The sequence below is a fragment of the Swingsia samuiensis genome (assembly GCF_006542355.1).
GTDB lineage: Bacteria > Pseudomonadota > Alphaproteobacteria > Acetobacterales > Acetobacteraceae > Gluconobacter > Gluconobacter samuiensis.
On sequence record NZ_CP038141.1, the window covers coordinates 507,601 to 710,000 of the forward strand.

164 protein-coding genes, 4 tRNA genes, 2 rRNA genes and 1 other RNA gene (2 of these 171 only partly in view) are annotated in these 202,400 nt (G+C 44.7%); 76 read left to right on the plus strand and 95 right to left on the minus strand.

Translation table 11 applies throughout. The features are described 5' to 3' along the window. Positions 1-1,181 carry the 5' portion of a transglycosylase SLT domain-containing protein gene (locus tag E3D00_RS02425; protein WP_246091469.1) on the minus strand. The gene continues 742 nt to the left of window position 1, outside the view, so the window shows 1,181 of its 1,923 coding nt (coding positions 1-1,181); the start codon lies at positions 1,179-1,181; its stop codon lies beyond the left edge, outside the window. A 234-nt stretch (positions 1,182-1,415) separates the two neighbouring features. Further along, positions 1,416-2,195, minus strand: coding sequence for a uracil-DNA glycosylase (locus E3D00_RS02430; RefSeq protein WP_141459627.1), 780 nt, complete (start codon positions 2,193-2,195; stop codon positions 1,416-1,418). A 54-nt stretch (positions 2,196-2,249) separates the two neighbouring features. Between E3D00_RS02430 and E3D00_RS02435 the strand changes: the two genes are divergently transcribed. From E3D00_RS02435 to folE, 6 genes are all read left to right on the plus strand, one after another. Further along, a complete protein-coding gene (locus E3D00_RS02435) occupies positions 2,250-4,004 on the plus strand; it encodes a tetratricopeptide repeat protein (protein WP_141459629.1) in 1,755 nt (584 codons plus the stop codon). Continuing rightward, on the plus strand, positions 4,001-4,897 hold the full coding sequence (locus E3D00_RS02440; protein WP_141459631.1) for a 4-(cytidine 5'-diphospho)-2-C-methyl-D-erythritol kinase: 897 nt from the start codon (positions 4,001-4,003) through the stop codon (positions 4,895-4,897). The genes E3D00_RS02435 and E3D00_RS02440 overlap by 4 nt, the downstream gene beginning before the upstream one ends. Before the next feature lie 15 nt (positions 4,898-4,912). Further along, positions 4,913-5,308, plus strand: coding sequence for a hypothetical protein (locus E3D00_RS02445; protein ID WP_246091470.1), 396 nt, complete (start codon positions 4,913-4,915; stop codon positions 5,306-5,308). Positions 5,309-5,468: 160 nt separating this feature from the next. Next, positions 5,469-5,545 (plus strand) — tRNA-Asp (locus E3D00_RS02450). Positions 5,546-5,753: 208 nt separating this feature from the next. Then, positions 5,754-6,890 carry an FMN-dependent L-lactate dehydrogenase LldD gene (lldD, locus tag E3D00_RS02455; protein WP_141459633.1) on the plus strand — a complete coding sequence of 379 codons (1,137 nt, stop codon included), beginning with the start codon at positions 5,754-5,756 and terminating at the stop codon, positions 6,888-6,890. 278 nt (positions 6,891-7,168) lie between these two features. Then, positions 7,169-7,807 carry a GTP cyclohydrolase I FolE gene (folE, locus tag E3D00_RS02460; RefSeq protein WP_141459635.1) on the plus strand — a complete coding sequence of 213 codons (639 nt, stop codon included), beginning with the start codon at positions 7,169-7,171 and terminating at the stop codon, positions 7,805-7,807. On the opposite strand, the gene E3D00_RS02465 is transcribed toward folE, so the two are convergent. Genes E3D00_RS02465 through queE form a run of 3 tightly spaced genes read right to left on the minus strand, consistent with a single transcriptional unit; the run spans position 7,796 to position 9,680 of the window. Next, positions 7,796-8,344: a 6-pyruvoyl trahydropterin synthase family protein gene (locus tag E3D00_RS02465; RefSeq protein ID WP_141459637.1), complete on the minus strand. Its 549-nt coding sequence runs from the start codon at positions 8,342-8,344 to the stop codon at positions 7,796-7,798. The genes folE and E3D00_RS02465 overlap by 12 nt on opposite strands. Continuing rightward, positions 8,341-9,042, minus strand: coding sequence for a 7-cyano-7-deazaguanine synthase QueC (gene queC / locus E3D00_RS02470; RefSeq protein WP_141459640.1), 702 nt, complete (start codon positions 9,040-9,042; stop codon positions 8,341-8,343). Before queC ends, E3D00_RS02465 begins: the two co-directional genes overlap by 4 nt. Continuing rightward, positions 9,039-9,680: a 7-carboxy-7-deazaguanine synthase gene (gene queE / locus E3D00_RS02475; protein WP_141459642.1), complete on the minus strand. Its 642-nt coding sequence runs from the start codon at positions 9,678-9,680 to the stop codon at positions 9,039-9,041. Before queE ends, queC begins: the two co-directional genes overlap by 4 nt. Positions 9,681-9,804: 124 nt before the next feature. Between queE and E3D00_RS02480 the strand changes: the two genes are divergently transcribed. Next, the gene (locus E3D00_RS02480) at positions 9,805-10,659 is read left to right on the plus strand and encodes an ABC transporter permease (protein ID WP_246091471.1); all 855 of its coding nucleotides are present in this window, start codon (positions 9,805-9,807) and stop codon (positions 10,657-10,659) included. Positions 10,660-10,665: 6 nt separating this feature from the next. Beyond that, on the plus strand, positions 10,666-11,430 hold the full coding sequence (locus E3D00_RS02485; protein WP_141459644.1) for an ABC transporter ATP-binding protein: 765 nt from the start codon (positions 10,666-10,668) through the stop codon (positions 11,428-11,430). A 7-nt stretch (positions 11,431-11,437) separates the two neighbouring features. Here the strand turns inward: E3D00_RS02485 and folK are convergent, their stop codons facing one another. The 3 genes from folK to E3D00_RS02500 are packed head-to-tail and all read right to left on the minus strand — an operon-like array spanning position 11,438 to position 13,874. Next, entirely contained in the window at positions 11,438-12,292 is an 855-nt protein-coding gene (gene folK / locus E3D00_RS02490) for a 2-amino-4-hydroxy-6-hydroxymethyldihydropteridine diphosphokinase (RefSeq protein WP_141459646.1), read from the minus strand. Continuing rightward, positions 12,289-13,101, minus strand: a complete 813-nt coding sequence (gene folP, locus E3D00_RS02495; RefSeq protein WP_220093255.1) for a dihydropteroate synthase — start codon at positions 13,099-13,101, stop codon at positions 12,289-12,291. The genes folK and folP overlap by 4 nt, the downstream gene beginning before the upstream one ends. 5 nt (positions 13,102-13,106) lie before the next feature. Next, complete coding sequence (locus E3D00_RS02500; RefSeq protein WP_246091472.1) at positions 13,107-13,874, minus strand: DsbA family protein; 768 nt, start codon at positions 13,872-13,874, stop codon at positions 13,107-13,109. A 198-nt stretch (positions 13,875-14,072) separates the two neighbouring features. On the opposite strand from E3D00_RS02500, the gene E3D00_RS02505 reads away from it, so the two are divergent. Continuing rightward, positions 14,073-15,467 carry a gamma-glutamyltransferase gene (locus E3D00_RS02505; protein ID WP_246091473.1) on the plus strand — a complete coding sequence of 465 codons (1,395 nt, stop codon included), beginning with the start codon at positions 14,073-14,075 and terminating at the stop codon, positions 15,465-15,467. A gap of 5 nt (positions 15,468-15,472) precedes the next feature. Here E3D00_RS02505 and fliP read toward each other — a convergent pair whose 3' ends face one another. Next, a complete protein-coding gene (gene fliP, locus E3D00_RS02510) occupies positions 15,473-16,210 on the minus strand; it encodes a flagellar type III secretion system pore protein FliP (protein WP_141459650.1) in 738 nt (245 codons plus the stop codon). Then, positions 16,207-16,497 (minus strand): hypothetical protein, encoded by a 291-nt coding sequence (locus tag E3D00_RS02515; RefSeq protein ID WP_141459652.1) that lies wholly within the window; start codon positions 16,495-16,497, stop codon positions 16,207-16,209. The genes fliP and E3D00_RS02515 overlap by 4 nt, the downstream gene beginning before the upstream one ends. A 195-nt stretch (positions 16,498-16,692) precedes the next feature. Here E3D00_RS02515 and E3D00_RS02520 point away from each other — a divergent pair, with 195 nt between their 5' ends. The 6 genes from E3D00_RS02520 to flhB are packed head-to-tail and all read left to right on the plus strand — an operon-like array spanning position 16,693 to position 19,975. Beyond that, entirely contained in the window at positions 16,693-17,079 is a 387-nt protein-coding gene (locus tag E3D00_RS02520) for a flagellar basal body rod protein FlgB (protein WP_141459654.1), read from the plus strand. 11 nt (positions 17,080-17,090) lie between these two features. Continuing rightward, positions 17,091-17,495: a flagellar basal body rod protein FlgC gene (gene flgC, locus E3D00_RS02525; RefSeq protein ID WP_141459656.1), complete on the plus strand. Its 405-nt coding sequence runs from the start codon at positions 17,091-17,093 to the stop codon at positions 17,493-17,495. A gap of 1 nt (position 17,496) precedes the next feature. Next, a complete protein-coding gene (locus E3D00_RS02530) occupies positions 17,497-17,817 on the plus strand; it encodes a flagellar hook-basal body complex protein FliE (RefSeq protein WP_141459658.1) in 321 nt (106 codons plus the stop codon). A 5-nt stretch (positions 17,818-17,822) separates the two neighbouring features. Further along, on the plus strand, positions 17,823-18,095 hold the full coding sequence (locus E3D00_RS02535; RefSeq protein WP_141459660.1) for a flagellar biosynthetic protein FliQ: 273 nt from the start codon (positions 17,823-17,825) through the stop codon (positions 18,093-18,095). Further along, on the plus strand, positions 18,092-18,898 hold the full coding sequence (locus E3D00_RS02540) for a flagellar biosynthetic protein FliR (protein WP_141459662.1): 807 nt from the start codon (positions 18,092-18,094) through the stop codon (positions 18,896-18,898). Before E3D00_RS02535 ends, E3D00_RS02540 begins: the two co-directional genes overlap by 4 nt. Positions 18,899-18,901: 3 nt before the next feature. Continuing rightward, a complete protein-coding gene (gene flhB, locus E3D00_RS02545; protein ID WP_141459664.1) occupies positions 18,902-19,975 on the plus strand; it encodes a flagellar biosynthesis protein FlhB in 1,074 nt (357 codons plus the stop codon). Positions 19,976-20,022: 47 nt separating this feature from the next. On the opposite strand, the gene E3D00_RS02550 is transcribed toward flhB, so the two are convergent. After that, on the minus strand, positions 20,023-23,091 hold the full coding sequence (locus E3D00_RS02550; protein WP_246091474.1) for a TonB-dependent receptor domain-containing protein: 3,069 nt from the start codon (positions 23,089-23,091) through the stop codon (positions 20,023-20,025). Positions 23,092-23,435: 344 nt separating this feature from the next. Here E3D00_RS02550 and recA point away from each other — a divergent pair, with 344 nt between their 5' ends. Further along, entirely contained in the window at positions 23,436-24,464 is a 1,029-nt protein-coding gene (gene recA / locus E3D00_RS02555) for a recombinase RecA (protein ID WP_141459666.1), read from the plus strand. Between the two features lie 54 nt (positions 24,465-24,518). Here recA and E3D00_RS02560 read toward each other — a convergent pair whose 3' ends face one another. Together E3D00_RS02560 and E3D00_RS02565 are read right to left on the minus strand one after the other, a co-directional pair. Next, complete coding sequence (locus E3D00_RS02560; protein WP_141459668.1) at positions 24,519-25,502, minus strand: ferritin family protein; 984 nt, start codon at positions 25,500-25,502, stop codon at positions 24,519-24,521. A 54-nt stretch (positions 25,503-25,556) separates the two neighbouring features. After that, positions 25,557-26,189, minus strand: a complete 633-nt coding sequence (locus E3D00_RS02565) for an ATP-dependent Clp protease proteolytic subunit (RefSeq protein WP_141462339.1) — start codon at positions 26,187-26,189, stop codon at positions 25,557-25,559. Between the two features lie 273 nt (positions 26,190-26,462). Here E3D00_RS02565 and E3D00_RS02570 point away from each other — a divergent pair, with 273 nt between their 5' ends. The 6 genes from E3D00_RS02570 to E3D00_RS02595 all read left to right on the plus strand — a co-directional run bounded on the left by E3D00_RS02570 (position 26,463) and on the right by E3D00_RS02595 (position 32,971). After that, complete coding sequence (locus tag E3D00_RS02570; RefSeq protein ID WP_141459670.1) at positions 26,463-27,449, plus strand: OmpA family protein; 987 nt, start codon at positions 26,463-26,465, stop codon at positions 27,447-27,449. Between the two features lie 81 nt (positions 27,450-27,530). After that, the gene (locus E3D00_RS02575) at positions 27,531-28,757 is read left to right on the plus strand and encodes an LL-diaminopimelate aminotransferase (RefSeq protein ID WP_141459672.1); all 1,227 of its coding nucleotides are present in this window, start codon (positions 27,531-27,533) and stop codon (positions 28,755-28,757) included. Continuing rightward, the gene (locus tag E3D00_RS02580; RefSeq protein ID WP_141459674.1) at positions 28,754-30,043 is read left to right on the plus strand and encodes a homoserine dehydrogenase; all 1,290 of its coding nucleotides are present in this window, start codon (positions 28,754-28,756) and stop codon (positions 30,041-30,043) included. The genes E3D00_RS02575 and E3D00_RS02580 overlap by 4 nt, the downstream gene beginning before the upstream one ends. Next, positions 30,040-31,053 (plus strand): class II fructose-bisphosphatase, encoded by a 1,014-nt coding sequence (gene glpX / locus E3D00_RS02585; protein ID WP_141459676.1) that lies wholly within the window; start codon positions 30,040-30,042, stop codon positions 31,051-31,053. The genes E3D00_RS02580 and glpX overlap by 4 nt, the downstream gene beginning before the upstream one ends. A 1-nt stretch (position 31,054) precedes the next feature. Continuing rightward, positions 31,055-32,854 carry a single-stranded-DNA-specific exonuclease RecJ gene (gene recJ / locus E3D00_RS02590; RefSeq protein ID WP_141459678.1) on the plus strand — a complete coding sequence of 600 codons (1,800 nt, stop codon included), beginning with the start codon at positions 31,055-31,057 and terminating at the stop codon, positions 32,852-32,854. A gap of 41 nt (positions 32,855-32,895) precedes the next feature. Continuing rightward, positions 32,896-32,971: transfer RNA gene (locus E3D00_RS02595), tRNA-Glu, on the plus strand. Between the two features lie 635 nt (positions 32,972-33,606). Here the strand turns inward: E3D00_RS02595 and E3D00_RS02600 are convergent. Both E3D00_RS02600 and E3D00_RS10505 read right to left on the minus strand, forming a co-directional pair. Then, positions 33,607-34,104, minus strand: a complete 498-nt coding sequence (locus tag E3D00_RS02600) for a hypothetical protein (RefSeq protein WP_220093256.1) — start codon at positions 34,102-34,104, stop codon at positions 33,607-33,609. After that, a complete protein-coding gene (locus E3D00_RS10505) occupies positions 34,088-34,288 on the minus strand; it encodes a hypothetical protein (protein WP_181442024.1) in 201 nt (66 codons plus the stop codon). The genes E3D00_RS02600 and E3D00_RS10505 overlap by 17 nt, the downstream gene beginning before the upstream one ends. 297 nt (positions 34,289-34,585) lie before the next feature. Between E3D00_RS10505 and E3D00_RS02605 the strand changes: the two genes are divergently transcribed. The 3 genes from E3D00_RS02605 (at position 34,586) to E3D00_RS02615 (ending at position 38,957) form a co-directional block, all read left to right on the plus strand. Next, on the plus strand, positions 34,586-35,320 hold the full coding sequence (locus tag E3D00_RS02605) for a hypothetical protein (protein ID WP_141459682.1): 735 nt from the start codon (positions 34,586-34,588) through the stop codon (positions 35,318-35,320). Between the two features lie 11 nt (positions 35,321-35,331). Continuing rightward, positions 35,332-36,162: a hypothetical protein gene (locus tag E3D00_RS02610; protein WP_141459684.1), complete on the plus strand. Its 831-nt coding sequence runs from the start codon at positions 35,332-35,334 to the stop codon at positions 36,160-36,162. A gap of 236 nt (positions 36,163-36,398) precedes the next feature. Next, positions 36,399-38,957, plus strand: coding sequence for a YfhO family protein (locus E3D00_RS02615; RefSeq protein ID WP_141459686.1), 2,559 nt, complete (start codon positions 36,399-36,401; stop codon positions 38,955-38,957). Between the two features lie 24 nt (positions 38,958-38,981). Here E3D00_RS02615 and E3D00_RS02620 read toward each other — a convergent pair whose 3' ends face one another. The 4 genes from E3D00_RS02620 to E3D00_RS02635 form a co-directional block, all read right to left on the minus strand. Then, entirely contained in the window at positions 38,982-39,818 is an 837-nt protein-coding gene (locus tag E3D00_RS02620) for an alpha/beta fold hydrolase (RefSeq protein WP_141459688.1), read from the minus strand. A 94-nt stretch (positions 39,819-39,912) separates the two neighbouring features. Beyond that, on the minus strand, positions 39,913-41,577 hold the full coding sequence (locus E3D00_RS02625; RefSeq protein WP_141459690.1) for an acetolactate synthase large subunit: 1,665 nt from the start codon (positions 41,575-41,577) through the stop codon (positions 39,913-39,915). 18 nt (positions 41,578-41,595) lie between these two features. After that, positions 41,596-42,525: an AEC family transporter gene (locus E3D00_RS02630; RefSeq protein ID WP_141459692.1), complete on the minus strand. Its 930-nt coding sequence runs from the start codon at positions 42,523-42,525 to the stop codon at positions 41,596-41,598. Between the two features lie 87 nt (positions 42,526-42,612). Further along, complete coding sequence (locus E3D00_RS02635) at positions 42,613-43,887, minus strand: O-antigen ligase family protein (RefSeq protein ID WP_141459693.1); 1,275 nt, start codon at positions 43,885-43,887, stop codon at positions 42,613-42,615. Positions 43,888-43,981: 94 nt separating this feature from the next. Here E3D00_RS02635 and E3D00_RS02640 point away from each other — a divergent pair, with 94 nt between their 5' ends. Continuing rightward, positions 43,982-44,977 carry an aldo/keto reductase gene (locus E3D00_RS02640; protein WP_141462340.1) on the plus strand — a complete coding sequence of 332 codons (996 nt, stop codon included), beginning with the start codon at positions 43,982-43,984 and terminating at the stop codon, positions 44,975-44,977. Here E3D00_RS02640 and E3D00_RS02645 read toward each other — a convergent pair. Beyond that, positions 44,964-46,064 carry a glycosyltransferase family 4 protein gene (locus E3D00_RS02645; RefSeq protein ID WP_181441983.1) on the minus strand — a complete coding sequence of 367 codons (1,101 nt, stop codon included), beginning with the start codon at positions 46,062-46,064 and terminating at the stop codon, positions 44,964-44,966. The genes E3D00_RS02640 and E3D00_RS02645 overlap by 14 nt on opposite strands. Before the next feature lie 224 nt (positions 46,065-46,288). On the opposite strand from E3D00_RS02645, the gene E3D00_RS02650 reads away from it, so the two are divergent. The 4 genes from E3D00_RS02650 to E3D00_RS02665 all read left to right on the plus strand — a co-directional run bounded on the left by E3D00_RS02650 (position 46,289) and on the right by E3D00_RS02665 (position 49,455). Then, positions 46,289-46,495 carry a cold-shock protein gene (locus tag E3D00_RS02650; protein ID WP_141459697.1) on the plus strand — a complete coding sequence of 69 codons (207 nt, stop codon included), beginning with the start codon at positions 46,289-46,291 and terminating at the stop codon, positions 46,493-46,495. A 143-nt stretch (positions 46,496-46,638) separates the two neighbouring features. Then, entirely contained in the window at positions 46,639-47,733 is a 1,095-nt protein-coding gene (gene mtnA, locus E3D00_RS02655; protein WP_141459699.1) for an S-methyl-5-thioribose-1-phosphate isomerase, read from the plus strand. A 136-nt stretch (positions 47,734-47,869) separates the two neighbouring features. Next, entirely contained in the window at positions 47,870-48,349 is a 480-nt protein-coding gene (locus E3D00_RS02660; protein WP_141459701.1) for a hypothetical protein, read from the plus strand. Positions 48,350-48,537: 188 nt separating this feature from the next. Continuing rightward, positions 48,538-49,455: a DUF2272 domain-containing protein gene (locus tag E3D00_RS02665; RefSeq protein WP_246091475.1), complete on the plus strand. Its 918-nt coding sequence runs from the start codon at positions 48,538-48,540 to the stop codon at positions 49,453-49,455. Here the strand turns inward: E3D00_RS02665 and E3D00_RS02670 are convergent. Beyond that, entirely contained in the window at positions 49,431-49,823 is a 393-nt protein-coding gene (locus E3D00_RS02670) for a rhodanese-like domain-containing protein (RefSeq protein WP_141459705.1), read from the minus strand. The two genes, E3D00_RS02665 and E3D00_RS02670, sit on opposite strands and share 25 nt — an antisense overlap. Before the next feature lie 56 nt (positions 49,824-49,879). On the opposite strand from E3D00_RS02670, the gene E3D00_RS02675 reads away from it, so the two are divergent. From E3D00_RS02675 to E3D00_RS02685, 3 genes are all read left to right on the plus strand, one after another. After that, positions 49,880-50,923: a cysteine synthase A gene (locus E3D00_RS02675; protein WP_141459707.1), complete on the plus strand. Its 1,044-nt coding sequence runs from the start codon at positions 49,880-49,882 to the stop codon at positions 50,921-50,923. A 63-nt stretch (positions 50,924-50,986) separates the two neighbouring features. After that, positions 50,987-51,718, plus strand: coding sequence for a response regulator (locus tag E3D00_RS02680; protein ID WP_141459709.1), 732 nt, complete (start codon positions 50,987-50,989; stop codon positions 51,716-51,718). Between the two features lie 9 nt (positions 51,719-51,727). Further along, positions 51,728-53,335 (plus strand): ATP-binding protein, encoded by a 1,608-nt coding sequence (locus tag E3D00_RS02685; RefSeq protein WP_141459712.1) that lies wholly within the window; start codon positions 51,728-51,730, stop codon positions 53,333-53,335. A 14-nt stretch (positions 53,336-53,349) separates the two neighbouring features. Here E3D00_RS02685 and E3D00_RS02690 read toward each other — a convergent pair whose 3' ends face one another. Further along, a complete protein-coding gene (locus E3D00_RS02690) occupies positions 53,350-53,796 on the minus strand; it encodes a pseudoazurin (protein ID WP_141459714.1) in 447 nt (148 codons plus the stop codon). 54 nt (positions 53,797-53,850) lie between these two features. Continuing rightward, positions 53,851-56,112 carry a catalase/peroxidase HPI gene (gene katG, locus E3D00_RS02695; protein ID WP_141459716.1) on the minus strand — a complete coding sequence of 754 codons (2,262 nt, stop codon included), beginning with the start codon at positions 56,110-56,112 and terminating at the stop codon, positions 53,851-53,853. Between the two features lie 299 nt (positions 56,113-56,411). Here katG and E3D00_RS02700 point away from each other — a divergent pair, with 299 nt between their 5' ends. From E3D00_RS02700 to E3D00_RS02720, 5 genes are all read left to right on the plus strand, one after another. Beyond that, positions 56,412-56,708, plus strand: a complete 297-nt coding sequence (locus E3D00_RS02700; protein ID WP_141459718.1) for a hypothetical protein — start codon at positions 56,412-56,414, stop codon at positions 56,706-56,708. 158 nt (positions 56,709-56,866) lie between these two features. Then, positions 56,867-57,928, plus strand: a complete 1,062-nt coding sequence (locus E3D00_RS02705) for an aromatic ring-hydroxylating oxygenase subunit alpha (protein ID WP_141459720.1) — start codon at positions 56,867-56,869, stop codon at positions 57,926-57,928. Between the two features lie 319 nt (positions 57,929-58,247). Beyond that, positions 58,248-59,726 (plus strand): phosphomannomutase, encoded by a 1,479-nt coding sequence (locus tag E3D00_RS02710; RefSeq protein WP_246091476.1) that lies wholly within the window; start codon positions 58,248-58,250, stop codon positions 59,724-59,726. A gap of 59 nt (positions 59,727-59,785) precedes the next feature. After that, positions 59,786-61,903: a TonB-dependent receptor gene (locus E3D00_RS02715; protein WP_246091477.1), complete on the plus strand. Its 2,118-nt coding sequence runs from the start codon at positions 59,786-59,788 to the stop codon at positions 61,901-61,903. Positions 61,904-61,987: 84 nt separating this feature from the next. After that, positions 61,988-62,671, plus strand: coding sequence for a Fe2+-dependent dioxygenase (locus E3D00_RS02720; RefSeq protein ID WP_141459724.1), 684 nt, complete (start codon positions 61,988-61,990; stop codon positions 62,669-62,671). A 12-nt stretch (positions 62,672-62,683) separates the two neighbouring features. Here E3D00_RS02720 and E3D00_RS02725 read toward each other — a convergent pair whose 3' ends face one another. From E3D00_RS02725 to E3D00_RS02735, 3 genes are all read right to left on the minus strand, one after another. After that, positions 62,684-64,837 carry a TonB-dependent receptor gene (locus tag E3D00_RS02725; protein WP_246091514.1) on the minus strand — a complete coding sequence of 718 codons (2,154 nt, stop codon included), beginning with the start codon at positions 64,835-64,837 and terminating at the stop codon, positions 62,684-62,686. A 189-nt stretch (positions 64,838-65,026) separates the two neighbouring features. Then, positions 65,027-65,671 carry a TetR/AcrR family transcriptional regulator gene (locus E3D00_RS02730; protein ID WP_246091478.1) on the minus strand — a complete coding sequence of 215 codons (645 nt, stop codon included), beginning with the start codon at positions 65,669-65,671 and terminating at the stop codon, positions 65,027-65,029. A gap of 118 nt (positions 65,672-65,789) precedes the next feature. Then, a complete protein-coding gene (locus tag E3D00_RS02735; protein ID WP_141459729.1) occupies positions 65,790-66,713 on the minus strand; it encodes an MBL fold metallo-hydrolase in 924 nt (307 codons plus the stop codon). Between the two features lie 86 nt (positions 66,714-66,799). Between E3D00_RS02735 and E3D00_RS02740 the strand changes: the two genes are divergently transcribed. Continuing rightward, positions 66,800-67,885 carry a LacI family DNA-binding transcriptional regulator gene (locus E3D00_RS02740; RefSeq protein WP_141459731.1) on the plus strand — a complete coding sequence of 362 codons (1,086 nt, stop codon included), beginning with the start codon at positions 66,800-66,802 and terminating at the stop codon, positions 67,883-67,885. A gap of 8 nt (positions 67,886-67,893) precedes the next feature. Here E3D00_RS02740 and E3D00_RS02745 read toward each other — a convergent pair whose 3' ends face one another. Genes E3D00_RS02745 through E3D00_RS02765 form a run of 5 tightly spaced genes read right to left on the minus strand, consistent with a single transcriptional unit; the run spans position 67,894 to position 73,502 of the window. Further along, positions 67,894-68,553, minus strand: coding sequence for an HAD family hydrolase (locus E3D00_RS02745; protein WP_141459733.1), 660 nt, complete (start codon positions 68,551-68,553; stop codon positions 67,894-67,896). A 21-nt stretch (positions 68,554-68,574) separates the two neighbouring features. Then, the gene (locus E3D00_RS02750) at positions 68,575-70,725 is read right to left on the minus strand and encodes a beta-N-acetylhexosaminidase (protein ID WP_141459735.1); all 2,151 of its coding nucleotides are present in this window, start codon (positions 70,723-70,725) and stop codon (positions 68,575-68,577) included. Between the two features lie 34 nt (positions 70,726-70,759). Continuing rightward, entirely contained in the window at positions 70,760-71,713 is a 954-nt protein-coding gene (locus E3D00_RS02755; RefSeq protein WP_141459737.1) for an ABC transporter substrate-binding protein, read from the minus strand. Further along, positions 71,710-72,498, minus strand: a complete 789-nt coding sequence (locus tag E3D00_RS02760) for an ABC transporter ATP-binding protein (RefSeq protein WP_141459738.1) — start codon at positions 72,496-72,498, stop codon at positions 71,710-71,712. Before E3D00_RS02760 ends, E3D00_RS02755 begins: the two co-directional genes overlap by 4 nt. Further along, positions 72,495-73,502, minus strand: coding sequence for a FecCD family ABC transporter permease (locus E3D00_RS02765; RefSeq protein ID WP_141459740.1), 1,008 nt, complete (start codon positions 73,500-73,502; stop codon positions 72,495-72,497). The genes E3D00_RS02760 and E3D00_RS02765 overlap by 4 nt, the downstream gene beginning before the upstream one ends. A 210-nt stretch (positions 73,503-73,712) precedes the next feature. On the opposite strand from E3D00_RS02765, the gene E3D00_RS02770 reads away from it, so the two are divergent. The 3 genes from E3D00_RS02770 to E3D00_RS02780 are packed head-to-tail and all read left to right on the plus strand — an operon-like array spanning position 73,713 to position 77,874. Continuing rightward, positions 73,713-75,062 carry a cytochrome c gene (locus E3D00_RS02770; protein ID WP_141459742.1) on the plus strand — a complete coding sequence of 450 codons (1,350 nt, stop codon included), beginning with the start codon at positions 73,713-73,715 and terminating at the stop codon, positions 75,060-75,062. 27 nt (positions 75,063-75,089) lie between these two features. Then, complete coding sequence (locus tag E3D00_RS02775; RefSeq protein WP_141459744.1) at positions 75,090-75,566, plus strand: (2Fe-2S)-binding protein; 477 nt, start codon at positions 75,090-75,092, stop codon at positions 75,564-75,566. Continuing rightward, positions 75,559-77,874 carry a xanthine dehydrogenase family protein molybdopterin-binding subunit gene (locus tag E3D00_RS02780; protein WP_141459746.1) on the plus strand — a complete coding sequence of 772 codons (2,316 nt, stop codon included), beginning with the start codon at positions 75,559-75,561 and terminating at the stop codon, positions 77,872-77,874. Before E3D00_RS02775 ends, E3D00_RS02780 begins: the two co-directional genes overlap by 8 nt. A gap of 119 nt (positions 77,875-77,993) precedes the next feature. On the opposite strand, the gene E3D00_RS02785 is transcribed toward E3D00_RS02780, so the two are convergent. The 3 genes from E3D00_RS02785 to E3D00_RS02795 form a co-directional block, all read right to left on the minus strand. Further along, positions 77,994-78,078: transfer RNA gene (locus E3D00_RS02785), tRNA-Leu, on the minus strand. Positions 78,079-78,205: 127 nt separating this feature from the next. Beyond that, the gene (locus tag E3D00_RS02790) at positions 78,206-79,798 is read right to left on the minus strand and encodes a cation:proton antiporter (RefSeq protein WP_141459748.1); all 1,593 of its coding nucleotides are present in this window, start codon (positions 79,796-79,798) and stop codon (positions 78,206-78,208) included. A gap of 64 nt (positions 79,799-79,862) precedes the next feature. Next, on the minus strand, positions 79,863-80,363 hold the full coding sequence (locus E3D00_RS02795) for a hypothetical protein (protein WP_141459750.1): 501 nt from the start codon (positions 80,361-80,363) through the stop codon (positions 79,863-79,865). A gap of 136 nt (positions 80,364-80,499) precedes the next feature. On the opposite strand from E3D00_RS02795, the gene E3D00_RS02800 reads away from it, so the two are divergent. Next, positions 80,500-83,208, plus strand: a complete 2,709-nt coding sequence (locus E3D00_RS02800; RefSeq protein WP_141459752.1) for a M16 family metallopeptidase — start codon at positions 80,500-80,502, stop codon at positions 83,206-83,208. Positions 83,209-83,294: 86 nt separating this feature from the next. Here E3D00_RS02800 and E3D00_RS02805 read toward each other — a convergent pair whose 3' ends face one another. From E3D00_RS02805 to aroA, 6 genes are all read right to left on the minus strand, one after another. Next, complete coding sequence (locus E3D00_RS02805) at positions 83,295-84,317, minus strand: CgeB family protein (RefSeq protein ID WP_141459754.1); 1,023 nt, start codon at positions 84,315-84,317, stop codon at positions 83,295-83,297. 48 nt (positions 84,318-84,365) lie between these two features. Then, positions 84,366-87,344 (minus strand): glycosyltransferase, encoded by a 2,979-nt coding sequence (locus E3D00_RS02810; RefSeq protein WP_141459756.1) that lies wholly within the window; start codon positions 87,342-87,344, stop codon positions 84,366-84,368. A gap of 26 nt (positions 87,345-87,370) precedes the next feature. Beyond that, positions 87,371-90,721, minus strand: coding sequence for a glycosyltransferase (locus E3D00_RS02815; protein WP_141459758.1), 3,351 nt, complete (start codon positions 90,719-90,721; stop codon positions 87,371-87,373). A gap of 231 nt (positions 90,722-90,952) precedes the next feature. Next, entirely contained in the window at positions 90,953-92,665 is a 1,713-nt protein-coding gene (rpsA, locus tag E3D00_RS02820; RefSeq protein WP_141459760.1) for a 30S ribosomal protein S1, read from the minus strand. 255 nt (positions 92,666-92,920) lie between these two features. Next, positions 92,921-93,556, minus strand: coding sequence for a (d)CMP kinase (gene cmk, locus E3D00_RS02825; RefSeq protein ID WP_141459762.1), 636 nt, complete (start codon positions 93,554-93,556; stop codon positions 92,921-92,923). Then, positions 93,553-94,890 (minus strand): 3-phosphoshikimate 1-carboxyvinyltransferase, encoded by a 1,338-nt coding sequence (gene aroA, locus E3D00_RS02830; protein ID WP_408909353.1) that lies wholly within the window; start codon positions 94,888-94,890, stop codon positions 93,553-93,555. The genes cmk and aroA overlap by 4 nt, the downstream gene beginning before the upstream one ends. A 138-nt stretch (positions 94,891-95,028) precedes the next feature. Between aroA and E3D00_RS02835 the strand changes: the two genes are divergently transcribed. Then, complete coding sequence (locus E3D00_RS02835) at positions 95,029-95,361, plus strand: FYDLN acid domain-containing protein (protein ID WP_141459764.1); 333 nt, start codon at positions 95,029-95,031, stop codon at positions 95,359-95,361. Beyond that, entirely contained in the window at positions 95,348-95,899 is a 552-nt protein-coding gene (locus E3D00_RS02840; protein WP_141459766.1) for a hypothetical protein, read from the plus strand. Before E3D00_RS02835 ends, E3D00_RS02840 begins: the two co-directional genes overlap by 14 nt. On the opposite strand, the gene E3D00_RS02845 is transcribed toward E3D00_RS02840, so the two are convergent. The 8 genes from E3D00_RS02845 to E3D00_RS02880 form a co-directional block, all read right to left on the minus strand. After that, complete coding sequence (locus tag E3D00_RS02845; protein WP_141459768.1) at positions 95,896-96,642, minus strand: SDR family oxidoreductase; 747 nt, start codon at positions 96,640-96,642, stop codon at positions 95,896-95,898. The genes E3D00_RS02840 and E3D00_RS02845 overlap by 4 nt on opposite strands. Continuing rightward, the gene (gene recR / locus E3D00_RS02850; protein WP_141459770.1) at positions 96,639-97,226 is read right to left on the minus strand and encodes a recombination mediator RecR; all 588 of its coding nucleotides are present in this window, start codon (positions 97,224-97,226) and stop codon (positions 96,639-96,641) included. The genes E3D00_RS02845 and recR overlap by 4 nt, the downstream gene beginning before the upstream one ends. Then, on the minus strand, positions 97,226-97,549 hold the full coding sequence (locus E3D00_RS02855) for a YbaB/EbfC family nucleoid-associated protein (protein WP_141459772.1): 324 nt from the start codon (positions 97,547-97,549) through the stop codon (positions 97,226-97,228). The genes recR and E3D00_RS02855 overlap by 1 nt, the downstream gene beginning before the upstream one ends. A gap of 15 nt (positions 97,550-97,564) precedes the next feature. After that, a complete protein-coding gene (locus tag E3D00_RS02860) occupies positions 97,565-99,526 on the minus strand; it encodes a DNA polymerase III subunit gamma/tau (protein ID WP_141459774.1) in 1,962 nt (653 codons plus the stop codon). 98 nt (positions 99,527-99,624) lie between these two features. Next, an RNA gene (gene ffs, locus E3D00_RS02865) (signal recognition particle sRNA small type) lies at positions 99,625-99,721 on the minus strand. Between the two features lie 45 nt (positions 99,722-99,766). Then, on the minus strand, positions 99,767-101,569 hold the full coding sequence (gene ggt / locus E3D00_RS02870; protein WP_141459776.1) for a gamma-glutamyltransferase: 1,803 nt from the start codon (positions 101,567-101,569) through the stop codon (positions 99,767-99,769). Between the two features lie 10 nt (positions 101,570-101,579). Next, complete coding sequence (gene map / locus E3D00_RS02875) at positions 101,580-102,377, minus strand: type I methionyl aminopeptidase (protein ID WP_141459778.1); 798 nt, start codon at positions 102,375-102,377, stop codon at positions 101,580-101,582. A gap of 85 nt (positions 102,378-102,462) precedes the next feature. Next, entirely contained in the window at positions 102,463-103,503 is a 1,041-nt protein-coding gene (locus tag E3D00_RS02880) for a D-alanyl-D-alanine carboxypeptidase family protein (RefSeq protein WP_141459780.1), read from the minus strand. 326 nt (positions 103,504-103,829) lie between these two features. On the opposite strand from E3D00_RS02880, the gene clpS reads away from it, so the two are divergent. Continuing rightward, positions 103,830-104,177 carry an ATP-dependent Clp protease adapter ClpS gene (gene clpS / locus E3D00_RS02885; protein WP_181441985.1) on the plus strand — a complete coding sequence of 116 codons (348 nt, stop codon included), beginning with the start codon at positions 103,830-103,832 and terminating at the stop codon, positions 104,175-104,177. Between the two features lie 127 nt (positions 104,178-104,304). Then, entirely contained in the window at positions 104,305-106,623 is a 2,319-nt protein-coding gene (clpA, locus tag E3D00_RS02890) for an ATP-dependent Clp protease ATP-binding subunit ClpA (protein ID WP_141459784.1), read from the plus strand. 59 nt (positions 106,624-106,682) lie between these two features. On the opposite strand, the gene E3D00_RS02895 is transcribed toward clpA, so the two are convergent. The 3 genes from E3D00_RS02895 to E3D00_RS02905 form a co-directional block, all read right to left on the minus strand. Then, positions 106,683-107,150: a DUF3465 domain-containing protein gene (locus E3D00_RS02895; protein ID WP_141459786.1), complete on the minus strand. Its 468-nt coding sequence runs from the start codon at positions 107,148-107,150 to the stop codon at positions 106,683-106,685. A 62-nt stretch (positions 107,151-107,212) separates the two neighbouring features. Further along, positions 107,213-107,620: a tautomerase family protein gene (locus E3D00_RS02900; RefSeq protein WP_141459787.1), complete on the minus strand. Its 408-nt coding sequence runs from the start codon at positions 107,618-107,620 to the stop codon at positions 107,213-107,215. A 19-nt stretch (positions 107,621-107,639) separates the two neighbouring features. Continuing rightward, a complete protein-coding gene (locus E3D00_RS02905) occupies positions 107,640-108,989 on the minus strand; it encodes an aspartate aminotransferase family protein (RefSeq protein WP_141459788.1) in 1,350 nt (449 codons plus the stop codon). Positions 108,990-109,147: 158 nt separating this feature from the next. On the opposite strand from E3D00_RS02905, the gene E3D00_RS02910 reads away from it, so the two are divergent. Then, positions 109,148-110,545 carry an aminotransferase-like domain-containing protein gene (locus E3D00_RS02910; RefSeq protein WP_141459789.1) on the plus strand — a complete coding sequence of 466 codons (1,398 nt, stop codon included), beginning with the start codon at positions 109,148-109,150 and terminating at the stop codon, positions 110,543-110,545. Between the two features lie 10 nt (positions 110,546-110,555). On the opposite strand, the gene E3D00_RS02915 is transcribed toward E3D00_RS02910, so the two are convergent. From E3D00_RS02915 to dksA, 7 genes are all read right to left on the minus strand, one after another. Further along, positions 110,556-112,583 (minus strand): hypothetical protein, encoded by a 2,028-nt coding sequence (locus E3D00_RS02915; protein ID WP_141459790.1) that lies wholly within the window; start codon positions 112,581-112,583, stop codon positions 110,556-110,558. 349 nt (positions 112,584-112,932) lie between these two features. After that, positions 112,933-115,773 carry a Hint domain-containing protein gene (locus E3D00_RS02920; RefSeq protein ID WP_220093257.1) on the minus strand — a complete coding sequence of 947 codons (2,841 nt, stop codon included), beginning with the start codon at positions 115,771-115,773 and terminating at the stop codon, positions 112,933-112,935. A 180-nt stretch (positions 115,774-115,953) separates the two neighbouring features. Then, entirely contained in the window at positions 115,954-118,731 is a 2,778-nt protein-coding gene (locus tag E3D00_RS02925; protein WP_141459792.1) for a Hint domain-containing protein, read from the minus strand. 126 nt (positions 118,732-118,857) lie between these two features. Next, positions 118,858-121,629: a Hint domain-containing protein gene (locus E3D00_RS02930; protein ID WP_141459793.1), complete on the minus strand. Its 2,772-nt coding sequence runs from the start codon at positions 121,627-121,629 to the stop codon at positions 118,858-118,860. Between the two features lie 584 nt (positions 121,630-122,213). After that, complete coding sequence (locus tag E3D00_RS02935) at positions 122,214-123,218, minus strand: MFS transporter (RefSeq protein WP_181441987.1); 1,005 nt, start codon at positions 123,216-123,218, stop codon at positions 122,214-122,216. A 571-nt stretch (positions 123,219-123,789) separates the two neighbouring features. Beyond that, positions 123,790-123,864 (minus strand) — tRNA-Thr (locus tag E3D00_RS02940). A gap of 52 nt (positions 123,865-123,916) precedes the next feature. Beyond that, positions 123,917-124,330 carry an RNA polymerase-binding protein DksA gene (gene dksA, locus E3D00_RS02945; protein WP_141459795.1) on the minus strand — a complete coding sequence of 138 codons (414 nt, stop codon included), beginning with the start codon at positions 124,328-124,330 and terminating at the stop codon, positions 123,917-123,919. Between the two features lie 247 nt (positions 124,331-124,577). On the opposite strand from dksA, the gene E3D00_RS02950 reads away from it, so the two are divergent. Genes E3D00_RS02950 through E3D00_RS02960 form a run of 3 tightly spaced genes read left to right on the plus strand, consistent with a single transcriptional unit; the run spans position 124,578 to position 126,327 of the window. After that, on the plus strand, positions 124,578-125,678 hold the full coding sequence (locus tag E3D00_RS02950) for a flagellar basal body P-ring protein FlgI (RefSeq protein ID WP_246091515.1): 1,101 nt from the start codon (positions 124,578-124,580) through the stop codon (positions 125,676-125,678). Next, the gene (locus E3D00_RS02955) at positions 125,678-125,968 is read left to right on the plus strand and encodes a rod-binding protein (protein ID WP_141459799.1); all 291 of its coding nucleotides are present in this window, start codon (positions 125,678-125,680) and stop codon (positions 125,966-125,968) included. Before E3D00_RS02950 ends, E3D00_RS02955 begins: the two co-directional genes overlap by 1 nt. Beyond that, on the plus strand, positions 125,965-126,327 hold the full coding sequence (locus E3D00_RS02960) for a hypothetical protein (protein WP_141459801.1): 363 nt from the start codon (positions 125,965-125,967) through the stop codon (positions 126,325-126,327). Before E3D00_RS02955 ends, E3D00_RS02960 begins: the two co-directional genes overlap by 4 nt. Positions 126,328-126,332: 5 nt before the next feature. On the opposite strand, the gene E3D00_RS02965 is transcribed toward E3D00_RS02960, so the two are convergent. Both E3D00_RS02965 and hpnH read right to left on the minus strand, forming a co-directional pair. Continuing rightward, a complete protein-coding gene (locus tag E3D00_RS02965; protein WP_141459803.1) occupies positions 126,333-127,628 on the minus strand; it encodes a hemolysin family protein in 1,296 nt (431 codons plus the stop codon). Positions 127,629-127,749: 121 nt separating this feature from the next. Next, positions 127,750-128,943, minus strand: a complete 1,194-nt coding sequence (gene hpnH / locus E3D00_RS02970) for an adenosyl-hopene transferase HpnH (RefSeq protein WP_141459805.1) — start codon at positions 128,941-128,943, stop codon at positions 127,750-127,752. A gap of 325 nt (positions 128,944-129,268) precedes the next feature. On the opposite strand from hpnH, the gene E3D00_RS02975 reads away from it, so the two are divergent. From E3D00_RS02975 to hpnK, 4 genes are all read left to right on the plus strand, one after another. After that, entirely contained in the window at positions 129,269-129,922 is a 654-nt protein-coding gene (locus E3D00_RS02975; RefSeq protein WP_141459807.1) for an ABC transporter substrate-binding protein, read from the plus strand. A 32-nt stretch (positions 129,923-129,954) separates the two neighbouring features. Further along, on the plus strand, positions 129,955-131,103 hold the full coding sequence (hpnI, locus tag E3D00_RS02980; RefSeq protein WP_141459809.1) for a bacteriohopanetetrol glucosamine biosynthesis glycosyltransferase HpnI: 1,149 nt from the start codon (positions 129,955-129,957) through the stop codon (positions 131,101-131,103). Between the two features lie 60 nt (positions 131,104-131,163). Then, positions 131,164-132,588 carry a hopanoid biosynthesis associated radical SAM protein HpnJ gene (gene hpnJ, locus E3D00_RS02985; RefSeq protein WP_141459811.1) on the plus strand — a complete coding sequence of 475 codons (1,425 nt, stop codon included), beginning with the start codon at positions 131,164-131,166 and terminating at the stop codon, positions 132,586-132,588. A 92-nt stretch (positions 132,589-132,680) separates the two neighbouring features. After that, the gene (hpnK, locus tag E3D00_RS02990) at positions 132,681-133,505 is read left to right on the plus strand and encodes a hopanoid biosynthesis-associated protein HpnK (protein ID WP_141459813.1); all 825 of its coding nucleotides are present in this window, start codon (positions 132,681-132,683) and stop codon (positions 133,503-133,505) included. Positions 133,506-133,509: 4 nt separating this feature from the next. Here the strand turns inward: hpnK and E3D00_RS02995 are convergent, their stop codons facing one another. Beyond that, positions 133,510-134,490, minus strand: coding sequence for an adenosine kinase (locus tag E3D00_RS02995; RefSeq protein WP_141459815.1), 981 nt, complete (start codon positions 134,488-134,490; stop codon positions 133,510-133,512). Positions 134,491-134,766: 276 nt separating this feature from the next. Between E3D00_RS02995 and E3D00_RS03000 the strand changes: the two genes are divergently transcribed. The 4 genes from E3D00_RS03000 to E3D00_RS03015 all read left to right on the plus strand — a co-directional run bounded on the left by E3D00_RS03000 (position 134,767) and on the right by E3D00_RS03015 (position 141,684). Beyond that, positions 134,767-135,429 carry a bactofilin family protein gene (locus E3D00_RS03000; RefSeq protein WP_246091479.1) on the plus strand — a complete coding sequence of 221 codons (663 nt, stop codon included), beginning with the start codon at positions 134,767-134,769 and terminating at the stop codon, positions 135,427-135,429. Positions 135,430-135,719: 290 nt separating this feature from the next. Beyond that, positions 135,720-138,881: an efflux RND transporter permease subunit gene (locus E3D00_RS03005; protein ID WP_141459819.1), complete on the plus strand. Its 3,162-nt coding sequence runs from the start codon at positions 135,720-135,722 to the stop codon at positions 138,879-138,881. Beyond that, positions 138,881-140,062: an efflux RND transporter periplasmic adaptor subunit gene (locus E3D00_RS03010; protein WP_141459821.1), complete on the plus strand. Its 1,182-nt coding sequence runs from the start codon at positions 138,881-138,883 to the stop codon at positions 140,060-140,062. Before E3D00_RS03005 ends, E3D00_RS03010 begins: the two co-directional genes overlap by 1 nt. Then, complete coding sequence (locus E3D00_RS03015) at positions 140,059-141,684, plus strand: efflux transporter outer membrane subunit (RefSeq protein WP_141459823.1); 1,626 nt, start codon at positions 140,059-140,061, stop codon at positions 141,682-141,684. Before E3D00_RS03010 ends, E3D00_RS03015 begins: the two co-directional genes overlap by 4 nt. 64 nt (positions 141,685-141,748) lie before the next feature. On the opposite strand, the gene E3D00_RS03020 is transcribed toward E3D00_RS03015, so the two are convergent. From E3D00_RS03020 to E3D00_RS03050, 7 genes are all read right to left on the minus strand, one after another. After that, positions 141,749-142,426 carry a GcrA family cell cycle regulator gene (locus E3D00_RS03020; RefSeq protein ID WP_141459825.1) on the minus strand — a complete coding sequence of 226 codons (678 nt, stop codon included), beginning with the start codon at positions 142,424-142,426 and terminating at the stop codon, positions 141,749-141,751. A 140-nt stretch (positions 142,427-142,566) separates the two neighbouring features. Continuing rightward, complete coding sequence (rnd, locus tag E3D00_RS03025) at positions 142,567-143,757, minus strand: ribonuclease D (protein ID WP_141459827.1); 1,191 nt, start codon at positions 143,755-143,757, stop codon at positions 142,567-142,569. A 106-nt stretch (positions 143,758-143,863) separates the two neighbouring features. Continuing rightward, entirely contained in the window at positions 143,864-144,190 is a 327-nt protein-coding gene (gene trxA, locus E3D00_RS03030; protein WP_246091480.1) for a thioredoxin TrxA, read from the minus strand. Positions 144,191-144,271: 81 nt separating this feature from the next. After that, positions 144,272-147,874, minus strand: coding sequence for a double-strand break repair helicase AddA (addA, locus tag E3D00_RS03035; RefSeq protein WP_141459832.1), 3,603 nt, complete (start codon positions 147,872-147,874; stop codon positions 144,272-144,274). Continuing rightward, positions 147,871-150,924: a double-strand break repair protein AddB gene (addB, locus tag E3D00_RS03040; protein WP_141459834.1), complete on the minus strand. Its 3,054-nt coding sequence runs from the start codon at positions 150,922-150,924 to the stop codon at positions 147,871-147,873. The genes addA and addB overlap by 4 nt, the downstream gene beginning before the upstream one ends. Next, positions 150,921-151,373 carry a tRNA (adenosine(37)-N6)-threonylcarbamoyltransferase complex ATPase subunit type 1 TsaE gene (gene tsaE / locus E3D00_RS03045; RefSeq protein WP_141459836.1) on the minus strand — a complete coding sequence of 151 codons (453 nt, stop codon included), beginning with the start codon at positions 151,371-151,373 and terminating at the stop codon, positions 150,921-150,923. Before tsaE ends, addB begins: the two co-directional genes overlap by 4 nt. Positions 151,374-151,439: 66 nt before the next feature. Then, positions 151,440-152,183 (minus strand): aspartyl/asparaginyl beta-hydroxylase domain-containing protein, encoded by a 744-nt coding sequence (locus E3D00_RS03050; protein ID WP_246091481.1) that lies wholly within the window; start codon positions 152,181-152,183, stop codon positions 151,440-151,442. Between the two features lie 248 nt (positions 152,184-152,431). Here E3D00_RS03050 and E3D00_RS03055 point away from each other — a divergent pair, with 248 nt between their 5' ends. The 3 genes from E3D00_RS03055 (at position 152,432) to E3D00_RS03065 (ending at position 155,896) form a co-directional block, all read left to right on the plus strand. Next, positions 152,432-153,457 (plus strand): MYG1 family protein, encoded by a 1,026-nt coding sequence (locus E3D00_RS03055; protein ID WP_141459841.1) that lies wholly within the window; start codon positions 152,432-152,434, stop codon positions 153,455-153,457. A 72-nt stretch (positions 153,458-153,529) separates the two neighbouring features. Then, complete coding sequence (locus tag E3D00_RS03060; protein WP_141459844.1) at positions 153,530-154,552, plus strand: NAD(P)/FAD-dependent oxidoreductase; 1,023 nt, start codon at positions 153,530-153,532, stop codon at positions 154,550-154,552. Between the two features lie 87 nt (positions 154,553-154,639). Next, a complete protein-coding gene (locus tag E3D00_RS03065; RefSeq protein ID WP_141459846.1) occupies positions 154,640-155,896 on the plus strand; it encodes a D-amino acid dehydrogenase in 1,257 nt (418 codons plus the stop codon). A 55-nt stretch (positions 155,897-155,951) separates the two neighbouring features. On the opposite strand, the gene E3D00_RS03070 is transcribed toward E3D00_RS03065, so the two are convergent. From E3D00_RS03070 to typA, 4 genes are all read right to left on the minus strand, one after another. Then, entirely contained in the window at positions 155,952-157,004 is a 1,053-nt protein-coding gene (locus E3D00_RS03070; RefSeq protein ID WP_141459848.1) for an L-idonate 5-dehydrogenase, read from the minus strand. A gap of 147 nt (positions 157,005-157,151) precedes the next feature. Then, positions 157,152-158,153, minus strand: coding sequence for an ion channel (locus tag E3D00_RS03075; RefSeq protein WP_141459850.1), 1,002 nt, complete (start codon positions 158,151-158,153; stop codon positions 157,152-157,154). A 53-nt stretch (positions 158,154-158,206) separates the two neighbouring features. After that, positions 158,207-158,503 carry a hypothetical protein gene (locus tag E3D00_RS03080; protein WP_246091482.1) on the minus strand — a complete coding sequence of 99 codons (297 nt, stop codon included), beginning with the start codon at positions 158,501-158,503 and terminating at the stop codon, positions 158,207-158,209. Between the two features lie 237 nt (positions 158,504-158,740). Then, positions 158,741-160,561, minus strand: coding sequence for a translational GTPase TypA (typA, locus tag E3D00_RS03085; RefSeq protein ID WP_141459852.1), 1,821 nt, complete (start codon positions 160,559-160,561; stop codon positions 158,741-158,743). Positions 160,562-160,728: 167 nt separating this feature from the next. Between typA and queF the strand changes: the two genes are divergently transcribed. Both queF and E3D00_RS03095 read left to right on the plus strand, forming a co-directional pair. After that, complete coding sequence (gene queF, locus E3D00_RS03090) at positions 160,729-161,220, plus strand: preQ(1) synthase (protein WP_141459854.1); 492 nt, start codon at positions 160,729-160,731, stop codon at positions 161,218-161,220. A gap of 11 nt (positions 161,221-161,231) precedes the next feature. Further along, entirely contained in the window at positions 161,232-162,026 is a 795-nt protein-coding gene (locus E3D00_RS03095) for an aminoglycoside N(3)-acetyltransferase (protein WP_141459856.1), read from the plus strand. Between the two features lie 13 nt (positions 162,027-162,039). Here the strand turns inward: E3D00_RS03095 and E3D00_RS03100 are convergent, their stop codons facing one another. Genes E3D00_RS03100 through E3D00_RS03110 form a run of 3 tightly spaced genes read right to left on the minus strand, consistent with a single transcriptional unit; the run spans position 162,040 to position 164,056 of the window. Further along, positions 162,040-163,575: a PepSY-associated TM helix domain-containing protein gene (locus tag E3D00_RS03100; RefSeq protein ID WP_141459858.1), complete on the minus strand. Its 1,536-nt coding sequence runs from the start codon at positions 163,573-163,575 to the stop codon at positions 162,040-162,042. Then, positions 163,572-163,880: a hypothetical protein gene (locus E3D00_RS03105; protein WP_141459860.1), complete on the minus strand. Its 309-nt coding sequence runs from the start codon at positions 163,878-163,880 to the stop codon at positions 163,572-163,574. The genes E3D00_RS03100 and E3D00_RS03105 overlap by 4 nt, the downstream gene beginning before the upstream one ends. Next, positions 163,877-164,056, minus strand: a complete 180-nt coding sequence (locus E3D00_RS03110) for a hypothetical protein (RefSeq protein WP_141459862.1) — start codon at positions 164,054-164,056, stop codon at positions 163,877-163,879. Before E3D00_RS03110 ends, E3D00_RS03105 begins: the two co-directional genes overlap by 4 nt. 235 nt (positions 164,057-164,291) lie before the next feature. Here E3D00_RS03110 and E3D00_RS03115 point away from each other — a divergent pair, with 235 nt between their 5' ends. After that, positions 164,292-165,647: a glycosyltransferase gene (locus E3D00_RS03115; protein ID WP_141459864.1), complete on the plus strand. Its 1,356-nt coding sequence runs from the start codon at positions 164,292-164,294 to the stop codon at positions 165,645-165,647. Positions 165,648-165,662: 15 nt separating this feature from the next. Here the strand turns inward: E3D00_RS03115 and E3D00_RS03120 are convergent, their stop codons facing one another. The 5 genes from E3D00_RS03120 to E3D00_RS03140 form a co-directional block, all read right to left on the minus strand. After that, positions 165,663-166,139: a flavin reductase family protein gene (locus E3D00_RS03120; protein ID WP_141459866.1), complete on the minus strand. Its 477-nt coding sequence runs from the start codon at positions 166,137-166,139 to the stop codon at positions 165,663-165,665. 141 nt (positions 166,140-166,280) lie between these two features. Then, a complete protein-coding gene (locus E3D00_RS03125; protein ID WP_141459868.1) occupies positions 166,281-167,120 on the minus strand; it encodes an aldo/keto reductase in 840 nt (279 codons plus the stop codon). An 89-nt stretch (positions 167,121-167,209) separates the two neighbouring features. Continuing rightward, the gene (locus tag E3D00_RS03130; protein WP_141459869.1) at positions 167,210-167,383 is read right to left on the minus strand and encodes a YqaE/Pmp3 family membrane protein; all 174 of its coding nucleotides are present in this window, start codon (positions 167,381-167,383) and stop codon (positions 167,210-167,212) included. Positions 167,384-167,461: 78 nt separating this feature from the next. Beyond that, a complete protein-coding gene (locus tag E3D00_RS03135; protein WP_246091483.1) occupies positions 167,462-168,907 on the minus strand; it encodes a glucoamylase family protein in 1,446 nt (481 codons plus the stop codon). Between the two features lie 196 nt (positions 168,908-169,103). Then, positions 169,104-169,370, minus strand: coding sequence for a YiaA/YiaB family inner membrane protein (locus E3D00_RS03140; protein ID WP_246091484.1), 267 nt, complete (start codon positions 169,368-169,370; stop codon positions 169,104-169,106). 110 nt (positions 169,371-169,480) lie between these two features. Here E3D00_RS03140 and E3D00_RS03145 point away from each other — a divergent pair, with 110 nt between their 5' ends. Continuing rightward, a complete protein-coding gene (locus tag E3D00_RS03145) occupies positions 169,481-170,068 on the plus strand; it encodes a TetR/AcrR family transcriptional regulator (protein WP_141459871.1) in 588 nt (195 codons plus the stop codon). A 61-nt stretch (positions 170,069-170,129) separates the two neighbouring features. On the opposite strand, the gene E3D00_RS03150 is transcribed toward E3D00_RS03145, so the two are convergent. From E3D00_RS03150 to E3D00_RS03160, 3 genes are all read right to left on the minus strand, one after another. Continuing rightward, positions 170,130-172,703 carry a mechanosensitive ion channel domain-containing protein gene (locus E3D00_RS03150; RefSeq protein ID WP_141459873.1) on the minus strand — a complete coding sequence of 858 codons (2,574 nt, stop codon included), beginning with the start codon at positions 172,701-172,703 and terminating at the stop codon, positions 170,130-170,132. A gap of 143 nt (positions 172,704-172,846) precedes the next feature. Further along, the gene (locus E3D00_RS03155; protein ID WP_141459875.1) at positions 172,847-173,971 is read right to left on the minus strand and encodes a CDP-glycerol glycerophosphotransferase family protein; all 1,125 of its coding nucleotides are present in this window, start codon (positions 173,969-173,971) and stop codon (positions 172,847-172,849) included. A gap of 192 nt (positions 173,972-174,163) precedes the next feature. Beyond that, positions 174,164-176,527, minus strand: coding sequence for a TonB-dependent receptor (locus E3D00_RS03160; RefSeq protein ID WP_141459877.1), 2,364 nt, complete (start codon positions 176,525-176,527; stop codon positions 174,164-174,166). Positions 176,528-176,778: 251 nt separating this feature from the next. Between E3D00_RS03160 and E3D00_RS03165 the strand changes: the two genes are divergently transcribed. The 4 genes from E3D00_RS03165 to acnA all read left to right on the plus strand — a co-directional run bounded on the left by E3D00_RS03165 (position 176,779) and on the right by acnA (position 183,084). Further along, positions 176,779-177,474, plus strand: a complete 696-nt coding sequence (locus E3D00_RS03165; protein WP_141459879.1) for a hypothetical protein — start codon at positions 176,779-176,781, stop codon at positions 177,472-177,474. A 2-nt stretch (positions 177,475-177,476) separates the two neighbouring features. Further along, positions 177,477-179,234, plus strand: a complete 1,758-nt coding sequence (locus tag E3D00_RS03170) for a ShlB/FhaC/HecB family hemolysin secretion/activation protein (RefSeq protein ID WP_141459881.1) — start codon at positions 177,477-177,479, stop codon at positions 179,232-179,234. A 106-nt stretch (positions 179,235-179,340) separates the two neighbouring features. Next, the gene (locus tag E3D00_RS03175; protein ID WP_141459883.1) at positions 179,341-180,366 is read left to right on the plus strand and encodes an isocitrate/isopropylmalate dehydrogenase family protein; all 1,026 of its coding nucleotides are present in this window, start codon (positions 179,341-179,343) and stop codon (positions 180,364-180,366) included. A gap of 27 nt (positions 180,367-180,393) precedes the next feature. After that, positions 180,394-183,084 carry an aconitate hydratase AcnA gene (gene acnA / locus E3D00_RS03180; protein ID WP_141459885.1) on the plus strand — a complete coding sequence of 897 codons (2,691 nt, stop codon included), beginning with the start codon at positions 180,394-180,396 and terminating at the stop codon, positions 183,082-183,084. A 65-nt stretch (positions 183,085-183,149) separates the two neighbouring features. Here acnA and ahpF read toward each other — a convergent pair whose 3' ends face one another. The 7 genes from ahpF to E3D00_RS03215 all read right to left on the minus strand — a co-directional run bounded on the left by ahpF (position 183,150) and on the right by E3D00_RS03215 (position 189,714). Then, the gene (gene ahpF / locus E3D00_RS03185; protein WP_141459887.1) at positions 183,150-184,712 is read right to left on the minus strand and encodes an alkyl hydroperoxide reductase subunit F; all 1,563 of its coding nucleotides are present in this window, start codon (positions 184,710-184,712) and stop codon (positions 183,150-183,152) included. 95 nt (positions 184,713-184,807) lie between these two features. Then, on the minus strand, positions 184,808-185,371 hold the full coding sequence (ahpC, locus tag E3D00_RS03190; RefSeq protein WP_141459889.1) for an alkyl hydroperoxide reductase subunit C: 564 nt from the start codon (positions 185,369-185,371) through the stop codon (positions 184,808-184,810). 174 nt (positions 185,372-185,545) lie between these two features. Continuing rightward, entirely contained in the window at positions 185,546-186,496 is a 951-nt protein-coding gene (locus tag E3D00_RS03195; RefSeq protein ID WP_141459891.1) for an ABC transporter ATP-binding protein, read from the minus strand. Continuing rightward, positions 186,493-187,452, minus strand: coding sequence for an ABC transporter ATP-binding protein (locus tag E3D00_RS03200; RefSeq protein ID WP_141459893.1), 960 nt, complete (start codon positions 187,450-187,452; stop codon positions 186,493-186,495). The genes E3D00_RS03195 and E3D00_RS03200 overlap by 4 nt, the downstream gene beginning before the upstream one ends. 2 nt (positions 187,453-187,454) lie before the next feature. Then, entirely contained in the window at positions 187,455-188,426 is a 972-nt protein-coding gene (locus E3D00_RS03205; RefSeq protein WP_141459895.1) for an ABC transporter permease, read from the minus strand. Then, positions 188,423-189,373: an ABC transporter permease gene (locus E3D00_RS03210; protein WP_408909358.1), complete on the minus strand. Its 951-nt coding sequence runs from the start codon at positions 189,371-189,373 to the stop codon at positions 188,423-188,425. The genes E3D00_RS03205 and E3D00_RS03210 overlap by 4 nt, the downstream gene beginning before the upstream one ends. 131 nt (positions 189,374-189,504) lie before the next feature. Then, positions 189,505-189,714, minus strand: a complete 210-nt coding sequence (locus E3D00_RS03215) for a hypothetical protein (protein ID WP_141459896.1) — start codon at positions 189,712-189,714, stop codon at positions 189,505-189,507. Between the two features lie 261 nt (positions 189,715-189,975). On the opposite strand from E3D00_RS03215, the gene cysK reads away from it, so the two are divergent. After that, positions 189,976-190,971, plus strand: a complete 996-nt coding sequence (cysK, locus tag E3D00_RS03220; RefSeq protein WP_141459898.1) for a cysteine synthase A — start codon at positions 189,976-189,978, stop codon at positions 190,969-190,971. Between the two features lie 50 nt (positions 190,972-191,021). Here the strand turns inward: cysK and E3D00_RS03225 are convergent, their stop codons facing one another. Further along, entirely contained in the window at positions 191,022-193,385 is a 2,364-nt protein-coding gene (locus E3D00_RS03225) for a heavy metal translocating P-type ATPase (RefSeq protein WP_141459900.1), read from the minus strand. Between the two features lie 558 nt (positions 193,386-193,943). Here E3D00_RS03225 and E3D00_RS03230 point away from each other — a divergent pair. From E3D00_RS03230 to E3D00_RS03250, 5 genes are all read left to right on the plus strand, one after another. Further along, positions 193,944-195,683 carry a copper resistance system multicopper oxidase gene (locus E3D00_RS03230; RefSeq protein WP_141459902.1) on the plus strand — a complete coding sequence of 580 codons (1,740 nt, stop codon included), beginning with the start codon at positions 193,944-193,946 and terminating at the stop codon, positions 195,681-195,683. Positions 195,684-195,694: 11 nt separating this feature from the next. Continuing rightward, positions 195,695-196,474 carry a copper resistance protein B gene (locus E3D00_RS03235; RefSeq protein WP_141459904.1) on the plus strand — a complete coding sequence of 260 codons (780 nt, stop codon included), beginning with the start codon at positions 195,695-195,697 and terminating at the stop codon, positions 196,472-196,474. Between the two features lie 224 nt (positions 196,475-196,698). Further along, on the plus strand, positions 196,699-196,941 hold the full coding sequence (locus E3D00_RS03240; protein WP_141459906.1) for a FeoA family protein: 243 nt from the start codon (positions 196,699-196,701) through the stop codon (positions 196,939-196,941). Positions 196,942-196,948: 7 nt separating this feature from the next. Next, positions 196,949-198,823 carry a ferrous iron transport protein B gene (gene feoB / locus E3D00_RS03245; RefSeq protein ID WP_141459908.1) on the plus strand — a complete coding sequence of 625 codons (1,875 nt, stop codon included), beginning with the start codon at positions 196,949-196,951 and terminating at the stop codon, positions 198,821-198,823. Continuing rightward, complete coding sequence (locus tag E3D00_RS03250; protein ID WP_141459910.1) at positions 198,820-199,014, plus strand: hypothetical protein; 195 nt, start codon at positions 198,820-198,822, stop codon at positions 199,012-199,014. Before feoB ends, E3D00_RS03250 begins: the two co-directional genes overlap by 4 nt. A gap of 18 nt (positions 199,015-199,032) precedes the next feature. Here E3D00_RS03250 and cls read toward each other — a convergent pair whose 3' ends face one another. The 4 genes from cls to E3D00_RS03270 all read right to left on the minus strand — a co-directional run. Then, entirely contained in the window at positions 199,033-200,487 is a 1,455-nt protein-coding gene (gene cls, locus E3D00_RS03255) for a cardiolipin synthase (RefSeq protein WP_141459912.1), read from the minus strand. Between the two features lie 127 nt (positions 200,488-200,614). Next, the gene (locus E3D00_RS10705) at positions 200,615-200,785 is read right to left on the minus strand and encodes a hypothetical protein (protein ID WP_408909359.1); all 171 of its coding nucleotides are present in this window, start codon (positions 200,783-200,785) and stop codon (positions 200,615-200,617) included. 248 nt (positions 200,786-201,033) lie between these two features. After that, a 5S ribosomal RNA gene (gene rrf / locus E3D00_RS03265) occupies positions 201,034-201,148 on the minus strand. 84 nt (positions 201,149-201,232) lie between these two features. Continuing rightward, positions 201,233-202,400 (minus strand): 23S ribosomal RNA (locus E3D00_RS03270); it runs 1,569 nt beyond the window's last position.

Below are 202,400 nucleotides of genomic sequence, written 5' to 3' on the forward strand. Positions count from 1 at the left end.
ACCAAATCAGGCCACATCCGACGCATCAAATCCTCAGCGCGTCCACGCTCCCCAACTTGAAGCAGAGCATAAAGCTGCTGCCCCTGAGCAAGAGCGCCAATCGCCTCAACATCAATTTCACTCAAAACCGGAACGGGATCATGAAGCGTCACTTCCATATCAACATCAGCTAAGTGAGCATGCCCTTTACGTCCCTGCTCTAATGTTTGAGAAGCGAGCATCCCATAAAACGTATCATGATGATTAGCCGCGCGGTGCAACCACGACACATAAGCAGAAACAGCATGACTACGCGCTTTAGATCGAGCAGCCCAAAATGCAGCCGCTGCGTGTAGTTCTGATGAGGTAACAGGAGAATTCGCCGCTGACTGAAACAGCTCATAAGCCGTGTCAGTATGCCCTTCTCTCCAAGCCGAGAGACCAGCAACATATGCCGCCAGTCCGACTTGATGTTTGCCTTTTTCAAACCCTTCGCATCCAATGCGTAAGGCACTGCGCGTTGCTCCTTGAGCTAAGAGACTAAGTGCAACTTCCCCATATAATTGAGACGCATAAGCCCCTGTCATACCCGGAGTAACATCAATTAAGTGTAACGCACTCATCGCCCCTTTTTCTCCAGAAGCAACGCGTTCTTGAACCGTCCTGTCTAAAAGAGGGTTCCGCGTAAAGGCTTTGGATAGAGGATCCGAAGTCTTCCCATCAGGCAAATGAACCGTATCCGGCCGATCTTCCGGAGAGAGAGACTTCGTAAAATTCTGAACCTGAACGCTCCCTGCGGGAGCAAGACCTACCAACACTTTCTGAATATTGGCAGCATCAGGTGACGTGGGATAGGTACGCAGCCACGCTTTAAGCTGCTCCACATTGGGATGTGCATTCGGCATCAAATACCGATCCGCCAGAACATCCCCCAGAAGAACTGTATTTTTCAACAATCGCGTCTGCTCAATCGCCGTCTGGGTATCACCGCGGCGTTGAGCCTGAAAAATAGCTCGGTATCGACTAGCATCAGCAGCAGTCAGAGGATGCGGTAAACCAACTGCATCTCCGCCATGGGCTGGTATTTGAATTTCAGCAAATGCTGTTTCATCACCTGCATGATCAGGCTGAGGGGGGAGAGGACGTACGCTCGCTGCACATCCTGCATGAAAAGTCCCACCGGCCAAAATTAACACACTCACAAGCAACGCTCGTGCTGTGCTTCCTGGGATGAAAGGGGTAATCCTTCGCATAACGAGATGCTTGCTAACGGTTTTTCACCAAACTAGCAAGTAAATGTTAATCGTTCGTAAAACCCTAGCCTGTGCGATGATACAGCTCAGCCCAAAAATATTCTAGTGGTTCGGCAAGGTTTTATGAGACTTTTTTCATATTTTTTGTATTTTTCTTACAAATTATTTAGGACTAATTTTATCCTATTTAGTTTTGCTCAATTCTTGACGCAATATCAGCATATCTTGCCATGCATTTCGACGCGCAGAAGGACTTGCTGCTAGTTGCAAAGGATGTCGCATCGGCAAAAGCCGAATCGAAGCGTGTTTGTCGTTATTCGATATGTCGCACCATTTCCCCCTCACACGACTTAACATGGCGGTCTGCTCGGTGAGCATGCGCAAAGGGGTCACTCCCATTGTGACCACGAACGCTGGTTGACAAATTTCTATAATTTTCAACAAAAAAGGACGACACGCCATCATTTCCTGCGCCGTCACGCTACGTCCACCAGGAGGACGCCAAGGCAGTGCAGGAACGATGGAAATTTGTGATCTTTTCACATCAATTGACGCAAGCATTCTGTCTAAAATCCCACCCGCTTTCCCCGCAAAAAGGTGCCCAGATCGATCTTCATCTGCATCCGGCACTTCTCCGATGAGCATAAATGGAGCATTCTCTACCAAATGAGGCATTAAACGATGCGTCGCCGTACGTGCTAAGAAAAGCTCATCCAACGCCTCACCGGCACGCATCAAACCGGCAATGTCCTGTGCTTGTTCTATTTCCCCTACAGAAGGAGACGTCACTTTTTCTTGTGGCTTTAAATAAACTGGCGCAACTGGACGCTGAGGAAGCGGCTGTGTTACAATCTCCAGACAATTCAATACATCCTCTTGAAGGACTTCATCCACACCCCATTCACATTGCACTTGCAATGCCGCCAATATCTCAGTTCGGCTTAGAATAGACTGGAGTGTCATAAATTTTGACCTTGATTGGCTAAAAACCGATTTATGATTAAAAGCTAGAGTATTATGCAGATCACACGTGAATGGCCCAAAACTATTTTTTCCCTCACCAAGCGGGGTTTATCAAGTGCTTTTTTAGCAAGCGCCCTTCTCGTGAATGCCGAGGCTGCGCCTCAGATTAAAACACTACCCACAATTGATCCGGATAAGTCCCTCACCGGTTGGATTTTAGCATCCAATGTTATGATGCAACGCGGACATATTGATGCAGCCTATAATGCCCTCAATCGTATCCTTGCTTTATCAGGCAATAATTTAACATACCACGAACAAACTCTGCATTACGCTTTAATGAGTGGGCACGAAGAAGAAGCCCTTCAACTCGCCAAAACTCTTCCCAACCATGATATTGCAACATTTATATTGGTTCAAAACGCAGCTTCCCATAAAAATTGGGATGAAATGCGCCATCTCCTCAATCATAACAGCCATCACGGGATGCTCATTTCCACCGCGCAACCCGTCTTTCTCGCTTGGGCATTGGCAGAAGAAGGGCACATACAACAAGCGCTGGATACCTTACACTCAGCGTCTAGCTTTGCAGGCACACGGCGGCTCTATCAACTTCATGCTGCTTTGATTTCTGAGCGCCTCCCCGACGATTCACAAGCAAAAGCACTTTACCAAAAGGTAGGGAGTTCCCCTGATGATCCTTTGCTGCTGCAAATATTATATACACAAGCATATAGTAGCTGGCTTGAAACAAAGCACCAGCACCAAGCGGCCATTGATTGCATCACAGCGCTTGGCGTTAACTCGCCTTTAGCGTCCCTGACTATTGGCCCTCTTCAACACAACCTGAAGTCACGCCCGCCACTATCTTCCAACCAAGGGCTTGCAATCCTTGATTTCCAAATTGCTCTTATGTTGAATGATGTTATTCAGCAGGAAGGCCTTCAAAGAGACCCTGCAATTATTACCCTGAAACAAGCACTCTATTTTGATCCGTCATTAACTGTTGCCCGCATTTTCCTTGCAGATATTTTTCGTGACAACCAACAAATTACTGAAGGGTTAGAAGAACTCTCTCACATCCCCAATACAGACCCTTTAGCAGCCCTCGCAGCACAAGAGCGCGTTAACCTTGCCAGCAGCTCTCATGATCTTAATCGCGAAGCGCAAGCTCTGTATCAAGCTTTAGAAATTCTTCCTGACAATCCAGACTTTTTAACTCAACTTGCTGAAGTGGAAGACGAACTTGGGCATCATAATGAAGCCATCGTATTATTCACAAGCGCTATAAAAGCATCTCCTCCACGCAAGGAGGCTCTGTGGCCACTTTTGCTTGGCCGCGCCATGGCAGAGGAAGAGCTTGGAAACTGGATTAACACTCGGGCTGACATGCACCGGGCCTTAGAACTCGCCCCCAACCAGCCAGAAGTTTTAAACTTTGTAGGGTACGGTAATATTGAGCATAATGAAGATCAAGAAAACGCAATCTCTCTTCTCAAACGTGCCTTACAACTTGAACCAAACAACCCTTCCATTCAGGATAGTTATGCTTGGGCCTTGTTAAAGCATACAGGTGATTTAAAAACGTCTCTTCCTATTCTCATCCAAGCTGCGGAGCACTCATCCAGTGATCCTGAAATTGGATATCATCTCGGGGTTGCATATTGGTATCTTGGGCGACAAACTGAAGCAAAAGACCAATGGAATCAATCGCTTGACGATCATCCACTTCCACAGGACAAAGCTCTTTTATTAAATGCCCTCCAACAAAATGGTCCTCACCTCCCCATTTTTGAGACAAAGAAATGACGATAGCCAGCGCCAACGCACATGCAAAAATCAATCTCTATCTACACGTTACAGGACGGCGCACGGATGGTTATCATCTCCTCGACAGCTTCGCCGTGTTTGCAAACGCCGCAGATACTCTTACTCTTGAAAGAGAAGCAGCCCAAACCTCTCTGAATATTACGGGGCCTTTCGGGCAGAAACTAGAAGCGGATGAAAACAACTTAGTTTTAAAAGCGGTCAAATCTCTACAAATACAACATCAAATCGATAAACACTTCGATTTAACGTTGATTAAAAACCTTCCCATTGCTTCTGGAATAGGAGGCGGCTCCGCTGATGCCGCCTGTATTTTACGTCTTCTCGCAAAGCAGTGGGATATTCCAGAACCCGATATTCTGGCTATCGCAGCCCAACTTGGAGCAGACGTTCCGGTGTGTGTGCAGCAGGAGCCTGCGCGCATGGAAGGAATTGGTGAAATATTATCTCCCACTCCACCCCCACCATCAGGTGGAATTCTGCTCATTAACCCTGGGGTGGCAGTTTCTACACCGGACGTTTTCCGGCGCTTATCAAGCATGACTTCCCTTACACATCATGCAACACCACAATTTCCCGTAAAATGGTCATCCATGATTGACCTTAAAAACTGGCTCCTTACAACATCAAATGACCTACAAGAGCCAGCCATTCAGATTCTTCCCCTTATTAACGATGTTCTTCAAGCCATCGCTCAACAAGAAAACTGCCTATTGGCGCGAATGAGTGGGTCAGGCGCAACATGCTTTGGATTATTTCCTACAGCAGTGGAAGCCCAAAAAGCGGCAGAAGCGTTATCAATAACAGCCACTCGTCTAAATTGGTGGACATGGGCGGGAGATTTTTTCCAAAATAGTGTTCCACCCGCAGAATAAGCTTCGGAGAGAAAAATGTCCGGTCCTCGTATGAAAGTTACTCGGTCTAAGAACAAGCAACAGGTCACTTTATCTTTTTTAGAAGGAAGCGGTGTTGCTGGCAGTATTGACCTTGATGAGAAGCAACTCACCCAATTAATAACCAGTCTTGGTGAAGCACGAAGTGCTCTTCTCGAAAACCAATCCATTCCAACATTAGAAAATGCCCAAATTTCTCCCATTAGAAAAACAAACTGGGCTTTGCAATTCGATACTTTAAGCGAAGGCTCCCTGATTGCCTTTCAGCACCCCGCTTATGGACCTGTTGGCGTAGTCATAGACGCGACAGATACTGAAAAGCTTATCGAAGGGCTACAAAAGCATCGCATGATCATACGTTCAACACCCAAAGATTCTTCTTTGCCAAGCTAGTTACGAACGCAAAGATTGCACATAAAACTTTAAAAAAGCATGAAAATGCTTTTTTTTCAAAAAAGCCTATTGCCACATATGCTGCATACTGTTACATCAGCGCCATCAGACGAGAGGTTCTCAAACAATCTCTCGGAAAGCGAATTGCTTCATGCAATACGCGGGTGTAGCTCAGTTGGTTAGAGCGCCGGCCTGTCACGCCGGAGGTCGCGGGTTCGAGCCCCGTCACTCGCGCCATTATATTAATCCGAAAAAATAGATAGTTTGTATTCTCAAGAAGGTTTTTTTTGCAAAACCTCGGCTAAGATAATAATCATTATCTTTTGATAGAGTTTATCTGACTGAGCGCCAAAATCCTGTTCAATAAAACACATTTTTTCGATACATTACCAAAAGCCATTGAGCTTTTTCTCAAAACCTTCCCTTTTAATTAAAGATATAATTAATGATCATTTCTTCTCCTACAGATTATCGCACGGCTGCAAAACGAACCCTTCCAAGGTTCTTATTCGATTATATAGATGGCGGTGCCGTCACTGAAAAAACCATGCGTGCGAATTACGACACATTACAAAATCTGCATTTCAAACAACGCGTCCTAACAGGTGTCGGCAATCCAACACTTAACACTGAAATTCTTGGTCAAAACTGGTCTTTACCTTTCGCTCTCGCGCCAGTTGGTGCAACTGGATTATATGCTCGACGGGGAGAGGTTCAAGCGGCTCGCTCAGCTCGGCGTGCAGGCATTCCATATACGCTGTCCACAGTTTCAGTCTGCCCAATCGAAGAAGTGGCGCGTAAAGCAGGTGGAAATCTCTGGTCACAATTATATGTTCTTAAAGATCGTGGGTATATGAAAAACTCACTCGATCGCGCATGGGCAAACGGGATGAAAACCCTCGTTTTCACAGTTGATATGCCAACGCCCGGTTCACGCTATCGAGATCGACACTCTGGAATGTCTGGCCCGATAGCTTCATTGCGTCAGTATCTCCAAGCACTTACACATCCACGTTGGGCTCTGGATGTAGGCCTTATGGGGCGCCCTCTCTCTTTTGGTAATATTGAGGCCTATAAAGGCCAACCCATGACCATGTCTGACTACATGGGATTCATAGGCTCTAACTTTGACCCATCCATTCGTTGGCAGGATCTTGAATGGATCCGTGAAAGCTGGAAAGGCTCTCTCATCATCAAAGGGATACTAGACCCGGAAGACGCAAAAGATGCGCTCCGCATGGGAGCAGATGGAATTATCGTATCCAATCACGGCGGAAGACAACTTGATGGTGCTGTGTCAACTACGCAGGCCCTCCCTGCTATCGTTGACGCTGTAGGCGATCGTACAACTATCCTTGCTGATTCGGGCATTCGTTCAGGCGTGGATGTCGCTCGAATGATTGCTTTAGGAGCAAAAGGTGTTCTCTTAGGGCGCTCTTATATTTATGCTCTAGCGGCACAAGGGGAGAAAGGCGTCTCTAATTTGATTTCTTTAATCGCCGCAGATCTTAAAGTCACCATGACTTTAGTTGGCGCCAGCACCATTTCAGACTTAACGACATCAAAACTGGAACTCTTGTAGAAATTGAGTAGACCATTCAATACGCTCTAGGGGGCTCCGCCAATCCGTTAAAAGATAACCAGTCATCGTCGCTACCCAGACTTCGCGCCGAATGCCTCTAAAAGCTTGTCAGAAGCGACACCTTATATTAAGGCAATCTGCGCAAGAAGAGTTGGTGCAGTGGCGATGGCACGTCTATCACAAACAGCAGAAAACTAGGAAGTAAGAGGTTTTTAAACCCGGCACAGTCCAGTAAAGGCTATGCTTAATAGGGCATCCAAGGAGTTTTAAGTCGCATCATGACTGATAAAAAAGCGCAAAATGGGCCCAGCCATCAAGAAGGGTTGCGCCCGTTAGAAGCTATTTCCAAGCCTCAAGATGCGCAAGGTCGGATTGCATCTGCTGTTCGCGAAATTTTAGAAGCCGTTGGTGAAGACCCAGACCGAGAGGGGCTTAAAGATACCCCAACACGTGTTGCAAAAATGTATTTAGAGATTTTCGAGGGATTATACGAAGACCCACGAGAGCATCTCAAAAAACAATTTTCAGCCGATCAACACAATGGTGCAGTGATCGTGAAAGATATTCATTTTTATTCCATGTGTGAGCATCATCTTCTGCCGGTCCATGGCAAAGCCCACGTTGCGTATTTACCCGGAGGTGGCCGTTTAACAGGATTAAGCAAACTTGCACGTTTGGTGGAAGGTTTTGCTCGCAGACCTCAATTACAAGAACGGATGACCGATCAAATTGCCCAAGGGATGATGGATATTCTTTCGCCTGAAGCCGTGCTGGTTGTCGTAGAAGCTGAGCATATGTGCATGAGCATGAGAGGCGTTCGCTCCCCAGGCTCCACAACCGTTACAAGTGTGGCACGCGGTTTATGGCAGGATGACTATGCTGCTCGTATGGAAATTATGTCTCTTTTAAGAGCGTAACACCGGCAAATCTGAAATACTCATATCCGGCCTGTTCCACCAACAAAGGTGAGGAGGACGGTTCGTATAGGGAAGATAATGGGTGGGATCCCCTCCTAACTTAACGGTATTCGTTGGTGTTTCCTGAAGTTCAATCTCATAAACACGTAATAAACCGCCTTGCGCAGCTAATATCGCTGAAAGTTTAGCAAAAAGTAACGCCGCCATAATTTCTGTTGTAGGATCGCCCGGCGTTACAACAATGCGAGATGTCCTTTCAGGCTCATGCTCTTGAAACCACGCCAACAGAGGATCTGCTTCAGAAAGCTGTAAAGCATGATCTAGGCTATTATCAATAAAGTTGTGCCAGCGTGTTTTAGCGTCCGCAAAAGGCAAAACCATATTTTGATGGCCGTCTAGCCGTTTGGGCTCCTGCGGACGTAAAGTAACCTTAACATATTCATTATGACCATGAGGGATTGCACATTTCTCACTCGTCCCTGCAATAAGACGATGCCCCATTGAAAAGCGGCGCGTAAAGACGAGTTCAACGGTCATGCTTGGCGTTCCTTAAAGCGCTGCCATCCATCGGCTCTTAGCTGACATGCAGGGCATGTTCCACACCCATACCCCCACGCGTGAAGATGAGTTCTATCCCCCATATAGCAGGAATGGCTCTCGCGGTTAATCAATTCCACAAGAGGTTTTCCTCCAATTGATTGAGCGAGCTCCCATGTCTGAGCCTTATCAATCCACATCAACGGTGTATGCAGGACAAAGCGTTTATCCATTCCAAGGTTGAGAGCAACCTGTAAGGCTTTAATCGTATCATCACGGCAGTCTGGATAGCCAGAGTAATCAGTTTCGCAGACGCCCGTAATAATATGTTTGGCTCCACGCCGATACGCGAGTGCTGCGGCAAAAGTTAAGAAGATTAGATTTCGTCCCGGCACAAACGTGTTAGGCAACCCATTCTCATTAAACCCAATTTCAGCTTCACGGGTCAGTGCCGTTTCTGACACAGCACCTAAAGAAGCAAGATCAATCGTGTGATCTATTCCCAAACGTTTTTCCCAAGTCGAGGAATGTTCAGCCATGTGAGAACGTAAAGTACTTCGACACTCCAGTTCAATCGCGTGACGTTGACCGTATGAGAACCCAACCGTTTCAACATGTTCAAAACGTGATAAAGCCCATGCAAGACACGTCGCTGAATCTTGACCGCCAGAGAATAAAACGAGAGCAGTATTACTCATGGGATTCCAATCATCTTATGCGTTTGAAGAGATAAGCGCCAACGAGGATTGGCTAAGCAAAAAGCCACCGCTTTTTGAGTATTTTCAAAACGGTTGGGACCATCCATGGGTTGAAGCCAGAAATGCTTAAAATCAAGCGTATCAAACATTTCGGGTGAAAGTTCTTTTTGAGGATAAACCAGCTTGAGTTCAGAGCCTTGCGTTTGAATGAGTTTGCTATCTGGCTTAGGACTAACACAAATCCAGTCTACCCCATGTGGAGCAATGATCGTTCCGTTTGTTTCAACTGCAATTTCAAATCCAAAAGCTTTTACAGCCTGAATAAGAGCATCATCGAGTTGTAACAGAGGCTCCCCACCCGTAAAGACAACGTATCGCTGGCCTGTGTTTTTTACCGTGCGCGACCAGCACGCCTCAAGAGCTTCTGCTAGGAGCTCTGCAGTTTTAAAACGTCCACCCCCCTCACCATTTGTACCAATAAAATCAGTATCGCAAAAACGACAGGCCGCTGTGTCACGGTCCTGTTCCCGGCCAGACCAAAGGTTGCACCCAGTAAAACGGCAGAATACCGATGTACGTCCTGTCTGGGCACCTTCTCCTTGGAGGGTGATGAACATTTCTTTTATTGCGTAAGACATATCACTCCCATGTCGGCGAGGCTGGCCTGAGATGCAAGAGAAAACATTCTTTAAATGACCAGAAAAAGCATGAGAGCCTGTTAAAAAAGGATGTAAGGGGTGGGCATAACGTATTTTCAGGATTATGGGTGATATTATGGAAAACAGGAACGCCCATACACCTATTCTTGATTTATCCCCACAAAAAGGGATGAACCGTATTTGGTCAGCTTTAGATGACCTTAAAGCTGGGTTAAGGTTCTTCCCTCTCGCTCTGACACTGGGCTGGTTGGATATTAAACTACGCTACAGAGGTTCTATCTTAGGTCCTTTGTGGCTGACACTTTCAACTGCGATTATGATCGGTGCGCTGGGAGGGATCTATGGTTACCTGTTCCATATGGATCTCAAACATTATCTCCCTTTCTTATCTCTTTCTATTGTATTGTGGGGCTATATTAACGGCATCATCAGTGATGCCGCTTCCGTCTTTACGCAAAGCGCATCTATGTTCCATGCGCGCCGATTTCCCGCAACATTACCTGTTTTTCGTTTGTTGATACGAAACGTCTTAATGTTTTTGCATCACGTGTTGGTCGTTATCGTGGTGTTTGCATTTTACCACGCGTTGCCAACGCAAAGCTGGAGTATGCTGTTAAGTATTCCATTATGGCTTATGAACAGTTTTGCCATAACGCTCATGATCGGCTTACTGGGAGCACGCTTTCGAGATATCGCTCCAATTATGGCCTCTTTAATGCAGATCTTTTTCTTTATTACTCCCGTCATTTGGCAACCCAGCTTATTAAGTGCAACTGGTCGGCAATATCTTTTATGGGATCCCTTTTATCCTGTCTTTGAAACGCTAAGAGGGCCCTTGCTTGGAACGGATGTTCCTCTACTCGTTTGGGAAACAGCTTTTGGGCAGGGACTTATTTTGTGGATAGCGGCGGCTGTACTATTTTGCCGTATGCGCTCACGTATTCCTTATTGGATTTGAAATTGAATGCCTAAAGTTTCCGTTCAGCACTTGAGCATTATTTTCCCACTTTATCATGGTGAAAGCCGCTCTTTGAAACGCCATCTCGGAGATAAATTTTCCAAATGGCAAGCAGGCTCTCCTTCCGCACATTTGGTTCAAGATAATCGAGATCGGACGGTGGTGAGCGTCCTGAATGATATTACATTTGAGGTTTCTCCAGGCGAACGGGTTGGCCTTATAGGGCGTAATGGTGCCGGAAAAACAACTCTTCTGCGTACATTAGCAGGGATTTATGAACCAGTTGAAGGACGTGTTCGCCTAGAAGGAACAATCGGAACACTCCTCGATAGTAGCCTTGGTATGAACCCTGAACTGACTGGACGTGAGAATATTCGTTTATTTGGATTGCACGGCGGTCTTTCTCAACAAGAGGTGGAGAGAATAGATCAAGATGTTCAGGAATTTGGAGAACTTGGCTCTTATATTGATTTGCCAGTTAAAACTTATAGTTCAGGGATGAAAGTACGTCTTGCTTTTGGACTCGCAACATCCTTAACGCCACAAATTCTTTTAATGGATGAATGGTTTTTGGCAGGAGACGGTAACTTTATGCTAAAAGCTAAAGAGCGTTTAGGGAGTATGATTGAAGAAGCGGATATCTTGATACTATCGACGCATCAACCAAAAGTCTTAAAAGAATGGTGCACACGCGTCATCTGGTTGGAAAACGGGAAAATCCGAATGGATGGGCGTCCAGAGGATGTGCTTGATATTTATCTGGAGGATTAACGCCGCATTAATCCCGTCGAGTTACATCTCCGTTGCTTCGTGGCAACGTGGTCAAAGCATCGGCGATACGACGCCCAGCGACTCTCTGATCCGGCGCAATTTCAGCAAGAGGCTCAAGCACAAAAGCCCGTTCAAATAAATGACGATGCGGCAACACTAAGATACGGTCTGAAACAGATCGCTCTCCATAATACAGCACATCAATATCAATAGCCCTAGCGCCCCACCTAATGCTAGGCTGGCGTCCCAAATCTCTTTCAATGTCCTTACACGCTCTCAATAATTGATGCGGAGATAGAGAGGTTTTTCCCGTTACGCACATATTAATAAAAGCTGGCTGCTCTACCCCTCCCCACGGGGCACTGTCATACAGACTAGATGTCTTGAGCACCTCAATCCCCTCATAGAGTGAAAGACGCTCAATCGCTGCGCTTAGTGTAAATTCACGTTCTCCAAGGTTAGCCCCCAAAGACAAACCAATGCTATGAAGGCGTTGTTTCTTTACACAGACAGCGGCTTCTTTAATTGAATATGGAACAGGAGCAGATGGCTTCCTCACTGTGATCTCAACATACTCAACCCGTGAAAAACGCTCTAAAACAGCATTTGCCACATGCTCTGCAACTGTTTCAATTAAATCTAATGACTTCCCTTTTATAATTTCAGCAGCGACATCACACAAAGAACTATAACAGACAGCCTGATGATAATCGTCCTGCTGTGCAGCCGAGGTAAGGTCGGCTTGAATATGCATATCAACGATAAAACGCTGACCAAGCTTCTTTTCTTCAGCCAATACCCCATGGAAACCGTAAAGGGTCAAATCTTTTACATAAACGGATGTAAGAGGTGAACTGATCATAGACCCTCGTTTATAAGATTGTACATTTTAAACGCATCGGCATGTTCACGGATATCGTGCACACGCAGTATATCCGCCCCTTCATGAACACCGGCGATATTGGCTGCCAAGGTTCCAGCTAAACGCTCTTTTACAGATCGTCCCAAAAAATGACCAAACATTGATTTGCGGGATAAGCCCAACAAGATTGGTAGTTGATACTCGGATTTTAATATCTTTAACGAACGAATTGCTTGGATATTTTGCGCAGGGGTTTTCGCAAAACCTATCCCCGGATCAAGAATTAAACGTTCCTTTGCTATGCCCGCCTTTTCAGCAAGATTAAGAGAAACATCAAAAAATCTCTTCCAATCTGCAATAATATCCCGCTCGGCATCTATCTTTAAAGCATTATGCATCACAACAACATGAGCCGCTGAATCAGCAATGACAAAAGGCATTTCTGAGTCTGATTGCAATCCCCAAATATCATTAATGATCTGCACCCCTTGCTTTAAAGAGGCCCTCGCTACACTCGCTTTTGTCGTATCAACAGAAACAAGGGTTCCTTGTTGAAGTAAGGGGTTCAACACCGGAGCAAGACGTGCCCACTCATCTTCAGCTGAAACAGCCTCAAACCCTGGCCGTGTTGATTCAGCGCCTATATCAAGAATATGAGCGCCATCTTCTAAAAGGCGGTTGGCGTGAGCAAGTGCAGTGTGCGGATCATAAAAATTACCCCCGTCAGAAAAAGAATCGGGGGTTACATTTAAAATACCCATCAAAAGAGGGAGCTTTTTTTCTCCCTCCTGATGCAAAATATTTTGCATAGAAATCAGATTTTTTTAGCTTGAGCCAAAAAGCCTTCCATTTGGTCCAAGGTTAAAGCACCCGGAGCGACAACGGCTCTTCCAAACAGAAATGTTGGCGTACCATCTAATCCAATATCATGCCCCTGATTAAGATTGGTGGTTATAGCGGTTACCGTTGTAGGGGAACTCATATCAGCCTTCAGACGGTCTGCATCTAAGCCATTCGCTTTAGCAACTTCCAATATACGATCTTCTGTCGGCCGGGTCGTGTCTTGCATCAGAGCACGACGCATAACGTCATACTTGCCTTGAGCACTGGCCGCGATAATAGCACGTGTGTCTAAAACACTACTGCTGCCTAAAACAGGAACAATCTTTTCAACAAAACGAATATCAGGATGCTTTGCTAAAAACTGATCAATTTGCGGTGCCATCGCGCGGCAATAGGAGCAACGTGGATCATAAAATTCAATCACACTGACTTTACCGTAAGGATTCCCACGTACGGCATAGATTGGTGCTGAAGCTAATTCACTCCAATGACTATTCACTGCACTCAATGCGTTTGCTTGCTTTTGTTGCTCAGCTTTTGTTTTTAAGGACTCAATAGCATCCGTTAAAATGGTGGGGTCCTCTTTTAAAGCCTGCCGGAGAATCTCTACGATTTCAGCCCTTTGTGCTGGCGAAAAAGTATTTGTTGATCCCGTGCCTGCGGCCAGAGCACTTCCTCCAACAGCAGCAGAAAAGAAAGCTCCAGCAGCAAAAACCGTTGCAAACATGCGTTGTTTCACGAAAGTCTCCAGACTTATAAAAATCCCCTCATGCTACCGTTTTCAGCCCCTTAAAGAAAGACTTTTTCAAGAGATGGTGCCCAACCTCTCCCATATCGTGTAGATTGCGGTTAAGAATAATAGAAACTTCGTGTATAATAACATCTTCATATATGTTGTTATTCTCAAAACCGAGACCTGATAGTGGAGAAACGCCAGGTGGCGCAACGTCGAGACCAGATATCTACCAACGGTTCACAAACTACACGCCGGACATCTCTCGGCCTTCTAGCCTCTGTGGCATCGGGACTTCTTTTAAGTGCCTGCTCACATGTTCCTGTAGTCAATACATTATTTGGACCAACGTCTGAGCCTACCCTTTCCGGGAATATCGGCACCATTGTTTCAGACGAACCACAAGCTACCCTAGTGGGCCACGATGTTTTGGCCCGCAGAGGCAATGCTGTTGACGCCGCAACTGCAACCGCTATTGCACTTGGCGTTACACTACCCTCGCGTGCGTCCCTTGGCGGCGGTGGAGCCTGCTTGGTTGCTCCACCCAATGGAGACGTCAAAAGTATCGTCTTCTTACCTCAGGCTGGCCAGACTTTACGCGGGGATCGTCCGGCTTCAACACCAGCTATGTTGCGTGGGTTATACCTAATGCAGCATCAGTATGGCTCTGTTGATTTTGGAGATCTTATTCTCCCAGCACAAAAATTGGCTAGCAATGGAATGACAGTTAGCCGTACGCTTGCATCAGACCTCAGCACAGTCCGTATAGGACTTTTAGCGGATAAAAACGCCCAAGCCATCTTTGGAAGAGATGAAACCGGTACAGTTGTTGCTGGTGACAACCTTGCCCAACCACGTCTTGCGAGTTTTCTAGACCGTGTTCACTCTGCAGGGGTGGGTGATCTTTATAACGGTGCTTTGGCAACAGTCTATGCATCTGCTTCTCAGCAAGCTGGTGGTGGCCTTACCAACCAAGATTTACGTAATACACTGCCGCTTCAAACCGATGCTCTTCATTCCCAAACCGGTCGCTTAACCGCTTCTTTCCTCGCACCTCCCGCCGATGGTGGCCTTGGAGCGGCTATGCGCTATCAAAACGGGAGCAATGCTCAAGGTACTGTCGCCGCTTGGCGGGCTTCAAAATCGAGCAGTCTAAGTGAAGCGCAAGCCATATTAGATAGCAACAAAACAAGTAATGCGCGCCTACCGGCTCTACCTGCATCAACATCGTTCGTGGTTACTGATCGTAATGGCATGGCTGTTGCATGCACATTAAGTGAAAATAACCTTTTTGGAACAGGGCGTATCGCAGGAAGCACAGGCATTGTTTTAGGGGCATCCCCTGCAACAACTCCTCAGCCACTTCTAGCCGCAGCAATTTTACACCACAACCATGCTTTAAAAGCCGTTATTGCAGCATCTGGTCAAAATGATGCCGCTGATGCCGTTGGTGATGCCGCTCAAGCAGCAGCACATAATGCCACCATTCCTCATTCAGGGTCAGGGCGTGTCAATGTTATTACATGCCAAGGCGGAACCTGCCACGGAGATCTTGATCCACGCGGCACTGGTTTAACCGTTGGAAGCACAGAACGTTAAGCACTTTACCCTGTAAAACTCTTGACCAAACTCCCAGCAACCAAAGACCAACCATCAACAGCGACAAAGAAAATCAGCTTAAATGGTAGCGATACGGTGCTGGGGGGTAACATCATCATCCCTAAACTCATCAATACGCTGGAAACAACGAGATCTATGATGAGAAAAGGAAGATAGAGCAAAAAACCCATTTCAAACCCTCGCCGCAATTCCCCTACCATGAACGCTGGTGTCAAAATCCGCCATGGTATATCTGCCATCGTTGCAGGAGGTTTTTCATGAGCGATATTCAAAAACGTCGTTACATCCTGCGGTCGAGCGGTTGCAGCCATAAAATCATGAAAAGGTTGAGCTGTAAGGCGCAAGCCTTCCATTTCCTCTACGTGTCCTGCCATCAGTGGTGATATCCCTGTATCCCAAGATTTCTGTAGTGTGGGCTGCATAACAAAAAGCGTTAAAAATAAGGCTAACCCTACTAAAACAGTGCTTGGAGGTGTGCCTTGTGCGCCTAACGCACTTTTCAGCAAGGACAGTACGATCACAATCCGGGTAAAGGCTGTTACCATGACCAATAAACTTGGCGCTAAAGACAAAACTGTTATCAGAGCACTAAGTTGAATTAAACGCCCTGTTGTTCCCGTGCCTCCAGACTGCCCCAAATCTATATTTACGGACTGAGCAAAAGCGAAATGAGGCGTGAACACACATAGAGCAACAAAAAGAATCCAAAGGGTTTTCCTCATGATTTTTGCTCCACAAGAGATGCAAAACCCGGCTTATTCCCGCTTTCTAAAATAAGATCCTGTGTTCCGCCCGTTAGAATAAGAACTTCTGTTGTGCCATATGTCACGACAGATAAACGTCTTGTTCGATCAAGAGAAATTTGACCTTTGATAGATAAATAAGAAGTGCAGTTACATGCTCTTATTCTCTGTTTTTTTATTTTCTGTAAAATTGGTTTTATGAAGAAAATAAGTAACAACAAAGCAACGCAATATAGAACAAGTAAAATATTACTCTCAAAAATCATAACAATCTCCCATATTGAATGGGATAGAAAATAAACATTAATAAGCAGTTAATAGTTTTTCTTTTACCTTCAAATAAAACCAATTCTTAATTTTTATTTCCAAATTTTTCGCTTCTTCAACCTTTTATTAAGAACTTAAGATCAAAATAAGGACCACGCCCTCGAAAGAATCCAAAAGGTATAAACGTTCCTTATATGCAAAACATTCCTTCTTCGACAGCTGGAACAGATCTGCTCTCTCTTGGAAGAGAGCGGTTAAACTGGCTACAAGAAAGGCAGCAAATCTTGGCTGGGAATGTCGCGAATGCTGACACGCCCAATTTCAAACCCAAAGATATCTCGCCTTTTGAAAATACCCTCAATCAATTCAATATTACGCCAATCACAACGCACACAAATGATATCACCGTTGCTCCTGATTTTGATAATCGTGATCTGGGAGAAGAACGTTCATTAAATGGTAATCAAGTTTCATTAGAACAACAAATGGAACAGATTTCTCATATTAACGATCAGCAGCATTTCGCTGTGAATATTTATAGTAAGTATTTGAATATGTTCCAAACTGTTCTTGGCCGATAGAGGGTTTTATTATGGATTTCTCTAGTACAATTGGTGTTTCAGCAAGTGGTATGGAAGCGCAGGCACAACGCCTTAGAATCGTTGCCGAAAACCTTGCAAATGAAAATACCACAGGTTCTTCACCTGGCGCAGACCCATATCGCCGTAAAACAATTACGTTTTCAGAACATGTAAATGATGATGGTACATCTGGTGTTGAAGTCAAAGAAATTGGCTGTGACCAATCTGCTTTCGAATCACGATATGACCCTTCTCATCCAGCCGCGAATACACAAGGATATGTAAAAATTGCCAATGTAAACCCAATGGTTGAGATGATGGATATGCGTGAAGCTGAACGCTCATACGAAGCCAACCTCAATACCATGCAGATAACACGTTCAATGCTTTCTAGAACACTGGATCTTTTAAAATAACATGATGAACTCTATTACACAGGCACATGATGCCTATCGTCTGAGCTTACAGAATAGTCTGATCGATAATGGCTCAAACAACTCCCCAGAAGCTACGACACCTCAAGAAAGCTTTGGTGCTGTATTATCTAAAACACTTCAAAACACTTTAGATACAGGCCATGATGCAGAACAAAAAGCTGTTGTCGGGCTTAATGGGCATGGGGATATGACGCAAATCGTAACAGCCGTTTCTAATGCACAGCTGGCTTTACAAACAACAACCACGATTCGGGATCGCATGGTTCAGTCTTACCAAGATATCATGCGAATGTCGATTTAGCCCTTATGCAATCTCTCGACCTTCATAATATTTTAGAACAGACTTTTTTAATCGCTCTAAAATTAAGTGCTCCAGCCCTTTTAACAGCACTTGTGGTCGGTCTAATTATTTCATTCCTTCAAGCCATTACACAAATTAATGAAAGCACTCTTGCATTTGTCCCCAAGATTTTAGCTATCGGAGCAGCTATGATCTTTGCAAGTTCTTTCATTTCGGAAAATTTGCTTTCTTTTACCCGCTTCCTCTTTGATCAACTTATTCTGGTTGGAGCAACATGAGCAGCTCCGTCATTAATCTTTCTCTCCCTGAAGGAATTACGCAAACTGCATTTCTTTTTATGCTTGTTTTATCAAGAATCAGTGCGGCTATTATGGTGATGCCCGGTTTTTCCTATTCAGAAATTCCATCCATGATCAAAGCTGGCTTGGCTCTTACCTTAACCTTTCTTATTTATCCTCTTATTCATATCCCTCCAATATCTCATAATATTTCTCCTTGGGAGATTGGAGGAATGGTTGCTCTTGAACTTTTTATTGGCTTTTTTATCGGTTGGATTACTCAGCTAACCGCTTTCATACTTCCAATAGCCGGTCAATTCATCTCTGTTTTTATTGGCTTATCAAGCGTCCTCCAACCAGATCAGTCTCTTGGCGCAGACACATCTGCCCTAGCACGCTTTATGAACCTCCTTGCACCTGTAATGCTTATGGTTAGCGGTGCATATATATTTCCAATTTATGGCTTAATTAATAGTTATAGTCTCATATCGCCAAATATATTTTTTCATAATAATATATCGATCATGGTCGCGAATGATATTACTAAGTCAGTTATTCAAAAAACAGAAGATATATTCAAAATTAGTCTTGAGTTAAGCTCACCTTTTCTTATTTTATCTTTAATATGGCAAATGATAATAGGTGTTCTAACAAGACTTTCTCCTAATCTACAGATACAAAACAACGTCAGTTCTTTGCAAATGTTAGGGGGCATTGCTCTTGTTGGAATCTCTCTCGTTGCTATGATTACAGTTTGGCAACAACATACGTTCACTATCCTACAAAATCTATCCGGCTTCTAAAACATGGCTGAAGCTGAAGACAGGACCGAAGCCCCTTCCCAACAACGCCTGCAAAAAGCTCGTGATGATGGACAGGTCTTTGTTTCAAAAGAATCATTTAATCTTGTTCTTCTCCTTGCAGGGGGAACAAGCTTTTTTATTATCTTACCTCTTCTCATTCCTTCATTTATTCATAATATGTTCTTTCTGATGTCAAATGCAGGAAGAATTTCTCTCCGTTCTGAAAATATCTATGATTTCAATACATTTATTCTACTCTCATCCTTAAAAATATTAATCCCTCTTATTACCCTTCCTTTTATAATCACAATTAGTGTTGGCCTCCTTCAAACATCTTTTCTTATTCATCCCCCTTCACTTCTCCCCAAATTCTCTCGCATATCACCTATATCGGGCATAAAGCGGCTTATAAGTCCATCCAGCTATATCGAAGCATTAAAGATGCTTCTTAAGCTAATCGCCATATTTTTCGTTTTTTATGTGTTCATCCGAAGAAATATTACTCAAATACCAAGCATCACCAATATAAAAATACAAAATATTTTCCCTTATATATCCAAATATAGCTTATCCATTTTATTAGATATTATAATTATTCAAACCATCATCGTCGGCATCGATGTTTTTTGGGGAAGGTACCAACATCTATCAAAGCTCAAAATGAGCCGAGAAGAGCTCAAAGACGAATATCGTAATACAGAAGGCGATCCACACGTTAAAGGACGTCTAAAACAAATCCGTGCTCAAAAGGCACGCCAACGCATGATTGAGGCTGTTCCCAAAGCAACTGTCATTGTCACTAACCCTACACATTACGCTGTCGCATTAGTCTATAATAAAGGGTCTGATAGCGCGCCTAAAATCGTTGCAAAAGGGAAAGAAGAACTTGCAGCCCGTATTCGAGAAAAAGCTATGGATCATCATATCCCCATTATTTCCAACCCCCCTTTAGCCCGGGCTTTATTCCCCCTTCCTCTTGATAGTGAAATCCCTTTGGAGCATTTCCAGATTGTCGCAACAATTATCGCACATGTTTGGAAAATAAAAACACCCAACACATTGACCCATCCTGAGTAACCCCCTTATCACGAAGAGAGTTAATCTCCTCTTTATAAAAAAATAAACTAAAAATGAACACCAACATTCATTTGAAATGACCTTCCAATCAAAGCATCAAAATACCTGCTCATATTAACTGTTCTTGGATATTTGGGCATCGCATTAGTAATGTTATTGATCATAAAATTGGCACTAATATTTTTAGTAATATCATAACCAATTGTCATATTATAATAGGCAAAAGAAGGCCGTTTATTAAACTCATAGGCCAGTGCATTAACTTGGACATAATTATGAGACGGACCGTTCCAAATAGTCTGCCACTGAAATGTTAATGGACCGCGCATATAATTGAAATTTAATGTAAACAAATCTTTAGGGGATTGGGTCGTCCCTGTAAGCTGATATGTTGACTGTCCTATAACTTGTGTATTCCCTAGATAGTGAGAGTAATTCCCACTCAAAAGAACCGAACCAAAACTATCTGATACGCCCAAACGCCGTAGAGGGAAGAAATAACTCATATTTGTTTGGAGAACACGCATGTGCTGTTGTCCGATATTAAAATATCCTTCCGAAAAACCCGTAACTTGATGGTTACTATCGCGTGTAAACGTATCGCAATACGTCCTACTATCATAGCAAGCAGCCATTAACTGATCCAACCCTAAAGAATTCACCTCCTGCTTAACTTTTACATCGACAAAAGACGTCGTCATATTAAAGCCATGTACAAAATGTGGGTGCAAATCCATAGACAATGTATAACTATCTGAAACCTCATTTCGCAAATGAGAATTTCCGCCAGATGTCCCTAATATGGAATTATAATTAATATTCGAATGAAACGGCGTTCCCATCCCGCTTGCAGCACAATTTGCCGCACGAATAGCGGGATTTGGTCCTTTTCCAACACCTAAATCAGAACAAGGATCTGTTCCTGAATCATATCCTGTCGTTAGGGGAGAGAATAATTCTGTAACAGACGGATTACGCACAGATTGGGCATAATTACCTGATATCCCAACGTCTGAAGTAAACCACCATGATCCACCAAACATATAAGTCCAATAATTACCAGCGACACTGTTATGAATGAAACGCCCATTTGCCGTTGCTGAAAGATTATAAACACCGGGGATGTTCATGTGCGGCGCGATGAGAGGAATATCCAACTCTCCGAATGCTTCATGAGTGTAGTAAGAGCCTGAGGCGCCTGCCATGGGAATAGTGTAACCATATTGCTGGTATACTCCACCTCCCATATCTTCGCCTTGATTATAAGATCCCGGTATATAGTTATAACCTTCGCGTCGATGTTCATAACCTAAATCCCAACGAATATTTCCCGCTGGCAAATGAAAGAGCGTGCTATTAATTTCTGCCTGTAAATCACGCTGTGCATTAATATTTTTGCTATGAGCATTAGCAATCACATAATCACGTGACGCTTCAGACATCTGATTATATCCAAAAGGATTTAAAGGCGAACATGAGGAACTACCAGTTCGAACAGAGGCATTGCTATATCCAGGAGCGCAAATAATCTGCCCCTGAGCATCGGTAGTCGCGTTTAAAGCATTGGTGAAATTTTGTATAACAAGAGAGGGACTATAATCATCTTCAATATAACGACCGTAAACACCCCGTAATGACCAATTGAACTGTCTGTTTAAAGCTTTAAAATCCCCGTTCAAGCCACCTTGGAAACGCATCATCTGTGAATCTGTCCGAAACATACCCAGTCCAAGATCATTCATCATTCGTGACATATAGAAAGTATTTGTCGGCATGCCATTCGCAGATAATGCATTCATAATTGTTGAACGTTCATCCGCTGTTAAATATGGATTATTTGTATTAAGTGCCAATGGACCGTTCACAACGGATGCAGCATTATTTGCACGATTGGCTAACCAAGAATCCTGAGTAAGAGGAATCGTAGAAGACCCGTTTTCATAAGAACTGTTTATTATACCAGATGGAACTTTGCTCGCAGCACTACCTTTCACATACCACGCTTGCCATGTCGCGTGTATATGATCGGTGATGTCATAATGCCCAAGTGTCGTAAAATTATATTTATGACTAGGAGTATAAAGCTGTGTAAAGTCTGAAGGGTTATACCCATTCCCCCCTTGGGCGGTATATCCATCTTGTAATAATCGATTATACGTTAACGGAATAAGAGCTTTTCCATTTTGACTAAATATTAAATTCTGCCCTTGAGAATTTAATATGCCTGTCCCTCCATTATTAATTCCTGGGAAGTTTACTGGAAAATTTCCACCACTCCCATCATACATTGGTATTCCCGTTGTCGTTGCCTGAACACCACGCTGAGCAGCAATAATCGTTTTATTATAAGGATTATTTGAACCAATGGGAGGCTGATTATAATTTGCTGCATTAGCCCCCAATACATCAGGACGCTGATTAGCTAACAATCCCGCGGCCTGCCTCCATTCAAAATCAAATACTACTCCCCCACGATCATGGTCAAAGCCCGTTCCAGCTTTAAAAGAAACACGTTCTTGAGGCTCATCTAAATTCTGCGTCCAATTTCCTTGAGCATTAATATCCACCCCTTTAAAATGATCATCCAACTGGTAGTTCACAACGCCCGCAACAGCATCCGCACCATAAGCCGCCCCAGCACCACCAAGCTTAGTATCAATCCGTTTTATTAAAGATATCGGAATATCACTCACATCAACCTGAGAACCTGAACCTGCACCAAATGGTGAAGCCGATGCAGCCCCCACTACCCTCATTCCATCAACCAAAGTCAAAGTTCTCTGAGAACCCAAACCTAGCAGGGACACAAAAGATTGTCCGGCTCCCATTCCATTGCTATTTTGATTCCCAATCGGTGAATTGTTGCCTACGGTAAAGGCCGTATTCTCACGCATAAGCGCAATTCCAAGGTCTGTGTAACCACGTCGGTGTATTTGAGCTGCTGTAATAGAACTACCAGCCATAACATTGGTTAGTCGCGTCTGAGACAAACGTGTCCCAGTGACCGTTATTTGTTCCACGTTATTTTTAATTGAAGTCTTCTCAACTTCTTTCGTCTTTAATCCTTTTTTATGAGAATTTTTCGTTTTCTTATTATTCCCATCTTCTTTTTTCACTGATGATTTTAAGTTCGCAGCATACGCGCTTTCATTAGCAGTGAGGCATGATAGGAAGCCACCAAAAGAAACGACCAAAAATAAACGATAAACATTATGATTTATTCTTTTTTTTATAAAACATAATCAGCTTCCTAGCTTCATTCCTCTATCGAAATTTATATTGTTTTACATTCGACACAAAAGCAATGTTTCTTATGCTGATTTTCCCAGCTTTTATTTATCACCTCTTTGATAATCTCTTTATCAACTCTTCATATTGCCGTGATATCATCCTATGTTTAGATTACATATCAATTTTTATGGCTAATACTCATAAAGCTATAAACGATAACGAGGACTAAATGGACAAAAGCAAAGCACTTGAAGGCGCTCTCAGCCAAATCGAGCGTGCCTTTGGTAAAGGGTCAATTATGCGCATGGGCCAACGCCCAAATGTGCAGGTTGATGTTATCTCAACAGGCGGTTTAAGCCTTGATATTGCCCTTGGAATCGGTGGTTTGCCGCGTGGTCGTATTGTTGAGATTTATGGCCCTGAAAGTTCTGGCAAAACCACACTAGCCTTGCATGTGCTAGCAGAAGCCCAAAAAAAGGGTGGCACAGTTGCATTTATTGATGCTGAACACGCTCTTGATCCTGGCTATGCACGCAAACTGGGCGTGAATGTTGATGATCTTTTGCTGAGTCAGCCGGATGCTGGTGAGCAAGCACTCGAGATTGCTGATACACTTGTCCGCTCGGGTGCTGTTGATGTCCTCGTTGTTGACTCTGTGGCAGCCCTTGTCCCTCGTGCAGAACTCGAAGGGGATATGGGAGATAGTCACGTCGGCTTACATGCACGCTTAATGAGCCAAGCGTTAAGAAAATTAACTGGCACCGTCTCTCGTTCCAATACACTCGTTATTTTCTTAAACCAAATCCGTATGAAAATTGGGGTTATGTTTGGCAACCCTGAGACAACAACGGGTGGTAATGCGCTCAAATTCTATTCTTCTATCCGTTTAGATATTCGTCGTATTGGATCTGTCAAAGACAAAGACGAAGTTGTCGGTAATCAGACACGTGTTAAAGTCGTTAAAAACAAAATGGCTCCCCCTTTCCGTCAAGTAGAGTTTGACATCATGTACGGTGAAGGCATTAGCAAAGTTGGAGAATTACTGGACTTAGGGGTTAAAGCCAATATCGTCGAAAAATCCGGGGCTTGGTTTTCCTATGATAGCCAAAGAATTGGACAAGGACGAGAAAACGCTAAGCAATTTCTCCGCGATCACCCCGATATGGCCAATGAAATTGAACGTCGCATCCGAGCGGAAGCTGGAGTTGTTGCTGAAGGTATGACCACAACACCACAAGCAGACGACGACGAAAACTAATCTCTTGTGACAATCGTTTGTAGAGGCTTCTCTACAAACGATTGTCACACTTAACTACGCAGCAGAATGTGTTTTCTTACTACGTAATTTATCCCAAATTTTAGAGCCTTTAATGATGGCACGGGCAATCATTGGGGCCATTTGTGGACGTAGTAAACGTGGGTCATATCCCGAAAAGCGACGGTCATTTTCATCAAGACATAACTGCATTAACTCAGGGATCTTGATATCAACATTCGTCATATCTTTCGCACCGGTAACCGCAAAATTATTATCCTGCGTATGCTCCTTGCCATGGTCATCTATGGTTCTTACTAGTCCCATACGTTCATAAGCCAAGAAGAACCAAACACCGATTACACGCAGCTCAAACCATGGGCGTTTCCAAAAAGGCATTGTCGCACGGTGCCAAGCAAGCCAGTTTGCAAAGAGCAGAATATGACGACACTCTTCCTGCATAACAGGCTCAAATGTCTCGATCAATTCCATAGGGAACAAGCCAGCACGCTCAGCTAATGCAAACAGCCCAAAGGCAAAAAAGCTATCCACACACTCCGAAAAGCCTGTAACCATATAAGCCCATTCAGTGTCTTTTGGCTCTATATAAGGCTCTTCCGGTGCGAGAGGTATGTTATAGGCTGCAACGAGCTTACTCAGCACTTCTTTATGACGATTTTCTTCCCATGCATTCCGAGACAACGCATCTTTCATATCCGGATCGTCAATCATCGCAGCATAAGCGGCCATCCGAAGACGGGCCTTGCCCTCCGTCTGAACAGCAATATCCCAAATCGGAAGTGACGTAATACGTTTTAGTGTCTCTGGCTCAAGTTCTGGCCACGGAATTACAGAGGGTTTATAAGGGTTGAAGGTATCACGAAACATCTGAGCAACGGCTCGTTTGTGCTCAACTGTTCCCGGTTTCAACGGCCCTCTGATGGGGCTACTCCAATGACGTGCTTCATAGTCAACACGTTCAAGTGTCTTCTCTGATGGCGCATCAGGAAGATGAGAGTAAATATCAGCTAGGCTTTTCATACTATCTCTTCAGCGTATCTTAAAGATACGCTGCACCCCTTGTTTAACTTCGTTTTACTTCAAATCAGCCGCAGAGTGAATGACACGGTTCACAAGGCCATATTCAATCGCTTCTTGTGCTGACATCCAGTAGTTACGGTCTGTGTCTTTGGCGACTTTTTCGTAAGTCTGCCCGGTTTCTTTCGCAAAGATACGATTTAAGCGCTCACGCATTTTAATAATTTCACGCGCTTCGATATCAATATCCGTTGCAGGGCCGCGTACACCACCCATTGGTTGATGCAAAAGGAAGCGCGTATTAGGCAAACACACACGGCGTTCAGGGCGCCCGGCGGCGTAAATTAAAGCCCCAGCAGATGCAACCCAGCCTGTTCCAATCATATTAATCGGCGCGACCGAATCTACGAAACGGATCATGTCATGAATGGTGTCCCCACTCTCAACATGCCCTCCTGGAGAGTTCACATACACATCGATTGGTTTATCTGATGCGCCCGCCAGCGCTAACAAACGTGCCGTAATTTCACGAGCGAGTTTATCATCCACACCGCCAAAAATGAGGACTTTTCGCTGTTCAAACAGCCGATTTTCCAACTCTGGGGCTGGCTTTGTCTCTGGCTTCTTATCCTCATCATTCTCTTTTGGTTCTTCATCCAAACGAGAAAAAGCTAATTGATTTATCTTCATACTTTTTTGAGACCCAACAGACTTTATCATCACCTTATCCTGCGCTTCGTTTGCCTTTATGCCAAGTGGAAGGTTCTAAAACATGTCATATAATTTTGTTTTCCAGACCTAAAATACAATTACGGCTTAAACGTCTTTTTTGAAAAAGCTTTGATCCAAAACAAAGATCAGAACGCATATCTCTCGCCATTTCTGTTATAAACAGCTAGACTTAAACTCAATTATACGTATTTGGTTAGAGCAGGAAGAATAACAGTGGGTTCAGGGAAAACAATGCATCCCGACAAGACGGTAAAATTCAGAGTTAGTACACTCCCAACCATTTTGTTGTTGGCGATTACTCCTCTTTTTTCTGCATGTCATAATCAAGATGGCGTCGATACTACAGCCAAATGGTGGCACGATATGCAAGGTGGAGAAATCGACAAATTGCGCCCACCACCACCGGGTGCAGACGCTCCTTATCCTCACATCGGGCGTACACCGACATCCTCACCTGAATTTCCTTCCCGTGAAGCACGGGCTGATTTAACGCTTCAACTTGAAGCCCAGCGTAATGTTGCACAGCGTGAAAGCGCTGCGAACGGAACATTAGCCTTCACACCTAAACCGATACCCGCTCCACCAAAAGCAACCCCAGCTTCTGATAATCAAAACAGCTTAACAATGACAACGGTTGGGCAACCCAACCCACCGCCAACACCAGCCTCATCCACGGCTTCCACTCTCACTCCGGCAGCACCGCCACCTCCTCCTAAGGTGGTGAAAAAAGACATTCAGCCAGCACCAGAAGCTGAATTACCAAAAGTTGTACAAACTTCTATTCCGCCAACACCTCCGGGAGAATTCCCAAAAATTGGCGCAGCTCCCCCACCAGCACCTCGCTTTGCAGGGTTTAATATTCCCCGTGATGCCATTGTTCGTGAATCCATTCATCCAGACTTTGACACCTCAACACCAGACGGTGTTCTGATTCGTTTTCAACCAACAACGGACCACCTTGTTGGAAATGAAGATAAAGAATTCCAACGCATCATTTCCCAACGCGGCAATCAACAGATCACAATTGTGGGATTTGGAGCCACTATGTCCGCCGATGCGGGCCTCTCCATTGCCGATCAAACACGGGAAATAACGCTAGGTCTTTTACGTGCAAAAACTGTAGCCGCAGCCCTTATGCAACGCGGTGTTCCTGCCTCAGCAATCCTCCTCAGAGCAGAAGCAATCGGGGATGGAGTTCGCGTTCAAAACGGCGGATAAATCTTAATTTAAACGGTTCCTATCGGGAGGAAACACAGCTATCGTGTTTTCCTCCTTTCATTTTTTAGCTCTGAGTTAACCATGACCGAAGAGTTCCACCGTATTCGTCGCTTACCGCCCTATGTTTTTGCTGAAGTCAACAAGGCCAAAGCAGCGGCACGTACAGCCGGTGAAGATATTATCGATCTTGGCATGGGAAACCCTGATAGTGCTCCTCCCGAGCATGTCATTAAGAAACTCACAGAAACACTCACGAACCCTCGCGTTCATGGATATTCTGTAAGCCGCGGCATTCCAGGCCTTCGTCGCGCTATGGCGGATTATTACGAACGCCGTTTCAACGTCTCTCTCAATCCAGAAACAGAAGTAATAGCCACTCTTGGTTCAAAAGAAGGCTTAGCCAACCTTGCTGCGGCCATTACGAGCCCCGGCGATACCATTTTGGTTCCAAATCCTTCTTATCCTATCCATCAGTTTGGCTTCATCATTGCAGGCGCTTCTGTTCGCTCCATTCCTGCAACACCTGACGAAAACATGCTTCGCGCTTTGGAAAGAGCCGTCCGCCACTCAGTTCCCAAACCAACCGCTTTGATTGTGAATTTTCCGTCCAATCCAACAGCCTATGTCGCTAACCTGGATTTTTATAAGGAACTTGTCGCCTTTGCCCGTCGGGAAGAAATCTGGATTTTATCTGATCTGGCTTACAGCGAAATTTACTTCAATGAAAACGAGCCTCCCCCATCACTACTTGCTGTTCCGGGCGCAAAAGACATCGCTGTGGAATTCACATCCATGTCTAAAACATATTCTATGGCAGGGTGGCGCATGGGATTCGCCGTTGGTAATCCAAAGCTTATTCAGGCTTTAACGCGTATTAAATCCTATCTGGATTATGGCGCCTTTACCCCTATCCAAGTAGCATCCGTCGCTGCTTTGAATGGTCCACAAGATTACGTTACAGATATTCGGGCCATGTATAAAGAAAGACGGGATGTCCTTCTGCGTGGGCTAAATGCTGCCGGATGGCACGTTCCTTCTCCCGCAGGCTCTATGTTTGCATGGGGCGCTATTCCAGAACAGTTTGCTGAGATGGGAAGTGTGGCTTTCTCCAAGCTCTTGTTAAAAGAAGCAGGAGTTGCTGTTGCACCCGGCCTTGGTTTTGGTGAACATGGGGAAGGCTTTGTTCGGATTGGCCTTGTGGAAAATACACAACGCCTCCGCCAAGCCACACGTGCTATTAAATCATTCATGAACCGGCATGGGGCCGGTGCATCTAAATCTGAACTTCTAGGAGCTGCATCATCGTGAAACCACTACGGATCGGATTAGCTGGGCTTGGAACTGTCGGTATTGGCGTTATTCGTCTCCTACGCGAAAATGCTGAATCGATTACCGCTCGTGCTGGCCGACCCATTGAGGTTGTGGCTGTCACGGCTCGTGATCCTAAAAAAGACCGTGGGGAGGATCTCTCTTCCCTACGGTGGTATTCTAATGCAGCAGAAGTCGCTCGTGACCCTAATATTGATGTTGTTGTAGAACTAATCGGCGGCTCAGAAGGAGCTGCGCGTGAGATGGTCGAAATCGGCCTTTCACGTGGCCTTCCTGTGGTAACAGCCAATAAAGCGCTTGTTGCCCTTCATAGTGAAACGCTCACAAAGCTCTCCTCTGAGCATAATGCCCCTCTCCTTTATGAAGCAGCTGTTGCAGGTGGTATCCCTGCCGTTAAGCTCACACGTGAAGGGCTTGCTCCCGATCGTCTCATTAGCGTCGGCGGGATCCTCAATGGAACTTGTAATTATATTCTGACCGCCATGCGTGAATCAGGGCGGGATTTCTCTGACATCCTCTCCGAAGCACAAGAAAAAGGCTATGCAGAAGCAGATCCTTCCACCGATATTGATGGTTGGGATACCGCTCATAAACTTGCCATTCTTGCTGGAATTGCCTTTAGCCCTATCGTTTTTGATAGCCTCCCCGTTCTAGGTATTCGTGATGTGCAAGGGATTGATCTGCAATTTGCAGATGAACTTGGCTATCGCATTAAACTCTTGGGAATGGCACGCTCAAAAGAAACTGGAAAGATTGAAGCTTGGGTTCGGCCGTGCCTTGTTCCAGAAAAAGCTCCTATCGCCTCTGTTGATGATGTTTTTAATGCCGTCACCACACTTGGAACCTTTAGCGGTCCTATGACAATTTCTGGCCGCGGGGCTGGAGAAGGCCCTACAGCAAACGCTGTTGTGGCAGACCTCATCGATATCGCCCGCGGAAATGAACTTCCCATTTGGGGCAAAAAACATTCTGGGCCAGCTATACGCTGTCTCCCCCTCACAGAAGTAGAAAGTGCTTTCTATATTCGGCTAGTTGTGCGTGATGAATCAGGGGTCATGGCAGCGATAACTTCTGTTCTACGTGATCATAAAGTCTCCGTACACCATGTTTCCCAACAGGATGCGCAGAGCGGACAAGCTTATGTCGCAATTGTCACGCACCCTATGTCAGAACAGTCCATTTCAGCTGCAACCAAAGCACTTGCTGATCTTGATGTTGTTCACAATGAACCTCTGACACTCAAGATTGAGGACTCTCTTCAATGACCGATCCTAGCCATTCTCTTCCTTACCGTCTTACGGACCGCAATCTTGCTCTTGAACTTGCACGCGTCACTGAAGCAGCGGCGATTGCATCTTCTCAATGGAGCGGGCGTGGCCTCAAAAACGAAGCTGATGATGCCGCTGTGCAAGCCATGCGCGCGGCCTTTGATACTGTTGCCATTGATGGCCGTGTGAGCATTGGTGAAGGGGAAATGGACGAAGCCCCCATGCTCTATATTAACGAGAAGGTGGGAGCTGGTGGCCCAGCAATGGATATCGCGGTTGACCCTCTTGAAGGAACCAACCTATGTGCAAAGAACCTTCCCAATGCCATTACAGTTGTCGCTTTGGCTGAACGTGGGAAGTTCCTGCATGCTCCTGATATCTACATGCAAAAAATTGTTGTGGGACCGGATCTTCCCAAGGACGTTGTTGATCTTGATTCACCGATCAAGAACAATCTTCGCTCTCTTGCCAAAGCCAAGAAACGAGACATTTCAGACCTCGTTGTGTGCATGCTCGACCGTGAACGTCATAAAGAGCTTATCGCCCATACATTAGAAGCAGGCGCACGTGTTCAGCTTTTAAGCGATGGGGATGTCACTGCGGCTATTGCTGCCTGCCTTGATGACAGTGGCGTTGATCTTTATGCAGGCTCTGGAGGCGCACCTGAAGGAGTTCTCGCAGCAGCAGCCATTCGCTGCATGAACGGCCAAATGCAAGGACGCCTTCTTTTTGAAGATGATGCCCAACGCCAGCGCGCTCTTGAAATGGCCGATGGGAAAGACCCCACTCGCCGCTTAGATCTGCATGATATGGCTTCGGGTCATGTTCTCTTTAGTGCTACGGGTGTGACCTCAGGCTGGCTTCTTAGAGGAGTTCAACGGGTTGGCGAAAGAAAGGCACGCACGCACTCTATTGTCATGCGTTCAAAATCAGGAACGATACGCTATCTCGACAGCTATCACGATTTTAGCTTGAAAACAGACAAGCACCATCCTGATATGGAGTAATATGACACAAGAGAATACGAGCTTCGTTCTAAATGTCTCGCACAGCGCTGGTAAACGGCAATGGGTCTGGAGGAATCCTCTCCTCGCAGAGGCAGATAATCGACTAGCCTTAGGGCTTGCACAAAAAGCAAACCTTCCTGAACTCCTCGCTCGTATTCTCACTGCTCGTGGTGTTACGGCTGCAGACGCAGAAAGCTTTCTTAATCCACGTTTACGCGACTTAATGCCTAATCCGTCCCTTTTAAAAGGAATGGATGAGGCTGCGGCTCGTTTATCTCAAGCCATTCAAAATAAAGAACATATTGGCCTTTTTGGCGATTATGACGTTGATGGTGCTTGCGGCACTGCTCTTGTTGCTGGCTTCCTTCAAGAACTTGGGTGTCCCATTACAACTCATATTCCCGACCGTATTACGGAAGGGTATGGCCCTAACACACCAGCGCTAAAGAAGATGGTTGAGGCTGGGGCATCTCTCATTGTCTGTATTGACTGCGGAACAGCAGCCATCGACATTCTTAATGACATTGCTCACAAGGCAAATGTTATTGTACTTGACCATCACAAACCCGATGGGGCCATTCTACCCAACGCTATTGTTGTTAATCCGAACCGTATCGATTGTAACACGGGCCTAGGGAATATTTGCGCTACAGCCGTTGCTTTTTTAACTATGGTTGCGACTGTACGTGCTCTTCGTACGAAAGGCTGGTTTACAGACACCCTGCCTGCTCCCGATCTTCTCAAGAGCCTAGATCTTACTGCACTGGCCACCATTTGCGATGTTATGCCATTAACAGGGCTTAACCGTGCTTTTGTCATGCAAGGCTTACGCGTTATGGCACGTGGAGAGAGGCTTGGTTTAGCCACTTTAGCCTCTGTGGCTGGTGTCAAAAATGATGCTAGCGCCATGGCATGTGGCTTTGCACTTGGTCCACGTATTAATGCAGGTGGCCGTATTGCCAAATCAAGCTTAGGCCTTCAGCTTTTACTCTCTCACGATAGTATCGAAGCACGCACCCTCGCAGATGAGCTTGATCGTGTTAACCGACAACGCCAAACCGTTGAAACCTCTATTTTAGCACTTGCCATTGAACAAGCAGAAAAGCAGATACAAGAAGGCCATGCTGTTATTTTCCTGTACGGTGAAACGTGGCATCCTGGCGTCGTTGGAATTGTCGCTGGACGTTTAAAGGAACGCTTCAACCGCCCTGTTCTGGTTGGTGCTTTTGAAAATAATATCATTAAAGGATCAGCCCGCTCTGTTCCTGGCCTTGATATTGGAACAGCGATTATTTCTGCCAGACAAGCCAATACTCTCCTTACAGGCGGGGGGCATGCTATGGCCGCAGGCTTTTCATTAGATGTAGAGAAAGCACAGCAATTCCATACTCTGCTTGATAATATTTTTGATGCGGCACGCACACTTCCACCACAGGAAGCACTGAAGGTCGACGGGATTTTAACCATCCAAGGCGCTACCCTTGAAATTGCGAACCAACTAGGCCGCCTTGCACCTTTTGGCCCTGAGAATGAAGAGCCAACTCTCGCTATCAGTAATGTCCGCTGTAAGTATAGTGACCGTATCGGAAAAGATGGAAACACTTTGCGTGTCACGCTCCAGAGCGAAGATGGTCGTGCGTCCTTGCGTGGGCTTGTTTTCCGTGCGGCAGATAAACCTTTTGCAGAGCTCTTAGAAGATCAGACGAAGCCTTTGCTCCATATCGTTGGGAATTTACGAGTTGAAACGTGGCAAGAACGAAAAAATTTAACTTTTTTCATTTCTGACGCATCTAACGCTTGACGACCCTGCTTTGCCCTTATATACACCCACTCACGCCTCCAGTCCCGTTCGTCTAGAGGCCTAGGACATCGCCCTTTCACGGCGGCAACACGGGTTCGAATCCCGTACGGGACGCCAATTTTGGCAATAAGCTGTAATTCCTCTTACCAAAAATTAAGTGGTTTTTCTGCTCCAATGACTATTCTGTCTCATTATGGAGTTTATCTCACGGCTTGTATAAAGTCCGGCTGCTAGCACCAATGCTCTCACACCATGAAATTAATCAAAATCAGACGCCTTCACGATCAAAAAAGCTCACGTGACGTCACCACTGGGGTTAATGGAAAATGTCCTTCCGTGACAAAGAGTTTTGATTCTCTTGCTATAATATTGCTTGTTATTCCACTTTTTTTTAAAAACCTTCCTTTTCGGCCTTTTGGATTTTTATTTCCTTTAGTCTCTATTGTATTATTAATAATTTCTTTAAAAACGGATCAAATATCTAATAAACCAATTAGATATTTGATCCTAATTATTTCATTTTGTATATGTTTATTTTCTCTATACGTTCATTATCAAAAGTAAAAGAACGATAATTAGAGTTATCATGCTAATTTTGTTTGAGTATGGTTATATTTAAATGATTTCAGACTGCAAGAAAGGTCGCAACCTTCCACTATACAAAAGCTTGGATATGATGAATGTCTCGTGTGAGAACGTTATATTAGCAACGGGCATAAGCCGCACCAAACCTCAGGCCCTAGCATGGGGAGTTAATTAGATGAGCAGATTGTTTTTGTAAGTGAATAACTTGCAAAAGAATATAATTTCCCTTTTTTATCTTTCGACGTAATATTCCAATTTAATTTTTCTCCTGATTTTTTCCATTTATTTATAAAAGAGCCATATGTTATTTCAAATCCGTTAAAATTACTTATTCCTTTACCTAAAGATGAGAACGATCCACCAAAACTATCAGACCAAAAGCCAATTATAGGCTTATCAGATTTTTCTGATAAAGGTTTATCTCCACCGAAAATAAGATGTGCAGAATAGCGATCACTAGGATCTTCTTTGGCAACGCTATCAACATCGATTGAAAACATTGCGTTTTGAACAATTGATTTTGCAACAATGGTAATTGTAACAGGTTTCCCCATCACTTCGCCTTCACCATGCCAACAGCCAGTTAGGGATGTGATCGATGCTGGAACAGGAATTGATCCCGGCTCAGCCGCTTCAGAAACAGAATTATTAATCATTGATGACATAATAAAACATCCCAATATTTTCAGAAACAAATTCATTTTTTATCGACCTTGCACCAGTGTTGTTACGAGTGTTGAAGTTCAAAGAGACGATCTGCACGGCTTTCAATCTCTTCAGACCAAGCAAGCTTTTTAATTCACCCTTTCTCAGCGGCAACACGGGGTCAAATCCCGTACGGGATGCCAAAGCTTTCCTTAGATACTAGGTTGTAAATAAATCTCCAAAACAAAACTTGTATCTTTGTGGTTGGCTATATCGACACTGTCTCGTTAATTTTTCCATTTAAGTAATTTCAAGACAATAAATCTGACATTATTATAAAATATAATGAAAACATTTCCAATATAAATAATTTATACCTCTAAATAAAAAAAATATTCACAGTAATATATTTTTGATTACATATGTAACACAATAGCATATTTTACAATGGAGTTAAAATATATTTATTGACATCATAGTCACGAAATGTAGATTTCTTATATGAAGAAGAAAAAAATATCATATTCATTAATATGTGCTCTATTAGCATTAGCATCGGCACCACATTGTGCTTTTGCGCAGAAACAAACAGCGCCCGCAGAGGCCTCCTCATCAGTAACATATTTCTTATCTGATCCAGATAATGAAACTCCTCATAAAATGACAATTTCCATTCCTAAATCTTACTTTATGGATGGAATAATCCCTGATCCCAATAGTACAGCGCCTGAATTTCTCATCAGCGTTTTATGGCCGTCATGGACAGGTGACCCTGCTAATGCAGATGAAACTTCCTTACGTATTCTAGGACGGATAGGCAATTCTGGTGCAAGCGATGTCGAACTTGCCAGATCTCTATTGGTCGGAGTAGCGGCAGAACGCCCTTGGAAGGAATCTCTTGACCGTCCGTTCCCGGTAGATCTTGTATCGCCTGAAAAAAGCACAGCTCCTATACCCTTCGGGCACGGTATAAAACAACTCATCCATAATAAAGCCGGAAAACGTTATGACGACAGCGATATTTATGTGCTCATGATATCAAATTTACCCAAAGTCATAATCGTTTGTGATAAACCTCGTCCAGAAGACCATCTTTATTCACCTCAGTGTCAAGAAAGCTTTATTTTTGATCATCTTTACCTGCGCCTAGGTTACTCAAGAACACAAATCAATCATTGGTTTGACTTCATGACAGATGTTCAAAGCAAATTTTCTAATTTTGTTGTCAAAAAATAAGGCCCTACACAATGGAACTGCTGGATGCCCTTAAAATACCATATGATCGCGGAGACCGTAGCTGGTATTATCGCACCTTAATCAATTATGGTGATCCATATGGCAAGTTAGCACTCGGGGTGGTAGAGCAATCTTTATTTTCTGGGCGAGTAGCACGCCATTTTGCAGAATTTATAACGTCTGAGTGGTGGTTTGGACAAGAACTAGATAATAATAAATGGCTAGGTATTAGTTACGCCTTAATGACCGCCGATTATAACGCACGTCTTAACCCAACCGCTAAAGATCAAACTAATAATTTATATTGGACAACCATCCGCGACTATCATGCTAAGGTCTTTAGAGACCACCATATTACAGAACTTGCATGGACTGCTTTTATTCCTCTCGAACTCGCAGGAGCGTCCAAAGGAGCTCAGCTATGGTCTGATATGCTGCGGTCTGGCATAATCCCGTCCTCCTATGAGACGGTTATGTCGCTTATTCCAGCCTTTGCACAAAGAGCTCGGATGCCTTTACTCCCTCCTGCAGAAGATCAAACAGGCATTATTAACTTTGCTAATTCAATGAACCTTCTGATAGCAGGAGTGACGCTTGATACAATTCGTTCGGGAGGCCATCTTGTTTCTTCCAAAATCAATGCAAATCTTTTGGAAAAATGCCGGTCACCTGTCCAAGAAGCAAAAAAACAACTTGAGGCCATGCGGTGCGCAACAACTTCCCCTCAAGTAGAAAAAGCTCTTCTTTGGCTTGAAGCTATTGCTTTCCACACAGGCCCAGAAGCCGCAGTTGATGAAACCTTTGGTTCTGTTGGCAGCACACTTTTTCCACCAGCGTATTGAAAAGCCACCTCCACGCACAGCCCAACTTAAACGGCAGTTGCTGGAGGCATTTTTACGAAGTTTAAAGGAGTATCCTAATATACTATTGTATTTTATAATTCGGATCTAATAGCATACAATGGTAATATAATATTTTCTATATTCTTCTATAATATTTCGACATACTTACTTTACAAGAATAAGTGATATATAAGAAAATGCATATAATCTTCAAACCTGCTCTGTTTAGGTTCCTTATGAAATTTTTAAAAAATTATTATTTTATCATTATAATTCTTCCAATCGTTATTTATTTCCCAGAACTGATTGGCTTAACTTCCAGCGACCCCATGATGACCTCTTCAACGGTTATCGTAAACCCTCCCCCTTTTACACATGGTGGCCTCCTTCCTGGTAATCCTGGATGGATTGATGGTTGTGCAGGTGTATTCGTTGAAGCATTGGGGCGTTTAGTTACACTCGACTGGTTGCACGGCATCATCCCATGGTGGAATCCTTACAGTGGAGTAGGAATGCCCTTTGCTGGAGAATATCAACCAGCAGCTTTTTTCTTACCTTTTGTCTTATTTCTCGCCTTACCAAATGGGCTTTTAATGATGAAATGTACTCTGCAAATTATCGCAGGGTTATCAACATACGCATTCTTAAAGAAGATACCTCTTGCCCCTAAAGCAGCTTTCATTGGCGCTTTACTCTATATGTTCAATGGAACATACGCATGGGCATCTGATGGACCATCTGAACCTTTAGCGTTTCTTCCCCTTGCTTTGTATGGCGTCGAATGTGCACGAGAAGGGCGATGGGGGTGGCTTACCATAGGGTTAAGCTATCTCATGCTCTCTGGCTTCCCAGAAACAGCGTATTTATTAGGTCTTTTAGTGCTTGGGTGGGCAGTCGTCAGATTTTTTCAATCTGGCAAAGATAGACTAAAATATACCACAAATATTATTTTGGCAGGTCTTGTTGCAGCCTTAATTGCAGCGCCTCAACTCTTAGCCTTTATGTCTTACCTCCCCTATGCTGATGTTGGTTCTCACGCCTCTGTTAATGATACACCGTTGCCAACTGAAGCGTGGTCAATGTTGTTTTTCCCTTACATTAACGGACCTTTCTTTTACGGAAACCAATTTAATTCATGGTATGCTTTAGGCGGCTATTTAGGTGTTATAAATCCACTTATTGCTTTAATTAGCTTGAGTATCAGAAAATATACTTCCTTACGGTGGTTTTTATTTTTGTTTGCAATTTCCATTATTGGGAAACAAGCTAATTTACCAATCATAACATGGGTTATCGATCATATCCCTGAGGCAGCTCATACAGTATTTTACCGCTTATCCGAGCCTGTTGTCGAAGCTTGTTTTATCTTTTTAGTAAGCTTCGCAATTGATGACCTTATTCAAAAAAGATTAAGCCCACGTAAGTATATTTACCTCTGCTTCAGTCTCGTATCTGTCATTTTGGGATGGGTTATCTTTTTAGATTTACCCATGATCAAGAAATTACATTCTTTTTCATATGGCCCCATCACATCGCATCAATATTTTATAGCTTCCGTCATCATGACAAGCTTTGAAATGCTCTTATTACTTTTTTTATATCTAAAGAAATCCTCCCCTCAGAAAATCGGGATCTTTGCTTTCCTGTGTAATCTTATATTTTTCGCCTTTCCACTCCTGAGTGCTCGTCCGGAGCATCCTCTAGATCAACCTTTTTTGGACTCTTTACGCACCGAAACCAAAAATTTCCAGCGCTTCGTAACACTTGGTCCTATAGAGCCCAATTATGGTGTCTATTTAGGAATCCCCTCGATTAATTTTAATGCCATCCCTACCCCCCGCAACTGGATTGCCAGAATTAAAAAAGACTTTGGCAATCGATTGGACCCAGTCACGTTTGATGGTGATTTCCCGCGAGATGAAAATGGTAGCCCTTTTTTACAAAAGGCCGTTTTATTTCAACCGCATTTATTTGAAGATCTAGCTGTCTCAGCTCTTGTTACAGCACATAACTCTTTAGGTTTATCACCCTACCCTCTCAAAGGAAGAGAACTGAAAGGATATGCATTAACTCCTGATAAACCAACATTAAGAGTAAATATCAAAACATGGAATAATTTTTCAGCTCAAAAAATTATGCTGAAATTAGGGACGTATTTCCATCAATCTGACGGAACACTTACCCTCGCTTTCTGCTCTCATGAACAATGTGCAAGTGGTAAGATTGATTTAAAACTCGCTACTGATAATGAATTTACTCCCGTTGTTTTAGACCGCTCGATCCCCGATGCAGCAACATCTCTCACATTCTCTCTTATACATGCGCACTCTCCTGTTATGATCTGGGGCTCCAGCCAAGGAGACGAAATTTGGCCAATTCTTCATGTCGAACCGCTTGAGGTAAGCAAAGAATTGATCTTCGTAAAAAGTGGTGCGATTGGTGACTTATATCGCTTTCGACACCCTGCCCCTTATTTTGAAGCAGATCCGTCTTGTTTGCTTACCCCCATTTCCCGTGAGGAAATTACAACATCCTGCACTCAACCCTCTCACCTCATTCGCCGCGAATTGATGATGCCGGGATGGTCAGCTACGATCAATAATCGTAACGTTTCTATTAATTCAAAAGATGACCTCTTTGAAGAAATCAATATTCCACAAGGAAAAAGCCATATTAAATTTTACTTTAAACCCAAATACGCCAACTGGTCTTTTATCTCATTTTTCTTGGGGCTTTTGGTCTTATTCTTTCACTTCGCACGAAATTATTTAAGAAAAAAGCGTTCCATCCTTTGAAAAGATGGAACGCAAGACTTTTATCTATTCACGAATAAAATCAAGAATATCTTTATTAATAACACCTGCATTCACAGTATGCATTCCATGAGAGTAACCAGGGTAGATTTTTAATTTACTGTTTTTAATCAACTCGGCTTGCTTAAGAGCTGCATTTTTATATGGAACAACCTGATCATCATCTCCCTGCAAGATAAGCGTTGGGACTGTAATCGCTTTTAAATCCTCTGTTTGATCCGTTTCAGAAAACGCTGCAATGCCTTTATAATGAGCATTTGCTCCGCCCATCATTCCTTGCCGCCACCAATTATTAATCGTCCCTTCTGATGGAGAAGCATTATCGCGGTTAAAGCCGTAAAAAGGGCCACTTGGAACGTCTAAAAAGAATTGTGCACGATTATCAGCTAAAGCAGCACGAAAACCATCAAACACATCCAATGGAACACCATCAGGGTTGGCGTCCGTCTTCACCATGAGCGGAGGAACGGCACTCAGCAAGACAGCTTTTGCGACGCGACTTTGGGACTGCCCGTATTGAGCAACATAACGTGCGACCTGGCCGCCGCCAGTGGAATGTCCAATATGAACCGCATTCTTCAAATCAAGATGCCTTACAACAGCATCTGCATCCGCAGCATAATGGTCCATGTCATGGCCTTCACTGACTTGAGCAGAACGTCCATGCCCACGTCGATCGTGCGCAATCACACGATACCCTTCCTCCAAGAAGAAAAGCATCTGTGCATCCCAATCATCTGCACTTAACGGCCAACCATGATGAAAAACAAGCGGTTGAGCTTCTTTCGGTCCCCAGTCTTTATAAAAAATATTCACACCATCTTGTGTTTTAACAAAACTCATAAATATTCCTTTTCTCAACTGAACTTAATACTCCCTTAAAAACGTAAGCATATTGGTCTAGTTTTTAAGGGAATTCCGAAAGTCATACATAAGCTTATAAAGGAATCGTCAAACTACCCAATTTTTCAATCAGTTTCATATTTTCACTATAATCAACAGGACACGCGATAATAGAGACACCTTCCTCGCTTAACGCTTGTTTTAAAATAGGGAGAAGCGCTTCAGCGCGATCAACATAATAACCTGACGCTCCGAAACTCTCTGCGTATTTAACAAAATCAGGATTGCCAAAATCAACGCTACTATGCGCTCCTTCTTCCATGTCCATTTTCCATTTAATTAACCCATAACTATCATCCACCCAGATCAAAACTTTCAGTGGTATATTTTCACGAATTGCCGTTTCAATCTCTTGGGAGTTCATCATAAAGCTTCCATCGCCCATCACGGCCAAAACATTCCGCTGTGGGTATGCAAGCTTTGCCCCCAGTGCACCCGGCAATGAAAAAGCCATCGTGGATAAACCATTCGAAATCAAACATGTGAGTGGAGCATATGTAGGGTATAAACGCGCCATCCACATCTTAATAGCTCCGGTATCGGCCAGAACAATATCATCATCATTCAGTGCCGCCCGAATATCAGCAACAATGCGTTGTGGTTTTAGAGGAAAACGAGCATCATTTTGGCCACTTTCCAGCTCCTCTTGGAGTAACGAACGAATCTTATTACTTCCTGAGAATGAAGCTAACGGCTCACCACCTAATGCTTTGCCTAACGCTGCAAGAGATAACCCTATATCTCCTTCCAACACGACATCAGCATTATAGTGTTTATCAGTATCTGGGGAGAAAGTATTAATATGAATGATCTTTTTATCTGCATTGGGGTTAATGCGTGCAGGGTCAAATTCTTGTAATTCATACCCTACCGATAAAATGACATCAGCCTCATCAAAAGCGAAATTTTCATAGTCATGGCGCATAAAACCAATAACACCCATCGCTAAAGGGTGCCGATCACTTAGAACGCCTTTGCCCATAAAAGTCGTTGCGACAGGAACCTGATATTGCTCCACAAAAGCAGATAATGCGTTTGAATTTCCTGTACGTGCGACACCATGCCCCGCCATAATTACAGGTTTTTTAGCAGCTCTTAAAAGACGAGAGGCGGCTTCAATTCCTTGAACTGTCGGCATTTTCTTATGCTGTAAACTGGCCGTTAAAGGAATCGCCCCTTCTGGCATTTCCATTGCTTCAATATCTTGCGGAATAGCCAGATACGTTGCCCCTGGACGCTCTTCTTGCGCCGCTTGAAAAGCTTTACGCACCATTTCAGGGACTGACGCAGGGGTTAAAACAACATCCGACCATTTTGTTACAGGCTTAAATAAAGACACCAAATCGACGATTTGATGAGATTCCTTATAAATCCTATTCAACCCCACTTGTGCGGTGATTGCGACTAAAGGACTTGAATCTGTTTGAGCATCTGCCACGCCCAAAATAAGATTTATCGCTCCTGGCCCTAATGTTGCGGTACAAACACCAGCACTGCCCGTTAATCGCCCATAAATATCTGCCATAAAGGCAGCAGCTTGCTCATGGCGAACCAGAATAAATCGGATCTTATCGGAACGATCAATAGCTCGAACTAACTTAATATTTTCTTCCCCGGGGATTCCGAAGACATACTTTACACCTTCTTCCTCTAAGCAAGACACGATAAATTCTGCTACATTATTTATTTGAATATTCATTTTAAACCCTCATGTCATTTAATGAAGTAAAAACAAAAAACCACCCATCGTAATGACTGACAAAATGGTACTAAAGAAAAGTATTGATGCCATCTCTTGAATCAATACTTTATATTGAACTGAAAAAATAACTCCGATAGATGCTGTCGGAATAGATAACGTAATAACTGATATATCCAATATATGACGCTCTATTCCAAATAACATTCCAGCGACGAGGATAGATAATGGAAGCAAAATATTTTTTGCGATTACTGAAATTACGATAATTCTGTTTAAAACAACACGAAATGAATATAAAATAATCCCTGATGCAAATAACGCGACCCCTCCTGTCGCTCCTCCTAATAGTTGAAATGATGATCGTATCTGCACTGGAATACGAATATTCAATATCAAAAGAAGAAATGCCAAAATTGGAACCCAAACTACGGGTTCACGCATCGTATTTTTTAGCTGATCTATAATATGTACTTTTTTCGTATCATCTGTTCCATCGCGAGATAATAGAAAAAGAGTCATCGGCACTTGAAACAAGTTCATAATCAAACTGCATAAAGCAATCGGTATAGAACTAGTTTGCCCATACAAAACACCAAGCACGGGCACTCCAACAAACGGCACAGCAGGCCCAGCAATCGCAAGTGCTAATAGGGCAGAAGCATTAAGCTTCTGCCGAAATACAAAATATGCTGTCAATAAAACAAGAAAATACCCGCCCACCATTCCTGCAATTAGAATAAGGGCCATAACACCTTGCGCGAGCAGGACAGAGCGCTCTATTCCCAACATACTGGCAAAGAGCGCTAAAGGCAGTGCGTACAGCATAACCATTCGGTTTAATATACTGCCTTGCTTCGCATCAAAATCATGATGCCACCCCGCAAAAAAACCTAAGCAAAGCGTCACAACAATTGGGAGCAAGGCAGCAATAATTGTTTCAAACACCCCTTCAATCCTTAACCGCAATCACATTAAGAATTAAAGGCGCATTAACTCATCAAAAATATAGTTACGTTTCTTTAAATAAAATCATCATTCCTTGAGTTGCCCCCCTCTGTGGACACCAAAATGAAAAGACAATCCTAATCCCAAAAGCAAAAATCCCCACCCACTTAATGGTAAATTCAAAAAGTCAGACGATGATGCAAAAGGCCACTCTTGAATAAAAACGGCTGCAAACAAGCCAATAGAAATTGCCGATCCATTTTTCCCCGGCCACAAGGCTTTTAGCCAGTATATAATCATTACAACGAATAAAAATAAACCAATTACACCGCCATTTACTAATGCCTGAAGGTAATGATTATGAGGGTGTTGGACACAAAGGGAAGACCATCCCTGAAGAGGGATTTGTGTTGAGAGGCCAGTTATCCCATGGAAGGTCGAAGGGTCTGCACAATGATGCCGGTAAGCATCATAGCCTTGTCCAAAAATAGGATGTTGCTGAGCCATCACCAGAGCATGTGTAAAAATTTCTCCGTAAGGTGAGCTTCCAAAATGGCTTAATTGATTTTTGGCTAAGATAAAAAGGTGAGAGAAGCTTTTTGGGGATATGATGCTAGTGAGTATCACCAAAGCAGGTGCAGAAGCTAATGCGATGAATGCAGCAGGCCGCAAGGGACGATAAAGCATTGCACACACCATCATGCCTAATAAGGATAAAGCAAAAGGCATTCTTTGCCCTGCAAGAACCATAATTGAGACAGCTAAAAGGGTAGCCCCTGATAAACCGATAATACGCGCAGAGACGTTTTTAGCTTTTTCGACGAACATGCATGCTACCATCAACATAGGTAGGATAAGTCTTGAAAGCGGGGCTGCTGCGCGAGGGTGAGGGTATGGTCCGGTTAAAGTACCATCCGGGAAGCGAGGGACGCCAAATAAATTTCGTCCGAAAATCGCTTGGATTAACATTTGCAAAGCGATGTACGCACCACAAGCGCACGTAACCCATAAGACACGCATACGCCATAGGCGGTCTTGCAGCACCCAAAAGCCTAAGGATGCCGCGGCCATTGGGAAACGAATGGCGGCTAAAGCTTGGCCTAAAGCGCCATGGCCTGGGGAAATGAGAGCCGTACACATGACCTGCCAAGCCCACCAGGCAAAGGTTGCTATCATCCATGGAGCACGTGCCCAATCCCATCCACCGGCTTGCACGCCTTGGCGCCAAGAATGGATAAGGAACAAGATGGCTAGAATATCGAGATCAGCTTCGGCAAGCCCACGTAAATGAGTTAAGGTGAGCGGTAAAATAACAGCACACCATTGCGCAATTCTGAGTAATGAAAATGAAAATGGCCTCATAGAATATGGGAATGGCTGGTTTCACGATTTGATGCAACCACCTCACATGCGATATACTCAAAATCTACCCGTCCTCATTTTAATGGAGACAATGATGGCTACCAATACAATTCGCATTCCTGGCATTGATACCCCTGTATCTCGTGTTGCTCTTGGAACATGGGCAATCGGCGGATGGATGTGGGGAGGACCAGATGACGAAAATGGTATCCGCACGATTCATGCTGCAATTGATGAGGGAATCAACCTGATTGATACGGCTCCTGTGTATGGTTTTGGGCATTCAGAGGAAGTGGTTGGACGTGCATTAGCTGAAAAACCACATAAGGCTTTTGTCGCTACCAAACTTGGTTTGAACTGGAAGAAAGAAGGGGATGATGAAAAAGTATTCCGGGATTCTCGTCCAACGCGTATTCGCCAAGAGGTAGAAGATTCTCTTCGTCGTTTGCGTGTGGAAACGATTGATCTTGAACAGATCCATTGGCCAGACGATAAAACTCCGATTGATGAAAGTGCACGTGAGCTTCAAAAGCTTCATCAGGAAGGAAAAATTCGCGCGCTGGGAGTGAGTAATTTCTCACCAGAGCAAATGGATATTTTCCGTGAAGTTGCGCCACTTTCCACCATTCAACCGCCGTTGAATCTGTTTGAACGCACGATTGAGAAAGATATTCTACCTTACGCGGAAAAACATAATGCTGTTATTTTAGCGTATGGTTCGCTGTGTCGTGGGCTTCTTTCTGGGAAAATGAATAAAGATACGACTTTCCCTAAAAGCGATCTTCGCTCAACAGATCCTAAATTTCAAATGCCAAAATTTGCGCAATATTTGGCAGCGGTGGATGAGTTTAAGGAGCTGGCTGCAAAGCATAACAAATCTGTTCTGGCTTTTGCTGTACGTTGGGTGTTGGATCAGGGGCCTGTTATTGCGCTATGGGGTGCCCGTAAGCCTGAACAGGTTTCAGGTGTGAATGATGTGTTTGGCTGGCAGCTTACCGAAGAGGATAAGAAGGCTGTGGACGACATTCTGGCACGTCATGTTCCAGATGCGATTGATCCAACCTTTATGGCTCCACCTAATCGCGATTAAGTTTTTCTCTTTTTTCAATCGCAGCTCGTCTCAACTCATGCAGTCGGTGGCGAGCTGCGTTGAGATTAAAGAAGTGTGCGGCGCGAAGTTGGGCGCGGTGACCAAGTTCTTTTCTCAAGGCGGGGTTGTTCATCAGGTTCTTGAGGGCATCACTGAGCGCCGTTTCATTTCCGGGTTCGACTAAAATAGCTGTATCTCCTACGACTTCAGGCAAAGCCCCGGCCGATGAAGCGATGACAGCAGCACCACATCCCATGGCTTCCAAAGCCGTCATTCCAAAAGGTTCCGGCCAGCGGCTTGGGACAACTACGATCGAAGCTTGTCGCATGGCGTTTAAGACGTCTTCATGAGATTGGTAACCCAGAAGAGTAACACCGGATTTTTGAGCCTCTTTGCGTAACGCACGTAAAAAAGGTGTTTCGGGAGAGTGAGGACCAAAACGGTCCGCCCCGATAATGACCGCTTCCCAGTCAGGAAAAAGATTTCGGCACTGCGCCCATGCTTGAACAAAGACATCCACGCCCTTATCTGCAACGACCCGTCCTGCGAATAAAACAGTGTTTACGCGAGGTTTTCCTTTTGGCAGAGCGGCCATATCCAGATAATTATGTTGGATGGCAATATCTGGTGGGAATGAAGCATCCCCATCTTTAAATCGTGAAACAACCCACTCAGAAACGCCACAGACCAGCAATTTTTGAGCAATACGCAAACGTTTTTGAGGTGTTTTGGCACCCCGCATGGTCTGTGGGTCATTATGCAGAATCAAGCGAACAGGTAATAATCGAGCAAGGGAATAAGCCAGGTCTGGTTTATTATGCACTTCGACCAAGCTTGGTTTATGAGCAAAAATGGCGTGGAGGCATGCCATTTTATATTTCAAACTTAAAGGGGCCAAATAAGGGACGTAAGGGGGATAAGAAAGGCCGACAAACTTCCCTCCCGTGAGGGCGGGAGTTTTTATCTCGTTACCAACAACAATATCGTTATCTTCTGCCAGTCGGCTGACGAGTAAGGAAATGGCACCGGCATGTCCTTCTGAATAGATTTCACGAGGGGGCAGAATTGTCATGACTTTATCAACCATCTGCATTTTTCCTCATGTCTTTCAGAGTGCCCACGAAAACGTGATCGCAAAATTCTTTTTCTTTTCATACTCCACCTTGTGTTTTTGGGCAAAGCAGTCCAAGTTAAGAAGAGACGGGTGCTTTTGAGAGACGTCAACGTGCGTTACGTTAATTTTTTCTCTTGAAAGTTATGTTTTTGTGCATGTGTTTATGCTCAACCGTCGTGTTAAAAAGGAGCCTTGTTATGAATACAGGCACCGTAAAGTGGTTCAACCCAACAAAGGGTTTTGGTTTTATTCAACCTGATAATGGCACACAAGATGTGTTCGTTCATATTTCAGCATTAGAGCGTGCAGGCATTCATTCTTTAAATGAAGGTCAACAAATCAGCTACGAATTAGAAGCTGGCCGCAATGGAAAAACATCTGCTGTAAATTTGCAAGCTGCTTAAAACGCTTTAAATTTATAAGCTGTTGCTTTGAACCGCTCTTTGGAGCGGTTTTTTTATGCTTTTTTTCTAAACTCCTATTGAGATAAAACTGAAGATACCGCACATCCTGCATATATTTAGCCTATTACCCTGGAGGATCCTCAATGAAAATTAATGGCACCCCTTATCGTAGTGTTTGGCGCCCCACAGAAGATCCTCAAAGCATCCGTATTTTTGATCAAACACGTTTTCCTTGGGAAATAGACATTCTTGAATTGCGGGACGTTCACGCTGTCATGCACGTAATCCGCAGCATGCAAGTAAGAGGCGCTCCCCTCATTGGAGCGGTAGCAGCGTATGGTCTCGTCTTTGCCCTTCAAAACGACCCATCAAATTCTGCCCTTCACAAAGCAGCAGAAGAGCTTATTTCTACACGTCCAACAGCAATAAACCTCCGCTGGGCGATCGAGCGTCTTGTGACGCATCTTCAAAATATTCCTCCCGAAGAGCGTGTTTCTGCAGGCTATCAAGAAGCAGACGCTATTTGTGATGAGGATGTCAAAGTCAACGAAGCCATTGGAGAATATGGTCTCGAACTCATAAGAGAGATCTGGGAGCGTAAAGGCAAACAGGGAAGAGTTAACCTCTTGACGCATTGCAACGCGGGCTGGATTGCTACTGTTGACTGGGGAACAGCATTAGCCCCTATCTATATGGCACACGACGCAGGGATACCAGTTCATGTTTGGGTGGACGAAACCCGCCCTCGGGATCAAGGTAGTCTTCTTACTGCGTGGGAACTAGGGAGCCATGGCGTCCCTCATACTGTCATTGTTGATAATGCTGGCGGTCATTTTATGCAGACAGGAGATGTCGATATGGTGATCGTTGGAACCGACCGCGTAACCGCTCAAGGAGATGTCGCAAATAAAATTGGTACTTATCTTAAAGCCTTAGCTGCCAAAGATAATAATATACCATTTTGGGTTGCCCTCCCCTCTTCCACCATTGATTGGCGTGTCAAAGACGGCGTGAAAGACATTCCTATTGAAGAAAGAAGTTCAAACGAAGTCCTTTTCATGCATGGGATAACGGATAGTGGAGATATTAGCCGGGTTCGCATTGCTCCCGAGCATAGCCCAGCCGCCAATCCTGCCTTTGATGTTACTCCAGCCCGTCTTGTTACTGGTCTTATAACAGAACGCGGTCGGTGCGATGCTTCTGAAGCAGGGCTCAAGTCACTTTTTCCAGAAGAATAACCTTATCGGGGTGTTGAGAGGCTTAAATTTTCTCTCAACACCAATTAAATCATTTTCCATTAAGATTTTAATAAGAAGTTTTATTCTAAAAAGATCAAACAGCAACGATTTTGCAGGGACACATAAGAAGCACCCCATGATCTATAAAACTTTCAAAATAAGTACTCTGTTTGCAGCACTCCCACTATTAGCGGGGTGTGCCAGTATCGTCAGCGGCGGTCATCAAACCATTAAAATAACGACAAACCCTCCTGGTGCCCAATGCGCTGTTTACCAAGGTGGTGTGCAAGTTGGTTATATTAAGTCCACACCAGGATCTGTCACGGTTAGTCGAAAAGACAGCGATCTAACAGTAGGTTGTATCAAACCTCACTATGATTTCTCAAACGCTCAAAATACATCTGATCTCAATGGTTGGGTTTTTGGGAATCTTGGTTTTGGCAATTTGATCGGAGTGGTTGTTGATATGGCCACTGGATCAATACATGCTTACGACCACAGCACGACTGTAAATATGGTCCCTCTTGCCAGCGATATATCAGCTCCCTCTGCTTTACCCGATCAATTTCCAGGACCAATACAACGGCTCAACTCAATTCCACCAACACAACACTAGAGTTTTTTAAATATAGAACCTTATTATTGCGATTTATTCTTTTAACTTAAAATAAATCGCAATATGCATTCCCAATCAAACTACCCTCTTATAAACACGATCCCCGCATTCGTACATCTTGACGAAGTGTTAATTTTCCTTTTCAAAGTGTTATCAAGTTACTATTGCATCAGGAAATGGGGATAGTCGTGTCACATTATCGTACACTGCAGCACACAACCGCTGCTCTTGTTCTGCTTGCCTTGGCCGGCTGCTCCAGTTCAAATAGTTCTGTTCGTTCCACTCCCGCTCAAACTCCGATGGCGCAATACGCCAATGGCACAGTCGGCCCCGTAGGTTACGATGGGCATGTTCCTGATTTTGCGACGCGTAATTTTGAGCCTTTCAATCGTCAGGATGTAGCCGCCATCGCTCTGCGTGAGTGGCGTATGTTTGGTTCCCCTGTTGCTGATGACGACCCCGAAAACAAGCCCGATGCCAGTGATCCTGCTTTAAAGCCAGAACGTATCCCCGGTTTATGGCAACGCATTGGAGAGTATTGGTGGATTGGCCAAGATCCTTATGAAACAGAAGCAAGCTGGACGGGAAAAACAGACGCAGATGGGACACGCTTCAATGCCCTTCATGACGCACACTACGCGTGGTCTGCTGCTTTTATTTCCTATGTGATGCGCGTGGCAGGAGCTAACGATCGTTTTCCTTATTCTCCTAACCACTCTACCTACATCAATGCAGCAGCCAGTGGTCAAAGCAGTGGCCTAACCGCACACGACCCAAGCAGTTATGCTCCCAAACTGGGTGATATCATCTGTGTGGGCCGAGGACGAAGCCGTTCCGTTACTTTCTCAAAACTTCCTACAGCCTACGGATTTCCTGCACATTGTGGTATCGTTACAGCCACCAACCAGAGTGCACCTCCTTTTGGACGTGAAATCAGCATCGTAGGAGGAAACGTTGAAGATGCCGTTTCTCTAACCCATGTCCCTGTTGATGCACATGGTATGATTTCTGACAGCACAGGACATAGTTACGACACACGTTATCCATGGTGTGCCGTTTTAGAAGTCCATTATGATGCTGATCAGGAGCCTGATAGCGGTCTATAAGCAACTGGCAAACCGCTAGCCCGCCATCCTGATGTCGGGCCGTGTTTGTCTTCAAACCCATCAATAATATTTGTCACGTTCTCATACCCTGCCCCTTGCACCGCTAAACCAGCATGGTATGAGCGCACCCCTGAACGGCACAGCATATACACAGAAGTTGTTTCATCCGGGACGGCTTTCTTAAACGCCTCAATAAAATCACCTTCTGGTACATGCCCCCATGTCAAACAAATCAGGGGTTGCGCAAGGGCTGAAGTATCTGGCACCCCAACTTCAGCCCATTCCTGAGGAGTTCTCACATCAACCAATACGCTCTTTTTATCATTTGCCACTATATCCCAAGCCTGTTTAGCTATTACACTTTTCATGTTCTCTCATTCTTTCAAAAAAAGTACTATTATCAATCAGCAATAGGAGTGCAGATATGACTGAGTTTAACAAGGCCCCATCCCCTCATATCAAAGGTTGGCAGCATTCATCTCCCGGTATGACAGCTGCCATTGGTGGAACTCCTCTCATTCGCCTAAAGCGTGCATCTGAAGAAACCGGATGCGATATATATGCAAAAGCTGAATTTATGAACCCTGGCGGCTCAGTAAAAGACCGGGCTGCTCTTGCCATTATTAAACATGCCTTCAAAACAGGGGCCCTTAAGCCCGGCGGAACAATTGTTGAAGGCACGGCTGGAAATACCGGAATTGGTATTACGCTTGTTGCTCAAGCCATGGGGTGCAAAGCGATCATTGTTGTTCCTGAAACCCAAAGTCGGGAAAAACTTGATTTCCTACGTATGATCGGAGCAGACTTACGTTTGGTCCCAGCAAAACCTTATCGTGATCCGGGCAATTATGTTCATGTTTCCCAGCGCCTTGCTGAAGAAATTGGAGGATGCTGGGCGAACCAATTTGATAATACCGCAAACCGTGAAGGCCACCGTACCACAACTGCCCTTGAGATATGGGAACAAACCAACGGAAAGATAGATGCCTTTACCTGCTCATGCGGCACCGGCGGCACACTCGCAGGAACAAGCACGGGCTTACGTGAACAAGCCGCTCTTGCAGGGAAGGCTGCTCCAAAAATTATCCTTGCCGACCCAGAAGGCTCCGGGCTTTATGGTTGGGTTAAATCCAATGACTTGAGCGTCAGCGGTGGTTCCATTACAGAAGGAATTGGCCAGTCCCGGATCACAGCAAATCTGGACGGCTTTATACCAGATGATGCAGAACGCATCCCCGATGAAGAAGCACTTAAACAAGTATTCGCTCTGACCTCTGAAGAAGGACTATCTGTTGGGGGGTCTTCCGGGATCAATGTTGCATCTGCTATTCGTACTGCACGCAAGCTTGGCCCAGGTCATACAATCGTCACGATATTATGTGATAGTGGGTCACGTTACCAATCCAAGCTCTTTAACCCCGAGTTTCTCCGTTCTAAGAACCTCCCTGTCCCTTTTTGGCTGGCGTAATACATAAACCAGCCGCGTCACACACTTCGTTGTGACGCATCCACTCCTAGCAAAGTATCACTTATGGGATTAGATACGACTACTCCGCACTTGCTCATCATTGATGATGATCGTGAAATCCGGGAACTGCTCACCCAGTTCCTTGAACGCAATCATTTCCGTGTCACTGCCGCCAAAGATGGTCGGGAGGCACGTAAAGCGTGGGCAAGCGGCCATTACCAACTTATCGTTCTAGACCTCATGCTCCCCGGTGAAGATGGGCTTGATATTGCACGCTGGGTACGGTCTCAAAACAACATCCCGATTATAATGGTTACAGCAATGGGAGATGAAACAGACCGTATTATCGGCCTAGAGTTTGGCGCAGATGATTACGTCACCAAACCATTTAATCCCAGAGAACTTCTTGCACGCATTCGTGCCGTCTTGAGACGCAGTTCCGATACAACTGAAAAGCGTCTTTCTGTTGATGTCCGCAAAATTTCCTTTGCAGGATGGAACATTGACCCCATTTATCGTCGTCTTTTCAACCCTCAAGGCTCAGAAATCCCTTTAACAGGGGGAGAGTATGATCTTCTCATGGCTCTCCTTGAACGCGCCAACCGTGTCCTCACACGTGAAATGCTTATGGAACTCTTGCACGGTCGTCAGGCTGGCCCTTTTGATCGGTCGATTGACGTTGCCATTAGTAGGCTTCGCCGGAAGCTCGATAGCGAAAGCGGCAACTCACAAATTATTAAAACAATCCGTGGTGGTGGGTATGTTTTGGCAGCAGAGGTAGAACGTACAACATAATTCATTACTATGCGCTTTATTCCTAGCTCTCTTCTTACACGCACAAGTCTTCTTCTGATTGCTGGTTTGGCCATTATTGAGGCAACTGGGTTAGGAATCCATGCTCTTGATGGCTTCTACATGGCCAAACGCGAGCAAATACATGAATATCAATTCCGACTTTTTTCTATTTATCGAACCGTGGCTGAAGCTGCGCCAGATACCCGGCAAGATGCCCTCAATGATTTAGTCATCCCTCCGGAAATTACGGCTTTTCTCTCCAACAAGCCTGACGATGACATTAAAAGTGCTCCCATCTCTCCATCCTTTTTTCATCCTGATCATTTTATGATGGAGCATGCACATCCATTTCACCCTTTTGATTTTCCTGGACATTTTCCGCCTTTTATGGGGCCTCCCCCTCCTCCATTCCCCGAACAGAACTGCCACCTTACCTCTCTCTTAATGCCTCCAGAGTTGCAGGTTTTTAACCCTTGTTTTATGCCTCCACCGCCTTTGCCGGAAAAATATAGCCCTGTTTTCAAACATAGCCCTTACCTGCATCCAACTCCATTCAATCACTTCCTTCCTTTCCCGTTACGCTCACTCCTGCCTTCTCATCTATACCCTCAAACAATATGGGCTGGGCAAATTCTAAGAACATACTCCACCTCCCTGCTTCTGCCAGACGGAAAGGTGTGGCTTATCGTCCGTTATACAATGCCCTTCCCTAACCCTTTTAGCTCCCCAACTTTTATGGTGGCTTTTCTTGTTATGGCCATTTGTGGAAGTGCCCTCATTGTATGGGCTGTACGGCGCCTTATTACTCCTGTAACCACACTCGCCAATGCAGTGGAAACACTTGGTAAAGATATACATAATTCCGTAACGCTTCCTGAAAACGGTGCTTCTGAAATTAAACGCGCAGCTATTGCCTTTAATACGATGGTCACACGCGTACGACGGATTATACGAGATCGAACAATTATGCTCACAGCCATTGGGCATGATTTACGCACCCCCATTACCCGCCTCAAATTACGTGCTGAATTCATTAATGATGATGAATTACGCAACAAAATTTTAGCTGATTTAGACGAAATGGAAGCAATGGTTGCCTCAACTCTCGTCTTCGGTCGCGAAAACTCTTCCCATGAAACCCCAACAACGTTTGATTTATGTGTTCTCTTACAAACGATCGTCGATGAAACTATTGAAAGCCACCCAGAGCAGGAAAATAAGCTCCTTTTCCAAGCGCCTTCAAACCCTATCTTTATTCAAACGCGTTCAATCGCTCTGAAACGTGCTTTAAACAATCTTATTTTAAATGCTTTAAAATATGCCGGGAACGCAGCAATTTCTGTTATTATTCCCCCCCATCCTCAGGATAAAACGAGCCCTATTCAAGTTATTATAGAAGACAATGGGCCAGGTCTGCCTGAAGAAGCACTAGAGCGTGTTTTCGAACCATTCGTGCGGATTGAAACCAGTCGAAACAGGGAAACGGGAGGAACAGGTCTTGGCCTCTCTATTACTCAATCGATTATTCAAGCTCAAGGCGGTAATATTACTCTTCAAAACCGGCCACAAGGTGGTCTTAAAGCCATCATTACAATCGCCCAGAGCATTAGAAGATAAAATAGTTAAAGCCTTTAAAACTTTTTCTGATCAACCTGAGAAAAAAGCTTATCAAAAGCTTCTTTTGCTGCCCCCGGTTGCTCTATATTTTTAACAGCCTGCTCATTGTTTTTATTGTCAACAACAACAAGACCAACCATTCCCATAAAGTAATGAGGCAAGCATTTATACCCATAGATACCGGCTTTAGAAAAACGAACCGTCAAATCCTGACTCATTTGACCTGCAAAGGGTTTTGCACCTTCTGGCAACATTCCAGGAATAGAGACGGCGTTATGCCCGAAATCCTGAGCGATAAAATGAACAGAATCTCCCGAATGGAGGTACACCACCGCGGGAACAAAACCTCTTTCTCCATTAGGGCCATTGCTAATCATTTTTACATCTACCGTTTTTGCATGTGCGATAAACGGCAAACATAGAACGATGATTAAAGCGTTTAAGAGAGAGCTTTTTTTCATGATATCCTCCCAAATCCCATACCTTCCGGTATGGGATATTTTGCAACACCTGACTTAGCGCTGAAGATCAAAGCGGTCCAAATTCATAACCTTCGTCCATGCCTTAACAAAATCTGCATAGAATTTAGGTTTTGAATCAGCCGATGCATAAACTTCGGCAGTGGCACGTAGCTCTGCATTTGCCCCAAAGATCAGATCCACGGCTGTCGCTGTCCAACGTTTTTGACCCGTTTTGCGATCAAACCCTTGGAAAACACCTGGCTGCTCAGCAGATTTTTCCCAACGCGTATCCATGCTTAAAACATTCTCAAGGAAGTCGTTATTCAATGTGCCCGGATGGTTTGTTAAAACACCATTCTGAGAATGTGCTGTGTTCACATCCAAAGAACGCATACCGCCGAGAAGAACTGTCATTTCTGGAATGGTCAGATCCAACGTACTGGCACGATCTACTAACATCTCTGTCGGAGATTTTTCATCGGGGACTGAGCGATAATAGTTACGGAATGCATCAGCTTTTGGTTCAAGCGCATTAAACGCAGTCACATCCGTTTGGGCTTGAGTTGCATCCACACGCCCCGGTGCAAATGGCACCTGAATGCTTACACCCGCTTGTTTTGCAGCCTGTTCCAAACCAACACTTCCTGCCAAGACAATTACGTCTGCCAAGGAAACCTTACGCCCCGCATGATGGCCTGCGTTGAATTGATCACGCACTTTCTCGAGTTTAGGAAGTACAGACTTTAACTCTTCAGGATCATTCACAGCCCAACCATTTTGAGGCATCAGAGCTAAACGCGCACCGTTTGCACCACCTCTATGGTCTGTTGTGCGATGAGAAGCCGCAGCAGCCCAAGCTGTTTTGATCATTTCACGATCAGACAAGCCAGAAGATGCAATCGCTTTTTTCAACTCGCGAATATCAGCCTGATTGATCTGTTTATAGTCAGCTTTAGGAAGCGGATCTTGCCACAAGAACGTTTGGTTTGGAACTTCATTACCGAAGTAACGTGATTTTGGCCCCATATCACGAACAACAAGCTTGAACCATGCACGTGCAAAAGCGTCCGCAAATTCATTTGGATTTTTGGACCAACGCTCAATAATCTTCCGATACGCAGGGTCCGTTTTCAATGCGATATCCGTTGTGAACATCATAAGTGGATGCATTTTTGCCGGATTTTTAGGCTCACTCGCATCAGGAACAACGTTCTGTGCATCTTTTGGGACCCACTGAGTTGCTCCAGCAGGACTCTTGGTTTTTACCCAATCATGACCAAGCAAGTTATCAATATATTGTGTTGTAAAGTGGATTGGATCGGCCGACCAAGCCCCTTCAAGGCCGCTGGTTATAGCATCGGTCGCTTTCGGCTTACCCTTTACGCAATGGTTAGCCCAACCTAAACCTTGTTGCTCAACAGGCGCACCTTCAGGAGCGGGCCCCGCACAAGACGTTGGTGCTGCACCATGTGCTTTCCCAAAAGTATGGCCCCCTGCAATCAAAGCCACAGTTTCTTCATCATCCATCGCCATACGACCAAAGGCTAAACGGATCATCTTTGCAGCAAGAGTTGGATCTGGAACGCCACCCGGACCTTCTGGATTAACGTAAATTAAGCCTTTATTTGTTGCAGCAAGAGGCTTTTCAAGGTGAGCTTTTCCATCTGAGTCGATGTGAGCCTGAATAGCTTTTTTAGATGGGAAAAATGTTGTTCCTGGTCCCCAATAAACAAGTTCAGACTGCCAATCGTCAGGACGGCCACCAACGAACCCAAGTGTCTTAAAGCCCATTGAATCAAGAGCAACGTCACCTGTCAGAACGATCAAATCACCCCATGACAGCTTCTCACCGTACTTTTGCTTGATGGGCCACAAAAGACGCCGCGCTTTATCCAAGCTCTGGTTATCTGGCCAGCTATTTAGCTCAGCAAAACGCTGTTGAGCGCCTTCTTCTCCCCCTCGTCCGTCAAGAGTGCGATAGGTTCCAGCATTATGCCAAGCAAGACGAATAAAGAACGGACCATAATTACCGTAGTCTGCAGGCCACCAATCTTGCGATGTTGTCAGAAGCTTTAAAATATCCGCCCGGACTTCTTTTAAATTTAATGTTTCGAATTTTTTGGGGTAGCTTTTATCGTATCCCGCACCATATGGATCTGACTCAGAATCATGAAACCGTAGTGGATCGAGATTCAACCGACTAGGCCAATAAAACTCATTAGGTCTCTCTACGCCATCCGCCATTGCCATCGGCGCTAAAGATGTAAGTGTTGTGCTGGCAATAAGTAAAGCCGCACCAATACGTAACATTTTCATAAAACCAATTCTCCGCCAATCAATAGGCACTAACTATCAGAATTCTGATATTTATAGATTATATCAAATTATATGACGGAGAAAATATAATTAATCCTATATCTGTTGTAAGGAAAACAAGTGAGGAACCTTAAAAGGTTCAAGGCGTTTTAAATTTTTTAACATTTTCTTTTCTATATTAAGTAAGTCTAATTTACTCAATATTTATTATATTACATTTATTTGCACCCAATTGACGCATCCTAAGCAAATAAATACTATATATAATGTCACTAACTTATAATAATGTATTGATTTATATGATAAAAGATCAATCATCTTCAGATGATTTTATTTGCCGACCTGAATTTGAACGACATCTCGACAAATTTGACGCTATTGAAAAGCAGTTATGTCAACATGCCCTTCTTATTTCTCAGAATTCAGCAGACACTCAATCCCTCAAAACACAGATTTCTGATGGATTTGATAAAATCCATGCAGAGATTCAAACCCTTAAAAGCATGAGAACATGGGTTATTAGCGGAATAGCCGCAGGAGGTAGTGCTTTTGGCGCTGCAATTTGGCATGCCATCCAATTAAAACTAATCCCTTAAATAAATATATTCTACACGAAAAGAAAATTCACTATGAATTAAAGTATAAACATATAGTACTAGCAAAGTCTTTTTTATCTACTAAATTAGATTTTGAAAATCTATATATTTTGTTTTATTATTAAAACTCTTTCTTTTTATTTATATGGTCTTCCGTTATGCATCGTTTAGATATCAAACAAAAAACAGATATCCGATTAGTCGATATTTCTCCTGATTTTTGGTATCCAATCGCATGGTCGAAAGAATTGCGCCGAGGCAAAACCATAGGTCGTTATTTTGGTCGCCAATCAATTGCATTGATTAGACCTAAAAGAGGCCCAGTTTTTGCCTTGGAAAACCGCTGCGCTCATCGACAGGTTCCCCTGAGCAAAGGAACCGTTGAAGGAGATAGTGTTAAATGCTGCTATCACGGTTGGGCTTATGGACGCACAGGAAAATGTTTAGATATTCCTTATCTTGGAAAAGATGAAAATAGAGAAAAAATCATTAACCGTGTGAGAAGTTATCCTTGCCGAGAAGCAGGTGGGATGATTTTTGTATTCCCAGGCGATCCAGAAAAAGCCGACAAAGTTCCCTTCCCCCAGTTAGCCCAAGTTAATAACCCAGCCTTTAAAACTCGCCAGTTTAATCCATCAGTAAAATGTCATTATACGTTCATGCATGAAAATCTTATGGACATGAACCATCAATTTTTGCATCGGCGGCAGATGGGACAAATTCGGGCGCGTTATTTAGGAGGCGAAACAGGGGAAGACTTTGTTGAGGCACGTTATAGTTTTGCGCGTACGGGCACTCAACAACCCTTGGCGGAACGTCTTATTTTTGGCAAGCATACATATGACCCAAATAAGATCCAACCGGTAGAAGAGGTCGTTACCATTCGCACCACATATCCATATCAACGTCTCTTTATCCATGATAAAGATGGGGACTTGGTTATGGAGCTTTTTGCAGCTTACGTCCCTAACAGCCCAAGCGGAAAAAGCTGCCAAACGTTTGGATTACTTTCTGTTTTACGTCCCCAAACCCCTCTTCTTATTGATATAATATGGCCCGTTCTTGGAATATTCACCAATAGAATTTTTCAAGAAGATAAAGAAGTTGTAGAAATGGAACAAAGGGCATGGAATGAGTTAGGGGGTGATCGAAATAGAGAAGTCTTTCCAATCGTCAATAAATTGCGTGATCTTCTAATCAACAACGGCATTACACATTGAAGATCACTTTTTAATCAATTTTTCCTTTGTTCGATAATTTTTAATTATCATTATTCGCGAAGATACTTGTCTTGAAAAAGACAAAATATCTTCGCAATTATGTTCCTTTGAAGGAAACTTCTCTGTCATATCTTCGTTTCACTCTGCAACTGGTGTTTAAACGGGAGTGCAAACACCAGCCCTCAGAATTAATCTGAGCCCGTCACTACAGCTGGGGCGGTAACCTTCAGCTGTAGTGCACAATTTCTTTATTTTCGTTGATATTATATAGTTATTTGTCTTAATAGACCCTTCATTTTAAATTTCATAAAGAACTTTCATGTATATCTCCGCCCTCATGGAAAAATCAAACGTCAAGTTTGGAACCAGTGGTGCTCGCGGCCTTGTTTCTTCTATGACAGATGAGGTTTGCTTTTTATATACAGTCGGATATTTACAGTACCTTTCCAAAATTGGAATGTTTTCTACTGGCTCAAACGTAGCTTTCGCTGGAGATTTACGCCCGAGTACTCCGCGCATACTGAAAGCCTGCCTCGCCGCTATTCTATATATGAAGGGACAGCCTGTTTTTTGTGGTTTTGTACCCACTCCTGCCCTTTGTGCATATGCATTCCACAACCATATTCCTTCTTTCATGGTAACAGGTAGCCATATCCCGGATGATCGAAACGGAATTAAATTTAATACTATATCAGGCGAATTTCTGAAAAATAACGAACAGGAAATGTTGAAGGAAGATGTGCAGGTTCCTCAGCACCTATTCGACCTTAAAGGTGCCTTAAAAGCCCCCCCGTCCCTTCCTAATATTACCAACATTATTCCTTTTTATATTGCGCGTTACCAAAAATTCTTCGGCTCAAATGCGCTCAAAGGCCTAAACCTAGGAGTGTATCAACACTCAGCCGTTGGTCGAGATATTCTTATCCAAATTATTGAAGCTCTTGGCGGTCTTGCCACGGCTCTCGGTCGATCAGATACATTTATTCCCGTTGACACGGAAGCTGTAAGACCAGTTGATATTCAGCTTGCTCACCAATGGGCTTCTGAAAACCATTTTGATGCTATCCTCACAACTGACGGGGATTCAGACCGACCACTTCTCGCTGATCATACGGGAGAATGGCTCCGTGGAGACGTGCTTGGTATCATAACGGCCCAATTCTTAAAGGCTCAGGCTGTTTCCACCCCGATAAACAGCAACACCGCGCTCGAAAAAGCTACTTTTGCCCATACTATCAATCGCACGAAAATAGGGTCTCCGTTTGTGATTGAGGCGATGATGCACTCTTCTCACAATAACATTCTTCCCTCTGTTGGCTATGAAGCAAATGGTGGTTTTCTCCTTGGATCTGACCTCAAAAACACAAAAGGCATACTACCCGCTCTTCCTACTCGGGATGCTGTTTTACCTCTCTTATGCGCTCTCGTGAGTGCTAAAAACAAAAATATGACGTTGCGTCACTTATTAAAAACCATTCCACCTCGCTTCACAGCGAGTGACCGATTGCAGGATATTCCCACAAAAACGACATTGCGATACTTAGATACGATACGAGCAAATACACAGGACTTTAGTCGTTATTATGATAGCGATGATATTACGCACATAGACGAAACAGATGGGCTACGCTTCACTTTCGAAAACGATGATATCATTCATCTACGCCCCTCAGGCAATGCACCAGAATTACGCATTTACACAGAATCAAGCCCTCAGGAAGCAGCACAAAGTTTATTATCAAAAACAAAAAACATTATAAAAAGCGCTTTGAAGAATACGCCTCAAAATGCACCATGACGTTCTACAATAAACGAATATGGTTTTTATTAGAGTGGTTCACTCTCACAAGCTTCTCTGTGGCGAGCGCTTCCACTCACCATACCCCATCAAAAACGAGCGTTTTATCCCAGAAAAATATAGAGAAAATTGTTGTTACAGGTAGTAACTCTACTCATGCACAAGCGCATTACGATACGTCGAGTGCATCTATAGGTCCTCTGGGAAAACGCTCTATATTAGACACACCTTTTTCAATCGTCACAGTTCCAAGAAGCGTCATTATCAATCAAGAAACACGAAATATTAATGACCTTCTCACTTATATTCCATCAGTACAACTAGAAGAGCGTGGGGACCCCAATACTAGCCGCCCACAATCGCGTGGGTTCGAAGCTGATATTATTTCCAACTCGCGTATTAATGGGCTTAATATCGTCATTACTACTCCCTACGCTGCAGAACAGTTCGATAATCTGCAGGTTTTAAACGGGCTCGCAGGAGCTCTTTATGGTCCACAAAACCCGGCAGGAACCTTTGATTATACCCTCAAACGCCCTACACAACAAAAACATGAACGTTTTTCTTTAGGATACGATAATAATGGTGCTGTACTTGAGCACACCGACTGGTCAGGACAAGTGGGGCATAACCACTGGTTTGGGTATCGATTAAATTTATTAAATCAAAAGGGTGAAAGCTATGTAAGTAATTCACATCTGCGTCGCAATTTAATAAGCGGTGATTTTGATATTCATATCGATCCAAAAACAGTTATCCAAATCGATGCAAGTCAATATAATTTTGTAGAAAGAGGATATCCTGGCCAATTTACTTATAATGCCTCACAAATCCTTCCCTCTGCCCCTCGCCTTACCCGTGAAGGGTATGGTCAACCACAAGGTGGTTTTAATACAGAAACAAATACAGCTCTCGCCAAAATTATTCATCACTTTAATAATAATTGGGACTTTACACTTGGTGGCCTTTACCAAAATGCTTATCGGGATGTTTTCTCAATCAATAACCGTCTCATTTCAAATGACGGTCGTTATTTACAGTCAATTACAGCCGCGGGCTCTGCAAAAAACTTTAAGCTTGGCAGTAATATTGCTTACCTTAATGGAAAATTTCACACTGGCTCGATCCTTCACACCATCAATTTTGGCACAAATGGCTACACAATTAGCAACTACAACCCGACCCAAAACCAATCCTATCCCCTTGGTACAGCTAGCATAGATTATCCTCAAATATCACTTGCCCCCCAACCTTATATGAAGGGATCCTACAAATCTTCCGATACAACAACACAATCCCTGCTGTTAGGCGATACCGTCTCCGTTACACACTCACTCGACCTTTTGGGAACAATCGCTTGGAGCTGGTTAAGCACCAACAATTATAACAAGCAAAATATTAAAGTATCCACGTATCAAAAAAATGCAGCTTTCACGCCTAGCCTTAGTGCACTTTACAAAATAACACCCAACCAAAGTGTTTACTTTACATGGGGACGCTCAATAGAAGCAGGCCCCACAGCCCCTGCCAGTGCAAAAAATGCCTATAAGAGCTTAGCCCCCTTACGCTCAACAGAATATGAAGCAGGTTATAAGATTCTTTTATCATCGAAACTACACATGAATGTTGCTGTTTTTCGAATGAAACGCCCTTATAGTTTCACCAACCCTAGTACCCTTATATTCGGCACGTACGGCCAGCAGATTAATTATGGTTTTGAATATCAGGTTGCTGGAAATATTTCACATAACCTAAACGTACTTGGTGGTGTCACATGGCTCGATGCACAAAATAAGCATACCGCCTCCTTAGAAACGTCCAATAAGCAAGTTGTTGGCGTTCCTCCAGTTCAAATGAACTTCTTATTTGATTATCAAATCCCTTTTCTTCCTCAGAGTGCTTTCAATACAAACCTTCACTTCACGGACCGACGTGCGGCCAATATTCAAAATACAATTTTTGCACCGTCCTATTTTACTTTGGATTTAGGCCTGCGCCATTCTTTCTTTCTTCAAAAAACGCCCATTACCCTTCGTTTTTTGATCAAAAACATAACGAACAAAACCTACTGGGCTTCTCTTTACCCTTCTAGCATTAACGGTGATACGAATGCCACCAACGCCGCCGTTGCAGGCTTACCACGAACCTATCACTTTTCACTGGATACCGCTTTTTAACTTTCCTGCCTCTCATTTTTTTGATAATGAGAGGCATTCTTAATATTCATGCTTTTGGATGACTTCAAACATAAGGATCATACTATGCTCATCCGTATTCCAAATGTTTTGTCTCCTGAAGAAGTTCAGCACTGCCGCGCCACACTTGAGCAATCAACATGGACAGATGGTCGCATTACTGCTGGCGAGCAGTCAGCAAAAGCCAAGCTGAATTTACAAATCCCTCAAGATTCAAAAGAAGGGCGAGAATTAGGAGAACTCATTCTCCGTGCCCTCGGGCGCAACCCTATATTTAATAGTGCCGCTTTACCTTTGCGTGTCTATCCACCACTCTTTAACCGATACGATACTGGCATGCACTTTAATGCGCATGTTGATAATGCCATTCGCCCAATCCCTGGGGCAGGGTTTCGCATCCGAACAGATGTTTCTTCTACGTTATTTCTAACCTCTCCAGAGGAATATGACGGTGGAGAACTCGTCATTCAGGATACGTATGGAACACATAGTGTTAAACTGCCTGCTGGGGACATGGTTGTTTACCCATCAAGCAGTTTACATAGTGTCAATCGTGTCACACGGGGGAGCCGCTGGGCTTCGTTCTTCTGGTCTCAATCTATGGTGCGGGATGATACCAAGCGGGCTCTGCTCTATGAGTTCGATTGTTCCATTATCGAAACACGCAAATCCCTGCCAGATGATCACCCTGCTGTACTTGGGCTTACATCCACATATCATAATCTTTTAAGACAATGGGCGGAGTTATAACTCCGCACACCTTTAAAAAGATTGGCTGATCCCAGTTAAAATAGTGCGCCGCAAGCCATATTGCGGGGCACCGACACCAATCCCACTACCGCTGCGTAACATATATGTTTTATCAAACAAGTTTGTTACGTCTAAACGCAACTGTGTTTGTTTTAAAAACGAAACATGAAACAAATCCTTAAAGGATTGTACCAAGGCTAAGTTAAAAGTTGCGTATTGTGGAACAGAGGCCCCATTGGGAACCGCTCCATCCGCGCGTAAACCACTCCCGTACACCATTGTCGTAGAAAACAACAATGGATGACCGGTTTGATGAAAAAATGTATAACTTCCGCCAGCTGATGCCGTCCATCTCTGGTCATGATCCAGATGAATCCATCGATGCTGAATATATGAAAAATCATCCGCACTAAAATTCCACTGCCCGGAAACGATATTTTTTCCTATCGCACGAGACCAGGCAAAATTTCCATACACATTCCACGGCCCATGCGTATAATCCGTTGCAAATTCAAAACCATGGACTTGCCCACGTCTATAATTAAAAACAGACAAAATGACAGGCGAACCAAACTGCCCTTCATCGATCATATTTTTAGCCAGTTTGACATAAGCATCAAAAGAAGCATGCCATCCGGGTAAAATCGTTTGAGAAAAACCACTATCAAAATAATGATCCCGCTCTGCTTTTGCCATTGTATTTTCAAAAATAGCAGGAGATGCAGAAGTATTCCGATATTTAGATAAAGATACCCCTGACACAGCTTCAAAAGGAGGCGGCGTGAAATAACGTGAATATCCAGCATGAAATGCACCTCCATGCCATGGGCGATACACTATATTAATCCTTGGGCTCACCTGTTTGGCGTGTGTGTACTCATCGACCCCGTCAAAACGCAGACCATAATTAATCGTTAAATTCCGAACGGGCTTCCATTCATCTTGAGCATATAAGCCATAAACCCAGCCTGTTCGCCCCGATCCATCATGAATATTGACAGGAATGGGGGAGTAAGACGGCTGTCCATTCGTTCCATCCTCGCTCTGGGCATATACATTTGCATCTGTTTTAGAAGTATTACGCTCAACATAGGCCTGATACCCAAAACGTACGGTATGCTTGGGAGCTACCCTCCATGTTGCATCCGTTTGTGATCCTGTCGAAAATACAGCCCGGGCTGCCCGTTGCGCTATTCCATTATAAATTAAATCACCAATCGGATCTGGGGAGTAACGCAGTGAACTGTATCGCAACACGCCCGATGTCTGAAAACTCAATTTCCCTAATTCTTTTTGTAAAGACAGAATTCCAAAATCTGTAATTTCTTTCTGATGTTCATTCAAACTCGAACTATCAACATTGCCGTATAAACGCTGTGAAAACGAGCTTTCTAAAAAAGAAGGGTTAGCGAATTGTCGTTGTAACCCGGGATTATTAGGTAACTGATATTCTGCATTCGCAACACCCGTCGTTAAACTAACCCGGGTATCCGCATCTGCGGTATAACGTACGTGCCCTAAAAAATGATATTGATTAGAGAGGTCATGCAGTGCGTTGAAGTGGGGAGTCGTGTTCTCAATCCCAATGCGATTATGAACAAAATCACCAGTCCCAAACCAGTCCCACTTTCCTTTATGCCCTCCATATTGCGCAGATGGCATAAAATAATCTCTCGCCCCTCCATAGATCGATATATTTCCACCACTGTCTGAGAAGCCATTCTTTGTGTTAATATCAATCACACCAGCTTGTAGAAAACCATACTCACTGGGCAAAGCACCTGTGGTAAGGGACATCGAGTGAGCAAAACGCGTCATTAACGTTTGACCAAAAACGCTCACACCTTCGGGTAAAGCCACCCCATCCAAACGAAATTGTACTTCATTATGGTCACCCCGGATGTGTATTTGCCCATAACTATCCTGTGCAACACTTGGCGCCTGAAGTAAAACAGCCGTTAAAGGTGCGTTATCGCCTCCCGGTATTTTTTCAATATTTTTACGACTGAAATTATAAGTGGTCGCACCGGTGGAAGACTGCAAAGCACTTCGTGCACGCTCTAGGTGAGCATTAACGATAATATGATCCTCACCCACACGGCTCGTTTCGGTTACAGAGGTTGGTACTTTTTTCTCACCTCCCACTGTAGCTCCTTGAACGGGCATAGTCGCGTGACACAAACCCGTTACGCCACCAAACACAGTGAAAAACCAATACACGCGAGATGTAGGAGCCATTGCAGCCCTCAGTTAGAGAGGATTAAAAACTGCACTCTTTATATTATGTTATATCATAACATATCAAGCCTTCCGAAATGATTTTTTCTTTTTTAATATTTTAAAATAAGGACGAGGCTATATATAATTATTTAAAAATTTCTGCACAAAAATCTGTGTCGATAAAATCGTATTCTCAATATCTATTGAATTTGAATTCAGTATAGGAAAGCTTTTAAAATGAATAATTGAAAATAAGGCATCAAAAAAAATATTTCTATATTTCAAAAGATCATCTTTGAATTTTAAATCATATCGATCAATGAAAGAAAACACCTGCTCCCGTGTTGGATCTACACTTACTTCTCTTAAAATTTCTTCAAACTCCTCATTTTTAACCGATTCACCTAATAAAACCCCATATGTCTGCCCCAGTGGAGTTGCTAAAAAGCGGACTCTTTCTTCTATAAGCTGATTAATATCGCCAACTAAGCTTCCTGTATTAATCGTAGGAACTAAATATTTTTTCCATTGCCGGATCGCGTCAAACAACATGTCCTGCTTCGTTGGCCAGCGTCGATACACTGTTGCAGTCGATACTCCAGCTGTTTTTGCGACCTTACTAATCGTTAAATGCTGATATCCTTCTCGGGCCAAAACAGTCTGTATTGATTTTAAAATATTATTTTTCAACGCCTTATCCATCGGGCGTCCCGGTGATCGCGCCTCTCCATACTCAATAGAAGGAGTGTCTTTGAACTGGAGCGATAAAGGATTAGACATATGCATTTTTGATATTCCTAATTACGTATTCTTTAATCCCTGCTATTTTATAAAAAAATCTCTCCTTGTCTGTATAAATATTCATTTATCATCCAAATGTGAAAACATACACTGAAGTTTAATTGATTGGTATTTTTATATAACTTACACCATTATTTTCTTTTTCTGGAAAGTTTCCACCTCTCATATTTACTTGAACAGATGGCATTAATAGCTTTGGCATCGATAATTTATGATCTCTTTCTTGCCTCATACGCACAAAATCTTCTTCACTCATCTGATCGTTCACATGAATATTACTTGTACGCTGCTCCTTAACCGTTGTTTGCCAAACAAAATCATCTCTCCCTTGCGCCTTATAATCATGGCACAAAAATAATTTCGTCTCGAAAGGTAAAGATAATAACCGCTGGATCGAACGAAATAATTGCCGAGCATCTCCTCCGGGGAAATCAGCCCGCGCAGTTCCAAAATCCGGCATAAACAGAGTATCTCCGACGAATACCGTATCCCCAATCACAAAAGCCATATCAGCCGGTGTATGTCCCGGAACATGCAACACTGTAACGGGTAATTGCCCTATAAAAAACGTTTCTCCGTCTTGAAACAAATGATCGAATTGAGATCCATCCCGCTCAAACTCTGTTCCTGCGTTAAAGATTTTACCAAAAACCTCTTGGACACGAATAATATCTTTCCCTATCCCGAGCTTGCCTCCTACTTGTTTTTGTAGCCATGGCGCCGCCGACAAATGATCTGCATGAGCGTGTGTTTCTAATTGCCACTCTACGCTCAGATTACTTTCCTGAACAAAATCAACAATCTCTTGTGCTGAATCATAAGACGTTTTCCCAGACGCCATCTCGTAATCTAAAACACTATCAATAATGGCGGCTTTTCTTGTTTTTCGGCAATAAACCACATGGCTCGCCGTATTCGTCTTTTCATCAAAAAAAGTACGAATAACTGGAACAAGAGTTTCAACCTTATGAGCATCTCTAATCTGTTTAGATGCTAAGTTTATAACATCATCCTTTTGCATAGCTTATAACTTCCGCTAAACGACCTAAGTTACATCTCTTAATATGAACTTGTATGCTTCAAGCTTCTAGGCGTATAAAATATTTTATGAACAAACCTCGTCAGTATAATCGCCGAAAAGTTACACTTAAAGATGTAGCTGCATATATTGGCGTTTCTCATACTACTATTTCAAACGCATATATCCGACCCAATCAGCTTTCCGTAGAATTACGCAAAAAAATCCTCCTTGCAGCCCAAGAACTTGGATATACAGGGCCAGACCCGGCCGCCAAACAACTCGCAACAGGCCGCAGTGGAGTGATTGGCTTTCTCTTTAGTGAAGATTTACCTTACGCATTTTCAGACCCGGCTTTAAGAGCCGTTTTACAAGGTGTCGCTCTGAGCTGTAACACTTTAAAAACAGACCTCACACTCATCTCTGCCAGCAATAACCTACAAAATATTGACCACCCTGTCTCTTTGGGAAACGCAGCCGTTGACGGATACATCCTGTATTCTGTAGCGCCAGATAATCGCTGCATTCTTATGGCTCAACAACGCAACGTCCCCCTTGTTGTTATCGATCAACCGCGCTTAAGCAATATCCCTTACATCGGAATCGATGATCGAAAGGCAGCCTATCAAGCAGCTCAATATCTTCTTGGGTTAGGCCATCGTAAATTCGGTATCATTTCCCTTAAAACCGCACACGATAATTATAATGGGGTATTAACAAAACAAAGACGACACAATATCACCCACAGTACAATCGCCATGCGGTTGGAAGGGTATCTAGCGGCTTGCACAGAAGCTGGTCTTTCTGCTGAGGCAATTCCTATATGGGAAACGGCTATTAATTCAAAAGAACAAGGTAAAGAAGGCGCTCTTTTTCTTAATAATAGCTCTTCTCCTCCTACAGCCATTTTAGCAATGAGTGATTGTTTAGCGCTTGGCGCAATGGAGCACTTCCGATCCGCAGGTTTTTCTATCCCGCAGGATCTCTCCATTTTTGGCTTTGATGATATTCCAGAAGCTCATTCGGCTGGGCTAACCACAGTGCACCAACCTCATGAACAAAAAGGTATTGCGGCGGTTCAACTTCTTACTCAACAGACCACACGTGACAACATCTCCTTGCCCACACGTTTGGTGATCAGAAACAGTACAGGCCCGGCGCCTCATAAAAAATAATTATTCTTTTACGCAATGATTTTTAAGATATCCTTAAAATGATCAATTCTAAAGTCAGCGGAAAGCTTCTCACATTCCTCTCTCCACCCATGGCCATAACTTACCCAGCAAGAAGCTATATTAACATTCTTGGCAAATTTTAAATCTGCGGCTGTATCACCGACCATTAAAAACTCTGATTTCTTTTTATCAGGCAACAGAGAAATGACCCGATCCATTACCGCAGGATGAGGCTTGTGAGGATATGGCGGTTCGGACGCTATAATCCCACTAAAGAACGAATTTAATTTAAAACGTTCAACACTGTCTCGAACCGTTTGTGCGTGCTTGTTACTAACAATAATTAATTCTTTTCCTCGTTCTTTCAATGCCGATAACGTCGAAAGCACATCATCATAAAGATGTGTCTCAGCAAGATCGGCAACAGGATAGTAATCTCGATAATGCTGAACAAACTGTTTCGTTTGCTGCGCGGATGCATCAGGAACAACGCTCGCAAATAACGTTAATAATGTTCCGCCATGCGCCAGTTGATCCTTTAAAATCTCTGGCGCCGGAGCCTGAAACCCGCTCTTTTCAAAGGCTTCTTTCAAACTACGCAAAATCGCAGGACGCGTTTCCGCTAATGTCCCATCATAATCAAGAAGTAAGGTTGAAAATTGCGCCATCTGGAAAAGCCTTTTCACTATTTAATGATATTCCGTCACACTACGTTGATCATTTATAAGCTGTTTTAACCCAGGAAGGATAGCAATAAGCAATCCACCCTCCGGTTGCTTCCGCTTTGCTGCCAGTAACATATTTGACGAATTATGCTCGTATTCTTCTTGTTTTAAAATCAATTTTATCGCTTTAGCACGCTCACTATCGCTTAGATCATGATGCAGTTCTTTCAAAGCAGAACGTGCAAGAGTTCCAATCACATGAACTGTTGGCAAAACAGCTTCTAATGTAGAATTCCCTTTAGCGATAAGAGCATAATTATTTTCATTATCGCTCCAAACCTCCAGCTGATGTTCTATGACAGGTTCTAAGGACTTCTCTCCTGCCATATAACGCGCAACATTTTCATTAAACTGCGTGCCAACAAATGAATCTGGGTTAGCCACGCCAGAGGGGGATCCAAGCACATCATATGTGTTGTTGAGAATATTCAAAGCATAATTCTGAACAGGGATTGTAATACTTGTCAGAACATGAAGAGGCATCGGGCGCCCCTGTGAAACGATATTTTCAAGTTCCTGAGTGGACTGCTTATAATTCAGACCCATTCTTTCTAACTCGTCCAGAATAAAGGGTAATCTTTCTTCCAAATACTGAGTGTCTCTAACATTTTTTGCAGACCAAAAACGTTCTGCCAGTGTCGCCGCCCGCGGCCATAAACGTGTATCCAGATTCTTTTCAAACACAAGCTCTGACCACAAAGCACCTTCTGCCCCCATCACAAGCTTCTCCTGCTCTGGCGTTAATGGTTGGGCGGTAGGATCTTGAGAAAAAGCCTGAATAAGCGCGCTTTGTTTAGGATGAACTTCTTCTATTTCAGCAGGCGTTAATCCATTTGCTTGTGTGTCATAAGGATCAACACTGTAATATTGAGGTGAAGCATTAAGGAGATCTAAATAATACCCTGATGATACAACGACCGGATGTCCTGCTTGTGTGGCTGTTCCTGTCCACTTGGAACCACGCCATCCTTCAACCACAACATCCTTAGGGATTGGAGCCTCGCTTACCTCATCCCATCCCATCATCACCTTCCCTTGCTCTGATAAAATTTTCTGTACCTGAGCAGTAAATGCAGCTTGCAAGGCCGGCGCATCCCTATAGCCATGCTGTTGCATAAAGGCCTTAATATGCCTGTTATGCGTCCATTGGCTGGCCAAAACTTCATCCCCGCCAGAATGGAAATACCGATCTGGGAACAATGCGCCCATTTCCGCATAAAGAGATCGAATAAAACTTAATGTTTGTGGATTGGTAGGATCCATCGCGGGGTTATTTAAATTCGTATTTTTTTGCTGTTGCTGATCTGGAACTGACTGTGCCGCCAAATCAGGATATGCTTCTAAAATTGCTAAAGCATGCCCTGGAACATCAAATTCAGGCACCACCCGAATCCCCCGATCAGCAGCATACGAAACAATATCTCGAACTTGTTCTTGCGTATAATACTCACCATGGGAGGAAATACTTGTCAGCTTAGGGAAAACATGGCTTTCCACACGAAAGCCCGTACCATCACTCAAATGCCAATGAAGCACGTTGAACTTCATCAATTCCATCGCATCGAGTTGTCTTTTTACAGTATCAACTGACAAAAAATGCCGTGATACATCTATTAACAATCCACGCCATGCAAAGCGTGGAAAATCATCAATAGTCACTTCATCCAGCGTCAATTCACTTTTATCAGTAACATGCATCAACTGTAAAAATGTTGCCATTCCTCGCAAAACGCCGGCTTGACCATCTGCTTTTAAATAAGCGTCACGTCCTGTAATTTTTAAGGAATAATGCTCTTTTTCCTGAGGCGTTAAATACTGAGGATCATTGACATATGTAACGCGTAATCGATAGCGTTTCTTTGAAGAACTCTTTCCATTGAATAACTGAACAACCCGATCATTAAAGCGTTCTTCTGCCCGCTTCATTAAAGCACTTGGATGGTTCGCCCATACCACTTGCACTTCTCCAAAAGACGCGCTTTCTTCATGATGATCCTCTATCGATTGAGGCAAAGGGAGTAATATTGGGGTTGCAAGTGCTCTGCTACTAAAGAAGGAGGCACATAATAAAATTACTTTTGCCGAATATGAATATCTTTTATTTAATAGAAACATCTTAAAAAAAATCCCCCTCATTCCTTTTGAAAAATTATTGTGGTGGCAAGGCGTGCATCATGCGGAGAGCATCATTTTGGGTTAACGAAATACCATAAAATTTCTTATAAAATGCTATCACTTTTTGGGTAATGTCCTTTTCATCCACGGCTCCAGTTTGGACGATTTGACGTGCCCATTCAATCTGAAGCAATAGTTCCGGACCATATCGATCCCAAGGGAAGAGACCCGTTGGATTGCGGTAAACACGTTTGTTCTTCACCGCCAAAATCTGAGACCAAAGACCATTCTTTGCAAGAAGCGTTACATCACCAGCATTCGCACCGATAATAATAATATCAGGTTGCCAATTTAATATCTGCTCAAGAGAGACAGGCTTCTTATTCCCGACCAAATCTTGAGCAGCATTTTTTCCACCGGCAATATGTATCCATTCATCAATAATAGTTTGCTTCCCATCAACGCGTAACGGTTGAAGAGACTCAATGTGCAAGACTTTAGGTCTATTCGCACCGACATGAACCCGAGTTACTTCGTCCAATAAAGCAGAACGATACATTTGCGCACGCCGGGCGGCGAATGTCGTTTGTAGTATTGTTGCCGTATTATCAATACAATCTAATAAACCATTCATCTGATTAAAGCCAAGCTCAACAAGATTTAATCCACTGTTACGCAAGGCCTGTACTTGTCGGCTCGTCTGCGGAATAAAAACAACATCTGGTCGCAAACCAAGCAGCTCTTCTGTATTTAACTGACCAAAATAAAGTGATGTTACTTGCCGCAGGGATGGAATAAAATGAAACATCCACGGCAATACCGAAGGATTGGCCACCGTGCCAACAATGTGGTCCTGCGCTCCCAGCATAATCAAAACCGCATTATGCGCATACCATCCTTCTACAATACGTTGAGGCGGTTTAGCGTACCCTTCAGATGCAAAGCCAAAGAATAAGATCAACGCCCCTAATAACGATAGAAGCCTCATTTTTGAAAATCCTGATAATAAAACAAGCGATTTTTACCATGATCTATGTGTTGCATAGGAATATTATACAGGTGCGAAAGATTTTCGGCGGTCAAAACAGATCGCACGTCGCCGTCAGCACGTATAATCCCTTGCTCCAAGATAAGAGCCCGTGTCCCATAAGGCAGCAATTCTTCTGGGCGATGAGAAGTCATAATAATCAAACGGCCTTCATTCATAAGCTCGGCTAATAGATTCAAAAATTGATACTGCGCCCCGTAATCCAACCCTGACATCGGTTCATCCAATAAAAGGATGGGGGTGTTTTGTACCAGAGCACGGGCAAAAATAACCTTCTGTCGCTCCCCTCCCGAAAGCTCCATCATCATTTTTTGACTTACACTCTCCAACCCTAAACGGGTTATTACAGATTGAACTATATCTTCATCTTCCGTGGATATGCGGGCTAAAAGCCCTGAATGAGGCACTCGCCCCAATTCAATCATTCGGCGTGCAGAATAGGGAAAATAATGCCTTTGCATCTGTGGAACATAGGCAATATGTCTAGATATCTCAGATAAAAGACACTCTTTCATATCTTTGTTGCTTAACAAAACTTGCCCTTGTGTCGGTTTGATCATACCCCCCAACACCCTTAACAAGGTTGTTTTTCCAGCCCCATTTACACCAAAAATGCCTACTAATTCCCGAGAGGAAAAAGATAAATCCAAACCTTTTAAAAGTATTGGAGAAGATTTCCCTCTCTGAAATGTAAGATGACGACATTCCAACAGGACCGATCTCATCCTATTGTTTTCCTATGCTGATAAAGGACGGCAATAAATGCTGTAGATCCCAATAGTTCTGTAATAATTCCCAAAGGAATTTCGCCAGCTGTCAAACAACGCGAAAAAGTATCTGCCATCATCACACCACCCGCCCCCAACATTGCGCATACCGGCATCATCTGACGATGTTCTCCGCCTGTAAGCATACGTGCGACATGAGGAGCCAACAAACCAACCCATCCGATCATTCCAGCCATCGAAATCGTTAACGAACAGCCCAGCGTGGCTAAGGCGATAAAGAAAAACCGTACCTTCCCAACCGAAAGTCCTAAGCTTCTCGCCTCATCATCTTCCAATGCTAAAACATCCAGCAAAGACGCTTTTTTTATTAAAACAAAAATAACACCTAGAATTGGCAATACTAAAAGTCGAATTTCATCCCATCTTACTTGAGACAATGAGCCTAACAACCAATTAATAATTTCAGGCAACTGATCCTGAGGATCAGCTAAATATTTAATTATAGATAAAAGTGCTGTAAAAATTGCATTCGCAATCAAGCCCCCCATTAAAAGAGTTAATATTCCTCCTTCTGGAACCAAACGAGCAATCAAAAGACCACTCCCAACGGCCAAAATACCGCCGCCAAATGCACCTATCTCAACCCCTATAAGGTGCTCCCCTTTCACAATCATAATAGCTGCACCAAAGGCTGCGCCACTCAAAACACCCAGCAAATCTGGTGAGACGAGAGGATTGCGAAAAACAGCCTGATAGGTTGCTCCCCCGCACGACAAAGCCGCCCCTACCAAAAAAGCCGCAATTAAACGAGGTAGTCGAGCCTGCAAGACAATGGCATCCGCAATGGGGTCCTGTTCTTTAACAAGATGAAACAATCTCAAAAAAACAGAAATAACCCTTTCTATTGATAAGGAATATCTTCCTAAAATAAGTGATAAAATGAAAGCCAACACCATAAAGAAAAAAGAAAATATTCTTAGATTATATTGATGAATCCTCATTTATTCTATCACCTTAAAATAATCACAAATTTCTTTATCAATCGCAAGAAAATCAAATCTACGTTATATATAATAGATCATATTGCAATTCGTATTTAACCATATTTTCAATCCGAATATATTCATCTCTTATTTTATTCTATAAAAAGAGTTGCTATACAGCTTTTAATACGAACAGAGCGTCTAAAACTAGGGTCAGGACACACACGAATGCTCAAACGAATCATTACCTTTGTTTTTGGCATCAGTATCCTTAGTTTTGGGGTCTTGGCAGGTGTTATCTTTCTTGCTTATGCATGGCACCCCGCAATTGCCCCAATCTCTCGTCCTGATCCACATTCTTTCTCAGAAGATACGATTAAGCACGGCAAAATTATTGCTACAGAGGGCTTCTGTGCTGAATGTCATACGCGAAAAGACCTCAACGGAGGGCCTGTGTTCGCGGGGGACTACCGCATGGAAACACCCTTTGGCGCCATTTATAGTTCAAACCTAACCCCAGATCCTGACACTGGGATCGGAAAATGGTCTTTAGCCGCATTCCGCCGGGCTATGCATGACGGTATAGCACGGGATGGCAGCCAACTTTATCCGGCTTTCCCGTTTGATCACTTTACCAAAATGTCCGATAAGGATGTGGCTGATCTATACGCGTATTTCATGAGCATTCCAGCCGTCCATCAGAAACCTCGGAACAATACCGTTCCTTTTCCTTTAAATGTCCGTTTGATAAGCCAGGCAGGGTGGAAACTCCTTTTCTTCACACCTCAACGTTATCAATATGACCCCAAGCACGATAAAAAATGGAACCGTGGAGCCTATCTTGCTGAAAGCATCTCTCATTGTGGAGCATGCCATACCCCTCGCAACCTTTTAGGGGCTGAAAAACTAAACCATCAATATGCTGGAGGCTCCGTCGATGGATGGGACGCACCTCCTTTAAACCAACATAACCCCACCCCAACCCCATGGACTGAGAAAGAGCTCTTTGCCTACCTTCGTACGGGAGTTGCTCCACTGCATGGCTCAGCCGCAGGGCCTATGTCCGACATTCCGCATCATTATCTCTCCCAAGCGCCGAAAGAAGATGTTGAAGCGTTAGCGTATTACTTTGCAAGCTTAGACCAATCCGCTCAACGCGATGGCAATGAGGATGCAATGATTAAACGCGCTATGAATATGTCAGGCCAAGATCTGACAGGACCACAAACGCATGATCCTGATGCGCGTCTTTTCCAAAGTGCTTGTGGCGCGTGCCATTACAATTCTGGTCCACAACCTGTTCTTGGCCGTCCTGAGCTTGCCCTTAACAGTGCGCTTTGGTTGGATGACCCCACTAATCTCTTCCAAGTCATGCTCAATGGCATTAGTGCTGGAGAAGGGCAAAAAGATGTGGCCATGCCTAGCTTCTACGCAGCCCTTTCCAACCATGACATGGCACGAATAGCGTCTTATTTGCGCCGCACACGCACCACATTACCGCCTTGGAACAATCTCGAGCAAACAGCTGCACGCATTCGTGCATCACTCCCCGCCCCGCCGATCAACGCCTCTCACTAATTCAGGCCATCAAAGGGATTTCTTCACATGCCAACTCAATTTTCAATCAACAATCATCCCGTTACGATTGATGCCCCTGATGACACACCTCTCTTATGGGTTTTGAGAGACGAACTAAACCTGACCGGCACAAAGTTCGGCTGCGGGATTGGTGAATGTGGTGCCTGCACGGTGCATGTTGGCGGGCGCGCCACACGTTCATGCATTACACCGCTATCCTCTGTCGCCGGAGCTGCCATTACAACCATTGAAGGGCTCGATCCTGAGGGAAACCATGTGGTACAAATCGCATGGCGCAAACAACAAGTCCCACAGTGTGGTTACTGCCAATCAGGGCAAATCATGCAAGCTGCCAGTTTGTTAAAAGATTACCCAACACCAACGGATGAACAAATTGATGGTGTCATGGGAGGCAGTCTTTGCCGCTGCATGACTTATATTCGGATCCGCAAAGCAATTAAAGAAGCCGCCGCTCAGCAGCATGGAAGTTCAGAAAATGGCTAAAATTGAACAAATCGCACGTAAATCTGATAAAAGCCTGCAAACACGCCGCAGCTTTTTAATGACAGCGGCAGGTGCGGGACTGATGTTTGGTTTTGCCCGCAATTCCCGTGCTGCTGTTTCTTTCCCAGACGCTAATCTTCCTCCTGAAAGCGCGTTTGAACCTAATATATGGTGTTCTATCAGCCCAGATGGCTCCATTAATGTGAATATCGTCCGTGCAGAGATGGGGCAACATGTTGGAACTTCTTTAGCCCGCATTATCGCAGATGAGATGGAAGCGGACTGGAATCATATTAAGATTACAGAAGTCGACACCTCTCCCAAATGGGCCGGAAAATATGTTACGGGTGGCTCTTGGTCCGTTTGGAGCACATGGGATATTTTCCGCCAAGCTGGCGCAGCTGCCCGCACGATTATGCTTGAGGAAGGCGCAAAACTTTTAGGTGCTCCTCCTAGCCAGTGCACGGCACGAAACAGCATTATTTCTTACAAAAACAACAAAATTTCTTACGGAGAAATTGTTGCCCGCGCTAAGCCAACACGTCATTTCTCACCCGATGAAATGGCAAAACTTCCTCTCAAACCCGCAAGTGAACATCGGTTAATCAGCAAGCCTGTTGATGCGCTGGATATTCCTACGAAGACCACAGGTCAGGCCGTTTACGGTATTGATGTCAAATTAGAGGGAATGGTTTATGCGCGGCCAAAAATCCCTCCAACACGCTATGACGCAACTATCGAGTTTATCGATGATACAAAAGCAAAAGAAGTCCCAGGCTATATTCGTTATATTATATTAGATGACCCCTCTCATACTGTTTCTGGATGGGTTGTGGTTCTAGCAAAGAGCTATCCAGCAGCCATTCGTGCAGCAGATGCATTAAACGTAGAATGGATGGTCGGTTCTGCTATCACCGTTTCTGAGCATGATATTATCGAACATGGTCGTAGCCTCATCAAAGATCCCACAACCGGAACAAAGGTATTCAATGATGAGGGTGCTTTAGAAACTCTCTCTCATACAAAACATGTCATAGAACGTAGTTACACCTGTGCTTCCGTTGCTCATTATCAGCTTGAACCTGTTAATGCTGTTGCGCGCTATCACGACAATATGTGGGAAATCCACACAGGCAGCCAATGGCAGTCTCTTGTTTTGCCTTTGCTCGCGAAGGCACTGCAAACCTCAGAGCAAAATATTGTCATGCGAACCTACCTCCTTGGAGGTGGCTTTGGCCGGCGGCTCAACGGGGACTATTCCATTCCAGCGGTCCTTACGTCAAAGGCAATAGGTGGAGCCCCTGTAAAACTCATTCTTACGCGCTCCGATGATATGGCGTTTGACTCGATCCGCTCCCCTTCTCTTCAAACCATTCGGGTTGCACTGGATGAGCCACAAAAGAAAATTGTTGCTATGGATTATGCCGTAACAGCAGGTTGGCCCACCTTGATTATGGCATCAGCTTTCATGGAAAAAGGCGTTGATGGAAAACCATATGACCAATTCGCTCTTGCTGGCGCTGACCATTGGTATGATATGGGGCCCCTCCACCTGCGGGCAATCACCAACGATCTAGCAAACAAAACCTTCCGCCCCGGTTGGCTCCGTTCTGTAAGTGCTGGATGGACCCCATGGGCTTTAGAATCTTTTATTGATGAAGTGGCTCACCTGACCCATCAAGACCCTCTTGAATTTCGTCTTTCCATGTTCACTGCAACAGGACGGAATAAAGGGACAGCCCCGAACGCGGTTGGTGGCGCCAAAAGACAAGCCGCTGTATTACAAAAGCTCGCTGAAAAAATTAGCTACGGTAAAAATACTTTCCCTAAGAATACAGCGATCGGCATTGCAACAAGCTTTGGTCAGGAACGTGCTATGCCCACATGGACTGCGGGCGCAGTTCAAGTCCATGTGGACGAGAAAACAGGTGTTATTACCTGTCAAAAAATCTGGATCGTTATGGATGCGGGTACCATCGTCGATCCTGGCGGAGCTCTTGCTCAAACAGAAGGAGCTGCGTTGTGGGGGTTAAGTATGGCTCTCTTTGAAGGATCTGAAATTGTTCATGGCACCATTAAAGACCGTAACTTAAATACCTATACGCCACTACGTATTAGCGATGTTCCTGCAATGGACATTGAGTTTATTGAAAATACAGCTCCTCCCACAGGTTTGGGAGAACCTGGTGTTGCTGTTATTGCTCCCGCGATTGGGAATGCTGTGTTCAATGCGGTCGGCATTCGTCTAAGACATATGCCCATGCGCCCTGAGGATGTTCTCAAAGCATTAAAGGAAAAACGTTCCTAACAACCAATCTGAGAGCTTATTTATTTTATAATAGGCTCTCAGGCTTAGTCTTATAAGCCCATGGAAATAACACCGGCTTAAAGCCAAGTATTACAGAATATATTTTTAAGGATTTTTAGTGGTACGGGCAGAGGGACTTGAACCCCCACAACTCTCGTCACCAGAACCTAAATCTGGCGTGTCTACCAATTCCACCATGCCCGCAGAACCGTGAGCTGTGTGTAGACGCATTTCTTTTTTTAGACAAGAGCAAAAAAGCAATTATTTTATATTTTTATATAGGGTTAAAAGAATTGGTACAGATATTCTCTATACCAATTCTAATGTTTTTTTATCGATGGCTCACTTCGGCGCTCATCTCCTGTAAATCCAATTCATATTCCAGTTGCCTTACAACTGAATCATGTATGCGACCGGCTTTATGCAACTTCAGAAGTTCTTCTCTTCCTTTTGCAACAATCTTCAACAACGTCTGATAATGAGCTTCTTTTTCAGGCTGAAAAACACTGGGCTGTTCATTATACCGCTTAATTGCATTTTCTCTAAAACGATATTGCTCCAGTAAGCGAGGATGTAAAACTTTCCCTGTGGGAGAAATGGCTAATTTTTCTATTTCTTCCCTTTGAGCAGAAGCCATTTTCAAACGAGCTTGTGCGATGTTCAACAACGAATTTTTATCATCCTGTGCGTCTTTTATGCCTAAACACCGGATAAGGACCCCTAGCGTAGTTCCTTGACCAACAACGGTAATCAAAATCAGCACAAAAGCACATAAAAGAACAAACTCTCTGCCCGGCATATTACTTGGAGTGGAAAGAGCAACAGCAAGGCTGACCACTCCTCTCATGCCAGTCCAACCAATAATGGTGGCATGTTTCCACTCATCATGAGAGAATGTCCAATTCAGTTTAAATATTTTCGAAACGAGTTTCGAGACAATCACAGCAGCATACACCCACAAAAAACGTGCGACGATGGTTGCTAAAATCACACCTGCTACCGCGGTAAATAGTGCGGTTTTTGTCGCGAATAAATTCCCCCCCATACTGAAAACGCTACGCAAGCCAAGACCAATCGTCACGAAGATCAAAGCTTCCATTAGAAAAATAAGTAATGCCCAGAATGATCCAGCTTCTACACGGGTTCGGGCTCCAAAAATATCATGCTGGCGCCATCCGAACATCAGCCCCATTGTGACCGTTGCCATAACACCAGAAACCCCAATTCGGTCTCCAATAATATAAGCCATCCAAGGGCCTAAAAGTGTAAGACAAATTACAATCAATGGATCTGAAATACGCCGTAAAATTAAAATAAAAAAATACGCAAGAACCCCACCTAAAAGCAAACCGCCAATTGAAAGGACTGCAAAAGAAATGGTCGCATGAACAATCGAAAACGTTCCTGTTAAAAAGGAAGATATCGCCACACGATAAATCACCAAACTGCTGGCATCATTCAAAAGGCTTTCGCCTTCCATCAATGTTGTTAACCGCTCTGGTAACTTTACCTGCGTTAGAACGCTCTTGGCCGCCACAGCATCTGGGGGAGCCAAAATTGCTCCTAATGCAAAACATACAGACCAAGGCAATGAAGGGACCAGAAAATGAGTAACAACGCCTACAATCAATGTCGTAAAAAAAACGGCTCCCACCGCGAGCTGTAGGATACCTAATAGATTTTCTCGAAAAGATGACCAAACAGTAAAGTAGGCTCCTGACATCAAAAGGGGAGGCAAAAACATAACAAGGATAAGGTCTGGATCGATCGTTATATTGGGAACCCAAGGCAGAGCCACCATACAGATCCCACCCCCAATAAACGCAACCGATGTAGGCAAACGCAAATATTTAGCTACAAGTGCTAAAGTGAGGATGACAGAAACTACCGTTATAAAAAATTCAAATCGAGCCAGATCACTCATTTACCCCAACCCCCTATCTCTTACAGTAATATGCCTACCGGAACGAAAGTAAAACGATACCGTTTTACCATGCTCCCTCTATAACTGTATTTCTTTCTTCCGATGTTTTTCTTTTCGGAAAATTTGGTTGGCAAGCAATAAAATATAGCCCAACAACAAATGTAACCTGAGAAAACAATATAATATGGTTAATAGTCCACAGAATACCTTCGCCGGACCACCCACAAATTAATTGGTACACAGCAAACCCCAAAGAAATCAGGCGCACCCCAAACATTGAAGGGCGTAAAGGGTTCAATAACCCCGGCCGTACAACGGAAACCATTCTTTTTACAGCCAGAAAGAAACTAAAATTAATAAGCCAAACTAAAAGGTCACTAATAATTTGGCTAAAACCTACGCCGAATACAAATAAAGGAAGAATAAAAGCTAAGCCGGTTAGCAATAATGAACCAAGCAAAAAGCTCACCCCTAAATGAATACATCCCATCGGTTGAGGGAGGCGGTTTGCAATAGGCTGAAACACATAATCTATTATCCAGCCATCTATTTTTGTAAGTGTCATACCGTCGCTTGCCGTTTCATCAATTCTTCGTTTTCCCTTATGATTTTTTCTTAATCTTGCAAACACACTTTATAAGTAGACACATACTCCTCCACACGTTTTACTAGCTTTACGTTATAACTCAGGAACTCATTTTATGTATGCTTTCTCTCGTTTAGGGCGTAGCGTCTTATTCGCAGCCTCAACTTTATTAGCCTCTACAGCTCTTTACAGCCCCAGCTATGCCAATACGCCTCAACACCAAACGAGTTCGGCTCATCCAACAACGAACGTAACAAGAGCCACTCTTGAAAATGGCCTTAAGGTTATTATCATTCAAAATAAGCTAGCCCCTGTCGTTCAAACCATGTTGAACTATGAAACAGGGTCAATTAACGCGCCCAAAGGCTTCCCCGGAACGGCCCATGCTCTTGAGCATATGATGTTCAACGGATCACGAACCCTATCACGCGACCAACTTTCTACTATTGGCGCTCAACTCGGCAACCATGAAAATGCCGATACGACATCTGACGTAACGCAATATTATTTTAAAGCCCCCGCAGATGATCTCGATGTTCTGCTTCGTATTGAAGCAGGCCGTATGCGCGGGTTAAATATTACCGAAAAAGAATGGGCTCATGAAAAAGGAGCCATTGAACAAGAGGTCTCTCGAGATCTTTCAAGCCCCATCTATCGTTACATGTCTCAAATCAGAGCAGCCTTATACGCAGGCACACCTTATGAGCATGATGCTTTAGGAACACAATCTTCTTTTGATGCAACCACCGCTCCTTTGTTAAAGCAGTTCTATGATACTTGGTATGCGCCTAATAATGCTACCCTCATCATTACAGGGGACGTCAACCCAACAGACGCCCTGAATAAAGTCAAAGCGGCTTTTGGCACTATTCCTGCGACCAAACTACCTCCGCGCGCAGTCGTCACTCCAACGCCTGCAAAAGCTCAAACACTCTCTCTCGATACGGACCTGCCGATTGGCCTCGTCACCATGGCATGGAGAATGCCCGGTCAACGTGATCCTAATTATGCTGCAGCCATGCTCCTGTCAGATGCTATAGCAAGCCAGCGCGGTGCTCTTTTTGCTCTCGTCCCAGACGGAAAAGCCCTGGATGCCGGCTTCATGTATGATCCAGAAGCTCAAGCAGGACTGGCAGTTGCTTACGCAGGGTTCCCCAAAGGAGCCAATCCTGCACCGCTTCAACAAACCGTAGCTTCTTTAATGGATAATTTCCGTAAAAATGGTATTCCAGCAGAACTGATCGAAGCTGCACGACAAAAAGAAATTGCTTCTCTCGAATTTAACGCAAACAGTATTTCCGAACTGGCCGAAAACTGGTCTCAAGCCACAGCAGTTCAACATCTTCATAGCCCAGAAGATATGATTGCGGCCTTTCATAACGTGACCAAAGAGCAGGTGGATCAACTTGCTAAAACTCTTCTCGACCCACAGCATGCTATCACAGCCGTATTAACCCCTAACGATAAGGGAAAAGCTCTCGAAGCAAAAGGATATGGCGGCACAGAATCTTTCAGCGCCCCCCCCACTGGAAAAGTAACCCTTCCGGAATGGGCTCAAAAAGCACTTTCCCGTTTAAATATTCCTACTCCAGCACCACAACCTGCCACATTTACATTATCAAACGGTTTACATCTGCTTGTTCAGCCTGAACATGTCAGCCATACCATTGAGTTGCTCGGTCATATTCGCCAAGAACCAGATCTTCAGGAGCCCGTTGGCAAGGAAGGTGTTTCGAGCCTAACCGCTGAAATGTTTCTATATGGTAGCACATCCTATGATCGCTTAGCCTTAGCACGTGCATTGGATGACATTTCTGCCGACGAAAATGCAGGCCCAAGCTTCAGTTTAAACACGCTCTCCTCGCAATTCAGTAAAGGCCTTGCCCTTCTCGCTGACCATGAAATGCATCCCGCTTTTCCGGAAAAAGCCTTCCGCATTACACAAATGGAAGCAGTCCAAGCACGCGCAGGAGAACTCCAATCTCCGCACTATCACTTTAGCAGAGCAATCAACCAAGCTCTCGTGCCTGCAAATGACCCTACGTTAAGAGAAGCAACCCCTGCTACATTAAGAAAAATTACTCTTAATGATGTAAAATCTTACTATACTCAGACGTATCGCCCTGACCTCACAACTATTGTGGTGGTCGGAGACATTTCTCCAGAAGACGCTCATCAACAAATTGAAAAAGCCTTTGGACCTTGGCACTCCGAAGGACCGACACCAAACGTTGATCTTCCTCCTGTGCCTTTAAGCAAAGCTTCTCATACTGTGATTGCTGATCCAGGGCGCTCTCAAGATGATGTTAAACTGGTCGAAACTCTTGGGTTAAATGTAACAGACCCAGACCGACACGCTCTTGCCGTGGGCAACGAAATTTTAGGCAATGGCTTCTCGTCTCGCCTCATGCAAGATCTTCGCGTTCATACAGGATACGTCTACAATGCAGATAGCGATATAGATTACACCAAAACAAGGAGCTCTTTTGAAATCAGCTTTGGAACAGACCCAGACAAAGTTAATAAAGCACGCAGCCTTGCGCTTAAAGACTTAGAAGATATGCGCAATTCTTTAGTATCGGACGAAAGTTTAAATTTAGCGAAGGCTTCTCTCTTACGACAACAACCAATGATGCGTGCAAGCTTCAGTGCGTTAGCCAACTCATACCTTACGCTAGTTGATGTAGGGCTACCATTAGATGCGCCGGCAAAAGCAGCCCACGCTATTTATGATATGACACCTCAACAGATCCAATCTGCTTTCCAAAAATGGATCCGCCCGGCTGATATGGCGGAAATTATTTTAGGACCACAACCTAAATAAATTTCTAATGTAGCGGGTATATTTACTCGCCACCCACAAAAAAAGGCCGGGGATTAAACCCGGCCTTTTTTCTTCTGATTTCTACGTCAATCTGATTTTAAAACACCTTCGGACTGCAGAACAGCCAATGCGTGTTTAATACGGTGGCTATACAAATGCTCCGCCTGCGTACGAGCTTGAGCTTTTTTACTCATCTCAAAACGCAATTTATCATTACCAAGATACGTCTCTACAATTCTCTCAAAATCAACACGATTAGAGAAAACAGGGATTTCGTCCTTAGAATAATAACGTCTCAATTCATAGGTATCTTCATGGAAAACCTGAAAGGCTCCTGCTAAAGCCGCTTCAAACGTCCGAGGGCCTGGGGTAGACGGCGCAATTACGAAACGCTTATTCTCAAAATGCAAGGAACGTCCCAAATTTAAAACCAGCTTTGACCGACGATAAAGCTCTACAAGTTGAGATTTTTCTATCCGGGCATCAGAAAAACCAATCCCCAATTCAGCCCAACCTGGTCCAATAATCTTAATATTCAAATCCCGTAACACAGGAAGAAGATTACGAACAATATCCTTACGGCTTGTAAACGCTACACCACAGAAAAGAACGTCGATTGTTTTTTCAACATTCTCTTCAATCGGCATATAATGCAATTTCGGACTTGCTGCCAACGGAAGATGAAAAACCCGATCACGTTGGTAAAAATTATGCCCCCAACGATCACATGAGAAAACCACATCAAAGTCATCTGTGACGCGATAGTTTGCATCTTGCTCATAGGGATCTTCTGTCGCCCAGAATACGGTAACAGCCCCTATTTTCTTAGCTTCTCTACAGACTTCGCCAAAGTATGTGCTCTCTGGCAAATATGATCCAATAGCGAAAACAATGGTCGGCTTCATAATCTGAATAGATGAAGCAGCCGCTGAAATGTGTACAGCGACAACATTTTCTTCGCCAAAGCATTCAGCCCAACCATCCATAATGGACTCACGGATCTGAGCATTGGCTTGGCTTTCATAACGCCCACCACTGCAAACAAGAACACGCCCAGAGAGTTTCTGCCCTGTCTTCTTCACCGGATGGTCTTTCACTTCGTTCGACATAGCCTCTCCTGGTTTTTCCATTGTTTTTAACCTATCCCATCCGCCACATTAAACAATACAATTTTGCAGAATATTAGACAAATCTTGCCTAAAGCGCTCTGGAGAGCAATCCCTTTTAATTGCTTCCAATGCTTCATTCCTTAACAACTGCCAAACCTCTCCATTTTGATAGACACGCGCAACAGCTGATGCAAATCCTTCTGGATCAGCTGCTGAGACGGCTAAAAGTTCCCTTCCATCTTCCCAGTTCACCTGTTTTTGCAGCAAAGTTGTCACAACCATAGGTAACCCATAAGCAGCTGCTTCCTGCACTTTAAAAGGCAATCCGCCAGCAAAACGAGTTGGCGCTACAAAAACACGATGCTGATTAAAAAGTTGTGATAAATCTTTTACCGCCCCTACAGCATCAACTCTTGGGTGCCGAGCAAAAACACTTATATCAACAGAAGGGTGTACAAACCCCGCAATAGTGAACCGAACATCTGGTGGAAGTAAGTTATCCAAATAAGGCAAAACCTCATCCACAAACCACTTCAAACTATCATAATTAGGTGCATCCACATCATGAAGGGCGCCTAAGAAAAGAATATTCTTGCGTTCTTCAAAAGGCGCAGCCGTAGGATGAACACGCATTTCATGCCCTAGAACCGAAACATTCTCATAGCCCGCATGCCTAACTAAAGAAGCATCACTTTCCGTAACAGTCACAATTTGTTGGCTATAATAAGCGCTTTCCAACTCCTCTCGAAGCATCTCATCAAACGTACGGTCAGGCTTCTCCAAATCAAGGACTTTAATTTTCTCCAAGGTCCGAGGCGTTGCGATAACCTCTGTATCCAAAATACTTCCATTCGCTGGCAGATAACGACTAACTGCATTTAAAATGGGGAGTAGGCGAGCCATATTATGCGTTCTACCAACCCAAATTACATCGTAATAGCCTGCTCGCTCCTGAATGAACTCAGAAAATGTTGATAAATCATGCCCTTCAAGTAGCTCTACCGTATCAGGAAAGTCACTTAACAAATCAAACATACTTTGCTCACGTGGAAGCATCGGAAACACAGAAACCTGATATCCCAACCGAACCATTTCACGAACAATATCATTCGACCGCACATACCCTGAGCCCAGACGGCGCAAAGGAATCCGGTCTTCAATAAACAAAATATGTTTCTTATCAGAGCGTCTTTCTCGTGCTCTCACAGCATTAGAAATATGCTGAGGTTGTTGATGACGTAAAAATTCCTGATGAATACGAGAAAATTTACGCCAATTCATCTGTATTAACGTATGAGAACCACCACTCCCCGAGCTACCAAACTCTAAATGCTCCACCACAACAGATGGATCATAAACAATCCGCATGCCCGCCTTCTCAATACGGACGCACAAATCTGTATCTTCAAAATAAGCGGGGCGATAACGTTCATCATACCCACCCAACTCTCGCAACAATGGCGCTCTGACCATTAAAAAAGCGGCAGAACAATAATCCACATCTCGACGAAAGCTTACTTCAGGAATCGTTGAATCATCTTCGCGCCGATATCCATATGTCATCCCATTCCGCCAGATTACTGAACCGGCTTCCTGAAGCTTCATATTGGTTCGGATCAGTTTTCCTCCGACCGCCCCAATATCCGCTTCAGAGCGTAACCGCCGCAAAGCATGCAAAATGGCATCAGGATACAAACGTACGTCATTATTCAAATAAAGGACAAATGGCGCACGTACATCTTTTAGGGCGTGGTTACACCCTTCAAGATATCCAATATTATACGGATATCTTACAATATGTGCTCCTTTAACCAACTCTGGTAAGCGAGTTGTTTGATCATGAGAGCCAGAATCAATAATGATTAATTGCATAGCCCCAGCATAATTTGCCCGCAAAGAGGCAAGAGCCTGCATCGTTAAAGCAATATGGTTATGCACGATAACAATAACACTCAGTTCTGGCACACCAGAAACAGAGAAATCCAACGGCTTATGGGCGATAACAGGTAATAAGGCTTCAGCCTCAGCTTCAAACAGTCGTCGTGATTGGTACTCATCAATCCTTGGAGCACTCATCCAATCATTCTTCTTTTCAGGATGAGAGTGAGACGCAACCCAGTGTGAAAAACCGCTTGTATATATCTTATTTCTAACATCCCGCTGAACAGCAGGGAGCTCTAAATATTCTTTAAGTGGTACATCTGCATGCGGCGAACGCCCTTCATATGCGCCAAAATGCACAAAATGCTCGTAACCATTTCGAAAGGCCCCCATGTCTAAACTACCAGCGATATCTGGATGGGCGGTGGCATAATGCTCTTCCGAAAAGAACGCCTGGGGGTCGAACTGACGTGGAGTTTTATTCGTCAGATAATGATGAAGAGCAGAGCTATAATTCCCTTCCTCTATCTCCTTCCGAACCTCTGGGTAACGCTCCAAATACCAGACAGGATCAAAGTACCAAGAAACGCGCCCAGCATCAGCAATATGCTGAGGCAAAACCAGCCACGCTGAAAATAAACCGTTGTGACCATTAAAGTATTCTGGAAAGCGTAATGACAGCTCAGCGCAAACACGTTCATCAAAGAAACGATGTCCTACAAACCCTTCACTTTCACCTTTGCTTAAATAATGATCATACCCATTCAGGAAGCCCTCTTTTGCTAAACTATGGGAGTTGAGCTCAGGATAACGACGTAAATACTCATTTTCATCGAACAACCAATGCGCTGAATGATTTTTATACCCTTCTTCGCAATAGTGCTCAAACCCTGACCTCCACTTTTCTTGGATCAGATCCCGCCGGACATCATCATAAAAATCCCGATACCAGAGTTCATCAAAATAGCGGTTCGGTGAGTGCCCATAACGCTGACCAACGTTCAAATAGAATGCGTGAAGATCATCATACCCTTCTTCACGCATCCACTCCCCAATTTCTGGGTAACGAGCTAAATACCAGTCTGCATCAAACCGTTTCCAGTGAGGCAGGCGGTCCTTAGCCACCTCAGAAATTGGATGTGACATAAAGGTTACCCCTTAAGCGTTATCAATTAAGACATCGCCTTTTGCGTTAAAAGCTCATCAACTCGCTTTGCTGCTGCTTTTGACAATTCTTCACGCCCCGTTGAAACAACCCGATTTGCATCAAATTTAACGACAAGATCAGTGATGTGTGTTCCAAACAGATCCCCCGCTACATTGATGATAGCTAAATGATATTGACCATTTAATGGAAGAGCATACCCTTTAAATGGATTCATCGAACCACTGAATCCTGAACGCAAAGGAGCATCTCGATGAACCGTTCCTACATCATGACGGATGCTTCTATCTGTCGCAAACAGTACAAGCTCATCTCGCTCGTCATGGACGAGACCAATATAAACCTGTCCTGCACGGGACAGATTACGCATGAACGCCCATCCTTTGATGAACAAACTGCCAAAAGGATCAACCTCTGTTACAGGGTCACCTATTATCCCTGTAAATTCATCGATAAAATACTCAACCCCTCCCTCAGTATAGGGGAAAAGATTTTTCTTTTGGAATGTTGACAACTTAACACCCCGTAACAATCCATCACTATGAGCAATTCGATCAAAGTCAGCAAGAATTGTATCGTTACTTGGGTGCGAACGATGTATTTTGGTAATCTTTCCACCGTCAACTTCAATATGAATGTTCGTTAACTGGAAAGCTCCTTGGCCATTAATCACATTAATCAGACCAATTCGGAAGCGCCCCTCACTCCATTTCCCGCGCAAAGCAGCCTGCCCAGCAAATCCAGAGCGACGAGGAGAACCAGGGAACAGCTCGGCTATATCACCACGAATTTCTCTTGCACATTCAAGGAAAATTAAAGGACTTTCCTCTTCCTCTCCAATCAACACAGTCAACAAACGGCCTGCGGTGCTAATGGTAGAAATTCGGAACCATCCTCGAATATGGAACTCATTCGCTCCTTCGAAGTCTTCATCATCTTCTTTGGAAAAAACATGATGACAAATGTCATCAATGTAACATTCTGCTCCCTGAATTGAGAACCAATCCGTTACCGGGATCGGAAGCTCAATGGACAAGTCACGGATTGTAGGAGGATCAAAGATATGACGTGGCGGAGCCTGATGACGCCAAGACGCATGAGGCAATAAATGCAGCTGACCTACATCAAAACGCAAGTCAGAAACACCTAAGGCCTCCCGTGGCGCAACCTGACGATATAATGAAAGCATCATATCAGTATATTCACGAGCGTGCGTCCAGAGGTGTGGCCCAATATTCCCCATAATCTTTTCGCGCACAGCTTCAGAGGAACGCAACAACTCCAAACGCTCCAGAACAGCACTCGGACGGCCAATCGGAACTTTAAAACCGTTTACTCCATCTTCTACTCGGTCACCTAAAGCACCAACATCCGTCACAATTGGGATCAGACCATTTTGCCATGCTTCAGAAAGAGAAATACAATATGTTTCCGGCCATATGGAAAGATTTAAAGCAACATCTGCGACCTTAAGCGCATCAATATCACCCATTCCATAACGACCATACAGCTTCACATTCGAACGATAATTACCGTTTAGAACAGCTTCATATTCTGGGTGAACATACCCAAAAATATGGAAAACAAAATGATCTGGATGAGCAATTTCAATCAAACTTAGAACCGTATCGGCACCTTTGGTTCGTAAGAAATTCCCAACAATCGCAACATTTAGTGGCTTATCTCCCAAAGCCTCATAGACTTTAGGGGTGATAGGAACGGTATTTTCCGGGCTAGGAATCCCCGTTATCAAACTAATTTTTTCATCCAAAATTGGATAAATAGCATGTGTTAGATTACGTGAATGCTCTGTCCCAAACATAATAGCATCCACAGAATGGAGCATTTTCGCGACAAAAGCACGTCGTGTTTGTTCTCCACCGTAATCAACATTCTCAGCAGCCTTTAAGGTGATATCGGCTGCAAGAACAGAATAAACTTCCTCTTCTACGTACTTCAACTCATGGTTAAGCAGATTATATCGGGAAGATACCAACCAGAAATCATGCGCTGAGAAAATAACACCTGTGCCATTGGCCTTTGCAATAATTGGCAAAGATAAAGCATGGTGGCCAAGATGTTGAAAATGAACAATGTCTATATTGTATTGACTGATAACGCTCGAAAACGCCATTTCTTCTGGCGCATCATTCATAGCGTCTTGCCACCCCACTTCAGGGACATCAAAACGCTCTAATTCCTGACCACTTGCTGTAGTCAGACGACAAAACGCACCACGTCTTAACCAGTAGAAGAACTCAATCTCTCGCCCCATAAGCGAGCACAAAGCTTGCTGATAAACCTCAACACCACCCCATGCTTGCTCATGAATTGTTGAATGCGTACACATCAGCACACGAAGGCGACGTCTACGCTCAACAGGCACAACATCTTTCGCCTTACGACGGCCAAAGTGAGCACCTGTAATATCGCGCATCAGCCCTAGACGATGTTCATACAGATGATGATTAATAACAGACTTTTGAGATGCCTGAGCTGCCTTACGACGGTTCGTTTTACTTTCCAGCAAACGTGCTACAGCATCGACGACCGCATCAGGGGTACGCGCTAAACTAATCCCATCAACAGTCTCAAAGTGAGCCGTTGCCATGCTTTCTGGCGCTTCAACAACCTGAGCTGTCCCAGCTAAGCCTAATTCAAAAAAACGAGGGCCGGGCGCCGTCGCCTGACTAACATCTCCATGACTTGCATAGTCACGGAACATGGTCAGTGTCACAGCACTTACATTTGCAAAATCAATAAAAGCTTCATGACTGATAGGACGCTGAATAGCCAACTCTGCCAAATCTGCTGGCAATGGGGGCAGATATTCATTCCCTGGGCAGATTAATTTTAGTTTAGCATCAGGGAAAGCTGCAATCACACGACGCAGCGTTTCCACACGGTTTGGCCACATCGTTCCAGCAAAAAAGATGTCATACTCTAATTCATTTGCCGACAATACCTTCCGCTCATGAATAGAGCGACTTGCTGCTAAAGGAAGATAATGCCCCTTCCCGTGATAATATTCAGCGCAAGAAGGATCATTCGTAAAAACAAAATCAAATAAATCAGCATTTTGAACGTTGAAGTCCCTCATAAACGGATCTTCAAAGGTCCAAAGGATCATGGTCTTAAACGCCGGACGAACGCGTTTAATCAAAGCAAGGTTAATTCGCTGTGCATCTAAGCATATTAAAACATCATGCTCTCCAGATGCAGCGATGCCACCCAGAGACATATTATCTGCCACAACAACTTGATCGTGCCCAAAAAGAGAGCGAGCAGCTCTTTCGATTGCGAGCGTAAGATAAGAATTGGGATTGTGGGTATAATTCGTATTGTAAATAACCGCCATCAATCTCATGAACGCAAAGGCGCTCACTCCCTTTTTTATTTTCGGCTGAAATCCAGCCCGTTAACTCGCAAAACTAACGTCGTCATTCAACGCTAATTACTACCTGAAGGTTCAAATTTGAAAAAGCCTTCTTAACAAAGCTCTCAAAAAATTATGCATAAAAAAGGGCCGCCAAAAGCGACCCTTCCAATCTCAGAAACATTTAACGTAAATGTTTCCAAAACACATTTTTTAAGAATCCGTGTTACGGCGACGAATCGCTGCACCAAGAATATCACCCAAAGATGCACCAGAATCAGATGAACCATATTCACTGATTGCTTGTTTGTCTTCTTCGACTTCACGGCCACGAATGGTCAAAGCAAGTTTGCGAGCTGCACGATCTACAGACACAACCTTAGCATCAACTTTCTCACCAACAGCAAAGCGCTCTGGACGTTGCTCTGCTTTATCACGAGCAAGTTCTGAACGACGGATGAAGCCTGTCAACAGATCGTCAACTTTAACTTCAATGCCGTTGCTCTGAATTGCTGTTACAACGCTGGTAACAACTGCGCCCTTCTGAACGCGAGCAAGAGCATCCGCTGCTGGGTCTTCATGAAGTTGTTTAATACCAAGAGAAATACGTTCTTTCTCTGGATCAACATCAAGAACCTTCGCTTTAACAACTTGGCCTTTTTCATAATTGGCCATAGCTGCTTCACCAGCTTCATCCCAAGACAGATCAGACATGTGAACCATGCCATCGATGTCCGCAGAAAGACCGATGAACAGACCGAATTCGGTAATGTTACGGATTTCACCTTCGATGATAGAGCCTGGTTTATGCTCTTCTTCGAATTGCTCCCAAGGATTACGCTGAACCTGCTTCAAGCCAAGAGAGATACGGCGTTTTGAGCTGTCAACATCCAGAACCATAACGTCGACTTCCTGAGAAGTAGCAACGATTTTGCCTGGGTGGACATTCTTCTTGGTCCAAGACATTTCAGAAACGTGAACCAGACCTTCAACACCAGGTTCAAGTTCAACGAATGCACCGTAGTCAGTGATATTTGTAACACGGCCTGTGAAGCGAGCGTTTGCTGGATACTTAACAGAAACATTCTCCCATGGATCAGCTTCAAGCTGCTTCATGCCAAGAGAAATGCGCTGTGTATCTGAGTTGAAGCGGATAACCTGAACGCGAACAGGCTGTCCAATTTGTAGAGCTTCAGATGGGTGGTTAATACGCTTCCAAGCAATGTCTGTAACATGCAGAAGACCATCAACACCGCCAAGATCAACGAATGCACCGTAGTCAGTGATGTTTTTAACAACACCGTCTAGGATCATGCTTTCTTTCAGACCTTGGATCAATTCAGAACGCTGCTCTGCACGCGTCTCTTCAAGAACGGCACGACGAGATACAACGATGTTTCCACGTGCACGATCCATTTTTAAAATCTGGAAAGGCTGTGGCTGACCCATTAATGGACCAACATCACGTACTGGACGAATATCAACCTGGCTGCCTGGCAAGAAGGCCATGGCGCCACCAAGATCAACCGTAAAGCCGCCTTTTACGCGACCATAGATTGTGCCGTTAACACGCTGGTTGTTAGAGAACGCACGCTCAAGAGCGGTCCATGCTTCTTCACGGCGCGCTTTTTCACGAGACAATACGATTGAACCATCACGATCTTCGTAACGCTCAACGTAAAGTTCAATAACATCGCCAGGCTTAACATCCGGTGTAACACCTGGAGGACCGAACTCTTTTAACGCAACGCGGCCTTCACTTTTTAGACCAACGTCAACGATAGCAAATTCGTCCGTAAGACGAACAACACGTCCTGTAACAACAGAACCGTCAAATCCTGTATCGCTACCTAACGTTTCTTCAAGAAGAGCAGCAAAGTCCTCTTCACCACGATTAGCAGAGGCTGTCTGATTGGCTGAAGCCATGAAAATCCAATATTCCTAGGTCCCCGATGAAGACGGATACCCATTGTCTGCGCCATGATTATCTCACGACGTCTCCCCATTCCTCACATCAGAAGCAATGGGTTTGTTAAAAATATGCCCGTTTATCAATAAAAAACGGACCACGCTCTCACCTGATTCATTCAAATTTCAGCGTTAAACCCTCACCAACACCCTTAATGCCTCACTGTCAACATAAAGAATCGTTATTCTGACATTAGCTTGATAATTTAAGCCTTACTTTAGACAAGAAACGATTATTGCATTTGCTTTGGCAAACACTTCTTGAGCCGACAAATGATCGGTCTCAATGCAGAATGCATCAGGAGCCTGCGCCAACGGCGCTACATCGCGTGAAGAATCTCTTTCATCGCGCGATGTAATTTCTTCTACGGCTTTTGCAAGATCTCCCCCTGATAGCGGAGCATCTTTATGCAGTTGGTGATGCCGTCTCAAGGCCCTCGCCTGAGGGGAAGCCGTGATGAAAAACTTTACCGTTGCATCAGGAAAAACAACGGTTCCTATATCCCGACCATCAACAACAGCTCCTGTCGCTGCGGCAAAGCTTCTCTGCCGCTCCAAAAGCGCTTCACGCACCGCTGGCTGAGCAGCAACTAAAGAAGCGCCTCTATCCACTTCAGGCACCCGCAAATCTGTTCGCGTCAAATCTGCCGGTTCTAAACGTCCCGCCTCATATGATGCATCTCCCGCGGGATCTAACCCTGCATTCAACATTCGGCGCGCCACCGCCCGATACAGCAACCCTGTATCAAGATAAGGCAATCCCCAATGGTGCGCTAATGCTTTAGCTAAAGTCCCCTTCCCGGCAGCAGCAGGCCCGTCAACAGCTATAATTAATGGCCGATCTTTCATCCTTGAATGCCTGCACCCAACCCGTTCATCAAATCAACAAATCCTGGAAAGCTGGTTTCAATAAAGGCTGTATCATCAACAGAAACAGGCTTTTGTGCAGCAAGCCCCATAACAATCGCACTCATCGCCAACCGATGATCCATATGTGTTTTCACTTCCCCTCCACCAAGCGGAGTTTGGAAACCATGAATAATCAGGTCATCGCCCTCAACAGTGGTAGACGCCCCGTTCGCTTCCAGAAGAGCAACTGTTGCCGCTAAGCGATCACTTTCTTTAACGCGAAGCTCCTCTAAACCACGCAAACGAGACTGCCCTTGCGCAAAAGCACAGGCCACAGCCAAAATCGGATATTCGTCGATCATGGAAGGTGCACGCTCTGGAGGTACATCAACTCCCTTCAGCTGGCTTGCGCGCACATGCAGATCTCCAACGGGCTCTCCCCCTTCAATCCGTTCATTTTCAATCGTTAAATCCGCGCCCATTTCTTTTAAGCTTGTAAACAAACCTGTACGCAGAGGATTCAACCCAACATTCTCAATCAACACGTCTGAACCCGGAATTAATAGGGCTGCGACAAGAGGGAAAGCAGAAGAGGACGGGTCTCCCGGAACGATAACGTCCCGTGCCGTTAAACGAGCTGGGCCTTTAAGGGCGATTCGACGACCATTTCCTTCCAACTCTGACACATCTACCGATACCCCGAAATGGCGGAACATATTTTCAGTATGGTCACGTGTCGCAATCGGTTCTTCTACAACCGTCACACCGTGAGCATTCAGCCCAGCGAGCAAAATAGCAGACTTTACCTGTGCTGACGCAATTGGAAGCCTATATTCTAGTGGCTTTGCTTCCGCTGTTCCACGAATGGATAATGGAAGCCGGCCCCCTTCACGCGCCCAGAACTGCGCGCCATTTCCAGACAACGGATCCATAACACGCCGCATCGGCCGAGAGCGCAAAGACGCATCTCCCGTCATAACCGTATAAATGGAATGCGTTGATAAAATCCCAGATAACAGACGCGCAGCCGTTCCAGAATTGCCCATATCAAGTACGTCTGAAGGCTCCTGAAGCTCTCCAACGCCACGTCCATCAATCACCCAGACATCATCTTTCTGAGTGATTGTTGCGCCTAATGCACGCATGGCATCCGCCGTACGCAGCACATCTTCGCCCTCTAACAACCCATAGACATGAGTACGCCCATGAGCGAGAGCCGCCAACATCAACGACCGATGGCTGATTGATTTGTCACCCGGAACACGAGTGCGGCCAGAAAGTCCCTTTAGGGACGCAGAAACAGTAAGTGATTTCGCTTGCATAAATATGTTCATGCGAGGCTCATGAAGGTGTGTCAATCTCTTATGAGATCGTTTTTTTATTCTTGCTTATTGAATTCTAGATTTGACATATCCGTCACAAAGTGGCATGGCCGCTTTCCCTATTCGACGCTATTGGCAGGCTCCGCAAACATGGCAAAACCCGAACTCGGTCTGAAACGGACTTGCGTTGAGTGCAACGCCCGCTTCTATGATCTGAACCGCGTCCCTGCGGTGTGCCCCAAGTGCGGCACGACGCAACCGGATAATATCAGTCGCCTCAAACGCAGCGACGGTCCTCTATCTGAGGATAAAGAAAACAACGGCTCACAAAACGAGCATGACAACGATGTCGACGTTGATCTGGATACAGATGATACAGACGATGTAATCTCTCCAGATGATGATTTGGATGATGATGATGACGATGATCTATCCAATGACATCGAAGTCACAACAGACAAAGATGACCGTGACGACAACTAAGGTTGTCTTTGCTTTTATCTTTTTAGTGTTTTTATCTAGCTGCTCTCATCCACGGCGTACTTACCTCGTTGATGAAGCAGCTATTCGTGCATTTTCTCAGCAACTTGATAGCCACTCTAGTGCAACCTCTGTTTTACAGATGCGCTGTACTACGCCTATTAAAGTTCATTATCTTTCAACATATCTTGCCCCGGAGGCTAATCTTTTCCGTTCTTTGGAAGTAGATCCATCCAGCACAGTAAAGCTCCGTCATGTAGAGCTTATGTGCCAAAATATTGTTCTTTCAGAAGCATGGAACTGGTATATTCCCGGCCGCTTAACTCAAGCCATGAATACACAGCTTGAAACCACCAATATTCCTTTCGGAAAAGTTGTAAAGCCACTCAATTTTATTCGACAGAAACTACAATCGCATATTTTTGAACAACCCAATGATGCGATTCTAGAGAATCGAGCAGTCCTAAAGCGACAATCCGATTCTGCTCCGATTGCTCTTGTTATCGAAAAATATTTTCCGACCGCTCTGCACTCTTACTAAGGGGACGATGGAGCCCAATTCAAATGCTGCCCTCCATCCAACGCCAGCATTTGCCCTGTTACAGACGGAAGAGAAAATAACGCCAGCGCTGCTTGAGCAACCTCTTCAGGCGAAGAGCCATGCTGTAAAGGCGTTGTTAAACACATATTTTCAAAATGCTCTTGAGACTGCCCAGGAGCGGGTACAACAGGCCCAGGGCCGATGCCATTAACCCGAATATGAGGAGCCAGCGCCAACGCCAGCGTTTGGGTCAAAGTCCATAATGCAGATTTGGAAACAGTATAGCTAATAAAATGAGGTGTCAGATTCCAAACACGCTGATCCAACATATTTAAAATCAAACCTTCAGCCTCTTCAGATAACTGCCGTTGAAAAGCCTGTGACAATACAAATGGCGCTCGCAGATTCGGCTCTAAATGCCTATCCCATCCTTCTCGGGTCACATGGCCCATTTCATCACGCACAAAAGAAGAGGCATTATTAATCAGTATCCCAACCTCTCCGAGATGACGGTTTACATTCTCTATAAGACCTTCAACCTGATCTTCATGAGCAAGGTCTGCTTGTATCAACATCCCTTTCCCACGAATCACATCAAGAAGTGCCTGCGCCTCTTCTGCGCTATCGCGATAATGAATCGCCACTAAAAAGCCCTGCTCATGCAACATATGAACAAGAGCTCTTCCGATTCTCTTCGCCCCCCCTGTAACCACAGCTACTCTTGGCACCTTTGGAGAAATCACAGCTGTTTCCTCGCCATCAGAGCGGCTGCTAATGTCCCATCATCCAACACATCCAACGCTCCACCAATCGGCACCCCGTGGGCAACACGCGTTACGATAACACCCGTTGAAGATAATTTTTCTTGTAACCAATGTGCCGTTGTTGCCCCTTCAACCGTCGCGCCTAAGGCAAGGATCACTTCCTTAACCTCACCGGCCTCAATACGATGCATAAGAGGGACAACGTTTAAATCTTCGGGCCCCAGCCCTGCGAGAGCGGATAACGTCCCTCCCAAAACCTGATACATTCCTTGGTGGATGGACGAGCGCTCCAACGCCCACAAATCACCAACCGTTTCAACAACGCAGATAATAGATCGATCACGATGCGTATCCGTACAAATATGACACGGATTAACAACATCCAGATTACCGCAAGAGGAACACGTTTGCACCGTCGTCGCAGCTTGTTCCATTAAGCGCGCCAAAGGCAACATCCGTGTTTCAGGATTTCTTAACAAACTCAATGCTGCTCGCCGCGCAGAGCGCGGCCCTAACCCCGGTAACCGGGCCAGCATCGCAATTAATTGCTCAATATCATCCATTAAAAAGGCAGATTTAATCCAGGAGGAAGATCCAACCCACCTGTTACCTGTCGCATTGCTTCTGCACTTGCTTCGTCTGCTTTATTTTTAGCATCTGTGTAAGCCGCCAAAATCAGATCCTGCAATGTTTCCATATCAGATGGTTCAGCAAGCTTAGGATCAATTTTCAAATTGCGCATCTCCCCCTTTCCGGTCAGCTGCACCGTCACTAAACCTGCACCAGCAGAACCTTCTACAACCAAATTACCCAGATTTTTCTGAGCTTCTTCCATTTTGGACTGCATTTGGCTCGCTTGCTTCATTAATCCAGCTAAATTCTTCATTTTAAACTCCTCATTTTAATTCAGATCATCTTCTTCTAAAGAATCCGCATCCAATGGTGCAAACTCCAAATCAGGTGGCTCATCTTCTGTCAATGGTGTCGTAATTTCTGGCGGCAATCCATACTCATCTAACGTATGGTCTTGCACCTCTCCGATCACAGCTCCAGGAAAGGCTTGCAAAATGGCCTGAACAAAAGGGTGCTCTTCTACTGCTGCCCGATTAAGGCTCACCACTTCTGCCCCCTGCTCATCCAGCGTGGGCTCCCCTTCTGCGGTGGACAGCCCCACTCGCCACTGGCCCGGATAAAGCCGATCCAAAAGGGCTTGCAGCTTCCGATCCACTTTTGTCTGTGGGTCTTCCACACGTATTTGCACGTCCGGTGGAGAGAAACGCACAATATGCACAGCATTTCTTAACAAACCGTGCAGCAATGGCTCTCTTTCTTTCGCCACCAAAGCTACCATCTCACGCCATGTCCGCGGTAAAGATACCTCTTGTGGCGAAGGAGAAAGAACGTCCTCTGGCGTTTTATAGGCTACTGGCTCAAGAAGCTCCCCACCATTAGCCACCAAACGCACACGTGCTTGCGGCCGTCCGTCCCCCTCAGTGTTTAAAGAAACGGGCGAATGAGAAGGTGTTGTAACACGGCCCTTAAAATCTCCGCTTGATTCTGCCGTTCGTTCACCACTGGTTCCCCCTTTCGTAGCAGCCGGTAATAAATCTCCTCCTTCTGTAAGCTGCCGAATTAACCGTTCAGGAGTTGGCAACAAACTAGTATGGCATAAACGGATCAGAACCATTTCGGCTGCTTGTCTGCGATCTGGTGCGCCTTCCACCTCACGCACACCTTTTAACAACACCTGCCAAGCACGTCCCAAAACTGTATTCGATAACTGATCTGCCAGCGCCCCACCACGTACACGCTCTGCTTCGGATAAATCACGCCCCTCTCTCAAAGCAGGAATAGCTTTAATACGGGAGATCAGGTGGATAAGATCCAACAAATCAGCCAGCAAGACACCCAAATCAGCACCGCGCGCATAGGCCTGATCTGTAATCTCCAAGACCTTTGCAATCTGCCCGCCCATCAAAGCTTCCAACAGATCAAATATCAGCCCACGATCTGCAAGCCCCAGCATGTCCGATACAGCTTCTTCCTCGCTCGCTCCTTGAGCAATCGCCTGATCCAGCAAAGATAGTCCATCACGGACAGAGCCATCAGCCGCACGAGCAATTAAAGTCAGTGCACCTTCGGATAAATTAGCACCTTCTTTCTGAACAATTTTTGCAAAAAAGTCGCTCAACAAAGACAACGGAACACGGCGCAAATCAAACCGTTGGCACCGTGATAATACCGTAACAGGGACTTTGCGTAGTTCAGTCGTTGCAAAAATAAATGTTACTTGAGAAGGTGGTTCCTCAAGAGTTTTCAACAGTGCATTAAACGCATTCCGTGACAGCATATGGACTTCATCAATGATGAAGACTTTCATACGCGCCTGCATAGGACGAAACCGGGTTGCTTCTATAATCTCTCGAACATCATCAACGCCCGTTCGAGAGGCAGCATCCATTTCCAACACATCAGGGTGACGGTCTGCCAAGATTGCCTTACAGTTGGAACAAACACCACAAGGATTGGCTGTCGGACCGCCTTTCCCATCAGGGCCTATGCAATTGAGTGCACGTGCAATAATGCGCGCTGTTGTCGTCTTTCCTACCCCGCGCACCCCCGTTAACATGAACGCATGGGCAACACGGTTCAGCTCAAAAGCCCGACGTAAGATACGCACAAGCGTATCTTGGCCAATCACATCATCAAAATTTTGCGGGCGATATTTCCGTGCAAGAACTTTATATGGAGCGGTTTGCGGAGCCGTACTGACCATGGCAGATGGTGTTTGCTCTGTTGCATCTTCAAAGAAACCACCACCACTTTCTACAGGAAGGGGAAGATCTTCTTTGCCATCATTCATGAAAATCAAATTCCGTCAGTGCGGAGAAGAGGCCGTTGATAAACAGCCCCATTCACGAACATTTTCAGCGAAGGTAAACCTCGCCATGTTCTCTCAAAAGAGGAGGCCGGACATTTGACCCGAACCACACTTACTGCGGCTGCTTCCTTCCGGACCTGACCGGGTTGGCAAGGTATCCGTCCAAAGCCGACCTCCCGGCGCTGTCCTAACACAAAACCAGGGGTACTTGGCAAGCCCCTTTCATTCACCAACTGCTTTTCCTCCTGCATGACGCGGATCCGCAGCACCATAAATTAACCCTGTATCAGGAACACCAAGGCTTGGCCGACCTGCTAAAATACCTTCGGCAATTCCCCATGGACGGTGTAAAGAAAAAGTATATCCCTCATTTTGCAACTGCTTCATTGCATCCGAAGAAAGTGCTCCTGTTTCTACTTCAACCGCTGATGGCTCCCATTGCTCATGGATTCGGGGAAGATCAACAGCCTGCCGGATATCCAATCCATAATCCACCACACCCAAAATAGCCGACAACGTAATTGTTGGAATACGTGATCCGCCCGGGCTTCCAATCACCATCACAACTTTACCATTCTTGGTTAAAATTGAAGGCGACATGGATGATAAAGGTGTTTTGCCCGGGGCAATGGCGTTGGCTTTGGAGCCAACCACTCCATACATATTCGGTGTCCCTGGTTTCGATGAGAAATCATCCATTTCATCATTCATCCAGATACCCGTGTGACCACCCATCACACCAGCACCGAACCAACCATTTAAAGTATACGTTGCTGAAACCGCGTTGCCTTGTTGATCCAAAACCGAAAACTGTGTCGTTTCGTGCTTTTCATGACCGTCGGAAGATATAGCCGCAGCTTTGCTTGGGAGAGCCTGCCCCGCCACTAACTGATCTGATGCCAACGCATGATCAAGCGGTATTCCTTTGCGGATCTGAGCAGCATATTGAGGGTCTGTTAAATGCTGGATCGGGTTTTGAACAAAAGCTGGATCACCCAAATCCCGTCGATCGGAATAAGCGTGTCTCATGGCCTCAATCTCACGTTGGACTGAGGAGGCCGTATGCAAACCAAGAGCATGCATATCATATCCAGACAAAATATTCAGTATTTCACATAGAGCAACGCCACCTGCACTCGGAGGCGGAGCTGTATCAACCGTATAGCCTCGGTAGGAGCATCGCACCGGATCCATAAATCGGATATGATAATTTTTAAAATCTTCGGCTGTTAAAAAGCCACCACCTTCTTGACTCGCCCGCACAATCTCTTTTGCAATAGACCCTTCGTAGAAAGCATGCGCTCCATTTTTCGATATCTGTTCTAAAGTACGCGCCAAATTCTTCTGAACCAAACGATCTCCCACCTGCAAAGGACTTCCATCTGGACGTAGAAAAATTGTTCGTGCGTAAGGATCTTTTAGAAAATAGCGCGTAGAGGTGTTAAGAAGTTCAACATCTCCATCTTCTAAGACAAAGCCATTCTGAGCCAACTCAATCGCGGGAGCCATAACTTTAGAGCGAGGCAAACGGCCCCATTTCTTCAAAAGAGTATCTAAGCCAGCCACTGTCGCCGGAATGGCAACGGCTTTCCACCCCTCGGTTGAAAGCCCTTGGATGACCTTCCCTGAAGCATCCAGATACATTGTTTCTGAAGCAGCCGCCGGCGCATGTTCACGAAAATCAATAAAAACTGTCTGACCATTCTTTAAATGAATGGTCATAAATCCGCCGCCCCCAATGTTTCCAGCAGCAGGATAAACGACAGCCAAAGCATAACCAACAGCTACAGCAGCATCAATCGCATTTCCTCCTTGTGCAAGAACCTTTGCTCCTGCTTCAGAGGCCAAATGCTGTGCAGACACAACCATCCCATGTTGACCAGAGGCCAAAAATCCAGAAGCACGATGGTCTGGCCCAAACGCCAACGGGTCATGATCTGCACTTAAAGCTGGGGCACTATGAGGCACTGCCAAAGCCGTTTTCGCTACAAGACAAACCGCACATGCTGCCAAAAACTTTTTCATTTTCTTACCCCTAAGCCCCATAAGGCGGCTTGGTGTAACCTCGGGGGGACAAGGTGAAAATTTCATATCCATCCTCTGTCACACCAAGCATATGTTCAAACTGGGCTGATAATGTTCTATCGCGTGTCACCGCCGTCCATCCATCATCCAGAATTTTTACATCTGGCTTCCCAATATTTAGCATAGGCTCAATCGTAAAAACCATTCCTGGAACAAGCTTTACACCCTGCCCCGGTTTTCCGTAGTGCAAAACATTAGGAGCAGCATGAAAATCGCGGCCAATTCCGTGGCCACAGAAATCCCGCACAATCGAAAACCGATGCTTTTCAGCGTACGATTGAATAGCGTAACCCACATCGCCCAGAGTGTTTCCTGGCTTTACTTGCTCAATACCGAGCATCAAAGATTCGTACGTGGCATCAACTAGTTTTTCTGCCTTTTTCGGCACTTTCCCGACCATATACATACGGGAACTGTCACCATACCAACCATCTAAAATTGATGTTACATCTATATTAGCAACATCCCCTTCCAAGAGGCGACGCTCTCCAGGGATGCCATGACACACAACATGATTGATCGAAATGCAGCAGGACTTGGGGAAACCATGATAATTTAAAGGTGCTGGCGTCGCACCACGAGCCAATGTAAACTCATGAATGATTTTATTAAGCTCTTCTGTCGTTACCCCTGGACGGACATGATCTGTAATCATGTCTAACGTTTCAGCCGCTAATTGGCCCGCTGCCATTAAATGCTTAAAATCGTCCTTCGTATACAAAACGATCCCTTGATCCGTATCACTCATGTGTCCAGCGTGCTCCTAATCCTTTATTCGATATGATTAGAATGCGTCTGCAGCGCCAAGATCGCAAGGGATCAAATAAAGAGTTTTATCCTTTGGTACGATGCTTTGCTTTGCGATGCCCCGGAGCCAGCATACGTACCCGGCGTATAACACGCCCATAACGGCGCCCACCTACTGATGCATCTGCCACTTCCATCGGGGATCCAGCTGCCATCATCACACCTTGGTGCATGAAGCGGCCACGACGCCGGCTTGCACGCGCCATCAATGGAGCGGAATGCGTCACGACAGGATGTAAAAGAGGTTCAGCCGCCACACCTTCTGCTGCGAACCCTTGATCCAAAATTGCCGCCATTTCCATAGAGCGACGAGAGTTGCTCGACGAACCCATGACAACACCAATTAACCTTACATTTCCGCGCGCAGCAGAAGTCACAAGATTATGGCCAGCCAAATCTGTATAGCCCGTTTTTAGGCCATCTGCTCCTGCATAAATTTTAAGCATTGGATCGTGATTGGGAATCAGACGACGATGGAAATAAAATGACGGGACATCAAAATAGTGATAATATTGCGGGAAATCTGCAATCAAATGCTGGGCTAATGTTCCCAAATCACGTGCTGTTGTCACCTGGTCTGGATCTGGCAAACCTGAAGCGTTTCTAAACGTGGTATTAGACATTCCCAAAGAACGCGCCTGTTGTGTCATGAGCTGGGCGAATTGAACTTCATCACCTCCACCCAAGAATTCACCCAAAGCACAAGCCGCATCATTCGCAGATTTAGTTACAAGCGCCAATATCGCCTGCTCAACCGTGAAGCGAGTCCCGGGTACCAACCCCAATTTTGACGGAGCTTGCATAGAAGCGTGAATCGAAACAGGGATTTCCTGATCTAATGTAATCTGGTGCGCTTCCAATGCACGAAAGGCCAAATACAATGTCATTAATTTGGTTAGGGACGCAGGGTACCGCTGCAAATCTGCATCAGACTGAGATAAAACAGCCCCGGTATGAGCATCCATCACAAAACTAGAAACGTGACCAGCATACTGGGCGCGCGCAGAGCCAATACCGGCCACTGTCATCGTGCATAAAAGCAAGGCTTTACAGAAAGAATAACGCATCAATTGAGCAGCCTCTAAACAGTATGGTCTAACCAAAAAAGCTATAGATAAAAAGAATCTATAACCATATATCACTTTATTACGGCGCTTTAAATTGCACCTACTCACATCGTTTCCTAGAATTTGCTTAATTTTTCGTAAGCATTACACTTATTTGGTATGGCACCATGTCAATAAAATGGCAGAATCTGATGAAAACTTTCTTTTTCCCTCTTCTCAACTCTCTTTACGCATCCCATATCGTATAAGTCATGTCTTCCACCTCCCTTTTTTCAACCCCTCATAACCAGCTTAACTTGGATTCTAACCATAGAAGTCCCTTCATCATGGGGCCCGATATGAGCGAACCCAAAAAACCATACCCACCCGAAGATGAAGATCTGGAGATCAGCGTCGTCGTACGGCCTCGTCCAAAGACTCGTAAACCGTCTATGTACAAGGTTTTAATGTTAAATGATGACTACACTCCGATGGAATTTGTGGTGCATGTTCTGGAACGCTTCTTTTCAAAAAACCGTGAAGAAGCAACAACGATCATGCTACATGTCCATCAGAGAGGCGTAGGAGTGTGTGGTGTTTTCACGTATGAAGTAGCAGAAAGCAAGGTTGCTCAAGCTATGGATCTGGCTCGTCAGAACCAACACCCTTTACAATGTACGATCGAAAAAGCCTGATTTCCTGCCTCTGAAAAATGCAGATCAATATTATTTATTTTTAACACTGCATTTCTCACTAGCGTTACGTTCTTCATCAGGACAAGATACCTCTTCATTATAAGAGGTCGAGAGGAGCGCTATTACTATGCTGTCCCGTACGCTCGAACAAACGCTTCACCGCGCACTTACTTTTGCGGCGGATCGACACCATGAATATGCCACACTAGAGCACCTGTTGCTTGCTCTGACGGAAGATGCAGATACACTGACTGTTTTCCGCGCCTGTGGCATTGATCTAGATAAATTACAATCTGACCTAACAGAATTTCTTGATAAAGATCTGGCTGGCTTAGCTTCAGACCGTCCGACTGAACCCAAACCCACAGCGGCTTTTCAACGCGTGATCCAACGCGCTGCCATTCATGTCCAAAGTACTGGGCGTGATGAAGTAACGGGCGCTAATGTTCTTGTCGCACTGTTTGCAGAACGTGAAAGCCACGCCGTCTATTTCTTGCAGTTGCAAGATATGACGCGCCTTGATGCCGTCAATTTCATCTCTCACGGCATTGCAAAAGCCCCAGATCGGGGAGCGGCACGCAAAGCGAGCACAGCCTCATCTTCAGAAACACCTGATCATGAGGAGCCTTCCAAAGAGCCTCCCAAAGACGGCGCTCTTGCCAGCTATTGCGTCAATCTGAATGAACGTGCCCGTGAAGGACGCATAGACCCTCTGATTGGACGTCAGCATGAGATCGAACGTACCATTCAGATTCTATGCCGCCGCACCAAAAATAACCCCCTCTATGTAGGGGATCCAGGTGTCGGCAAAACAGCAATAGCTGAAGGATTGGCAAAGCGTATTATCGATAAAGATGTTCCTGAAGTCTTGCAGGAATCAACCATCTTTTCGTTAGATATGGGATCGCTTCTTGCAGGGACCCGCTATCGGGGGGACTTTGAAGAACGCCTCAAAGCCGTTGTCGCTGAGCTCGAACAAACACCCGGATCGATTCTTTTCGTTGATGAGATTCACACAATCATTGGTGCAGGCTCAACTTCAGGAGGGTCGATGGATGCATCTAACCTTCTAAAACCCGCTCTAGCAGCTGGGACCCTCCACTGCATTGGCTCAACAACTTACAAAGAGTTTCGTCAGCACTTTGAAAAAGACCGGGCGCTTGTTCGTCGTTTCCAAAAAATTGACGTACCAGAACCTTCCGTTGAAGATGCCATCAAAATTCTACGTGGGTTAAAAGGAAGTTACGAAAAACATCATAAAGTTCGGTATACAGACGAAGCCATCCGTGGCGCCGTCGAATTAGCCGCCAAATATGTGCATGATCGTAAACTTCCCGATAAAGCCATCGACGTTATTGATGAGGTTGGTGCAGCCCGTATGCTCCTCCCAGAAAGCAAACGCCGTAAAACAGTGACGTTAAAAGATGTGGAAGATGCAATTTCCAAGATTGCGCGTATCCCTCCCAAAAGCGTTTCTGCAGATGACCGTGAAACATTGCGCCATCTTGAAAGAGATTTACGCAATATGGTCTTTGGTCAGGATAAGGCGATTGAAGCACTTGCGGCAGCCATTAAACTTTCTCGTGCAGGCCTAAGAGAAGCTGAAAAGCCAATTGGCAATTATCTGTTTTCCGGCCCAACTGGCGTTGGAAAAACAGAGGTGGCCCGCCAATTAGCTTCTTCTTTAGGGATTGAGCTTATCCGCTTTGATATGTCCGAATATATGGAGCGCCACTCCATATCTCGTTTAATTGGTGCTCCACCAGGGTATGTCGGGTTCGATCAGGGTGGTCTTTTAACTGATGCCATTGACCAGCATCCACATGCGGTTTTGCTGTTAGATGAAATCGAAAAAGCTCATCCAGACCTTTATAACGTTTTACTCCAAGTCATGGATCATGGGCGTTTAACGGATCATAATGGAAAAGTTGTCGATTTCCGCAATGTTATCCTCATTATGACAACCAATGCAGGCGCTGCTGACCTTTCAAAAGAGGCCATTGGCTTTGCACGTTCCGACCGAGAGGGAGAAGATGAGGATGCAATTAAACGCGCCTTTACTCCTGAATTCCGAAACCGCCTTGATGCGATCATACCATTTGCTAACCTGACGCCAGACATCGTTGGTCGTGTTGTTGAAAAATTCATTCTTCAACTCGAAGCACAACTTGCTGACCGTCATGTTATCATTGAGATCTCATCAGCTGCGAAGGAATGGCTGGCTGAAAAAGGATATGATCGTCTTTATGGCGCACGTCCACTAGGCCGTGTGATCCAAGAACACATCAAAAAGCCTCTGGCTGAAGAACTGCTCTTTGGTCGCTTAGCCAAAGGTGGCGCTGTTAAAATCGGCTTAAAAAACAAGGCGCTGGATTTCAAAATCATTGAAGGAACCAGCCCCTCTGATAATAACAGCACCAAGAAAAAGAATGTTGCGACAAGCTAGCATTCTATAACTTTGCAACAAAAAGGGTCCGCCAACATTTTGCGGACCCTTTTTTATTTTTACTCGTAATGTGTTCCATTCACGACAACATAACCCGGCCATTGCCATTTGCGGCTGCTGCCATGATGCGTCCAATCAATGCCTTGGCTACGCAAGTTGTCGTAATAATAGCGCCCTTCAATCTCAGCATTATCGCCTTTATTAACCCAAGGCCACCGAGGAGCATTCATTTCATCTAGGTCAGAAACAATTCGAATCGATACCCCTTGGCCAACATCAACATAAAAATAGCCATGCCAACCACTCCGTGTTCTCTTTGCACGAGGCGCAACGGCTATCACTTTTCCACAAATATGCTCTGGTAGGTCAATTTTAGTTGGACCATTTTGCTCAAAACTTTGTTGATCAGACAGAAATTTTGAATTGTCACAACTTGCAGGCATTGATGCGCTCGATTGAGCCATAGCACCGGATAAGGGTGCACTTAACAATGCAAATGCAAAAAAAGAACGAGTTAAAAATCGCATAAAAGCCCTCCTCATATTTTGAGATCTACTTTTATGCGATGAAATATCAATTATCTCAATTCTTAACTCTTTTTAGGCAAAGGCAGCTCACCGGTGAGAAACTGAGCGCGCCCCAAACCAAAAGACCAATGTGCATCACCATTCTCGACAACAGATATCATAACGTCTGATGGCGAAATTCCACATTTCTGCTCAAGCCGCTCTACCAATAGGCGATAAAAAAGCTGATTGGCTTCCTCCCCTCTCGGGCGACTAAACACCTGAAGCAGAACAACATTTTTTGTCCGAGGAATCCCTAATCCTGTGTCCTCAACAATCATGTGGGACGGTTTATGCTCCGAAACAATCTGATACCGATCCCCCGGAGGAACCTGAAAAGCCTCCAGCATTGCTTCATGCGCAGCGTCTAATAGAGTTTTAATCTCTTGCTCAGAACGCCCTTCATATACATGAAAATGTAATAATGGCATTTTTTAATCCTTTCTGCGGTCAACCAAGTTTCTGCAAAATATGACGAATCTTCATCATCATTTCCTGTATCTGCGCAGGAGTTGAAATAAAGGGAGGGCCAAAAGCAATCGTATCTCCTACACATCGGAGCAGCAGGCCATTTTCCAACCCTTCATTAAAGACGGCCATACCCTTTGCTCCAGGCTTTCCCTCAACAGGCAAAAGGTCAATCGCAGCACTCAAACCGATATTACGGATATCAAGAACGCCCGGCAGATCTCGTAAATCATGGACGGCTTCTTGCAAAACAGGCTCTAACGCTTTCACGCGCTCAACAAGATTTTCTTGTTCCATAATATCCAACACAACATGCGCTACCGCCGTCGCCATCGGATGACCGGAGTATGTGTAACCATGAGCAAACTCGATAGCGCTCTCTGGACCGGACATAAATGTATTATAAATTTCATCACTAATGAGAACGCCACCCATCGGGATCACCCCATTTGTAATCGCCTTGGCAAACGTAATCATATCAGGCTTTACATCGAAGCGTTGGGCTGCAAAATTTTCCCCCAAACGCCCAAAGCCCGTAATCACCTCATCAAAAATCAATAAAATTCCGTGCCGAGTACAGATCTCTCGAAGTTTTTGTAAATACCCAATCGGGGGAACAATTACACCTGTTGAACCCTGAACCGGCTCAACAATCACTGCTGCAATTGTTGAAGCATCATGTAGCCCGATAAGACGTTCTAAATCCTGAGCTTGCTCAATGCCCCACTCGGGCTGTCCTGCTGTGAAAGCCGTTTTTTCACGATTATACGTATGCTGAATATGATCCACACCCGGAATCATCCCAGATGCAAACATTTTACGGTTGGGAACAATCCCTCCAACCGACATGCCTCCGAATCCAACTCCATGATAGCCACGCTCACGGCCAATCATACGAAAGCGTTGTCCCTCTCCTTTTAACCTATGATAACCTAAGGCTAGTTTAAGAGCTGTATCAACGGCTTCAGAACCAGAATTTGTAAAGAAAACATGCTCTAAGCCATCGGGAGCTTTTTGAGCAATCCGAGCGGATAAACGTACAGTTTCAGGATTAATCATCTGAAACGTCGTTGCATAATCCAATGTTTCGGCTTGTTTTTTTAGGGCTTCAGCAATCTTGAAGTGACCATGTCCTAAAGGGGTGCACCACAACCCGGAAAGCGTATCAAACAGAGCCTCACCGTTTATTGTTTGGTAATAAGCACCTTTTGCCGAAACAATCATGCGAGGCTCAGGATTTGCTTTTACAAGCCTATTTGCCGTGAACGGGAACCAATACGTTCCTTTTTTGATGGTCGCGACATAGTCAAATTCATTTTTTATCTGCGACATCTATCTGATCTCTCTTCTAGAATGCTTTTTATAATGTGAGCCCGAAAAATAAATCAGACACGCATTCGTTATTATCTCGATGTCGTATTGAAATGTATATATACACTTCCAGCTAATTATATCGATACTGATATACTCATTTTAATAGAGCAATTTTCATGATCACTCTTAATCCTGCTCTTTCGACACCAATCGTTCAGCAAATATTTAATGAAATTCAAACAAAAATCACTCAAGGCGATTGGGTACCAAAAAGTAAACTTCCATCCATTCGGCGGCTTGCTCAGGAGTTACACGTTAGTTTTCTAACCGTATCCAATGCCTACAATCGGTTAGTGGCCGAAGGGTTAATCGAAGCGCATAAAGGAAGCGGGTTTTATGTCACGTATCGGGATAATAACTCGCCAATAGTCTTACCCCAACAGCCTCTTCCTTACCCCTCAATTGATGCTTTGTGGATGTTACAAAGCGCCTTTGAGATCAATCCTCACGTTATTCAGGCTGGCAGTGGATGGCTCAATAAAGACTATCTATTTAGCAGCAGTATCAAAAATGCCTTCTCAAACTTATCTCGACGCCAAGATACCTCTATCCTCGAATATGGAAACCCATATGGATATAAGGCTTTACGCGAGAGTATTCGCCACATACTCCATCAGCAAAATATAGACTGCGATATTTCTTCAATTATTCTCACTCATGGTGCCAGTCAGGCTTTAGAACTCTCAATTCGTAGTTTAACTCAGCCGGGAGATCACGTTTTAGTTGAGGACCCAGGATATTGTAACCTTTTCCCGCTCCTTACTACTTTACACTTATCTGCACATGCCGTCCCCCGATTAAAAGATGGCCCAGACCTCGAGCATTTAGAAAAATTAATTGCAACTCAAAATCCCAAAGCCTTCATTATTAATACACGCTTACAAAACCCAACCGGGACAAATTGCAGCCGCTCAACAATTCAGCAACTCTTACGCTTAGCAGAGCGGTATAACCTTACCCTCATTGAAGATGATATTTTTGGTGGCCTGTCTGACAACACCACACCTACCCTGTCCTCATTTGGAGGGCTTAAGCATGTCATTTATATTGGCAGTTTCTCTAAAACAATTGCCCCGGGGCTACGCGTTGGCTTTATGGCTTGTTCACCTCAGCATGTTCAACGCATTGTACATCTTAAAATGTCTTATAATCTTACCAGCAGCAATATCAACGAAGCCATCGTTCAATATATTCTCTCAGAAGGGAGATATCGTCTGCATATCCAGAAAATCAAAGAAAAACTTAGTGTCGTCAGAGAGAAGACAGCACAAGAATTGAAAAAAAACGGTTTGGAACTCTTTACTTACCCTGCTGGAGGTATGTTCCTTTGGGCTAAGTTCAGCAACAAAAATATTGATCCGTTAGAAATTACAAAAACGGCATCCAAAAAAAATATTATGCTCGCACCCGGGTGTTTCTTCAGACCCAACCAAGCCAACTCTCCTTGGATGCGATTTAATATAACACAAATGAACCATGCAGGTGTTTATCACTTCCTAAACACCTGCTCTTAAACTCAAAGGCTCATTTTCTTTTTAACTTATTACTAACCTTGCGTCTCAGAACACGTTTGGCCCGTAACCATGTCACTTTTACACCAACGTCTTTTATCGAAATAACACCTAGTCGTGCATAGTCTTTCCATGTCGGCTGATGTGTCATTTGCGCAAAGTGACCTCCGCCTGTTCTCCAGAACGTACCGATCGTTGCAAATCCAGAAGCTCCAAGCTCACGATTATGCGGTAATGCACTAATATTATTGTATTCGTATGGCGTTGGTGTATTTACCAATGCATCAAAGAGAATAAATAATGCTTCCCGCATCTCAGAAACGGTAACGATATCAATCAGTGGCTTAACGTATTCTGCAAAATCACAAATCTGGTCTTGCATTCTATCAATGAAAGCACTTCTTACAATGTCATACTGGCGTGCTTGCTCAATATAAACAGGCGATACACCGTTCTTTTCCTGAGCATTTTCTTCAAAGTGAGAAACTTGTAAGTTATTAGAGGCAAAAGGTAGCTCTAATAACTCCACCCCTTGTTCAACAATACTCACCCAACCAGAATGGTCACCTTTATGGAACAAGAAATCCCTAATTTGATCATGCATGTAAGCATGTTCTAAAGAGCCAATATAATATCCACGGAATTTACTACCGAGCATCCTCTCTGTACGACGCTGAGAAGACAATGCCCAACCACAATCCACAAAAGCATCTTTCTTGGGATCAAACCCTTCAGACTGCATGTACTGCGTATAAGCATTTTTCTCAGCAAGAGCGATTTTCTTCAAATGGTTCTTACTGTCTCTTAATGCCCGTAAGGCAGCTAAATTCTTTACTGGCGTATCAATTTTCATTTCGATGGAAATGAATTTCTTAATATATTCCAATAAAGTGTCTGTTTCCTTACCCAAACTCAACCGCTCAATGCACTCCTTCATGGTTGAAGATGTGCTTGTATTGAGCAATGAGGTAATTTCTTTTTCAAAATCCACATAAATCGCAGGTAACATCGTTAACCGCCGTGAACTTTGCATTACTTGTGCACGATCAGGGTCGAAACCAAGTAAATCCCACACTTTCTTAATAATATACCCATCGCGTGTGGCTAAACGCAAACAATCTACATTTTCTAATTTCTGTATCAATTGAAGCCATATAATAAACCCAACAACAAGAGGGCCTCCATACATAGCCCCAAACTGCTCTGGAATTGATGCTGTCGGTTTTTTAGCTTTAAACTGCGCTATATACGCAGCAACGATTGAAGAAAATAAATTTCGTTCACTTCCCTTGCGCTCCATATAAGAACTCGAAAGCTTATGAATGGCTGTCTGGTTATACCGACAATCGCTCCATAGTTGCTCTCGTAAAGAAGATATAAAGCAACCTGCCACCCCTTTCTCAAGAGCAACAGAAACATCTGAATGAAAATTATCTCCAAAATGAACAATTTTCTTCAATGAAACATTTAATTTCTTTGCAACGTCCTCATATAAACCACCCTCATGCTTCGATGATTTATAATCAGAAGAAACAAAAATTTTCTTAATGTTATATCCCTCTTTTTCCAAGAAGGACCGAACATGCTCCTCTGACAAATACATGTCTGAGACAGCTATAACCGTTTTCCCTAACTCTAGGGCCTTTTCATAAACACCTTTAACAATAGGCGATGCTTTTAAAACACTTTTTTCAATCTCTAACTCTGCTGCAACAAATTTTTCTATATCGCGCTTTGTAAATTTTTTCCCTTTAATCGAAAACTGTTTATATATGTCGTATATATTAACTTCGTGGGTTTCGTGTTTTTCCCATGATAAAGATCGCGCCTTATGCTCGGCCTGAATCCGCGCTTCCGCAAACCCTAAAATATTCAATTTTCTTTCGATAATCGTAAAAACATCCGTCGGATCAGCCACAGTACGGATGAGAAGAGTATCAAAAACATCGAAAGAAACTACTTCCGCTTGTTTTAAAATGCTCAAAAAATAATCAGGTATGTCTTGCCTAGAGTCTGCTTTGCTACTTGAATTATATGACATCCCTGACCTCATCTTCTGAATTTTCAAATAATAATTTACTCTATAATGCTTTAAAAGTATTTTTGTTTCTTTTATCATTTTTGATAAAAGATAACGCTAAAACTCATTCCGCTACAGGGCTTTCACCTGCTGCCTGAATTTTTTAGGGGGAGGGGGGGAGTGCAAAAAATTCAGTCTCTCGGTCTTTCCCGAGCGTCATCACTACAACTGAAGACGGCTATTTCCTCAGCTTTGTTATATGTATCATTTATAACTGATATAACAACCCACAAAATAAATTATATTTTCTTTTTTGATAACCAACCATTAACTTACCCCCCCTTTAATTATTATGAGTTCCTTAATTTTTTTAAGCGATTTTAACGCTTGGATTTGGAGAATTATCCTCTCTTGAAGTGAGGTAAGGCCCGGCTGCGATGACTTGGATACTCAGCAGTCCTCCTTGTTTGAGGTCTTCAGGAGTAATAGGCAACATGGCCGCACCTTGCGTCCACCGATAAGATGCACTCTCAAGTTCCGCCCAGCCCCACAAATCCGCTGCCGTATGATGTCCCGTAATCCGATCTGTGCCCGCCGCATGGAAAAAGTCCATCGCGCCGATCAAAACACCAAGCTCTCGACGGTCATCAACAAACGGACCAATGACCTCACTCGGACGGCTCGTCCGCGACAGGATCTGAACCGATTGTGTTCCTTGAGGGATCAAGAACAATTCACGTCCATTCAATGAGCGCTTGCGCGACAAGATCGTCCCGTCATTCGTCAAGAGCCTCAGATCAGGATCCGTCGTCAGGCTCTCATCATCTCCCCTATGGTCCACACAGCCCAAAACATGCGCACGCGCTTCAAACTCACGATACAGAGGTTCTACGGCCTCACGTTCAACGAGTAGCGGTGCAGCCGCATCCTGCTCCCATGAGCCAACCCCGCTCCTGAGCGAGACCACATTCCCCTGCTCCTCAAACGTGCTCCGATTACCCGTATCCAGATAACTCTCTGTCAGAACATCATTCGCCATCAGAATAGAATGTTCCGCTGTCTCAATATGGAAGTAATCATAATCCGTCAGCGTGCGATCATAGAAAATGCTGCGATGGTTCACCAGCATCCGGGCAGGAACAAAACCGCCATTCAGATACAGGCAATGTTCCGGTGTTACCACCAGATCCTCCCGAGGCAGCCCTGCCCCAAGTGCATCTTTTACGATCCGAACGGGATAACCCGCCTGATCCTCAGGACGGCTTGCATCCACAACCATACGCTTACGACCAACCCAGATCACAGGAACCGTTCGGTATGTCTGGGTCTCAGGGCAAAGCGTTACAACCTCATCCCCAATCTCAATCGACTCAACAGCCTTCTCGCCCGAGCCTAAGCGGATCTTACTCCCCTTCACAAAGCAAGCGGCAATATTTTCACGCGCATCTAAGCTTTCAATATTGTCGAAGTCTTCAAAGCCATCTCGCAAATTAAGTGTTTGAGTTGGAGGCCATGGATAGCCCGCATTTTTAACGCCAACAATATTGAGAGTAATTTCTCGCCCTGACTTTAACTGCAATCGAACCTGATCTGTGGTAGGATAGCTCAACGAGCGTATATCAGACGATTTTACACCTGCGATATTAAACCCATTCAAGTAATTTTTACTTTTACTCGGGAACGCATTAATAACTGTTGTTAATACTCCACCCGAAGCAAGTCCTGAAACCGTTAATCCAGTATTTCCATCTCCATAATAATCAATCGTTCCGCCCGCTGTAGGGCCAATCACACCAGAAGCCCCATTTTTCAATACCACCGTTCCTGAAATACTGCCCCCATTCTGGACAGTTAAAACACTTTCATTATCAAAAGTAGCATTGAACAGGTTTCCGCCTCTTAAAACTGTTATTTCACTTTTATATTCTAAGTAACCTGATCTTCTATCCCCGTTAAAGGCACCGGATACATAAACATCTTTATGCTGCGCTCCAGAGTAAATTTTTTCATTACCCATTAGAATGCCGCCAGATATCATCCCGTTATTTGCAAAGTCTTCTCTCAACTCTGCTTTAGGACTTGCTAGTATTACCCCACCGGTTACAACAGTTGCAGAATCAACAATGCCTCCTGCAGATACTTCTAGCCTTCCACCAGACGAAATAATAGTTCCGTTTGCGTGTCCTTTGCCTTCTACACTAACCCTGCCCCCTGAGGAAATATTTTGCCATGTTGCTATCCCCCCCGAACGTACGGTAACAACACCACCCAATATTTTATTTGAAACTGCATTCCCTTCAGAGGAAACAACAATATTTGCACCTTTCGAAATTATATTATTCTCTACTGTACCAGAAGAGGTTATATTAATAGTAGAAGATGCAATATTATTTTCAACAATATATCCATTATCCCCAATATCAATTACTTGATTAACAATATCCTGACCTGAAATTATTTTACCGCCACTTTTTTGTACGCTAGAGAAAAAATCATTGGCATTTATAGTAGATGATGAAACCGTAACCGCAGCCGTTCGACCGCCAGCATTCTCATATGTAAAATCAGTCCATTTCGATTGGACAGAGTTTTTTCTTACATTTTCATCCCAAAAGATAGCCTGTGAAATATAAGGTCTATTCGTATAAATACTTTGTTGAATAGGCTGAAAAGAGCCATCTGTTGACGAAACGATAAAATTCCATTTCCAAAGTTGACGAGTATGATTTACATAATAAGGTGTTCTTCCTTCTATCTTGTTGTAATAACCCGGTAGAAAAATAACTTTTCCATCCAGCTCTACTGAGTATTTTATTGGCTTATTATAGTTAAAATTAACTGAGCTTAAATCAACATATTGAGGAATACTATTTTGCATCTTATCCATATCAAATGGATTATTTTGTTGATAGCCATTATAATTAGTATCTGAACTTACCAAACCTCCCCAATTAATATGCCACGCCTGTGCTCCATGCACCTGTAATCCGCCATGCACCCCTGTATCCACCCAAGGGGCCCAAAGAAAATTGACTTGAAGAGCAAAGAAATCCAAGCCCTCCTCTTCTGACTTCCCAATGGAAGTCGTTACACCAACTCTCGTAACGCCCGAAGTAGGAGAGAAATTAGGGTCTACCATAAAATTAAACCAAGGACTTGACGTCGTTCCTTGATTCAAAAGATATGGTCCAGGAAGAATTTTTTTTGTCATATTGTAACAATACATGTCTTAATAAAAAAATCAACTTCCCTTGAAATTTTAAGTAAATACTCGTGTTTATTTTATAATCACTTATTTTGAGAAGAATACCCCAAGAAAATATATGATTGCCGTCTATTTCAACCACGAAACAAGACGGCAATGTTTACCTTATACTAACTTTTAATTTTTTTAAGCGATTTTAACGCTTGGATTTGGAGAATTATCCTCTCTTGAAGTGAGGTAAGGCCCGGCTGCGATGACTTGGATACTCAGCAGTCCTCCTTGTTTGAGGTCTTCAGGAGTAATAGGCAACATGGCCGCACCTTGCGTCCACCGATAAGATGCACTCTCAAGTTCCGCCCAGCCCCACAAATCCGCTGCCGTATGATGTCCCGTAATCCGATCTGTGCCCGCCGCATGGAAAAAGTCCATCGCGCCGATCAAAACACCAAGCTCTCGACGGTCATCAACAAACGGACCAATGACCTCACTCGGACGGCTCGTCCGCGACAGGATCTGAACCGATTGTGTTCCTTGAGGGATCAAGAACAATTCACGTCCATTCAATGAGCGCTTGCGCGACAAGATCGTCCCGTCATTCGTCAAGAGCCTCAGATCAGGATCCGTCGTCAGGCTCTCATCATCTCCCCTATGGTCCACACAGCCCAAAACATGCGCACGCGCTTCAAACTCACGATACAGAGGTTCTACGGCCTCACGTTCAACGAGTAGCGGTGCAGCCGCATCCTGCTCCCATGAGCCAACCCCGCTCCTGAGCGAGACCACATTCCCCTGCTCCTCAAACGTGCTCCGATTACCCGTATCCAGATAACTCTCTGTCAGAACATCATTCGCCATCAGAATAGAATGTTCCGCTGTCTCAATATGGAAGTAATCATAATCCGTCAGCGTGCGATCATAGAAAATGCTGCGATGGTTCACCAGCATCCGGGCAGGAACAAAACCGCCATTCAGATACAGGCAATGTTCCGGTGTTACCACCAGATCCTCCCGAGGCAGCCCTGCCCCAAGTGCATCTTTTACGATCCGAACGGGATAACCCGCCTGATCCTCAGGACGGCTTGCATCCACAACCATACGCTTACGACCAACCCAGATCACAGGAACCGTTCGGTATGTCTGGCTCTCAGGGCAAAGTGTTACAACCTCATCCCCAATCTCAATCGACTCAACAGCCTTCTCGCCCGAGCCTAAGCGGATCTTACTCCCCTTCACAAAGCAGGTCTCATAAAGCAAGCCGTTCTGCGGGCTATCTGCTAGTCGGTAACCAACACTGCGAACACCATCAATGTTCATCACAATTGATCGGCCAGACTTTAACATCAACTGGACCTGATCTGCCGTCGGATAACTAACAGACCTTACATCACTCGGCTTAACCCCTAATAACTCAACCCTGTCTGGACGAGAGGTATCCGTCCCAGGGAACCCTTTAATACGGGTCGTCACAACTCCACCTGATGTCAACCCAGAAATAGTTAGGCCTTTACTATCTGCCCCATCTAATTGGATCACCCCTCCCGCAGAAGGTCCTATTATAACCTTACCATCGTGCTTTAAAAGTATACTCCCGGAAATTACCCCTCCACTTTGAACGGTTAACTCGCCGAACTCATCAACCGTTGCATCCCGAACAGCACCGCCACTTTGAACAATCACTCGAGCACTAACGTAAGAAGCAAACTCATCTGCTGCTCCATAATCACCAGAAATTAAAACATTCCTGTGAACCGCACCCGAATAAACCGTTTCTGTTTGTCGTAAAATACCACCTGATATTTGACCAAAATTCGTTATAACCCCTCGAATTTGCACGTTAGAAGCAATCGAAACATTTGCTCCTTGAGCAACAGTCATTTTTTCAATAATACTACCACTTTGCGCTTCCACCTTTCCCCCGGAGGAAACAGTGAGCCCATTTAATAATCCTCCACTTTGAGCAACAATACGCCCGCCGGAAGATACCTCCTCCCAAGTCGCATCCCCTCCCGATAAAACCGTAATCTGACCGCCTTTGATTTTATCTGAAACCGCAACGCCACCAGCAGAGACAATAACATTAGCGCCTTTTGAAATAATATTATTTTCAAATGTTCCACCAGAGGAAACATAGGTTAATGCCGATGAAACATTGTTATTTACAATATAACCTCCACTACCAACCGTTAATGACCCTGAATTAATATTTTTTCCAGAAGTAACTTTACCACCGCTACTTTCAACATTTTGAAAATATTCATCTGCTTTAATAGTAGATGAAGATACAATTACATTGCTTACTCTATCCGTATCTGTTTCATACGTAAAATCAGTCCATTTTGAGTTTCCATAATTTGTCTGAAAATTTTCATCCCAAAAGGTCGTCTGCGTTATATAAGGAGAACTCGTATAAAAATATTGAGTAATAGGTTTAAAAGAGCCGTCGGTTGACGAAACCGTAAATCCCCATCGCCACATACGGCGAGTATGATTAACATAATATGCTTTTCTATCTTGAATGGGAGTATAATATCCAGGTAGAAAATCAACTGCACCTGATCGCTCAACTGTATAAACTAACGTATTATTCGCATTGAATTTCTTTTGATTTAATCCATCCTCATCAATAAACTGCGGGATAGTATTTTGAATTTTATCTATATCAAATGGATTATCATCTACATAACCATCACTTCGATCCGTACCGACAAGGCCACCCCAGTTTATTCTATATAGAGAAGATCCCCAAAACTGCACGCCACCATGTGCCCATTCTGCTGACCATGGATATTCACTAAAAGTTACCTGTAAACCAAAGAAATCTAAATCATTCTCATCCTTAACGTCTTTAATTAAAACGTTAACGCTTACCTTTGTAACTTGTTGACTAGGATAAAAAAGAGGATGTGGTCCTGACGTTTTACCTTTTGTAAGATTATACGGTCCAGGAAGAACAGTTTTTGTCATCTACCAATCAGCCTCTCGTTACATCACAAATTAGTGTTCTCATCTGATTGGCATTGTTACAGAGGTCAATTAATATTGCATTACATATTGAAACGCTCTGTATCAAAATAATACAGAGCGTTTCCTTTATATCGCTATAGTATAGCCTAAACTATCCCGAGTATCAGACTTTTCTAGGACATAAGGCCCGGCTGCGATGACTTGGATACTCAGCAGTCCTCCTTGTTTGAGGTCTTCAGGAGTAATAGGCAACATGGCCGCACCTTGCGTCCACCGATAAGATGCACTCTCAAGTTCCGCCCAGCCCCACAAATCCGCTGCCGTATGATGTCCCGTAATCCGATCTGTGCCCGTCGCATGGAAAAAGTCCATCGCGCCGATCAAAACACCAAGCTCTCGACGGTCATCAACAAACGGACCAATGACCTCACTCGGACGGCTCGTCCGCGACAGGATCTGAACCGATTGTGTTCCTTGAGGGATCAAGAACAATTCACGTCCATTCAATGAGCGCTTGCGCGACAAGATCGTCCCGTCATTCGTCAAGAGCCTCAGATCAGGATCCGTCGTCAGGCTCTCATCATCTCCCCTATGGTCCACACAGCCCAAAACATGCGCACGCGCTTCAAACTCACGATACAGAGGTTCTACGGCCTCACGTTCAACGAGTAGCGGTGCAGCCGCATCCTGCTCCCATGAGCCAACCCCGCTCCTGAGCGAGACCACATTCCCCTGCTCCTCAAACGTGCTCCGATTACCCGTATCCAGATAACTCTCTGTCAGAACATCATTCGCCATCAGAATAGAATGTTCCGCTGTCTCAATATGGAAGTAATCATAATCCGTCAGCGTGCGATCATAGAAAATGCTGCGATGGTTCACCAGCATCCGGGCAGGAACAAAACCGCCATTCAGATACAGGCAATGTTCCGGTGTTACCACCAGATCCTCCCGAGGTAGCCCTGCCCCAAGTGCATCTTTTACGATCCGAACGGGATAACCCACCTGATCCTCAGGGCGGCTTGCATCCACAACCATACGCTTACGACCAACCCAGATCACTGGAACCGTACGGTATGTCTGGCTCTCAGGGCAAAGTGTTACAACCTCATCCCCAATCTCAATCGACTCAACAGCCTTCTCGCCCGAGCCTAAGCGGATCTTACTCCCCCTCACAAAGCAGGTCTCATAAAGCAAGCCGTTCTGCGGGCTATCTGCTAGTCGGTAACCAACACTGCGAACACCATCAATGTTCATCACAATTGATCGGCCAGACTTTAACAACAACTGAACCTGATCTGCTGTCGGATAACTAACAGACCTTACATCACTCGGCTTAACCCCTAATAACTCAATCTTATCTTGTGATTGATCACCACTTCTTATGAAACCTTTAATTTGGGTTGTAACAACCCCACCAGAAGTCAGACCAGAAATTGTAAGATTATTACTATCAGAACTATAAAGGTTTATTTGCCCACCAGCAGATGGACCAATAACAGCAGACCCTCCGAGAGCCAAAGTAGCGACACCCTCTATTATGCCGCCACCTTGAACCGTTAATACCCCATACCTATCAACCCAAACGCTGGAAATTATTCCCCCTTTTTGAACTAAAATTTCAGAGGGAAAATCTTTGCTAACACCACGTATCCACGCACCATCATGCCGTCCTCCAGAGTAAATGGTCTCTTGCCCGTTCAAAACTCCGCCAGAGATTCTTCCAAAGTTTACATAAGTTCCTCTTATGTAGGCATACGGGTCTGCTTTAAAAACTCCTCCCTTAATAACAGTCGCGCTATCAACAATGGCATTATACGCAAGATTTAAAACACCCCCAGAAGACACTGTAAGCGCATTACCTCGGCCGCCGTCATTAATATTAACAACTCCTCCTGAAGAAATATGCTCCCATGTTGCCTGTCCTTTAGAAAGGACCGTTACTGTTCCTCCATTAATTTTGTCAGAAACAGCATTTCCTCCACCAGAAACAACAACATTTGCTCCTTGAGAAAATCTGTTATCCTCTACCGTTCCACCCGACAAAACAGTTATATTTGCAGACGAAACGTCATTATTTACAATATATCCACTAGACCCGATCTCAGTACTTCCTGAAGAAATACTCTGCCCTGAAATAACCTGCCCACCATAAGACTTGACTTCAGCAAAAAAAGAGTCTGGATTTATTGTGGAAGAGGAAACAATATTATTAGCGTTAGAGTCTGTATCGCTTTCGTATGTATAATTAGTCCATTCTGACTTAACGTAATCAGGGTTTGGCTTAAGATTTTCATCCCAAAATACAGAACTTCTTATATTAGAAGCATTTACATACACTTCCTGCTTTATTGGACCAAAAGAACCGTCAGTTGATGAAACAGTAAAGGTCCACCGCCACATACGACGTATATGATTTACGTAATAAGGAGCACGACCATATATTGTTGTGTAATAACCAGGAAGAAAAGTAACTAATCCTGCTCGTTCAACAGTATATGTGATAGGGCTGTTATAGTTAAACTTTAAATCTTTTAACTGATCAGCCTCTAAATATTGTTTAGGGCTGGCATTCTGCAGTTTGTCAATATCAAATGGATTATTTTGTGTATATCCATTTGCATTTGTATCTGTTGCAACCACTCCACCCCAATTAATCCTATAGGGGTCAGGACTATCTTTAACTTGTAAACCACCATGCACATATGGATTAGACCAGTAGTAATTACCGAAATCCACTTGCAAGGCCCAAAAATCAAACCCAGGATCATTCGGTTTCGGGATACTCGCCGTTACACTAACCTTGGTAATATTTTGATAAGGATAATAATAAATATAGGGGCCGCCAGTTTGCCCCTCTTGAAGAACATATGGCCCCGGCAATATCGTTTTTGTCATAGCCCCCCCTCTAATCTAAATTGATTAATATCAAATATTAATTGTAAAGTCTTGTTTTAGTTCAATTAAAAAAATCGAAAAGACTTATAGATTATTTTTCTTTTTCGTTTTTCAATAAATTGAAAAAGAAAAACAACCCAAGGAAATAGACTCTGTTGCAAAGTTAGGGGAGAACACCAGATATCCCCGTTTCTTAATATGTTAGAAGGGATAAATTCTGAGGGGCGCTGTCACATTAACTCAAGCGTGTTAGGTAACTAATATGAATACCCCTACAATAAGTTACAACGGTACGTTTCCAGGGTGAACTAATGCGCTGAAAACAGGTATTTACCGTTGCGAAAACGGATCATACAGAAATTCCGTTCTTCCAGCAAATGTCAGAGGTTTGTCTTTGCCACCGTTCGGAACCTTCTTCATTATTCCGCTTCCAATGAATATGCTCTCACCCGGCTCATTCCATAGAAAATTGCGACTTCTATCTTTCTGAAATCAATCGCTATTTTCTTTTCAAACCACCTAAACCAGTTGGGATATCTGTGCTCCTGACCTCACTTTGCAACAGAGCCGCACAAACCATAAAATTAGCATGCGGTTATTCGTTGACGATCACAGCATACTAACAAAGCTCCAAGTATAACGAAAATACCAGTAATATAGAAAACGGGATTAAGTCCCCATCTCGCGGCAATTAAACCAGCACTTACCGGTCCAACGACCTGTCCTATGTATTGAGCAGACGTCGTCAATCCGATTAAAGAACCAACACTGTCCGGCTTAAATGCCATTTTTATATAGGCTCGAATGCAAGGTATAATCCCACCCAATGCAAGACCTAGACAAAAGCGTATGGCAACAATCTCCCACAACGTTTCGACAAAAGCATGCAAAATTAAAATTACACTGCCAGTTATAAGACCAAAAGCAATAACAGCTTTGTAACCTATCTTATCCCCTAGATATCCAAATATCGTAGCTGATACTATGCTTGCAACAGCAATTGCAGCGAGGGCAAAACCTGCACCCTTAATGACATTATCAGTATGTCCATATATCATTACATATGTGCTTATATTAGGTTCAATCGAAACACTTGCAGCCATTACAATTGCTATTACTGTCATGTAAATAACAGCAAATTTAAAATACGACTTATCAAAAGGCGATAATTTACGCTGCTGTGTTGAGCTGTTTTCCGTATCCTGCGAAAGAAAACAAGTTGCTGCACAATTAAATAAAATCATTGCTGCAGTTAACCGCAGTGCACCTTCCATTCCGAAAAATTGAGAAAACCAACTTCCAAGAGGGGGACCAATCAGACTACCAAGGAAGATACTTGATGAAAACATACCTTGGGCTAAACCACCTTTGTTATTCTTTCTTTTAGCGATTAATCTTGCAGCACCAGATGTATAACCCCCAGCGATACCAACTAAAGAACGACATAACAATAATTCAAGAGGAGTGCGTGCGAAGCTTGTAAGTGTCATACTTATGAGCATACCAAAACTTGCTCGAAGTAAATTGACACGAGCTCCATACCGATCAGAAAGTCGTCCCCAAAAAGGCGCAAGTAAAGCCGCTGTCATAAATGTTGCTGCATAGCAGGCTGAGACCATACTATTACCGAAATGCCACCGAGATTCCCCATTCCGGATATATAATTCGGCAAGAACGGCATTATGACGGTCATGGCGATAATATTAATTAAAGAGCCGATACAACATATAGCTATATCTGCGTCGACACGATTTATTGTATTCATTAAACAACACCTATTATTAAACGTAACGGAGCTGCCAGAATAAATATAGCATCGGCATATCGTTATTATTGTTATAAATATCATAACAAACAGAATATCCTCAGTGAGGACCACAGATATCCCTGTTTGTTAAAATTTCAGAGAAAGTGTCACATTACTCATTCATGCTCTGAATCACCTCACCATGGAAATGACACCCTTTGAAATCACTCATCCACCAGACCCACGTCAAAGTTGCACCCAGTTTCCAACAGGAAGATCAACCTTGCAACAAGGCTACCCAGTGCACAGATGTGCATGATTCATAGTGGTGCACTTCGGCTAATTTTGGTAATTTTAGATACGCTATAAAATGCTATATATGTTGTTATGTATATGTTTTTATTAGATTTATCTGGTGCTGCTGGCGAGGATTGAACTCGCGACCTCTCCCTTACCAAGGGAGTGCTCTACCACTGAGCTACAGCAGCGCAAAAGCTATGGCGCGTTTCCTACCCTTTAAACACGCACAACGCAAGCCCTTTAATCGTCTCTATGCACCTTTTCCATGCGCTCATGGCGTTCCTGAGCATCAATCGAAAGCGTTGCTATAGGACGTGCTTCTAAACGCTTTAAGCCAATAGGTTCCCCTGTTTCCTCACAGAATCCATAGCTACCGTTTTCTACACGTTCCAATGCCATATTAATTTTACTAATCAATTTTCTGGCTCGGTCGCGTGTTCTCAACTCAAAAGCACGATCTGTTTCGACACTTGCTCGATCTGTAATATCAGGCTCAAGAATTCCACCCTCTGAAAGGCTGGCAAGCGTTTCATCAGCTTCTTTCAACAGGTCTGTACGCCAACGCAGAAGTTTCTGCTTGAAATACTCAACCTGGTGGGGGTTCATGAACTCTTCTTCGTCGGAAGGTATATAATCCGGCGGCAGCGTAATCATGCGCATCCATTCCCTACAAATACGCTGTTACCTTACAAGCAGTTCCAGCGAGCATGTTGCGGTTTATACTCAGCATAAATGCTTTCGCCAACCCCATATTATAATTTATCTAACTATAAATAAATTCTTCTAAGCAAAATCCAAAGTCTATTAGTCTTTTATTTACTAACCTTATTGCATTCTATTGCAGACTACAGACCTCTCCATCCCCTACCTATAGAGGATATAACTTAAATTCATGTTCTTTATGCGCCTAATTCTCGCCTCTTTTTTAGGCGTCATTCTCTTACTTCCTTTCTTTGCTGACGCTGCCACTGTCCGCATTAAAGATATTACAGATATGGAAGGTGTGCGTTCCAACCAACTGATTGGTTATGGTCTCGTTGTTGGGCTCAATGGAACAGGAGATCGCCTAACCAACTCAATTTTTACGCGTGAAACTTTAATTTCCATGTTGAACCGACTGGGTGTCAATATCCGCAATCAAGAAACCCAGCTTCAAACACACGATGTCGCGGCCGTTATGGTAACCGCAGATTTGCCTGCCTTTACTCACGGCGGTAACAGAATTGATGTTACGGTTTCCGCAGCCGGTGATTCATCCTCCCTTACTGGCGGCACATTACTTGTTACACCTCTTATGGCTGCAGATGGTGAGGTCTATGCTGTAGCTCAAGGCAGTTTAGCAACAAATGCTTTTACAGCTCGTGGTGCCGCAGCGTCTATTACACGTAATGTTCCGACAAGTGGCCACATCACTAATGGAGCTGTTGTAGAGCGTGAAGTCCCCTTTGATTTGGCGCATCGTCACTCTCTACATTTGAGCCTGCGCAACCCTGACCTGACTACAGCCAGCCGTATTGCTGCGGTTATCAATCGAACACTCGGATATATTGCTTCCGTACAAGATCCACGAACTGTACTTATTAATCTCACAACCAATGACCCGATCACAACATTAGCACGTATTGGCGACTTAACCGTCACACCTGATTCTCCAGCCAAAGTCATTATTGATGAAGCGAGCGGAACCATTATCATGGGAGCCGATGTGCGGATCAGTACTGTTGCTGTTTCACAAGGCAATCTAACAGTCCAAGTCACTGAAACACCTGAAGTTTCCCAGCCCGGCCCATTTTCAGATGGTCAAACAGCTATCGTGCCACGTACTAATATCAATGTTGATACAGGGAAAAACCATCATTTAACAGTTCTCCCCACAGGAGCTACTCTTCGTGAGCTTGTATCTGGCCTCAATGCTTTGGGGGTCGGTCCACGGGATATGATTAGTATTCTACAGGCAATTAAAGCCGATGGAGCCCTGCAAGCTGAATTGGAAATGCGTTAATGAAAATCAACCCATCTTCTCATTTTTTTGCACTACATCATCAAAAGCCGGACCTTAAAAAAACATCTGACGCGGCTAAAAAGTTTGAATCCATGACAATTAACCAAATGTTACAACCTATGTTCAATACTGAAAACGATGATCAAAATATGTTTTCAGGAGGGATAGGGGAGCAGCAATTTCGCCCGATGCTTGTAGAGCAAATTGCTAAAAATATGGAGAAAAAAGGCGGCATAGGCTTAGCCAAAGCAATTAACCACCAAATGTTAATTTTACAGGAAAAGAAATGAAATCAGCAATCATAAACCTTACCGACATCATCCATCATGAAAATGCTGCCCTTATTAATGCAGATTTTCCAACTATTCTCCGCCTCATTCCAGAAAAACAAAAAACAATTAATACGCTAGAGGCAATTCTTAATAATAACGAATCACCCTATCCCACCGCAAAACAAGATATACAAAAACTGCTTGAAGTAGCTCAAAGAAATAAGGATCTGCTTCAGGAAACAATTACTTTTCAGAAGAATTTAATATCGACTGTTACCCAATTGCCAGAACAGCAGAATCAACAATCATATGGAGAGCAAGGTCATTACTCTCCTAAAGCACCAGAACAAACAGGTTTTTTTATTCACACTGTTTAAAAAAATTAATCAGCAGCGAGTGCTTGTCGGCTCACTCGTACGCTAACAACACGTCGTTTTTCCATAGAGAGGACCTCAAACAACCAGCCTTCAAAAGCCACCTTATCCCCTTGTGCGGGAACGCGACGCAATAACGCCAAAAGCACCCCACCTACTGTATGATAGCTGTTTCCACCAGGAAGAGACGATAAATCCAAACGAGAGCGAAGCTCATCTGCTGGCATTGAGCCGTCAAAAATATATTCGTCTCCACCTTCTTCATCCGCTTTAATATCAAATACCTTTACTTCGCTGACATCTTCTCCGACGATCGCCTCAAAAACGTCAGAAGGGGTCACAATACCTTCAAAGGAGCCATACTCGTCTAAGACGAAGGTAATTCCTATATTAACCCCTTTCATACGCTCAATCATATCTTGAGCACTTAAACTATCAGGGATGACAGGGACTTCACGTAAAACAGCATCTATTGATACCGGCATTCCAAGCAATAAACGGTCCAGTAAATCTTTTGCTAAAATAACACCTACAGGATGATCTATATCGTTTTCACAAACAACAATGCGAGAAAAAGACGACTGACGTAACTTACGAATGAGCGTTTGTTTATCTGCATGACGCTCAACCCAAAGCAATTCGTTACGCGGCGTCATGATGGCGCGAACAGGTCGATCAGCCAAGCGCAACAAGCGCTCAATCATTTCCTGTTCATCCGTTTCCAGCACTCCTGCTCTAGCGCCTTCGGCAAGAACAGCCTTGACTTCTTCTTCTGTCACAGCAGTGCGGGTTAAATTACCTACCCGCAAAAGCTTAAGCACCAAGGAAGACGTTCCGCTCAACAGCCATACAACCGGTTGTGTCACACGTGCCAAACCAACCAGCAGAAGCGACAAACGTGCAGAAATAATTTCTGGTTGACGTAAAGCGATCTGCTTAGGCACCAATTCCCCAAAGACCAGCATTACAAATGTAATCGCTGCCACAACAAGAACAATTGAAAGCTCACCTGCAAATGGACGTAAAAAAGTAACCTTCGCGATATAATCGTGAACAGTTTCTTCAATCTGGCTACCTCCAAATGTTCCCTCTAAAATGGAAACAAGCGTCATCCCAATCTGGACCGTGGGCAAAAAAGAATGAGGATCATCAGCCAGACGCAAAGCCGCCTTCGCACCACGCCCTCCTCGCTTCGCAAGGATTTCCAAACGGGAGCGTTTTGCTGAAATTAACGCCAGTTCTCCCATAGCAAAAACAGCATTGAGAAGAACAAGAAGACAAATAGTTAAAACAGGTATCAACATAAGTAAGCCAAATTAAAGGGGCTTAATAATACGCAAATATCTCCAAAGATACCATCGGCTATATAAAATAAAAAAGCCGGCTCGTTAAAGCCGGCTTTCTCATTGAATATTATTCTAACACTTAATCAGCAGCATCAGCAGCTGCAGGGGCCGCATTTGCAGCACGGCCATTCACACGAACACGAGGTCCACGCGCAGGTTTTCCACCTGTGGAAATCTTTTCCATCTGCTTTGCAACTTGCGCTTCATAAGCGTACTCAGCAGGACGCTGATTAGCTAACGAAATTTCAGGAGCCATTGGCTTTTCTGTCTCTGGCCCCATTAAAGCAACTTTTGCAATATGCCATGGGCGACGAATAGCATCCATCACAGCGGTCGATTCATAGCCTGAATGAACCATACAATCCGCACATTTTTCATATGCGCCTGTACCATATTGTTCCCAAGCCGTATCTTCCATCAGCTCTTTAAAGCTTTTGGCGTAGCCTTCTCCTAGCAAATAGCAAGGACGCTGCCATCCAAACACTGTACGCAAAGGCTTGCCCCAAGGCGTACAATGATATGATTCATTCCCTGCCAAGAAGTTCAAGAAAAGTGGTGATTGAGTAAAGCGCCACTTCTTCCCTTTTCCTAAACGGAAAATATCACGGAACAATTGCTTTGTTTTCTGACGATTCAAGAAGTGTTCTTGATCAGGCGCACGCTCATAAGCGTAACCTGGCGCTGTCATTATGCCATCAACACCCATTGCCATAGCTTCATCAAAGAAAGCGGCAACACGCTCAGGGACGGCACCATCAAACAACGTACAGTTAATAGAAACACGGAAACCACGAGCTTTTGCCGCTCTAATGGCAGCCGTAGCTTTTTCAAATACACCATCTTGGCAAACTGATGCATCATGCATCAGCTTATCGCCATCTAAGTGCACATCCCATGAGAAAAATGGCGATGGTTCATAATCATCTAATTTTTTCTCAAGCAACAGACCGTTGGTGCAAAGATAAACGTACTTCTTCCTTGCCACCAATCCTTTGATGATCTGCGGCATTTCTTTATGCAGAAGAGGCTCTCCTCCTGCCACAGCAATCACAGGCGCATTGGCTTCTGCATCCGCGTCCAAGCATTCTTGTAAACTCATCCGCTGATTCAAGATCTGAGAAGGGTAGTCAATTTTACCACACCCAGCACATGCTAAGTTACAACGAAAAAGTGGTTCGAGCATTAAGACCAGCGGATAACGCTTACGCCCTGTGAGATGTTGTTTGACAACATATCCCCCGACTCGAACAGCCTGCATCAAAGGAACGGCCATTTTAATCCTCTGGCTTCCACCCCCGCATAATACCTACACAAAACATTAGGTACCGCAGAGATTTTTATAATTCTAAATTACCCTCTAGATAATTGGCCTTACTCTAACCTACAAGGCCAAAATTCAAAGAAATATCACACGTCTCTTTGAACGCCCTTGATCTTAAGCAGAGCAACACAACTGTACCCATAGAATTACAGCATTACAATTATTCGTGTGACGCGCACACCACAAAGGTATAGGAACGTTGTCATGCAAATTCACCGATACCATGCGACAAGCAAATAATTTTTTGTTAAACTACATTTCTAGGAAGGATAATAGCATGACCAAGTTTCAGAAGTTAACTCTCAAAATAGCCTTGTCACTGTTGGTTCCTTGCTCTTTTGCAGGAATCATCCATTCGTCAGCTTTTGCTCAAACCACTTCGGTGAGTAGCACCAATTCCTCAGCCGCAGCGGCCCCTGTACAAGCCTTATATAAGGCGCTTACGGATGCCCAGACAAAAGGCAAAACCCTTCAACAACGAGTTATGATCATCACTCCAGCCGTTGATCAAGTATTTGACTTGGATGGTATTCTCCACCGCTCTGTCGGTCTTCGTTATGAAACCCTCAAGCCTTCCGATAAAGCACGCCTTCTAAGTTCGTTCCGTCGCTTTACAATCGCTCGATATGCTTCTTCCTTCACTCCGGGCGATAATGTAACTTTCAAAATCTCTCCAACAGTTCGTGCCAATCCAACAGGTGGGCAAATTGTTGATACCATTATTTATAATGGCCCAGACAACCCGAACACCATTGATTACGTCATGTCTCAAAGCAACTCTGGGTGGCGCATTACAGACATTTTATTAAATGGTCGAATTAGTCAGGTTGCTGCTCAACGTGCAGATTTCAATAGTACGCTTGCCACAGGTGGAGCAGAGGGCCTAGCAACTAACCTAGACCAAAAAGCTACACAATTCCTTCATAACTAATCAGGTTTTTCTCCAAAAAGGCTAATTCACTCGTGTTTCGGTTTTCTTCGCTTGCGACTGGCTTCAGTATTCTCGTCTCCAGCGCGGGTATCTTTCAAAATATTCTGGGAGCAACAGCCCTTCATCGCTTTATACGGAAGGCCAGAATATCTGATGAAGAAGTTCACTCCTCACAAAATTGGCCTGCCATCACCGTTTTAAAGCCGCTTCATAATAATGAGCCTCTGCTTTATGAAGCACTTGAAAGCGTTTTTTCACAAGAATATCCAAATTTTCAAATTGTTTTTGGGGTGCAAAGCACACAAGATAGTGCTCTCCCCATCATCAAACAACTTCATAAACAGTACCCTCATATTCCTATCGAAATTGTCATTAATGATGCGGAACATGGGGTTAACCGCAAAGTAAGTAACCTCATCAATATGTATGAGGCAGCCCAATATAATTATCTCGTAATCTCAGATTCGGACATTCATTGTGAGCCGAATTACTTAAAACATGTCGCCTCAAGTCTTGCTCAAACAAACACCGGCTTAGTCACCACATTATATGCTGGCCGCCCCGCTTCCAAAACCATGGTGCAACAACTTGGGGCCCTGCAGATTAATGATAATTTCCTCCCGGGCGTCATGATGTCTCGTGTCCTAGGCCGACAAGACTGCCTCGGCGCAACGATGGCGCTCACCAGAGAAACCCTTGAAAAAATTGGTGGCTTGAAAGCCTTAGCTAATCACGTTGCTGATGATGCTGTGTTGGGTCAACTCGTACGGGAGTTGGGGCTTGATATTGCCATTGCCCCAACACTAACGCACACCACAGTTGGCGAAGCCTCTTTTAAAGAACTTCTCCTTCATGAATTACGCTGGGGCAGAACAGTCAAAAGTGTTGAACCGCTTGGATATACTCTTTCAGCCATTCAACTTCCTCTTTTTTGGAGTGCCCTTGCCCTTCTTTTACGACCAAGATCACCCCACATATGGGCTTTCTTTCTTTCCACATGGGCTATACGAAGTGGCTTGAGTTCTTTAATTGACCGACAAACAAAATGTACCCTACACCATAAAAACTTTCTTTTACCCTTTCGTGACGTCCTGTCCGTCGCCATCATGCTGGGTAGTGTTCATGGAACACGCGTTGCATGGCGGGGCAGAACAGTCCATATCAAGAAAAGAAAATCTTAATCCTTGGCATACAAGCCCTGAACATATAAGCCCGACGTTACCAACAGGAGTATCACCTCAATGATGAGAACCCTTTTCCTTCAACCGCCCTCTTTCGATGGTTTCGATGGTGGCGCTGGATCTCGTTATCAGGCCAAACGTGAAATCAAATCTTTCTGGTTCCCAACATGGCTTGCTCAGCCAGCTGCGCTTGTTCCGGGCTCACGTCTGATTGATGCTCCTCCTGCTAAAATGGGAATGGATCCAATTCTTGAAGATATCAAGAATCGTGATCTTGTCATTATCCATACCTCTACACCATCTTTTGCTTCTGATGTGCGCGTCGCTCAAATGCTTAAAGATGCTAACCCTAAGCTCATCATCGGAATGGTTGGGGCAAAAGTTGCTGTCCAGCCTGACGAAAGCATGGCGAAGGGTACGCCAATTGATTTCGTTGCACGCAATGAATTTGATTTCACCATTAAAGAAATCGCAGAAGGCAAACCACTTGCCGAAGTAGATGGCATCACATGGCGGAATGAAAAAGGCGAAGTCATCGCGAATAAAGACCGTGCGATGATTGAAGACATGGATAGCCTTCCTTTCGTTACGGAAGTCTATAAGCGTGATCTGAACATCAATGACTACTTCATTGGCTACTTAAAACACCCTTATATCTCTATTTATACAGGCCGTGGCTGTAAGTCCCGTTGTACGTTCTGCCTCTGGCCACAAACCGTTGGTGGACATCGTTACCGCACACGTAGCCCTGAACACGTTGCGGCTGAAGTGCGTCTTGCCAAACAATATTTCCCAGAAGTGAAGGAGTTCATGTTTGATGATGATACCTTCACTGATGATCTTCCACGCGCAGAAGCTATCGCTCGTGAAATGGGAAAACTTGGCGTCACATGGTCTTGTAATGCCAAAGCAAACGTCCCTTACGAGACACTAAAAATCATGAAAGAGAACGGCCTACGCCTTCTTCTTGTTGGTTATGAAAGTGGCAATCAGCAAATCCTTCACAACATTAAGAAGGGTATGCGTATTGAAGTTGCGAAAGAGTTTACCAAGAACTGCCATAAGCTTGGCATCAAAATCCATGGTACCTTCATCGTTGGCCTACCTGGTGAGACGAAAGAAACGATTCAAGAAACCATCGAATTCGCAAAAGAAATCAACCCTCACACACTACAAGTCTCTTTGGCAGCGCCTTACCCCGGCACGCACCTGCACAAACAAGCCACAGAGAATGGTTGGTTTAACGAATCCGAAGCTGAGCTGATTGACGAGAACGGTGTTCAGATTGCTCCTCTGCACTACCCTCACCTCTCTCACACTGAAATTTTTGATAGCGTGGAAGAGTTCTACCGCAAATTCTATTTCAGAGGCTCCAAGATCGCTTCTATCGTCAATGAAATGGTTCGTAGCCCACAGATGATGAAGCGTCGTCTACGTGAAGGCGTTGAGTTCTTCCAATTCCTTAAAGACCGTCACGTCGCCTAATCAAAAACAAGTGTCTCTTTTAAAAGCATGGCTATTGCGCCATGCTTTTTTTATAATATCCCCTCTTATAGCTTCATTCGGAAATCTTTCTTATGACACGCAGTGCCATTATTTCAGCTGATGATTTTGGTATGAGCATAGAAGTTAATGAAGCCATCGAAGAAGCTCACCGAAAGGGTATTCTCTCTACAGCTAGCCTTATGGTAGCGGGTGATGCCGCATCTGATGCCATAAGACGAGCGAAAAAAAATCCAACCTTGAACGTTGGCCTTCATGTCGTAGCTATTGAGGCTAAATCCGTTTTAGATCTTCCCACGATCACCGATACACAAGGTTGGTTTGGCAGAGATCAGCTCACTTTGGGCATAAAGTATTTCTTTAATAGCCGCGCACGAAATGCTATCGGGCGCGAAATTGAAGCACAATACCGCTCTTTCATGCGCTCTGGCCTCACACTTGACCATGCGAATGCACACAAACACATGCATCTGCATCCTGTTGTAGGGCATTTCCTGATCAAGTCTGGAAAAAACCATGGTCTAAAAGCCGTAAGATCACCTCTCGAACCGCCTCAACCTCTGCACGCAAAAGATAATTTAGGTGATCTGACTTTAAGATATTGGATACAGGTTTTACGTTCGCAAATTTCTAGAGCCCGTCTCAAAACAAATGACTGGTGTTTTGGCCTTCGCTGGTCAGGACATATGACCAAAGAACGAATCCATTCTTTAATCCCACGCCTGCCTGACGGAGTGAGTGAAATCTATTTTCACCCTGCAACATCTCAAAATGAAATGATGAAGCATTTCATGCCGGACTATAATCAAACAGGAGAGCTAGAAGCCCTCCTTGACCTTAATATCCGAAACGCACTTTCTCAAAATAATATTAACCCAATTGGCTGGGCCAATTTATAAGATTTTATGCGCGTAAAGAGAAATCGTCCTCAGGTCTCGCTCCAACACGCGTTATAATTGCAGCCGCAGCTTCATTTCCCAACTGTGCACACTTTTGCAAATCACGGCCTTTACTCAAGCCGGCTAAGAAACCCGCAGCAAAAGCATCCCCCGCACCCGTTGTATCAACAACTTTTACAGGCTGGGTTGGAACATCAAATCGATCTTCCCCAGCCACTACAACAGCGCCTTTCTCTGCGCGTGTCAGAACAGCGAGTTGCGTTTCTTTTGCGATTTGTTGCGAAGCAGAATCAAAATCAGACGTTTCATAGAGCGCTAAAATCTCAGCTTCGTTCGCAAAAAGTATATCAATATGCCCCGCAACCAATGCACGAAATGCCGCCCGATGGCGTTCCACACAGAACGTGTCAGATAACGTTAACGCAACTTTATTTCCTGCCTGACGTGCAAATTGAGCGGCTTGCTCAAACGCTGCCTGTGCCTGTGGCTTATCGTAAAGATATCCTTCCAAATAGGTAATACGTGCGCTTTCAACTGTTTCTTTATCCACATCAGACGGCGTAAACTCTGTACACGCTCCAAGATACGTAAACATGGTTCTCTGACCATCTGGTGTAATCAACACGATACACCGTGCTGTTGGGATATTTTGCTCTTGCGACAATGGAGAACTTGGAAACGCCAAACCTTGCGCACGCACATCCTCTGCAAATTGCTGTCCTGTTTTATCGTCCGCAACTTTGCCTAAATAAGCTACCTTCGCTCCCATTTTAGAAGCAACAACAGCCGTATTAGCCGCTGAACCGCCTCCTGAAATTTTTTCAATCCGAATATGACGTTCAATTTTTTGCGCCATCTCTGCATCAATTAAAGTCATACTCCCTGCTGTGACCCCAAGTTCAGCAACGACAGATGTTTCAACATGGGCCAAAACATCCACGATAGCATTACCAATACAAAGAAGATCGAACCGGGAAACAGACATGGAAACTCCAAATTGGATAAAAAATACGTCAAAAAATAGTTTATGCCATTAAATCAACACGATCATAAGCCCCAATTTAGGCCATACCAACCGCTTGGGTTATGTCGTGTCAAAAAAGAGGTTTTTTTATCTATTTTGACGTGTTCACCCTTTGCTGATGGCATAATTGTGTAATAATGCACAAATAATTGTTTTCTCCTGTTTCAGCTTTTGCGAAACAGTTATATACAACGACTGAGTAGTTATTGTTCTTTCCAGATCCGTAGCGGGGTTTCCTTGTTCAGAAGACGTAAACCGGAAGAAGACGCCAAACCTGCCGAAGAGAAAAAACCAACAGCAGGTCAGCAACCTATATTCCCGACTAAGCCGGATACCTCCAGCCAGAAAGATTCCGCGGCCGGATCCGGACCATCCAGCACCCAGACACCACAACAGAAGGACCCCTCCACTATGGGTCGCTCCCCTTTCCCAACTCCTCCCTCTCCTCCACCATCTGGTGCTACTCCTCCTACGCCTCCATCGGCAGCACCACGCCCCGGCATCCCCGGTGCGCCACAACAAACTGGCCCAGAGCGTCGTACACTTGTTGTTGGCCGCGGCATTAGCGTTCAAGGCACTGTTCAAGATGCAGAACGCTTGGTTGTTGAAGGCACAGTCGAATCAAGCATGATTCAGGCGACTGAAGTTTCTGTTGCTCAAGGCGGTGTATTCCGTGGGGCCATCGAAGTTGAAGATGCAGAAGTAGCCGGCACAATCGACGGCACACTCACAGTTAATGGTAGCCTAACCATCCGTGGCAGTGGACGTCTTCTTGGAAAAGCAAAATGCCGCCGCTTGAAGGTTGAAGATGGCGGTCAGATCACCGGTCAACTTGAAATGATCACAGGTGATAAGCCCTCTTCCTCACCATCTGGAACTGAAAAGAAATTAGAAGCTTAATTTCTTTCCTTTTTCTTATATAATAACTACTACACACCCGCTCCTCTTAAGAAGAGCGGGTTTTTTACAATAACTTATTTATAAAAATACTTTACCGCTCAATAATAAAGTATCTAAACTTGAATTAATGTTTTATATTACGTTTTGTTATGAAATATCCCCATAATACCAGTGCTTAAAATTTATTTTAATTAAATCTCTGTATTAAACTGTAGTTTATACCTTTGTTAAACTCATCTTGTGTATATCAATAGTTTCTTTGCATAACCGTACCAGGACGCGCCTACTCAATGAATGCCATTGTTGTCACCGCGTTAAGACGACCACTTACTTTTGTCGTTTTGTCGATCCTGATCGTGATGCTTGGCATCATGTCAATCTTCAGAACGCCAACGGACGTCTTTCCGAACATCAAAGTTCCGGTTGTTGCTGTTGTATGGACCTACCCCGGTCTGTTACCTCAGCAATTTGCCGGACGTATCACTTATAATTTCGAGCTTGCCGTTACCACAACGGTACAAAACATCGAGCATATGGAGTCGAGCTCCTATTATGGTCGCTCGATCGTTAATATTTACTTCCAACCCGGCACCCCAATTGGAACAGCTGAGGCAGAAGTAACGGCAATCTCTCAAACCGTGCTTCTGGGGCTTCCCCCTAAAGTACCCGCACCGATGATCATGGCTCTGAATCCGTCTCAGGTCCCAGTCATTGCGCTTCAGGTGACATCCCCCAAACAAACCCCCTCAGATTTGTTTAAGCTTGGTGTCATCACTATACGTCCATTACTGGCAACAGTTCCCGGCGCTGTCGTAGCCCATCCTTACGGGGGCATGGACAGCTTTGTCATGGTTTCCCTCAACCAGCAGGAACTACGAGCGCATCACCTTTCTGCTGCTGACGTACAGTCTGCATTAAGAGAGCAAAATATTGTTCTTCCTGCAGGTGATCAAAAGATCGATGCAACAGACTGGATGGTTCAGACCAACGCTGCCCCGGAATCTTTGGATGACATCGCCAATATTCCTGTAAAGCGTATCGGGAATGCCGTCATTTACGTTCGAGATGTTGCCGAAGTCTATCGTGGGGGGCACCCTCAAACAAACCTTGTCTTGGTCAAAGGCCGTCAAGGTGTTGAAATGATTACCCAAAAAGCGGGAACAGCTTCCACCTTGGACGTTGTCGCTGCAACAAAGGCTTTATTACCCCGCCTGAAAAATATTCTCCCACCAGACGTCAAAGTCACCATTTTATCTGACGCATCCGTCATGGTGAAAGATCAAATTAAAGACGTCTTGCAGGAGATGATTACCGCAGCATTACTCACCGGGGTTGTGGTTCTCCTTTTCCTTGGATCATGGCGCTCTACTGTCATTATCGCGACATCCATCCCACTCGCCATTCTGTCCTCCATCATAGGGCTTGGCTGGGCTGGAGAATCCATTAACGTTATGACCCTTGGTGGCCTCGCTCTGGCCGTTGGTATTCTGGTCGATGACGCCACCGTCATGATTGAGAATATCGATACTCACCTTGAAATGGGAAAAGACCTCGACCTTGCCATCATTGATGCTGCAAACCAGATCGTTATTCCCACCTTCGTTTCCACCACATGTATTTGTATCGTATGGCTCCCGCTTTTTGAACTTGATGGCGTTTCAGGGTATCTGTTCATGCCCATGGCCAAAGCCATTATCTTTGCCATGATCGCTTCTTTTATTCTTTCCCGTACGCTTGTTCCTACGATGGCAAAATACCTCCTTGCCGGTCAGGTTCATCATGGGGGAGAACACGAGCATGCTGCACCCAAAGGTTTCTTTGGGCGTTTCCAGCAAGGTTTCGAAAAGCGTTTCAACCAATTCCGTGATGGATATGAAGTCGTCCTACGGCGGTGCGTGCAACGTCGAGGGGTCTTTGTTCTTACCTTCCTTGGTATTTCATTAGCGTCCATGAGCCTTTATGCCTTTGCTGGCCGAGACTTCTTCCCTGAAGTTAAATCAGGCTCTCTCCAAATGCACCTTCGCGCTCCCCTCGGGACACGGATTGAAGTCGCTGGACGTATCGCTGCTTTAGTGGATAACCGTATCCATCAACTTCTTCCCGGCAAAGTGGAAAACATTATTTCCAACTGTGGTCTTCCTGAAGGTCCCCATAACCAAGCCTTCATGCCAACTCCAACAGTAGGCACGCAGGACTGTGATCTGACGATTACATTAAAGAACGAGCAGTCACCTGTTTGGGAATATCGTAAACTCCTCCGGAAAGATCTATCGGCGCGCTTCCCCGGAACTGTCTTTACTTTCCAACCAGCAGACCTGACCGACAAAATTCTGAACTTTGGGTCTTCTGCACCTATCGACATCCAGATTTCCGGCCCTGTCGCCAGTGATAACTACAATTACGCAAAACGTATCGTTGGCAAAATCAAGCATGTCCCGGGAACGGCAGATGTTAACATTCAGCAAACGATGTCCACGCCGACCCTAATGGTGAATGGTAACCGTACCTTCGGGCAAGCCACCGGGGTAAGTGAACAGAATATTGCTGAAAACGAACTCTATACACTGTCTGGATCAGTCGTCGTCGATCCACAGTTCTGGCTCGACCCTGAAGATAACGTTACCTTCCCGCTCAACCTCTACACCTCCCAAGATCAGCTTACGCACTTAAGTGATCTACTTACGATTCCGATTGATAAGGGGGATGGTAATCCACAAAATATTGATCCACAGCTTCTTGGTGCTGTGGCCGATGTCATTGCAACGGGAACGCCTGGTGAAGTTTCTCACTTCAACTCCATGTCTGAGATCGATATTTACGTAAATATCGAAGGGACAGATATGGGATCTGTTCTGGACAACGTGAAGAAAGTTCTAGCCGACGATCGTGCAAACGCTCCTCGCTCGTCAGATGTGACAATCCATGGGCAAGCCACCACGATGCATAGTGCTTACTCACAGCTGATCTTCGGCTTGTGCATCTCAGTCGTGTTGATTTACCTGCTCATTGTTGTGAACTTCCAATCATGGACTGACCCTTTCATCATCATCACCGCCCTTCCTGGTGCTTTAGGCGGCATTGCGTGGGCTCTTTTCCTCACCGGAACCCGCTTGTCTGTTCCAGCTCTCACGGGCGCTATCATGTGCATGGGAACAGCTACAGCAAACTCTATTCTGGTTGTTTCATTCGCTCGTGAACGTATTGAAATTCATGGAGACGCCCTCAAAGCAGCGGTCGAATCTGGCTTTGGCCGTATTCGCCCTGTCATGATGACGGCTCTCGCCATGATCGTCGGGATGATTCCTATGGCAACATCCAATTCTACCAATGCTCCTTTAGGACGTGCTGTCATTGGGGGCTTACTTGTTGCTACCGTCTCAACCCTTCTTTTTGTTCCTTGCGTATACGCCATCATTCACAACCGTTCGTCGCACAAAAAGGAAACAGCATAATGGCCAGCTCTCCTAAAATCTTCGCTATCGCGGGAAGCTGCCTTCTCGCTGCTTACGTTGGCTTTATCGTGATTGAAAAGGCTCATACGGCCTCTACATTAAAGGCTGATACAGACGCCAGCGCTGTCTATAACGTTTCCATCGTCAACGCGATAAAGTCCCCCCAAAAGGTTGCTCTTACCCTTCCGGGCACCATTGATGCTTGGTACCAAGCCCCTATATACCCGCAGGTCTCTGGCTATGTGAAAATGTGGTACAAAGACTATGGTGCCCATGTGAAGGCTGGAGATGCCCTTGCTGAAATTAATGCACCAGCATTAGACGCCGAGTACCAACAAGCAAAAGCTGATTTAAACGCTGTTCTAGCCAAATATCATTTGGCGGCAGTCACAGCTGAGCGTTGGCGCGCCATGGGGCGTTCGCAGTCTGTTTCAGGCCAGTCTGTTTCTGTCTCCAATGCGAACGAGCAATCTGCCCGAGCAGAAGTTGCAGCAGCTCAACATAATGTGGATCACTTCGAGGCGTTAGAGAAATTCAAAACGATTGTTGCGCCGTTCGATGGTGTCGTCACCGCACGTGAAATCAACGTCGGTGATTATGTCCATAATGGTGGAGGGAACCTAAGCGCAACAGGAAGTGCTTCTGAACTTTTCACCGTTGCAGATGTACAAAAACTACGTCTTTTTGTTTCGGTACCAGAAGTCTTTTCTTATATCCTTCAACCTGATTTAACGGCAACGGTCAGTGTCCCTCAATATCGTGGCCGTACATTCGAAGCCCATTATCTTACAACGTCTCACGGGTTTGACCCCAACACACGTACAGCCGTTGCTGAATTTACGCTTGATAACCAAAATGAAGAGCTATGGCCCGGAACTTTTGCCTCAGCTGCGCTAAAATCACATAATGAAGACACGCAACTGTATGAAATTCCGACCAGTGCTCTCGTTTTTGAAGAAAAGGGCATGCAAGTTGCTGTTGTCGACACCAGCAACCATGTCCACTATAAAAATATCACGATCGGTCGCATGGCTGACACCTCCACAGAGGTACAATCAGGCATTAGCCCCAATGATCGCATCATCGCCAACCCACCGGCTGATCTCTTGGAAGGGGATCCAGTAAATGTTGTGCAAGGCGAACGAGGATATAACCAATCCGGCTTCGGGAAATCACAATGACCCACTCCGCTCTTCGTCACTTTACACTCGCATGCGGATCAGCCCTCTCATTCTTGAGCCTTTCTGCGTGCGATCTTGCGCCAACATATAAAACACCTCAATTTGTCGTCCCTGATAGTTGGCGAGGTCAGGCCCCGTTTGCCATTGCAACTCCAGCAGATACCACCATCCCAACCGAGTGGTGGACGATGTTTAAAGACCCTCTTCTTAATGAGTTAGAAGAAAGGGCCACAGCAGAAAATGGGGACCTTCAAGCAGCAGCGGAACGCTTTATTCAAGCCCGCGCTCTAGCTGTTGCGGCACGATCAGAACTGTTCCCACATGCTAATTTTGATGTGGGTGCGTCTGATAATAAACAATCTGCAGATCGTTTATTCCGTAACGGTGCGACACTCACTCAAACCCAAGAAGAATATGGTGGTGGGTTATCATGGGAGCCAGATTTCTGGTCTTCCATCCGCAATCGAGTTCGGGAACAAAAGCAGTTTGCCCAGCAACGCGCTGCGGACTTCGCAATGGCGCGCTTGAGTATGCAAGCTGAACTAGCACGTGATTATATCCAGTTACGTGGATATGACGCACAAAATGCAATCTATGCTCAATCCATCGCCTTTTATCAGCGTGCAGTGGCGATCACAGAAAATCAGCTCAAATACCAAGCGGCACCAAGGCTTGACCTTGCTCGAGCACAAGCTCAGCTTTACACAACGCAAGCCGCTCAGTTAGATATTCAAGCCGCTCGTCAGGTCACGGAACATGCTATTGCCGTTTTAACCAATACTGCTCCTTCTTCTTTTCATATCCCGAGCATTCAGAAATTCAGCTTTATTCAACCCAATATTCCTCTGAGTGTTCCTTCCGTTCTCCTCCAGAGACGTCCTGACATTGCTTCTTCTGAACGTAAGATGGCTCAAGCCAATCGGGAAATTGGTATCGCCCGGGCAGCCTTCTACCCTCATATTTCCTTAAATGCTGGAGCTGGCTTTGAAGCTAATGGCTTCTCCTTGGCACGCTTAGCCAACTCCTTGTGGACGTATGGAGCAAGCTTGCATATGCCACTGTTTGATGGTGGTCTTCGCCGAGCTGAACTTCAGAGAACATGGTCACAATATCGTGAAACGCGGGACGAATATCGTTCACAAATTCTATCTGCTTTCAGAGAAGTAGAAGATGGTCTTTCACTTACAGATCGTCTGACAAAAGAAAACCAAGCCTTAGAGCGCGCTGTTAAAGCCAACCTTGAAACTCAAAATATGACCATGACCCTTTATCAAGGAGGCGTTGGCACATATCTTGAAGCCATTTTCAGTCAAGAAAATACACTGGATAGTCGTATTCATCAGGTTGAAATTGCCACCCGTCTTTATACCGCGGATGTCAATTTAATCCGTAGCCTTGGTGGTGGGTGGAATGTTTCAAACCTCCCAACTATGGATCAGACCCTCTCTATGGGGCCGTTCCAATATGAGAATTTACATCATCCTAAACCTGTTGGAGACGTAAACGCTTCTCAATACCCCAATCAGTTTGAGAACCTTACGACACCAGCCCCTACCACTCCCGGCCGTGGATACGGAAAAGCACTTCCAGCTCTTCCCATGGGCAGCCTGAATAACAAATAAAACGTTATTGAATGGACCACATAAAAAAAGCCGCCCTTTTGTGGGCGGCTTTTTTAGCTTAACATTAATCTCTACGATCTCGTATTTTTACATAAGCAATCGCAGCATGTTCTGCGCAATATGGTTTTCCACTCAATGGCGTTGCACCACAAAAATGAAAACCTGGTGTCCCTGGATCACCGATAGGCCAGCAACAGGCAGGACCTCTACGAGTAGAACGGTCAATACTCCCTAAAAAACGCGGTGGGGGTAATGGACGAGACGTTTGAGCTGGCTTAGGTGGCGTGAGGGGGACAACTTTGGCAGGTGCTTCTACAGCTTTTTCTACTACTTTAGCTTTTACCGTCTGTGGAGCAGCTTCAACTACCTTCTTAACTATATGAGAAGTAGCCTCAACCTCTTTCTTTTTTTCCTCAACAGAAGCAGCAGCAAGAGCCTCTTTGGGCTTCTCAGCACCAGAACTAGGTTTTTTAGAAACAACGGATGTTTGATCAGCCGCTGCTTTTACTTCTTTAGCGGTTTTCCGCGGGGCTGGTTTTCGACGAGGAGTAGGCTCAACTGTCTCTCCTTCCTTCGCTTTTCGACTACGAATAGGAGAAGGACGTGAAGGCAAGCCTAAACGGTGAGCCTTGCCCACAACGGCATTTTTAGTAATAGAAAGTTGACGGCCGATCTCTGCTGTCGATAGTCCTTGACTCCACAAATCACGAAGTCTAGCAATCGCCTCGTCCGTCCATTCCATATTAATCTTCCTTTTGTCCTACACCGAGGCTTCACATTAGCCTCTTACTTATTCTTTTGTCCTCATAACGACCAGCCCTAAATGAGGAATATTGCATTTCTTCAACGCTCTATTCTCATATAAAACTGTCTGCCACCGTTTTATTTAATTTCTTCGGCGACCCTTTTCAACTCGACTCGTCCATCAACAACTGCCAAAGCAATCTCACCACGAACCAAAGCTAACGCATCTAAACCAAAAATCTCTCGCCGCCACCCGAGCAAAGCATCAACATTTTCTTCTCCCAAAGCAATCCGATCCAGATCTTCTGAAGAAGCAACCAAGCGCGGGGCAACCTTATGCTGCTCTCCTTTTGCGGCCAGCAAAACCTTTAAAAGCGCCACCAAAGCAGATGAAGGCTTTGTACGGTCTGACTTAGATAAAGGCTTTGGCAGCTCCGAATCAGGAACCTTTTCACCTATACGAACAGCTTCAAGAAGAGTTTCCCCCATTCGCCCTTCAGCAAAGCCCCGCGTTACACCGCGCACCCGTACTAATGCATCTATATCGTGAGGTTTTACAGCAGCAATCTCAAGTAAGCTCTCATCCCGGATTAGACGTTGCCTTGGAATATTGGCATTTTGGGCTTCCCGCTCACGCCATGCCCCCAACTCCCGCAGGATACCTAACATCCGACGATTATTGGTCCGAGCTTTCATTTTCTCCCAAAGCTTTCGCGGATCAGGGCGGAATGTTGCCTCATCAATCAAAATGGCCTGCTCGGCATCAGCCCAATGATAACGCCCTTGCTCATCCAGCTGCTTACGTAGAGCCTGATAGACGAGCCGCAAATATGTTACATCCGCCGCTGCATAATTAATTTGAGCATTACTTAAAGGGCGCGCAGACCAATCACTAAATCGATGTGTTTTATCGATAGCACGTCCAGTGATTGCTCCAACCAGACTGTCATATCCCACCTGATCACCATATCCAGCAACCATAGCTGCAATCTGTGTGTCAAAAACTGAATGTGGTAATTCATCAAAAATATGCAGAAAGATTTCTAAATCCTGACGTGCGGCATGAAAAACTTTCACGCATTCCTTGCGCGCCAATAAATCTTTTAATGGAGATAGATCCAAATCTGGTGCCAAAGCGTCAATAACAACGACATCTTCTAAACCAGCCAACTGAACCAGACACAACTCCGGCCAATAGGTCTTTTCCCGCACAAACTCTGTATCAATGGTAACAAATGGCTCTGTTTGGAGCTTCGCACATATATGTGCGACCTCTTCATTAGAGGTCAGAACAACAGGGGCAGGAAAAGCAGGTACTTTTTGACGCATGTTCTAACTCTACACAATGCCTAAGCACCTGACCACGTCTCTCTTTTACTTTTCTTATATAAAAAAGAGACAGCCCACCCCGTTAAGGAGCAAACTGCTCAATATCTTAAAGGGCTGAATCCACCCATGCCTTTAGTTGGCTCTTTGGCATCGCTCCCATTTGCTGAGCAACGGGCTTGCCACCTTTAAAAACAATAAATGTCGGAATACTACGAACACCGTATTTTGTTGGTGTTTCTGGGTTTGAATCAATATTGACTTTCGCTACTTTTAAACGACCTTGATATTCAGCGCCAATCTCATCCAACGCTGGTGCAACCATACGGCAAGGGCCACACCATTCCGCCCAGAAATCAACTAGAACAGGTTCATTAGATTCTAAAACATCTTTTGAAAAACTGCCGTCTGTTACAGCAACTGTATGATCACTCATTTTAAATCCCTTCATAACAAGCAAAAGTCTTTGGTTTAATATTTGCTCGACAAACACAAACCGCAAGCATCTTTCGTTAAATTAAGACTTCATAAGTACGTTATCAAGTGTTTCTTCTGAGAGTTTCTGAACCACAGGCCCTTCTGTCCAAACAAGGAAAGAATGTATCCGACTTTCAGGATATATTTTTTGTAGCACTCCCCGATACAAAGCCATCTGCCTTACATACGCAATAGGAGTTCTTTCGGGATTTTTAGGGGGAATGCGGTTTGTCTTATAATCACAGATCCACACATCCTTTTCACCCACATAAAGACGATCCACCTGCCCCACGATAACACGCCCTTGATCTACACCTGATATGGGCTGCTCCGCACGACTGCCTTTAGAGAAAAGCACCTTAAGTTCTGGATGCGTCAACACACTCATAACCTGCTCTTTTAAGCGGCTGATCTCACTTTCGTTTAGCCCTAATGCAGGTCTTTCCAGCCACCTTTGTATAAACTCTTGGCGCTCCTCTTGTGGAACTTCAGGCGCTACTTGCAACAGCTTATGAACCATCGTGCCACGTTGCATCGCTTGTTTGCGAACAGGCTGCGGTCGTTGTGCTAACAACTCTATGGGTGAACGTACTGCTGGCTCTTCTCCAACATCAATCCCGTCTGGGCGACTTGGCGTTAATGGTCGCGCTGTAGCCTCTTCGTGAGGAGCTAAAACAGGTTTCCATTGAGGCGCTTGCCCTAACCATATAGGCAAATCAACTTTTTCAGGAACAACCTGCGATAATTCATCTTCTTTGGCATGTAATAACAATGCTTTCTGATGCTCTGGCTGAAATTCCAAAACGTATTTTTCGCCTTCCCAGCCCAAATTAAACTGTTCGGAGCGAGTCATTGGAAGGCTTTCACATCCCTTCAAACACTGAGCATACCAAGTTGTTTCGCCAATTTGAGATTGCTTTTTCTTTTGGGCCCCACAAATCACCAACCAATCACTAGCCCGCGTTAATGCCACATATAAAAGACGATTTCTTTCAGCCTGTTGTTTGTCTTGCGCTTTTTCAGATAAGCGCTTTGTAACCTGTGTCCCAAAATCTGATTGGTTTGGAACCCAGACAGGCACCGTTAAGCCCTGATCCTCTTCCCACAGAAAATCATTCTTCTCTACAGAATCAGAAACTGTATCGGGTATAATGACCAGCCGTGCCTGCAAACCTTTTGAGCCATGTACCGTCATAATTCGAACGGCATTTGCATCACTCTCTGGCTCACGCTTACTCGTTAAATCACTCCCTTCCAACCAATGTAAAAACCCCTGTAAAGAAGGAGGGTGCAATTCCTCATACCGCAACGCTGTACTCAGCAACTCATCGACAGGTTCCGCCGCTTCCGGCCCCAACCGACGAAGCAAACGTGTTCGACCGCCATGTACCCCCAACGCTTCCGCTAATAAACGATACGGCGTTGCATAGTCGACGCGACCATATAACGCAGAAAGCATCGTCCATGCTTGTGACCATTCAGGCCTCTCCTGATGGCGCGTTCTTAGAACTGTCCATAACGGCTGCCCTCCACTTCCAAGCGCATGGCCTGTACCATCTCGTGTTGCCAAGTCCATTAAAGATTGATCCGTTAATCCCCCTAGGGGAGAGGTCAGCACAGATGCCAAAGCCAAATCATCTTGGGGCAACAACAAAGCAGAACACAGCGTCATTAGATCTCTAACGGCAACTTGCTCCGTCAAACCAACACGAACCAATGTCGCTACAGGCACATCTCGTGTTTTCATTTCACGAATTAAGGAACGCAAAAAATCAGACCGCCGGGGAACAAGTATCAGAATATCACCGGCTTTTAATGGCCGCTGCCCTGGTTGCGGGGGGCGACCAATCTGATGCGTAATCCACTCCCCCAACGTTTCTGCTAACCGTTGAGGCGCACTCCTTTGTCCTGTATTTTTCTCTGGGGCCTGCCAAGGATTTATCCCTTCCTGATCACCCTCTTCTGTTGGAGTGAGGGGCCAAATCTCAACCTTTCCTCCTTGATCGGATCGTGCAGACACATGTGAGGAAAGGCTTTTCTGTCCGTCTTCCAATAAGCCATAAGAGGCTTGTGAATGACTAAAAACAGCATCCACAAAATCCAAAATAGGTTGGACAGAGCGAAAAGACACGTTCAATTCTGGATCTTGCCAAGGCAACAAAGCATTCTGAACACGGCGCGCAAATTCAGCACGCCAATAATGAAACTGCTCGGGTTCGGCGCCCTGAAAGCCAAAAATAGACTGCTTATAATCGCCCACAGCAAAAACCGTTCGTGGCCTTAAAGTCTTTTCCTGCGCTCCATCTCCAGCAAAGAATTCCGACGTTAACGCCCCGGCAATTTCCCATTGCAAGCGCGAATTATCCTGCACTTCATCCAGCAATAAATGATCAATCCCCCCATCAAGCTTATAAAGAACCCATGCCGCCCCCGGAGCTTCCAACAGATTACGCGTTTCCTGAATAAGATCATTATAATCCACTAACCCGCGTGATGATTTTCCTTCTTTAAACGCTTGTAAAATAGGGGAAGATAACGTCATTAACGCCTTGTTCATCTCCACCAGAACAACGCTGCGTATACTCTCTTTTAAATCCAGAATACGCTGCCCTTCCTCCTCTAATAAGGAAATTACATTGGGGACAATTTCGGCATTCTTTTTACTGATAATTTTTCCAGCAAAAGTCCGTATTTCTCCCTTTTGCGACAAAAGACAACCCGCCCAAACATTCGGATCCCTCTGCTCTGTTGGCGTCCCCAACCAATTCAACATGGCCTCAATCTGCTTACGCGCTGTAACAGAGGCCATTTCTACAATTTGTTGTAAATCTTTACGTATATCTTCTTCTTTAGGAGGACGGCACATTAATGGTAACAGATCAGCCGTAGCAGCTTGCCCTGCCTGTAATATGTCCTGATACGCTTTCAAAACGCTTTGTGGCATAACCTGCCACCGTTTCATTAAGCCATGCAGCCGGCTTTCTTCCTTCTGAAGCGCATTCACACGCTGAAAAAACTTATCAAAACTTACAACACCGGCTACCTCCGCCACGACTTGCGGCACCTTAGCCAACTCACCTTCAATCGCTTCACGAAGAGCTATGGCTGCGTCCGTATCTTCCATCAACTTAAAATAAGGATCCACGGAAGCTTCAACGGGAAAGCGTCTTAAAAGAGACTGACAAAAAGCATGGATCGTCTCTATCCGTAAACCGCCGGGCAAATCGAGAACTTTAAGAAACAACGAACGCGCAGCTTGTCGGGTTTGCTCATAATTCGGAACGTGTAGCCTCTCCAGCTCTTGTCCCAAACGCTCATCAGATAACGAAACCCATTCACCTAGTTTTGTTTGTAACCGATTTGCCATCTCTGCAGCAGCAGCTTTGGTATATGTTAAACACAAAATCCTCGCAGGATTAGCGCCTTCAACCAACATCATTGCCCCGTCATCTGGTCGAGGCATTTCAATGGGCAACATCAAGCGCAACAGCCGATCAATCAGAAGTTTTGTTTTACCAGAGCCCGCAGAAGCAGACACAAAAGCCGAGACCAAAGGATCAGACGCGCGTAACTGTGCCTGATCAGCTTTTTCACGGGCTGAATAAACAGATGTTCTCTCATTCGCGCTTGGATTGTGGCTCATCCTTCATTTCCTTCCGCATAAGCCGCCCGCCATTCATAGACACGCGCTAATTGCGCATAATCTGTGTACCGCGGAATATAATGAGCCCATGGTTGAGAACGATAAGCTTGATTGAGATCATCATACGCATTCACGAGGCTGCGCAAATTTTCTAGCGCGTCCTTAATAAGGTCTTCAGCACTCCGTTTTGCTCGACTACCTGGAACCTCTTTTTCTTCTCCAGATTTATTATTTCCCGTCAGGTGCCAGTAGAGAAGACGGGTCGTTGAAAGGGATGGAATGTCTTTAAAGCCTCCTTGAGCTAAAAGAGCACCTTCCAAAACCAACTGAACAGACCACCCTCCCTCTACCTTTGCCCCCGTCGGAGGTTGTCCAGTTTTATAATCCAGAATGGTTGCCAAACCATCATCTGCAACATCAATCCGGTCTGCACGCCCTGTTAATTTGAAGGGGGCATAATCTGCTTGTAAAATATAAGAAGCACTGGCTTCGATATAGCGTTGAACTATCTTTCTCTCTTCACGATGCGCCTGTTCTTGCTGGACAACCCAATCCGCAATCCGATCCAAACGCGGCCTCCACCAATTTAGTCGTGCAGGATGAAGATTCAGTTTTTTCAATTCTTCAAAGAAAATCTCTTTTAACTTCTGATCAATATTCTCAGGCCATGTATGCGGATAGCGCTTAAAAATACGTTCCATCCCTGCATGCACAATTATTCCAAAATCTACATGCTCGGCTCCTTCTTCCAGAGGGTCCAAAGCACGTAATTTCAAAATATGTTTAGCATATATCTCATACGGATCCTGCATCCACCGTTCAATTTCTGTAATACTTAACCGTCTTGGCCTTAACGCTACAGGGGGCCGCGGCTCAGGCGGAGAGATGGTTTCCGCCCCATCTAAAGGCTGATCCATCTTGCGTTGCCAAGATAATGCCGGATGAATAGGAAGCTTTTGTCCTCTTCCTCCCAAGAATGCATTTAACCGTACCATCCAACGTGCAGGTACGCCCGGCGAGCCATCGCGTCGTGCAGCATTCGAAAAAACAACTTCCTTGGCTGACAAGACCTTGGAAAGGAAATCATGCGCACTAATCCCCGTTTGGCGCTCGGGAGATGGCAGCCCAACTTTTGTACGCATAGGACGGCTTAACCATGGCCCCGGATCGGTTGCAGGAGGCCAGATCGTCTCATTCAACCCACCTAAAACGACAACATCAAAGGTCAATAACCGTGATTCCAAAACACCCAAAATAGAAACCCGGGGATGCGCTAGTTCCACTCCGCCCCTATGGGAACGAAATCCTGTTAAGGTTTGACCAGACATAGACGTGTTTAAAAAAGAATCCAGATGTCCCAATTTTTGAGAGGGCAAGAGAGCTGTATGTTGAATCAGCGCCGCCAAATGCCGGGATAAAAGCTCTCCATCCTCTCCTGCCCACAACCTTTCACCAGGGTGTCGCTCTTCTTCTACTGATGCTGTTAACTCATCCTCTCTTGCCGCTAACATTTCAGCCGTTTTAACCAAGGCTTCTAACAAATCAGGTAAAGGGACAGCTTCAGAAAGGGTTAAAAGTGGCTCAAACGCTTTTTCAATACGATCAATAAACTCTTCAGGCCCTTCTGGAACATCAGGCAAATCCGCTGAAGAGCTTTCATCATTATAGACTTCTTGTCGCGTTCTATGGCGCTCATGAAGCTCTTCCAACCGCGCTCGTAACCCCGCAATTCCCGGAGCAGGAGCAGGCCCTCTCAAAAGAAGCCGCTCTAACTGCCGTGCAGAAGCATGACAATCTCCCGGGGTGCGCCCCAAAGAGGCCAAGGGATGCTTTAAAACCGCTAAAAGCGCTACAGGGGAAAGCTTTGCTTCTGCAGCCATAGCTATAAGGCGCAGGAAAATAGCAACAGGTGTCTGAGCCAATGCTTCGCCTGCGCTATCATCCACATGAATACCAAAGCGCAAAAGCTCAACTCCTACACGCCGGGCCAACGCACGATCGGGCGTTACGAGCGCACATGTTTTACCCGGAACGGAGACTGTATTACGCAAAATAAGAGCAATGGCTTGCGCTTCCTGTTGCTGATCTTCTGCAGGAAGCACAGACAAGCCCGTTATGTCATGAGGGCGTAAATCCTGCCCCCACACCGCTATTGCCTGCTCTGGCAACATAACTTTTTGAAATAAAGCTTCTCGTTTATCCCCTCGGCCACTTCTCCATTCCACAAGTTCTGAACGCTCTGCCTCTAAGGCATTCAAAATCTCTCTTAACCCGGCTTGAGGATGTGCAGGTGGTAAATTTTCCCAAACCTCGTCCGGCAACCCCAAATCGACCCCAGGAAGTAAAATTTTACCTTGAGGCAAGTTCAAAACAGCTTTCAAAACATCTGAAACAGCCGCGGATCCATCAGCAAATCCAATTGCCCAGACAGGTGTTTCTGGAGGGGTATGGCTCCAGCTTCTTGCTTGCTCTTGAAACCGGGCGACCTGTCGTGCAATCGGATTTGATACTCCTTCTTCTTGCAGCCATTGAGGCCAAATCTCTGTAATAATTTCTAAAAACTGTAACGTCTGCTGCCAATGGGCTGAAAATTGCTCGTCCACTGCGTTTGGAAGGCTGTTAGATAAATCAACACCACTCCGCTCCGCTTCATCCATTAAATCAGCCAAGGCCTTCGCCAATGGCCAAGCCCGATCAATCCCTTTTGTACGATCTAATCCCTGACTGACAATTGGGGTCTGCAAAATAAGTAAGGAGAGTGTGGCAAGGCGTCTCTGAGGCTCAACAGAGGGAGGAAGGTCCGCATCCCCACCTCCCCAAGCTTCCTCATCAATATCATTTATAGCCACAATACGAGGCAACAATGCTGCCTCACCATCAAGGACACGTAAAAAAGCTTCGATCAATGCTCGACCGGCACGGCGGCTGGGAACCAAGAGTAGTCCGGGCCCTCCCTTATCTTTTCCAACCGGATCAGTTTGTTTTAACCATTCCGTGGCAACCCGCTCCAAAAATGGCTCAGAGGGAGCAATGGTAATGAGCTTACTCACAAAGGCAGTCCGTCCAATCGCTCTTTTGGCCAACCTTGCACATCAACAATTCTTTGCTCCTCTGAAGTGTCGTCATAATTAAACACCAGATGAAGCGCATCGTGCGGAAGCATATCCTCCGCCCTTTCAGGCCATTCCACTAACATAATACCTGAACAAGCATCGTCCCATGCCAACTCATATAAGGCATCAGGCCCATCTAAACGCCATAAATCATAATGATAAGCAGGCCCAACTGGAGTATCGTACGGTTGAACCAAGGCAAAGCTAGGGCTTGGAACTTCCATAGAAGGATCTCGACAGAGGTGTCGTAAAAAAGCACGGGAGAATGTACTTTTTCCAGTTCCTAGAGCCCCAGACAAAGCAAAGCTGTCCCCTAAGCGACAGCGTTCAGCCAAAAAAGAGGCCAGTGACTCGGTCGCTGCTTGGTCTTTTAAATAAATGCGCATAGTCCATATGTTATGCGCTCTTTAAAGACCAGAAAGAACCTTTTTCTCATATTCTAAATCAAAAAATTATATACGCTCCATCTGATTATGCGCAGCAGACCAACGCGAGAAATTCTTGCGGGCATCTTTTACAAAAGCAGATTTGCGGATTGCCGTCATGAACAGCTTTTGAAGTAATTTGCCGACACTTCGTTCTGGTCTTAAAATTTGAATTAACAAAACAACACGTTGTTCGTCCGTGTTATTTTTAACCCAATGCTCATATGTATCATCAAACAGGATACAACGATCATTCTCCCACTCGATCTTCTGCCCATCTACATTAATCCAACATTCTTCACGTTTTCGAGGAACGGAGACTCCAAGATGGCAGGTCAATAAACCTTTGGTCACTCCAAAATGAGGTGGAATCTCTGCCCCAGGATCCAAAATAGAGAAAAATGCTGAATTTAAATTAGGGATACGAGATGCTAAAGCCGCCGTAAAAGGCGCCTTGGCGCAATTCTCTGCAACACGAAAACCATATCCATATAAGAAAAAAGATTTCCATCGTTGATCATCAGCAATTCGCGCATGGTCTGGAGAAATCTCTTTCAAAGGGGGAGCAACATCCCTTTCTTGATTTAATCTCTCCCATTCCTGCCTGATCTGAGGACCATGTTGCTCCAATGACTTCACCCAAGGCAAATCATAAGGATCCAAAACTGGCTCATTTGGAAAAAGGGAATAATGTGCCAGAATACGATTAAAAACCGGCCGAAGATACTTCCCGATCCGAATCAATAATGGTCTACGAGCATTTTTTGTCATCGTGAGGTTATCTATATTCAGTTGTCATAATACTTTAAGTATTTCTAAAATCCCTTCTTCAAATGTCAAGAAGTTCGCTTTAGATATTTAAATATATAGTACATATCTTGAATTTTTATTTTGCTGCATATCAAATTAAATATGCATTCGGTTTCGTTATTTTTTACTATTTTAACACAACCAATTGTCTGTTCCCCCTCAATCCGGCATGTAGGCCTCACACGATATAGACTGAGTTAGGATAGACCATGTCACAGCATACCCCGATCGGCCTAAAGAATGAGACACAAATCATTAAGGCACTCACTCATTCGGGTAACTTCCATGCTGATGAAACCATGGGTTATGTTATTTTGCATTATGCCTGCTCTCCTCAGGGAGATTTGCGCAAACGCATTCTCTCAAGCCACATTGACGGGGATCGCCTAACCTTTACACGCTCACGCTCCCCACAGGTGATTGAAAAAGCAGATATCGTTTTTGACGTAGGCGGTATTTATAACCCGGCAGAAGGCCGTTACGATCATCACATGCGCAATAAGCCCATTCGCGACAATGGCATTCCTTATAGTGCAGCTGGTTTGTTGTGGAAAGATTATGGCCTCACGGCCGTACGTAACCTTGTCCAAACTCCAGTGGATGAAGAAACCATTCTTCAAATTTGGGAAGCTATAGACCAATCCCTGATTACTCCCATCGATCAAGACGACAACGGTGTCGCTAAAATGGGAAAACTTTCTCTCGCTGATATTGTCTCTGCCTGTAGTCCCCCTTGGGATACGGCTGAACTTTATGGGGAAGACGAAGCTCTAAAAAAAGAAAACCTTGGTTTTGCCAATGCCGCTACAGCCGTGGCCGCACATTTAGTAAACACAGTCGATCGGATTAGAGCCAGCCTCAAAGCCACTAACCGCGTTATCGAAGCTTACCAACAAGCTGAAGACAAAAGAATCCTTATTATGGATACTGGGATGCCAACAGCAAAAGTCATCTTTGACCGTGACCTCCCTGTTGTATACGTCGTCTCCCCTTCAGGTAAACAATGGAATGTTAAAGCTATCCCTCCAACCAAAGGAGATTTTGGACAGCGTGTTCCCCTCCCCGAATCATGGGCTGGATTAGAAAGGAACGAATTAGCACGCATATCCGGTGTTAAAGATGCCGTTTTTGCGCATCCCGCACGCTTTATTTGTGGAGCAGAAAGCAAAGAAGGAGCCATTCGTATGGCACAGCTTTCCTTGCAGATATTTGATACTTTAAAAGGTAAAAAATAACCCGACCACCTTCCTTGTGTTATGTTATAAAAAACACAAAGATCTCACGACTAACTGTGCAAGATATCTGTAATGACGACATCACCCCAGACCCTATCAACGGACATCGCTATCGTAGGTGCAGGTCCAACAGCTCTTTTCGCCGCATTTCAATGTGGAATGCTCAAGCTCAAGAGCATCTTAATCGATGCTCTTGATAGTGTTGGCGGTCAATGTACAGCCCTTTATCCTGAAAAGCCTATTTACGATATACCCGCACATCCCGCTATCGAAGGTGGTGCTTTGATCGCAGCCCTTGAGGCCCAAATTGCACCCTTTGATGTCCCGCGCCTTTTAGGTTCCCGGGTGGAAAAACTAACCGGCCATCGGGGGGATTTCCAACTCACCACAGCACGTGGCGATATTATTCATGCGAAAGCAGTCATTATTGCTGCGGGCGCAGGGGCTTTTGGTCCCAACCGCCCTCCGTTACAAGGATTAGAAGAATATGAACAAACGGGGGCTATTCAGTATTACGTTAAAAAACGATCTGATTTTGCCGGGAAACGCATCGTTATTGCAGGTGGAGGAGATTCTGCTCTGGATTGGGCTTTATCTTTAAGTGACATCGCAGAACATATCTATCTCCTCCATCGTCGCGACCGGTTCCGCGGGGCTCCAGAAACACTTTCTCGTATTGAATCTCAAATACAAAAAGGCCGCATTGAGAAAGTCGTCCCGTACCAACTTCACGCTCTTCATGGTTCAGGCGGGGCATTATCCCACGTCGAAGTGTCAACGCTTAGTGGAGAAACACGAAACCTCGAAGCAGATACTCTTCTGCCATTTTACGGGCTTTCCACTGATCTTGGGCCAATTGCTTTATGGGGTATAAATACCCATCGTAGCACCGTACCCGTTACCCCGGCCACTCTTGAAACGAATATTCCCGGTGTCTTTGCGATTGGTGACATCGCCACTTATCCCGGAAAACTAAAATTAATTCTTCAAGGTTTTTCTGAGGCAGCAATGGCCGTACATGCCTCGCACGCCATCATTCACCCCGATACAGCCCTTCATTTTGAGTATTCTACGAGCAAAGGCGTCCCCGGATAACGGATAGGGCTGGACAAGCCTTTCTATCAGTGTTCCTCTTCTAAGAAGAAAATTGTTTTATATTATTTCAAGGGTCGCAGAGCTGATATGAAAGTCATTGTCATGGGCGCCGGCGTTATCGGCGTTACAACCGCGTGGTACCTTGCTCAAGAAGGGCACGAAGTTGAGGTTATAGACCGTCAGCCGGGCGTTGGTCTTGAAACCTCTTTTGCCAATGCTGGTCAGGTCTCGCCAGGTTATTCTACCCCTTGGGCCGTCCCTGGGTTGCCGCTAAAAGTGGCTAAATGGATGATGTTCAGCCGACACAGTCCTTTGGTTATCCGCCCACGTATTGACCAAGCCATGTTCACCTTTATGGGAGAACTGTTAGCAAACTGTACTCATAAAGCATACGATATCAATAAAGGCCGTATGCTCCGTATTGCAGAATATGCCCGAGACAAGCTTGATTCTCTTCGTGATGAAACAGGCATTACTTACGACGGAGACCAAAAAGGTCTCATTCAGCTTTTTCGTACAGATGCGCAAGTAGAGCACGCTGCTGACGATATGCGCCTTTTAGCCGAAAGCGGTGTTGAGCATCAGCTCCTGAATGTTGATGAAATCATTCAATATGAGCCGGGTCTTGCCCATGCTCGTCATCGCTTACGTGGCGGCTTAAGGCTTCCAGGCGATCAAACAGGGGATGCACATATCTTCACACGCCGCCTTGCAGAGCTCGCGGCAGAAAAAGGAGTTAAATTCCATTTTCGTACGCAAGTAGAAGCGATCGAAGCCACAAACGATTCTATCATCGGCATCCGCACCAATACTGGTCGCTTTACCGCAGACCGTTACGTCCTTGCTTTAGGAAGTTATTCCCCACGCTTTTTAAAGCCGCTTGAACTAAAAATGCCAATATACCCTGTCAAAGGATACTCTTTGACATTACCCATCACCGATGAGAAGCGTGCCCCAACCTCCACCGTGAACGATGAAACCTATAAAATCGCTATCACACGCCTTGGAGACCGTATCCGTATTGGCGGAACAGCAGAACTTAACGGCTTTAGTTTACGCCTCAGCAAAGACCGCCGCAAAACTTTGGAGCTTTCTTTCAAAGAAATGTATGGCGGAGGGGATCTCTCATCCGCCACATATTGGACAGGTTTACGCCCTTGTACACCTGATGGAACCCCTATCGTTGGTCCATCCCCACGGTATAAAAACATGTGGCTTAATACAGGGCATGGAACTCTAGGTTGGACCATGGCTGCGGGATCTGGGAAAATTATTGCCGACCAAATCTCAGATCGACAGACCGAAATTCCTTCTTTGGATTTATCACTCGATCGCTATCTATAAAGCTTACAAATCTTGATGAACTCCTGTTCAGTTGCAGGAGTTCATCTCGCATGGTTTAGCCGCCAACAACATCTTGCAAATCAAGCAGGACTTTAGAAGATGTTGTTCGATCAAGAGCTGTATCAAATGCATCTTGAAATTTCCCTAATGGAAAACAATGCGTAATTAAGCCTTCTGCTATCCAAGGTTTTTCACTTAAAACTCTCAAAGCCTCACTAAATTCACGATCAAAACGAAATGTTCCACGATAATCGATTTCTCGCGCTATAATTTGACCAATCGGAGCTGGTACATCACCTGGTGGGAAAATCCCAACCTGTACTAAAATTCCACCTTTTTGTGTCCGTGCGATTGCCTCTTTTAATGCTGAGGCCACACCAGTCACTTCAAAAACGATATCATATTCATCCTGATGGGTAACTTTAGACGTATTAATTGTCTGTGTTGCTCCAAGGTGAGAAGCAATATTTAAAGGGAAATCCTGCAAATCTGTGGCCACAACCGATGCGGCCTGATGCTCTGTAAGCCCCGCCACAATAAGAGAACCAATTGGGCCTACTCCCTGCACAAGGATTCGTTTTCCCTTCAAGTTACCTGCACGGGATATCGCATGGAGGGCTACAGAAAGCGGTTCTGCTAAGCATGCATGCTTTAAAGAAAGGCCCTTTGGTAAGGCATGAACCTGTGAACCTTTTACGGTCATTGCAGTCCGAAAACCACCATTTGTATGAGGAAAATGCGCTGCACTTCCAAAGAACTGCATATTCCGACACAGACGCGACAAACCTTTATTACACTCAGCACAATGACCACACGGCAACGCTGGGTGAATCCCGACTTCTTGCCCCACTTTAAAACCAGAAATATGTGATCCTAGAGCAGCAATAACACCTGACACTTCATGGCCTAAAATCATTGGTTCTTTCAAGACAGATGCACCAACTCCTCCATGAAGAAAATAATGCATGTCCGAACCACAGATCCCACCCCACGCAGGACGAATCAACACTTCATCAGGCTGAAGAGTAGCTACCCTCCACTCCTCTAACCGTAAGTCTTTTTCCCTATGGATAACCAATGCTTTAGGTAAAACTTGATCCTGTGACATATAGTATATCTTCTTTAATCATGCGCTTTCTAGGAAGCGAAATATTTTATTTAATAAACCATCTTTACCGATAAAGAAATTTCAAAACCAAATACTCACGCATTCTTTAAAACATCCCCCTCTTTTCTTCCTCTTGTAAAAACTCACTCAACTGGAAGAAGCGAGTTTAACTTTCCCAGCCTTACTCACATCAAAAATAATTTTCCCATCATCACGCAGTGTCATAATATCATCGAAAATATGATCTACTTTTACGTCTTTCATCTGATAAATTTTATACGAGAAAACTGTTTGCATTGTAATGTCGTCCATCCCACTAATATATACGAAAATAGCGAATATATCTCGTTGCCGATCCTCTTCTGTAATTCCATATAATGGGCTCGTTTCATCAATCTCATGCCATATATTACGATAATATTTTAATGTTGGAATAAATTCGTGGTTAACATTTATCTTTGTTGTGGTTGGAGTAACCGCATGATTACTTGTTTTGACAATCTTTAATAAAGTAGCTTCTACATTTAAAGACAGCATTCTATTACTACGTTCATTATGAATTTGAATACCTAAAAACTGCTTCCCATTCTCTTTATATAAAACAATATTATCGCTCATTTTTATCATGGATGTAGCACGCGTAAAACGAGCAAATACTAACCCTGTAACAACGGCGTTAATGAGTACACCAACAAACAACTCAATCGACACCACCGTATGCGCGACAGCTTGTGTCGGCGCCATAAAGCCAAACCCCACGGTCGACATTGTTTCAACACTAAAGAAAAAAAGTGATCCGATACTTGGATTTTTTAAAGATGTTATTTCTTGCCATTCAGGATACAGCAAAACTGCAAAAAACAAACATGCTACAAAATAGAACAGCGCGGTAATGAGCGAAAATCTAATCCATCCTATCGTCATGAAATAATGATACAAATCATTTTTTCTATTCTTTTTTACATTCAACAACTCTATATTATTGAAACTCAAGAAATCTTGATTTTTTTTATTTTCAATACTCACGCTTCTGATCTTCACTACCGTTAATACTCTTCTTATCAACACCACAGTGAAAATATACGAAATATTTATTCCATTCAATGCTCTATCAATATGGGTATCGAACATAAAAAAAGGACCTGCCAAAAGCAGATCCTTTTTCGTCCCTTCTCAGTTACCCAAGAAGGAAGCCTTACTTCTTAGTTAGAAGCAGGTGCTGCATCACTTGATGAAGACTGAGCAGCCTTCTTGTGACCTTTACGGTGGTGCTTTTTGTGACGGTGCTTCTTTGCACGTGGTGCAGAAGAATCAGCAGGAGCTGCTGATGTTGTGTCTGCTGAAGATGCAGGAGCTGCAGCTGGAGCTGAAGCGTCTGGTGCAGCTGCAGCAGGTGCAGGAGCTGCAGGTGCAGCAGCTGGATCAGCAAAAGCAGGAGCCGCAGCTGTTAGAGCAATAGCAGAAACAGCAGCGATGAATGAACGATTGAAAAGACGCATCTGGGAAACGTGCTCCAAGAAACTAAAAAAGAAACAACTGCACATGACAAAGCCATAGCAGCTATGATTCATATTACCATTTGTTTCCGTTCTGGTCGCGCATTAACTTTATGAAATTTGTGCCTATTACGAAAAAATAGCCTCATTCAGCCTTATTTATGACACCTTTTCTTTTCCTCAAAAAAAATGCGAACCGGTTTTCCGATTCGCATTTTTCTATTCTTTGCTAAAAAAGCCTTACGCAGTCTTGGTTTTTGCTGCACGCTTACGTTCGTGCGGATCAAGATAACGCTTGCGGATACGAATAGCAGAAGGTGTTACTTCAACTAATTCATCATCTTCAATATACGCAATTGCTTGTTCAAGGCTCATTTTTCTTGGCGGAATGAGCAAAAGAGCCTCATCTTTACCCGCTGCACGCATGTTTGTTAATTTCTTTTCACGTACAGCATTCACTTCAAGATCATTCTCACGTGAATGCTCACCGAGAATCATCCCTTGGTAAATCTTCTCACCAGCATCAACGAACAATGTTCCACGATCTTGCAAGGAGAACAGAGCATATTGGGTTGTTGCACCATCTTCTGCGGAGATCAAAGAACCATTGCGGCGGCCTTCAATCGTTCCAACATAAGGATGATACCCTTCGAACAGACGGTTCATCAGGCCTGTTCCACGTGTATCTGTCAGGAACTCACCATGATAACCAATCAATCCACGTGATGGGATCAAGAACGTCAAACGAACTTTTCCACCACCTGATGGACGCATGTCCTGCATAACACCTTTACGCAAAGACATTTTTTCAACGACGACACCAGAATATGGCTCGTCAACGTCAATCAGAACTTCTTCGAATGGTTCTTCACGTTCACCTGTTTCTGGATTCTCACGGAACAAGACGCGTGGACGACCAATCGTAAGCTCAAAGCCTTCACGACGCATCGTTTCAATCAAAACGCCAAGCTGAAGCTCACCACGTCCAGCGACTTCAAACGCTTCGCTTTCTGGGCTTTCCGATACCTTAATCGCAACGTTACCTTCTGTTTCCTTAAACAAACGGTCACGAATCTGACGTGAGGTAACCTTCTTCCCTTCACGACCACCCAAAGGACCGTCGTTAATACGGAAAGTCATCGACAAGGTTGGTGGATCAACTGGTGTAGAAGGCAAAGGCGCTTCAACAGAAGGGTCAGCTAGCGTATCTGGAATTGTCGCATCTGATAGCCCTGCTACCGCAACAATGTCACCAGCTTCAGCTTCATCTACAGGCACGCGATCCAAGCCGCGGAACGAAAGCAGCTTCGTTAAACGACCCGTTTCAACAACCGTCCCATCACGACGAAGAACACGCACAGGCATATTAACCTTTGCACGTCCCTGATCGATACGACCTGTCAAAATACGTCCAAGGAAGTTGTCACTCTCAAGAATGGTCGAAACCATCGCAAAAGGTGCATCCTTATCCAGACCTGGAGTTGGAACATGGCGTAAAACCAAGTCAAACAGCGGAGAAAGATCCTTACGAGGGCCATCAATCTCTAAGTCTGCCCAGCCTTGACGGCCAGAAGCATACAGCATTGGGAAATCAAGCTGCTTTTCATCGGCGCCCAATGCAGCAAAAAGATCAAAAATCTCTTCATGCACTTCATCAGGACGTGCATCACCACGGTCAATTTTGTTTACAACCACAATCGGGCGCAAACCACGGGCCAATGCTTTACCCAAAACAAACTTTGTCTGAGGTAATGCACCTTCAGCAGCATCAACCAGAATGATCGCACCATCGACCATGCTTAAAATACGCTCAACTTCTCCACCGAAGTCCGCGTGGCCCGGCGTATCAATAATATTGATACGCGTGTCGTTCCACACAACGGAGGTACATTTAGCAAGGATGGTGATGCCACGCTCACGTTCAAGATCGTTGCTATCCATTGCGCGTTCAGCAACCTGCTGATTTTCACGAAATGAGCCAGATTGCTTGAGAAGCTGATCAACAAGTGTCGTTTTGCCATGATCAACGTGTGCGATGATGGCGATATTACGGAGTTCCATACAGTTCCAGACGGATGTATCAAAAATAGTATTTAGGGCCGTCTTCTGCACTGAATCGAACTATTTTGCAAACTTTGTCGTCATCTTCTTGAAAGAATCATATATGAAGTAACACCTAAAGATGGTCCAACACCTTGAATAAGAAGCCAAATTCTTAGGATAAATGCATGCCAAACCACACAACACCAACAGGCCCTTCCGCGCCGGGAACAGAAGCTCTGAGCCAACTCGGCCGAAATACGGCCGCTGCAAACTCTCCCGAAGAAGCACAATTGGAACGTGTCCCCTCTCCTCATCAGGGGCGGAAATATGTTGTTCGCTTCACTGCCCCTGAGTTCACATCCTTATGCCCCGTAACCGGTCAGCCAGACTTCGCTCATATCGTCATTGACTACATCCCCAGCCAATGGATCGTTGAAAGCAAATCCCTCAAGCTCTTCCTGACAAGCTTTCGTAACCACGGTGCTTTCCATGAAGATTGCTCCGTTACCATCGCAGAACGCCTCATTGAACTACTTGACCCTGAATGGCTTCGTATTGGAGCATATTGGTACCCTCGGGGAGGAATCCCAATCGACGTATTCTGGCAGACTGGCGAACCACCCGCAGGCGTTTGGCTTCCCCCCCAAGATGTCCCCGGTTATCGCGGCCGAGGCTAAATTTTAAATCTATGACGGAAGCAGCAGCCATCGCCCGCTCATCCGAACCCATTACAAAAGAACGACTCCTAACTGATTTCAGGAAGATTGGTCTTTCAACAGGTCAGATTGTTCTGGTTCATGCCTCCATGAGCCGCATGGGATGGGTGTGCGGTGGCGCCCGAACCGTCATCGAATCACTTTTGGAGGCGATTGGACCAAAAGGGACACTCGTCATGCCAGCCCAGTCTTTTGAATATAGTGACCCTGCCTCGTGGTATGATCCTACCCTTCCTGAAGACTGGTGGGATACGATCCGCAATAATATACCCGCCTTTGACCCTCATCTTAGCCCTACACGCAATATGGGTATTATCGCTGAAACTTTTCGGCTTTGGCCCCACACGCTCCGAAGCAACCACCCTCAGGCTTCTTTTACCGCTCAAGGACCGGAGGCTGCGCATATTCTTGCTCACCACCCGTTAGAAGATCCTTTCGGTCTTACGTCTCCTTTAGGGAAACTCTACAAGCTTAACGCCTCTATCCTGATGATCGGCACGCACTGGGATACATGCACCGGACTACATCTCGCAGAGCGAATAGCGTATCCGGAACAAGACAACTTTGAAGATGCAACAGCCATGCTTATTGATGGGCAGCGAAAATGGGTTCATTTCAAAATGCCAAGAACCAATAAAGAGTGCTTTTCTCTCCTCGGCACAAAACTAGATCAACAAACCTTCATCCGACACGGCCATATTGGCTACGCACCTACACGCTTGGTCTCTATGCCAGCCGCAATCGATATGGCCGCAGGTATGTTATAGAAATTATTTCCCTCTATTTACACCAACTCAAATAAGATAAAAACATCAAAAAAATTCCGTAAAATAGCATAATACAATTTATTTCAATGACACCTGCGCTCCACCCTCCTTCTGGTCGAAAAAAACAATCTACAAAAGGGATGCTCAAAGTCATTATCGCTGAGAAAAGAGAAAAATATTTAACACTTTTTTGTTCTCCCAAATAAAAAGAAATGACTATTTTGGAAATCAGAATTAAATAAAACACTCCTTCAAAAGTACGATAATGCCCTCCCTCACTCATCATTGGAATTAGCAACAAAACCGCTGATATCCCTGCAACACTTCCGAATGTAACCCCTGAAACAAGAGCCGAAAAAACAGCGCTATTTAATTGACCACGAATAGGCCCACTTGTTCTTTCTTGCCGTCGACGTGCAGCAAGCCACATCTGATTTCCTGAATAGAATAAAAAAGCTCCCCCAAAAGCCAAAATAGCATACCCTACATGACTAAATATCCCTCCAAAGCTGCCGAAATGCAGAGTGTACATTAACGTTACGAGCATAAAGGCCCATGTTTGGTGACCTGTGACAAAATCACTGGAGATCATTTGGCCTGAATATGGGTCAACTTCCGCATATCCGCCTTCAACACGTCGATTGATCTGATGCCCATCATACTCAACAACACGCACCACAAAACGCGTTCCATGCCGAAGATACACCAACGCATCCGGTGAAAAATCCGGAAATTTTTTCTTCACACTTTCAACAATGACCGTGGGAGGAAGAAAAATTTCAGTCTTAGGTGCTTGCACCGCCACAGAGGGTCTCAGCGTTGATCGCTCCTCCTTCTTTAAATGAACTGGAGGCGTAAACAATATTTTCTCTAAAGCGCCTATTTGCTGGCCAAAAGCAAACCCTAATGCCGTAATGGCAATCAATACATGAAACGGAAAAGACCCAATACCCAATAATGTATGAAAATCCATCCATTGACGTCTTGGCTTGTCTGAAAACTGAAATCCAAACACATTCCGTACAAAAGAAGGCAAAACGATAATTAATCCAGAAATTAAGACAGCACTGTAAAGAAGCACTACACACCCCATAATCAGGCGCCCCCAATCATGATTAAGAGGCAACCCCATGCGCTGATGAAGCATATTTATAAAGTAGATTGCCTGCGATGCCGTCTCTTGTTGCAAGACCAGCTGTCCGTCAGAAGCCAGTCCTGCATATGTCGTTAAACGGGGGCCAAAATCTCGGTTCGCTACCGCCGTCCACATCAAACTCGATGGCTGTGTAAGGGCAGGATGCAAAACCAAGGAAAAATTTACACTTTTGACAAGATAATCTGACTGCGCTTTTTTAAATAGCTCATCCAATTGACTATACTTTACCGGAGATGGATGAGCCTGAAAACGTGCTGCCCATTCAGATAAAGGCTTCTCCAAAATGGTAAAACCACCAGCATAAAAGGCAATAAATAAGAATAAACTCGCAATGATTCCGATTAAACTATGTATATTCCGATAGAGACGGAAAACATCATTGCTGATTTTCATAATAAAAAACTACGCAAACAAAAATATAAAAACCAAATAAAGAGATTCATAATACCCAGTCCCCACCACGCACGGGGAACAGACTGAAACAACACAGAGAACATGATCATGCCAACCCAAAGAGGTGCAAAGAGCCACCTTAGAAGTTGAGAGGATGCTGTTTTAAGTTGTGGATCAGCATGGACAAGCAGTCCTATACTTCCAATCACTCCAACGGTAAATAAGGCTCCCAGAGTCAATCCGACCAAGGCTTTTAACAACCAATTTTCTTCTTCAGCCCCTAATCGCTCCTTGGAAAAAATCACGCCAGTGTCTTTCTACGCTCGAAAAGCGCGACAATTATAGGCCAGCCTATACATGCTAGCATCATCTCCTGCCCCACCATTAAACAGGCCACAACAACCTGAACATGCCAAGACAACATAATAATCGCACTCACGATGGAAGAAGCTGTTAAAACCCCTCCAACAAGAACAGGCATTTTATGAGCAAATACTCTTTGCGAGGGAACGGAAATATACAGGCAAAAGCTGGCGAAAAGACTCAAAGCCATAGAAAGTGCGACATACAACATTGGCTTACCTAACAATCATGAATGACACACTTTGTGTGACGAATATTATAATGATTATCATTCTCAATACAACCTTCTTCTTGACGAGGCTGTCATATTTTACGCAATATCCCCCAGCTTTAATAAAGGTAAGCTCATCGCGATGGAAAATATAAATCCTATACCATATTTTACTTTGTTAGATTATCACCAAGAAACCCTTTATTACGATATAACCAATGAAACCATCGCTCGAAGCAGTGGACTTTTTCCTTCTGAAAATATCCTTCCTATTTACTACGACAGAAAATGTCTTTTCATTATAAAAAATGAGAATTATTTTCCTCTAACCCAGTTTAAAGTTATTCCTATCGATAGCCATAAAGTTGTCCTTCATCATAATGGTTATTTTGGCGCTGCAGAACCCCATACATGGGAGCTCATTTTTAACCGCTCAGAAATAGCTGGGTGGGAAATCTTCGAATGTGTCGAATATACCAAAAACAAATTCTCCGCGTCTTTGTTAGAGCATGCGTGGCTCTCAAAATTCAATTGGCAATTACATTCATCGGATAAGATCCATAAAACCCCAAATGGATTCTATATTTCAGACAAATACTACGACTTCATTGAAAACCAACATAATCTGAAAAAACTTTATACTGACACCACAAACCTTACGCTCTCTCGCGGCCTAATGGTTGATTCATATATCAAATATAACCCCCTCATATATTTTGTCGTTTTTGGAGATGAAGAACAAAAAGAACTCGCACGAGAAAGCATTCGATCCCTCATAAATATAGGGAACTATACAGGCGATATCTGCATCATTACCGACCGTCGTGATATGCACTCCATCATCCCTGATACATTCCCCGGGCAGCTCCATATTATTCATGATCATGCAAGCACGCGCATCGAGATGTGGCGCGCCCGCTATCACATCACAAAGTTTCCGCTTTTCGAGCAGTATCAGCCCATTTTATATCTGGATACGGACATCGTCTGTAACGATACAATTTTCCCTGTGCTTGAAGGGATCTTAACTTCATCCAAAGTTTGCGCTGGAACAGAAAATCATCCCGGCGTCATCATCATTCCTTCACGTTATACAGAAGCAGAATCTGTCGGAAGGTCGTTCTTCGCTCAAGAAGGCCAATATCCTAATATCGAATACGGCTTTAATTCAGGAATTATTGGTATTCCCAACCTTGCAGTCGCACGAACAGCTTTTGAAATGGTTGTAAGGATTATCACTCGTATGATTGTTACCGGCCAGACCGATGGTTGGGTCGATCAGGCTGTACTTAACTACGTAACGTATAAATTAGATTGTATTGATGAAGCGTTCTTGTCTCCACATGTCGCAGTCGGAACAGGGGATAATGTTTATCCCTATGTGACGGCGTCTAAACGCCCTACCCTTATCCATTTTTGGTCCACACACAAACACGAAAGATTACCACGCATCCAAAGCTATATTACAAGCACCATTCAAGAACGCGCAGAACAATAAGGTTACAACGTGCCTTTATTGGCACGTAAAACCTATCTTCCCTTGGAAATATAATAAGGGATCTTGTTCATTCAATTTGATCGAAAGCGGTTTGGCCATAAAGATCGCATGCGATCCACCCTGAAACGTCTCAACCAACTCACAATGCATCTGAACAAGAGCATCCCTGATAAAAGCGGTGCCGTCTTCTGCTCGTTCAACGTTTGGGGAGGAAAACTTATCCCCTTCACGTTTAGCAAAGAGCAAAGCTTCATCTTGATGGTCTTTATTTAAAATACTCAACCCAAAACGCTTTGCTTCTGACACGGCACGGTATGTCGAACTCGAACGATTTAAACAAACCAGAAATAATAATGGGTCTAGGGAAACTGAGCTAAAAGCACTAATCGTTGCCCCTTGCTCTCCTTCACTGCCTTTAGCCGTAACAACTGCGACACCCGTTGCAAACTGCGACATTGCATAACGAAAATCCTGCTCATTCGGTGTCGTCACAAAAACCTCTCTCAACTCAAATAATTTTATGCCGCGTTTTCTTAAAGCCAGACATACTTAAAAAGGCACAGTCATAGCTGTGCCTCTTCCTTAACCAAATTGGTACGACCCGACCAGAAGTCCAGCCCTCTTCTTCTCTTTTTAAAACTTAGCTGTATCTGGATGAGCCCCCATTCGCCCATCCGCTCTGTCCATTTGAGCAATGGCCTGCATATCTTCGCGTGACAACTCAAAATCAAAAATCGAAAAATTCTCTTTCAAACGCTCTTCATTAACAGTTTTAGGAATAACAATTAAATCATTCTGCACATGCCAACGCAAAACAACCTGTGCAGGGGTTTTCTTCACACGTTGAGCAATCCCGACCACGACAGGATTATCCAACACATTCCCTTTCCCTAAAGGACGCCAGGCTTCTGTGTAGATATGATGTTGTGTATTAAACGCTCTGACATCACGTTGCTGAAATGAGGGATGCACCTCAATCTGATTCACCACAGGGGCTACTCCAGTCGCATCCATAATCCGTTTTAAATGATCCGGCTGAAAGTTAGAAACCCCAATAGACTTAACGCGCCCTTCCTTCTTTAACTCAACAAGCGCTTTCCATGTTTCAACATACAGCCCTTGGTCAGGCATCGGCCAATGAATTAAATACAAATCCAAAATAGAGCGCCCTAATAGTTTGGTGCTCTTCTCATACGCTCTCAAAGTTTCATCATACCCCTGAGAATCATTCCAAACCTTGGAGGTCAGAAAAACGTCTGGACGGTCTTTTAAAGCCTCACCAACCGCTTGCTCATTTCGATAGAGATAGGCCGTATCCACCAAGCGATAGCCAATTTCTACCGCTTTACGCACAACCTGAGCGGTCTCGCTCTCAGGCATGCGCCACACACCCAAACCCAATTGAGGCATCTCATGGCCATCATTTAATACAATAACATTCTGCCCCTGTTTCGACAGAGATGAAACAGCCATAATAAATACCTCAAAACAATAATGCAGAGCCAAAGGTTCTATTAATTCAAGAACCTTTGGCTCTGCATTTCTATACCATTATACCAAAATTATGCTGGGTTCGCTTCTTTATACTTCATCAAGGCATACACAGCCCAAATAGCCGCAGGAATCCAACCAATGACAGTAACTTGTAAAATCAGGCAGAGAACACCTGCGAAGGGACGCCCAATCGTAAAGAACAGCAACCACGGAAGAATAATAGCCAACAAAACACGTAGCATAGAAACCCTGCCTTCTAAAAAAGATTAAGGGATAATTATATCAGTACAAAACAAATAACCAATCATCCCTCATATTAATTATCGTTTATGCGATAGCCACCCCCCTTGGAAGCCAGCTCGCATTAATCCGCTACGAACATATTTATTCTTTTTCATAACCTTCCAAACAAAACCATTCCGCCAATTTTCAATCATCAGCAAAATAGGCCCTTGATCGATGCCAAGTTGCTGGTTGGCCACCCAATAGTGACCATCCTTCTGAAAAGACGGATTAAACGAATCTAAAAATCCATACTGATTATAAATACGATCACCGTATTTTTGATGCATTTCACGCAGAGCAGGAATTACAATTTCAGGAGCAAAAGCAATAGACCCTCCTGCAGCCGTAGGAGCAAGAGTTCCATCATCTGAAATATAGTCTAATCCTGCACCACGCGCGGAATAGGACATATAATGCCGCATCTTACCATTATAGGACTGCTTCTCATCCCCCGGACCATCACACGCTGTTAAGCCCCAGATATTGGCTCCATAATCCTTCCAATCTCCAGGATTAGCCATCGCATATGCTCTTTGTGCGTAAACTGCGGCACGACTATTTTGGAAATAGTCCGTGTTATGAGCACGAGAAAAATCATCTTGAATGCCACGAAAATCAATCCACGATTCGCTATATTGGTGCCCAAAAAGAGGTGCGAAGTTCAAGAATTTATATCCCTGAAATTCTCCCCATTGATGAGCGTAAGAATCTGTCCAAGTCTTCCATGTATTTTGCGGCACAGCATTTGTGGGAGAGCCCATTGCCAGAAGATAAATAATCAAACCCTCATTATACCCTTTCCAATCGTTAGAAAGGTAATGATTAGGTGGCGTCCATCCCATGCTAAGGAAAGGATGATTAACACTCATCCAATTCCAATCAATTCGTCTATACAGGCGATCAGCAATCTGTCGAATTTCTTTCTCACGAGCATCATTACGCGTATAAAAAGACTGAGAAAACAAAACGCCACTCATAAAGAGTGCCGTATCAACACTCGATAATTCTGACCAGTCCGCTACGCGTAACCCCGTTTCTTGATCTAAGAAATGATAATAAAACCCTTTATATCCAGCGCTACCCATTGGCCGGTCATTTTGTGGCAGGCTTTCAATAAATTTTAATGTTTTAAGTGTTCTTTCTACTGCCTCGTTACGCGTAATATACCCACGCTCAACACCAATGCCATAAGCCGTTAGCCCAAAACCGACACTCGCAATACTTGCCGCCCCTTTAGGTAAGGGAGCACGATCAGGCACCAACCCTGTTTTGGAGTTTGCCGTATCCCAAAACCATCGAAATGTTTTATACTCCAAATCATTAATAAATTTCTTATCCGCCGCTGAAACCTTCGTGGGCTTCAGAAAGCTCCCCACTTTACGTTCTTGCGCCAATCCAGAATGAGAACCTAATAACATTCCACCAGCTGCAAGACTTAAAAGCATTGCTTTCATTCCAGCTTTAAGTCTTATCTGCGGCATAAAACCCCTTAAACTCAGTAATATTAATACGTGGACTATAGAATATTAGGCCCAAAATCCACATTTGCACGTACACAAAAAAGTTATTATCCCTTTAAATAATTTAATACGGTATCATAATATTATTTTTCTGGTTAAATTGTGTATGCTTTAATGATGAAAGGTTCCCATTTCTAGGAACCTGATTTTTATAAAATCAATTACCACGTTTTGAAACAGAGATTTGTTCAGCCTGATCACGCAGTGTTTTCGAAAGTGAAATCGAAGACTGAACAATAAAAAGTGCCGATAGCCCCAAATATGCGCGTAACCAACTTTGCATTGGCATGTAAAGGACGGCAGCCGCCATCGAAAAAATAGATATAAAAAAACATATCCAAGTAAACATGATCCAGCTTGAAGAATTTGTTACTGCGTTATTTGTACTCATTTTCATACCTTCTTTTTTTTGAACAATGTTCATTAAATAGAGAAATATCCTTCCCGTCAAGAAAGAAATGAACACCGTTCAAAAAAATTGCTTCGGAAGAATTTTTCTGGCACTCCAAAGCTTCATTTAAAAAGGAATCCCCCATGGGCCGTAAAGGACGAGATCCCAACGAACTTAAATTACTCATCACAGACGCCGCAGAAAGCATCATCACAGAACAGGGTCTTAAAGCCTGTACAGCACGCGCCATTACCTCCCGCGCAAAATGCGCCTTAGGGTCTTTAAGTTACCTTTTTAATGGTCTCGAAGCGGTTATTCTGGCTGTAAATGCGCGTACCCTACAAGAAATGGGCGCATATATGTTTAAACAAGCGGAATCTATTCACCATAAAACGACTCAAAACCGTTTAGAAGCGCTTGCTCTTGCTTATTTTCGATATGCACGTGATCATTTAAATCGTTGGGATGCCCTTTTTGCTCTTCGGCTAGAAGCACATGAAGAACTTCCTCCTGATTATCTTTCATTAAGAGATAACTTAATTACACGCATCACTACTCTTTTTTCCTCGGATCTAAAAACTACCCTCCCTCCAGATGAAGCTGCAATACTTGCACGAACCATGTATGAAGCTGTGCATGGGATTGTTATTCTTGGGCTTGATCGGCGCTTAGGTGGAAGCCATGATGACGTCGAATACAGAATAAAGACCCTCATTCAACGCATTGTTTAAATTCATAAAAAAAGCGCCCAAGGTAGGGCGCTTCTTATATCCCTTCATTTAAAGACGTTTTTTAATCGTCCTTTTTTTCGATTTTGATTTCCTCTTGAGCTTCACCTTGTTTATTTTCTTTTTTCACGAGGCTTTCCAAAGCAGGAATCTCAAGTGTCCTTGTCGGGAACGGCATATCAATGCCATGCTCTTCAAAATATTTCTTCATACGACGATAAAACTGGCGTTGCACAGGCCAACGACCATCTGGCGTTGTGGGCAACGTTCCTTTTACCGTCACAGAAGAATCATTTAATGAATCAACCCCACCTAATTGGAAGTCATCAATAATCAAGTGTTTAAAGTCCGGGTCTTCGCGTAATCCCGCAGTAATATCTCTAAACGCTTGAACAACAGCATCTGTATCTACTGAATACCCGACTTCAGCAACGATAAGCGCTCTTGCAAAATCACGGTTATAATTAACAATCTGGCTCAAAGAACTAAACGGAAAGATATTGATAGACCCGTCATTCGCACGAACATGAACCGTCCGCAAAGAGAGCTTATCAATCACGCCATAAGTTCCATTCAGCGTAACAGCATCTCCAACTGTCAGCGCGTTTTCCATCAACAAGAAAATACCACTAATAAAGTCCTGAACGAGTTTCTGAGATCCAAAACCCAAGGCTACACCAAAAATCGAAGCACTCGCCAATAGGGGAGCTGTATTAATCCCTAACTCCGAAAGTACTGTTAACCCAATAATCACAATAAGAATCGTCATCAAAATGATGCGGAACATTGGGTGCAATGTGCGCAAGCGCGCCACACGAGCGAACCCATCTGGTTCTTTCTTTATTTTCTCAACATGCCGCTCAATAAATATATTGGCTGCCTCCCAAACGATCATTCCCAGAATAACAGCAACAACAATCGTTGAAAGCGATGATAAAAGATGGATACCAATACTTCCATGCCCCAGCAGTTCCTTAACAGGAACTCCCCAAGCAATAGAAAAAACAACAACAGAGACAACGCCCATCACAAAAGAAACAGCACGACGGACTGCTGGACGATACCGTGAGAGCCTTTCTTTTGATTCATCATTAAGATCTAGCCAAATAGGAACAGCTTTAAATAAACGTTCCAAGCAGCCATAGGCCATAATACTCAGCAAGCGGATAATAATAACAGCAACACACGTCCACAAAAATAATGCTGCTATTTGCTCATACCCACCTCGGATCTCAGCGGCCCAAACAAGCCACAAGCCCAAATCAAAAAACAGGGCAGCAACCCACCAGAAATGACCCAAAAAGCGGATCAGCCCACTAAAGCGGCTGTGATCAGCAATACGGTTACACGCTTTTGATATAGGTCTACGAGCTTGCAAAATCATAACTGCAATCATGACATGCAATACGAGTGCCATGATTTTACCAAAGGCAATCACAACATTATCTGGCATCCCAAAAGTAGAGAATACAGACAATATGGAGTAACAAGTTCCAAAGGTAATCGCTAAACGACGAAGCCACACAAACCAAAAGCGAGCACCAGTATCCCCGACCATAGCCAAACGCAGCCATACTTGATCCGGGGAAAAAATGGCTCGCATCAAAGCAACAAAACCAAATGCTGCCACCCCACCAATCCAGGCGATGGCATCAAGTGCTTCTATCGTGTGCACATCACCATTTACATCGAAGGTTTGTATCAACAATGCCACAATTGGAAACAGGGCTATTGGGATAAGGTCTAAAATGAAACATCCCAGTGAAAATGGCAATCGAGAGAGTGCGAGCATTAACCGCACTAAAGATCCCTGATGCCGGAGCCGATCTGCCTGCTCTTGCTCAACGCGTTCTAAGCGCTCTGCTTCGGTTTCTACCTTTTCAGATGGCTGCTCTTTTTTAAGTAACTCATCATTTTGTTTCTCTTGAACTACATCCTGCTTTTCTTGCTCAAGGTCATCTTGTGCATCTTTTTTTACATCTTGCATCTTGCGATGCTCAGACAGCTCCTTGCGCAAATTATTTTGACGCGCCTTGTTTTCAATAATCTGCTTTGGACGTCGCAGCACAAGTTTCAAAAGAAAAGACGCTACCCCTCCTCCAACGACCAAAATTCCTATTCTGATCAAGATCTTAATTATTTCATTCTGAGCATCAGGAGTATCACGAACATATAGTAACCAAGGCCCTAAGGAACGAAAATTACCAATCGTTTTAATCAGAATCTGGCCTTCATGTTGAACGGTCTTGCCACCGACAACAAGGCTGCTTAATAACGCCTCACCCAAGTTCTGCTTAGCAGGTGCAGCACCCGGTGTAGCTTTTTTACCCGGGGCCAGCCCTTGCTGCTGGGCGGCACTAAGATTCTTTAATGTGGTAATAAATTCTTGGCGCTTCTTGTCATTATCTAAAACACCCAATAATTGCTGGGTCTGATCAGACGTTAAGCGTGGCGCTTGCTGAACACTTTTATGAGAATTATCGGCAGATACGTCCGCAAAACCTTTTTGAGGCACAGCCAATAAGCATAAACAAAGAAAAGCGAGCATAGCAGGAAAAATACTTCTTCTTTGCGATTGGTCGCTTTTGAAAACTTCTTGTTTTTCTCGAATAAGGCGAGAGCCCCAATTACGCTGCATTCCACATCTCCCCGAAGTATCCTACTTCAAATTGAATCATACCAAAATTGAACAAATATATAGTTTAACCGATACGCACGAAGCAGGACCTTGTTCCACATCGGTCACACGAAGTTAAATTTGCTTCTACGTGAGAAGCTTCATTATGCGCGTAAATATGCTAGAATAGCGGCTGTCGCTTCAGCCACTTTTCCTTCGTTAGAAGAAAAATCAAACGTATCTGCGATATATTCATATTGATCTTTTAAATATTTACTATGGTCTTCAAATGATCGATCTAGCTCGTGTGATAAATTATTTATATTCTCAATAACATTACCCAATTTCCAGAAACGATAATTCTTATCTTCTTCCCATTTTACATGATGAGCATTCAAAAACAGTGCAGGTCGCGGCTTAATCATAAACTCAGCAATCTGGCTGCTCACATCCCCCAAATAAAGATCAGAGTTCATCGTATAACTCATATCTATACTTTTCTGACTTCCTGGATCAATCAGAATATGCGGGTGTCCCGTGTATTGACTAATCAACCTCTCACCTTCTTTTCTTTGGTTATCAAAAAGACGGTAGTGAGGTGCAAAAATTAAATTATATTTATCCTGCTGAGCGAAGAACTGAATGATTTTTTCACCCAAAGCCGGCCATGATGACAATTTGCTTTTAAAATGCGGATTATATAAAATTGTTGGCCTATCATTATTGAAAAATTTTTCCCTTTGACATTCCATTTTCTTAACAATGTCAAACTTGGGATACACCCCTCGGTAATATTGCCCCGGCTTAATTGCGTTTTGTTCTAAAAGACGCTTTTCGACCTTTTCTCCTGAGATCAATACAAAATCAAACAAAGCAGTATCGCGCGCAAAGCCAATAGCTCGATCACCAGCCCCGTGCCTCGTCCAGATAAGCTTCGGTTTTTTAACACCCATACGCTTAAGATAGAGGGTTGTTCTTTCAGGAACTACAATCGCATTAAACCCCTGAAAATACCTTCTATTTAATAAGAGTGTTGTTAATTTCTCAAAAACTCCTGTTCCTTTCTGATCTATTACTCGGCGCAAGAGTTCAGGCATTGTGAATAATTTATATTTTACAGGGCATTCAGGATAAAAAGAGCCTAAAAATTGAGCATATTCAAGGTGCTTTTGCGTCATACACGCAATATGAATATCAACATCTGGATAATGAGCAGCCATCTCCATCGCAATTGGAAATGAATGTAACATCTGATGGGGTTGAGCAATGTAAGAAAAAAGAACTTTCATTGCCCTTATATAACTGGAAGATTTTTTAAAAAAAAGTGTTGGGCTATGAGTTTATAGCTAAGATTATTTCTTTTTTGTAATGCAAATTTTTCTTTACAAAACTAAGCCAAATAAAAAATACACAAAAAATCATCTTTACCCAGAATGAGGATAAACCTCATTCCTTATAGGTAAAGATAACTCTCACCTTCCTTAATATACGAACTCTAACTGACCAAGGAATGTTCGACCGGTAGATGGTGTCGCACGGTTAGCGAACAAGTTCTGATAATTGACCCGATTAGCCAAGTTATAACCATTCATTGACACCTTCCAATGCTGGTTAAAGTGATGCGAAATCACGGCATCAAAATCAAGATTAGCTGGTGCACGCATTGTATTAGCAACGTCTAGCCAAACATGTTGGCGCCATGTCACACCGCCACCGAAGGAAACGTTATAAACCTTGTTCGGAAACGCACTATAAACAGACCATAGCGTTGCCTGATTATGAGGCACATTCTGTATATTCTTACCCGTTGCTCCAGGCGTTGAAGAAGAGCGTGTCGAACTGTCATAAAGCGCATAGGTTGCCGTTACGTTCCAGCCCGGAAGGATTACCCCCCCAGCCGACAACTCGAGCCCTTGGTTCCGTTGTGTATCTGAAGAACCTGTTACACTTTGATCATTCGGATCCTGATACAGCGCATTCCCTTTATCCAAACGGAACAAAGATGCCGTAAAACCCATCCGATCATGAAACAAACTATATTTTGCTCCAATTTCATATAATTGAGATTTTTCTGGGCTTGCGAAGGAATTGGTGCCCGGACGGATAGGTACCGATCCATTTGTAACATACATACCCATTGGGGTCGTAGAGCTTGCCCATGTAAAGTAATATGTTTGATGTTCGTCCGGCGTTGCAATCAAACTTACATTGGGATTAAAGACATTAGAGACATCATGGAAATGTTTGTCAGGATATTTTGAAAGATCTCCTCCCTTAACATTATAACTTGTTTGCCAACGATCCCAACGGAAGCCGCCTTTAACAGACAACCACTTTACGAGCCAAATCTGATCGTAAAAGAACATGCCGGTATCAAACCCATATCCATTACTATTGGACTTCGCACCAATCCCCGGCAAATTCACCAGACCGCTAGGATTTTGCTGCCCATAAACCAAATTTAGATTTCCCACATTGGGGTTGGGATTCACCAAGCTTGCATAAGGGGTAGCCTTTAAATAGGTCTTTTGTGCCCGAACATCACTTACACGCTCCAAATCAAAGCCTGTAACAACCTGATGTCTTAAAAAGCCCGTTTTGAAGTCCGCAACCATCGACCCCACATTTTGTACGGACCAACTTCTTTGTTCGTAAGGAAGCGGAGCCATGAAGGTTCCTGGACCAGTTCCTTTTCCAGCCCCTGCAGAACCTGACCGGGCGACGAGAGCTTTGTTCGGATCTCCCAAGAAATAATTATTAACACAAGTGGCATCACAATTGGTCTTAGAGGCACCAAATGTTCGGTAATATTCTCCACCTCTCAGATCATCATAAAACTTGATGTGTTTATTCAGATTATAAGAAAACCGGGCTGTTTCCATATTATCATTCGTCGCATTCTGGTCATTTTCTGTCCCATACCAGTTTGTCCGACGCACACCATATTCCGTAATGGGTTGCCCATAAGCTGCACCAGGTTTCTTCACCACTGGAACACCATAATCAGGAATGGAGTTCTCTTGCTGGTGCATATACTGCAACACTAATGTCGCTTTTTTTCCCAAGCCAAAAGTCAATGACGGAGCAATTCCCCACCGGTGAGAATAAAGATAATCACGCCCAACCAAATTATGTTCGTCCCCCATTCCGGTAATACGGAAAGCGGTCGAATCTCCTAGTCTTTTATTAAAATCTAACGTTCCACGATAATAGCTCCCCGAACCACCGGAGAACTCAGCAGAATAGCGGTCTTTCAATGTTGGTGCCTTTGTTACCATATTTATGGCACCGCCCGTTGTTCCATTCCCAAAAACTTCAGAAGACGGCCCCTTGATAACGGAAACAGTATCTAAATTAAATGAATCACGTGAATAAACACCAAAATCTCTCAACCCATCTTCATACATATCATTCTGGGCAGGGAAACCACGAATAAGGAATTGGTCTCCATTCATTCCTCCCGCACCCTCACCAATCGAAGTGGTCACTCCGGGTACGTTACGTAATGCTTCATCCAGAGACTTTACATTCTGTTGCTGCATCAGCTCATGCGGCACAACATTAATATTTTGAGGGGTATGCATCACATCTTGCGGCATCCGAGAAAATCCCAAGTCCTGATGCATAGTATTAAACATATGCCCATGAACGGTCATTTTCTCAACATGCGTGGCATCAACACTTTGCTGTTGGTTATGATGATCCGCAGCATCTGTTTTCTGTTGTGCCTTTTTATCTTTCTCTTTCTTCTGCTCAGACATACTCGCAGCATATGTCTGAGCAGAAACGAGAAAGGTTCCAGCAATTGTCAACGGAGTTATATAATTCCGAACAAAGCGTGTCATGAAGGCCTCAGCAAACTAAGAAGATACAAAAATAATTGGTTTTTTGTTCTTAGTTTTAATGAGAATTATTTGCAACAACTTTCACGCATTAATTTGTTCAGCATATAAAAAAACAGCATAACTTATTGAAAAAATAAAATTTTTTGTTGATTCGCACAGATTTAGAAACATTATGTCAAATGATGCGTTGCCATAAACACACGTAAATCTGGTTTTATCTTTTGCTTACCACAGAGGAATAAACAACCAATATGCTTACATGTGGCCTTCCAAAATATTGCCTTGCAATGGCCCTTATTCTGGAATCGATAAGCTTTTCCTCATCAAAGAGCTACGCACAAGATGCGTCAGCAGCAATCATGCAAGCCACAATGTACGCACCAGGCGCACGAAGCTCAGCATCGGCCAATGGTGTGCTTGATGGAGTTATTGGTGAACATCCACAAAAAATAAAGAAAACAATCCAATCTCACGGTAAATATTATTATATAACCAACGAGGGAAAAGTATTAGACGAAAAAGAGAAAGAAAAATATAATAATATTCAAAACTCTAAATATGGTAATTACAACACAATATCTCAAAGAAGGCATAGTGTAAATCAAAACGGGAAGCTTGAGCCTGTTTTTATTGGTGTTATGGATATTAAAACCATGAACATCAAAAGCCTTCATTACCCCGGCTGCCAAGGAAAATTGCAACCAATCATGAACTCGTCCGTTGGCCCTGTAGGTGTATTTATCGTCCCAGAAATATGCCTTTCTAAAAACCCGAATGAGGACACACTAGTTCATGTTGCGGCACAGACTTTAGCAAAAAACAACGGAAATCTTTACGGAATGGCAGGCAATCATGCCCAGATACGCTCTGCCAATTATGCCGTTCCTCTACCGGGGAATAGTGCAATCCTATTGTCGAATACTCCATCTCAAAGCAAGAGCCCTTAACCTTGAGATTTAAACACGCAGCGACCTCAATATTATTATTTACCCTCGTTACCCATAAACAAGCACAGGCACAGGCTGTTTTTCCTTTCCAATCTACTCCCAACATTACGCCTTCCCCAAATGTCTTTTCTAAACCTTCGCTTGAAAATAACCCTGTCAGCCCACCACCCCCTCAATCTGAAATCCCTTCGATTGATGACTCAACCAATACAAAAGAAATTATTCACAGTCTAAAAAAAGTCATCGTCGCTTTTACAAGTAAAAATCAGGACCTCTCACATCCCCTCCCCGGGACAGAGCTGGATATGACTTCCGCCGTAAAACCTTTTATCGGCCGCCCCCTCACTGCCCAAACACTGGACTTAATCATCAAACGCGTTAATGCAGCATGTCGAACTCTCGATAAGCCTTTCGTCTATGCTTATATTCCACCTCAAAAAATTGTTGATGGTGAACTACACGTTCTTTTACGCCAATATGAAATCGGCAATATCACCATTACAGGGAATCGTTGGTTTTCAAAGGATCTCATACGCTATGAAAGCGGTTTGCGTTCAGGCGCAACCCCAAGCCTGAGCGCCTTACAGTCCGATGTAGACTGGCTCAATCGTAGTCCGTTCCGTTCCTCTGAGATTATCTTTTCACCCGGTCAGGAAACCGGCAAAACAAATGCTGATATTTACGTTTCCGACCGTCTGCCACTGTACTTTTTTTCCAGCGTCAACAACCAAAATGACCCTACAATTGGCCGAACAGGATGGGCTGTCGGTGGCTCATGGGGAAATGCCTTCAACCTTGATCAGATTATTACCTATCAATACAGCCGCACAACCACAGACCGTAATTTTAACCACGCCGCCGCTTGGCAAATCCCAATTACTTCTCGCAATTCAATCATCATTTTTGGTAACTATGCCAAATCTCACCCTATAGCCCCGCCCGGCGTGGATTACCAAAACTATGGTGGCGGTGCTTCCGTCTCCTTTCGCTGGCAACACATGTTGCAGCACTGGGCAATTGGTTCTCATTTTGGGTTAGATGGCAACATTCAACTAGGATATGACTGGAAAAATGCTAACTCTTATCAAAAGAAAGGTGAATATGCGTTAACGATTGGTAATGCTGATACTAACCAGTTCCTTTTCATTTATTCTGGCTCCCTGCAGGATCCTTTTGGCAAGACCGAATTTAGCAATCAAATGGTTTACGGCCCGGGAGGAATGACACGCCGCAATAATCGCGCTGCCTATCAAACCATTTCTCTTGGAGCCAGCCCTAATTATTTCTATGATCGATTAACTTTGAGCCGTTCTATTGATTTATGGTGGAAAACCAAACTCAATTTAAAGGTAATCCACCAATCTGCGAACAAAAACCTTCTTTACTCTGAGCAGCAGATGCTCGGTGGTATTGGTTCAGTACGTGGCTACTATATTTCGACCTCTTTTGGGAGCCACGCCAACGTATTCAATGCTGAATGGGCAACATCCACCTTCTCAATCGGTCACGCTCTCAATTGGAAATACTTACATGATGAAACATCTGTCGCTTTTTTCTGGGATTACGGAAACAACAGGCAAATCAAACAAGTTGTCCAAGGGATTCATTCGGTTACCCTCTCCAGTATTGGGCTAACCACCACCAGCAAACTCACCCATCATCTCAACAGCACACTTGATGTAGGATGGAGGCTGCGTCGCGCCCGTAGCATTGGCTCCAAAGGTGCTGTTGTCGAATATAATCTCGTCGCTGGTTTTTAAATAAGAAGCTCTACTCGCCGTCTAGTGATCATCAAACGTTTGATCTTTTTTCTTTTCTCGTTAAAGTTCATATGCTGCTTTCAGCCCATCTCTTCAGGACTGCATCATGAATGATATGATTTCTGCCACCCTCCTGCCCGGCGATGGCATCGGCCCTGAGATTACATCTTCGGTCATAACAATCCTTGATCACCTCAAGGCCCCTTTTAAATGGGAACAACATATCGCAGGAATGGCTGCAATAAACCAATGTGGCACTCCCCTTCCTGACACAACACTCCAAAGCATCAAGAACACAGGCCTCGTCCTAAAAGGTCCTCTTACAACACCTGTTGGAACGGGATTTAAATCCATAAACGTAACATTACGACAGCAGTTTGACTTGTACGCCAATGTTCGGCCGGCTCGTACCGTCATCCCAAACGGACGCTATGAGAATATAGATATCGTTATTATTCGTGAAAATATTGAAGGTCTTTATGCAGCCCTAGAACATTATATCCCTCTTGATAATGATCCACACGCCGTAGCTTACGGGGGAGGATTCAATACAAGAAAGGAATGTAACAGAATCGTAAGATTTGCTTTTGAATATGCGGTTAAAAATAACCGCAAAAAAGTTACTCTTGTTCATAAAGCCAATATACTCAAAATCTTCAGCGGGCTTTTCCTTGAAGAAGGTCGCCGTGTTGCACAAGAGTACCAAGGCCGTATTCTTCTAGAAGAACGCATTGTCGATGCATGTGCGATGGAACTGGTTATCAAGCCAGAAAACTATGATGTCATCGTTACGACCAACCTGTTTGGAGATATTTTATCTGATCTCACCGCAGGTCTTGTCGGCGGATTAGGCATGGCCCCCGGTGCAAATATTGGAGAAAACATGGCTATTTTTGAAGCAGTCCATGGATCAGCTCCCGATATAGCAGGCCAAGGAGTTGCCAATCCCCTTGCCCTACTTATTGCCTCCGGCATGATGCTTTCCCATATTGGCCGACAAGATTTAACGCACAAACTCACCGCTGCAATTCATCAAGTCATAACGCATGATGGCTTACGCACGCGAGATCTTAACGGTAGCGCCACAACACACGATATCACTCAAGCCCTCATCAAAGCCCTTCACACCTAAGAGTTTAGTTTACGACAGGGATGCAAAATGAAAACCGCTGGACAGAAACCTCTAAAAAATCATGAAACACTAACCGTTTCGGGAAGGGAATATAATTTTTTCTCTATACACGCAGCGGCAGAAAAGTTTGGTGATATTACTCACCTTCCTATTAGCCTTAAAATCCTTCTTGAAAATATTTTACGCTTTTCCGACGACCAACCCCACGCTTCTGAAAATGCCCAAGCCGTTGTTGACTGGGTAAAACAACGCTCATCACACCATGAAATTCCTTTTAAACCTGCGCGTATTCTTATGCAGGATTTTACTGGCGTGCCCGCCGTTGTCGATCTTGCGGCAATGCGTGATGGCATCATTGCCCTCAATCAAGACCCTCGCAAAGTAAACCCTCTTGTCCCGGTTGACCTCGTCATAGATCATTCTGTCATGGTGGATGTAGCGGGCCGCTCCGACTCTTTACAAAAAAATGTTTCTCTCGAGTTTCAACGTAATCACGAGCGCTATGCTTTCCTTCGCTGGGGCCAAGAAGCTTTTGATCAGTTTCGGGTTGTTCCCCCTGGGGCCGGTATATGCCATCAAATTAACCTAGAATATCTGTCTCAAGTCGTCTGGACGAAGGATATTGATGGTGTAACTTTTGCATATCCCGACACGTTATTTGGCACAGACTCCCACACAACCATGGTCAACGGACTAGGTGTTTTAGGATGGGGGGTTGGAGGCATTGAAGCAGAAGCGGCAATGCTGGGACAGCCCATTTCTATGCTTATCCCAGATGTTGTTGGTGTTCGGTTAGAGGGAATCCTCCCTGAAGGAACAACGGCAACAGACCTTGTCCTTACCATTACTGAAGCACTCCGTGCCAAAGGTGTAGTGGGAAAGTTTGTTGAATTTTATGGCTCTGCACTTGACCATCTTCCTGTTGCAGACCGCGCAACCATCGCAAATATGGCTCCTGAATATGGCGCAACATGCGGCTTCTTCCCGGTTGATTCCTTAACATTAGAATACTTGCATCAAACAGGCCGAAGTGAGCAGCAAATTGCCTTAGTCGAAGCCTATCTTCGTGCTCAGAGCATGTTCCGGGATTCCTCTCTTCCTGACCCCGTTTTCTCTTCAACCGTGACTGTGGATTTATCCTCCATCACTCCTTCTCTTGCTGGCCCAAAACGCCCTCAAGACAGAGTAGACCTTTCCGCGGCATCCAGTTCTTTCCAAAAAGAACTTACAAAAAGTTTAGGGGTTAAACCTGAAAATATAACAAACACAGCTCCCCTCCCTCATGAGAACTATGCCCTTGAGCATGGATCCATCGTCATTGCTGCGATTACTTCCTGTACCAATACATCCAATCCGGCCGTTCTTATCGCTGCCGGTCTCGTGGCCCGCAAAGCACGCGCTTTAGGCCTTAAACCTCAACCTTGGGTCAAAACATCTCTCGCTCCTGGTTCTCAAGTTGTTACAGACTATCTGGATCGCGCTGGATTAACGGCAGACCTTAACGCGCTCGGTTTTGAAACGGTGGGGTATGGTTGCACAACATGCATCGGGAACTCAGGCCCGCTTGCTCCGGATATTATCCATACCATCGAGGCACATAAGCTTGTCGCTGTTTCCGTTTTATCTGGTAATCGTAACTTTGAAGGACGTATTTCTCCCCAAGTCCGTGCCAATTACCTCGCCAGCCCTCCTCTTGTGGTAGCCTACTCTCTTTTAGGAACGATGAGTAAAGATATTACCACTGCAACTCTTGGTCATACGCCCCAAGGGCACCCAATTACACTCAAAGATATTTGGCCCTCACATCAAGAAATCGCATCTTTAATGAGTTCTGCCGTCACACGAGAGGCCTTTGTTGAACGTTATAAACATATCACTCAAGGCACAGCTGAATGGCAATCCCTTGCTTCAGCAGACACAACACCTACGTTCAAATGGCAGCAGAACTCAACCTATATTCAAAGTCCGCCTTACTTTACACACCTCACCAAAGAGCCAACCACTCCCTCTAATATCGAAAATGCACGCATTCTTGCTCTCTTGGGAGATAACATTACTACAGATCACATCTCTCCTGCGGGATCCATATCCCCTTCCTCGCCAGCTGGGATGTATCTGCAAAATCATCAGGTGCCTCCTCAAGATTTTAACTCCTACGGCGCTCGCCGCGGAAATGACCGGATCATGGTTCGTGGAACATTCGCCAATATTCGTATTCGGAACGAAATGGCTCCCGGAACAGAAGGAGGCATGACCACTCACCACCCGGATGGGACTGTTATGTCCATTTACGATGCTGCTGAACTTTACAAAAAAGCCAAAACCCCTTTGGTCATTTTTGGCGGTAAAGAATATGGCATGGGCTCATCACGTGACTGGGCCGCAAAAGGAACACACCTTCTCGGTATTAAAGCCGTTATTGCTGAGAGTTTTGAACGAATACATCGCTCCAACCTCGTAGGGATGGGCGTTCTACCCCTCACCTTTGAAGAAGGAACAACACGCAACACGCTCAAACTCACTGGAGAAGAAACCATTACCATCACTGGGATTGATCATCTTCTTCCCAAAAAAATACTTAATATGACCATCCTATATACTGATGGTCACATTAAGCAGATACCATTGCTATGCCGTATTGATACATTGGATGAGGTCGAATATTACAAAAACGGCGGTATTCTACCATACGTTCTAAGAGATATGGCTAAAGCCTAAAATAAAAGGGAAGGCACATACCTACTGATATGTGCCTTCCCTTTTTCGTAGCAAGTATTAAACGATTACGCCTCAACAGGTAGACGGATCATATAATCAAAAGCGGCTAAAGAAGCTTTTGCACCTTCTCCCATCGCAATAACAATTTGCTTATAAGGGACTGTCGTTGCATCACCTGCTGCAAATACGCCCGGAACAGAAGTTGCTCCATGGTCATCCACAATGATTTCACCATGTGAACTTAGATCCAGCGCACCTTTTAACCATTCAGTATTCGGAATCAGGCCAATCTGAACAAACACACCATCTGTATTAATGCGCTTTTCTTCACCATGCTCATCTTTATAAACAAGGCAGGTGACTTCTTCACCATTCCCCTCAATATGAGTTGTTAAAGCGTTGGTGTGAACAGTCACATTTGGTAAGCTCAAAAGCTTATCTTGCAAGACTTTATCCGCTTTCAAACGTGGGCCTCTTTGAAGCAACGTTACGTGCGAAACAATATTGGCCAGATCAATCGCAGCTTCAACACCACTATTTCCCCCGCCTGTAATGACCACCGGGCGCCCTTTATAAAATGGGCCGTCACAATGCGGGCAATACGCAACACCTTTCGTGCGGTAGTCATCCTCTCCCGGTACACTTAGTTGCCGCCAGCTCGCACCTGTTGCCAATATAACCGTCTTAGAACGTAGCTTTGCCCCGCTTTCTAACACGATTTCATGCAATCCCCCCGTACGCTCTGCTGGGACCAATTGAGCAGCCCGCTGCCCAGAGATGATTTGTACATCATATTGACGTACATGCGCTTCCAACTCAGCAGAAAGCTTTGGTCCATCGGTTTCTTTAACGGAAATGAAATTCTCAATGCCAGCCGTATCCATCACTTGGCCGCCAAAACGATCCGCAATTAGACCGGTACGCAGTCCTTTACGCGCAGCATAAATAGCCGCTGTTGCTCCCGCTGGACCAGCACCTAGAACAAGCACTTCAAAAGGTGCGGTATCATTCAATTTCTCCGCCGCCTTCTCAACTGAACTTGTATCCAGTTTTCCGAGAATCCCAGCAATATCCAGGCGTCCAGAAGAGAATGGTTCTCCATTGAGATAAACCTGCGGAACAGAACGTATCCCTAGCTTTTCTACCTCTGCCTGAAAATCAGCACCATCAATGGCAGTATGTTTAATATTGGGGTTCAGAACACTGATTGTATTCAGTGCCTGCACCACATCTGGGCAGTTCTGGCAAGATTGAGAAAAATATGTTTCAAATTTTAGATCACCCTTGAGAGCCTTAATTTGCTCTATAATATCTTCATCTACTTTGGGCGGATGACCACTCACTTGCAAAAGCGCTAAAACAAGGGACGTAAATTCATGCCCCATTGGAATGCCCGCGAAAGAAACTTCTTCAGAAGAGCCTGCGCGACGAATGGTAAAGGAGGGACGTCTGTCGGATTGACCGGCGTCAGAGAATGTAACCTTGTCTGATAAACTGGCGATGTCTTCCAGCAAATCACGCATTTCTTTTGAACGCGCATCAGAGCCAAGGCTCGCTTGCAGCACGACATCATTCCGCAGGTACTGCATATAGGCGCGCATCTGGCTTTTCAGGTCGTCCTGAAGCATTATTTTTCTCCAACGATTTCAAAATAGAAATATAAAATTATACTTCACCAAAGGAAGCATATGGTGAGGTCTTACTGACCTCACCAGAAGCAAAATTAGATCTTACCGATCAAATCAAGAGATGGCTTTAGTGTTTCACCACCTTCTTTCCATTTTGCTGGGCAAACTTCACCTGGGTGTTTTGCAACATATTGAGCTGCACGAACCTTATCAAGAAGTTCCGTTGCGCTACGGCCAACACCACCGGCTGTAATTTCGATGTATTGGATCTTGCCTTCTGGGTCGATCAAGAAGGTGCCACGGTCAGCTACACCAGCTTCTTCAATGTAAACATCAAAGTTACGAGCGATACGAGCTGTTGGGTCACCAAGCATTGTGTACTTGATTTTGCCAATAGCTGGAGATGTGTCATGCCACGCTTTATGTGTGAAGTGCTTATCTGTTGATACAGAATAGATTTCTACACCAAGCTTTTGGAATTCAGCGTAATGATCTGCAAGATCTTCCAACTCCGTTGGGCAGACGAATGTGAAGTCTGCTGGATAAAAGAAGAAAACAGACCATTTTCCACGTACATCTGCATCTGTAACAGTTAAGAACTTACCGTCACGGAAAGCTTCTGTTGAAAAAGGGGCGAGTGATGAATTAATACGAACCATCGGAAAAATCCTCCTGTTCTTGCTCGTATGTGTGTCTAGAACTTATGTCCCACAAAATAAAAGGAAAGGGAAACAGTTCCTATCAATATTGCTTATAGACAAAACTTTATATATCCCCCTCAAAACACTGTTAAGTCTATAAAAGAGTCTAAGCCGACAAGCCCTACTTTCTAATTATAGCTTCCTCACCTCACTCTGAGGATAGTGACACGCCACACGCCGCCCCTCTAATCCATAGTCCTGCAACAATGGTCGTTCCAAAGCACATCTAGGCTGCGCAACAGGACATCTGGTATGAAAGGCGCATCCAGAGGGTGGGTGAACAGGGCTTGGAATATCCCCTTTCAAAGGGGCACCCAAAGGCCGGTTTAATTGTGGTACGGCGGCTAACAAAGCCCGTGTATAAGGGTGCAAGGGAGTTGCAATTAAGGAGAGGCTCTCCCCTTCTTCAATAATTCGCCCCAAATACATCACAGCGATCCGATCCGCCATCTGCCGCACGACCGATAAATCATGTGAAATAAAGACGGAGGCCAACCCCAAAGAAGACTGTAATTCCCGAAAGAGGTTAATAATTTGCGCCTGTATCGAAACATCTAACGCTGCAACCGGTTCATCTGCGACCAGTAGCTCAGGCTTAAGAACCAAAGCGCGCGCAATATTCAACCGCTGTCTTTGGCCACCTGAAAAAGCCGATGGATAACGCCCCAAATCCGCATAAGATATTCCCACAAGCCGGGTAATTTCTTCTAAACGTTCTTGTATGTTCTTATGTCTATGAATCTTCAAAGGCTCCGATAAAGAACCTCCGACGCTTCGCCGTGGATTAAACGACGCATAAGAATCTTGAAAAATCATCTGCATCCGCGGCCTCCACGGCCGCATCGCACGCTCAGATAACCCCGTAATTTCTTTGTCATCAAAAAAGATATGACCAGAACTAGGTGCCGATAACCCAACTAACATACGCCCTAGAGTAGATTTCCCGCATCCAGACTCTCCAACAAGAGCCAACGTTTCCCCTCGTGAGACCGTTAAAGAAACATCCGATACAGCATGCACCACCTTTTTTCGTCCCAGAGCATACTTTTTTGTAACGTCTTGAGCCTTCAATAAAACTGTCATGCTGAATACAACACACACGCCACACGACGCTCTGAATCAATGTTTTTCAATTCTGGACGGGCAAGAGCACAAACCTCTTTAAAGAAAGAGCAACGCGGCCCAAAAACACATCCTTCTGGGCGTGACACCGGACTGGGTGGAGAGCCTATAATTGTTGGAAGTTTATCGGGACGTATCCCCTCCAAAGGAGGGATCGCTGCGAGTAAGGCTTTCGTATAAGGATGTAACGGATCCTCCAAAACCTGCCTTACAGGCCCAGTTTCGACCACTTGCCCAGAATACATTACGGCTACAGTGGTACAGCTTTGTGCCACCACCCCCATATCGTGCGTAATCAGCATGACACCTGCACCTTGATTACGGATCTCATGCAACAAAGCAAGAATTTGCGCCTGTACAGTGACATCCAGCGCCGTAGTTGGCTCATCCGCAATCAATAAATCTGGCGCACACGACAGTGCCATCGCTATCATTGCTCTCTGCCGCAAACCACCCGAAAGCTGATGGGGGTACCGATCTGCAGCCAACCAAGGTTCTGGCACGCCCATTTTCTCCAAAAGCGAAACAGTCCGTTGCCGTGCAGCCTTACGTGTTACTTTTTCGTGCAAACGAATTTGTTCGTCAATCTGTGCTCCAATCGAGCGTACAGGCAAAAACGCTGTCATTGGATCTTGGAAAATCATCGCAATCCGCAAACCGCGTAACTTCCGCAACATCCGATCTGGCATACCAACCAGTTCTTGCCCATCAAAGTGGATATGCCCTGCTGGTTTTAAATGCGGCAAAAGCCCCATCACACTCAGCGCTGTTAAGCTTTTACCCGAACCTGATTCCCCAACAACACCAACCGTCTGACCAGATTTCACCTCGAAAGACACATCTTCCAACAAACGAGTTCCATTTGCCAAAGATAGGCCCAACTTCTCAATGCTCAGCAATACCCCACGAGGATCCATCGTTATGGCTCCCGCATACGTGGATCAAGCAACACATATACGCCATCAATCAATGCATTTGCCAAAACAACAAACACCGCAGCATACATCACCGTTGCCATAATCAATGGCAAATCCAACGTCGCTAAAGCTTGATAGGTCAAACGGCCAACTCCTGGCAGCGCAAACACAACCTCTGTCAGCAATGCTCCACCACCTAAAAGCTGAGCAAAATCCAAACCAAATAATGAAACATAACTTAACCAAGATAGTCTCAAGCCATGCCACATCCATACCCGAACAGGGCCAGCCCCTTTTGCCCGTGCAGTGCGAATTGGGTCAGAATGCATAATAGCCAACAATTCTGAACGTAAAATCCGAGCATATAAACCAATAAATGAAATAGATAATGTGAACGCTGGCAAAAAAAGAGCCTTGGCCCAGCCCCATGGATCCTGAAAAAACGGCACATATCCCAATGGTGGCACCCACTCAAACAACCATGTGTCATGCCACCGGTCCTGAGTAAAAAGATTTACTACCTCTCCAACCCAGAACACCGGCATTGATAGCCCAATCAAACTCATCGTCATCAAAAAACGGTCTATCCATGTTTTTTCAAATGCGGCGGCTACCACGCCAACACCGACAGCCCCAATCCCCCAAAAAAGAGCCGCCATGACCACCAAAGATAAAGTAACTGGCGCGGCCTGAATAACTTCAGGAACAACTTTCTCTCCATGATTAACAAAAGAAGTTAAATCCCGCGTAATAAAAAGCCGTTTCATCATATATGCGTATTGAACGGGAAGTGACCGATCAAACCCATATTCCATATTCACACGCGCAATGACTTCTGCACTGGCCCCACGACCAGCAATACGGGCAGCCGGATCAACGCCTGGCGTAGCAAAAAAAATACTAAATACCAGCACGGAGATGCCAAAAATCACCAAACCCATCTGAAAAAGGCGTAAGACAATTTTTTGTATCATCCGCGAGCCCCACGCATCTCAAAAAAATCGCGTAGTCGATCCCCTATGATATTCAGTGCTAAAACAGTCACAACAATAGCAATGCCTGGGGCGATCGCGACGAAAGGGCGAGTATATAATAATCCTTCTCCATCTTGGATCATCGTGCCCCACGAGGCTGCTGGTGCCTGTACCCCCAAAGATAAAAAAGAGAGTGCTGATTCTGCTAGTAAGCATAAAGCAGCAATCAAAGGCGCCATCACCAAAAGGGTTGGCATCACATTAGGCACTATTTCTCGACATATGATCCGCACATGAGACGCCCCTACACCCCGCGCAGCTATGACGAACTCAGCTTTATTCACACTTAGCGTCTGTGCACGTAAGGGGCGTGCGGCATAAGGCACATAAATAAACCCTATAATAACAATGGGGATTAAAAAGCTATCCGCACCGACCTTATACCCTAACAAAGAGAGTGGATGCCCCACCGTTACGACAGACAAAGAGATCGCAAAAAGGTACACAGGAATAGCCCACAGAATATCCAAAAAACGAGATACGATCTGATCTACCCATCCTTCAAAATATCCTGCACAAACACCTAAAACACTCGCAAAGCACAAACATACACATGTAGAGCAAGCAGCAATAACTAAAGAACTCCGTCCTCCATAAAGTAAACGTGCTGCGACATCCCGTCCCTGAGAATCTGCTCCAAACATATAGGACCACTTGCTAAAATCTGGTCCAATCGGTGTTAAGCCTAGATGTAATGGATTATTATTGGGCTGCATAATATCCATCTGCAGCCCATGGCGGATCACAACGCCAGCAACATTGGATGAAAACGGATCCACCCCAACGCAATAAGCATATAAAGGTGCTGCAAAGCTTAACCCCGCTATAACAGCAAGGCTCATAACAGCAAAAATTATACTTTTCTGACGAAAGATATAACGGGCCAACAAAAGAAAACTGTTATCGTGCCCTGAATTCACCCTTAACACTCCACATCAAAGCTCAACCCACTCTTCTCATAGCGCGGTATTCTAAAAATAAATACCGGATCGAGCTTCACATGCGGAAAATAACAAAACTATTTTTCAGATTTGGTTACAACAGGTAAAGCCAAACGAGCCTGCGATGCGACTTGCTGCTTCAGGAGGTCTATATCAGGGATCGTCTTGTTATGAAGAGATCTCACGCAATCATGTGCGGCATAAAAACGCCGCGTCCCCGTTTGGTTGACGATAATAGCAACGCCTAAAAAAACACCATCAATTTCAACAACTGTCGAGCCAAGCATAATGCCGAACCTTCTTCTCTCGTTCGGCACCTTCATATTAAATACCGAAACGTTAACGTTTATCGAAGAAAAAAACTGTACGATACGATCGACAGCCACACATTCGTGTCATATGGATATCCTGCTAACTTTCACTCGAAAAAACTATACATACCCTTTCCCGTCAATGTTTTCTGCTATAAAATTCTTGTTACTTAAAATTCATATATGACTTTATCAAAAAGTTGTATTCTAAGTGTCTCTTTGTGTTAGAAGACCGTCATGAAAAAAAAGAACATTTCTTCTCCTGCCCCTTTTACAAGTTATGCTGCACCTCGCGGGAGAGTTTATAATTCTTTTCTTGAGACTGTTGGAGGGACACCTCTCGTCGCTCTCCCTCGACTAAGCGAATACTTTAAGCTCCACGGATCACTCCTTATAAAGCTGGAGTTTTTTAATCCACTCGGCTCCGTCAAAGATCGCATCGGTGTGGCTATGCTCCGAGACGCCGAAACAAAAGGCCTTATTACTCCCGGGAAAACAGTTCTTATTGAACCAACATCTGGAAATACTGGCATTTCTTTGGCTTTAGCGGCCGTCGCTCTCGGGTATCAGCTCATTGTAACCATGCCTGAAAACGCCTCTAGTGAACGCCGCAAAATGCTTCTTCTTATGGGAGCTAAGGTGGAGCTTACTCCGGCCAGCCAAGGCATGGCCGGTGCCATCAATAAATCAGAAGAGCTTCTACGAACCCTTCCCGATGCATGGATGCCTAGCCAATTCGAAAATGAGGCTAACCCGGCAATTCATGAACAAACAACTGCCCGCGAAATCTGGGAGGACACAGAGGGAAAAGTCGATATGGTCGTCGCAGGCCTTGGTACAGGCGGCACCGCATCAGGGATCGCTCACGGCCTCAAAAAACATCGCAAAGATATTCAGGTCTTTGGAGTTGAACCGCATGAAAGCGCGGTTTTACATGGAGACGAACCCGGCCCTCACGGTATTCAAGGTATAGGCCCAGGTTTTGAGCCAGATACGCTCGATATCAAAGCGCTTACAGATATTTTTGAGGTCTCCGAAAAAGAATCCCTTCAAACAGCCCGTCTTTGCGCCTCAATCGAAGGAATTCCAATTGGGATATCCTCAGGAGCAGCTTTATTCGCGGGAATTAATCTTGCTAAAAAAACGGCCAATAAAGGCAAAACCATCGTCGTCATCGCACCATCCTTCGCCGAGCGCTATCTCTCTACAGCGTTATTTGATGGACTTGGGTGATCTAATTATCTTTATATTTGGGTTGCCGCTACAAATTCAGAAATCACTTTTCATTTCCTTCCCCAGCGTTTTAACAATAATGAATTACTCACAACGGAAACCGAACTCATCGCCATCGCTGAGCCTGCAATAATCGGATTTAACAAACCGAAAGCAGCCAGTGGCAGCCCTAAGAAATTATAAATAAAAGCGAAAAAGAGATTCTGGCGAATTTTCGAAAGTGTCGCTTTTGACAGCGAAATAGCATCCAACACACTTGTCAGTTCACTCTTCATCAAAACAATATCAGCCGTTTCCAATGCCACAGCCGCACCTGCTCCGACAGCAAAACTTACATCTGCAACAGCTAAGGCCGGGGCATCATTCACCCCATCTCCAACCATCGCCACGATAGTGCCATTCGCACGATAATCTGAAACAACCTCAGCTTTATGTTCTGGCAAAACTTGTGCTCTAAAATCATCAACACCCACTTGTGCAGCCACAAGAGCAGCTGCGCGTTCATTATCCCCCGTTAACATCACCACCTTTAGGCCGCGTTTTTTTAACGCATCAACAGTGAATAATGCTTCTTTGCGCAGCATATCGAGCAGAGACACAACACCCAGAACGCGATCTTTCATTGCCACAGCAACCACTGTCGCACCTTTGTTCTCCAACTCACTAATCGGAAAGCCACCCAAATCGTATCCAAGCTCTTCAACAAAGGCAGGAGAGCCTAGAAAAACCTTATCTCCCAATATTTCTCCTTCTACCCCTCGCCCCGGGCGGGCAGAAAATTGTTCTACCTCCCAGCCTCTTACCAAAAAATCTTCGCCATACCGCACGATTGCTCGCCCTAATGGGTGTTCAGAGTTCTGCTCCAAGGCAACAGCAACCGATAAAACATCTTCTATACTCACACCTGGCGCCGGATACACCGCTTCTACCGAAGGGTGCCCCTTCGTGAGTGTGCCTGTTTTATCAAAAATGATCGTCTGGATTTTTTCAGCACGCTCCAACGCTTCTGCATTCCGAAAGAAAACTCCTTTTTGAGCGCCTTTCGTCGTACCGACCATAATAGCTGTTGGCGTCGCCAAACCTAACGAACAGGGGCACGCAATAACCAACACAGAAACAGCGGCAACCAAACTCTCTACCCAAGAGCCAGTCACCAGCCAATTTATTCCCCATGTCAAAAGTGCAAAACCAATAACAACCGGAACAAAAATCCCAGATACCCGGTCCGCCAACCGCTGAACATGTGCTTTGGACCCTTGGGCCTGCTCCACCATACGGACAATGCGTGCCAGAGCCGTGTTTGAACCAATGCCCGTGGCCTCGACCCTCAGCACACCGTTCGTATTCATGGTTCCTGCAAAAACATCGCTCTTGTCCTGCTTCAACACAGGAACGCTTTCACCAGTTAAAATTGCTTCATTCACTTCGGACGTACCGGAAAGCACTTTGCCATCCAAAGGAATGCTCTCTCCGGGGCGCACCACAAATACAGTCCCGACCTGAACATCTTTTAAGTTCAGATCAATCTGCTTTCCCTCTTTCTCCACATGCACTGTCTGTGGCTGAAGCTCCAACAAACTCTCAACACCACTATTCATTCGTGCTTTGGCGCGCATTTCCATCAAACGGCCCAGCGAAATCAGAATGATAATCAAACCGCTTGTTTCAAAATACACCGGCAAATGAACCGAGAATACATAAACAATGAAGCTATACAGGTAAGCGACACTCGTCCCTAAAACGACCAGCACATCCATGTTAGCAGCCCCCGCCCGCACAGCCTTCCATGCCTGACGATAGAGCTTTTGACCGCCTATATACTGTATAAACGTTGCGCTTAAGAATTGATAAAGAACTGGGATAACGTGATCATATCCCATCATCATACCAATCATTTCAATATATAATGGGATACCTGCTACAGCGGCGACTATGAAGTTATTCCGTGCTTTTTTCCAAGAACGACGGCGCTTCTCATGCTGTCCCTCCTGAGGCTCTTCTGTGCGCAAAGACGCCCCAAAGCCTGTCTTCTTTACTTTTTCTAAAATTGTATCTGTATCAATAATTCCCGGAACAAACGTCACATGCGCCCGTTCTGTCGCCAAATTTACATTCGCTACGACCGAAGGTAACCTATTTAATACTTTCTCAACACGGGCAGAACATGCGGCACATGACATTCCCAAAACGTCAAAATCAAAACTCCGTTCGTCTGGTGCAAAACCACTTTTCTTTACGTCTTCTAAAACGTCGCTTACGGACGCATCTTTTTCATTAAATGTAATATATGCTCGAGCAGAGGCAAAATTAATCGCCGCCTCTACCCCTTCACGTTTATTCAACACCTTTTCAAGGCGCGTCGCACAAGCCGCACATGACATTCCTTCAACAGGAAAGCTAATCGACTGTGCCATACACTTATTCCTTACCTACACATGTTTTTCCTTAATATCGTCACGTCGCCCTTAAAAAGCAAAATAAAGTTTTTTCATTCAAAAGCTTGATCATTTTTAACAGATATCTTTTACTTTCATGATCTTTTGTTCCCTCTTTAGGGGTTATCACAGCGTAATGCGCATACGGCAGCTTCTACACGTCCTTCTTTTCTTATGTTTGTTCTCATATCTTGGGATCAAGCCGCCTGCTGCTGTCGCACACACTTCCCACCACATTCATTCTTTACACAACACACACTCTCACACTTGCTCTCATAGTCAGCCCAACACCTGCTGCAACACACATACTTCATGTAATGAATGCTCTCCTCCTCCTCCCTTTTTCTCATATTTAACGTTGCGTTCCCTACAAAAGAAAGAATTTAATCCCTCTCTTCTGCTCTTACCCTCTGGCCAACAAACACACCCCTTACCACGCCCCCCTAAAGCTCAAACCGCTTAATCTCCTCACTATTTTCCTATCTTCTAGAACTATCTTTCTTATTAAGATGGGTCTGATTTTCAGCGGTTTTCATCATGCTTAAACATCCGATATCCTCCTCCCGTATAACCCGGCGTCAATTCGTAACCGGCCTTGGGGCAACAACGCTGCTTCCTAACGCAGCACGCGCCACACCTTTAGGCAACAGCAACATCCCCGCCGTTTCTTCCAATCAGTGGGATCTTCGTATTCAACGCTCTAAAATTACCTTGGATGGAAAAACCCTCAACGCGCCTTGCGTTAACGGAACAGTCCCCGGTCCTGTCTTGCGGTGGAAAGAAGGCGAAACAGTTTCTCTCACCATTACCAACACTCTTAAAGAAGATACCTCCATTCATTGGCATGGTATTCGCTTGCCCTCTCAGATGGATGGTGTGCCGGGGCTCAGTTTTTATGGCATCCCACCCGGACAGAAATTTACCTATACTTTCCCCGTGCAACAAAGCGGCACCTATTGGTATCACAGTCATTCCAATATGCAGGAAGCGATTGGCCTTTATGGCGCCATCATCATTGATCCTCTTACCCCGGACCCTATTCCCTGCGAGCGCGATTACGTCATTTTCCTAGGAGAATGGACGGATGCAATGCCAGATGACATTATCAGCAACCTCAAAATGCAAAGCGATTATTATAACTTTCGCCAACGCACGCTTGCCTCTCTTCCAAAGGAAGCTCAACACGCGGGGAGCACGTCAGCAGCATTAAAAGACCGCCTGATGTGGTCCCGCATGAACATGGCCGCTACAGACATTTCTGATGTAACGGGGATTGTCTATACCTACACCTTAAATGGTCATGCACCAGACACTAACTGGACCGGCCTCTTCCGTCCCGGGGAACGCATCCGCCTGCGCTTCATCAACGGCGCCGCCATGACCTTCTTTGATGTCCGGATTCCCGGCCTTGAAATGCTCGTCGTTCAAGCTGATGGAAATAACGTTGAACCCGTGCCCGTTGATGAGTTCCGTATCGGCGTAGCTGAAACATATGACGTTATCGTTCAACCAAAAGACAATCGCGCTTATACTCTTTTTGCCCAAAGTGAAGACCGCACAGGATACGCGCGAGGAACGCTTGCCCCTGCTTTGAGAATGTCCGGCATTATTCCTCCTATGGATCCTCGCCCTGTTCGCACAATGGTCGATATGGGAATGGGCCATATGGACATGCCTTCCATGTCCACAATGAAGATGCCCTCAATGAACATGGGAGGAATGGCAATGAATATGCCCCCTTCCTCACCTTCCCCAATCGTGGAAGACCCGGGGCCACCTCCCCTTAATGTTGAAAATCAGAACATTGCCCAAGCTCCCATAGACCGCACAGGAAGCCCTGGAGATGGACTTGAACATAACGGCCGCCGCGTCCTGACCTATAAACACCTCCGCGCCCTCAGACCCGGAACAGATCCACGCCCCCCCTCACGAGAAATTATTCTCCATTTAACAGGGAATATGGAACGCTATATCTGGGGGTTTAACGGCCGGAAATACTCCGAATCCGGCCCCATCCGTTTACACAAAGGAGAGCGTGTCCGCTTTACCCTCATCAATGACACAATGATGGAACACCCCATCCATCTTCATGGCCTATGGAGTGAACTTGAAAATGGACACGGTGAATACCGGCCCTACAAACATACCCTTATCTCTCAGCCCGGCTCCCGAATGAGCTACCTTGTAACGGCAGATGTCCCCGGAATGTGGGCCTATCACTGTCACCTCCTCTACCATATGGACTTAGGCATGTTCCGCACAGTGATCGTGTCGTGAGCGGTGGTGTCATGAACAGAAGATACATATTCTCCCTGATTGGACTTTTTACGCTAACCCCATACACAGTCGCCGCTCAACCAAGCGTTCAGTACCAAGCCGCCGATGCGCCTGTTGCAAACATAAGCACCCACCTTCCCGGCATGCCGCCCATTATGGATCAAGGCACTTGGTTTCATGGTATCTTCAATGAGCTGGAAGGCCGCTACTCGCCCAAAGGAACCAATTTTCGCTGGGATGGAGAAGGATGGTATGGCTCAGATTACAATAAATTCTGGATCAAATCCGAAGGAACACTGGAAAAAGGGCGCCTCAGCGACGGTCAGCAAGATTTTCTTTATAGCCGTGCTGTATCCTCTTATTGGAACCTACAAGGCGGCGTCCGCGTCGATCTTGACGATGGCCCCACACGGACATGGGCGGCTTTTGGGGTTCAGGGATTGGCTCTTTACCAATTTGAATTCCAAGCCACAGGCTATGTCAGCAATAAAGGCCGTTTCGCTTCCCGGCTGGAAGGCTCATATGATTTTCTGCTGACCAACCGCCTCATTCTTCAACCTCAAGTAGAACTCAACCTCTACACGAAAGCCGATCCAGCACGTCAAGTCGGTGCAGGCTTATCAGACATCGATACAGGTTTGCGCTTACGCTACGAAATATCTCGTAAATTCGCGCCTTACATCGCCGTGACCTATTCAGGATATCTCACACAAGCCCACCGCTTTGCACGTCAACAAGGAGAACAAACCGGCACAACACGCTTCACTTTTGGTGTCAGAAGCTGGTTCTAAAACAAATCTCTCAGAAACGGGCCTCACTTTATCCAAACAAGAGTAAGGCCCGTTTCTTCATTATAAATTTTTTAAGCGCAATCTGCTGTTGCCTATGATAGATTTAATTTGATATTTATTGCAAATAATTCTCAAATACATCTTCCAGCGTTGATGCTATGATATTATTTACAGTGATGCATCCACCTCTTGGTGATGTGGATTGAACCTATTGGACTAAACATATGTGCCACCTCGATACACTTCCCAAAGGTCACCACGCCATTATCGAACTGGTAGAACAACGTACCTCACCAGATCCTATTAGCGCACGCCTTGAAGAATTGGGGTTTGTCCCTGGAGAAACAGTGGAAGTCATTGCTGTTGGTCCCGTCAACGCAGATCCGATCGCGGTCAGCCTTGGTTCATCCCGCTTTGCTCTACGCAAAGGCGAAGCTGCTCGTATTGCTCTGAAAGAAGCTTTTTAATTTTCTAATGACTAAACAACCGTCTTCCGCGCCGTCCACGTCCTCTTCCCTTCACATTGCTTTGGCCGGAAACCCCAATAGCGGGAAGACATCCCTCTTTAATCAGCTTACCGGAAGCCGACAGAAAGTCGCCAACTACGCAGGCGTTACCGTTGAACGAAAAGAAGGGTTCTTTACCACCCCCAGTGGTCGTTCAATCCGGGTCCTGGACCTTCCGGGCGCCTATAGTCTCACATCCACAAGCCCCGATGAAGATGTCACACGAGACGTTCTCATGGGCACGCACCGTTCTGAAGCTCAACCACAAGTCCTCGTCGCGGTCATTTCTGCCAGTAATTTACGGCTTCATTTACGCTTCCTATTAGAACTCATTGAACTTAAGCTCCCCATCATTGTTGCTCTCAGCATGATGGATGAGGCCAAACGTCATGGCATTGCGATTGATGTTGATGGGCTTTCTGTTGATTTAGGCGTGCCCATCGTCCCTGTGATCAGTGTGCACCGCCAAGGTGTAACGTCCCTGATCTCAATTCTAGATCAGGAGCCACCGCCGCCCCCTATTCCAAGACAAATTCTGGACACACACGCAGAAGTACGGCGGCTTTTACAGACCTACGTTGTCCAACAAACAGCAAAACGCGCACGCAGAACCGATAAACTCGATCATTGGTTTCTCCACCCTGTCTGGGGACCCATTATCCTTCTTATCGTGCTTTTCTTCATGTTCCAGACCGTCTTCTCATGGGCTCAACCCTTGATGGATTTTCTGGATGCCGGAATTCCAGCCCTCGGCGCATGGCTCCTCAAACCTCTTCCTGACGGCGTCTTACACAGCCTCCTTCAAGATGGGATTATTGCAGGAGCAGGAACGGTCATTGTCTTCTTGCCTCAAATCCTTATTCTTTTCTTGTGGATCCTCGCTCTAGAAGAATCAGGCTACCTGCCTCGAGCCGCTTTCCTGCTTGACCGTATCATGGCCATGGCGGGGCTAAGCGGGCGATCCTTCATTCCCCTTCTGTCCAGCTTTGCCTGTGCCATCCCGGGAATTATGGCAGCCCGCACCATCCAAAACCCCAGAGACCGGCTTGTCACCATTCTCATTGCCCCGCTTATGACATGCTCCGCACGTCTGCCGGTCTATACACTTCTGATTGGTGCGTTCGTTCCTCATAAAACACTCTTTGGCTTTATCGGACTGCAAGGCGTTGTTCTGTTTGGCTTATACGCTGTGGCCATCATCAGCGGCATTATCGCCGCACGTATTATGACACGTGGCGTCAAATCCGCAGAACACCCCCTTTTATTGGAGCTTCCTCCTTACCGTCGCCCCAACCTTAAAAGCTTAGCCCTTGGTTTATGGCAACGTACCGTAATGTTCCTCTCCCGTGTGGGAACGGTCATTGTGTCACTGAATGTACTCTTATGGGGTTTGGCCAGCTTCCCCGGCGCACCAGAAGGGGCAACAGATCCTGCAATTAATTATAGCCTTGCAGGACGCATCGGACATTTAATGCTCCCCATTTTCGCACCTATTGGCTTTAACTGGCAAATTTGTGTCTCTCTTATTCCCGGCCTTGCCGCACGAGAAGTTGCGGTCAGCTCTTTAGCAACGGTTTATGCTCTGGGCGCCACTGACGACAGCGCCGTCGATAAGCTCTCCCCCATTCTTTCCAGCCAATGGAGTATGGCCACAGCTTTTTCCCTGCTGGCATGGTATGTTTATGCCCCTCAGTGCATTTCCACCCTCGCCGTTATGCGCCGTGAAACAAATTCCATGAAAGTCGTGCTTGGTGCAGCGGCCTATCTTTTCGGCCTCGCTTACCTTGCGTCTTTCCTCACTTATCACATCACTTTAGCATTTACACATGGAGGCTTCTCATGATCGGCACAATCGTTGCAATCATCGTCGTGAGCTTGGCAGCTCTTTATTGGTATAAAAGACTTTTCCCCAAAAGCTGGAGACATTTACTCACCAAGCTTGGAATAACGCCCAAACCGGCGCCACTACCCTCATCTTCTTCCAGTTGTGGAAGCTGTAATGGATGTGATCGTAGTAATGGAGGGTGTCACTAACCCCCCCCTTACTTCATTTTAAAGGACAGGCCCAAGCGTCGATAAAACATTGTTCCACAGAACAACATGCATTGGCCACTGCTTTACTTCTTCCAAACTAATCTCAATACTTTCTTCCAAATAGGTGAGCTGACGCTCTTTAATCTTCTTCGTAAAGTCTCTGTCATACAAGAATATATTATTTTCAAAATTAAGTTCGAAGCTTCTACGGTCCATATTAGCAGACCCAATTAACGTCATTTGTTCATCAATCGTGATGGATTTTGTGTGCAACAATCCACGTGGATATTCAAAAATACGAACCCCTGCCTTCAGCAGAGCCAAATAGTAACTCCGGCTCGCACCACCAACAATCCATGAATCATTCACACGAGGCATAATCATCGTGACTTTTACACCTCGATGACCGCACGATAATAAAGCGCTTAACAACGCATCATCCGGCACAAAATAAGGCGTGGTTAAAATAAGCTCGTCCTTTGCGCTTCCCATTAAAGCCGCAAACATTTCTGGCATTGCCTCACTTCGTATAGCAGCGCTTGTGCCTATCACCTGAGCAACAAAACCATTTTCATAAGAAGGTATTTCAGCCTCTTCTAATAAAGGTGCCAGATCTTCCGTCGTATGAGACATCCAGTCTGTAGCAAACAAATGCTGCATCTGTAGCACAACGGGGCCTTCAAAACGGGCAAACAAATCTACCCATGGTGCATATTTAGCTTTCACCCGGAACTCTGGGTCAGCACAGTTCTGGCTGCCGCAATAGGTTAACTTATTATCAATAACAACAGTTTTTCTATGATTTCTCATATCAAAACGACCATGGAGCGGACGCAATAAAATGTTGCCAATGGGTAAAGTCCGAACCAGATGCACCCCAGCGGATTTCATCTGTTCCCAAAGCTTGCCATGAATTAACCCGCGCGACCCAAGATCATCCGCCATGACGCGGCACACAACTCCACGTTTCGCCGCACGCATTAAGGCTTGAGCAACTTTAGTGCCGTTATTATCTTCCAACCAAATATAGAAACACACATGAACCGTATGTTGAGCCTGATCAATATCCTCGACAATACGCTCAATCGCAGTATTAGAATCTGGCATCAACTCTGCGCGGTTCCCCGGCAAAGGTGCATAATCGTTAATGGACTGACCTAAACGAAATAAAGGTGCTGCTCTCGGTGGGAGATTATAAGCCGTCTCAACATCGATCGGAGCATTCTGTTCCTCACCCCGACCAGGGAGCGGCACATGACGCATCGCAAAACGAATGCGTTCAACAATCTCTTTCCCAGGATTTGTTTCCCCTAAAAATAAATAAGCAATAATTCCAATAATAGGTAACGCACCAATTACAGCCACCCAAGCAATACGGGCTGCTGGCTCTCTATTCTTTCGTATTAATGCTCTAATAATAAAGATGGCTTGAAGGAAAAATATTATACTAATGCTTATAAAATGACGGCTCACTATGCATCCCTCTAATAGGAACTATTAAAAAATACCCTAAAGAATACATAATTTTAACGAAATTTAAAGACTAAACAAAATAGCAAATTTAATAATATTTTACTGTCAAACTATGAGTCTATTTCAGTTAAATATAGTCGTGACTTTGACCCGGATTAACATACCCATAAACCCGAAAACCATTTTCCGTTTCTTCCCCAGGTACGTGAATTTTCTTAAGAGATGATCTTACAATTTCACGATGTGCCGGGTTACCAATCAAAATATCGACATATACAATATTATCATACCCACCAATAGAAAAATGATAAAACCACTCTCCATCGGGAGGTGAGTAATAACCATTCGTTAAAAGCGTTCTCCATTAAGGGGAAGGGTCAAGGCAATACAGCTCCAGCATTTCCAGCCTCAACTCTTTCCACTTTGTATTATTCATGACTGGAAAAGTATGGTTTTCTCCCCGTTCATTTTGATACCCCGTAAAAAAACCAACCCCCGCATGATAAAAACATCATGCGGGGGTAAGGATTGAGGGTAAGCTAGGGGACCTGGCGGCGACCGACTTTTCCGCACCTTAAGGTGCAGTATCATAGGCGCTGAGGGTTTTCACGTCCGAGTTCGGGATGGGATCGGGTGTAGATCCCTCGCCAAAGCCACCAGGTCTTCTAGCTCACCCTATCATGAGAGGGTGGTGATTGGGTTGGTGTATTGAATGAGGAGTGTGACTGATTTCTGTGCATGTGTTGATGTGAGAGGTATGAGCGATTAGGACCGGTTAGCTGCATGCATTGCTGCACTTTCACACCCGGCCTATTAACGTGATGGTCTATCACGGCTCTATGAGACCTCGTTTTGAGGTGGGTTTCCCGCTTAGATGCTTTCAGCGGTTATCCCGTCCGCACTTAGCTACCCGGCTGTGCCGCTGGCGCGACAACCGGTGCACCAGAGGTGCGTTCATCCCGGTCCTCTCGTACTAGGGACAAATCCTCTCAAGTCTCTTACACCCACGGCAGATAGGGACCGAACTGTCTCACGACGTTCTAAACCCAGCTCACGTACCACTTTAATCGGCGAACAGCCGAACCCTTGGGACCTGCTCCAGCCCCAGGATGTGATGAGCCGACATCGAGGTGCCAAACCTCCCCGTCGATGTGGACTCTTGGGGGAGATCAGCCTGTTATCCCTAGAGTACCTTTTATCCGTTGAGCGATGGCCCGTCCACGTGGGACCACCGGATCACTATGGCCGACTTTCGTCTCTGATCGAGCTGTCACTCTCACAGTCAGGCGGGCTTATGCCATTGCACTCAACAGCCGGTTTCCGACCGGCCTGAGCCCACCATCGCGCGCCTCCGTTACACTTTGGGAGGCGACCGCCCCAGTCAAACTGCCCACCATGCAGGGTCCCGGACCAGGCTTACTGGTCTCGGTTAGACATCAGAAAAATTCAGGGTGGTATTTCAAGGATGGCTCCACCGGTGCTGGCGCCCCGGCTTCAAAGCCTCCCACCTATCCTACACAGAATTTTCCTGATGCCACTGCAAAGTTGCAGTAAAGGTTCATAGGGTCTTTCCGTCTGACCGCGGGTACCCCGCATCTTCACGGGGAATTCAATTTCGCTGAGCCGATGCTGGAGACAGTGGGGAAGTCGTTACGCCATTCGTGCAGGTCGGAACTTACCCGACAAGGAATTTCGCTACCTTAGGACCGTTATAGTTACGGCCGCCGTTTACCGGGGCTTCGATTCAACGCTTGCACATCTCCTCTTAACCTTCCGGCACCGGGCAGGCGTCAGGCCCTATACGTCATCTCTCGATTTCGCAGAGCCCTGTGTTTTTACTAAACAGTCGCTACCCCCTGGTCTGTGCCACCCACTGATGGTTGCCCACCAATGGGTCTCGTTTATCCCGAAGT

What these genes read in the sequence shown, in the direction of transcription:
- E3D00_RS02430 (WP_141459627.1), bottom strand. Translation starts at nt 2,195, where the DNA reads ATGACACTCCAGTCTATTCTAAGCCGAACTGAGATATTGGCGGCATTG.
- E3D00_RS02435 (WP_141459629.1), top strand. Translation starts at nt 2,250, where the DNA reads ATGCAGATCACACGTGAATGGCCCAAAACTATTTTTTCCCTCACCAAG.
- E3D00_RS02440 (WP_141459631.1), top strand. Translation starts at nt 4,001, where the DNA reads ATGACGATAGCCAGCGCCAACGCACATGCAAAAATCAATCTCTATCTA.
- E3D00_RS02445 (WP_246091470.1), top strand. Translation starts at nt 4,913, where the DNA reads ATGTCCGGTCCTCGTATGAAAGTTACTCGGTCTAAGAACAAGCAACAG.
- lldD (WP_141459633.1), top strand. Translation starts at nt 5,754, where the DNA reads ATGATCATTTCTTCTCCTACAGATTATCGCACGGCTGCAAAACGAACC.
- folE (WP_141459635.1), top strand. Translation starts at nt 7,169, where the DNA reads ATGACTGATAAAAAAGCGCAAAATGGGCCCAGCCATCAAGAAGGGTTG.
- E3D00_RS02465 (WP_141459637.1), bottom strand. Translation starts at nt 8,344, where the DNA reads ATGACCGTTGAACTCGTCTTTACGCGCCGCTTTTCAATGGGGCATCGT.
- queC (WP_141459640.1), bottom strand. Translation starts at nt 9,042, where the DNA reads ATGAGTAATACTGCTCTCGTTTTATTCTCTGGCGGTCAAGATTCAGCG.
- queE (WP_141459642.1), bottom strand. Translation starts at nt 9,680, where the DNA reads ATGTCTTACGCAATAAAAGAAATGTTCATCACCCTCCAAGGAGAAGGT.
- E3D00_RS02480 (WP_246091471.1), top strand. Translation starts at nt 9,805, where the DNA reads ATGGGTGATATTATGGAAAACAGGAACGCCCATACACCTATTCTTGAT.
- E3D00_RS02485 (WP_141459644.1), top strand. Translation starts at nt 10,666, where the DNA reads ATGCCTAAAGTTTCCGTTCAGCACTTGAGCATTATTTTCCCACTTTAT.
- folK (WP_141459646.1), bottom strand. Translation starts at nt 12,292, where the DNA reads ATGATCAGTTCACCTCTTACATCCGTTTATGTAAAAGATTTGACCCTT.
- folP (WP_220093255.1), bottom strand. Translation starts at nt 13,101, where the DNA reads ATGCAAAATATTTTGCATCAGGAGGGAGAAAAAAAGCTCCCTCTTTTG.
- fliP (WP_141459650.1), bottom strand. Translation starts at nt 16,210, where the DNA reads ATGAGGAAAACCCTTTGGATTCTTTTTGTTGCTCTATGTGTGTTCACG.
- E3D00_RS02515 (WP_141459652.1), bottom strand. Translation starts at nt 16,497, where the DNA reads ATGATTTTTGAGAGTAATATTTTACTTGTTCTATATTGCGTTGCTTTG.
- E3D00_RS02520 (WP_141459654.1), top strand. Translation starts at nt 16,693, where the DNA reads ATGCAAAACATTCCTTCTTCGACAGCTGGAACAGATCTGCTCTCTCTT.
- flgC (WP_141459656.1), top strand. Translation starts at nt 17,091, where the DNA reads ATGGATTTCTCTAGTACAATTGGTGTTTCAGCAAGTGGTATGGAAGCG.
- E3D00_RS02530 (WP_141459658.1), top strand. Translation starts at nt 17,497, where the DNA reads ATGATGAACTCTATTACACAGGCACATGATGCCTATCGTCTGAGCTTA.
- E3D00_RS02535 (WP_141459660.1), top strand. Translation starts at nt 17,823, where the DNA reads ATGCAATCTCTCGACCTTCATAATATTTTAGAACAGACTTTTTTAATC.
- E3D00_RS02540 (WP_141459662.1), top strand. Translation starts at nt 18,092, where the DNA reads ATGAGCAGCTCCGTCATTAATCTTTCTCTCCCTGAAGGAATTACGCAA.
- flhB (WP_141459664.1), top strand. Translation starts at nt 18,902, where the DNA reads ATGGCTGAAGCTGAAGACAGGACCGAAGCCCCTTCCCAACAACGCCTG.
- recA (WP_141459666.1), top strand. Translation starts at nt 23,436, where the DNA reads ATGGACAAAAGCAAAGCACTTGAAGGCGCTCTCAGCCAAATCGAGCGT.
- E3D00_RS02560 (WP_141459668.1), bottom strand. Translation starts at nt 25,502, where the DNA reads ATGAAAAGCCTAGCTGATATTTACTCTCATCTTCCTGATGCGCCATCA.
- E3D00_RS02565 (WP_141462339.1), bottom strand. Translation starts at nt 26,189, where the DNA reads ATGAAGATAAATCAATTAGCTTTTTCTCGTTTGGATGAAGAACCAAAA.
- E3D00_RS02570 (WP_141459670.1), top strand. Translation starts at nt 26,463, where the DNA reads ATGCATCCCGACAAGACGGTAAAATTCAGAGTTAGTACACTCCCAACC.
- E3D00_RS02575 (WP_141459672.1), top strand. Translation starts at nt 27,531, where the DNA reads ATGACCGAAGAGTTCCACCGTATTCGTCGCTTACCGCCCTATGTTTTT.
- glpX (WP_141459676.1), top strand. Translation starts at nt 30,040, where the DNA reads ATGACCGATCCTAGCCATTCTCTTCCTTACCGTCTTACGGACCGCAAT.
- recJ (WP_141459678.1), top strand. Translation starts at nt 31,055, where the DNA reads ATGACACAAGAGAATACGAGCTTCGTTCTAAATGTCTCGCACAGCGCT.
- E3D00_RS02600 (WP_220093256.1), bottom strand. Translation starts at nt 34,104, where the DNA reads ATGTCATCAATGATTAATAATTCTGTTTCTGAAGCGGCTGAGCCGGGA.
- E3D00_RS02605 (WP_141459682.1), top strand. Translation starts at nt 34,586, where the DNA reads ATGAAGAAGAAAAAAATATCATATTCATTAATATGTGCTCTATTAGCA.
- E3D00_RS02610 (WP_141459684.1), top strand. Translation starts at nt 35,332, where the DNA reads ATGGAACTGCTGGATGCCCTTAAAATACCATATGATCGCGGAGACCGT.
- E3D00_RS02615 (WP_141459686.1), top strand. Translation starts at nt 36,399, where the DNA reads ATGAAATTTTTAAAAAATTATTATTTTATCATTATAATTCTTCCAATC.
- E3D00_RS02620 (WP_141459688.1), bottom strand. Translation starts at nt 39,818, where the DNA reads ATGAGTTTTGTTAAAACACAAGATGGTGTGAATATTTTTTATAAAGAC.
- E3D00_RS02625 (WP_141459690.1), bottom strand. Translation starts at nt 41,577, where the DNA reads ATGAATATTCAAATAAATAATGTAGCAGAATTTATCGTGTCTTGCTTA.
- E3D00_RS02635 (WP_141459693.1), bottom strand. Translation starts at nt 43,887, where the DNA reads ATGAGGCCATTTTCATTTTCATTACTCAGAATTGCGCAATGGTGTGCT.
- E3D00_RS02640 (WP_141462340.1), top strand. Translation starts at nt 43,982, where the DNA reads ATGGCTACCAATACAATTCGCATTCCTGGCATTGATACCCCTGTATCT.
- E3D00_RS02645 (WP_181441983.1), bottom strand. Translation starts at nt 46,064, where the DNA reads ATGGTTGATAAAGTCATGACAATTCTGCCCCCTCGTGAAATCTATTCA.
- E3D00_RS02650 (WP_141459697.1), top strand. Translation starts at nt 46,289, where the DNA reads ATGAATACAGGCACCGTAAAGTGGTTCAACCCAACAAAGGGTTTTGGT.
- mtnA (WP_141459699.1), top strand. Translation starts at nt 46,639, where the DNA reads ATGAAAATTAATGGCACCCCTTATCGTAGTGTTTGGCGCCCCACAGAA.
- E3D00_RS02660 (WP_141459701.1), top strand. Translation starts at nt 47,870, where the DNA reads ATGATCTATAAAACTTTCAAAATAAGTACTCTGTTTGCAGCACTCCCA.
- E3D00_RS02670 (WP_141459705.1), bottom strand. Translation starts at nt 49,823, where the DNA reads ATGAAAAGTGTAATAGCTAAACAGGCTTGGGATATAGTGGCAAATGAT.
- E3D00_RS02675 (WP_141459707.1), top strand. Translation starts at nt 49,880, where the DNA reads ATGACTGAGTTTAACAAGGCCCCATCCCCTCATATCAAAGGTTGGCAG.
- E3D00_RS02680 (WP_141459709.1), top strand. Translation starts at nt 50,987, where the DNA reads ATGGGATTAGATACGACTACTCCGCACTTGCTCATCATTGATGATGAT.
- E3D00_RS02685 (WP_141459712.1), top strand. Translation starts at nt 51,728, where the DNA reads ATGCGCTTTATTCCTAGCTCTCTTCTTACACGCACAAGTCTTCTTCTG.
- E3D00_RS02690 (WP_141459714.1), bottom strand. Translation starts at nt 53,796, where the DNA reads ATGAAAAAAAGCTCTCTCTTAAACGCTTTAATCATCGTTCTATGTTTG.
- katG (WP_141459716.1), bottom strand. Translation starts at nt 56,112, where the DNA reads ATGAAAATGTTACGTATTGGTGCGGCTTTACTTATTGCCAGCACAACA.
- E3D00_RS02700 (WP_141459718.1), top strand. Translation starts at nt 56,412, where the DNA reads ATGATAAAAGATCAATCATCTTCAGATGATTTTATTTGCCGACCTGAA.
- E3D00_RS02705 (WP_141459720.1), top strand. Translation starts at nt 56,867, where the DNA reads ATGCATCGTTTAGATATCAAACAAAAAACAGATATCCGATTAGTCGAT.
- E3D00_RS02710 (WP_246091476.1), top strand. Translation starts at nt 58,248, where the DNA reads ATGTATATCTCCGCCCTCATGGAAAAATCAAACGTCAAGTTTGGAACC.
- E3D00_RS02720 (WP_141459724.1), top strand. Translation starts at nt 61,988, where the DNA reads ATGCTCATCCGTATTCCAAATGTTTTGTCTCCTGAAGAAGTTCAGCAC.
- E3D00_RS02725 (WP_246091514.1), bottom strand. Translation starts at nt 64,837, where the DNA reads ATGCCCGTTCAAGGAGCTACAGTGGGAGGTGAGAAAAAAGTACCAACC.
- E3D00_RS02730 (WP_246091478.1), bottom strand. Translation starts at nt 65,671, where the DNA reads ATGTCTAATCCTTTATCGCTCCAGTTCAAAGACACTCCTTCTATTGAG.
- E3D00_RS02735 (WP_141459729.1), bottom strand. Translation starts at nt 66,713, where the DNA reads ATGCAAAAGGATGATGTTATAAACTTAGCATCTAAACAGATTAGAGAT.
- E3D00_RS02740 (WP_141459731.1), top strand. Translation starts at nt 66,800, where the DNA reads ATGAACAAACCTCGTCAGTATAATCGCCGAAAAGTTACACTTAAAGAT.
- E3D00_RS02745 (WP_141459733.1), bottom strand. Translation starts at nt 68,553, where the DNA reads ATGGCGCAATTTTCAACCTTACTTCTTGATTATGATGGGACATTAGCG.
- E3D00_RS02750 (WP_141459735.1), bottom strand. Translation starts at nt 70,725, where the DNA reads ATGTTTCTATTAAATAAAAGATATTCATATTCGGCAAAAGTAATTTTA.
- E3D00_RS02755 (WP_141459737.1), bottom strand. Translation starts at nt 71,713, where the DNA reads ATGAGGCTTCTATCGTTATTAGGGGCGTTGATCTTATTCTTTGGCTTT.
- E3D00_RS02760 (WP_141459738.1), bottom strand. Translation starts at nt 72,498, where the DNA reads ATGAGATCGGTCCTGTTGGAATGTCGTCATCTTACATTTCAGAGAGGG.
- E3D00_RS02765 (WP_141459740.1), bottom strand. Translation starts at nt 73,502, where the DNA reads ATGAGGATTCATCAATATAATCTAAGAATATTTTCTTTTTTCTTTATG.
- E3D00_RS02770 (WP_141459742.1), top strand. Translation starts at nt 73,713, where the DNA reads ATGCTCAAACGAATCATTACCTTTGTTTTTGGCATCAGTATCCTTAGT.
- E3D00_RS02775 (WP_141459744.1), top strand. Translation starts at nt 75,090, where the DNA reads ATGCCAACTCAATTTTCAATCAACAATCATCCCGTTACGATTGATGCC.
- E3D00_RS02780 (WP_141459746.1), top strand. Translation starts at nt 75,559, where the DNA reads ATGGCTAAAATTGAACAAATCGCACGTAAATCTGATAAAAGCCTGCAA.
- E3D00_RS02790 (WP_141459748.1), bottom strand. Translation starts at nt 79,798, where the DNA reads ATGAGTGATCTGGCTCGATTTGAATTTTTTATAACGGTAGTTTCTGTC.
- E3D00_RS02795 (WP_141459750.1), bottom strand. Translation starts at nt 80,363, where the DNA reads ATGACACTTACAAAAATAGATGGCTGGATAATAGATTATGTGTTTCAG.
- E3D00_RS02800 (WP_141459752.1), top strand. Translation starts at nt 80,500, where the DNA reads ATGTATGCTTTCTCTCGTTTAGGGCGTAGCGTCTTATTCGCAGCCTCA.
- E3D00_RS02805 (WP_141459754.1), bottom strand. Translation starts at nt 84,317, where the DNA reads ATGTCGAACGAAGTGAAAGACCATCCGGTGAAGAAGACAGGGCAGAAA.
- E3D00_RS02810 (WP_141459756.1), bottom strand. Translation starts at nt 87,344, where the DNA reads ATGTCACATCCAATTTCTGAGGTGGCTAAGGACCGCCTGCCTCACTGG.
- E3D00_RS02815 (WP_141459758.1), bottom strand. Translation starts at nt 90,721, where the DNA reads ATGGCGGTTATTTACAATACGAATTATACCCACAATCCCAATTCTTAT.
- rpsA (WP_141459760.1), bottom strand. Translation starts at nt 92,665, where the DNA reads ATGGCTTCAGCCAATCAGACAGCCTCTGCTAATCGTGGTGAAGAGGAC.
- cmk (WP_141459762.1), bottom strand. Translation starts at nt 93,556, where the DNA reads ATGAAAGATCGGCCATTAATTATAGCTGTTGACGGGCCTGCTGCTGCC.
- aroA (WP_408909353.1), bottom strand. Translation starts at nt 94,890, where the DNA reads ATGAACATATTTATGCAAGCGAAATCACTTACTGTTTCTGCGTCCCTA.
- E3D00_RS02835 (WP_141459764.1), top strand. Translation starts at nt 95,029, where the DNA reads ATGGCAAAACCCGAACTCGGTCTGAAACGGACTTGCGTTGAGTGCAAC.
- recR (WP_141459770.1), bottom strand. Translation starts at nt 97,226, where the DNA reads ATGGATGATATTGAGCAATTAATTGCGATGCTGGCCCGGTTACCGGGG.
- E3D00_RS02855 (WP_141459772.1), bottom strand. Translation starts at nt 97,549, where the DNA reads ATGAAGAATTTAGCTGGATTAATGAAGCAAGCGAGCCAAATGCAGTCC.
- E3D00_RS02860 (WP_141459774.1), bottom strand. Translation starts at nt 99,526, where the DNA reads ATGAATGATGGCAAAGAAGATCTTCCCCTTCCTGTAGAAAGTGGTGGT.
- ggt (WP_141459776.1), bottom strand. Translation starts at nt 101,569, where the DNA reads ATGAAAAAGTTTTTGGCAGCATGTGCGGTTTGTCTTGTAGCGAAAACG.
- map (WP_141459778.1), bottom strand. Translation starts at nt 102,377, where the DNA reads ATGAGTGATACGGATCAAGGGATCGTTTTGTATACGAAGGACGATTTT.
- E3D00_RS02880 (WP_141459780.1), bottom strand. Translation starts at nt 103,503, where the DNA reads ATGCGTTATTCTTTCTGTAAAGCCTTGCTTTTATGCACGATGACAGTG.
- clpS (WP_181441985.1), top strand. Translation starts at nt 103,830, where the DNA reads ATGGGGCCCGATATGAGCGAACCCAAAAAACCATACCCACCCGAAGAT.
- clpA (WP_141459784.1), top strand. Translation starts at nt 104,305, where the DNA reads ATGCTGTCCCGTACGCTCGAACAAACGCTTCACCGCGCACTTACTTTT.
- E3D00_RS02895 (WP_141459786.1), bottom strand. Translation starts at nt 107,150, where the DNA reads ATGCGATTTTTAACTCGTTCTTTTTTTGCATTTGCATTGTTAAGTGCA.
- E3D00_RS02900 (WP_141459787.1), bottom strand. Translation starts at nt 107,620, where the DNA reads ATGCCATTATTACATTTTCATGTATATGAAGGGCGTTCTGAGCAAGAG.
- E3D00_RS02905 (WP_141459788.1), bottom strand. Translation starts at nt 108,989, where the DNA reads ATGTCGCAGATAAAAAATGAATTTGACTATGTCGCGACCATCAAAAAA.
- E3D00_RS02910 (WP_141459789.1), top strand. Translation starts at nt 109,148, where the DNA reads ATGATCACTCTTAATCCTGCTCTTTCGACACCAATCGTTCAGCAAATA.
- E3D00_RS02915 (WP_141459790.1), bottom strand. Translation starts at nt 112,583, where the DNA reads ATGTCATATAATTCAAGTAGCAAAGCAGACTCTAGGCAAGACATACCT.
- E3D00_RS02920 (WP_220093257.1), bottom strand. Translation starts at nt 115,773, where the DNA reads ATGACAAAAAAAATTCTTCCTGGACCATATCTTTTGAATCAAGGAACG.
- E3D00_RS02925 (WP_141459792.1), bottom strand. Translation starts at nt 118,731, where the DNA reads ATGACAAAAACTGTTCTTCCTGGACCGTATAATCTTACAAAAGGTAAA.
- E3D00_RS02930 (WP_141459793.1), bottom strand. Translation starts at nt 121,629, where the DNA reads ATGACAAAAACGATATTGCCGGGGCCATATGTTCTTCAAGAGGGGCAA.
- E3D00_RS02935 (WP_181441987.1), bottom strand. Translation starts at nt 123,218, where the DNA reads ATGACAGCGGCTTTACTTGCGCCTTTTTGGGGACGACTTTCTGATCGG.
- dksA (WP_141459795.1), bottom strand. Translation starts at nt 124,330, where the DNA reads ATGATTACGCTGCCGCCGGATTATATACCTTCCGACGAAGAAGAGTTC.
- E3D00_RS02950 (WP_246091515.1), top strand. Translation starts at nt 124,578, where the DNA reads ATGCGCCTAATTCTCGCCTCTTTTTTAGGCGTCATTCTCTTACTTCCT.
- E3D00_RS02955 (WP_141459799.1), top strand. Translation starts at nt 125,678, where the DNA reads ATGAAAATCAACCCATCTTCTCATTTTTTTGCACTACATCATCAAAAG.
- E3D00_RS02960 (WP_141459801.1), top strand. Translation starts at nt 125,965, where the DNA reads ATGAAATCAGCAATCATAAACCTTACCGACATCATCCATCATGAAAAT.
- E3D00_RS02965 (WP_141459803.1), bottom strand. Translation starts at nt 127,628, where the DNA reads ATGTTGATACCTGTTTTAACTATTTGTCTTCTTGTTCTTCTCAATGCT.
- hpnH (WP_141459805.1), bottom strand. Translation starts at nt 128,943, where the DNA reads ATGGCCGTTCCTTTGATGCAGGCTGTTCGAGTCGGGGGATATGTTGTC.
- E3D00_RS02975 (WP_141459807.1), top strand. Translation starts at nt 129,269, where the DNA reads ATGACCAAGTTTCAGAAGTTAACTCTCAAAATAGCCTTGTCACTGTTG.
- hpnJ (WP_141459811.1), top strand. Translation starts at nt 131,164, where the DNA reads ATGATGAGAACCCTTTTCCTTCAACCGCCCTCTTTCGATGGTTTCGAT.
- hpnK (WP_141459813.1), top strand. Translation starts at nt 132,681, where the DNA reads ATGACACGCAGTGCCATTATTTCAGCTGATGATTTTGGTATGAGCATA.
- E3D00_RS02995 (WP_141459815.1), bottom strand. Translation starts at nt 134,490, where the DNA reads ATGTCTGTTTCCCGGTTCGATCTTCTTTGTATTGGTAATGCTATCGTG.
- E3D00_RS03005 (WP_141459819.1), top strand. Translation starts at nt 135,720, where the DNA reads ATGAATGCCATTGTTGTCACCGCGTTAAGACGACCACTTACTTTTGTC.
- E3D00_RS03010 (WP_141459821.1), top strand. Translation starts at nt 138,881, where the DNA reads ATGGCCAGCTCTCCTAAAATCTTCGCTATCGCGGGAAGCTGCCTTCTC.
- E3D00_RS03015 (WP_141459823.1), top strand. Translation starts at nt 140,059, where the DNA reads ATGACCCACTCCGCTCTTCGTCACTTTACACTCGCATGCGGATCAGCC.
- E3D00_RS03020 (WP_141459825.1), bottom strand. Translation starts at nt 142,426, where the DNA reads ATGGAATGGACGGACGAGGCGATTGCTAGACTTCGTGATTTGTGGAGT.
- rnd (WP_141459827.1), bottom strand. Translation starts at nt 143,757, where the DNA reads ATGCGTCAAAAAGTACCTGCTTTTCCTGCCCCTGTTGTTCTGACCTCT.
- trxA (WP_246091480.1), bottom strand. Translation starts at nt 144,190, where the DNA reads ATGAGTGATCATACAGTTGCTGTAACAGACGGCAGTTTTTCAAAAGAT.
- addA (WP_141459832.1), bottom strand. Translation starts at nt 147,874, where the DNA reads ATGAGCCACAATCCAAGCGCGAATGAGAGAACATCTGTTTATTCAGCC.
- tsaE (WP_141459836.1), bottom strand. Translation starts at nt 151,373, where the DNA reads ATGCGCATTTATTTAAAAGACCAAGCAGCGACCGAGTCACTGGCCTCT.
- E3D00_RS03050 (WP_246091481.1), bottom strand. Translation starts at nt 152,183, where the DNA reads ATGACAAAAAATGCTCGTAGACCATTATTGATTCGGATCGGGAAGTAT.
- E3D00_RS03055 (WP_141459841.1), top strand. Translation starts at nt 152,432, where the DNA reads ATGTCACAGCATACCCCGATCGGCCTAAAGAATGAGACACAAATCATT.
- E3D00_RS03060 (WP_141459844.1), top strand. Translation starts at nt 153,530, where the DNA reads ATGACGACATCACCCCAGACCCTATCAACGGACATCGCTATCGTAGGT.
- E3D00_RS03065 (WP_141459846.1), top strand. Translation starts at nt 154,640, where the DNA reads ATGAAAGTCATTGTCATGGGCGCCGGCGTTATCGGCGTTACAACCGCG.
- E3D00_RS03070 (WP_141459848.1), bottom strand. Translation starts at nt 157,004, where the DNA reads ATGTCACAGGATCAAGTTTTACCTAAAGCATTGGTTATCCATAGGGAA.
- E3D00_RS03080 (WP_246091482.1), bottom strand. Translation starts at nt 158,503, where the DNA reads ATGCGTCTTTTCAATCGTTCATTCATCGCTGCTGTTTCTGCTATTGCT.
- typA (WP_141459852.1), bottom strand. Translation starts at nt 160,561, where the DNA reads ATGGAACTCCGTAATATCGCCATCATCGCACACGTTGATCATGGCAAA.
- queF (WP_141459854.1), top strand. Translation starts at nt 160,729, where the DNA reads ATGCCAAACCACACAACACCAACAGGCCCTTCCGCGCCGGGAACAGAA.
- E3D00_RS03095 (WP_141459856.1), top strand. Translation starts at nt 161,232, where the DNA reads ATGACGGAAGCAGCAGCCATCGCCCGCTCATCCGAACCCATTACAAAA.
- E3D00_RS03100 (WP_141459858.1), bottom strand. Translation starts at nt 163,575, where the DNA reads ATGAAAATCAGCAATGATGTTTTCCGTCTCTATCGGAATATACATAGT.
- E3D00_RS03110 (WP_141459862.1), bottom strand. Translation starts at nt 164,056, where the DNA reads ATGCCTGTTCTTGTTGGAGGGGTTTTAACAGCTTCTTCCATCGTGAGT.
- E3D00_RS03115 (WP_141459864.1), top strand. Translation starts at nt 164,292, where the DNA reads ATGGAAAATATAAATCCTATACCATATTTTACTTTGTTAGATTATCAC.
- E3D00_RS03125 (WP_141459868.1), bottom strand. Translation starts at nt 167,120, where the DNA reads ATGGCTGTTTCATCTCTGTCGAAACAGGGGCAGAATGTTATTGTATTA.
- E3D00_RS03130 (WP_141459869.1), bottom strand. Translation starts at nt 167,383, where the DNA reads ATGCTACGTGTTTTGTTGGCTATTATTCTTCCGTGGTTGCTGTTCTTT.
- E3D00_RS03135 (WP_246091483.1), bottom strand. Translation starts at nt 168,907, where the DNA reads ATGCCGCAGATAAGACTTAAAGCTGGAATGAAAGCAATGCTTTTAAGT.
- E3D00_RS03140 (WP_246091484.1), bottom strand. Translation starts at nt 169,370, where the DNA reads ATGAACATTGTTCAAAAAAAAGAAGGTATGAAAATGAGTACAAATAAC.
- E3D00_RS03145 (WP_141459871.1), top strand. Translation starts at nt 169,481, where the DNA reads ATGGGCCGTAAAGGACGAGATCCCAACGAACTTAAATTACTCATCACA.
- E3D00_RS03150 (WP_141459873.1), bottom strand. Translation starts at nt 172,703, where the DNA reads ATGCAGCGTAATTGGGGCTCTCGCCTTATTCGAGAAAAACAAGAAGTT.
- E3D00_RS03155 (WP_141459875.1), bottom strand. Translation starts at nt 173,971, where the DNA reads ATGAAAGTTCTTTTTTCTTACATTGCTCAACCCCATCAGATGTTACAT.
- E3D00_RS03160 (WP_141459877.1), bottom strand. Translation starts at nt 176,527, where the DNA reads ATGACACGCTTTGTTCGGAATTATATAACTCCGTTGACAATTGCTGGA.
- E3D00_RS03165 (WP_141459879.1), top strand. Translation starts at nt 176,779, where the DNA reads ATGCTTACATGTGGCCTTCCAAAATATTGCCTTGCAATGGCCCTTATT.
- E3D00_RS03175 (WP_141459883.1), top strand. Translation starts at nt 179,341, where the DNA reads ATGAATGATATGATTTCTGCCACCCTCCTGCCCGGCGATGGCATCGGC.
- acnA (WP_141459885.1), top strand. Translation starts at nt 180,394, where the DNA reads ATGAAAACCGCTGGACAGAAACCTCTAAAAAATCATGAAACACTAACC.
- ahpF (WP_141459887.1), bottom strand. Translation starts at nt 184,712, where the DNA reads ATGCTTCAGGACGACCTGAAAAGCCAGATGCGCGCCTATATGCAGTAC.
- ahpC (WP_141459889.1), bottom strand. Translation starts at nt 185,371, where the DNA reads ATGGTTCGTATTAATTCATCACTCGCCCCTTTTTCAACAGAAGCTTTC.
- E3D00_RS03195 (WP_141459891.1), bottom strand. Translation starts at nt 186,496, where the DNA reads ATGACAGTTTTATTGAAGGCTCAAGACGTTACAAAAAAGTATGCTCTG.
- E3D00_RS03200 (WP_141459893.1), bottom strand. Translation starts at nt 187,452, where the DNA reads ATGGATCCTCGTGGGGTATTGCTGAGCATTGAGAAGTTGGGCCTATCT.
- E3D00_RS03205 (WP_141459895.1), bottom strand. Translation starts at nt 188,426, where the DNA reads ATGATACAAAAAATTGTCTTACGCCTTTTTCAGATGGGTTTGGTGATT.
- E3D00_RS03215 (WP_141459896.1), bottom strand. Translation starts at nt 189,714, where the DNA reads ATGCTTGGCTCGACAGTTGTTGAAATTGATGGTGTTTTTTTAGGCGTT.
- cysK (WP_141459898.1), top strand. Translation starts at nt 189,976, where the DNA reads ATGAAAAAAAAGAACATTTCTTCTCCTGCCCCTTTTACAAGTTATGCT.
- E3D00_RS03225 (WP_141459900.1), bottom strand. Translation starts at nt 193,385, where the DNA reads ATGGCACAGTCGATTAGCTTTCCTGTTGAAGGAATGTCATGTGCGGCT.
- E3D00_RS03230 (WP_141459902.1), top strand. Translation starts at nt 193,944, where the DNA reads ATGCTTAAACATCCGATATCCTCCTCCCGTATAACCCGGCGTCAATTC.
- E3D00_RS03235 (WP_141459904.1), top strand. Translation starts at nt 195,695, where the DNA reads ATGAACAGAAGATACATATTCTCCCTGATTGGACTTTTTACGCTAACC.
- E3D00_RS03240 (WP_141459906.1), top strand. Translation starts at nt 196,699, where the DNA reads ATGTGCCACCTCGATACACTTCCCAAAGGTCACCACGCCATTATCGAA.
- feoB (WP_141459908.1), top strand. Translation starts at nt 196,949, where the DNA reads ATGACTAAACAACCGTCTTCCGCGCCGTCCACGTCCTCTTCCCTTCAC.
- E3D00_RS03250 (WP_141459910.1), top strand. Translation starts at nt 198,820, where the DNA reads ATGATCGGCACAATCGTTGCAATCATCGTCGTGAGCTTGGCAGCTCTT.